The sequence below is a fragment of the Sphingomonas sp. CROZ-RG-20F-R02-07 genome (genome assembly GCF_022662335.1).
GTDB lineage: Bacteria > Pseudomonadota > Alphaproteobacteria > Sphingomonadales > Sphingomonadaceae > Sphingomonas.
Genome location: NZ_JAKNQJ010000003.1, coordinates 57,672 through 279,808, shown reverse-complemented (window position 1 = coordinate 279,808; position 222,137 = coordinate 57,672). Strand labels below are relative to the sequence as shown.

The window sequence follows — 222,137 nt, the reverse complement described above, 5'->3', positions numbered from 1 at the left end:
GCGCTCTCGCCCGGCATGGACGCGGCCTGGCCATGGCTGCTCGACATCTTCGGCGGGCGCCAGTCCGCGCGTTCGATCCATTTCATCTGCGCCTGTGCGGTCGGCGGCTTCGCCGTGCTCCACCTCGTGCTCGTGATTCTGGCGGGGGCGGGCAACGAATTGCGCTCGATCCTCACCGGCTGGTGGCGCGTGCCCGACGAACCCCCGCACCGGGAGCATGGCGCATGATCGACCGTCGGACCGCGCTGGTCGGCGGCGCCGGGCTGCTGCTCGCGGGCTGCGACCAGGTGGCGCAGATCCCCGCCGCGCGCAAACTCCTGTTCACCGGCGAGACCGCGAACCGCGTGCTGCAACGCAGCCTCCAGACGCGCTTCGGCGGCCGCGGCGCGCTCGCCCCCGAATTCACCGCGGCGGACATGTCGCCGATCTTTCGCGGCAACGGCACGCAAAATCCCGGCACGCCGCAATATGACGCGCTGGTGGCGAACAATTTCGCCGACTACCGGCTCCGGATCGACGGGCTGGTGGATCGGCCGCTGTCGCTGTCGCTCGCGCAGATCCGCAGCCTGCCGGCGCGCACGCAGATCACCCGGCACGACTGCGTCGAGGGCTGGAGCGCGATCGGCAAATGGCACGGGCCGCTGCTCGGCACCTTGCTGAAGGCGGCGGCGGTGCGCGCCAGCGCGCGCTACATCGTGTGCATCTGCGCCGATTTCGGCGGCACCTATTATGATTCGATCGATCTGATCGACGCCTTCCATCCGCAGACGATCCTGGCCTGGGCGATGAACGACCAGCCTTTGTCGGTGGTGCACGGCGCCCCGCTGCGCCTGCGCGTCGAACGCCAGCTCGGTTACAAACAATCCAAATATATCATGGAGATCAAGGCGGTCGCCAGCCTTGACGGCATCGGTGGCGGCAAGGGCGGCTATTGGGAGGACAATGTCGATTACGATTGGTATGCTGGAATCTAGGCGCTAGTCGGGTCCGCAATGGCTTTGATCGATCGTTTCCTCGCCCGCCGCGTCAAGCGCGGGCAACTCACCGTCACGCATGCCGATGGCAAGACACTCCGCTTCGGCACGCCCGATCCCGCTTTTCCGGACGTGGCGATCCGCTTCACCGATCGCGGCGCGGCGAGCTTCATCGTCCGCCATCCGGCGCTGGGTGCGGCGGAGGCGTTCATGGACGGCCGCCTGGTGGTCGAGCGCGGCGACATCCGCGATCTCGTCAACCTGCTCACCGCGAACGATCCCTGGGAGGCCGGGGCGGACGCGCTCGCGGCCAATCCCTTGCGGCGCAGCGTGGCCGCGGTCACGCACCGCCTGAACCGGATCAACATGGCGCGCCGCTCGAAGCGTAACGTGGCGCATCATTACGATCTGTCCGACCGTCTGTACGATCTCTTCCTCGATGCCGACCGGCAATATAGCTGCGCCTATTTCACCGATCCGGCGAACACGCTGGAGCAGGCGCAGGACGACAAGAAGGCGCATATCGCCGCCAAGCTCGCGTTGCGGCCGGGCATGCGCGTGCTCGACGTCGGCTGCGGCTGGGGCGGGATGGCGCTGTATCTTCACGCCAAGACCGGCGCCGAGGTGCTGGGCGTGACGCTCAGCGAAGAACAGTTGAAGGTGGCGCGCGCCCGTGCCGAGGCGGCGGGCGTGGCCGACAAGGTGCGCTTCGAACTGATCGACTATCGCCACGTCACCGGCCGGTTCGATCGCATCGTCTCGGTCGGCATGTTCGAACATGTCGGCCCGGCGCACTACAAGGCGTTCTTCCGCCAGTGCCGCGACCTGCTGACCGACGACGGCGTGATGCTGATGCACACGATCGGGCGGATGAACGGCCCCGGCATCACCGACGACTTCACCACCAAATACATCTTTCCGGGCGGCTATAATCCGGCGCTGTCGGAGATCGTGCGCGGCTATGAAGGGCTGCGGATGTTCCCGACCGACATCGAGGTGCTCCGGCTCCATTATGCCTGGACGATCGACCATTGGTACGACCGGACGACGGCCGCCAGGGCCGACATCGTCGCGCTGTACGACGAGCGGTTCTTCCGGATGTGGCAATTCTATCTGGCGGGTGCGGGCGCGGCGTTCCGGCACGGGGGCCTCTGCAACTATCAGGTGCAGCTCTCGCGCAGCCGCACCGCGTTGCCCGTCACCCGCGATTACATGATCGCGGGAGAGGCCGCGCTGCGCCAAGCCTAGGATCACGAGATCCGTTCGTGCGGAGCGTGTCGAAGCACGCTCGCCGCAGGCGCAACGCCGCTTTCGGCACAGGCCCTTCGACGGGCTCAGGGCGAACGGACCAGGGTAACGGCATCGAATAGCCGGCGCCGCGCGGCCCCCCTCAGCGGGGCCCGCGCGCGAGATCGGCCTTGGCGGCGGCGCCTTCGTTCGCGCTGATCTGGCCGTTGCGGTTGCGGTCATATTTGTCCATCATCTTGGCGAAGAGTGCCTGCGCCTCGGCCAGCGTCACCTTGCCGTCCTTGTTGGCATCGGCATTGTCGAACCACAGATCGGCCAGCCGCTTGGCATGCGTGGGATCGACATTGGCCTGGCCCGTCTTCATCTGCGCAGTGCGCGCCTGCACCTCGGCGCGGCTGAGCGAACCGTCGTGGTTGGTGTCGGTCGCGGCGAACTCGGCCTTGAACTTGGCGGCGGCCGATGCGCGCGTTTCCACCGCGAGCGCAGGGGAGGCGAGCGCGGCGGCGGCGAGAAGGGCGGGGACGAGGCGCATGGGAAACTCCGTTGAAAGGACGGCATCGGCCCTGCGGCCCGACGCTTGTATGCGAGGTGAACGCGCGAGCGCGTCGGCGCAGGAGCGTTGCACGCACGCGCGACTGCGCATAGGGGCGCGGGCGACTCTTTCGCAGCCCGAGGACCGATTTCCATGAGCGACGACATCAAGCGGGTAGTGCTCGCCTATTCGGGCGGCCTCGACACCAGCGTCATCCTGAAATGGCTGCAGCAGAATTACGGCTGCGAGGTCGTCACCTTCACGGCCGATCTGGGCCAGGGCGAGGAACTCGAGCCCGCCCGTGCCAAGGCCGAGATGATGGGCGTGAAACCCGAGCACATCTTCATCGACGATCTGCGCGAGGAATTCGTGCGCGATTACGTGTTCCCGATGATGCGCTCGAACGCGCTCTACGAGGGGCTGTACCTGCTCGGCACCTCGATCGCGCGGCCGCTGATCGCCAAGCGCCAGATCGAGATCGCGCGGATGGTGAACGCCGATGCCGTCAGCCATGGCGCCACCGGCAAGGGCAACGACCAGGTCCGCTTCGAACTCGGCTATTACGCGCTCGCCCCCGACATCAAGGTGATCGCGCCGTGGCGCGAATGGGACCTGACGAGCCGCACGAAGCTGATCGAATTCGCCGAGGCGCACCAGATCCCGGTCAGCAAGGACAAGCGCGGCGAGGCGCCGTTCTCGACCGACGCCAATCTGCTCCACACCTCGTCCGAGGGGCTGGTGCTGGAAAATCCGTGGGACGAGGTGCCCGATTACGTCTATTCGCGCACCAGCAACCCCGAGGACGCGCCCGACGCGGCCGAATATATCACGATCGATTTCGAGCGCGGCGACGGCGTTGCGATCAACGGCGAGGGGCTGAGCCCCGCCGCGCTGCTGGCCAGGCTCAACGATTATGGACGCACCCACGGCATCGGCCGGCTCGATCTGGTCGAAAACCGGTTCGTCGGCATGAAGAGCCGCGGCATGTACGAGACGCCGGGCGGCACCATCTATCACCTGGCCCATCGCGGTATCGAACAGATCACGCTCGATCGCGGTGCCGCGCACCTGAAGGACGAACTCGCGCCGCGTTATGCCGAGCTGGTCTATAACGGCTTCTGGTTCAGCCCCGAACGCGAGATGCTGCAGGCCGCGATCGACCATAGCCAGGAAAAGGTCTCGGGCACGGTGCGCCTGAAGCTTTACAAGGGCGGCGTCTATGTGGTCGGCCGCAAATCGCCGCACACGCTCTATTCGGAAAAGGTCGTGACGTTCGAGGACGACCAGGGCGCCTATGACCAGCGCGACGCGGCGGGCTTCATCAAGCTGAACGCGCTGCGGCTGCGGCTGCTCGGGCGACGGGATCGGTGAGCGGGGCGTTAACCAGATATCATCGGATCGGCTGATATCGGTTTCCCGATCATAGGGAGACGCGAACGATGCTCGGCAAGGTGCATGATAAACTGGTCTTCGGGCGGCGCGTTCGCCGGCTGGCCGCTGCATTGGCGGACCGGCTGCCCCGTGACGCGCGGGTGCTCGACGTCGGATGCGGCAGCGGCGATCTGGCCGTCCGGATCATGCAGCTGCGCCCCGATCTCGCGATCGAGGGCATCGACGTGCTGGTCCGGCCCGAAACCGCGATCCCCGTCCATGGCTATGATGGGCGGCATATCCCGTTCGATGACGGTACGTTCGATGCCGCCATCGTGATCGACGTGCTCCATCACACCGACGATCCCGAGGCGGTGCTCGCCGAGATCGCGCGGGTGGCGCAGGTCGTGGTCGTGAAGGATCACCTGCGCGACGGGATCGCCGCCAACGCGACGCTGCGCTTCATGGATTGGGTCGGCAATGCGGCCCATGGCGTGCGGCTGCCCTATAATTATCTGTCGTCGCGCGAATGGGCGCGGATCTGGGATAGGCTGGGATTGGGCGCGTCGGCCTTCGGTACGCGGCTGGCGCTCTATCCACGGCCGTTTTCCTGGCTGTTCGATCGCAAGCTGCATTTCGTGACGATCCTGTCGCGATGATGCGACGACGCCGGCGGAACATCCGCCGGCGTCTTCCGGTCGATCGCCGATCAATCGTGCTGCGGATCGATCAGTCCAATTAGAAAACTCGTGAACACCGTCTGCACGCCGAGCACGGTGGCCAGCATCGCCGGGATCGCCATACGCATCAGATGAACCGGCTCCATCGGGCCGAATCCGTTGCGTCCCCATTGTCCGATCAGCCCCAGCGTGATCGCAAGGCCGAATGTGGTCAGCGCCGCACCCGCGATGCATCCGCGTTCGACGCTGAAGCGGGCGCGAAACCATTCGACGGTAGGGCTGGTCGGCCACAATCCGCTGGCCGTGCCGTACAGCCGCGCGAGGATGCCGAAACCGACGAGCTGGCTGCCCAGCAGGATCGACATCGCAGCGAACAGCATCGTGGTGGCGCCGAGTTCGACGCCGCGCAGGGCTATGCTGCCGGTGGCGAGCACGCCCACACCCAGCGCACCCGACCCTGCCGCGGCGATGCCCGGACAGACGAACAGGTATCGCGGCGCATAGGTGAGTAGAAAGCGCAAATGACGCCAGCCGTCGCGCCAGGTGCGAAGATGCGGCGCGCGGCTGCGCCCGTCGGGTGAAAGCGTCGTCGGCACTTCGCGCACGTCGAGCCGGTGCAGCACGGCCTTCACCACCATCTCGCTGGCGAATTCCATCCCGGTCGCCCGCAGGCCGAGTCCCATGATCGTTTCACGATCGAAGCCGCGCAGTCCGCAATGAAAATCGCCGATCGCGGAGCGGAAGAACCGGCGGCCGAGGAAGCTCAGCACCGGATTGCCGAGATAACGGTGGAGCGGCGGCATCGCGCCGGGGGCGATTCCGCCCCGGAAACGGTTACCCATCACCAGCTCGCCGCCGCTGCGAAGCGCGGTGACGAACGGGATGAGGGTTTCGAAATCATAGCTGTCGTCGGCATCGCCCATGATGACGAAGCGGCCGCGTGCCGCCGCGATGCCGCCCATCAGCGCCGCACCATAGCCGCGCGTCGATACGCCCACCATGCGCGCCCCCATCGCGTTGGCGATCTGCCGCGATCCGTCGATCGAGCCGTTGTCGGCAATCACGACCTCGCCGGCGATGCCGCTGGACGCCAGGAAGCTCTGCGCCTTGCGGATGCAGCGCGCGAGCGTCTCCGCCTCGTTGAGGCACGGCATGACGATCGACAGTTCCAACGCCTCCGTCGCGACGGTGCGTGCCCCCTCGTCGAGATCGTGTGGCAAGCGGTAGGCGGTGGCTATGGTCATGGTTGGCTCCCCCATGCTCGTGGTTAGAAAACAAACTTAAAAAGATGCTTAACGCTTGGCTGCTAGGGCGGCGGCGGACGATCAGGTCGGGGAGGCATAATGGAGCGATCAGTGGGCCGTACGACGCGAGGGTCGGCCCGCTGGGCCACTGCGTGGCTGGCGATCGGCCTGGCGGCACTGCTGTCGTTCGGCTGGGGCTATTTCGACTGGCCGCGCCTGCGTTGGCTCACCCTACCCGACGCGGACGACATGATGCGTCTGGCGCAAGTGCGCGACTGGCTCGACGGGCAGGGCATCAACGACTGGACGCAATATCGCATGGCGCCGCCGCTCGGTGCGCCGATGCACTGGTCTCGCGTCAACGATGTCGGAATCGCCGGCCTCATCTTGGGCCTGACGCCGCTCGTTGGGCGGCATGCGGCGGAACTGGGCGCTGTGCTGCTTTATCCGGCCATGCTGTTCGCGTGCGCGATCTTCCTGTCGGCGCGGATCACGCGGCGGCTCTGGGGATCCGCGGCGGCGCCCATCGGCGCCATTCTGATGGCATTGGCCTATCCCGGCACGACGGTGTTCATCCCCGGGCGGATCGATCATCACGCCTTGCAGGTCGTGCTCATCCAGATCGTCGTTCTGATGCTGATGCGCTCGCCTACCGTCCTGACCGGAGCGGCTGCGGGCTCCGCGACCGCGATCAGCATGGTCATCGGGCTCGAAACCGTCCCCCAACTGGCGGGGCTGGTCGGCGCGCTGGCCGTTCTGTGGATCGTGCGCGCGGATCGTGAGCGGATCCGGCTCGCGGGCTTTGCGGTCGGCCTGGCGGCCACCACCGCGCTGTTCCTCCTGTTCCTGCGACCCACTTATTGGGACCCGGCACTCTGCGATGCGTTCACACCCGCTTCGTCATCGGCGACCTTGGCCGGCGCGTTCGCGTTGGCTGCGCTGGCGGCGGCGACGCCTTGGTTGCGCGGGTGGCAGATGCGGGCGATCGCCGGCGCGATCCTGGGCGTGCTCGTGCTCGGTGCGACCCTGGCCGTCTATCCGGGCTGCCTGACCGGCCCCTATGGACGGATGGACCCGTTCCTTCGCGTGGCGTTCCTGCCGCATATCGACGAGGCCAACGGCATTGCTGCGCAGCACAGCGTGGCGCGCATCATCGCGCTGGCCGGAGTGCTCGTCGCCGCGACGCTCGCCAGCGGCTGGATGCTCGTCGCACGGCCGCGCCGATGGCCCGTCACGATCCCGATCGTCGCCGTGATATTCGTCTCGGCGTTCGTCATTCTCGCGCAGGTGCGGGGCGCCTATATCGGCGCTCCGCTCGGCGCACCGGTACTTGCCGGCGTCGTGCTGATCGCGCGCCGACGCGGCTCGACGCCGTTGCTGATCGTGAGCTGGCTCGCATCGGCAGGGCTCACCTATATGCAGGTGCCAGCCATGGTCGAACGGCTGATCGACCGGCAATCCCCCGAAGGCCGTGTCGAGGAGGATGGAACCACACCGCAGGTCGCATGCAGCGCCGGTGACGTCTGGACGCAACTCGATCGCTATCCGGCCGGGGTGGTGATGGCGCCGACGAACATGGCATCCTATCTCGTCGGATCGACGCATATGGCGACGGTGGGCGCGGGGTATCACCGCAACAACGCCGGCAACATGGCCATGTACCGTTTCTTCCTGCGTTCCCCCGATCGTTCCCGTTCGATCGCGCGTCAGTGGAACGTGCGCTATGTCGCTTTCTGTCCCGGCGACTTCGACGAGATCGACGTCGTCCACACCTTCCCGAACAGCCTGGCGAGCCGCTTGCGCGGCGGCCACGCGCCGGCCTGGCTGCAAACTCTGCCCTTGCACGGTGCACGCATGCGATTTTATCGCGTGCTTCGCTAAAAAGACGGAGGTAGGAGCGGAGGGTGCGCGATGGCAGTGCGGGTCCTTCTCATTGGTGGCAGACGCGACTGTTCGTCGCGTTGGCGGCGCTTGCCTCGATGGTGCCGCTGTTGCGGCCGGCGATCCCGCCGCTGGTCGATCTGCCGGGCCATATGGGGCGCTACCGGGTCCAGCTCGACGGGGCGACCTATCCGTGGCTGGCGAACTGGTATGATTTCCACTGGTCGCTGATCGGCAATCTGGGCATCGATCTGCTCGTCGTCCCGCTCGCGCCGGTGTTCGGGCTGGAGCTGGCGGTCAAGCTGATCGTGATGGCGATCCCGCCCCTGATCGTCGGAGGGCTGCTGTGGATCGCGCGCGAGGTGCATGGGCGGATCCCGCCGACCGCGTTGTTCGCGCTGCCGATCGCTTATTGCTATCCGGTGCAGTTCGGCTTCGTGAACTTCGCGCTGGCGATGGGCCTCGCGCTCAATCTGTTCGCGCTCTGGCTACGGCTGGGGCGGCTGGGGCGGCTGCGGTTCCGCGCGGCGCTGTTCGTGCCGCTGTCGTGCCTGCTCTGGCTGTGCCACACCTTCGGCTGGGGCGTGCTGGGCGTGCTCGCCTTTTCCGCGGAGATGATCCGCCAGCACGACAAGATGGCCGGCCGCGGCGTGCGCCATTGGGCCGATGCCTGGATCCGCGCGGGGCTCGGCTGCCTGCCGCTCGCGCTGCCCCTGGTGCTGATGGCGGTGTGGCGGTCGGGCGATCACGTCACCGGGCAGACGTTCGACTGGTTCGACTGGCGCAACAAGTTCGGCTGGATGGCGATGATCCTGCGCGACCGCTGGCTGGCGTTCGATATCGCCTCGGCGATGGTGATCTACCTGATCCTGGTGCGCGGGCTGCGCGATCGCAGCATCGAATATTCGCGCAACCTGGCGCTTTCCGCGCTGTTCCTGATGGCGGTGTTCCTGCTGCTGCCGCGCGTGGTGTTCGGCTCGGCCTATGCGGACATGCGGCTTGCGCCCTTCGCGCTCGGCATCGCGGTGATCGCGCTTCGCCCGCGCAACCGCGTGTCGATCCGCGGCGCCACCACGATCGCTGCGCTGGGGCTGGCCTTCTGTCTCGTCCGGCTGGGCGGCACGACGGTCAGCTACTGGATCTATGCGGACAGCTACGACCGCACGCTCGCTGCGCTCACGCGCGTGCCGCAGGGCGCGCGGCTGGTGTCGTTCGTCGGCCGGCGCTGCCGCGACGACTGGGCCTATACCCGGCTGGAGCACGTGCCCGCGCTCGCGCTGGAGCGGCGCCAGGCCTATACCAACGACCAATGGTCGATGGCGGGGGCGCAGTTGCTCACCACCCGCTATGCGGCGGCCGGCCGGTTCGCGCACGATCCGTCGCAGGTGGTGACCGATCGCCAGTGCCGTGGCGAATGGTGGCGCCCGGTGAACAAGGCGCTCGCGCTGTTTCCCCGAGGCGCCTTCGACTATGTCTGGATGATCCAGCCGCCCGCCTTCGATCCGCGGCTCGTCGCGGGGCTGACGCCGGTGTGGCATGATTCGGCCAGCACCGTCTTCCGGATCGACAGCCGGGTTCAGCCCGTCTTGCGGAAGGGCGTCATCTCGCCGAGATAATCGCGATCGGCGGCCACCGCCTCGCGCTCGCGCACCAGAAACTCGGCGACGGCGCGGCGAAAGCCCGCATCGGGGATATAATGCGCCGACCAGGTGGGCACCGGCGCATAGCCGCGGGCCAGCTTGTGCTCGCCCTGCGCACCCGCCTCCACCGTCTTCAACCCGCGCGCGATCGCGGCGTCGATCGCCTGATAATAGCAAAGCTCGAAATGAAGGAACGGCACCTCCTCGGTGCACCCCCAATAGCGCCCATAGAGCGTATCCTCGCCGATCAGGTTGAGCGCCCCGGCGATCGGCACGCCGTCGCGCTCGGCGAGGATCAGCAGCACGCGGTCCCCCAGTGCCGCGCCCAGCATCGGGAAAGTGGCGCGCTTCAGATAGGGCTGGCCCCATTTGCGACTGCCCGTATCCTGGTAGAACGCCCAGAACGCATCCCAGTGGCGCGGCTCGATCTCGGCGCCGGTCAGATGCCGGATGATCAGCCCCTCCACCGCGGCGGCGCGTTCCTTGCGGATCGCCTTGCGCTTGCGGCTGGCGAGCGCGGTCAGGAAGTCGTCGAAGGTCGCATAGCCGTCGTTCGTCCAGTGGAACTGCGTTCCCTGCCGGATCAGCCAGCCCGCCGCCTCGAACAGCGGCACTTCGTGCGGCGCGATGAAGGTGGCGTGCGCGGACGACAGGTCGCTGCGGTCGGTCACCGCCTCCAGCGCACCGATCAGTGCGGGTGCCAACGCCGGATCGCGGAGCAGCAGCCGCGGCCCCGGCACGGGCGAGAAGGGCGCCGCGATCTGGAGCTTTGGGTAATATTGGCCGCCGGCGCGCTCCCAGGCATCGGCCCAGGCATGGTCGAACACATATTCGCCCTGGCTGTGGCTCTTGGCATAAGCCGGCGCGATCGCGGCGGGGCGCCCGTCCGCGCCGTCGATCACGATCGGCAGCGGCTGCCAGCCCGACCGGCCGCCGACGCTGCCCGATTCCTCCAGCACGGAGAGAAAGCCGTGGCCGACGAACGGATTGCCGGTGCCGGCACAGGCATCCCAGTCGGCCGAGGCGATCGAGGATGCGCCATCGGCGATTCGGGCGGATACGGCTTTGCTCATGCCGGCCCTAGATGGGCGCGCGCGGGCCCCGGCTCAACCCAGCGAGAAGCCGGAAGCCGCGACGACCGCGTCGCGGCGTCCAGCTCAACCCAGCAAGGAGCCGGAAGCCGCGACGACCGCGTCGCGGCGTCCAGCTCAACCCAGCAAGGAGCCGGAAGCCGCGACGACCGCGTCGCGGCGTCCAGCTCAACCCAGCGAGAAGCCGGAAGCCGCGACGACCGCGTCGCGGGCCCCGGCTCAACCCAACGAGGAGCCGGAAACCGCGACCACCGCGTCCACCTCGACCGCGGCGCCGAGCGGCAGCACGGGCACGCCCACCGCCGAGCGCGCATGCTTGCCCGCCTCGCCGAACAGGGCGACCATCAGGTCCGACGCGCCATTGGCGACCTTGGGCTGATCGGTGAAGTCGGCCGCCGAATTGACGAACACGCCCAGCTTCACGATGCGGGCGACGCGCGCCAGATCACCGCCGAGCGCCTGCTTGATCTGCGCGACCAGCATCAGCCCGCAGGCGCGTGCGGCCTCCTGCCCCTCTTCGAGCGACACGCCGTCGCCCAGCCGCCCGGTGATGAGCGCGCCGTCGCGAAACGGGAGCTGGCCCGAGATGTGGAGCATCCCGTTCGCCTCGACCACGGGGACGTAGGAGGCGACGGGGGCGGCGGCCTGCGGCAGGGCCAGGCCGAGCTCTTCGAGCTTGCGGGCGATACGATCGGTCATGCCTTTGCTCAACACGCCGCAGCGTCGGCGGTCAAGCGGTCGGCGGGCAGGCCAGCGGCGAATCGTGCCGCGATCCAGCCCTGCGCGGTCGGCCAGTCGTCGATCCGCGCGTTCGCGGCCGGCGCCGCCTCGACATGGGGCGCGAGCAACGGCTCCGACACCATCTGCAGCCGGTGGACCCGCGGCGCGTGGCGCATCACCGAATCATGATGCACGCCCAGATCGTCGACGAACACGGTGACGGGATCGCCATGTTCCGCCATCAGCCGCGCGACCGGCTCGCCCTTGCCGCCGGTGTTGCACTCCACGCGGTGGTGGATGCCGAACCGCGCGAGCTGTTCGATCCGCGGTTCGCGGCATTGGTCCTGAAGGTTGGTCAGGATCACGATGTCCGCGGTTTCGGCGAGCGCGGCCAGCGCCTCGGCGGCGTGCGGCACCAGCGTCTGGCGGTGCATCTCGCCCGGAAAGAAGCCGCCGAGCAGATCCCACATCTCCTGCTGCGTGGGCACCATGCCGCCGTCGCGGCGCGTCATGCAATGCGCGAAATCGCCCTTGCCGATCGCGAAGTCGATCGCGTGCGCGTCGGCCAACCAGTCGCGGAAATGCGACACCATGTGGAGCAGCACTTCGTCGCAATCGCAGATCAGCAGGGGGCGGGTCATAGGGTCTCCAGCGTCGCGCGCGCATCGACGAGCGCGGCAGGGGGAACGCCCAGCGACTCGGCGCAGGCGATCAGGTCAGGTTCGTAGGATTCGAGGAACAGCAGCGCGGCGGCCAGCACCGACGGCTCGCCGATCCGGGTGCGCAGGTCGTGGGGCGCAAGGCCCGTGGTGTCGAGCAGCCGCATCGCGCGCTGCGGCTCGGCCAGCGTCCACACCAGCGCACGTAGCGCGAGCGCATCGGCCGCCTCTCCATTTGTGTCCTGCGCGCGCATTGCCTAACGTCGGCCTTCCTCAAGGATCGGACGGACGCGTGGCAAAAAGGGTGCTCGTTGTCGAGGACAACGAACTCAATCTGAAGCTCTTCTGCGATCTGCTGCGTGCGCATGAATATGCCGCGGAGCCGGTGCGCGACGGCCGCGAGGCGGTGGAGCGCGCGCGGGCGTTCCAGCCGGACCTGATCGTGATGGACATCCAGATGCCCCACGTCACCGGCTATGAGCTGATCCTGGAGCTGAAGGCCGACGAGGCGCTGCGCGCGATCCCGGTGATGGCGGTGACGGCCTATGCCGGCCGCGACGACGAGGAGCGGATCCGCGCGGCGGGGGCGGACGCCTATGTGTCCAAGCCGATCAGCCTGGCGCGCTTCATGGACGTGGTCGGCTCGCTCGTGTGACTTCGAAACGACGCGCACGCGAAAACGCCGCGGGCGTCGCCGCCCGCGGTTCGCGCTTCGCGTAGCGCCAGGCGGCCTAGGCCGCCCGCGGCTTACTTGATCTTGGCTTCCTTGAACTCGACATGCTTGCGCACGACCGGGTCGTACTTCTTAAACGACAGCTTTTCGGTCTTGGTGCGCGGGTTCTTCTTCGTCACGTAGAAGAAGCCGGTGTTCTCGGTGCTGACGAGCTTGATCTTGACGGTGGTCGGCTTGGCCATGAGCCCAATTCCTGGAAAACTGAATAGACAGGGGAGCGGCCGGCCTGCGCCCGTCGCTGGATCAGGGGCGGCGCATGGCGGATTAGCCGCACGAAGTCAACCGATCGCCCCTTTACGCGGCGTTCATCGCTCCTGCTGCAAGATGCCGACAGGACAGGGAGCGGGCACATGGACATCGAAGCGGTGAAGGCGGAACTGGCGGCACGGATCGCAGCGATCGACGTGCGCGCGCCCTATGCGCGGCCCTGCGAGCTGGCGCCCGACATCGACGCGATTCGCGTGATCGCGCACCGCAGCGGCATGGCGCCGGCCGTCACCGTCACGCATTTCCTCGATTCGGCGCTGTCGCGCGGCGAGCATGGCGCGCTGGTCCATGGCTGGCTGGCGATGCTGCGCGACGCGGTGACGAGCGAGCGGCAGGACGTGGCCGCGGCGAACACCTTCGCGGCCGCCTGCTCGGTTCGCCTCGCGGCCTGAGCGTATGGACGCGCTGATGGCGGCGATCGTCGCCGCGGCGCTGGCGCAGATCGGCGACCGGACGGCCTGGCTCGCCGCGATCCTGGCCGATCGCTACCGCCGGCCGCTGATCCTGATCGCGGCGGCGGCGATCGCCATCGCGTGCGCCAGCGCGCTGGCCGCGGCGGCGGGTGTCTATCTGGCGCCGAAACTCGCGCCCAATGCGAAGGCGGTGATGCTCGGCCTGGCGCTCGTGCTCCAGGGCGGCGGCGCGCTGTTTCCGGTCAAGCCGCCCGAGCGGCTCGCCGGCTGGCGGCTGGGCGCGGCGCTGACGGGCCTGACCGGGCTGTTCGTGCTGGCCTTCGGCGACGGCGTGCAGTTCATCGTGCTGGCGCTCGCCGCGCGCAGCCCGGTGCCCGCGCTCGCCGCGGTGGGGGCGACGCTCGGCTCGTTGGCGGTCGTCGTGCCCGCGGTGACGATGGGCGAAACGGCGTGGACCGCATTGCCGCTGAAGCCGATCCGCATCGCCATCGGCGCGGCCTTCGTGGTGGTCGGGATCGTGCTCGGGCTGTCGGGCCTCGCGCTGATCTGAGCGGAGCGATTCGGCGACGCGGCCGTTGTGGCGTGCGAACCGTCATATCCGGAGAGCCCGCCATGTCCGAACCCAATCCCGCGCTCGAAACGCCCACCGATCTCAATCGCAACGACACGCGCTCGGTGGCCGAGGCACTCAACGCCGCGCTGGCGGATTGCTTCGCGCTGTATTTCAAGACGAAGAATTTCCACTGGCACGTCTCGGGCCCGCATTTCCGCGACTATCACCTGCTGCTCGACGACCAGGCGGCGCAGATCCTGGGGGTGACCGACGCCATTGCCGAGCGGGTCCGCAAGACGGGCAACACGACGCTGCGCTCGATCGGCGACATCGCCCGGCGCCAGACGCTGGCCGACAACGACATGGAGTTCGTGGGCGCCGCCGACATGCTGGCCGAATTGCGCGAGGACAATCGGAAGCTCGTCGAAAGCTTCCGCACCGTAAAACAGGCCGCCGAGGATGCGCGCGACAACGCGACGAGCGGCATCGTCGACGAATGGACCGACCAGGCCGAGGAGCGCGCCTGGTTCCTGTTCGAGGCCAGCCGCAAGGGCTGATCGGGAACCGGCCGGGCGATCCGCCGGTTCATCCCGCAACAGGAGAATCGCAGTGTTGAAGGCCGCCTTCTTATTTCTCGTCATCGGCGTCGTGCTCGCGGTGCTGGGCTTCGGCGGCATCGGCGGCGCGTTCATCGGCATTGCCAAATTCCTGTTCTTCGTGGCGATCGCGCTGTTCGTGATCTTCCTTGCGCTGGGCATCATGGCGGGCAAGCGGATCGCCGGGCGCTAGATCCACCGCGCTCGGCCTTCCGACGATGCGCGCGTTCGCGGCTCTTCTCGATTCGCTGATCTACACGCGCTCGCGCAATGCCAAGCTGAAGCTGATCGGCGATTATCTGCGCGCCACGCCGGACCCGGATCGGGGTTGGGCGATCGCGGCGCTGACCGGCGATCTCGACTTGCCGGGCGTCAAGTCGGCGGTCATCCGTGCGCTGATCGAGACGCGCGTCGATCCCGTGCTGTTCCGCATGAGCCGCGATTTCGTCGGCGACACCGCCGAGACCGTGGCCTTGCTCTGGCCCGAACCACCGATGCCCGCCGATCCCCGGCCGCTGGGGCTCGCCGACGCGATCGACCGGCTGATGACCGTTCCCCGCGCCGAGGCGCCTGCGGCCCTCGCCGCGATGCTCGACCGGTGCGATGCCGAGGAGCGGTTCGCGCTGCTGAAGATGGCGACGGGCGCGTTGCGCGTCGGCGTGTCCGCGCGGCTCGCCAAGACGGCACTGGCCGAGGCGTTCGGCATCGACGTCGATGCGGTGGAGGAGGTGTGGCACGGTCTTGCGCCGCCCTATCCGACCCTGTTCGCCTGGGGCGAGGGGCGGGGCGAGCAGCCGACGCCCGCCGATGTGCCCGTCTTCCGCCCGTTCATGCTCGCGCATCCGCTGGAGGATCTGCGCGTCGATCTCGCCGATTATGCCGCCGAATGGAAATGGGACGGCATCCGCGTCCAGATCGTCCATGTCGCGGGCGAGACGCGGCTCTACAGCCGCACCGGCGACGACGTGACCGGCAGCTTCCCCGACGTGGCCGCCGCCTTCCGCACCCCCGGCACGGTCGATGGCGAATTGCTGGTGAAGGGCGCGCACCAGGGCGGCACGCTGGAGGAGGGCGGTGGCGCCGCGAGTTTCAACGCGCTCCAGCAGCGTCTGGGGCGCAAGACCGTCTCGGCGAAGATGCTGGCCGACTATCCCGCCTTCGTGCGGCTGTACGACATCCTGTTCGATGGCCCCGAGGATCTGCGCGCGCTGCCCTGGACCGATCGCCGCGGGCGGCTGGAGGCCTTTGCCGAGCGGCTCGATCCCGATCGCTTCGATCTCAGCCAAGTGATCGATGCGGCGGACTTCACCGCGCTGGAGGCGGTGCGCGCCACCGCGCGCGACGCGGCGATCGAGGGCGTGATGCTGAAACGCCGCGATTCGCCCTATGTCGCGGGGCGCCGCACCGGCCTGTGGTACAAATGGAAGCGCGATCCGCTCACCGCCGATTGCGTGATGATGTACGCGCAGCGGGGCAGCGGCCGGCGCTCCTCCTATTATAGCGACTATACCTTCGGCTGCTGGACCGAGGCGGGCGAGCTGCTGCCCGTGGGCAAGGCCTATTCGGGGATCACCGACGAGGAGTTGCGGATGCTCGACGCCTTCGTCCGGCGGAACACGCTCGCGCGCTTCGGCCCGGTGCGCGAGGTCGAGAAGACGATGGTCCTGGAGATCGCGTTCGACGCGCTCCAGGAATCCAAGCGCCACAAATCGGGCATCGCGATGCGTTTCCCGCGCATCGCCCGCATCCGCACCGACAAGCCCGCCGCCGAGGCGGACCGGGTGGAGACGCTGCGACGCATGATCGGCACCTGAGCCGGTGGGCTCAGGGCAGCCGGATCTCGAACAGCGTCGGCCAGTTCTTGCCCGTCACGTACAGATGGTCGCCGCGCGCATCATAGGCGATGCCGTTCAGCACCGCGTCGCGACCGCTCGCCTGCACCTGCGTGCGCAGCGCGCGCAGGTCGATCAATTGCTTCACGCGGCCGGTGGCGGGGTCGATCCGCGCGATCGTCGCGGTCTGCCAGATATTGGCGAGGATCTCGCCCTTCACATATTCCAGCTCGTTCAGGTTCGTCACCGGCGTGCCGTCGGCCAGCTTCACCGAGATCGCGCCGCGTTCGGCGAAGGTCTCGGGATCGCGGACGTGCAGCACGTCGGTGCCGTCGGACTGGACGAGCGCGTCGCCCATCGTCGTCATGCCCCAGCCTTCGCCCGAATAGCGGAACGTGGCGGTGCGCTTGAGCGTGGCGCGATCCCAGCGATAGCCGATCCCACTGCGCCACGTCATGCTGACGAGCGCGCCCTTCCACGCGCCGATCCCCTCGCCGAACAGCGTGGGATCGATCGTCGCGCGCGCCAGCACATGGCCGTCGGACAGCCGCACGCGGCGGATGTCCGACTGGCCCTCCATCCCGGTGCTCTCGTACAGCGTGCCGTCCGCCCAGAGCAGCCCCTCGGTGAAGGCGCCGCTGTCGTGCGGATAGCGTTTCACGACGGATGCGGTGCGAAGCGACGTGCCATGAACCTGCAGCGGCGCCGCGACCGGCGTGGCGGCGGCGGTGCCGAGCAGCAGAAGGGAAAGCGCGGACCGCGCAAGCAAAGGGCCCGGACCGCGCGAACGCGATCCGGGCCCCGTGATGCCGGTGGTCCGCGGCCGAGGCCGCGCCACGATCAGCCTGCGGCCGTCAGGTTCACCGCGGCGTATTTGCCGCGACGATCGACCTCGAGCTCGAACTCGAGCTTGTCGCCCTCGTTCAGCGTCGACATGCCGGCGCGCTCCACGGCCGAGATGTGAACGAACGCATCGGGCTGGCCGTCGTCGCGCTGGATGAAGCCGAAGCCCTTCATGGCGTTGAAGAACTTCACCGTGCCCGTGGCCTTCTCGCCGGTGAGCTGACGCTGCGGCGCACCGCCGCGGTCGCCACCACGATCGCCGCCGAAGCCGCCCGCACCGCCACGCGGCGCGGCGCGGTCGCCGCCGAAGCCGCCTTCGCGGGGCTCGCGGGCCGGACGCTCGGTCGCCGCCATCGGCTCGCCGTCGATCTTGAGATCGGTGGCCGAAATGCGGCCGCCGCGATCGACGAGCGTGAAGCCGAGCGGCTGACCCTCGGCGAGCGCCGACAGACCGGCCTGCTCGACGGCGCTGATGTGGACGAACACGTCCTCGGCGCCATCGTCACGCACGACGAAGCCGAAACCCTTCTGCGCGTTGAAGAACTTGACCACGCCGGTGCCCTCGCCGACGACCTGGGGAGGCATGCCGCGACCACCGCCGCCGCCGCCGCCACTGAAGCCGCCGCCACCGCCGCCGCCGCGGTAACCACCGCCGCCGCCACCGCCGCCACCGCCGAAGCGATCGCCGCCGCCGCCGAAGCTGCTGCCACCACCGCCGTAGCTGCTGCCACCGCCGCCGCCGTAGCTGCTACCGCCGCCGCCGAAGCCGCCGCGATCACCGCCGCCGAAGCTGCTGCCGCCGCCGAATTCGCTGTCTCCGCCGCCGAAGCCATCACGCTTGTCGCGGCCACGTCCGCCACGGTTCCCGCGGCCACCTTTGTCGAAACTCATAACCCTGTTCGTCTTCCCGGTTCGCCCAACCAATCCTCTCAAGAACCTTGGCGTCGGACGACGAACGCAGGCCTTCGCGGCGCGAAACCCTTTGCGCCACGGCCTTCTCCATAGCGCATTTGGCAAGGCCCCGCGAATGAAATCGCCGCCGAAGTCAATCGAACTGCATCGCTTTCGGGCAGGAGCGTTGCCCGAACGGCACACCGGAGCGAAGAATGGGACGCCCGGCGTCGCTTCAGGAGGGCGATCCCGCCGAAGCGGCGCCCCCGAGTCGGCTCGCCCATTGAGCGAAGCGGCGGTTGCGGCTAGGCGGGCGGCATGACCGTCCATTTCCACGAGGAAGACATCCCCGCGGGGCTCTTCGCGCCCGGCGCCGCCATCGCCGTCGACACCGAGACGATGGGGCTGCTGACCCCGCGCGACCGGCTCTGCGTCGTCCAGCTGTCGGACGGCGGGCCGGACGAGCATCTCGTCCGCTTCGCGCCCGACAGCGACTATGCCGCGCCCGAGCTGAAGGCGCTGCTGGAGGATCCCGACCGGCTGAAGCTCTACCATTTCGGCCGCTTCGACATCGCCGCGATCGACTTCTATCTGGGCGTCGTCGCCGCCCCCGTCTATTGCACCAAGATCGCCTCGCGGCTGGTGCGCACCTATACGGATCGGCACGGCCTGAAGGAACTGGTCCGCGAGCTGCTCGGGCAGGACATTTCCAAGCAGCAGCAATCGTCCGACTGGGGCGCGCCCGACCTGAGCGACGCGCAGAAGGATTATGCCGCCTCCGACGTGCGCTTCCTCCACCGGCTGAAGGCGGAACTCGACAAGCGGCTGCTTCGCGAGGGGCGGATGGAGCTGGCGCAGGCATGCTTCGATTTCCTGCCCGCGCGCGCGGCGCTGGATCTGGCAGGCTGGCCCGAGGTCGACATCTTCGCGCATGTCTGAGGCCGCGCGCGCCGAACGCACCGCGCGCGAGCGCTGGGCGGCGCCGGGCAGCGGGCACGACCGGATCGTCGCGCTCATGCGGGTCGGGCTGCCGGTGGGTATCGGCGTGCTCGCCGCGTTCCTGGTGATGGCGCCGCTGACCGCGGGTGGCGACGTGTCGTTCGTGCTCGACAAGAAGAAGGTGGCGGTCGCGCACGAGCGGCTGAAGATCCAGGCGGCGACCTATCGCGGCGAGGATCAGAAGGGCCAGCCCTTCACGCTCACCGCGCAATCCGCGATCCAGCGCAGCTCGGCCGAGCCGATCGTGCATCTCAAGACGCTCGACGCCGCGCTGCAGCTCACCGACGGCCCGGCGCACATCGCCGCGCAGACCGGCCGCTACGACATGGACAGCGAGCAGGTTCGGCTCGACGGTCCGCTCGATTTCACCGCCGCCAACGGCTATGACCTGAAGACGCACGACGCCACGATCGACATGAAGACGCGCCAGATGCAGAGCGGCGGCGCGGTGACGGGGTCGCTGCCGCAAGGCGTGTTCAGCGCCAACAGCCTCCATGCCGATCTGGAGAACCGCGTGGTCAAGCTCGACGGCAATGCGCGCTTGCGGATCGTGCCGAAGCGTACGAGATAGCGGGCATGCGCGCGCTCCCGATCCTCGCCATCCTCCTCGCCGCGCCGCTGATGGCGCAGGGGCGTCACGATTCGAACGCGCCGGTCAATTTCGGCGCCGACCATATCGAATTGCAGGACAAGGCGAATCGCGTCCTGCTGACCGGGAACGTGACGCTGAAACAGGCCGAGATGACGCTCAACGCGCAGCGCATGACGGTCGCCTATACCGGCCAGGTGGTGGACGGATCGCCGCAGGTCTCGCGGTTCGACGCGGCGGGCAACGTCGTCGTCACGCGGCCCGATCAGGTCGCGCGGGGCCAGTACGGCATCTACGATCTCAACCGCCGCGTCATCACGATGCTGGGCGGCGTCACGCTGACGCAGGGCACCAATACCGTGAACGGATCGCGGCTGACGATGAACCTCGACACCGGCCGCGCGGTGATCGACGGATCGTCGGTGCCGGGCGGCGCGGGCGCCGGCGGCGGCACCGTGACGCAGAGCGGCGGCCGGGTGACCGGCACCTTCTCGGTGCCCAAGCGCAACTGAGCCCGCGGGCGGGAGCGGGATCACCCCTGCCCGCATCATGCAGGTTTCCTGCCAAGCGGCCATCCGCTAAGGTGTGCGCAACCCATCACCGGCCAAGGCACCCCATCCATGGATGCAGTCACTCTCCAGTCCGGCGTGCACGAACCCGCCCCCGAACCGTTGGTGGCGACCGGGCTGCAGGTGGTCTCGATCGCCAAATCCTATGACAAGCGCACTGTGCTAACCGACGTGTCGGTGACGGTGGGGCAGGGCGAGGTGGTCGGGCTGCTCGGCCCCAATGGCGCGGGCAAGACGACCTGCTTCTATTCGGTGATGGGGCTGGTGAAGCCCGATTCGGGGCGCATCCTGCTCGACGGCGAGGATATCACCGGGCTGCCCATGTACCGCCGCGCGATCCTGGGCTTGGGGTATCTGCCGCAGGAGACCTCGATCTTCCGCGGCCTGTCGATCGAGCGCAACATCCTGACGGTGCTCGAACTGTCCGAGCCCGACAAGGCCGCGCGCCAGGCCAAGCTCGACCGGCTGCTCGACGAATTCGGCCTGACGCGGCTGCGCACCGCGCCTGCGATGGCACTATCGGGCGGCGAACGCCGCCGCGCCGAGATCGCGCGCGCGCTGGCGGCGGACCCGTCGATCATGCTGCTCGACGAGCCGTTCGCCGGCATCGATCCCATCTCGATCGCCGACATCCGCGATCTGGTAAAGGATCTGAAGCGGCGTTCGATCGGCGTGCTCATCACCGACCACAATGTGCGCGAGACGCTCGATATCGTCGATCGCGCCTATATCATCTATGACGGGCGCGTGCTGTTCTCGGGAAGTCCCGCCGAGCTGGTGGCGGATGCGAACGTCCGGCGGCTCTACCTCGGCGAGACCTTCTCGCTCTAGCACGATGAGCCTCGCCCCCCGCCTCGACCTGCGCCAGTCGCAATCGCTGGTGATGACGCCGCAATTGCAGCAGGCGATCAAGCTGCTGGCGCTGTCCAACCTCGAGATCGAGGGCTTTCTCGCCGAGGAGATCGAGCGCAACCCGCTGCTCGAGGCGGCGAACGAGGGCGAGGCGCCCGAACGCAAGCCCGAACGCGACGAGCCGCCGAGCGCCGACGAGCTGGTGGCGGGCACCGCCGCCGAGCCGCTCGACGTCGATTACGCCACCGAAAGCCATCATCAGGACAGCGTGGCGGATGGCGGCGCCGGGATCGACGGCGGCCTGTCGATGACCGGCAGCAGCGGCGGGACGGGCGGCGGCAGCGAGGACGGCCCCGATCTCGACGCCTTCGCCGCGGCGGCCGCCAATCTGGCCGATCATCTGATGGCGCAGGCGGGATCGGTGCTGGACGGCGCCGATCTGGCGATCGCCGCGCATCTGATCGACCAGATCGACGAGGCGGGCTATCTGGGCGTCCCGCTGCTGGAGGTCGCCGGCCGGCTGGGCGTGCCGCTCGCCCGCGCCGAGGCGGTGCTCGCCACGATCCAGACCTTCGATCCGACCGGCGTCGGCGCGCGCGATCTCGCCGAATGCCTGGCGCTGCAGGCGAAGGAGGCGGACCGCTACGATCCCTGCATGGCCAAGCTGATCGACCATCTGGAGCTGCTCGCGCGCGGCGAGCTCGGCCGGCTGAAGCGGATGTGCCAGGTGGATGACGAGGACATGGCCGACATGATCCGCGAGCTGCGCGGTTACGATCCCAAGCCCGGGCTGCGCTTCGGCGGCGAACCCGCGCAGGCGGTGGTGCCCGACCTGTTCGTCGCGCGTACCAAAGGCGGCTGGGCGATCGAGATCAACTCCGCCACGCTGCCGCGCGTGCTCGTCAACCGCAGCTATTATGCCGAGCTGAGCCACGGGCCGCAGGACAAGGCGTCCAAGGCGTGGCTGTCCGACGCGCTGGCCAGCGCGAACTGGCTGGTGAAGGCGCTCGACCAGCGCCAGCGCACGATCATCAAGGTCGCGACCGAGATCGTGAAGCAGCAACAGGCGTTCTTCGAACAGGGCGTCGCGCATCTCCGCCCGCTGACGCTCGCGCGCGTGGCCGAGGCGATCGGGATGCACGAATCGACCGTCAGCCGGGTGACGAGCAACAAATATCTGTCCTGCGCGCGCGGGCTCTACGAGCTGAAATATTTCTTCACCAGCGCGATCCAGGCGGCGGACGGCGGCGAGGCGGTGTCGGCGGAGGCGGTGAAGAACGCGATTCGCGGCCTGATCGCGAACGAGGGCGCGACGATCCTGTCGGACGACACGTTGGTCGAACTGCTGAACGCCAAGGGCTTCGACATCGCGCGGCGCACCGTCGCCAAATACCGCGAGGCGATCGGCATCGGCAGCTCGGTGCAGCGACGCCGGGCGCGGGCGCTGGAGGGGGCGTGAGGGGACAGGGGAGGCATTTTCGACGAACGTCGATCGGGCGGTGGCATCCATCTAGACCGGGATGACGTTGCCTTGATCCACTCTCTCAATCCGTTCGTGCTGAGCTTGTCGAAGCACCTGCCCCGCGCCCGAGCCTATGCATGCGGTACAGGCCCCCTTCGGCGGAGCTCAGGACAGGCTTCGACGAACTCAGGGCGAACGGATCGAAGTGACGTCATCGAACGCTGAGGGGTGCGGACAGGAGATGCCATGTTATACGCGTTGATGGCCATGGTTGCGCAACTGCCAGTGCCGACGGCCCCCGGCGCTCCGCCGCTGCCACCCCTTCACGGCGGTCGGGCGGAGATGACGTGTCCCGTCGGCGGCGCCAGATTCGAGGCCGTCACCACACCGGTCTATTCGACCATGGGGCGTCGGCCGGACGAGAAGCCCTATTCCGACGTACCATTTCCGCGCCCGATCGCCGAGTGTCCGGACAACGGGCTGGTCATTTTCGCCGATTATTCGCCGGATGAAATCCGCCAGCTCGCGACGTGGATCGCCACGCCGACGTACCAGACCATGCGCAGCACCGAGTCTCCCTTCTACCGGGCCTATTGGCTCGCGGTTAAAGTCGGCCGTCCCATGGCCGATGCGCTGGAGCTGCTGTTGCCCGCGATCTGGCAGGCCAAGCAGCTGGACGGGGATGATCGCCGCCGCCCCAAAACGACGCGGTACCAAAATGTCTTCATCGACGGCGTCGAGAAGATGCCGGCCGAGGTGCCTCCGGACGATCGGCTATGGCTGCAAGAGCAGGCGGCCAACGCCCTTCGGGAAATGGGCAAATGGGCGGCCGCCGATAAGATGCTTGCGCTGGCCGGAACGCTCGTTCCGCAGACCACGCGGCCCGCGCTCGCCATATATTTCAAGCGTCTCAATGTCGTGATCGCGCGCCACGATCCGAGTGACGAACCGCTCGACATGATACCGGACGTTCAAGCGGCATTGATCTGCAAGCGGAAGAAACCCGCCACTCCCTTCGAGGTGGCTTATTGTGCCAAGCCGGAGATCGCGAAGATCTACCAATAGGCGGCCGCTACCCCCGAAGGGAGACGCCCGCCCTCAGTTCGGCGTCTGCCCCGATGGCGGCGCGGCCGACAGGCTCGCGCCGTGCGGTGGCGTCGGGCTCTTCGCCTCGCCCACCGCCTGATCGTACCAGCGCGACAGATCCGCCTTCATCGCGCGCAGCGCCTCGGGGTTGAGATACGCCATATGGCCCGACGGATAATAGCGGAACTGGAGGTTCCGCTGCTGCGCCGGCTCCAGCATCATATGGCCGAGATCGTTCTCGGTACCGAAGAACGGCGTCGCCATGTCGAACCAGCCGTTCAGCGACAGGACGTTGAGATAGGGGTTCTCGCGCATCGCCGCCGCCAGATCGACCGCGGTGTTCGGGTTGTTCTGCTGGCCGCCGCGGCCCGGCGCCTCGTGCTTCCAGTTCCACGTCCAGCCCGGCGCATCGCGCGCGCTGAGGCGATAGGGCATCTCGGTCTTGTAGCCGAGCGTATGGGTCACATAATCGTTGAACGTGGCGATGAACGCGCCCGAGATCGCGGTGTCGGACGCGTCCGTCTCGGGCCGCTCGCCCGCGGCATCGACGTCGACGCCGGTGTAGCGCGAATCGAACCGGCCGATCGTCAGCCGCCGGTCGCGCAGCAGCTCCTTCTGGAAGCGCGCGAGATCGATGCGCAGGTTGGATCGCTTGATGAAGTCGGGCGAGATGCCGATCAGCTGGCTCATCTGCTGCGCCACCGTATCGCGTTCGGCGTCCGGGATGGTCTGCCCCTTGGCGAGCGCGGCGGCATAGGGGCCGGTGGCAAACGCGCGCGCCTGCGCCACGATCGTCGCCACGTCGGCCGGCCGGTTGGGTATGCGGTTGTGATACCAGGCGGTCGCCGCATAGCTCGGCAGATAGTTCAGATACACCTCGTCGAGGCCGGGCTGGCGATAGCCATAGTTCATGATCGACGAGAGCAGCACGACGCCGTTCAGCGCCATACCGCGATCCTGCAGCTGATAGGCGAGCGCGCCCGATCGCGTGGTGCCATAGCTTTCGCCGAACAGGAATTTGGGGCTGTTCCACCGGCCATAGCGCGTGGCGTAGCGCAGGATTCCGCGCGCGAAGGCATCGGCATCCTCGTCGGTGCCGTAGAAGGCCGACGGCTTGGTATCGCCGAGCGGCCGCGAATAGCCGGTGCCGATCGCGTCGAGGAACACCATGTCGGTCTTGTCGAGCAGCGTGTCGGGATTGGGCCCGAAGTCATAGGGCGCGGGCTTGATATATTCGGGGTTGGCGGTGCGCAGCCGGACGGGCGCGAACGATCCCATGTGCAGCCAGAAGCTGGGGCTGCCGGGGCCGCCATTGTAGAAGAAGGTGATCGGCCGCTTCGTGCCGGGCTTGGTGCCGTCGAGCGTATAGGCGGTGTAGAACATGCTCGCATTGGGCTTGCCCTCCGCATCGCGCAGCGTGAGCGTGCCGGCGGTCGCGGTGTAGGGCAGGGTCCGCCCGCCCACGGTCACGCTGTCGCGGTGGGTGAAGGCCTGTTCGGCGACGGGCGGGTTCGCGGTGCCCGCCTCGGCCTCGGCCTTCATCCGCTCGGCGTTGCTCTCGGCCGGCTTCTCGCGCTTGGGCGCATCCTGCGCGGGTGACGTGGAGGAAAGGGCAAGGAGCAGCAGCGCGGCGAGCTTGGGCATGGAGGGCACGGAAATTCCTCGGGAATTGGCGATGCCCGCATCATTGCGACAAGCCGGCGGCCACGCAAGGCCTGTCCTACAGCCGGGGTTCGTGAAAGGGTCGCGACGCTCTTTGACCCGTCAATCGTCTCGATCCGTTCGCGCCGCGCAAGCGGCCGTCCGTCGGAGACGTGCACGCGAAGTGGAAACACGCCACACGCCTCCACTTCCTCCACTTCGCAACAAAATGTCGTCAGTCGTCTTCGTCCTCGAATCCCACCAGCGCGAGCGCGCGCGCCTTGATCTGGCGAGTCATGCACCAGTGGATCAGCGCATCCTCGCGGCCATGCGTCACCCAGACTTCCCGGGGCGCGATCTCGGTGAGCGTCGTGGTCAGTTCGTCCCAGTCGGCATGGTCGGACAGGATCAGCGGCAGCTCGACCAGCTTCTGCCGGGCGCGCTGGCGCACCCGCATCCAGCCGCTGGCCATCGCGGTGATCGGATCGGGCAGCCGCCGCGACCAGCGATCGTTGAGCGCGCCGGGCGGGCACATCACGACATGCCCCGCCATCTCCGCCTTGGCGGCGTCCGCCACGGGGCGCAGCGCGCCCAGCCGCACGCCGTGATCGGCATAGAGATCGCAAAGCCGTTGCAGTGCGCCGTGGAGGAAGATCGGCGCTTCGTGGCCCCGTTCGCGCAGTTCGGCGATCACCCGCTGCGCCTTGCCCAGCGCATAGGCGCCGACCAGCACGCAGCGATCGGGATTGGCGTGGAGCGCGGCGATCAGCTTGTCGATCTCGTCGCCCGTGTCGGGATGGCGGAACACCGGCAGCCCGAACGTCGCCTCGGTGACGAACACGTCGCAGGCGACCGGCTGGAACGGCGTGCAGGTCGGGTCCGCCCGGCGCTTGTAATCGCCCGACACCACGACGCGTTCGCCGCGGTGGTCGAGCACGATCTGCGCGGAGCCCAGCACATGGCCGGCGGGCACGAAGCCCACCTCGACGTCCCCCATCCGCATCGTCTCGCCATAGGCGACCGGGTGCCCCGCCTGCGGCCCGTAGCGCGCCTCCATGATCGCGAGCGTCTCGGGCGTCGCCCAGACCGCCTCGTGCCCGCCGCGCGCGTGATCCGCATGGCCGTGCGTGACCAGCGCGCGTGCCGAGGGGATGGAGGGATCGATCCACGCATCGGCCGGCTTCACATAGATGCCGTGCGGATGGGGTTCGAGCCAGTCGCCGAGTTTCGCCATGAGGGGATTACGCACGAGGACGCGAAAGGCTACCGCCCGACCCGGATGCTGGCGAGGATCGCATCCATCCGCGCCGCCGTGGCGGCCTGGCCGGGCGCGCTCCGCGGCAGCGGCTCCGCGGCGGTGACGGCATAGGTCACGCGGTCGATCGCGTAGCAGGCGCCGTCCACCACCGTGCGCATATCGGTGGCGGTGATCTGCTGGCTCATCCCCGCATCGCCGTTGCGGTACGCGGTCCAGCGATGGCCGCCGAGCATCCGGTTGGGCAGCCGCTTGCCGCTGGGGCCGAGCGCGCCTGTGGTGCCGCAGTGTGCGACGACGCCGGGATGGCGGCTCATGCCCAGCTGCACCAGCTCGGTGACCATGCCTTCTCCGCGCGCGGGCCGCGCATCCTGGGCGAAGCGGACGATCCCGGTGCCGGGCCCGACGGGGGCGCCGTCCCAGGACAGGCGCCAGCCCGCCGTCATCAGCGACTTGCCCGAAAAGTCGGTCGTCGGCCGCAACGTCGCGGGATAGGTCAGGTGGACGAGGCCGCCGGCGCCGACGAACGTGCGGGGTGCCGGCGCGGCGGCGATCGCGAGCAGGGGCAGCAACGGGGCAAAGCGGATCGGCATCACTCTCTCCTCGCTCCATGGCGGAGCGTGCGTATCCATCCCATATGCGATCCCGATGCGTGAACCCGTCATGACCGATCTGCCCCCGATCCTGGAGACGTGGTTCGCGGGCCGCGGCTGGCAGCCGCGCCGCCACCAGCGCGACATGCTGGTGGAAGGCCGCGCGGGCCACCACGCGCTGCTGGTCGCGACGACGGGCGCGGGCAAGACGCTCGCCGGCTTCCTGGCGACCCTGGTCGAATTGATCGAGGCACCCAGCCAGGGGCTCCACACGCTCTACGTCTCGCCGCTGAAGGCGCTGGCGGTGGATATCCAGCGCAACCTGCTGGGGCCGATCGAGGAGATGGGGCTCGACATCCGCGTCGAGACGCGCACCGGCGACACCCCGTCCGATCGCAAGGCGCGCCAGCGCGTCCGGCCGCCGCAGATCCTGCTGACCACGCCCGAATCGCTGTCGCTGCTGCTCAGCTATCCGGACAGCATGACGATGTTCGAGGGGCTGCGCACCATCGTCGTCGACGAGGTCCATGCCTTTGCCACCGGCAAGCGCGGCGACCTGCTCTCGCTGTGCATGGCGCGCCTGCAGCGGATCGCCCCCGCCATGCGGCGCGTGGCGCTGTCGGCCACGGTCGCGGATGCCGATGGCTATCGCGCCTGGCTGGCGCCCGACGGCGATATCGACGCCGTCGCGCTGGTGCGCGGCGAGCCGGGCGCGGATCCCGACATCGCGATCCTGCTGCCCGAAGGGCGCGTGCCCTGGTCGGGCCATTCGGGCCGCTATGCCGCCGAACAGGTGATGGCCGAGATCGAGACCCACCGCACCACGATCGTCTTCTGCAACACGCGTAGCTTGGCCGAGCTGATCTTCCAGGATCTGTGGAAGGTCAACGCGATGAACCTGCCGATCGGCGTCCACCATGGCAGCCTGGCGCTGGAGGCGCGGCGCAAGGTGGAGGGCGCGATGGCGGACGGGCGGCTGCGTGCGCTCGTCGCCACCGCCAGCCTGGATCTGGGCGTCGACTGGGGCGATGTCGATTGCGTGATCCAGATGGGCGCGCCCAAGGGTTCGTCGCGCCTGCTCCAGCGAATCGGCCGCGCCAACCACCGGCTCGACGAGGCGTCGGAGGCGATCCTCGTGCCCGGCAACCGCTTCGAATATCTGGAAGCGCGCGCCGCGCTGGATGCGGTGGAGGCGGGCGAGCTGGATCCCGACCTGTTCCGCCCCGGCGCGCTCGACGTGCTGGCGCAGCATGTGATGGCCTGCGCCTGTGCCGCGCCGTTCCGCGAGGCGGATCTGCTGGGCGAGGTGCGCTCGGCGCTGCCCTATTCGGCGCTGACCGCCGAAACCTTCGCCCGCGTGCTCGGCTTCATCGCGGATGGCGGCTATAGCCTGAAGGCCTATGACCGGTTCAAGCGGCTGACGCAGGAGGCGGACGGGACGTGGCGGATCAGCCATCCGCGCTTCACCACGCAGCACCGCCTCAACGCCGGGATCATCGTCGAGGCCACGATGCTGACGGTGCGCTTCCGCAACGGCCGCGCGCTCGGCAAGGTGGAGGAGGGCTTCGCCGCCACCCTGGCGCCGGGCGACACCTTCTTCTTCGCCGGCCTCAGCCTCGAGGTCGAGAAGATGGATACCGAGGATCTGGTGGTGCGCGCGACCGCGAAGCCCGCGCGCATCCCCACCTATGGCGGATCGCGCATGCCGCTTTCCACCAATCTGGCGGACCGCGTCCGTGGGTTCCTGGCGGATGGTTCGCAATGGGCGCGCTTTCCCGACGACGTTCGCGAATGGCTCGAATTCCAGCGCGCGCGGTCGGTGCTGCCGCAGCCGGGGCAGCTGCTGGTCGAGACCTTCCCGCGCGAGGGGCGCCATTACATGGTGGCGTACAGCTTCGAGGGGTGGAACGCGCACCAGTCGCTCGGCATGCTCGTCACCCGGCGGATGGAGACGCTGGGGCTGAAGCCTTTGGGGTTCGTCTCGAACGACTATGCCTTGGCCACCTATTCGATCGAGAAGGTCACCGATCCGGCGGCGCTCTTTTCCGCCGACATCCTCGAACATGAATTCGTCGACTGGGTGCAGCAATCCGCCCTGCTGAAGCGGGCCTTTCGCGAGGTGGCGGTGATCGGCGGCCTGGTCGAGCGCCAGCACCCCGGCAAGCGCAAGACCGGGCGGCAGGTGACCTTCTCGACCGACCTGATCTACGACGTGCTGCGCCGCTACGAACCGGGGCATCTGCTGCTGGAGGCCGCCTGGGCGGATGCGCGCGCGCGGATGACGGATGTGGGGCGGCTCGCCGGCCTGCTCGACCGCGCCGCCGAGACGATGCTGCATATCGACCTGCCGCGCGTGACCCCGCTCGCCGTCCCGGTGCTGACGCTGATCGGGCGCGAGAAGGTGGCGACGGGCACCGCCGACGACGCGCTGCTGATCGAGGCGGAAGCGCTGGCGGCCGAGGCGATGCGGCTCGATTGAGGCCGGTCCTTGCCAAGGTGCGTCGCCGGGCGCAGTCTTGCGGGCATGAAGGGGGCTCTCGCGTCGCTCGTCGCGCTGCTGGCCGCGCCGGCCGGCGCGCAGCTCAGGGTTGCCGATCCGAGCCCGGCGCCGCTGCCGCTCGCCGACGAATCGCTGCTCGCGTTCGGCACTGCGAAAACGCGGATGACGGTGCCGGTGACGATCGCCGGAAGCGGTCCATGGAATTTTGTCGTCGATACCGGCGCCGAACGCACCGTCATCGCGCGCGAGCTGGCGGGCGTGCTGGGGCTGCCGGCATCGTCCGACGTGCGGGTGACGGCGATGACGGGCACCGTCGCCGTGCCGACCGTGATCCTGCCGGCCCTGTCGACGGGCACGATCGCGCACGCCGCGATCCAGGCACCGACGCTGGCGATGCGCGATCTCGGCGCGCTGGGCCTGCTCGGGATCGACGCCTTGCAGGATCGCAGCGTTTCGATCGACTTCGACCATCAGCGCATGACGCTGCGTATGGCGCACCGGCGCGGCGGCCATGTGGCGGCGGCGGCGGACGAGATCGTCGTCGTCGCCCGGTCGCGCTTCGGCCAGCTGATCGTCACCGACGCCCGTTGCCGCGGCACGCGGATCGCCGTGGTGGTCGATACCGGTTCGCCCGTCACGATCGGCAACCCGGCCCTGCTGCGCGCGCTGGCGCATGGCGCCCGCCCCTTGGGGCCGCTTCAGCTCACCTCGGTGACGGGCGGCATGCTCGTCACGGACGCCTTCGCGCTCGACGCGCTGGAGATCGGCGGCGTGCCGCTTCGCGACGTGCGCGTGGCCGTTGCCGATGCACCGCCATTTCGCCGGTTCGGGATCGATGCGCGGCCCGCGCTGCTGCTGGGGATGGACGTGCTGCGCCTGTTCCGCACCGTGCAGATCGATTTCGCCAATCGCGAGATCCGTTTCCTGCTGCCGCGCGGGCGGATCGCGCCGCTGCCGCCGGGCCTGCGCTGAGCGGCGTTGCCAACCCACCGGTTTGGCGCTCTATTCCCCGAAACAAAGGGGAATCACGATGATCGGACGGATGTTGGCAGCGGTGGCGGCGATCGCGCTACCCGGGGTGGCGATGGCGCAGGCGCGGCCCGATCAGAAGGCGTTCTTCGGGCTCTACAAGGAGCTGGTCGAAACCAACACGACGCTGTCGTCGGGAAGCTGCACCCAGGCTGCGGCGCAGATCGCCGGGCGGCTGAAGGCAGCGGGCTTCAAGGATGGCGACATCACGCCCTTCTCGGTGCCCGATCATCCCAAGGAGGGCGGCCTGGTCGCAGTGCTGAAGGGCAGCGACGCCGGCGTGAAGCCGATGCTGCTGCTCGGCCATCTCGACGTGGTGGAGGCCAAGCGCGAGGATTGGGTGCGCGATCCGTTCAAGCTGGTCGAGGAAGGCGGCTATTATTACGGCCGCGGCACCGTGGACGACAAGGCGCAGGCCGCGATCTGGGCCGACATGCTGATCCGCTTCAAACAGGCGGGCTATGTGCCACGGCGCACGATCAAGCTGGCGCTCACCTGCGGCGAGGAGACCACCTATGCGTTCGACGGCGCGGAATGGCTGGCGAAGAACCGGCCCCAACTGATCGCCGCCGAATTCGCGTTGAACGAGGGCGGTGGCGGGCGCACCGACGACAGCGGCAAGCGCCAGTTGCTGGCGCTCCAGGTGGGCGAGAAGGCGGCGCAGAACTACACGTTCCTCGCCACCAACCCCGGCGGCCACAGCTCGGCGCCGACACCGGCCAATGCGATCTACGAACTGGCGGACGCGCTCGAGGCGGTGCGCGGCCACGAATTTCCGGTGAAGTTCACCGACACGACGCGCGCCTTCTTCACCGCCACCGCGGCGGGATCTCCCAAGCCGCTGGCCGACGCGATCCGCGCGCTGCTCGCCAATCCGAACGACAAGGCGGCCGACGCGATCGTCAGTCAGGACAAGGCGCTGCACTCGACGCTGCGGACCACCTGCGTCGCGACGCTGCTGAGCGCGGGCCATGCCGAAAACGCGTTGCCGCAGCGCGCGACCGCCAACATCAACTGCCGGATTTTCCCAGGCGAGACGGTGGAAGGCACGCTTAGCGAACTGAAGCGACTGGCGGGAACCAAGGTGACCGTCACCGCCAACCAGCCGATCCGTCCCACCGCGATCCCGCCGACGCTCGATCCCAAGATCGTGGAGCCTGCGCGGGCGGTGGCGGCGAAGCATTTCCCCGGCGTGCCGCTGCTGCCGCTGATGTCCACCGGCGCGACCGACGGCATCTTTCTCGAGACGATCGGCATCCCGGTCTATGGCGCGCCGGGCGTGTTCATCGACAAGGACATGGGCGGCATCCACGGCCTGAACGAGCGGATCCGCATCGCCTCGCTCTATGACGGACGCGACTATCTCTACGATTTGGTCAAGGCCTATGCGGGCTGACGCAGCGCGCTCCTCCCGATCGGGAGGAGCGTTTCCTAAACGGTGACCTGCTCGCCGAGTTCCAGCACCTTGCCGGGGGGGATGTGGAGGAATTCGGTCGGGTCGCTGGCGTTACGCTGGAGGAACATGAACAGCCGGTCCTGCCAGGGCGGCATGCCCTTTTCCGCATCGGGTTTGATCGTGCTGCGGCCGATGAAATAGGAGGTCTTCATCGGATCGAGCTCCTTGCGCACCGCTTTTGCGCCGAGGCCCAGGTCGCGCGGCACGTCGGGCGATTCCATGAAGCCGTAGGTGAGCACGATCACCGAGAAATTGTCGTCGATCCGCTCCGCCCGGCCGCGATCCTCGGGCGGCACGATCGGGCGATCGGTGGTGCGCACGCTGACGATCAGGTTGCGCGCGTGAAGCACCTTGTTGTGCTTCAGATTGTGGAGCAGCGCGCCCGGTGCCGCGGTGGGGTTGCCGGTCAGGAACACCGCGGTTCCCTCGACGCGCTCCGGCGGGCGCTTGGCGAGCGCGGCGGCAAGGTCGACGAGCGGGATGCTCTGCCCGCGTTCGAACGCGCCGACGATCCCGCGCCCGCGCACCCAGGTGTAGATCACCAGACCGATCGCGGCGGCCACCACCAGCGGCACCCAGCCGCCCTCCACCACGCGCAGGATGTTGGCGCCGAAGAAGACGAGGTCGAGCAGCAGGAACGGCAGGATCACCGCGATGGCGAGCGGTCGCGACCAGCTCCAGCGATGCCGCACGACGACATAGGCGAGGCAGGTGGTGATGACCATCGTGCCCGTCACCGCGATACCGTACGCCGCCGCCATCGCCGACGAGGTCCGGAACTGAACGACCAGCACCAGCACGCCGATCATCAGCAGCCAGTTGATCGCGGGCAGATAGATCTGCCCCGAGCTCGTCGCCGAGGTGTTGCGGATGCGCAGACGGGGCAGAAGGCCGAGCTGGATCGCCTGCTGCGTCAGCGAATAGGCACCGGTGATGACCGCCTGGCTGGCGATGATCGTGGCGAAGCCCGCCAAGACGATCAGCCCGGCGCGCACCGGCTCGGGCGCCATCAGGAAGAACCAGCTCTGGTTGACGAACGGCACATGCGCCGCATGGGCCTTTTCCAGCGCCGACAGAGCGAAGGCGCCCTGGCCGAGATAGTTGAGCACCAGCGCCGGCGCGACGAGGAAGAACCAGCCGATGCGGATCGGCTTGATCCCGAAATGCCCCATATCGGCGGTGAGCGCCTCGGCGCCCGTCACCGTGAGGAACACCGCGCCCAGCACGAACAGCCCGGTGACGCCGTGCGTCATCAGCAGGCTGATGCCATAGGTGGGGCTGAGCACGCGGAAGATCGAAAGCTCGTCGGCGATGTGCCACAGGCCGAGGCCGCCGATCGTGAGGAACCACAGGATGCAGATCGGGCCGAACAGCTTGGCGATGTCCGCGGTGCCGCGCGCCTGGATCATGAACAGCGCGACGAGGATGACGATCGTCACCGCAAGCACCGTATTCTGGTCGAAGAACGCCGCGGTGGACGGGATCGTCTGCATCCCCTCGACCGCCGATAGCACTGAGAGCGCGGGGGTGATGATCGCATCGCCGTAAAACAGCGCCGCGCCCGCGGCGCCCAGCAGCAGCGCCGTGCGCGACCGCCAGCCGAGCGCCCGCCTGGCCAGCGCGGTGAGCGCCAGCACGCCGCCCTCGCCCTGGTTGTCGGCGCGCATCAGGAACAGCACATATTTGACGGTGACGACGAGGAAGAGCGCCCAGAGCGCGAGGCTCAGCACGCCCAGGATCTCGGACGGATCGATGCCGTCGCCCGCCGCCGGCGTCAGCGCGTCGCGAAACGCATAGAGCGGGCTGGTGCCGATATCGCCGAACACCACGCCGATCGCCCCGATCGTGAGCGCGCGCATGCCCGGATGCCGGTCGTCCGACAGATCGCCGACATGTTCGGCGGGCGCTTGATCGATCGAGACGGCAGACATGGCGGGCAGGACCCCGAGAGCGGACGGCGCGCTGTACGCCGATTGTTACGGCATGCAACGGGAATCGCTGCTCGTCGGCGGGCTTGCCTCGGGCCGGTTACGGCGTCATGGCGGCGCAATGGTTCCCTTTTCGTTCGGCGGACATGATTTCCTCGCGCTGGGGCAGGGCGCGCTGTTCTGGCCCGCGCGTGCCGCGCTGCTGGTGGCGGACCTGCATTTCGAGAAGGCGAGCTGGTTCGCGCGCGGCGGGCAGATGCTGCCGCCCTATGATTCGATCGCCACGCTCGCGGATCTGTCGGCGCTGGCGGCGGCGAGCGGCGCGCGCGAGATCTGGTGCTTGGGCGACAGTTTCCACGACGTCGACGGTTGCACGCGCCTGCCCGAACGCGCGCGGGCGATGCTGCGCACGCTGACGCAGGCCATGCGCTGGACGTGGATCACCGGCAATCACGATCCGGCGATCGTCGATCGCTGCGGCGGAGCGGTGGTGGACGAAGCGGTCGTCGACGGGATCGTGCTGCGCCACGAGGCGGATCCCGCCGAGCCGCGGCCCGAGATGTCGGGGCATTTCCACCCCAAGCTGCGGCTGCGCGTGCGCGGCAAGCCGGTGGCGCGGCGCTGCTATGTGGCCACCGACACCAAGCTGATCCTACCGGCGTTCGGCGCGCTGACCGGCGGGCTCGACGCGGATCATCCCGCGATCGTGCGCGCGGTGGGGCCGAAGGCGCAGGCGCTGATACCGGTCGAGACGCGGATGCTGCGCTTTCCGCTCGCGGCCTGATCGCGGCCGGCGCGACGACCGCCTATTTGGCGAGTGCGGGGTAGGCGGCCTTGAACGCCGCGACCATCGGCTTGTCCCACATCACGATATAGGGATAGGTCGGGTTGCGGTCATAGAAATTCTGGTGATATGCCTCGGCGGGATAGAAGCCGCCGGTCTCGATCCGGGTGACGATCGGCTTGGGATAGGCATGCGCCGCGCCGATCTGCGCGATATAAGCACGGGCCACTCGCGCCTGATCGGGCGTCTGCGGAAAGATCGCCGAGCGATAGCTGGTGCCGCTGTCGGGGCCCTGCCGGTTCAGCTCGGTCGGATCGTGCGCGATCGAGAAATAGACGCGGAGCAGCGTGGCATAGCTCACCTGACGCGGATCATAGGTGATGCGGATCGCCTCGGCATGGCGCGTCGTTTCGCTGGAGACCATGTCGTAGGTCGCGGTGCCCGCGCTCCCACCGGCATAGCCCGCGGTGACCGCGTGCACGCCCTTCACCCGCTCGAACACCGCCTCCATGCCCCAGAAACAGCCGCCGGCCAGCACCGCGGTCTGCAGTCCCGCAGCGGCCGGCACGTCGGCTTTGGCGACTGGGATCGGCACCGCGCTTTCAGCGCGCGCCGCGCCGGTCTGAAGGGCGAGCGCGCCGAAGGCGACGGTGGCAAGGGCTGCGATGGCGATGCGGGTCATGTTCATGATATAATGCGCTTTTCCGCCGAACCAAGCGGTCAGCGCTGGCCGTGGAACGTGGGAATGAAGTGGCCCGCCAGCGCGTGGCGCGCATCGGTCGGCTCCAACGTGACGAGCCCCACCGCGCCGAGCGCGAAGCCGATGGCGAACTGCCACAGGAAACTGGATTTCACGATGCTGCGCATGCCGTGTCCTAACGAGGGTGGCGGACGCGGATGGTCCCGCGCACGCCGAAGCTACGGGCGAGCCATCGGATCGATGCACCGCGCCTGCAATCGCGTTTCTAGAAACGCTGGATTAACGCTCGGTGGACGGCAGCATGACGGATGCGTTCACCGCAGAGCGGCGCACGCATCCTGGATCCGGGTGCATGCCTCGGTCAGCAGCGCGTCCGACGTGGCATAGCTGATCCGCATCGCGGGGCTGAGCCCGAACGCCGTGCCCTGCACCGCCGCCACCTTCGCATCGTCGAGCAGATAGCCGACGAACGCCTCGTCGCTATCGATCGTGCGGCCGTTCGGCGTCGTCTTGCCGATCAGTTCGGGGAAGGAGGGATACACGTAGAACGCGCCTTCCGGCGTCGGGCAGTGCATGCCGGGGATCGCGTTGAGCATGCCGACGACCAGATCGCGCCGCACCTGGAACGCAGCGGCGCGCTCCTTCAGGAACGACTGGTCGCCGTTGAGCGCGGCGACGGCGGCGGCCTGCGCGATCGAGCAGGGGTTGGATGTGGATTGCGACTGGAGCTTGGCCATCGCCTGGATCAGCCAGGGCGCGCCCCCGGCAAAGCCGATCCGCCAGCCGGTCATCGCATAGGCCTTGGAACAACCGTTCACCGTCAGCGTGCGATCGTACAGATCCGGGCAGACATCAGCGATCGTCGCGAAGCGGAAGCCGTCATAGGTGATGTGCTCGTACATGTCGTCGGCGAACACCCAGACATGGGGGTGGCGCGCGAACACCTCGCCCAGTGCCTTCAGCTCGTCGACCGTGTACGCCGCCCCGGTCGGGTTGGAGGGCGAATTGAGGATCACCCATTTCGTCCTGGGGGTGATCGCCGCGTCGAGCGCCTCGGGCGTCAGCTTGTAGGCCGCCTCGGGGCCGCAGGGCACGATCACCGGCACGCCGCCGGCGAACTGCACCACGTCCGGATAGCTGACCCAATAGGGCGCGGGGATCACCACCTCGTCACCGGCATCGATCGTGGCAACCATCGCGTTGAACAGCGTGTGCTTGCCGCCGACGTTCACGCTGATCTGGTTCATGCCGTAGATCAGCTGGTTGTCGCGTGCGAACTTCTCGACGATCGCCGATTTCAGCTCGGGCGTGCCGTCGACATTGGTGTATTTCGTCTTGCCGTCGCGGATCGCCTTGATCGCTGCGTCCTTGATGAAATCGGGCGTATCGAAATCGGGCTCGCCCGCGCCCAGGCCGATCACGTCGACGCCCTTGCGCTTCAGCTCGAAGACGCGCGCGGTGATCGCGAGCGTGGGCGACGGGCTGATGCGATCGAGCGCGGCGGAAGCGTGCATGGGCAGGGCCTTTCCCTTGGAGGCGCGTCGCCTATGCCCGGCGTGGCCCTAGTGCGCAACCGCCAGCACGGCGGGGATCAGCCCGCGCACCGCATTGCCGACGAAGAAGCCGTCCGCCAGATCCGCCGCGCGCACCTGGCCCTCCACCGCGCGCCCGGCCGCGATCAGCTCGGCACGCAGCACGCCGGGCAACAGCCCGTGGGCGAGCGGGGGCGTGACGAGCCTGTCGCCGCGCGGCACGAAGAGCGACGTAAAGCTGCCTTCGCTCAACAAACCGTCCGTTTCGAACACCACCTCGAACGTGCCGGCGGCGATCCGCGCCGCGTCGTAGAAGCCGCGGTCGCTCGTCTTGTGCCGCAGGCGGATATCGGCGGCCGCGACGGGCAGCGGCACGACGGCCACCTCAACCGGCGCATCGGGAGGGACGGGAAGTGGCGCGATCTCCACGGCGATCGCGCCCGATGCGGCGAGCAGGAGGCGGACGCGGGCGGACCGGCGCAGGCGAAAGGTCGCCGCCTGAAGCTCGTTGCGCGCGGCGTGGCGATCGAAGACGAAGCCCAGCGCCTCGGCGCTGGCGCGCATCCGTGCGACATGGCGCTCGAGCAGGGCGATGCCCGCCAGCGGATCGAACGCCATCGTCTCGATCAAATCGAACCCGCGCCCGCCCGCGGTGACGAAGGCCGCCTTGGCCAGCGCCTCGTCCCATTCGGCCCCGGCGTTCGAATCGGCGACTATCCCCCCGCCGACGCCCAGCCGGACCGTGTCGCCGCGCCATTCCAGCGTGCGGATCGCCACGTTGAACCGCGCCGATCCGTCGGCATCGATCCGCCCGATCGATCCGCAATAGGCGCCGCGCGCGCGCTGCTCGACTGTGGCGATCACCTGCATCGCGCGGCGCTTGGGCGCGCCGGTGATCGATCCGCAGGGGAACAGCGCGGCGACCGCATCGCAGGCGTCGCGACCGGGCGCGAGCGTGGCGGTGACGGTCGAGGTCATCTGGTGGATGCTCGGATAGCTCTCGATGCGAAACAATTCGGGCACCGCGACGCTGCCCGGCACCGCGACGCGGGCCAGATCGTTGCGCATCAAATCGACGATCATCAGATTTTCGGCGCACTGCTTGGGATCGGCGGCGAGCGCGGCGGCGCCGTCGTCGCCGGCCACGCGGCGCAGCGTGCCCTTCATCGGGCGGCAGGTGAGCGCATCGCCCTCCAGCGCGAAGAACAGTTCGGGCGACAGCGACAACAGCCGCACCGCACCCGTGTCGACCAGCGCGGCATGCCCGGCCTTCGCCTGCCGCCGCAGCCGCGCATAGAGCGCGAGCGGATCGCCCGCATGCGGCACGGTGGCGGCAAAAGTGAGGTTCGCCTGGTAGATGTCGCCCGCCGCGATCAGCGCGAGTATCTCCACGATCCGCTCGTCATAGGCGGCGCGGTCGATGTCGGGCGCGGGCGCGCCGGCCCAGGCGCCGGCCGGATCGGGCAGCAGCGCGGCCACATCCGCCACCGGTTCGTACGTGTCGAACAGGCCGAACCACAGCAGCGGCCCGTCGCCCCGCGGCAGCGCTACGCCCTCCACGAACGCCGCGCCTGCCTCGTAGGTGAGATAGCCCGCCGCGTGCAGCCCGGCGCTTTGGCCCGTGCGCAGCGCGTCGAGCGCCGGCGCGACCGCCTCGGGTGTGTCCGCCGTGACGATTCGCACCGGCGACCGATAGAGCCGCGCCGGCGCGCCGCCATGCCAGGCATCGTCGAGGAGTACGAAAGGCGCTTCAAGCATTTGGCCGGCATGCCAGCCGCCACCGCCCCGCCGCAAGCGCCGATTGCGGCCACGTCGCCGGGTGCCTAGACGGTGGCGGCATGACCCAGCCCCCCCTTCGCGCGGCGATCGTGCCCGTCACCCCGCTCCAGCAGAATTGCAGCATCGTCTGGTGCACCGCCACGATGAAGGCGGCGGTGGTCGATCCCGGCGGGGATCTGCCCCGGATCCGCGCGGCGATCGCCAAGGCGGGCGTCACCGTCGAGAAGATCCTGCTGACCCATGGCCATATCGATCATGCGGGCGAGGCCAAGCCGCTCGCCGACGAACTGGGTGTGGGGATCGAGGGGCCGCACGAGGCGGATCGCTTCTGGCTCGCGCGGCTGGACGAGGACGGCCGCAATTACGGCATTCGCGGCGTGGTGTTCGAACCCGGTCGCTGGCTGGTGACGGGCGACACGGTGACGATCGGCAACCTGTCGCTCGACGTCCACGAAACCCCCGGCCACACCGCGGGCAGCGTGACGTTCCACCATCCGGCGTCGAAGCTGGCGCTGGTCGGCGACGTGCTGTTCGCGGGGTCGGTCGGCCGCACCGACATGGCGCAGGGCGACCACGCTACGCTGGTGCGCAGCATCGTCGAGACGCTCTGGCCGATGGGCGGGGATACCGCCTTCATCCCCGGCCACGGCCCGATGAGCAGCTTCGCGCAGGAGCGTGCCGGCAATCCCTTCGTCGGCGACGCGGTGCTTTCCGGCTGACGGTCAGCGGCGCGCACCCGCGCTCGCGTCGCGCACCGCCTTGAACTCCGATCCCGCATTCCAGGTCGGCCAGTCGCGCGAATCGGCGAGCGCACGTCCCACCGTGTAGAACAGCCCCACATCCTGCGCCGCGCCGCGCAGGTCCCAATCGGGGCTCCAGGCATCGCAGGTCTGGTGATAGCATTTCATATAGCCGTCGAGCCACGCCTGCCCCGCGGTGCGGCCGCCGGCCACCAGATCGGGCGCGCCGCTGATCGCCATCAGCAGCAGCGTCGGCACGCCCTTGCGCGCCAGCGAGAAATGGTCGGCGCGGTAGAACAGCCCGCGCTCGGGCAGCGCCTCGGGCGTGACGGTGCGGCCCTGCGCCCGCGCGGCCGCGGCCAGCATCGGTTCCAGGCTGTCCTGCCCTTGCCCCACCAGCAGCACGTCGTGCGAGGGGCCGGCGGTCTGGAGGATGTCGAGCGTCAGGTTCGCGACCGTCTTGGCGGCGGGATAGACGGGATGCTCGGCGTAGGTCTGCGATCCGAGCAGGCCGCGCTCCTCGCCGCTCCACAGCGCGAAGACCAGGCTGCGCGCGGGCGGCGGGCCCGCCTTGAACGCGCGCGCGAGTTCGAGCACGCCGGCGGCGCCCAGCGCGTCGTCGTTCGCGCCCGGGCGGATGGTGCGGCCCTGCGCATCGGGCTTGCCGATGCCGTAGGCATCCCAGTGCGCGCCGAACATCACCACCTCGTGGGGATGCTTCGTGCCGGGCAGCTTCGCCAGCACGTTGCGGCTGGCGACGCGGTCCTGCGTCACGGGCAGCGTGGCTGAAAAGCGCTGGCGAAGCGGGACGGGGCGGAAATCCTTGCGCCGCGCCGCCACCCGCAGCTTCGCGAGATCGAGCCCCGATGCGGCCAGCAGCCTGGTCGCCGCATCCTCCTGCAACCAGCCCTGCAGCAGCACGGGCACGTCGCCGGCCCCGCGCACGATATCGTAATTCTCGCCGCCCGGCGCGGTGACCGTGCTCCAGCCATAGCCCGCGCCCGCGGTGTCGTGGACGATCAGCGCCCCGATCGCGCCGCGCCGTGCGGCTTCCTCATATTTGTACGTCCAGCGGCCATAATAGGTCATCCGCCGGCCGCCGAACCGGCCGAACGAATCGTCACCCGTCACCGCGGCGAAATCGGGGTCGTTGACGAGGATCACCGCCACCTTGCCGTGCAGGTCGACGCCCTTGAAATCGTCCCACCCGCGCTCGGGCGCCGAGACGCCATAGCCGACGAATACCATCGGCGCGTCGGCGATGGCGACGCGGTCCACCGGCCGCACCGTGCTGAGATAGACGTCACGGCCCTGTTCCAGCGGCGCGTCGCCTGCGCGCACCTGGCCCATGCCCATCCGGGTGTGGACGAGCGGCACCGCCTGCGTCCAGGCGCCGTCCGGGCCGCCGGGTTCAAGTCCCATCGTCTTGAACTGCGTGACGAGCCAGTCGATCGTCTTCGTCTCGCCCGGCGTTCCCGGCGAGCGACCCTCGAACGGATCCGAAGCGAGCGTGTGCACGTCGGCGGACAGGCGCTCGGGCGCGATCGTCTGCGCGGTGACGGGAGCGGCGGCGACGAGCGCGGCGGCGGCGAGGAGCGCGTGGCGGATCATGCGTGCGCCACCGGTGTGACGACCAGCGTTCCCGGCAATCCGGCTTCGCGCGCGCCATAAGCCATCGCCAGCGCCCAGCCCGCCAGCACCGCGAGGATCACCCAGGTGGCGAGCGCGCCGCCCGCCCGCAGCGGATTGGATTGCAGCCGGTCCATGCCGAAGCCGTGCAGGATGCGGGCGATCACGAACGCCATCCCCAGGATCCACAGGCCCATCGGCGATCCTCCGCCCAGTTCGATCAGCGCCAGCAGGATCAGCACGAACGGCGCATATTCGACCAGATTGGCCTGCGCGCGCATCCGTGCGTGCAGCCGCACATCGCCATTGTCGCCCACCAGCACCTTGTCACGCAGCCGAGTCGGCACGATCCGGAACGCGAGCCACAGGTTGACGACCGCCAGGGCCGCCGCAATGGTCAGGGTGACGGGCAGGATCATGCGGCACGAACTCCTTCAACGGTACGAACGCCCTGCCACCGGTTCCGCGCGCTTGCAACGGCGGCGGGAATCGCTATAGCGCCACGCTTCGCGAAGCCTCCGGCCAACAGGCACTCACGCGGCCGGTGGTTGTCTCCACCGGTTGCCGAAAGCGTCGGGTCGGGGGCTTCCTGTATTCGAATCCCGAAGAACAAGGTGCCGAAATGGCCGTCCCCAAAAGAAAGACTTCGCCCTCCAAGCGCGGCATGCGCCGTGGGCATGATTCGCTGACCGTGGCTTCGTTCCAGGAATGCCCGAACTGCGGCGAGCTGAAGCGCCCACATCACCTGTGCAACTCCTGCGGCCATTATAATGGCCGCGAGATCGTCTCGGTCGAGGCCTGACGCCCTCCACTGAAAAAGGATCGCCGGCCGTGTCCGACAACGCCTGGATCGCCGTCGATGCGATGGGTGGAGACGATGGGCTGGCCGTGATGCTCGCCGGGGTCGCGCGTGCGCGGCGCCGGTTCGATGACATGCGCTTCCTGCTCGTCGGCGACGAGGAGCGGATCGCAGCCGGGCTCAAGGCGCATCCCAACCTCACGCGCAGCAGCGAGATCGTTCACGCGCCCGAAGTGGTCGGCCCGAGCGACAAGCCGAGCCAGGCGATCCGCCGCGCCAAGACGACCTCGATGGGGATCGCGATCGATCTGGTAAAGCAGGGGCGTGCCGCCGCGGCCGTTTCCAGCGGCAATACCGGCGCGCTGATGGCGATGGCCAAATTGTCGTTGCGGATGCTGCCGGGGATCGACCGGCCGGCGCTCGCCGCGCTGCTGCCGACGCTCGGCGCCAACGACGTGGTGATGCTCGATCTGGGCGCCAACACTGAGTGCGACGCCAACAATCTCGTCCAGTTTGCGGTGATGGGCGCGGCCTATGCGCGCGCTACGCTCGATCTCGCCTCGCCCCGCGTCGCGCTGCTCAACATCGGCAGCGAGGATCAGAAGGGCACCGGCGAGATCAAGGACGCCGCGGCGCGCCTGAAGGCGGCGACTCACATCCCGATGACGTTCGACGGCTTCATCGAGGGCGATCGGCTGTCGCGCGGCGAGGTCGACGTGATCGTGTGCGACGGTTTCTCGGGCAATATCGCGCTGAAGACCGCCGAAGGCACCGCACGATTCGTCGGCGACCTGCTCAAGCGTGCGTTCAGCAGCTCGGCGCGGTCCAAGATCGGCTTCCTGATCTCGCGCCCGGCGACCGAATTGCTGCGCGATCATCTCGATCCCAACAATCACAACGGCGCGGTGTTTCTTGGGCTGGGCGGCATCGTCGTGAAGAGCCATGGCGGCGCCAACGAGCGTGGCGTGGCGACTGCGATGGGTAATGCCGCCAAGATGGTGCGCAACGATCTGATTCGGCGTATCGCCGACGATCTGGGTAATTTCGAGGAAGCGGCATGAACCGGCCCGCCGTGCTGCGCAGCGTGATGGTCGGCACCGGATCGGCCTTGCCCGCCCGCCGCGTGTCGAACGCCGAACTGGCCGAGCAGGTCGACACGACCGACGAATGGATCGTCGAGCGTACCGGCATCCGCTTCCGCCATATCGCCGGGCCCGACGAGACCACGGCGACGCTTGCGGCCGACGCCAGCAAGGCCGCGCTCGCCGCCGCCGGGGTGCTGGCGCAGGATATCGACCTGATCGTGCTGGCCACCGCCACGCCCGACCAGACCTTTCCCGCCACCGCCACCAAGGTGCAGGCGATGCTGGGCATCGACGATTGCGTGGCGTTCGACGTGGCGGCGGTCTGTTCGGGCTTTCTCTATGCGGTGCAGGTCGCCGACAGCATGATTCGCGCGAGAACGGCGCGGCGCGCGCTGGTGATCGGCGCCGAGACGTTCAGCCGGATCCTCGATTGGGAGGACCGCACCACCTGCGTCCTATTCGGCGACGGCGCGGGCGCGATCGTGCTGGAGGCGCAGGAAACCGCCGAGGCGGACGGGCGCGGCGTGCTGGCGACCAAGCTCCATGCTGATGGGCGGCACAACGGGCTGCTCTATGTCGATGGCGGCCCCTCGACCACGGGCACGGTCGGCAAGCTCAGGATGAAGGGGCGCGAGGTGTTTCGCCACGCCGTCGTCAATCTGGCCGCGGTGATGGGCGAATCGCTCGCGCTGGCGGGTCTCGAAACCGCCGATGTCGACTGGGTGGTGCCGCATCAAGCCAATGCCCGCATCCTCGATGCCACCGCGAAGAAGCTGGGCCTGGCGCCCGAGCGTGTGGTCGTCACCGTGGACCGGCACGCGAACACTTCGGCCGCATCGGTGCCGCTCGCGCTCGACACCGCGGTACGCGACGGGCGTATCGAAACGGGACAGATCGTCGTGCTTGAGGCCATGGGCGGTGGTTTCACCTGGGGGGCCGCCGTCGTCCGCGTCTGACGCAAGAAAACATACATTACTTTGCGTCAATGTGCGGTTATGTATACGATATGCGTCACCGGGGGAGTGTGGAATGGACGTTGCGGGTACGTTGACCAGAGCGGATCTGGCCGAGTCGCTGTACCGCGAAGTGGGGCTTTCGCGGGCCGATTCGAGCAAGCTGGTCGAACAGATTCTGTACGAGATGTGCTCGGCGCTTTCGCGTGGCGAAAACGTCAAGATTTCGGGCTTCGGCACGTTCGTCCTGCGCGACAAGGGCGAGCGGGTCGGGCGCAATCCCAAGACGGGCGTCGAGGTTCCGATCGCACCTCGGCGCGTGCTCACCTTCCGCGCCAGCCAGATGATGCGTGAGCGCATCGCCGCCGCCGGATAACATGGCCGGAGACGGACCGGACGAGAGCGGGAAGGCCGCAGGCGCGTTCCGGACGATCGGCGAACTCTCCCGCGACATGGGCCTGCCCGCGCATGTGCTGCGCTATTGGGAAACGCGGTTTCCGCAGCTTCGTCCGGTGCAGCGTGCGGGCAACCGCCGCTATTACCGGCCGGCGGACGTGGCGCTGGTGCGCCGGATCGACACGCTGCTGAACGCGCGGGGTTATACGATCCGCGGCGTGCAGCGGCTGCTGGCCGACGAGGACGGGTTTTCGGCGCCGCCGATCGGCGAGGCGCTCGCCGCAATCCGCAACCTGCTCGCGCGGGCGCTCGCCGAGGATGGGGGCTAGGCGGGTCCGTCCTTCGGCGGCGTGCAAAGGCAGGGGGTGCACGCGGAGGCAGCGGAGGCAGCGGAGAATATGTGCTGGCCGCAATTGCGGCCTTCATCGTCGGATCTTGAAATAAGAGCGCGTCGCCGCGCGCGAGACATCTCCGCGCCTCCTCGTGAACCGCCTTGTTCAAGCGATCGGCCGCGGCTCCGCCGGTTCACCGCGCCCGGCAGGCGATCGCGGCGGCGTCGATCGCGGTCGCGGCGCCGCCCAGCGCATAGACGTCCGCAAACGGCCGGCCGCCGACGCCCACCGCCTCCACGCTCATGCTGCGGCCCGAGCGGATGGCGGCGACGAGCGCACGGTCGCTCGGCGCGTCTGTCGCCCAGGCATCGATCCGGTCGGCGGCGAGCACGAACCGCCGTTCGCCGACGCTCAGCGTTACCGCCGACGCCCGGTCCCGCTCGTGGCTGAGCCGCACATGAAGCGATTGGCCGAGTCGCCGACCGGGCCAGGTCGCGATGCTCGCGAACGGCCGCCAGCGCGCCTGGCCGCCGGCGCGGACCGGCGCCGCGATCGCATAGCAGCGCGCCGGCACGGCATCGCGAAACGCGGCCCAGCCCTTATACGCCCCGATCGTCTCGCGCGCCGCCACCGGCATCGCCAACCCCACCGCCGAGGCGAACAGGAGCCGCGCCAGCCAACGCTTCATGCCGGCGCATGCCCGGTGCCGCGATGCGCGATCGTCTCGGTCCCGGCCGCGATCAGCGCGATCGATCCCTGCGGCAGTCCGGGCGAGACGGGCACGCCTACCGCCGGATCGCTCGCTGCGCCCGTCATCACGCCGCGCAGCACGCGCGACGAGATGCCGTGCATGACGATCAGCCGGTCGCCCGGCGCATCGCTGTCGGCGAGCCACCCGCCCAGCCGCCGTGCGATCGCCGGATAATCCTCGCCATCGGGCGCGGGGCGCAGCAGCCCGGTCGCGGGATCGATCACCGGCCCCACCTCTGCCACCACGGCCTCGTAATAGCGGCCGCCCCACGAGCCCATGCCGATCTCCGCCAGCCGGACATCGGTCCGGGCGGCGTGCCAGTCGAGCTCGAGATGTTCGGCGATCACCGCCAGCGTCTGCAGCGCGCGGCCGGTGGGCGAGGCCCAGAGCGTGAGCGCGGGGCGAGCGCCCAGCATGGCACGCAACGCCTGCCCTATCGCATCCGCCTGCGCGAAGCCGGCGCGCGTCAGCGGTGTGTGCGGCGCGTCGCCCTGCAGCCGGCGCGCCGCGTTGAACACGGTTTCGCCGTGGCGGGCGATGAAGTCGCGTCCCTGTCGCATGAAGCGGTCTCCCTTGCGGTGCGCACGAAGGCAACCGATTTTCGGTCGCGCCGCGCGTCAGCGTTAACCGCGCGGTTACCGGACTCGCCCGAGGAGGGCCATCATGCTTGTGCCGCCCCCGCCTTGTTGGTTAGGGTCGGCGCGTGGATCGCCCCGCAAGGCCGGGGCCGGGGGAAGATCATGAAGGCGACGATCGAACGCGCGACGCTGCTCAAGGGGCTGAGCCACGTCCAGTCCGTGGTGGAACGGCGCAACACCATCCCCATCCTGTCCAACGTGCTGATCGAGGCGACGGCGGAGGGCCGGCTGCGGCTGATGGCGACCGATCTTGATCTGCAGATCAACGAATCGGTCGCCGCCGCGGTCGACCAGCCGGGCGCGACGACGGTGAGCGCACACACGCTGTTCGACATCGCGCGCAAGCTGCCCGAGGGCAGCCAGGTGCAGCTCGCCGCCGCGGACGGGCGGATGACGATCGTGGCGGGCCGCGCACGCTTCTCGCTCGGTACGCTGCCGCGCGACGATTTCCCGGTGATCGCCGAAGGCGAATTGCCGACGCAGTTCGAACTGCCGGCCGAGACGCTGAAGCAGATCATCGACAAGACGCGCTTCGCGATCTCGACCGAGGAAACGCGTTATTATCTGAACGGCATCTTCCTCCATGTCGCGGACGGCGAAAGCGCCAACCCGGTGCTGAAGGCGGCCGCAACCGACGGCCATCGCCTCGCCCGCGTGACGATGCCGCGCCCTTCGGGTGCCGAGACGATGCCCGACGTGATCGTGCCGCGCAAATGCGTCGGCGAACTGCGCAAGCTGCTCGACGAGGTGGACGGTTCGGTCGGCGTGTCGCTGTCGCCCACCAAGATCCGCTTCGATCTGGGGCAGGCGGTCCTGACGTCGAAGCTGATCGACGGCACCTTTCCCGATTATTCGCGCGTGATCCCGACCGGGAACGACAAGATCCTGAAGCTCGATCCGTCGAGCTTCATGGAAGGCGTCGACCGCGTCTCGACCATCGCCACCGAAAAGACGCGCGCGGTGAAGATGGCGCTCGATCGCGACAAGATCACGCTGTCGGTGACGAGCCCCGAAAACGGCACCGCCGCCGAAGAGGTGCCGGGCGAATATGTCTCCGCGCCGTTCGAAATCGGCTTTAACAGCCGCTATCTGATGGACATTCTCGGCCAGATCGAGGGCGATTCGGTCGAGGTGCATCTGGCGGACGCCGCCGCGCCCACGCTGATTCGCGAAAACGACAAGTCCTCTGCGCTTTATGTGCTGATGCCGATGCGGGTGTGACGCGCCCGCCGGCTTGACGAAATGCCGTGACTGGCTTATTGACAGTGATGTCAGTAAGGAGTCGACCCATGGCGAAGCTTCCTCCCTTTCCCGGCACCAGCGGCCGTCGCGACTGGCGGACCGCGATCGACGCGATCCGCAAGCTGCTCAACGACGGCGACGACACGACCCAGGTGTTCCGCATCATGCGGGCGCTGAACGTCGGCAACGCGCCCGATCTCTATGCGCGGCTGCTGGCGACCGCCGAGGGCGGCCGGATCGCCTATGACCAGGTCGAGCTGGCCGAGCGTTTCGCCGACCCCGCGATCCGCGCGAGCTTTGCGCCGGGCACCGTCGGCGCGGCCTATCGCGACTGGCTGGCCGAGACCGGCTATTCGGCGGACGGGCTGGTCGCGGTCAGCCGGCTCGATCCGGAGCCCGACATGCGCCACCCCTATGCCTGGGCGGGGCGCCGGGTGCGCGACTGCCACGACATCTGGCATGTGCTGACCGGCTACAAGGCGGACGAGAATATGGGCGAGGCCTGCCTCGTCGCGTTCAGCTTCGCGCAGGTGGGCGGCCTGGGTTGGGCGCTGATCGGCTCGGCCGCTGCGCTGAAGAGCATCGGCGTGACGGGCAACCGCCTGTTCGCGAAGGCGGTGTGGGAAGGCTATCGCCACGGGCGCAAGGCCAAGTGGATCTTCGGCGAGGATTATCTCACGCTGCTCCACGAGCCGCTCGAAGCGGCGCGCGCGCGGCTCGGGATCCTCACGCCGGTGGCCTATCAGACGGCGCAGCGCGAACTGGGGCCGGCGCTGGCATCCTATATGAGCCAGCAAAAGGCCAAGAAGGCCGCGCCGGCGCTTTCGCACGCGGCCTGACGCGGCGCGATAAGCGCGCTAGACGCAGGCGCGATGCTGTCGCGCCTCGTCCTCACCGATTTCCGCAACCATGCCGCGCTGACGCTGTCGCCGGGTGCTGGGTTCGTCGTGCTGACCGGCGCGAACGGCGCGGGCAAGACCAACGTGTTGGAGGCGGTGTCGCTGCTGGCGCCCGGCCGGGGCCTGCGGCGCGCCGGATTGGGCGAGATGGCGCGGCAGGGCGGCGGCGGCGGGTTCGGCGTCGCGGCGGTGCTCGACGCAGCGCAGGGCGCGGTCGATCTGGCGACGGGCGCGATCGCCACCGCGCCCGAGCGCCGCATCGTGCGCGTGCAGGGCGCGGCCAGCGCGGCGACGGCGCTTCCCGAATGGCTGAGCGTGTTGTGGCTCACGCCCGCGATGGACCGGCTGTTCGTCGAGCCCGCCAGCGGACGGCGGCGCTTTCTCGATCGGCTGGTGCTGGCCTTGCGCCCCGGCCATGCCGTGAATGCCGCGCGCTACGATGCCGCGTTGCGCGCGCGCAACCGGTTGCTGGCCGAAGACGTACCGGGCGATCCCGAATGGCTCACCGCGCTGGAAGCGCAAATGGCCGAGCATGGCGCGGCGCTGGCGCAGGGCCGGCGCGAAACGGTGGCGTTGCTCGGCGATCGGCTGGCCGCCGCCGCTGCCGTGGGTTTCCCGCGTGCCGCGATTGCGCTCGACAGCCCCGGCGGCGATGCCTCGCCCGCCGCGCTGCGCCAAGGCCGCGCGCGAGACGCGGCGGCGGGGCGGGCGCTGGCCGGCCCGCATCGCGACGACCTGATCGTCACGCATGCCGACAAGGGGCAGGCCGCGGCGCTCGCCTCCACCGGCGAGCAGAAGGCGCTGCTGCTCGGCATCGTGCTCGCCCATGCCGATCTGGTCGCCGAACGGACGGCGCGCGCGCCCCTGCTGCTGCTCGACGAGGTGGCCGCGCATCTCGATCCCGCCCGCCGCGCCGCGCTCTTTGCTGCGCTCGCGGGACGCGGGCAGGTGTGGATGACCGGCACCGAGGCGGCTCTGTTCGCCGATGTCGGCGCCGGCGCCACGCGGATCGTGCTCGGCGGCTGAACCCTGGCTGTCGGTCCGGCTCATGGCCGGTTCAAGCGGATGCGGGCATGACGGGCCGACACGATCGAGGAGCAACCGTCATGAAGACCATCCCCATCGCCCTGGCCGGGTTCGCACTGGTGGCCGGCGCCATGCCCGCCGCCGCGCAGGATCGCTGGGACTGGCGCCCCGGGGAGCGCGCCTATGACCTGCGTGGCCCGGGCGTGCCCATCCTGTTTCCCGAACTGCGCGACAATCCGCGCGGGCGCGCGTTCGTGATGCGCAATTTCGACTTTAACGGCGATGGCTTCATTGATCCGCGCGAGGCGCGCGCAGCCGACCGGGCCTTTGCCGAGGCGGCCGGCCCGCGGCGCGACCGATTCGACTGGCGCGCGCGCGATCGTGGCCCGGTGGTCGAGACCGACACGCGCTGGGATCGTGGCGCGATGCGCGACTATCATTTCCGCCAGACGCCACGCGGCGCGATGCTGACGCTGCAGGAGGACGTGCTGTTCCAGACCGACAGCGACGTGCTGCGCCCCGGCGCGGTGGAGAAGCTGCGCCCGCTCGCCGCCTATCTGCGCGGCAATCCGGGGGTGCGCGTCGCGATCGATGGCTTCACCGATTCGCGCGGCAGCGTGGCGCACAACCAGGATCTGTCCGAACGCCGCGCCGCAAGCGTGCGCAGCGCCTTCGACGCGATGGGCGTGACACGCGCGCGCTTCTCGGTCGCGGGGCATGGTGAGGCACAGCCGGTCGCCAGCAATGCGACGCCCGCGGGGATGCGCCTCAACCGCCGGGTCGAGGTGACTCTGCTCGGCCAGCGCGCGGACGGGTTCGCGCGCTGAACCGATCAGGCGAAGCGCTTGGCGAGCGCTTCGTTCCCCTGCGCCAGCGCGAGGGTGCGGACCGTGTTGCCGTCACCGTCGATCATCGCGGCGTCGGCGCCATTCTCCAGCAACAGGTCGATGATCGCGCTGCGGTCGAACAGGCCGGCCAGCATCAGCGCCGTCTGGCCGGCGGCGTTGCGCCGGTTCACGTCGGCACCGCGCGCGATCAATAGCGCGGCGATGGCGAGATGGCCCTTGAACGCCACCCCCATCAGCGCGGTGTTGCCGCGGTGATCGGCATCGCCGTCGACCGCGGCGCCACGATCGAGCAGCAGCGCGGTCGTGTCCGCATGGCCGTTATAGCTGGCGAGCACGAGCGGCGTGTGGCCGCGGCCGTCGCGGATCTCGATGGGCACGCCGGCGTGGAGCAGCGCCGGGATCACGTCGTCCCGCCCCATCCGCGCGGCATCGAACATCAGTTCGCGCAGGCGTTCGGGGGAGGGCAGGGGCGGGGGTGCGGGCGCGTCGGTCATCGCCGTGCGGTAGCGTGGCGCGCGCGCCGCCGCCAACGCCATTTCGCTTCCGTTTCGGCCCCTCGATGCCTATATGCTGGGCATGGCAACATCCCCCCAGAATGCGAACGAATACGGCGCCGAATCGATCAAGGTGCTGAAGGGGCTGGACGCGGTCCGCAAGCGCCCCGGCATGTATATCGGCGACACCGACGACGGCTCGGGCCTCCACCACATGGTATTCGAGGTGAGCGACAACGCGATTGACGAGGCGCTGGCGGGGCATTGCGACCGGATCGACATCCAGCTCAATCCCGATGGCTCGGTATCGGTCACCGACAATGGCCGCGGCATCCCGACGGGCATCCACCGCGAGGAGGGCGTCTCCGCGGCCGAGGTCATCATGACCCAGCTCCATGCGGGCGGAAAGTTCGAGAACACCAGCGACGACAACGCGTATAAGGTCTCGGGCGGGCTGCATGGCGTCGGCGTCTCGGTGGTGAACGCGCTGAGCGAGTTTCTCGATCTCACGATCTGGCGCGACGGCGAGGAGCATTACATGCGCTTCGCGTTCGGCGACGCGGTCGCGCCGCTGAAGGTGGTGGGTAAGGCGGCGCCCGGCCAGAAGGGCACGCGCGTCACCTTCCTGCCGAGCCCGGCCACCTTCAAGATTGTGGAGTTCGATTTTGAGAAGCTCGAGCATCGCTACCGCGAGCTGGCTTTCCTCAATTCAGGCGTGCGGCTTTTCCTCACTGATGCGCGGCACGAGGAACCGCGGACGATCGAGCTCTATTACGAGGGCGGGATCGCCGCGTTCGTCAAATATCTCGATCGCGCCAAGACGCCGCTGATGGCCGAGCCGATTGCGATCACCGGCACGCGCGACGACGTGACGATGGACGTCGCGCTGGAATGGAACGACAGCTATTACGAGAACGTCCTCGCCTTCACCAACAACATCCCGCAGCGCGACGGCGGCACGCATCTGGCGGCGTTTCGCGCCGCGCTGACGCGCACGCTCAACAACTATGCCGAGAAATCGGGGATGTTGAAGAAGGAGAAGGTGACGCTCACCGGCGAGGACATGCGCGAGGGGCTGACCGCGATCGTCTCGGTCAAGCTGCCCGACCCCAAGTTCAGCTCGCAGACCAAGGACAAACTGGTCAGCTCCGAGGTGCGCCAGCCGCTGGAATCGCTGATGGCGGACAAGCTCGCCGAATGGCTCGAGGAAAATCCCGCTTACGGCAAGGCGATCGTCGGCAAGATCATCGACGCCGCTGCGGCGCGCGAAGCCGCTAAGAAGGCTCGCGAGCTGACGCGGCGCAAGGGCGCGATGGATATCGCCAGCCTGCCCGGCAAGCTCGCCGACTGTCAGGAGCGCGATCCCGCCAAGTCCGAGCTGTTCCTCGTCGAGGGTGATTCGGCGGGCGGATCGGCGAAACAGGGGCGCAACCGCCATTTCCAGGCGATCCTTCCGCTGCGCGGCAAGATCCTAAATACCGAGCGCGCGCGGTTCGACCGGATGATCTCGTCCAAGGAGATCGGCACCCTCATCCAGGCCATGGGCACGGGGATCGGTCGCGACGATTTCAACGCGGACAAGCTTCGTTATCACAAGATCGTCATCATGACGGACGCCGATGTCGACGGCGCACATATCCGTACGCTGCTGCTGACGTTCTTCTATCGCCAAATGCCCGAGCTGATCGAGCGCGGCCATCTCTACATCGCGCAGCCGCCGCTCTACAAGGCGACGCGGGGGCGCTCCGAAGTGTATCTGAAGGACGATGCCGCGCTTGACGAGTATCTGGTCGATGCGGGCGTGGCGACGATGATGCTCGATTCGCCGACCGGCGCGCGCTCGGGCGCCGACCTGAAGCACTTGGTGGATCATGCCCGGCGGATGCGCACGCTGATGCGCTATGTGCCGCGCCGCTACGATGCCGGGATCATCGAGGTGCTGGCGCTGGCCGGCGCGCTCGATCCGCAGGCCACGCGCACAGCGCGGCAGGCCGCGGTGACCGAGGCGATCCGGCGGCTCGACGCGGGCGACGATGGCGATGGCGGCACAGCGCGCTGGTCCGCCCAGTTGACCGAGGACGGCTCGATCCACTTCCAGCGACTGTGGCGCGGCGTGACCGACCATCACATCATCGAGGCCAGCTTCATGGCCTCGGCCGAGGGGCGCAAGCTCCACGCGCTGGCGGCCGAACAGGCGGAGAGCTTTTCGCAGGCGGCCAAGCTGGTGCCCGCGCGCGGGGCGCCGGCGATCGTCGCGCCCGAGGACGAACCCGCGACCGACGAGAACGGCAACGTCACCACGCTGGCGCGAGGGCAGACGCTGGTCGCGCGACCGACGCAGCTGCTCGACGCGATTCTGGCGGCGGGGCGCAAGGGGCTGTCGATCCAACGCTACAAGGGGCTGGGCGAGATGAACGCCGAGCAACTGTGGGAAACCACGCTCGACCCCGCGGTGCGCACGATGCTCCGTGTGACGGCGCTGGAGACGCAGGCGGCCGACGAGGTGTTCTCGCGGCTGATGGGCGAAGTGGTCGAGCCGCGCCGCGAGTTCATCCAGGACAACGCGTTGAACGTCGCCAATCTGGACGTCTGAGGAGCCTGCCAATGAAGATCATCGCCGCACTCGCTGGCTTCGCGCTCGTCGCGACCGCCGCCCATGCCCAGGCGCCCAAGTCCGCCATCGCCGCCGCGCTCGCCGATCCCGCACGCGCGGATCAGCAGGGTGACGACGCACGCCGCGAGGCTGCCGCGGTGCTCGCCTTTTCGGGGGTGAAGCCGGGCGACGCGGTGATCGATTATCTGCCCGGCAAGGGCTATTGGACGCGGGTATTCGCCGGGATCGTCGGTCCCAAGGGCCATGTCTATGCCGATTGGCCCGCCGCGGCCGCCAAATATGCCGCCAAGCCGCTGCCGGCGATCCAGGCGCTGGGCCTCGCCAACGTCACCGCCGCGGTGCAGCCAACGAACCTGCCGACCGCAGCCAAGCCCGTCGACCTGTTCTGGACCGTGCAGAATTACCACGACATCCCCAATGGCGGTCCTTTCGGCGAGGGCGGCGAGCCCGCGATCCGCTCCTTCAACGCCGCGGTCTTCGCGCTGCTGAAGCATGGCGGCACCTATGTGGTGATCGATCATGCCGACGCGCCGGGCACGGGGCTGACGGGCACGAACACGCGCCACCGGATCGATCCCGCGGTGGTGAAGACGCAGATCGAGGCCGCGGGCTTCCGCTTTGTCGGCGAGTCGCCGGTGCTGCGCAACCCGGCCGACGATCACACCAAGCTCGTCTTCGACCCGGCGATCCGCGGCAAGACCGATCAGTTCGTCTTCAAGTTCCGCAAGCCCTGAACGGGCAGTTCCCAAGGGCGGGAGCGTCCGCTAGCGGATCGCGGCGCGGAGCATCGCGCGGCAGCCGCGATGCTCCGTGTCATAGGCCACGCTGGTGCCGAGGCTTTGCGCCATGGCGCGGATCAGCTTGGTGCCGAGGCCCGTGCCGCGCGGCGCGTCGCTTGGGGTGAGGCCGCAGCCATCGTCTTCCACGACGAGCAGGAACGCGGCGTCGCCCTCCTGCGCCAGCGTGATCCGCACTTCGCCCCGGCCTGCGGGATAGGCGTATTTGCAGGCATTGGTGATGAGTTCGGTGACGATCACGCCCAGCGACACCGCGCGGTCGGTCGGCAGGCGGATCGCTTGGGCGGTACAGGCGAGCGTGCAGCGGCCGGTGTCGCGCGCCAGCGTCTCGTCCAGATCGTGGACGAGCGCGACGAGATAATCGGCCATGTCGACGCTCTCCACGTCGTTGGCGCTGTAGAGCCGGCGGTGCACCTGCGCGATGGCGTCGATCCGGCGCTGGGTGTCGGCCAGCGCCTCGCGCGCGACCGGATCGGACAAGGCCGCCGACTGCAGGCTGACCATGGCCGTCACGAGCTGGAGCGAATTGGCGACGCGGTGGTTCACCTCGCCGAGCAGCGCCTCGAGCCGCGCATTGCTCGCGCGCAGATCCGCCTCGGCAGTGGCCTTGGCATGACGCAGCGCGGCCACGCCGCGCACCTGTGCGAAGGTGGCCGCGAGCAGGTCGAAGAAATCGTCGCCGACGGTCTTCACGACATAGTCGATCGCGCCGGCCTTCAGCGCGGCCACCGCGATCCGGCCCTCGTCCGAGCCGGTGACATAGACGACCGGCACGTCGCCGATCGCCTGCAACGCGGCGAGCGTCTCCAGCCCGTCCATTCCCGGCATGTAATGATCGACCGCGATCAGGTCGAACCGGTGCGCCTGCGCCAGCCGCACGCCCTCGGCGCCGTCCTCGGCCAGCGTCACGTCATAGCCGCGCCGCGTCAGCGCGCGCGACGCCAGCCGGCGCATCCCCGCATCGTCGTCGATATAGAGGACGCGCGGGGCGTCGCTCATCCCTCGACCTCGGGCACTTGGATGACCGACAGGAAGAGCCCGAGCTGGCGGATCGCCTGGGCGAAGCTCTCGTAATTGACCGGCTTGGTGATGTAGACGTTGCAACCCAGATCGTAGCAGCGCTGGATCTCCACCTTGTCGTCGGTGGTGGTGAGCACGACGACGGGGGTGCGGCGCAGCGGGCTGTCGTCGGCCTTGATCCGCGTCAGGATGTCCGTTCCGCTCATGTCGGGCAGGTTGAGATCGAGCAACACCAGCGCCGGGCCGTTCTTGGCCGGGCCCTCCTCGGCGTTGAACAGATAGTCGACCGCCGTGCCGCCATCGGTGAAGTGGCGGATCGGGTTGTTGATCCCGGCGCGGCGGATGTTCTTCTCGATCAGCCGGGCATGGCCTTCGTCGTCCTCCACCATGACGATGCCGACGGGGCGATGGTCGTTCATGCGCTGTCTCCTGAAGCGTGGGCGGGCGGCGTCTGCGGCAGCACCAGCCGGAAGGTGGAACCCTGGCCGAGCGTCGATTCGACCTGCACCGTGCCGCCCAGCCGATAGGCTGCGGCGCGGACATGCGCGAGCCCGATGCCCTCGCCCTGCTGGTCCTGCGGGCCGGAGCGGCGGAACAGGTCGAAGATGCGCTCGTGATCGCCGGCCGCGATGCCGCGACCGTTATCGGCGACGGCGATCGTCACCCGCCCGCCTTGCGCGTGCGCGGAGACGGTGATTCGCGCGGGCCGCCCGGCCGCCTGGTATTTCGAGGCGTTCTCGACGAGGTTGGAGACGATCTGCTCCACCGCAATGCGGTCGCTGGTCAGCGGCGGCATCGGGCGTTGGACGATGACTTCCACGCGGCGATCATCGAGCACGTGGCGGATCGCGCCGACCACATTGTCGGCCATCGCCTCGAGATCCAGCGGCTCGGGCGCGATCGTCCGCCGCCCCTCGCGCGACAATTTGAGGATGGCGTTGATGAGCCGGTCCATCTTCTGCGTCGAGGTGCGGATGAAGCGGATCGCCTCGGGCAGGTCTTCGCGCGCCGCCAGCCGCGCGTCTTCGGTGACGATCGCCGGCGCCTCGGCCTCGGCGCGATCGACCAAGGTCGCGAGTGGCGCGGTGGCGGCCTCCAGCTCGGCGGTGAAGCCCATCACGTTGACGAGCGGCGAGCGCAGATCATGGCTGACGATATAGGCGAAGCGCTGGATCTCGTCGTTCGCCCGGCTGAGATCGGCGGTGCGGGCGCTCACCTGATCCTCGAGCGTATCGTTCAGCGCGCGCAGGCTTTCGCGCGATTGCGCGAGATCGCGCGTGTAACGCACGATCGTCGCGACCGATACGAGGAGCAGCACGGCGATGACCAGCCCGACGATCGCGAGCGTCCAGTAGAAGACGAGCAATGCGGCGCGCTGGTCTGCGGTGCGCTGCGCGAGGATGCGCCGTTCCTCCTGCGCCATCGCGATGAAATAGCCGCGCAACGGACGGAACAGCCCCGGCGAATCCTGCCGCTTGAACAGCGCCGTCGCGCCTTCCAGATCGCCGCGTGCGGCCAGCGCGTTGGTGGCGCGGTGCTGTTCGCCCAGCCGGACGAGCGCGCCGTCGATCCGGCCGATCGCCTCGCGCTGCCCGCGATCGAGGACGAGCGCATTCAGCCGCCGCATCGCGATCGGCGTGCCGACCGTGGCTTCGCGCCAGCTCCGCCAGGCGAGCGGCGAACCCAGCAGGAAGATGCCGCGCCGGGCGTCCTCGCTCTGCTCGATCAACTGCCGCGCCTCGCCGATCGCGACCTCGACCTGATAGCTATGGACGACGCTGCGGTTGCGCGCCTGACTCCGGTCCAGCGCGTGCACCGCGACGGCCGCCGCGACGATCAGCGCGACGAACCCCAGGCCGACGCAGATCGCCAGCAGCCGCTCGACGCGTTGGCCGGTCGTCGGCAGCGGGAGAGCGGGCAGGTCCATCGAGGCGATGGCATAGCCGGGCCATCCGCAAACGCAAACCTCGTGCGATTACAGTAACAAATCCTGGGCGCTCGCCTTGCCCACGCTACCGCCGCCGCGCCGCCGGTCCATCTCGTGATTGGCGGTGAAACGGATGTCGGGATCGCGGTCGGTGAGGAAAGCCATCAGCGTCTCGTGATCGAGTTCGCGCCATTCCTTGCCGCGATCGGGGCCGTAGCGCACGCGCGGGATCAGGCCGGGGGTGCGCGACCATTCGATGAGCTGCGCAAGGCTCGCCTCGTTCAGCATGTCGCGCAGATGGAAGGCGGTGACATAGGCATCGGGAAAGGCGCGGTGCGCGGGCAGCCCGCGCTGCTGGTCCATGCCGTGCGGGCGGCGCCAATAGCGCAGCACTTGATTCGAGAAACTGGGCGAATCGGGCCAGAGCCGCAGCGCGCATTTCCAGGTGCAGATCCATTCGGCGCTGCGCGTCAGCGCGGGCGTGCAGAATTGCTGCTCGAAATCGGCGCGGTGCGCGGCGAGCGCCAGCCGGCGCGGCCAGGGATCGAGCACCTGGCGCGCGCAATCATGCCACCAGGGCGCATCCGCCACGTCCTCGTCGAGGATGTGGTGGATCGCCTGCGTAACCGGGGGGATGGCGCGGCCCGGATTGACGAGGATGCTGCCGCCCTCGCCGTAGATCTCCCAGCGGCCGTCGGCGCCTAGCGCCACGTCCTGCCAGCCGATCTCGCACACGCCGTGCGCGGGCGGCGCGGAGCCGGTGGTCTCGAGATCGATGACGCGGACGATCTGCGGCGGGGGAGGGGGAGCCATGGCCGCCATGTGGGGCGTGGCGCGCGCGAAAGCTACCGTTCGATGCCGTTCGCGCGCAAGTGCCCGTCGATCGCGGCGAGCAGGCGATCGAGCCCGGCTGCGGTCCGCGCCTCGGCGCGCAGCGTCAGCACGTCCTCGGTGTTCGACGCGCGGAGCAGCCACCAGCCGTCGGATGTCGTCACGCGGACGCCGTCGATCGTGACCATCTCGGCGCACTCGGCCTCGAGCGCGGCGCGGATGCTGTCGACCACGCCGCGCTTGCGGGCCGGATCGATCGGCAGGCGAAGTTCGGGCACGTCCACCATCTGTGGCATCGCGTCGTGCAGCGCGGTCAGCGTGGTGTCCTTCTGCTGCACCGCGCGCATCAGCTGGATTGCGGCATAATGCGCGTCGTCGAAGCCGTAGAAATCCTCGCCGAAAAAGATGTGGCCGCTCATCTCGCCGCCGATCGGCGCGCCCGTTTCGCGCATCATCGTCTTCATCAGGCTGTGGCCGGTCTGCGCCATGACCGGACGGCCGCCCAGCACGCGGATCCGGTCGAACAGCGGCTGCCCGGCCTTTACGTCGGCGACGATCGGCGCGCCCGGATGCGCGGCGAGAACGGGTTCGGCGAGGATCGCGAGCAGCTCGTCGCCCCACACCACCCGCCCCGCGCCGTCGACCACCCCGATCCGGTCGCCATCGCCATCGAAGGCCACGCCGAAATGGAGCGACTTTTCGACGACGACGCGTTTCAGATCGGCGAGGTTGGCCTCGATGGTGGGGTCGGGATGATGGTTGGGGAAATGGCCGTCCACATCGGCGAAGAGCAGATGATGCTCACCCGCCAGGCGATCGACCAGCTTCTGGACGACCGGGCCCGAGGCGCCGTTGCCGCAATCCCATGCCATTCGGAACGCGCCGCCCGCATGGCCGGCCAGCAACCGGTCGACATAGGCGTCCATGACGTCCGCCGACGCGACGCTGCCGGTGCCCGTTTCCCAATCGCCCGCCTCCGCCAGCCGCGCGAGACCGCGGATATCGTCGCCGAAAAACGGCGTATGGTTCAGCACCAGCTTGAAGCCGTTGTCGTCGCGGGGATTATGGCTGCCGGTTACCTGTATGCCGCCATCCACCTCTAGCGTCGCCTCGGCGTAATAGAGCATCGGCGTGGGGCCAAGGCCGATGCGCACCACGTCGATCCCGCCCGCCACCAGCCCCTCGACCAGCGCGGCCTCCAGCATCGCCGAGGTGAGCCGCCCGTCGCGGCCGACCGCCACGCGCCGTCCGCCCGCGCGGCGTACGCGGGTGGCGAAGCCGCGCCCCACCGCGAACGCGTCCGCCGGGCCGAGATCGACGCCGGCGCGCCCGCGAATGTCATATTCGCGCAGGATCCGGGGGGCGAAGCGGTGGCTCATCCCCGTGGCCCGCCGCGCAGCAGCAGGTCGCGGGCGGCATTGACGCGGCGGGTGAGATCGGCCGATCCGCCGCGATCGGGATGGACGCCCGCGATCAGCCGCCGGTGCGCCGCGCGGATCGCCTCATCGCCCGCGGCCGCATCCACCCCCAGCACGCCGCGCGCCTCCGCCTCGGCGGAGGGCTGCGGCTTCGCACGCCGGGGGCGCAGCCAGGTCCACGCCGCCCAGATGGCGAGCAGCGCGACGACCCACTTCACGCGGCGACCGGGGCGGGTTCCGGAAGCGCCAGCGCCGCCATCATCTCGCGCAGTTCCTGCCGCGCTGCGACATGCGCCAGCCCCATCGATCCGAACGCCTTGGAATCGATCATGGTCAGCCCGGCGGGGAACAGCTCGCGGTAGATCACGCGCTCGCCCAGCCCCGGGATGATCCGGAAGCCGACGCGCTTGGCGAGCTGGGTCAGCGCATCGGATACGCGGCGCATGTTGCGCGCCTCGACATATTGCAGACGATTGCGCAGCAACACCCAGTCGATCGTGGTGCCGTCGGCCTTGGCGCGCACCTTGCGCGCGTCCCAGATCATCTCCGAATAGAAGCTCGGCCGCGTCACCTTGTACGTCTCGGGATCCACCTGCCCGATCAGGTCGAAATCGACGAAGCTGTCGTTCATCGGCGTGACCAGCGTGTCCGCGAGCATCGCGGCGGTGCGCGCGAACGGATCGTCGCGGCCCGGCGTGTCGATCACCAGGTAATCGGCATTTTCCGAAAGCTGGTCGAACAGGCGCTCGAACCCCGCCTCGGTCTGGTCGGTGTGCGTCGCATGCTCGGGCATCGGCAGTTCGGTGCCGGTACGCTTTACGGTCGCGGCGCGGTTGTCGAGATAGCGGCCGACGGTGCGCTGGCGATGATCGAGATCGAGCACGCCGACGCGCGCGCCCTTCGCCGCGAGCGCGATCGCGACGTGCACCGCGGTGGTGGACTTGCCCGTTCCGCCCTTTTCATTGGCGAAGACGATGACGTGCGTGGCGTTGGGCCCGGTGGGCAATTCGTCGCATCCTGTGTTGATCGCGTGGTTCCCCCTCCATAGAAGCCATGGCCTTGCGTATTAAGGGGTAAAATCGCGTGCAGACCATCCGCGAGCGGGACGCGCTTCGCGCCGCCATCGCCACCTGGCGTTCCGAGGGCGCGCGCATCGCGCTGGTGCCCACGATGGGGGCGCTTCACGCCGGGCATCTGGCGCTCGTCGAGGCGGCCCGCCGGCCGGGAACGAAGGTGGTCGCCTCGATCTTCGTCAACCCCCGGCAGTTCGGCGCGGGCGAGGATCTCAGCCGCTATCCCCGCCGCGAACTGGCGGATATCCGCATGCTGACCGAGGCGGGCTGCGACCTGCTCTGGGCGCCGGGCGTCGATGCGATGTACCCGGCGGGCTTTGCCACCAACGTCGCGGTCACGGGGGTGAGCGAGGGGTTCGACGGCGCGGCGCGGCCGGGGCATTTCGACGGGGTCGCCACCGTGGTCGCCAAGCTGTTCAACCAGGTCGCCCCCGACGCCGCCTATTTCGGCGAGAAGGATTTCCAGCAGCTCGCCGTCATCCGCCGGATGGTGGTGGATCTGGATTTCGCGATCGAGATCGTCGGCGTGCCGATCCAGCGCGACGATGACGGCCTCGCGCTCTCGTCGCGCAACATCTATCTGGACGACGAGCAGCGCGCCAAGGCGGTGGCGCTGCCGCGCGCGCTCGGCGTGGCCGCCCGGGCCATCGGGCGGGGCGGCGATGCCGGCGAGGCGATCGCCGATGCGCACACCACCCTGATCGGCGCGGGCTTCACGGTCGATTATGTGGCGCTGGCCGATGCCGAGACGCTCGCGCCCGATCCGGCGCCCGATCGCCCCCGGCGGCTGCTCGCCGCCGCGCGGATGGGAACGACGCGGCTGATCGACAATATCGCGATCGAGATGATGGCTAGCGAAGAGGGTTAACCGCGTTAACCATTTGGTGATGCCTGTCCGCCATGTTCCGATTCGTGAACAAGGGGGCAAGACCATGGCGACCAGCCTGAAGAACGCGCAGTTTCTAATCGACAGCCGGCTGGCCGATGCGGCCAGGGGGGACCGCGCCGCGGCGTACGAACTCGGCATCGTCTATTCGACGGGCGCGAGCGGGATCGGGATCGATCTGATTGCGGCGCACAAATGGTTCAACCTCGCCGCGCTCGCCGGGCTGGAGGAGGCGCAGCATTGCCGCGCCGAAATCGCCGAGGACATGACCGCGCGCGAGATCGCCGAGGCGCAGCGCCAGGCGCGCACCGTGATGGGCGCGGGGATGCGCCGGGCGGCATAAAGCCTTCCCGGCGCTCGGATCCCTGCCCCCGGTCGCGCCGCGCGCGCCGCATGGGGGATGCGCTTCGACAGACTTAGGCCGAACGAACGGGTCGGCCGCATGAGGTTCAGCCCTCCGCTTTCGTCTTGGCCCCCGCCTTGGGCGCGGCCTTGGCCTTGGGCGCCGCCTTCTTCGCAGGCTCCTTCTTGGCGGCCGTCTTTTTGGGTGCGGCCTTCTTCTTGCCCTTCTTCGCCGGTGCCGCCGCGGCGCGCGCGTCGATCAGCGATGCGGCCTCCTCCAGCGTGAGCTGGTCGGCCTCGATCGACTTGGGCAAGGTCGCGTTCGTCTCGCCATCGGTGACATAGGGGCCATAGCGCCCCTCCATCAGCCTGATCGCCAGCTCGGTGCGGGGATGCGCGCCCAGCTCGCGAAGCGGCGCCTTGGCCGCGCCGCGCGCCGGTCGCCCGCCGCCCGCCGCCGCCTCGGCCAGCTTCACCACCGCGGCGTTCATTCCCGTCTCGAACACGTCCGCGGTCGAGGTAAGGCGCGCATATTTGCCGTCATGCACCAGATAGGGGCCATAGCGCCCGATCGAGGCGGTGATCGGCGCGCCCGTCTCCGGATGGTTGCCGATCGTCCGCGGCAGGCTGAGCAGCTTCAGCGCCATTTCCAGGTCGAGCGTCGGCACGTCCTTGGGGATGGAGGCGCGTTTGGCGTCCTTGCCCTCGCCGAGCTGGATATAGGGGCCGAACCGCCCCGACTTGCGCTCCACCGGCAGGCCGGTCTCGGGATCCTGGCCCAGCGTCTCGGGGCCGGTATCGCTTTCGCCCTCGCCGCCGGGTTGCGCGAAGCGGCGGGTGAACTTGCACGCCGGATAGTTGGAGCAGGCGACGAACGCGCCGAACTTGCCGCCGCGCAGCGCAAGGCGCCCCTCGCCGCAATTGGGGCATAGGCGCGGATCGCCACCATCGGCCTGGGGCGGGAAGAGATAGCTTTCGAGAAACACATCCAGTTCGGCGGTGATCGCCGAGGGCTGCTGCTCCATCACCTCGGACGTGCGCGGCTTGAAGTCGCGCCAGAACGCCTCCAGCACCGCCTGCCACTGCGCGCGGCCACCCGACACGTCGTCGAGCTCGTCCTCCAATCCCGCGGTGAAATCATAGCTGACATATTTCTCGAAGAATCGTTCGAGAAACGCGGTCAGCAGCCGCCCCGTCTCCTCGGCGAAGAAGCGGTTCTTCTCGAGACGGACATAGCCACGGTCCTTCAGCACGTCGATGATCGACGCGTAGGTGGAGGGGCGGCCGATGCCAAGCTCCTCGAGCCGCTTGATGAGGCTGGCATCGGAAAAGCGTGGCGGCGGCTGGGTGAAATGCTGTTCGGCCTCGACGCCCTTCCTGGCGGGCGCATCGCCCTCGCGCAGCCGGGGCAGGCGGTGCGAATCGTCGTCCGCGCCGTCTGCGGGCTGGCCGGCGGCGCCGTCCGCGGCCTTGTCGTCGCTGCCCTCTTCGTAAAGCGCGAGATAGCCGGGGAAGAGCACGACCTGGCCGGTCGCGCGCAGGATGTTGCGGCCGGTGCCGTCGGCGAGTTCGACCGTCGTGCGCTCCATGCGCGCCGACGCCATCTGGCTGGCGAGCGCGCGCTTGAAGATCAGGTCGTACAGCCGGGCATGATCGCCGCCGCCCAATTTGTCGCGGCCGAAATCGGTCGGCCGGATCGCCTCGTGCGCTTCCTGCGCGTTCTTCGCCTTGGTCTGATATTGGCGCGGCTTGTCGGGCACATAGCTCGCATCATAGCGGTTCGCGACGGCGAGGCGCGCGGCCGAGATCGCCGAGGAATCCATCTGCACGCCGTCGGTGCGCATATAGGTGATCGCGCCGTCCTCGTAGAGCCCTTGCGCGATCCGCATCGTGTGGCTGGCCGAGAAGCCGAGCTTGCGCGCCGCCTCCTGCTGCAGCGTGGAGGTGGTGAAGGGCGGCGGTGGGTTGCGCGTGGCGGGCTTGGTCTCGACCGACTGGACCGAGAAGCGGCCGTCCTCGACAGCCTTCTTCGCGGCCAGCGCATCGCCCTGGTTGCCGATCGACAGCCGGTCGAGCTTCGTGCCGTTCCACTGGACGAGCCGCGCCTGGAACGCGGTGCCGTCCTGTTCGAGGATGGCGATCACCGACCAATATTCCTGCGCGCGGAACTGCTCGATCTCGCGCTCGCGCTGGACGACGAGGCGCAGCGCGACCGACTGGACACGGCCCGCCGATTTGGCGCCCGGCAGCTTGCGCCACAGCACCGGCGACAGCGTGAAGCCGACCAGATAATCGAGCGCGCGGCGCGCGCGATACGCATCGATCAGATCGGTATCGAGTTCGCGCGGATGCTTCATCGCCTCCGTCACGGTCGCCTTGGTGATCGCGTTGAAGGTGACCCGCTCGACCTCCTTGGGCAGCGCCTTGCGGCCGCGCAGCACCTCGCGGACGTGCCAGCTGATCGCCTCGCCCTCGCGATCCGGATCGGTGGCGAGGATCAGGCGATCGGCGGTCTTCGCCAGATCGGTGATCGCCTTCAACTGCTTGGATTTGTCGGCATAATTCTCCCAGTCCATCGCGAAGCCCTCATCGGGGTTCACCGAACCGTCCTTCGCCGGCAGATCGCGGACATGGCCGTAGCTGGCCAGCACGCGGTAATCGCTGCCTAGGTATTTTTCGATGGTCTTCGCCTTGGCCGGCGATTCGACGATGACAAGCTGCATGGGTTCTCGGAGCGTCCTTACGTGTGCGTACGAGGGTGGGGCGGGGCCGGGGATGCGTCAAGCGGGGCAAAGTGGAGAGGCGAAGTGGAGGAAGTGGAGGCGTGCGAGCGGTTTTCCACTTCGCGTGAGCGGGCCGCCGGGCAAGCGTGGTTCGTGCGGGGTGGATCGATGGCGGGAGGGGGGCGGCGCAGCATGGCATGACCATCCGCCTGTAGGACAGCCCCGGCGGTGCGGCGATCGCATCCAAAGCGATCGCGATCGGGGCGTCGGGCCGTTATAGCGCCCGCCTTCGCGCCGCGTCGCCATAGCGAGTTTGCCATGTCCGTGTTCAAACCCCTGCTGCCGGGTGCCACCCTGTCCACCCGGCTGTTCGCCGCTCTGGGTGCAACCTTTGGCATCTTGGCGACGATCATGCTGTGCGGCGCATGGCCGTTCCCTGCGGCCGACCTGCCCGTTATCGTTGCGCCGCTCGGCGCCTCGGCGGTGCTGGTGTTCGCGGTGCCGTCCAGCCCGCTCGCTCAGCCCTGGCCGGTGGTGGGCGGTAACCTGCTGTCGACGCTCGTCGGCATCGCGGCCTTTCGTCTCGTTCCGGGCACGACGCTGGCCGCCGGCGTCGCGGTGGGCGGCGCGATCCTCGTCATGTCGCTTTGCCGCTGCCTGCACCCGCCGGGCGGCGCGGCGGCGCTCACCGCCGTGATCGGCGGGACGGCCATCCACGCCGCGGGCTGGCGCTTCGCTTTCGTGCCGGTGGGAATCAATTCGCTCGTGCTGGTCGCGGCCGGGGTGCTGTTCCACTGGCCGCGCACGCACCGCTATCCGCACCGGCCTGCGCTCCTGCCGCCAGCTTTCCCCCCTGTGCGGTTGCACGAAGCGGATATCGACGCGGCGCTGGTGCAGATGCGCGACAGCTTCGACATCGACCGCGACGATCTGAGTGCGTTGCTGGCGCATGCGGAGCGCCACGCCGCCGAACGGACAGGCCGCGCGCGTTAGCCGAGGCTCACCCGCCCGCCGGCATGCCGCTCCACCCGCCCCGCCAGCTCCAGTTCCAGCAGCACCGTCTGCACGATCGCAGGCACGCGGCCCGATTGACGGACGAGTTCGTCCACGCCCACCGGCACCGGCCCCAGCAGCGCGGCGATCGCCCTGCGGTCGGCGTCGCTCGCGTCGCCGGGCGGCGGGCCGGCATAGTCGCTCGCCGGCGACCGCACCGCGCGCGGGTCGATCGGGCGGATCTGTTCGAGCACATCGGCGGCGTTCTGCACCAGCGTGGCGCCGTCGCGGATCAGCAGGTTGCATCCCTGCGCCCGCGGATCGACCGGGCTGCCGGGCACCGCCATCACCTCGCGGCCCATCTCGCCCGCCAGCCGCGCGGTGATGAGCGAACCCGATTTCGGCACCGCCTCCACCACGACGGTGCCGATCGACAGGCCGGCGATGATCCGGTTGCGATAGGGGAAGTGGCGCGCGCGGGGTTCGGTGCCGGGCGGCTGTTCGGCGATCAGCAGGCCCTCGTTCGCGATCCGCGCCTGCAAGTCGGCATTTTCGGGTGGGAAGACCACGTCGATCCCGCTGGCGATCACGCCCACCGTCCCGCCGGTGATCGCGCCGACATGCGCCGCGGTGTCGATCCCGCGCGCCAGCCCCGAGACGACCGAAACCCCCGCACCGGCGAGTCCATGCGCCAGCTCGCGTGCGAAGCGGCAGGCGGCGGCGGACGCGTTGCGCGCGCCCACCACTGCGACGCAGGGGCGTAGCGCCAGCGCGACATCGCCGCGCACGATCGGCGCTGGCGGCGGGTTGTCGATCTGCGCCAGCAGCGGCGGATAATCGGGATCGCCGAGGAACAGATAGCGTGCGCCGAGCCGCTCGGTTTCGGCCATTTCCCGCGCGATCCGGTCGGCCGGTGCGACCGCGGGCGGGCGACCGCCGCCGCGCGCGGCGAGCCGCGGCAGCGCGTCAATCGCCGCCTCCGCGCTGCCGAAGCGCTGCATCAACTGGGCGTAGGTGACGGGTCCGATCCCCGTCGTGCGGATGAGGCGTAGCCGGGCGAGGCCGGCGTCAGCCAAGGCTGCGCTTGCCCCCGACGCGCGGCTCGGTGCCCTCCAGCAGCCGTTCGATATTGGCGCCGTGCTTCCACAGCACGATCAGCGCGCAGGCGAGCAGCAGCAGCACGATCTCGAACTGGCCGCAGAGCGCGGCCACCAGCGGCGTGCTCGCCGCCGCGGCGATGCCCGCCACCGAGGAAATGCGCAACGTGGCCAGCAGCCCGATCCAGATCGCCGCGAAGGCGAGCCCTACCGGCCAGTAGAGCGCCAGCGCGATGCCCATCAGCGTGGCAACGCCCTTGCCGCCGCGAAAGCGCAGCCACACCGGATAGCAATGGCCGATGAACGCGCCCGCCGCGGCCAGCGGGGCATTGCCGGGGAACAGCCAGTCGGCGATCAGCACCGCCGCCGCGCCCTTGGCGACGTCGAGCAGCAGCGTGGCGACCGCGAGCCCCTTGCGCCCGGTGCGCAGCACGTTGGTGGCGCCGATATTGCCCGAGCCGATGCTGCGCAGATCGCCCGCGCCGCCGAGTCGGGTCAAGATCACGCCGAAGGGGATCGAACCCAGCAGATAGCCGAGCGCGAGCGTCAATGTCGGTGCGATCCAGATGACCTGCGTCGGCATTCGTCCCCCTAAGGGGCCTATATAGCGTTCGATACCGCTGGGGTCCAACAACCTGCATCATTCTTGGCGCCGGAAGGGCGCGGAGATAGGACCAGAATATGAGTGATCCGCGCCCCATCCTGTTTTTCGATTCGGGGGTGGGCGGCCTTTCGGTCGTCCGCGCGGCGCGCGCGGCGTTGCCGGACGCGCCGTTCGTCTATGCCGCCGATTCGGCGGGTTTCCCTTACGGCACGCGAACCGAAGACGAGATCGCCGCCCGCGTGCCCGCGCTCCTCGGGCGGCTGGCGGAGCGCTATCGGCCGCGGCTGATCGTGATCGCGTGCAACACCGCTTCCACGATCGCGCTGCCCGCGGTGCGCGCCGCGCTCGATATCGGGGTGGTGGGCACGGTGCCCGCGATCAAGCCCGCCGCGGCGCTGTCGCGGACGCGGACGATCGGCGTTCTCGGCACGCAGGCGACGGTGCGCCAGGCCTATGTCGACGATCTGGCGGCGCGCTTCGCCGCCGATTGCACGGTGATCCGCCACGGCTCGGCCGCGCTGGTCGAGATGGCGGAGGGCGTGCTCCACGGACGGCCATCGCCCCGATCGGCCTATGCCGCGGTGCTCGCCGGGCTGTTCGACCAGCCGGGCGGCGGCGCGATCGACACGATCGTCAACGCCTGCACGCATTTCCCGTTGGTCGAGGCCGAGCTGGCGGCGGAAGCGCCCGAGGGGGTGCGCTTCGTCGACGGTTCGGCCGGGATCGCGCGGCGGATCGTCGCGCTCACCGTGGGGCAGGACTTCCCCGAATCGGCCGGCGCGGGGATCGCGGTCTTCAGCCGGCTGGGCGCGGCGGAACGCGCGCTGGCGCCGGCGCTCGCCGCGCGCGGCTTCGCGCGGCTGGAGGCGCTGTGAGCGGCGCGTCGCCCCTTGCGCCAAATCCGCTGGAAAACCGCCCGATCGCGTCCTAAGTGTCGCGCATGAACAGCGAGTCCATGGACGTGCGCGTGGACTATTCCCGCGTTTTCACGCAGGCGATCGACCGGCTCCACGCCGAGGGCCGCTACCGCGTCTTCATCGACATCCTGCGCAACAAGGGCTCCTTTCCCAACGCGCGCTGCTTTGCCGGGCATAACGGTCCCAAGCCGATCACCGTCTGGTGTTCGAACGACTATCTCGCAATGGGCCAGCATCCCAAGGTGATCGCGGCGATGGAGGAGGCGCTCCACGACGTGGGCGCGGGCTCGGGCGGCACGCGCAACATCGGCGGCAACACGCATTATCACGTCGATCTGGAAGGCGAGCTGGCCGACCTGCACGACAAGGAGGCGGCGCTGCTCTTCACCAGCGGCTATGTCTCCAACGAGGCGACGCTGGCGACGCTGGCGAAGATCCTGCCCGGCTGCGTGATCTTCTCGGACGAACTGAACCACGCCTCGATGATCGCGGGCATCCGCAATTCCGGATGCGAGAAACGCGTGTTTCGTCACAACGACCTCGCGCATCTGGAGGCATTGCTGGCGGCCGAGGATCCCTCGGTGCCCAAGCTGATCGCGTTCGAGAGCGTCTATTCGATGGAGGGCGACGTCGCGCCCATCGCCGCGATCTGCGACCTGGCCGACCGGTACAACGCGCTCACCTATCTCGACGAGGTCCATGCGGTCGGCATGTACGGCGCACGCGGCGGCGGGATCTCAGAGCGCGAGGGCGTGGCGGATCGGCTGACGATCATCGAGGGAACGCTCGGCAAGGCGTTCGGCGTGATGGGCGGCTATATCGCCGCCAGCCGGACGATCATCGACGTGATTCGCAGCTATGCGCCCGGCTTCATCTTCACGACCTCGCTGTCGCCCGTGCTCGTGGCGGGCGTGCTGGCGAGCGTGCGCCACCTGAAGGGCTCGAGCGCGGAGCGCGAAGGGCAGCAGGCGAGCGCGGCGCTGCTGAAGGGAATGTTCGCCGAGGCCGGGCTGCCGGTGATGATCGGCGATACGCACATCGTGCCGCTGATGGTCGGCGATCCGGTCAAGGCCAAGAAGATCAGCGACGTGCTGCTCGCCGAATATGGCGTGTACGTGCAGCCGATCAATTATCCGACCGTGCCGCGCGGCACCGAGCGGCTGCGCTTCACCCCTGGCCCCGCGCATACCCCGGCCATGATGCGCGAGCTGACCGACGCGCTGGTAGAGATCTGGGGCCGACTGGCGTTGCGCAAGGCGGCCTGATGCTAGGGCGGGACGACTCAGCTCGATCCGATTGCCTGATCCGTTCGTGCCGAGCTTGTCGAAGCACGCCGTCCGCAGGCGTGGCTTCGCAGTCGGTACAGGCCCCTTCGGTGGAGCTCAGGACAGGCTTCGACAAGCTCCGGGCGAACGGATCAAGGTAACGTCTCGAACCCCAGCCGGCCGGCGCCGGTCAGGCGATCCCGGCGACGATCGTCAGCACTCCGAGTCCCAGCGAGAGCGGCAACCGCAGCGCCATCCAGCCGGCGGGCGCCAGCCCCGCGCGGACCAGCGCCTGGTCCACCGCGAGCGCGGCGATCAGCGCCACGCCCAGCGCGACCAGCGACGGCCCCGGCCAGGCGAGCCCCACCGCCCAGGGCCAGGCGCTGGCCAGCGCGACCAGCGATGGCGCGACCGCGGCGAACCACAGCCAGCGCGGCGGCGCGTCGGCCTTCGCCGCCAGCCCCCACCACAGCCCGCCCAGAAAGCTGAGGATGAGCGCGGCATAGGCATAGCCGAGCGCCAGCGCGGTGTAGCGGCCGAACGGATCGCCGCTCGCGATCACGGCCACCACGGCGATCTGCGGCAGCAGACCGGCGAGCCCCAGGCCATAGGCGAGACGCGGCAGGCTCATACCGCGCCGAGCACGCCCTTCGCCACCACCGGCCCGGTCGGCAGACCGGTCGGCGATCCGCCCAGCGGTTCGATCGAGATCGCGAGCGTGGCGCCCGCCGCGATCCGCGCGCGGTCGGCGGCCGACAGGTTCACGACCTGCGCGCGCGCGCCGAGCAGCGCGAGCGCATGCGGCACCCCGTCGCGGCCGATCACCCAGAGCTGCGCGACGCGCGCGGGCGGCGTCTCGGGCGCGGACGCCACGCGCAGCGATCCGCCACGCGAATCGAACACCGCCGGCACGGGCGCCGCCTTGGCATCCATCGACGCCACCAGCAGCGGGCCCGGCCGCGCCGCCACCAGGACGGGCGCCGGCACCGGCGCCGGCGCCGGCGGGCGCACCGCGACGAACACCAGCAGCGCGGCGGCGACCGCGCTGCTGCCGATCGCCAGCGCCGGCCAGGGCATGCGCAGCCGCGAAATTGGCGCCGGGCCGCCGATGCCGGCATCGATCCGGTCGATCAGCCCCTCGGGCGCCTCCGCTTCGGGCCAGAGGTCGAACAGTTGCGCGAACCGCATCCGCCAGCCCTCCACCGCGCGCGCATAATCGGGGTCGGCGAGGACGCGGCGAAGTGCCGTGGCGCGTTCCTCGCCGTCGAGCAGGCCGAGCGCCAGTTCGGCCGCGCTGGTGTCGCCCGGGATATCGGCTTCGTCAGTCATCGCCCAGGCACTCCTTCAACTTTCCCAGCCCCCGTCTCACCCAGCTCTTCATCGTTCCCAGCGGCACCGCGCTGCGTTCCGCCAGCTCGACATAGGTGACGCCGTCGAAAAAGGCGGTGCGGATCGCGCTGCGCTGGCGTGGCTCCAGCGCTTCGAGACACGCCATCAGCCGCGTGGCGGCATCGCCCGACAGCATCGTCGCTTCCGCATCGGGGCGCTCGTCGGCGATCGGCGGGGCGTCGTCGATCGGGGTGGCGCGTCGCACGGCTTGCGCGCGGCGCCAGTCGATCGCGCGGTTGCGCGCGATCGTGGCGAGCCAGGTGATCGGGCTTGACCGGCCCGGCTCCCATGCGCCCGCGCGGCGCCAGATCAGGAGATATACGTCGTGCAACACATCCTCTGCCGCCTGCCGATCACCGCAGATACGCAGGCAGATGCCGAAAAGCTTCGCATGCGTCAGCGCATAGAGGTCGCGGAACGCCGAGCGATCCTCGCTGCCGGTGCGCACCAGCGCGTCGGACAGGCGCGCGCGGGCGGCATCCGCATCGGCGGACCGGCGTGGGGCGGGATCGGGGATCGTGCTCACGCCTGCGAGCCTAGCCGATGCGCGAAGGGTGGCCAAGCCGCGCGCCCGTCGGTAAAGACACCGGTCTTCGACCCCAGATCCAGGACCCGCCGATGCGCATCGCCCTCGCATCCGATCATGCCGCCGTGGCGCTGAAGGCGTCGCTTGCCGAATGGCTGCGCGCGGCGGGCCATGACGTGCTCGATCTCGGCACCGATGGCCCCCAGAGCGTCGATTATCCCGATTATGGTTTCGCGCTCGCCGCCGCGCTGGCCGATGGCCGGGCCGATCGCGGGGTGGCGCTGTGCGGTTCGGGCATCGGCATCGCGATCGCCGCCAACCGCAACCCCGCATGCCGCTGCGCGACGGTGAGCGAGCCCGTCTCGGCCCGGCTGGCGCGCTCGCACAACGACGCCAACGCCATCGCGATCGGCGCGCGGCTGGTGGGCGAGGACATGGCCAAGGCTTGCGTCGAGGCCTTTCTGACCAGTGACTTCTCCGGCGGCCGCCACCAGCCGCGCGTCGACAAGCTTTCCCCAAAGGATCCCGCATGAGCACCCAGCCCCGCGAACTCCACGACGCCCGGACTTATGTCCGCGACGCCGGCTTCTTCACCCGCGGCCTGGCCGATGCCGACTCCGCGATCTTCGCAGGGATCAGCCACGAGCTGGAGCGCGAGCAGACCCAGATCGAGCTGATCGCGTCGGAGAACATCGTCTCCAGGGCGGTGCTCGAGGCGCAAGGCTCGGTGTTCACCAACAAATATGCCGAGGGCTATCCGGGCAAGCGTTACTATCAGGGCTGCGCGCCGTCGGACGAGGTGGAGACGCTCGCGATCGAGCGCGCCAAGCAGATCTTCGGCTGCGGCTTCGTCAATGTGCAGCCGCATTCGGGCGCGCAGGCGAACGGCGCGGTGATGCTCGCTTTGGTGAAGCCGGGCGAGACGATCCTGGGCATGAGCCTCGATGCGGGCGGGCACCTGACTCACGGCGCCAAGGCCGCGATGTCGGGCAAATGGTTCAACGCGGTGCAATATGGTGTCGATGCCGAGACGCATCTGATCGATTACGATCAGGTCGAGGCGCTGGCGGTCGCGCATAGCCCCAAGCTCATCATCGCCGGTGGTTCGGCCTATCCGCGCACGATCGACTTCGCCCGCTTTCGCGCGATCGCGGACAAGGTCGGCGCCTATTTCATGGTCGACATGGCGCATTTCGCCGGGATCGTGGCTGCGGGGCTGCATCCGACGCCGTTCGGCCATGCGCATGTCGTCACCACCACGACGCACAAGACGCTGCGGGGTCCGCGCGGCGGCATGGTGATGACGAACGACGAGGCAATCGCCAAGAAGATTAATTCGGCGGTCTTTCCTGGGCTCCAGGGCGGCCCGTTGATGCATGTGATCGCGGCGAAGGCGGTGGCGTTCGGCGAGGCGCTCCAGCCCGATTTCCAGCGCTACATCGCCGCCGTCGTCGAGAATGCCCAAGTGCTCGCGGCCACGCTGAAGGAACGCGGATCGGACGTGGTGTCGGGCGGCACCGACACGCATCTGGCGCTGATCGACCTCACCCCGCTCGGCATCACCGGGCGCGATGCGGACGAGGCGCTGGAGCGTGCAGGGATCACCTGCAACAAGAACGGCATCCCCAACGATCCGCTGCCGCCGGTGAAGACGAGCGGCATCCGCGTCGGCAGCCCCGCCGGCACGACGCGCGGCTTCGGCCCCGTCGAGTTCCGCGAGATCGGCCATATGGTCGCCGACGTGCTCGACGGGCTCGCCAAAAAGGGCGAACATGGGGACCCGGAGGTCGAGGCGGACGTTAGGACCCGCGTGCGTGCGCTGTGTGCGCGCTTTCCCATCTACGAAGGATAAGACCATGGCGATCCAGGACGTGCCGAACGAGATCAAGAACGACCCCAAGCTCGGCCGCAGCATGGCCAAATGGGGCGCGATCGGCGCCGTGGTCGCGATCCCGCTGCCCTTCGTCGGCCCGATCATCGGTGCCGCAGCGGGCGCCGGTTACGCCTATTACAAGAACAAGAAGGGCTGAATGCGCTGCCCCTTTTGCGGCCATGACGACAGCCAGGTGAAGGACAGCCGCCCCACCGAAGACGGGGCGGCGATCCGGCGGCGGCGGCAGTGCGAGGGGTGCGCGGCGCGCTTCACCACGTTCGAGCGGATTCAGCTCCGCGATCTGGTGGTGCTGAAGAGCGAGGAGCGGCGCGAGCCGTTCGATCGCGACAAACTCCTCCGCTCGGTATCGATCGCGGCGCGCAAGCGCCCGATCGATGCGCTCCGCCTGGAAAAGCTGGTGAGCGGCATTCAACGCCAGCTCGAGACGCTCGGCGAAAGCGACGTGACGTCGAAGCGGATCGGCGAGATGGTGATGGACGGGCTGAAGAATCTCGATTCGGTCGCTTATATCCGCTTCGCCAGCGTCTATCGCGACTTCAGCGAAGCCCGCGATTTCGAGGCCTTTGCCGGCAGCGTCGAAGAGGTGGGACGCGGGTGATCGCGCCGGCTCCCGCCATCATACTCGTCCGCCCGCAGCTTGCCGAGAATATCGGCAAGGCGGCGCGTGCGATGCTCAATTTCGGCCTGACCGAGCTGCGCCTCGTCGCCCCGCGCGACGGCTGGCCCAATGCCGCCGCGCTGCCCGCCTCCAGCGGTGCGGACCGGGTGATCGAACAGGCGCGGCTGTTCGACAGCGTGGCGGACGCGGTGGCGGATTGCGCGCATGTCTATGCGACCACGGTGCGCAAGCGCGGCGTCACCAAGCCCGTCGTCACGCCCGAGGCGGCGGCCGCCGCCATCCATGCGGCGCCGGGGCGCGCCGCCATCCTGTTCGGCCCCGAGCGTTCGGGGCTGGAAACCGACGATGTGGCGCTGGCGCGCACGATCGTGACGGTGCCGATCAACCCCGAATTCGGCTCGCTCAATCTCGCCCAGGCGGTGATCCTGGTCGCCTATGAATGGTCGAAGCACGTCGCGCTGGCGAGCCCGCCCGAGACCGATCTGCCGCTGCCCGCGCCGCAGGGCGAGCTGGAAGGGATGATCGGGCAGCTCGATTCGATGCTGGCGGAGGCCGGCTTTTATTTCCCGCCGGACCGCAAGCCCGTCACGCAGCGGATGCTGCGCACGCTGCTGACGAAGCCGGGCTGGTCGTCGTCGGAAGTGCGGACGGTGCGCGGCGTGCTGTCGGCTCTCGCAAAGCCCCGCGCGCGCGATTAACGCGTCCGGTCGAAGGCGGCGAGCTCATAGGCGATCGACGCTTCGACCAGCGCGTCCCACAGATCGGCGATCGTGGCGTCGGGCACGCCCGCCTGCGCCGCGGCGGCGCGGGCATTGGCGATCACCTGCGCCTTGCGGCCCTCGTCGCGCACCGCCTCGCGGCCCGGCTTGATGCGCGCGGCGGCGTCCATATAGGCGAAGCGGCGGGCGAGCAGCGCCACCAGCTCGCGGTCGATCGCATCGACGCCGGCGCGCACCTCCGCCATCGTGGTGCAGCGGGCTCCGGGAAGGATATCGGTCATGCCGCCTGATAGCGGTGGCGTGCGGCCTGTCCAATGGCTTGACCTTTTGCGCGTCAGCGATCATAGGCCGCGCCTTCGCAATTGGCTCCGCACCCCGGTGAAGCGGCGGCCCTGCCGGCCTTCGGGCTCCAGCAGGCGATGACCGGGAATGGCCCGCGGCCGGAAACGGCGGCGGGCTCGTCGTTAGCATCTGCCAGGGAATATCACATGTCGAAGCGCCATAGCGCCAAGTACAAGCTCGATCGCCGCATGGGCGAGAACATCTGGGGCCGTCCCAAGTCGCCCGTCAACAAGCGCGAATACGGCCCCGGCCAGCATGGCCAGCGCCGCAAGGGCAAGGTCAGCGATTTCGGCATCCAGCTTCGCGCCAAGCAGAAGCTGAAGGGCTATTATGGCGACGTGACCGAGAAGCAGTTCAAGCAGTGCTACCAGGAGGCGGCGCGCATGAAGGGCGATACGTCGCAGAACCTGATCGGCCTGCTCGAGCAGCGCCTCGACATGATCGTCTATCGCGCCAAGTTCGCGCCGACGATCTTCGCCGCGCGCCAGCTCGTCAGCCACGGCCACATCCGCGTCAACGGCGTGAAGTGCAACATCGCTTCGCGCCGCGTCTTCGCCGGCCAGGAGATCTCGCTGGGGTCGAAGGCGCAGGAAATGGCGCTGGTGATGGAAGCACAGGGCCTCGCCGAGCGTGAGATTCCCGATTACGTCGCGCCCGACGGCACCGCCAAGGTGACGCTGACGCGCATCCCGACGCTGGACGAGGTGCCCTATCCGGTGAAGATGGAACCGAACCTGGTCGTCGAGTTCTACTCGCGCTGATCTCCGCCGGGCACCACCCCCCGGAATAGCCAAAGGGCGGTCCTCACGGGCCGCCCTTTTTGGCGTCGCCAAGCGCGGGCGGTCGGGCTGCTGACGATCTCCTCGCGACGTGCATTCTTGCGTGCCGCGCGTCAGACTGCCAGAGAAGCGGCGCTAGCGGGAGACCAGATCGTGCGCCGTTTCGAACCCAAAATCCTGTTTCCGTTGATGGCCATAGCCACGCCTGCGCTGGCCCAGACCGCGCCGGCGATCTCGGTCGACACGCTGCGCTCGGTGACCAAGGAGCTGTCGTCGGACGCGTATGAGGGGCGTGCGCCGACGACGCCCGCGGAGGAGAAGACCGTCGCCTATATCGTCGCGCGCATGAAGGCGGCCGGGTTGCAGCCCGGCAACCGCGGCGCATGGACGCAGGACGTGCCGATGGTGCAGATCACCGCGCACGACGTGGCGCCGTTCGTCTTCACCGGCGGCAAGACGCCGGTCAGCCTGGCCTATCGCACGCAGATGGTGGCCGGCACCTACCGCGTGGTGCCGCGGATCGCCGTGAAGGACAGCCCGGTCGTCTTCGTCGGCTATGGCATCACCGCGCCCGAAAAGGGGTGGGACGATTATGCCGGGGTGGACGTGCGCGGCAAGACCGTCGTCATCCTCATCAACGATCCCGACTGGCAGACGATGACGCGCGACGGGCCCTTCGAGGGCCGCGCGATGACCTGGTACGGTCGCTGGCCGTATAAATACGAGAACGCCGCCAAGCATGGCGCGGCAGCCGCCATCATCGTCCACGATACCGAGCCCGCCGCCTATCCCTTCGCGGTGGTGCAATCCTCCTGGACCGGGCCACAGCTCGAACTGGACGAGAAGGGCGACCATATGGACCAGTCGCAGGTGATCGGGTGGATCCAGAAGCCCGATGCCGAGGCGCTGTTCGCGAGCGCGGGCAAGGATTTCGCGGCGCTGAGCGAAGCGGCGAAGCGCAAGGGGTTCAAGGCGGTGCCGCTGGGCGTGAACTTCGCGACCAGCTTCACCAACAGCGTCCGCCGTCAGGCGTCCAAGAACGTGATCGGCGTGCTGCCGGGCACCACGAACCCGAACGATTACGTGATGTACAGCGCGCATTGGGACCATCTGGGCCATTGCACGCCGGTGAACGGCGACGGCATCTGCAACGGCGCGCTCGACAATGCGAGCGGCGTAGCGGGGCTGGTGGCGCTGGCCGAGGCGCAGGCCAAGGCGGGGCCGGCCAAGCGGTCGATCGCGTTCCTCGCGGTAACCGCGGAGGAATCGGGGCTGCTCGGCTCGCGCTATTATGCCGAGCATCCGGTCTATCCGCTGGCGCATACCGTCGGCGGGGTGAACATGGACGTGCTGAACGTGAACGGCCGCGCGCGCGATTTCGTCATCACCGGGGCGGGCAAGTCGGAGATCGAGGATCTGGTGAAGCCGATCGTCGCCGCCGAGGGCCGCACGATCAGCCCGGAGCCCGATCCCGAGCGTGGCGGCTATTACCGATCGGATCATTTCAGCTTCGCCAAGCTGGGCGTGCCGATGCTCGACGGCGGATCGGGCGAGGATCTGGTGGTCGGCGGCAAGGCCGCGGGCCATGCCGCGAACGAGGATTATGTCGCGCATCGCTATCACAAGCCGCAGGACGAATATGACGCGCGCTGGGATTGGTCGGGCGCGGTCGCCGATCTCGACATCTATTATACGCTCGGCCGCAAGCTCGCGGACGACACCGGTCTCTGGCCCAATTGGTATAAGAGCGCGGAATTCCGCGGCGTGCGCGATGCGTCGCGGGCGGGGGCGCGGTGATGGCCCCCGCGGCCGAATGGGCGCGCCACGAGGCGGTGTGGATCGGCTTTCCGAGCCATCCCGAATTGTGGGCGGAGGATCTGGAACCGGCGCGCGCGGAGGTGGTGGCGTTCGCGCGCGCGGTGCATGCCGAGGGGCGCGGCGAGACGGTGCTGCTCGTCGCCGCGGATGACGAGGCCGCGGCCGCGGCGCGCGCGATGGCGCCGTTCGCCGACGTGGTGACCGAGCGGTTCGGCGATATCTGGCTGCGCGACACCGGGCCGATCGTCGTGGCGGGCGGCGCACGCACGTTCCGCTTCAACGGCTGGGGCGGGAAATACGACCTGCCGGGCGACGACAGCATCGGCGGCCGCCTGGCCGAATGGCGCGGCCTGCCCGCGATCGCGTGCGACTGGGTGCTCGAGGGCGGCGCGATCGATGGCGACGGCACGGGGCTGCTCGTCACCACCGAACAATGCCTGCTCAACCCCAATCGCAATCCCAATCTGACGCGCGAGGGCGTCGAGGCGCGGCTGCGGGACGATCTGGGCTATGACCGCGTCGTGTGGCTGGGCGAGGGGCTCCACAACGACCATACCGACGGCCATGTCGACAATCTCGCCCGGTTCGTCGCGCCGGGCCGCGTGGCGATCCCGGTGGGCGCGGAGAATGATCCCAACTGGCAGGTGTATCAGCAGGCCGCCGATCGCGCCCATGCCGCCGGGCTGGAGGTGGTGCCCGTGCCATCGCCGGGCCGGGTGATGCGCGACGACGAATTGGTGCCGGCGAGCTATATGAACTTCTATATCGGCAACGCCGCCGTCGTGGTGCCACTGTACGGCGCGCCCGGCGATCAGGCCGCGGTCGCGGCGTTCCAGGCGATCTTTCCCGATCGCGACGTGGTGGGATTGCGGGCGGATCACATCCTGACCGGCGGGGGCAGCTTCCACTGCATCAGCCAGCAGATTCCCGGATGACGCCGGGCAGGCGCCGCCCTATTTGGCGCGCATGACCCAGATCACCGTCGCCGCGCTGCAACTCGGCTTCACGCCCGATATCGACACCAACATCGCCAATGTCTCGCGGCTCGTCCACGAGGCGGCGGCGCGCGGTGCGCAGGTGATCCTGCCGCCCGAATTGTTCGAGGGCGAATATTTCTGCCGAGTCGAGGACGAGGGGCTGTTCGCCAACGCCGCGCCCGTCGCCGAGCACAAGGCGGTGCTGGCGATGCAGGCGCTGGCCGAGGCGCTGAAGGTGACGATCCCGACGAGCTTCTTCGAGGCGGACGGCCCGCATCATTACAACAGCCTGGCGATGATCGGCCCCGATGGCGAGATCCAGGGCGTCTATCGCAAGAGCCACATTCCCGACGGGCCGGGCTATGAGGAGAAATTCTACTTCCGCCCCGGCAACACCGGCTTCAAGGTCTGGCCGCATCCCGCGGGCAAGCTGGGCGTCGGCGTCTGCTGGGACCAATGGTATCCCGAAACCGCGCGCGCGATGATGCTGATGGGCGCCGAGATGCTGTTCTACCCGACGGCGATCGGCAGCGAACCGCACGACACCAGCCTCGACACCGCGCGGCTGTGGCGCCGTGCGATGGTGGGCCATGCGGTCTCCAACGTCGTGCCGATCGTCGCGGCGAACCGGATCGGAACGGAGCATGGCCAGCATTTCTACGGCACCAGCTTCATCTGCGACGAGCGCGGCGACATCCTGGCCGAACTCGGCCGCGACGACGAGGGCGTCATCACCGCGACGATCGACCTGGATATCGTGAAGCGGCACCGGGCCGCGTTCGGCTTCTTTCGCGATCGCCGGCCCGATCTCTATGGGCGGCTCGTGCAGGACGTGTAGTTTCGGCAACATCGCTGCGCGAATCGTTCGCGTAACGAAATTGGCTGTTGTCGGTTGCCGGCCGCCGTGGCAGCGTTTTCTCCGCGAACGCAAAGTCCGGCCCGCAACGAGGCCAGACATCGTTCGGCGCAGGTGGGACCTCATAGCCAAGAGGAGGTTCCATGAAATCGTTCGTTATCGCAGCCCTGCTGCTCGGCGTCGCAGCGGCAAGCCCGGCGCTCGCACAGGATTCGTCCGTTCCCCCGGCCTCGCCGGAAACCGCCGCCCCGCCCGCGGCTCCCGCCTCGGATTTCGCCATCACCGGGGCGGTCGACGTGGCCACCCAATATCGCTTCCGCGGCATCTCGCAATCCGACAACCGGCCCGTGATCCAGGGCACCTTCACGATCACGCACAAATCCGGCTTCTACGTCTCCACCTGGGGGTCGAGCGCCAGCGGCAACGACGCGGTCAACATCGGCGGGACCGAGATCGACGTCTATGGCGGCTACAGCCATTCGCTCGGCAAGTCGGGCGTCGTGCTCGACGGCGGCGTCTATGGCTATCTCTATCCCGGCAGCAGGAAGGCCGTCGGGGTGAGCGAAAGCTATTTCGAAATCTATGGCGACGTGAGCAAGGCGTTCGGCCCGATCTCGACCAAGGCGGGGATCAACTGGGCGCCCAACCAGGCCTATTTCAAGGATTTCGCGACCCCCAGCCGCTATGACATCTATGTCTTCGGCGAACTCGGCTTTGCGATTCCGAAAACCCCGATCTCGCTGCACAGCCATCTGGGGCATACCGGGGGGGGGCTCGATTATGCCACGCAGGACTATCTCGATTTCGCCGCGGGCGTTTCGTACAAATGGCGCATGCTGACGTTCGACGTTTCGGCGGTGGGGACGAATCTCAGCCGGTCGGACACGCGGCCCTATGATCTCGCGCTCGGCACGGACGATTTCCACCGTGCGGCCAAGACGGTGGTGGTCGGCACCGTCACCGCGAGCTTCTGATCGCGTCGGCGGGGCGGCGATCCGCCCCGCTCAGTCCTGCTCGGCTGGGGCCTGCTCGGCTGGGGCCTGCTCGGCTGGGGCCTGCTCGGCTGGGGCCTGCTCCGCTCGGCCCTGATCGCGCAATTCGAGCGCGCGCGCGAAGACGGCTTCGAACATCGGCGCGGTCAGCCGCCCGGTGTTCGTGTTGTAGCGCGAGCAGTGATAGCTATCGATCAACACGCGCCCGTCGGGCATCCGGTGCTCCGCCAGATGGCCGAACTTGCATTTGGGCAATCGCCCGCCGAGCACCTTGACGGCGGATTGGTGGGCGATCTGCCCCAGCGCCACGAACACGCGCGCCTGCGGCAGCACCGCCGCCTGCCCCTCCAGGAAGGGGCGGCAGGTGCGGATCTCCTCGGGCGTCGGCTTGTTCTGCGGCGGCAGGCATTTCACCGCGTTGATGATGATCGCCCCGTCGAGTGCCAGATCGTCTTCGGGCGTGGCGGCATAGGTGCCGGTGGCCAGGCCGAACTTGCCGAGCGTGTCGAACAGCAGCTGGCCTGCATAATCGCCGGTGAACGGCCGGCCGGTGCGGTTCGCGCCATGTTTGCCCGGCGCCAGGCCGACGATGCCGAGCCATGCGCCGGGATCGCCGAATGCGTTGACCGGGGCGTTCCACCAATCGGGATATTCGACGCGCAGTTCGTCGCGGAACGCGACGAGGCGCGGGCAGCGCGGGCAATCGCGCGGCGGTTCGGTCTGCGGGATCGGGGAGGGTGCGAATTCCATCGCGGCGCGGTACGACGCCTGTGTGAGCACGACAACCTATGCGATCGGCCTCGGCGGCAATCGCCGGACGCGATATGGCGACCCCGCCGCGACGCTGGCGGCCGCGCTGGACGCGATCGGCGGCATCATGGCGGTGTCGCGGATCCGGAGCACCGCACCGCTCGGCCCCTCGATCCGCCGCTTCGCCAACGCCGCGGTGCTGATCGCAACGGACGAATCGCCCCCCGAACTGCTGGCGCGGCTGAAGCGGATCGAACGCCGGTTCGGGCGCCGTCCGGGGCGGCGCTGGGGGGCGCGGGCGCTCGATCTCGACATCCTGCTGTGGTCGGGCGGGATCTGGGCTGACCCGGGGCTGCGCGTACCGCATGCCGCGCTGCCGATGCGGGCGTTCGTGCTCGCCCCGCTCGCCGAAATCGCGCCGGAGTGGCGCGATCCGACGAGCGGTCTGACGATGCGCCATCTCTCTGCGCGGTTGACCGCCCGCCACCGCAGACCTAGGGCGCGGTGCATCGATGGCGGGGGTCCGTAGCTCAGTCGGTAGAGCAAGCGACTTTTAATCGAGAGGTCCCGGGTTCGAGCCCCGGCGGACCCACCATCGATGATCTGCAGGAGGACCTGCACGGCGTCATACTTGAGATCGAACCGATCCTCCTCGATGATCGGCGCATGGAAGTGGACGAGCTTGTTCCGGGTGCGCTGCAGGAAGTCGACATTAAGCCAGAATGCCTCGTCCCCAGGTATTTGGCGGCCTTGGGCTTCATCTGCTCGAAGTTGATGGTTCGGATCTTGGCCTCCTCCCCGAGCGCCTTCGCTTCGGCATCCGTCGTCGGCAGGTCCTTGGGCTTCGTCACGCCGACGAACCCCTCATGCTTGAGGACCAGGGCCGTCGCCGAAAGCTCGACGGCTATCTGCATGAGGACGGTGACGAGCGTCGTACGGTCGATACCGAAGGTCGCGTTAGAGCCGTCGCCATGAGCTGCGATCTCCTCCGCCGCCCTCTTGAGGAATAGTCCGACATTGTGAAGCATGGCCGCGCTGACCTGGTCGGTCAGAGGTGCGCTTGTGTTGCTTCTATCGATCATCTGCTCCCGTCCACGCCAACTCATGCACTTGCATGCCGCGTCCGGCACAAGTTGGCACCATCGATACTTTAAGCGACCCTGCCCGAGGGTCTTCTTCTTCACCATCGCGCTATCCGCCACCGTCATCTTCTGGCTATGATCAACGAGTCCTGGGCCAGGACACCGGGGTCGATTGGCACTACATCGCGCCGGGCAAGGCTCTCCTGAGCAAAGTCGAGAGGCCGCAACAGAATGGCTTTGTGGAATCGTTTAATGGTCGCTTGCGCGACGAGTGCCTGAACGAGCACCTGTTCCCATCGCTGGCTGTGGCGAGACGGATCATCGAGGCATGGCGGACGGACTACACACCGTGCGTCCGCACAGCAGCCTTGGCGGGTTGGCACCCGCTGAGTTTACGAGCCGCCCTCGCCACGGGCATAAAGACGACGAAGCTAAGTTATCAGCGGCCTGAAAGGGGAACAGGTCAGAGGAACTCCCACGCCGCCCGCCTGTCAGCCTTGTCGACCAACTGCGTCACCGCGAACTTGCTGGTGCGGTCAATGCCAACGAACAGGTATGGCTTGAGGGCGAATTCGCCTACGACAATGGCGACGACACCATCTTTATCGCTAAACCCTGGCCTTTTCAGCAGCCTGTTAAAAGCCATGCCAATGCCGGCAGACATGGAAAGCCTGGTACACGACCGACTTGCCAAACAGGCCCAATCGGTCAACTATAGCGGAGGTGACTATACTCCTACCATTGCGCCCATGCCAAACCAAGTGTCGTCGATGGCTAGCTTGATGAGCACGGTCATGGCCGCCGCTGCCGCGTCGGGATCGCCTCGGGCGATCGCCTCGTAGACCCGGCGGTGATCGGGCAGCGGGTCGCGCGGCAGAGCGCGATCGCGCTGTTTGAACCGGGTGGTCCATTCCACGCCCGCGGCGATGCTCGAGCTCAATGCGATCAGCGCGTCGTTCTGCGATGCGCACAGGATCGCCTCGTGAAATGCCCGGTCCGCTTCCAGGCCGCCATCGGTGGCGAGCGTCAGTCGATCCATCGCCTCGAGCGCATTGCGCATGATCGTCAGATCGTCCTCGCTCCGCCGCTCCGCCGCCAGCCGGGCCGCAAAGGGCTCCACCGCCGAACGTAATTCAAAGAGGCTGCGCAACAGCCGGATGTCCGGAACGCCGGCGAACGCCCAGGCGAGAACGTCGGGGTCGAGGATGTTCCAGCGCTGGCGGGGCAGCACGCGCGTTCCCGTTCGGGGTCGGCTTTCGACCAGTCCCTTGGCGATCAGCCCCTGGATCGCCTCGCGATAGGCGCCGCGCGACACGCCGAGCGCCTCGGCATAGGCCACTTCCCCCGCAAGAATGTCGCCGGGCTTATGTTCGCCCGTCAGGATCGCGCGGCCGAGCATATGGATCACCGCGCCGCGCAGTCGTCTGCCGGACCCGCGTTCTTTCCCTGCTTCCTCGGCTATCGTGCCATTCTTCATGCCGATTTTCTCTCCCGCGCTTGGGGTCCGACGCGCTCACGTTTCGCCTGCGACAACGGTAGTATCGGGATCACCGATCGATCGGACCATTGCGCAGGCGAGCAGCTTTGCCGCCCGTCGGCTCGGCCGCCAACATCTTTTCGTCCGACGTCCCGCCGGAATGCCGGGCCATGTCGCCTTTGGAACCTTTCAACCGTTTTACTCCGAGGATTATATTAATCGCAAGCCTAGGCAAAACTCCCAAATTTCAAGGATATATGGAGTGACTCCGTGAGCCGACCGAAGCCGGCAGCAAGAATGACATCGATAAATTCACCATTACCCCTACAAATGCTTGACATCGCCCGGCCGGTGCCGGAGATTGGGCTCATCGAAAGCGGGCAATGATCCGCACGATCAGGAGAGGGAAAAATGGTGAAAACGTCTCGGCTACTTCGTTCGTCCTCGGTTGCAGGTCTCGCGCTCGCGCTGGCCGGTCCCGCCTTCGCTCAGGACAAGACCGCGACCGGCAACGTGATCCCGTCGGGCGATACGTCGACGCTCCGGACCGATGCGGGCGACGGGTCGTCCCAGAAGACGCAGGCGAGCGACGCCGCCACGCCTTCTGCCGGCGACGCCACGACGGGCGGCGACATCGTGGTCACGGGCCTCCGCCAGAGCCTCGCCAGCGCGCAGAACCTGAAGCGCAACGCGGTGGCGATCGTCGATGCGCTGGTCGCCGAGGACATCGGCAAATTCCCCGACAACAACGCCGCAGAGGCGCTCGCCCGCGTCACCGGCGTTCAGGTCGAACGTTTCCGCGACGAAGCCAACAGCGTCGTCATCCGCGGCCTGCCCAACGTGCAGACCACGCTGCAGGGCCGCGAGATCTTCACCGCCGACGGACGCACCGTGTCGTTCCAGGATTTCCCCGCGCAGTCGCTCGCCAAGCTGGAGGTGTTCAAGAACACCACCGCCGAGAATCTGGAGGGCGGGATCGCCGGCCTCATCAACATCGGCCTGCGCCGCCCGTTCGATTTCAAGGGGTTCGAGCTCGCCGGCTCCGTGCGCGGCACCTACAATGACGAGTCGCACAAATATGATCCCAATGGCAGCCTTCTGATCTCCGATCGCTGGCAGACCGGCATCGGCGAGATCGGCGCGCTGTTGAACGTCTCCTATACCCGCGCGAACTATCTCAACGCGGTCCGCTATCAGGGCTTCCAGGATTATCTGCTGCCCACCCAGACGGTGACCCCGGCGTCGGTCGGACGCAATTTCACCTACCCGCAGGACATCGGCCTCTATTATGCGCGCGGCTATCGCCAGCGGCCGTCGGTCAACGGTTCGCTTCAGTGGCGCCCCACCGACAATCTTGAAATCTATGCCGACGGCCTGTGGCAGGCGTACCGCGGGCGCAGCGGCGACGATTTCTTCGGCATTGCCGTTCAGACGCGCGCGCCCTCGCTCAACAATGTGGTGCTCATTCCCAGCGGCCTGACGCCGGCGAGTTACCAGGCCAATGTCGGGCTGGCGAACGGCCCGTCCAAATGGGTGACGCAGGACCGGTCCGACACCACCCAGGGGGCGATCGGCGCCAAGTGGCACACCGGCATCGCCGAGATCACCACCGATCTGGCCTACACCAAATCGGTCGTGTCGAGCCAGTACAACATGTTCGACACGGTCGTCACGTCGCCGCTTTCGCTCGACGTGCACCTGAACGTGCAGGGCAGCGTCGATTTCACGCCGAGCGGCGTCGATTTCACCCAGCCCTCCGCCTATAATTTCCGCGGGCTCTACGATCAGCGCAGCCGCTCCGCGGGCTCGCAGTGGCAGTCGCTGACCACGTTGAAGCTGGACACGGGCATCACCTTCCTGCCCAAGCTCGATTTCGGTTTCCGCTACGCCAGCCGCGACGCCTCCTCGCAGTCGGGCGATCGCTACGCGTCCTTCCCACAGCTGAACATCCCGATCACCTCGGTGCCCGGGGCAAGTTCGGGCGGGATCATCGCGCCCGGATTCGAGGGTAACGACGTCCAGCAGTTCCACAGCTACTGGCAGTTCTCGACCGACGGGATCGTCAACAATCTGGCCGCGATCCGCCAGTTCGTCCGCCAGGGTCTGGTCGCGTCGGGCGCATCGGCCGCCGCGCAGGCGGTATGGGCGCCGGCGGTGCCCGACTATAATCCGGTCAACTCCTTCGCCGCCACCGAGCGTACGATCGCAAGCTATGCGCAAGGCCATCTGACGTTCGACATCGGCATCCCGATCGAAGGCGTGATCGGTGCGCGGCTGGTCGTCACCAACAACACGCTGCGCGGCACGACATCGTCGACGACGGTGGCGGGCGCGACCACCTTCTCGCCCATCAACACCAAGCAGAGCTATGTCGACATCCTGCCCAACGTCAATTTGCAGGCCAACCTGACCAGCAAGCTGCTCGTCCGTCTCGCCTTCACCAAATCGCTGACGCGCCCCGGCTTCAACCAGATCAATCCCGCGCTGGTGATCCAGCAGGGTACGATCGGCGGCGACATCTCCTATACCGGCAATGGCGGCAACCCGAACCTGCAGCCGATCCGATCGACCAACTACGACGCATCGGTGGAATATTATTTCGGCCGCAGCAGTTCGGTGTCGGTCGCCGGCTTCTACCGCAAGATCAACGGCTTCATCGACGTGTTCGGCACCCGCGAGACCGATCCGACGGTCGGTTCGATCCTCGTCTACCGCCCGCAGAACGCCGGCAGCGGCCAGATCAAGGGCATCGAGGCGGCGTTCTCGACCTTCTTCGACTTCCTGCCCGGCTTCCTCAGCGGCTTCGGCATTCAGGCGAACGGCACCTATATCGACGGCAAGGAAACGCTGCCGTCCGTACCGGGCCTCTCGACCACCGCGGGCGAGATCCCGAACGTGTCGAAGTTCAGCTACAACCTGATCGGCCTGTACGAAAAGGGGCCGGTGTCGGTTCGCCTCGCCTATAACGACCGCTCGCGCTACATCTCGTCCTACACCGCGCCGGGCGTATTCGCGACGGTGTACAACAAGGCGATCAGCCGGCTCGATCTGTCGGCCAGCTACGACATTCTGTCGAACATCACGCTGACGGCGGACGCGACCAATCTTCTGGGCAAGCCTTGGGGAAGCTATGTCGGCGCCCCCATCTATCCGCGGGACGTCCGGTACGAAGGGCGCATCTATTCGGTGGGCGCGCGCTTTCGCTTTTAATATAGAAGACAAAAAGCAGGAAAGGCAGAGGATGACGGATCGGATGACCATGGGGCGCCGCGACGTGCTGGCCGGGATGGGCGGACTGATCGGCGGCGCCGCGCTGGCCGGCCAGGCGGCGGCGGCGGTGACGGCGGCGCCGGCTGCGGGGCGCTCGCTGATGACCGAATGCGGTTATGGCGACGTGACGCTGCTCGACGGTCCGGTGCGCAAGCAGTTCGACCAGACGCTCGCCGCGCTGATCGCGATGGATGACGATGCGCTGTTGCGGCCGTTCCGGGTCGCGGCGGGGCTGCCGGTCGGGCCGAACAAGCTGGGCGGCTGGTATGACGCGGCGGAGGGTTTCGACCCTCCGCGCGACATGCACGGCTTCATCCCCGGCCACAGCTTCGGCCAATATATCTCCGCCCTGTCGCGTGGGTACGCCGTGTCGGGCGACGCGGCGGCCAAGGCCAAGGTCGACCGGCTGATCGCCGGCTTCGCGCCGACGATCACGCCCGATTTCTACAAGGACTATCCGCTTCCCGCCTACACCTACGACAAGACGCTGATGGGTCTGCTCGACGCCTATGCCTTCACCGGCAACCAGCAGGCGTTGAAGCTGATCGGTCCTGCGACCGACGCCGTCCTGCCCTATCTGCCGGGACGGGCGCAGGACCGGCAGCTCGTCAAGGTGCCGCCCGGGCGGAACGCCGCGTTCGGCTGGGACGAGACCTATACGCTGCCGGAGAATTTCTACATCGCGGCCGAGCGCGGCGCGGGCGACCGCTTCCACGGGCTGGCGCGCGCCTATCTGCTCGACGACACCTATTTCAACCCGCTCGCCGACGGGCGCAACGTGCTGCCGGGACGCCATGCCTACAGCCATGTCAACGCGCTCGCCTCGGCGATGCGCGCCTATATGGTCGACGGCGATCCGCGGCACCTCGCGGCGGCGCGCAACGGCCTGCAATTCGTGCTGAACCAGAGCTGGGCGACGGGCGGCTGGGGGCCGAACGAGAGCTTCGTCGAACCCGGCTCGGGCGGCCTTGGCAACAGCCTGACCACCACCCATAGCAGCTTCGAGGCGCCGTGCGGCACGTACGGCCATTTCAAGGTCGCACGCTATCTGATGCGGGCGACCGGCGACAGCCGCTACGGCGACGCCATGGAAAAGCTGATGTACAACGCCAGCCTCGGCGCGCTCCCGCTCCGCCCCGATGGCTCGGCCTATTATTATGCCGATTACAGCGAGATCGGGGCCAAATCCTATTTCGAATATAATTGCCCCTGCTGTTCGGGGTCGATCGGCCAGCTGGCGGCGGACTACGGCCCCAGCGCCTATCTGCGCGACGACAAGGGCGTGTTCGTCAACCTCTACATCCCGTCGCGCGTCGTCTGGCGCCGCGATGGCGCGCCCGCGCTGACGCTGACGCAGCAGGGCGGCTATCCGCTCGGTTCCGACATCGCGATGGCGGTCGAGGCGCCGCGCCCGGTGAAGATGGCGCTGCGGCTGCGCATTCCCGCCTGGGCGGGACCGCAGACGCGGCTGCTGGTCAACGGCCGTGCGGTGGGCGGCGTCGCGCCGGGCCGGTTCGCGGTGGTGGCACGCGAGTGGCGCAACGGCGACAAGGTCGCGTTGTCAATTGACCGCCCGCTGAGGCTGGAACCCGTCGACGCGCAGCATCCCGCCCGTGTTGCAGCCATGCAGGGCCCGCTGGCACTCTTCGCAATGGGTGATCGCTTCGTCCCCCTCACCTCCGCCCAGTTGCTATCGCTTAAACAGACCGCACCTGGAGCCGCAGAATGGACGCTGGCCGCGGATGTCGGCCGCCTGAGGTTCTATCCCTCGTCTGCGATCGGGACGGAGCCGACGCGGCTCTATCAGTTTTTGATCTGACATTGCTGATGCGAGGCTGACGAAACCGATGTAGGAATCGGCGGTTTTGTCATAGCGGGTGGCGACGCGCCGACACGTGCACGCTCTGCGAAGCGCCGCTGAAATGGATGTGGACATGGGGCGTCGACGTCTCCGAAACCTGCCAGCGCATCGTGCCGCCGTCAGAGGAGGCTGCGCTGGCGGCGGAGCTACGGGCGCCCTACCGCACGTTCGGCCGACTGGTCTCGCCGGTCGCCGGGATGCGCGCCGAAGCCCGGGCCGGGCTTCCGGAGCATCTCCGGGCGACTCCGTATGAGGTGCTGCTTCGTCTAAGCTCATTGAGATCGGCATGATCCCGGATCGCCCATGGTTGCCTTTCCAGCCGAAGTCGGCATCGAAACCCGCCCTTCCATCCGGAACGGAAACTCGAGCCTCTGCGTCTTGAAGGACCGCTAGCGACCGGGATCTACACCAAAACTCGCGCAAAACCGTAAGTTGCAATTCTATCTTGGGCCAGTGCGATCGTGCGTCACTTGCCCGTGCGGATGCGGTTCATCACCGCTTCGTGGAGCCAGGTGTTCATCTCGGCCGAACCGTCCTTTTCGCCCGTATAACCGAGTTCGGTGGCGAGCTGTTCGCGGTTGGCGAGGCTCGAATCGAGGCCGAGCAGCTTCATCAGATCGACGATCGACGTCTGCCAATTGAGGTCCGGATCGCCCTTGGCATGCGCGATCTTGGCGAGGGCGGCGTCAGCGTCCACCGTCTCGGGTGCGGCGGCCGGCGCCGGAGCTGGCGCAGCTTCCTGGGCGGGGGCGGCTTGGGCGGGGGCTGCCGGGGCGGGCTCGGGAGCGGCGACCGCGGGGTGACCGAAGATGGCGTCCTTGATCGAACCGAAGATGCTCATGCCATTGTCCTTGTTGTGGTGCGGCGCCAACGTACCGCGCGGCGTTTCGGGTTCGTGGCGTTGAAGGGAGATGCGATGACGCGAGGCGAGCGGGCGACAGGGGTGGACGGGCTGCGCGGCCGCGCTGTGTTGTCCATGGGCGGCGGCGTCGCCATCGGGGCGGCCGCGGTCGCGGCGCTGCTGATCGTCGGGCGCTGGCTCGTCACGGGTGTGGCGATGGGCGTCGATACCGCCATTCTGGCCGGCATTCGCCGCGCGGATGCGGGCGGCCGATGGCTGGGCGTGGTGACGGACGTTACCGCGCTTGGCAGCGGGCCGGTGCTGACGCTGCTCGTCGCGATCGTGGCGGGGTGGCTGCTCGCCCGGCGACACTGGCGCGATGCGATCCTGCTGGCGGGGGCGAGCGCCAGCGCAGGGCAGGCGGTGAACATCGTGAAGGCGATCGTCGCACGGGCGCGTCCCGAGGTCGTGCCGCACTGGATCCTCGTCGGCAATTACAGCTATCCCAGCGCGCATTCGGCCGACAGCGCGGCGGTGGCGTCGCTCGTCGCGCTGCTGGCGATGCGGGCGCAGCCGCCGGGGGCGGGGCGGACCTATGTCGCCGTGGCGGCGGTGCTGCTCGTCGGGCTGATCGGGTTCAGCCGCGTCTATCTCGCGGTCCACTGGCCGACCGACGTGCTCGCCGGCTGGAGCTTCGGCACCGTCTGGGCGCTCGGCTGGTGGCGGGCGCTAGGCGCGCGCGAGTAACGTCTGCGCGGCCTTCAGGTGCGGCGCATCGACCATCCGCCCGTCGAGCTGAAGCGCGCCCGCGCCGGGGTTGGCGGCGAACAGGTCGACGATCCGCCGGGCCGCGGCGATGGCTGCCGCGTCGGGCGTGAAGGCGGCGTTGATGACCGGCAGTTGCGCCGGGTGGATCGCCATCATGCCGGTGAACCCGTCGCGCGCGCCGCGCGCGGCATAAGCGGCGAGCCCGTCGCGGTCGCGGAAATCGGGATAGACCGTCTCGATCGCCGGCACGCCGGCGGCATGCGCGCCGAACAGCGTGAGCGCGCGCGCAAGCCGGTAAGGTTCGGTATAGCTCCCGTCCGGCTCGCGCGACGTGGCCGCGCCGATCGCCGCGGGCAGGTCTTCGGCGCCCCAGGTCAGCCCGGCCAGCCGCGGCGTGACGCCGCCATAGCTGCCGAGCGCGAAGATCGCGGCCGGGGTTTCGGTCGCGATCGGCAGGATACGGATCGCGCCCTCCAGCTTCGCGTCGAGCGCGGCGAGGCTCGCTGCCCCCTCCGCCTTGGGCAGCACGATGCCGTCGGGGTGGCCGGGCAGCACCGCGGCGAGATCGTCGTCCGCCAGCCCCGAATCGAGCGGGTTGATGCGGACGAACAGCGGCACCGTCCGTGGCTGGGCGAGGAACGCGGCGACATGGCCCCGCGCCGCCACCTTGGCCGCGGGCGCGACCGCGTCCTCCAGATCGAGGATCAGCGCGCCCACATCGAACGCGGCGGCCTTCGCCATCCGTTCGGGCCGGTCGCCGGGGACGAAGAGCAGCGAGCGCAGCCTCATGGCTGCCGATCAGCGAGCGCGCGCTCCCAGGCGAGCGCATCGCGGACGATGCCGTCGAGATCGGCGCGCGCGGGCTGCCAGTCGAGCGTCGCCAGGATCGCGGCATTGTCCGCGATCAGCATCGGCGGATCGCCCGCGCGGCGCCCCTCGAAGCGGCGGTCGATCCGCATGTTCGTCACGCGGTCCACCGCGTCGAGCACCTCGAGCACCGAAAAGCCGCGGCCATAGCCGGCGTTGAGCACATGGCTGCGCGTCGGCTCCGCCGCCAACCGGTCTAGCGCGGCGACATGCGCCGCCGCCAGATCGCTCACATGAATGTAATCGCGCACCCCGGTGCCGTCGGGCGTGGCGAAATCGGTGCCGTAGACGCCGACATGGCCACGCTTGCCGGTGGCGGCCTCGACCGCGATCTTGATGAGGTGGGTCGCGCCGACGGTCGACTGGCCGCTGCGCCCCGCCGGATCGGCGCCCGCCACGTTGAAATAGCGCAGCGCCGCATAGTTGATCGGGTGTGCCGCCGCCACGTCGCGCAGCATCGCCTCGGTCATCAGCTTCGACATGCCATAGGGGTTGATCGGCACGGTCGGGTCGCCCTCAGCCACGGGCACGCGTTCGGGCGTGCCATAGGTCGCGGCGGTGGAGGAAAAGATGAAGTGCGGCACGCGCTCCACCACCGCGCTCTCGATCAGCGCGCGGCTGGCGGCGGTGTTGTTGCGATAATATTTGAGCGGATCGGCCACGCTTTCGGGCACCACCACGGAGCCGGCGAAATGCATGATCGCCTCGACGCCGTGGTCGCGGATCGCGGCGCGCACCCGGTCGTCATCGGCGACGTTCGCCTCCACCAACGCGGCGCGCGGATCGACCGCCCAGGCGAAGCCCGTCACGAGATTGTCGACCACCACCACCGCATGCCCGGCATCGAGCAGCGCCAGCACCGCATGGCTGCCGATATAGCCCGCACCGCCCGTTACCATCACCCGCATGCATCGCTCCTCTTTGTGCTCGGTTAGCGGCTTCCTATCTTGGGCGAAAGGAGACGGACATGACGGATGTTGTAATGCTGGCGGGCGGGTGTTTCTGGTGCACCGAGGCGGTGTTCAAGGATGTGATCGGCGTGGAGTCGGTCGAAAGCGGCTATATCGGGGGGCATGTCGCCGACCCGACCTATCGCGCGGTGTGCGGCGGCGATACCGGCCATGCCGAGGCGATCCGGATCGGCTTCGATCCCGAGCGGCTGGCGCTGGGCGACCTGCTCGACATCTTCTTTGCGACGCACGATCCGACGCAGCTCAACCGGCAGGGCAACGATGTCGGTACGCAATATCGTTCGGCGATGTTCCCCAAGGACGCGGAACAGGCCGCCAAGATGGAAGCCGCGAAGGCGCGCGCGCAGGTTGACTCGGCCAAGCCTATCGTCACCACGATCGAGACGCCCACGGATGCGATCGGCGCCACCTGGTATCCGGCCGAAGGCTATCACCAGGATTATTGGGAGACGTCGGGGCGCTCCAATCCCTATTGCATGGCGGTGATCCCGCCCAAGCTGCAGAAGCTGCGCAAGAGCTTTGCAGAACGCTCGCGGGCGGTGACCGCCTAACGGTGCGCGGCGCGGCGCAGGCGATCCGCGATCGCCGCGCCGATACCCTCGGGCGGGATCGGCGCCACCGCGATCCGCGTGCCCGGTGCGGCATCGGCGCGGTGGAGCGCGGCGAAGAGATTGGCCGCGGCGGTGACGGGGTCGTCGCCGAGGCTCTCGTCGCCGGGGAGCGGGCCATAGCCGATGAACCACTCGCCGGGTTGGGCGGTGGTGGCATCCAGACGGAGCGGCTTGCGCGGCGCATAATGGCTGTCGAGCTGGCCGGGCGCGTTGACGACCCTGTTCCCCGGCGAAGGTCGGGGCCCGGTTGGGGGGGCGCCCTGATATGCGCTGTGCGCGGTCGCGGGAGCCGTCCCCGCTGGGCCCCGGCCTTCGCCGGGGAACAGGATCTGGAGATCGGCCGCCGTCACTGGCCCCGGACGCAGGATTTCGCGCCCCGCCACGATCGTCGACTCCAGCCCCGCCGCACAGGCGCCGTCGTCGATCACAAGCGGCACCGCGTCGCCGAGGCTCGCGACGACATGTGCGGCGGTCGTCGGGCTGATGCCGCCGCTGGCGTTGGCCGATGGTGCGGCGAGCGGCCGACCGCTCGTGGCGATCAGGTCGCGCATCGCCCGTCCCGAGGGCACGCGCACCGCGATCGTGGCGAGCCCCGCCGTGACCAGCGCGGCGATCCCGGCATCGGCGCGCAGCGGCAGCACCAGCGTGAGCGGTCCCGGCCAGAAGGCGTCGGCGAGTGCGGCGGCATCGGCATCGAAGACCGCGATCCGATCGGCGGCGGCGCGGTCGAGCACATGGACGATTAGCGGGTTGAAGCGCGGCCGGCCTTTGGCCGCATAGATCCGCGCGACCGCCTTCGAATCGGTCGCGTCCGCGACCAGGCCATAGACGGTTTCGGTCGGCACCCCGACGATTCCCCCGGCGCGGATCGCGGCGGCGGCGGCCGCGATGGCGGCCGTGCCGTAAGGGAGAATTCGGGGGTTTGGAGGCGCCATGATGCGCCGCTATAGCCCCGCCATAAGCGAGAGATAAGAGGACGCGACGATGGCTTTCACCCCCCCGACGCAGGAACAGCGTTTCGTACTCGATCAGGTGGTGCGGATCGGCGAACTGGCCGAGACGCCGCGCTTTGCGGCGGCGAGCGACGACGTGGTCGATGCGGTGCTCGACGGCGTCGGCCAGTTCGCGGCGGGCGAATGGGCGCCGCTCAACCGGATCGGCGACACCGTGGGGGCGAAATGGACGCCGGACGGCGTGGTGATGCCCGACGGGTTCGGCGCGGCGTACCGCGATTATGTCGAGGGCGGCTGGGGCACGATCGGCGTGGCCGAAGAGTTCGGCGGGCAGGGGTTGCCGTTCGCGATCCAGACCGCGGTGCTCGACACGCTCGGCTCCGCGAACATGGGTTTCGCGCTCTGCCCCACGCTGACGGTGGGCGCGATCGAGGCGCTGGCGCATCACGGCAGCCCCGAGCAGCAGGCGCTCTATCTGCCGCATCTGGCCACCGGCGAATGGACCGGCACGATGAACCTAACCGAGCCGCAGGCGGGCAGCGATGTCGGCGCGCTCCGCGCCACGGCCAAGCCGCTCGGTGACGGCAAATGGGCGATCAAGGGCACCAAGATCTATATCTCGTTCGGCGATCACGACATGGCGGCGAACATCGTCCACCTCGTCCTCGCGCGCACCCCGGACGCGCCGCCGGGCACGCGCGGCATCTCGCTGTTCCTCGTGCCCAAATACCGGCTGGCCGAGGATGGTACGCCGGGCGACTTCAACGACGTGCGCGTCGTGTCGATCGAGCACAAGATGGGGCTGCACGCCTCGCCCACCTGCGTCTTGAGCTTCGGCGATCACGACGATTGCATCGGCGAGCTGATCGGGGCGGAACATGCCGGGATGCGCGCGATGTTCACGATGATGAACAACGCCCGGCTGAACGTCGGCCTGCAGGGCGTGCAGGTGGCCGAGGGCGCGACCCAGGCCGCGGTCGCCTATGCGCTGGATCGGGTGCAGTCGGCGCGCGCGGGATCGCCCGACAAGGCGTCGGTCGCGATCGTCCAGCATCCCGACGTACGGCGCATGCTGATGCGGATGAAGGCGCAGACCCAGGCCGCGCGCGCCTTGGTCTATTATGCCGCGGGCCAGGTGGATCGCGCGGGGCTGGGCGATGCCGAAGCACGCGGTCGGCTCGAGCTGGTGACGCCGCTCGCCAAGGCGCATGGCACCGATATCGGCAACGAAGTGGCCAGCATCGGCATCCAGGTCCATGGCGGCATGGGCTATGTCGAGGAGACGGGCGCGGCGCAGTATTTCCGCGATGCGCGGATCACCCCCATTTACGAGGGCACCAACGGCATCCAGGCGGCCGATCTGGTCGGGCGCAAGCTTGGGCTGGACAATGGCGGCGTGTTCGCGCGGCTGATCGCCGACATTCGCGCGGAGGCGCGCGACGCGCGGCTGCGCGCGCTGGTCGATGCGTGCGAGGATGTCGGCCGGCGGCTCGCGACGGCGGATGCGGACGACCGGCTGGCGGCGAGCTATCCCTTCCTCACGATGCTGTCGGTCGCGACCTGCGGCTGGCTGATGGAGCGACAGGGCCGCGCCGTCGTCGAGAATGGGGCAGGGGACGATGCGTTCGCGCGGATGAAGGCGGCGGCGGTGCGTTTCTATCTCGAACAGATCGTGCCCGAGGCGATGGGGTTGCTCGCCGCCGCCACTGCGAGCGCGGAGACGCTCTACGCCGTGGAGCCGGAGATGTTCGCGGCATGAGCTTCGACGTCGGCGCGTATTTCGCGCGGATCGGCATGCCGGCGCGGCCGACGCCCGATGCGGCCGGGCTCCAGCGGCTGCAGCAGGCGCACCGGCTGGCGATCCCGTTCGAAAATCTGGACGTGCGGCTCGGGCGGGTCATCGCGATCGACAGCGCGAGCGTGTTCGCCAAGCTGGTGACCGCGCGGCGCGGCGGTTACTGCTTCGAGCAGAACCGGCTGTTCCTCGATGCGCTCGACGCGCTGGGCTTCGTCGCGCGGCCGCTGCTCGCCCGCGTCTGGCTGGGGGCGACCGGCGTGCCGCCGCTGACGCACACGCTGGCGCTGGTCACGATCGACGGACAGAACTGGATTGCGGATGCGGGCTTCGGCGGCAGCTATGCACCGGTGATGCCGCTGGCGGACGGCGCCGAGACGTTGGCGCCCGATGGCGCGCGCTTCGTGCTCACCAGCAGCGAGGACGGCTGGATGCTCGCGCGCGAGGGCGATCCGCTCACCACCGACGGCCGCGACACGGGCGCGGGGCTGCGCGCGCAATATAGCTTCACGCTGGCGAACGTCGAACCGGCGGACCTGATGCTCAGCAACCACTGGACATCGACCGCGCCCGACAGCCGCTTTCGCAACCATGCGATCGTCAGCATCGTGCTGCCGCGCGGCTTCGCCACGCTGACCGACCGGCTGTATCGCCGCCGATCGGGCGAGGAGGCGACGAGCGGCGAGGTCGCCGATCCGCGCATCTATCGCATGCGGCTCAGCCTGATGTTCGGCATCGATCTGGACGTGGACGAAGTGGCCACGCTCGGGCTGTTCTAGGCGCGTTCGAGCAGATCGCCCGCGTCGAGGCCCAGTAGCGCGATATGGTCGCGGATGCGGGGCCAGTGGACGCCCACGAACGTCTCGCGTTCGGCGATGCGCAGCCGTTCGGCCGCCCCGGGCAGCACGAACATGCCGACACCGCGGCGCACCTCGACATAGCCGTCGTCCTGGAAGCTCTGATACGCCTTGGCGACGGTCAGCGGGTTGGCGCCATGTTCGGCGGCGAAGGCGCGGACCGAGGGAAGCTGGTCGCCCGCGCCGTAATCGCCGCGCAGGATGCCGGCGGCGATCGTGCCGCGCAGGCGGATATAGACGGGGCTGTCGTCGCTGTTGAGCGCTGTCATGCTGCGTTAATACAGCAAAGGGGCGGCGGCGTCGAGTCTCACGAGCCCCGGCCCTCCGCCCAGACGCTGGCGATCGCCGCCATGTCGGGCCGGGGGCGTTCGTCGAGCGGGCGCGAGGGGGTGCCGAGGAAGACGAAACCGGCGATCCGCTCGGGCGCCTGGCCAAACGCGTCGCGCACCGTCTCGCTGAACGCCGGCCAGCCGGTGAGCCAGCCGCCGGCGAAGCCCAGCGCATGCGCGGCGTGGAGCAGGTTCATGCAGGCCGCCCCGGCGGACAATTCCTGCTCCCAGACCGGGATCTTGCTGGGTTTGGGCGACGACAACACCACGACGAGCGCGGGCGCCTGGTGCGCGAACTGGGCGAGCCCCTCCAGCTCGGCGGCCTGCGCACCCGGCCGCTCGGCGCGAAAGGCCTCGGCCAGCACGCCCGCCAGCGCCGCGCGCGCTTCCAGTGGCACGACCACGAAGCGCCAGGGCGCGAGCTTGCCATGATCCGGGGTGCGCGCGGCGATCGTCAGGATCGTCGCGAGCTGATCGGGGACGGGCCCGGGGGCCACGAGGTCGCGCGGCTTGCCCGATCGGCGGGTGGCGAGCAGCGAAAGCGGGGTGGAGGCGTCGTTCAGCATCGTCGCGACAGATAGGCGTGGCCCCCGCATATTTACAGGGCGCGCTTTGCCGCTACGCTGGCGCCGATATCCGCGTATGCCGGCAGTCGGCGACGATATCTGGAGTGCAGAGCCGCCGATGGCCATCGCCGCCTACCCCACGCCGCCGCTTCCCGAGGGGCGCACCATTCTCGGCCACCCCGTCGGCCTGTTCGTGCTGTTCTTCGCCGAGATGTGGGAGCGGTTTTCCTATTACGGCATGCGCGGGCTGCTGATCTTCTATCTCACCAAGCATTGGCTGTTCGACAAGGAACATGCCTCGCTGATCTACGGTGCCTATACCGCGCTGGTGTACATCACGCCGGTGATCGGCGGTTACATGGCGGATCGCTATCTCGGGCAGCGCAAGGCGGTGCTGTACGGCGCGGTGCTGCTGGTGCTCGGCCACGGGCTGATGGCCGTGGAGGGCAGCGGCGGCCAAAGCGATCCGACCATCAACCTGTTCTGGCTCGCGCTCAGCTTCATCATCGTCGGCGCGGGCTTCCTGAAGGCCAATATCTCGGTGATCGTGGGGCAGCTCTATCCGCGCACCGATCCGCGCCGCGATCCGGCCTATACGATCTTCTATATCGGCATCAACACGGGCGCGTTCCTGGGCGCGATCGTCGCCGGCTGGCTGGGCGAACGCTATGGCTGGTCTTGGGGATTCGGCGCGGCGGGCGTCGGCATGCTGCTGGGCCTGGTGGTGTTCGTGCTCGGCCGGCCCGCGCTGCTCGGCCGGGGCGAGCCCACCGATCCAGCGCGGCTGCGCACGCGGACTGTGGGGCTGCCGTTCGAGGCGTGGCTCTATGCCAGCGGCCTGATCGCGGTGGTGGCGATCTGGTGGCTGATCCAGCATCAGGATCTGGTCGGCACGCTGCTGGGCATCGCGGGCGCGGCGCTGGTCGGTTATGTGATCTACACCGCCGTGCTGCGCCTGCCGCGCGAGGACCGCGACCGGATCTTCGCGCTGCTGTTCCTGATCTTCGCCTCGATCCTGTTCTGGGCGCTGTTCGAACAGGCGGGCAATTCGCTGAACCTCTATACCGACGAGCATGTCGATCGCCACATGGCGGGCTTCGACGTGCCGGCCTCGGTCTTCCAGTCGGTCAACTCGCTCTACATCATGATCTTCGGGCCGGTCATCGCATGGCTGTGGACGTTTCTCGCCAAACGCGGGCGCGAGCCGTCCGCGCCCGCCAAGTTCGGGATCGCCATGCTCCAGCTCGGCTTCAGCTTTCTGGTGCTGGTGTGGGGTGCGAAGGCGGCGGGGATCGGGCAGCTGACCCCGGTGCTCTTCATCTTCCTCATCTATCTGTTCCAGACGACGGGCGAATTGTGCCTGTCGCCCGTCGGCCTGTCGGCGATGAACCGGCTGAGCCCGGCCAACATGGCCAGCCTGGTAATGGGCACCTGGTATTTCGCCACCGCGGCGGGCAATTTCGCCGCCGGGCTGATCTCGCAGGCGACCGGCGGGGGTGAGGGCGTGGCGGGGGCAGGCCAGGAACGCGTGCTCGACGTCTACACGACGGTCGGCTGGTTCGGGATCGGTGCGGGCGTCGTGCTGATCGCGATCGCGCCGTGGTTCCGCCGGCTGATGCATCTCGACACGCTCGTCGACGATCCCGCGCATGCAATGGCGGGGCAGAACGAACTGGCCGAACCGTCCGCCGCCGGTTTCCGTACCGACGGCGAGACGGTCCCGCCCCGCAGGCGGTGATTCAGCGGCGGACCATCGCCATCATCGCCTCGCCATAGCGCGGCCCCGCCGTGCCGCCGCGCGGGGCGGCGGCGTCGAGCGCGGCGAGATCGTCGGCGGTGAGCGCGAGATCGGGCGCGGCCATGCTGTCCTCCAGCGTGGCGCGCCGCTTGGAGCCGGGGATCGGCACCACATCGGGCCCTTGCGCCAGCAGCCAGGCGAGCGCCACCTGCGCCGCGCTGACGCCGTGCGCGTCGGCGATCCGCTTCACCACGGCGACCATTTCCATGTTGCGGTCGAAATTCTCGGGCGCGTAGCGCGGATCGTTGCGGCGGAAATCGTCCGGGCCCAGGGTCTCCGGCCGCTGCGCCTGCCCGGTCAGGAAGCCGCGGCCGAGCGGGCTATAGGGCACGAGCCCGATGCCGAGCGCCCGGGCGAGCGGCAGGATCTCGGTCTCCAGATCGCGCTCCCACAGCGAATATTCGTTCTGGAGCGCGGCGATCGGGTGGACCGCGGCGGCGCGGCGCATCGATTCGATGCCGGGCTCCGACAGGCCCAGATGGCGCACCTTGCCCGCCTTCACCAGATCGGCCATCGCGCCCACCGTCTCCTCGATCGGCACGTCGGGATCGACGCGGTGCTGGTAGAACAGGTCGATCGTGTCGATGCCGAGCCGCTTCAGCGATCCCTCGCACGCTGCGCGCACGTTTTCGGGCGTGCTGTTCAGCCCCTGGCCGCGCTTGCCGTCTTCGATCCGGAAGCCGAATTTGGTGGCGATCACCAATCCGTCGCGCTTGCCCTTGATGGCGCGGCCGAGCAGCGCCTCGTTGGTGTGCGGGCCATAGATCTCGGCGGTGTCGAAAAGCGTGACGCCCAGGTCGATCGCGCGGTGGATGGTGGCGATGCTCTCGCCCTCGTCCGCCGCGCCGTACATGCCGTCGCCCACCATCGGCATGCAGCCAAGGCCGAGCGCGGAGACGACGAGGCCGTCGCCCAAGGTGCGCTGTTTCATCAGGAGGTCTCCGTGGTCAGCCCCGGTCGTCGGTCGGCCGGGCGCTAAGAGCGGAAACGGCCAAGGTGGCGGCAAGGTCCATCATCACGTTGCCGAGCGTGCGGACGATGTCGGGGATGGTCTCCACCGCGACGAGCAGGCCGAGCGGCGCAACCGGCGCGCCCAGCGCCGAGGCGATCGGTGCGATCGCGCTGACATAGCTGATCGTGCCGGGCAGGCTGACCGAGCCGAGCGAGGTAAGCGTCGCCACCACGATCCCGACCGCGAGCACGGCGGGCGTGAGTGTCACGCCGAACCAGGTGGCGACGTAGATCGCCACAGCCAGGTTCATCGCCGGCCCGGTCGCGCGGAAGATCGCCACCGCCAGCGGCAGCGTGACGCCCGAGGTGGCGACCGGCACGCCCAGCGCGCTCGCGCCCTCGATCATCGCCGGCAGCGTCGCGATCGAGGATTGCGTGCTGATCGCGACCGCCTGGCTTGGCAACACCGCGCGGGTATAGGCGCCAAGCCCGGTGCGGCCGCCGATCACCGCCAGCGGATAGGCGGCGAGCGACACCACCGCGCCGACGCCCGCGACGATCGCGATGTAATGGACGAGCGCACCGAACGCGCCGGTGCCCGCGCGCGCGCCGACGACGAGCGCCAGCGCGAACACGCCGACCGGCGCGATCCACAGGATCCATTCGATCACGACGAGCATCGCATCGCGCACCGCGGTGAAGAAGGCGGTGAGCAGCGCGCGGCCCTCGGGCGCGATCCGAGTCATCGCAAAGGCGAAGACGAGCGCGAAGATGATGAGCGACAGGAACGCGTTTTCCGCTGCTGCCTTCACGATGTTGGCGGGGATGATGCCGGCGAGGAACTGGCCGAGCGGCGGCGCCTTGGCGACGGTCTCGTGCCCCACCAGCGCGGCGCGCAGGCTGGCGGCGGAGGCGGCGGGGATCGGCACGATGCGCAGGAAGAGCGGCGTCAGCACCGCCGCCGCGGTGGCCGAGGCGACCAGCAGCGCGACGTAGAGCGCGATCGCGCGCGCGGCGAGCCGCCCCGCCTGCGCCGCCTCGGCGGTGGCCGCGACGCCGGTGATGAGCAGCGCCACCACCAGCGGCACGATCGTCATCTGCAGCGCGTTCAGCCATGCGGTGCCGATCGGCTGGGCGACGCTGGCGGCCGGATCGACCAGGGCGGGCGCGAAGGCGGCGAGCGCGATTCCGCCGATCAGGCCGGCGACGAGCGAGAGAAGGATCCGGGTCGCCTGCGACATGGGGACTTTCGAACGGGTTGGGCAGACATGCGGCGTGCGGCAGGGGGTGGCCCCGCCGCCCGCCGATGCATTAGAGCGGTTGGCGTACGGCTCTAGCGGAACGGACGGCGGCAGGCATGGCAAGAAAATATTTCGGCACCGATGGGATTCGCGGCCTCACCAATGCGGGTGCGATGACCGCGGCGATGGCGATGAAGGTGGGGATGGCGGCCGGCACCTATTTCCTGCGCGGCGATCACCGCCACCGCGTGCTGATCGGCAAGGACACGCGGCTGTCGGGCTATATGCTCGAATCGGCATTGGTGGCGGGCTTCACCAGCGTGGGCATGGACGTGGTGATGGTCGGGCCGATGCCGACGCCCGGCGTGGCCATGCTCACCCAGTCGATGCGCGCCGATATCGGCGTGATGATCTCGGCCAGCCACAATCCGTTCGCCGACAACGGCATCAAATTGTTCGGCCCCGACGGCTACAAGCTCAGCGACGATGCGGAGGCGGCGATCGAGGCGCTGATCGACGGCGACATTCCGCTCGCGGCCGCCGACCATATCGGCCGCGCGCGCCGGATCGACGATGCGCAGGGCCGCTACATCAACTCGGCCAAGGCCACCTTTCCCCGCGACCTGCGGCTCGACGGGATGCGCGTGGTGATCGATTGCGCGAACGGCGCGGCGTACAAGGTCGCGCCCTCCGCTCTGTGGGAGCTGGGCGCGGACGTGATCGCGATCGGGGTGACGCCCGACGGCACCAACATCAACGACGGCGTCGGCTCCACCGCGCCGCAGACGCTGTCGGAGACGGTGGTCGCGAGCGGCGCCGATATCGGCATCGCGCTCGACGGCGATGCCGACCGGCTGATCGTGGTCGACGAAAAGGGCAAGGTGGTCGACGGCGACCAGCTGATGGCGACGATCGCGGCCGGCTGGGCGCGGCAGGGCAAGCTGGCGGGCGGCGGCGTGGTGGCGACCGTGATGTCCAATCTGGGGCTCGAACGGCATCTGGCGGCGCAGGGCCTGGGGCTGATCCGCACCAGCGTGGGCGACCGGCACGTGCTGGAGGCGATGCGCGCGCGCGGGTACAATGTGGGCGGCGAACAGTCGGGCCATATCATCCTCGCCGATTACGCCACCACCGGCGACGGGCTGGTCGCCGCGCTTCAGGTGCTGGCCGAGGTGCGCCGCGCGGGCGCCCCGGCGAGCGCGGTGCTGCACCGGTTCGAGCCGCTGCCGCAATTGCTGAAGAACGTGCGCTTCGCCGGCGGCAAGCCGCTGGAGGCCGACAGCGTGAAGGCGGTGATCGCGGAGGCCGAGGCGGAGCTCGCGGGGCGTGGTCGGCTGGTGATCCGGCCTTCGGGCACCGAGCCGGTGATCCGGGTGATGGCGGAGGGCGACGATTCGCAGCAGGTCGAGCGCGTGGTCGACCGGATCTGCGACGCGGTGAAGGCGGCGGCGGCCTGATGCTCGCCATGCACCCCGATTGCGCGCGCTGCGGCGCGGATCTGCCGGCGGATGCGGGGGGTGCGTTCGTCTGTTCGCTCGAATGCACCTTCTGCGCGGAATGCGCCGATGCGCTGGACGAGCGTTGCCCCAATTGCGGCGGCGAGCTGCTCGACCGGCCGACGCGCACCGGCAAGGCGCTGAAGGACCATCCGGCCTCGACCCGGCGGCAATATCCGGGATGACGATCGCGCGCGTGCTGGCGATCGCCGGATCGGACAGCGGCGGCGGGGCGGGGATCCAGGCCGATATCAGGACGATCACGATGCTCGGCGGCCATGCGATGACCGCGGTGACGGCGATCACCGCGCAGAACACGCAGGGCGTGCAGGCGGCGATGCCGGTGCCGGCCAAGATGGTGATCGCGCAGATCCGCTCGGTGGCGGATGATATCGGCGTGGATGCGGTGAAGATCGGCATGATCGGCTCGGCGGCCACCGCGCATGCGGTGGCGGACTGGCTCGGCACCATGGCCGGGGTGCCGGTGGTCTTCGATCCGGTGATGATCGCGACGAGCGGCGCGACGCTGGCCGACGCCGCGACGATCGCCGCCTTCGGACGGCTGATGCGGCGGGCGACGGTGACGACGCCCAATCTGCCCGAACTGGCGGCGCTGGGCGGCGAGGATGCGGTCCGGGCGCAGGGCGGCGCGGTGCTCGTGAAGGGGGGGCATGGCGCGGGCGACCGGGTCGAGGACCGGCTGATCGCCGCCGACGGCACGCAAAGCCGCTGGACCCATGCGCGGATCGCGACGCGCCACACCCATGGCACCGGCTGCACGCTGGCGAGCGGGATCGCGACCGGGTTGGCGCAGGGCATGCCGCTGGCCGCCGCCGTGGAGCGCGCGATCGGTTTCGTCCGCGCCGCGCTGGCGCACGCGCCCGGCCTCGGCGCGGGGCACGGGCCGATGGGGCACGCGATGGGGCGGGTGCCGTATGATGACTGATCCGGCTCGACCGCTGCGGCGGCGTGCGAAACATGCCGAAAGAGGGTGGTTGACGCGAAGACGCGAAGGTGTCCTGCCCGGCCGCGCCTGCGGCGCTTTCTTCATCGATGGGTGATGGCGCGGGTGCGCTGCCGCGCACGATCCCTCTTGGCGTCTTCGCGTCTTTGCGCGAAACCTCCTCTTCCAGGCCAAGCCTCTCCCGATGACTCAAAAACCCACCCGCCCAAGCCTCAAACACGAAAAGCTCTGCCTCGCCCCCGTCGTGGGGGTGGACGAAGCGGGCCGCGGGCCGCTGGCGGGGCCGGTGGTGGCCGCCGCCGTGATCCTGCCGGCCAGGGGCGTGCCGCGCGGGATCGACGATTCCAAGACGCTCTCCGCCGCCACCCGCGCGCGGCTGCACGGGCGGCTGATGGCCTGTGCGGTGGTCGGCATCGGCATCGTCGAGGCGGACGAGATCGACACGCTCAACATCCACTGGGCGACGATGAAGGCGATGACGCTCGCGGTCGAGGCGCTGGCCCGCGAGGGCGGCCAGGCGCCGGGCCATGTGCTGGTCGACGGCAACCGGCTGCCGCGATGGGGCTATGCCGCAACGCCGATCGTGAAGGGCGATTCGCATTCGCTGTCGATCGCCGCGGCCTCGATCGTCGCCAAGCACACCCGCGACACGATCATGCTGGCGCATGCCGAGGCGCATCCGCATTATGGCTGGGCGTCGAACAAGGGCTATGGTTGTGCTGCGCATCTGCGCGCGCTGGCCGAACATGGGCCGACCCCGCTGCACCGCCGCAGCTTCGCGCCGGTCGCCGCGGCGTACCGGATGCGCGAATCCGGGCCCCCGAGTCTTTTCGGCCACACCACCAGCGCTTGAGTCCGCAGGGATCGCCAGACTCCATATCTGGCCGCGATCGGGTCATCGGCACGGTAGCGCGCCGCTCGCCGCCGGTGCCGCGCCGGCAATCAAGGCTTGACGGATTCCGCCCCGTCCGCAGGAATGGCCGGCGAATTAGGGGCAAGACATGGCAGTGACCGAAACCATCGCGCGACCGCGCACCGCGCGATCCGAGACCGCCGCGCCCGCCGCGCTGCCGCTCGACCAGATTTTGCGCGGCGACTGCATCGCGCAGATGAAAGCGCTGCCGGCGAAATCGGTCGACATGATCTTTGCCGATCCGCCCTATAATCTGCAGCTCGGCGGCGAGCTGTTCCGGCCCGATGGCAGCCATGTCGATGCCGTCACCGACGATTGGGACAAGTTCGACACGTTCGCGCTGTACGACCGCTTCACCCGCGCCTGGCTGAAGGAGGCGCGCCGCATCCTGAAGGACGACGGCGCGCTGTGGGTGATCGGCAGCTATCACAACATCTTCCGCGTCGGCGCCGCGGTGCAGGATCTGGGCTATTGGATCCTGAACGACATCGTGTGGCGCAAGGCCAATCCGATGCCCAATTTCCGCGGCACGCGCTTCACCAACGCGCACGAGACGCTGATCTGGGCGTCGAAGGGCGAGAAGGCGAAATACACCTTCAACTATCGCAGCATGAAGACGCTGAACGACGAATTGCAGATGCGCAGCGACTGGGAGTTCCCGATCTGCGGCGGCGGCGAGCGGCTGAAGAAGAACGGCACCAAGGTGCACCCGACGCAGAAGCCCGAGGCGTTGATCTACCGCGTGCTGCTCGCCTGCACCAAGCCCGGCGACGTGGTGCTCGATCCGTTCTTCGGCACCGGCACGACGGGCGCGGTGGCCAAGCGGCTGGGGCGGCGCTGGATCGGGATCGAGCGCGAGGCGGATTATATCGCCGCCGCCGAGGAGCGGATCGCGGCGGCGCTGCCGCTCGACGAATCCGCGCTCGCCACGATGATGAGCCCGCGCCAGGCGCCCAAGGTGGCGTTCGGCACCCTGGTCGAGAACGGGTATCTGGCGCCGGGCGCGGTGCTGGTCGACGTGAAGCGGCGCTGGCGCGTGACGGTGCGCGCGGACGGATCGCTGCTGAGCGATTGCGGCGCCAGCGGATCGATCCACAAGCTGGGCGCCACGCTCCAGAACGCTCCGGCCTGCAACGGTTGGAGCTTCTGGCATCACGAGGCGGACGGCGCGCTTCGCCCCATCGACACGCTGCGCCAGACCTATCTGCTCGCGACCCAGCCTTGAGCGGCGAGACGCCTCCGTTCCCCGGCGAAGGCCGGGGCCCAGTATTGGGGGGACGCAGGTGATCGGCGTTGCGCATAGTCACGAAGCCCTTTCCAACTGCACCCCGGCCTTTGCCGGGGAACGGCAGCCTTAGATGACCCCGTTCCACCTCCGCCCCGTCCAGTTCGTGGATTCGCCCATCGGTCGCGACGGCACGGTCGCGCGGCTGGCTGGCGGGATGAGCTGGTTCGCGGCCTATGACGTGCACGCCGACGGCGGGCGCACCACCGTTCCGATCGCCGAATTCGAACGCACGCTCGCGCTCGGCCATGAGCGGGCGGCGGCACTCCACGCCGCGATCACCGCGCCGCGTGCGCCGCTGACGCTCGGCGCGCGGACGCTGCGGCTCGATCAGCCGCTGGTGGCGGGCATCCTGAACGTCACGCCGGACAGTTTCTCGGACGGTGCGAAACATGGCGGCGATCCGGCCGCCGCTGCCGCGGCGGGAGTCGACATGGCGGTCGCGGGCGCGGCGCTGATCGACGTGGGCGGCGAATCGACCCGGCCTGGCGCGGCGATGGTGTGGGAGGGCGACGAGACCCAGCGTGTCGTGCCCGTGATCGAACGGCTGGCGGCGAGCGGCACGCCGGTTTCGATCGACACCCGCAAGGCGGGGGTGATGGAGGCGGCGCTGGCGGCGGGCGCGGCGATCGTCAACGACGTGTCGGCGCTGTTGTGGGACGATCGCGCGCTGGAGGTGGTGGCCAAGGCGGGCTGCCCGGTCGTGCTGATGCATTCGCCCGATCCCGAAAAGGGCGGCCATGGCCGGGTGGCCTATGGCGACGTGGTGGGCGCGGTGTTCGACTGGCTGGCGGCGCGGATCGCCGCGGTCGAGGCGGCGGGCATTCCCCGATCGCGCATCCTGGTCGATCCGGGCATCGGCTTCGGCAAGTCGCTCCAGGACAATCTCGCGCTGCTGAATGGCCTTGCGGTGTTCCACGGGCTCGGCTGCGCGCTGATGCTGGGGGCGAGCCGCAAGCGGCTGGTCGGCGCGCTCGACAACGAGGCGCCCGTCGAACGCCGGCTGGGCGGCAGCCTGGCGCTGGCGCTGAAGGGGGCGGAGGCGGGCGTCCAGTTGCTGCGCGTCCACGACGTCGCCGAGACGGTGCAGGCGCTGCGCGTCTGGCGCGGCCTGCGCGACCGTGCGCTGGTGGGGTGAGGGGCTGGAGCGGGCTGACGTTGGCTTGATGGGATCGCGAAAAAATCCGTTCGTGCTGAGCTTGTCGAAGCACGCTTTCCGCGCTCGCGCTTTCGCATTCTGGACAGGCCCTTCGACAAGCTCAGGGCGAACGGATTCAAGTCACGTCATCAAATTCTAGTTCGCGCTGCCCAGTGCCGTGCCGATCGCCGCCAGCGGCGCGGCCAGCACGGCGCGCACCTCGATCGCCGCGAAGATCGCGACAGCCACCCCGCCGAGCGAGATCGCGCCGAACTGCAACACCGTCGCGCGCTGGCGGTTGCGCTCCACCCGACGGCCAATGCGTCCTTGCGCGGACAGGCGGTCGTGCGCGCGCCGGTCGGGTGCGGGGGCGTTGCCGGCCGGCGCGGCCGGCGCGCCCGGTCGGCCCACGCGCGGCTCGTTCACCACGGCGGCCACGCTCACCTTGTCCTGCGTGCGGATGCCGATGAAGCCCTGCCTGCTCCAGACGACGCGGCCCACGATCACCAGCGTGCCGCGGCGGATATCGACATAGCTGCCGTTCTCCGGCGCATCGTCCAGCCCGATCAGCAGGCCGCGCGACGAGATATTGTGGATGCACGCATCGGACCAGCCGCGGCCGCTCTTCAGGCGGCACGGCACCAGCACCTTCGTCCTTGGCTCTCGCGGCTTCACGCCGATCGTCAACCCTGCCGGCACGTTCGTCCCCCTGGCATGAACGGAGAGGGTAAAGCCTCATCCTCAACATCCGGTTAGTGCGCCCGGGCGACGGCGATCGGGGCGATCGGCGCCGCCCATCGCCGCGATGCGCGTGCGTTCGGCCGCATCGGCCCTTGCCCGTCCATCCCGGCCATGCTTCGAGGCGGCATGATCGTCGAAGCCACCCCCCGTTTCCGCCAGATCGTCAGCGAGCTGTGGCGGCCCTTGTCGATCCTGTTCGTGTGGGACGTGATCGTCACCGTCACCTATTATGTGCTGCCGTTCCACGCGCCGTCGCTGCCGCTGCCGCTGTTCGGCACCGCGCTCGCGCTGTTCCTCGGCTTTCGCGACAATTCGGCCTATCAGCGCTGGTGGGAGGGGCGGGTGCTGTGGGGCGCGATGATCAACGCCTCGCGCAGCCTGGCGCGGATCACGCGCAACCAGTTGCCCGAGCCTGACGGGCACGACCTGAAACGCAGCCTCGTGCTCCGCCATATCGCCTATGTGAACGCGCTGCGCTGCCAGCTGCGCCGCCAGCCGGTCGAGCCCGAGGTGCTGCGGTTCCTCTCGCCCGACGAGGCGGCGCCCGCGCTCGCCCGCGCCAATATCGCCAACGGCATCCTCGACGGCACCGGACGGCGGATCGACGAGGCGCGCCGCCGGGGCTGGATCGACACCATCCAGCAGGAGGCGTTCGAGCGCATCCTGGTCGACATCGCCAATGCGCAGGGGGGGATGGAGCGGATCAAGAACACGCCGCTGCCCAACCAATACCGGTTCTTCCCCGATCTGTTCACCCGGCTGTTCTGCATGCTGCTGCCGATCGGGCTGGTCGAGACGCTGGGGTTCGCCACTCCGGTCGGGTCGACGGTCGCGGGGCTGATGTTCCTGGCGGTGCTGAAGATCGGCGACGATCTGGTCGATCCGTTCGCCGATACGGTGCACGACGTGCCGCTCGCCGCGATGTGCCGCACGATCGAGATCGATCTGCTCCAGGCGATCGGCGACACCGCGCCCGCGCCGCTGACGCCGGTGAAGGGCGTGTTGTGGTGAGCGGTTCGCCGGCCGCTCACGCCGCCGCGTTGTCGATCCCCAGCTCGCCGAGCTTGCGGTAGAGCGTCGAGCGGCCGATCCCCAGGCGCCGCGCCACTTCGGTCATGCGGCCGCGGTAATGGCCGATCGCGAGCCGGATCACGTCCGCCTCGATCTCCTCCAGCGCGCGCAGATTGCCGTCGGCGCGAAACAGCGTGACGCCGCCGCTGGCCGCGATCGGCAGCGGGCCGTCGCGGCGGTTGCCGAGTGCGGCGATCTGCGGGAAGTCGGCGCGGGTGAGCGCGGTCGCCTCGCACAGCACCGCGGCGCGGAACAGCGCGTTCTGCAACTGGCGGACATTCCCCGGCCAGTCGTAATCGCCGAGCAAGGCGAGCGCATCGTCGGTGATGCCGAGCGGCCGCAATCCCGGCTGCTGCGCGATCCGGGCGAGCAGATGCCGGGCCAGCGCCGGGATATCGGCGGTGCGTTCGCGCAACGGCGGGATCGTCACCTGCACGACGTTCAGCCGGTAATAGAGATCCTCGCGGAAACGGCCCGCCTCTACCTCGTCGACCAGCGTCTTGTTGGTGGCGGCGATGACTCGCACGTCGACGATCCGCGGATGGCGCGCGCCGATCGGCTGCGCCTCACCCGATTGCAGCACGCGCAGCAGCTTCACCTGCGCCTCGAGCGGCATCTCGCCCACTTCGTCGAGGAACAGCGTGCCGCCGTCCGCTTCCTGGAACCGGCCGATCTTGCGCTCGAACGCGCCGGTGAAGGCGCCCTTTTCGTGGCCGAACAATTCACTTTCGATCAGGTTCAGCGGGATGGCGCCGCAATTCACCGTCAGCATCGGGCGTTTGGATCGGGGCGAAGCGGCGTGGATCGCCTCGGCCACCACCTCCTTGCCGACGCCGCTTTCGCCCTCGACCAGCACCGCGATGCGCGCGCGCGCGGCCTTGGCGGCGATGGCGAGCGCGGCGCGGAAGTCGGGCGACGAGCCGACGATCTCGTCGAAGCCGAGCAGCGCCGGGATCTTCTCGGTCAATGGGCGCAATTCGCCCGCGGCGGTGCCGGCGACCGCAGCGTCGAGTGCTGCCAGCAGCCGTTCGGGGGCGAGCGGCTTTACCAGGAAATCGGTGGCGCCGGCGCGCATCGCGCCCACCGCGTGCATCACCGATCCGTTGGCGGTGAGCATCAGGATGGGCAGCGCAGGGCGGCGCTTGCGCAATTCGGCGATCAGCGCGGTCGCGTCCGCATCGGGGGCGCTGGTGTCGAGCAGGACGGCGTCGAGCTGCATCCCGTCCTGCGTGCCGAGCGTGGCGATCGCCATCTCGCCATCGCCCGCGAAGATCGACCGCCACCCGGCACGCGCCGCCAGCGCCGAGACGAGCCGGCGTTGCGCGGGCTCGTCGTCGATCAGCATCAGCAGCCGCTGCCCGTTTCGCGTCATCCATCCATCCCCGGCTTCGTCCGCCCGCCCTTAGCGCCATGCGGGTAAAGGCGGGCTTAAGCGTGCGCCGGCCGGCGCGGGGTTGGGGGCTTGAGGGGAAGAGCATGGGTGGCTAGGGTATGGCGGAGAGACACCGGATCGGGGACGACGCATGGCGAGTGACGGCGATCTGAAGGCGCACGAGGCCACCTATGTCAGCGTGACCGCGATGCTGAAATGGGGCACGGTCGCGGTGGCGGCGATCGCCATCGCCGTCATCCTCATCATCGCGCGCTGAGATGCGGATCGCCGTCCTCACCGAACGGGCGGACGGCGAGACGCGGGTGGCCGCCACGCCCGAAACGGTGAAGAAGTTCATCGCGCTGGGCGCGAGCGTGGCGGTGGAAGCGGGCGCCGGCACCCGCGCCGCGATCGCCGACGACGCCTATGCGCAGGCGGGTGCCGCGATCGGCGACCGTGCCGCGACGCTGGCGGGCGCGGATATCGTGCTGGGCGTGCAGGGGCCCGCGCCCGAGACGCTGGCGGGCGCGGGCCCCGGCGCGCTGATCGTGGCGGCGCTCGATCCCTTCGGCCAGCGGGCGCGGGTCGATGCCTATGCCGCGGCGGGATATGAGGCGCTGGCGATGGAGTTCATGCCGCGGATCACCCGCGCGCAGTCGATGGACATCCTTAGTTCGCAGTCGAACCTGGCGGGGTACAAGGCGGTGCTCGATGCCGCCGCCGAATATGGCCGCGCCTTTCCGATGATGATGACGGCGGCGGGCACGGTGTCCGCCGCGCGCGTGTTCGTGATGGGGGTGGGCGTCGCCGGGTTGCAGGCGATCGCCACCGCACGGCGGCTGGGCGCGCAGGTCTCGGCCACCGACGTGCGCTCGGCGACGCGCGAGCAGATCCAGAGCCTCGGCGCCAAGCCCGTCTTCGTCGAGGACGTGCGCGGGATCGAGGGCGAGGGATCGGGCGGCTATGCCGGCGAGATGAGCCCCGAATATCAGGCCGCGCAGGCCGCGCTCGTCTCCGGGCACATCGCCAAACAGGATATCGTCATCACCACCGCGCTGATCCCCGGCCGTGCAGCGCCGCGGCTGATCTCGGCGGCGCAGGTGGCGAGCATGCGCGCGGGCAGCGTGATCGTCGATCTCGCGGTCGAGCAGGGCGGCAATGTCGAAGGTTCGGTCGCGGGCGAGGTGGTGCGCGTGGGCGGCGTGACGATCGTCGGCCACCGCAACGTGGCGGGCCGCCTCGCTGCCGACGCGTCGGCCCTGTACGCGCGCAACCTGTTCAATTTCCTCGGCGCCTTCTGGGACAAGGATGCGGGGCGGCCGGTGCTGCTCGACGCGGACGAGATCGTGGCCGGCGTGCGCTTGACGAAGGACGGCCGGGTGGTGAACCCCCGGCTGACCGCGTGATCGCGGCTCCTTTGCGAGAGGATGGGGCGCGCGTGAGCGTGCACCGGCGTAGCGGTCCGTCATGGTGCTTCGCGGCGCTGGCCACGGCGCTGGTGGGAAAAGAGGAATAGCCATGGATTTCATCGCGATCCTGTCGATCTTCGTGCTCGCCTGCTTCGTCGGCTATTTCGTGGTGTGGGCGGTGACGCCCGCGCTGCACACGCCGCTGATGGCGGTGACGAACGCGATCTCCAGCGTCATCATCGTCGGCGCGCTGGTAGCGGCGGCGGCGGCGGGGATCGGCACCGGCGCGGGGGTGTCGAAATGGCTTGGGCTGTTCGCGGTGGTGCTGGCGAGCGTCAACATCTTCGGCGGCTTCGCGGTCACCGCGCGAATGCTGGCGATGTACAAGAAAAAGGTGCGCTGAGATGGAGGCCGTGGCCGTGAACCCCTGGGCCGCGCTCGCCTATCTGGTCGCGGGCGTGTGCTTCATCCTCGCGCTGCGCGGGCTGTCGAGCCCGGCGTCGAGCCAGCGCGGCAACCGCTTCGGCATCGCCGGCATGACGATCGCGGTGGTGACGACGCTGGTGACGCATGTGCCGCGCGTCGTCACGCTGCTAGTGCCCGATACGGGGCCGGCGGTGGGGATGGGCACCGTCGCGTGGCCGACGATGCTCGAAATCCTCGCCGCGATCGGCATCGGTGCGGCGATCGGCCTCGTCACCGCGCGGCGGATCGCCATGACCGCGATGCCGCAGCTCGTCGCCGCGTTCCACAGCCTCGTCGGGCTCGCCGCGGTGCTGGTCGCGGCGGCGGCGTTCCTCAACCCGCAGGCGTTCGGGATCGCCGATCTGGTGATCCCGCTGATCGGCCAGCCCTTCGCGGTGATCCACCCGGTCAGCCGGATCGAGATGGGGCTGGGCGTCGCGATCGGCGCGATCACCTTCTCCGGGAGCGTCATCGCGTTCCTGAAACTGAACGGCAATATGGGCGGCAAGCCGCTGATGCTGCCGGGGCGCCACGCCATCAACCTGGCGCTGATCGCCGCCATCCTCGGCCTGATCGCCTATTTCGTCACCGATCAGTCGGCCTGGATCTTCTGGACGATCACGCTGCTCAGCTTCGCGATCGGCTTCCTGCTGATCGTGCCGATCGGCGGCGCGGACATGCCTGTGGTGGTCAGCATGCTGAACAGCTATTCGGGCTGGGCGGCGGCGGCGATGGGCTTCACGCTCCATAACACGGCGATGATCGTCACCGGCGCGCTGGTCGGATCGTCGGGCGCGATCCTCAGCTACATCATGTGCCGCGCGATGAACCGCAGCTTCGTGAGCGTGATCGCGGGCGGCTTCGGCGCGGGTGCGGAGACGGGCGCTGCCGCCGCCGCGACCGACCGGCCGTGGAAGCGCGGATCGGCGGAGGATGCCGCGTTCCTGATGGCGCAGGCCGAACAGGTGGTGATCGTCCCCGGCTATGGCATGGCGGTGGCGCAGGCGCAGCACGCGCTGCGCGAGATGGGCGACCGGCTGAAGGCGCACGGCGTCCGCGTAAAATACGCCATCCACCCGGTCGCGGGGCGGATGCCCGGCCATATGAACGTGCTGCTTGCCGAGGCGAACGTGCCCTATGACGACGTGTTCGAGCTGGAGGACATCAACGGCGAATTCGCGCAGACCGACATCGCCTTCGTCATCGGCGCGAACGACGTGACCAACCCGGCCGCCAAGACCGACAAGAGCTCGCCGATCTACGGCATGCCCGTGCTCGACGTCGAGAAGGCCAAGACCGTGCTGTTCATCAAGCGCTCGATGGGCGGCGTCGGCTATGCCGGGGTGGATAACGAGCTGTTCTACCGCGACAACACGATGATGCTGCTGGCCGATGCCAAGAAGATGGTCGAGGAGATCGTGAAGGCGCTGGATTAAGCGGGATGACGTTCGGTTGATCCAGTCCCTCTACCGTTCGTGCTGAGCTTGTCGAAGCACGCTTTCCGCGCTCGCGCCTTCGCATCCTGAACAGGCCCTTCGACAAGATCAGGACGAACGGATCAAAGTAAACTCATCAGATCAAGGCGCGCCAACCGGCCCGTGGCTGTGGTTCCGGCGCGATAGATCCGAAACGATATGCGATACTTGCCCCCGATCGGACGCCATCGCCTATCCTCGTGTCGAACGGGCAAGCGGGGGCGCGGGTGCAGGACGACGAGGAGGCGCGCGGGGCGGCGTTCACCGCCTTCGTGATCGCGGATGATGGGCAGGCCGAGGCGGCCGTGCAGGCGCTGGACCTCGCCCGCGGGCGCGTGCTGCGGCGCATCGGCTGGCAGGCGGCCGCCAGCGAACTCTCCCAGATCGCGGTACGCCCGATCCTGATGGTCGAGGCCTCGGGCGTCGACGAGGCGACGCTGGCCGCCACGCTGCCGCGGATCGACGGCTATGCCAGCGCGCTGGAACTCGCGGTCATCGTGGCGCTCGATACCGCGCAGATCGATCTGGTCGCGGCGCATCTGCTTGGCCCCCATATCCACCTGCTGTGCGAGGCGACGCTCGCGGATCGGACGGGCGCGCTGGTGATCGCCGCCGCGCAGATGCGCGCGCCCGCCATGGCGGACCGTGTCGGCGAGGGCGAGGCGGCGCGGCTGAAGCGGCTCAACAGCGAAGTGGCGCGGATCGCCGAGGTGCTGGCCCGGCTCGCCAGCCCCGACGCTCCCGATCCGGGCGAGGGCGTCGCCGATCGGCGGCAGAGCTTCGGTCTGGAAGCCTATGCGGGCCCGCGCGAAACGAGCGGGCGCGACATCCGCCGGATGATCCGCCATCGCCGGCTGCGCGATCACGTGTTTCCCGGCGGCCTGTTCGAAGATCCCGCCTGGGACATGCTGCTGGACCTGTTCGCCGCCGAGCTGGAGCGCGCCAAGGTGTCGGTCTCCAGCCTGTGTATCGCCGCGGCGGTCGCGCCGACGACCGCGCTGCGCTGGATCGCGCGGCTGACCGAGGCGGGGCTGTTCGAGCGCCGACCCGATCCCGCCGATCGCCGCCGCGCCTTCATGGCGCTGACGCCGCGGGCGAGCGACGGCATGCGGCGCTATTTCGCCGGCGTGGTGCGGGCGGAGGCGGGCTGACCCGGGAGCGCCCGGCCGCCGATCATGGGGCTTGCCCCGAACGCCGGGCTTTGGCATCGCGGCGTTTCCCGAGAAGGGGGCGCTTAGCTCAGCTGGTAGAGCGGCTCGTTTACACCGAGTAGGTCGGCGGTTCGAACCCGTCAGCGCCCACCATCCTGATGTCCGGCCGCAAATGAGCTGCATCGATCGCCACTGGTCGAAGGCGCGAGCCGGCGACGGGCCCGATCAGGAGCAGCGCCGGATCGCGGTCGCCGATCGTGCGGACGAGGAACGCCAGCGCGTCCAGCCGCCCGCGGATCAAGCGTTCGGTGGGCAACGAAACGTTGACCGCGACGATCACCGGCGTTGCGGGCGACAGCCCGGCATGGATCAGGTTGCGCGCTACCTCGGCGGCGGCCGCCCGACCCATATAGACGGCAAGCGTCGCATCCGCGCGCGCCAGCATCGGCCAGTCGAGATCGAGCGGCTCTTCCCCGCGCGCATGGGCGGTGACGAGGGTCAAGGTCCGCGCCTGGCCGCGCAGGGTCAGCGACAGCGTGCCGGATGCGGCGGCGGCGCTGGCCGCGGTAATGCCGGGGCAAATCTGGATCGGCACGCCGTGCGCGGCAAGGGCATCGATCTCCTCGGTCGAACGACCGAACACCGATGGGTCGCCGCCTTTCAGCCGCACCACGCGCTTGCCCGCCAACGCCGCGGCGACGAGCAACGCGTCGATCGTCGCCTGATCCCTGGAATGGCGACCCGACCGCTTGCCCACGCCGATGCGCTCGGTGCCGGCGGGGATCAGGTCGAGCACGCCGGGGCCGACCAGCGCGTCGTAGAAGACGATGTCCGCGGCGGCGATCAGGCGTTCGGCCTTGCGAGTCAGCAGATCGGGGTCGCCGGGGCCCGCGCCGACGAGCCAGACCGAACCGGGGGCGATGAGGTCATGCGGCATGGGGCGTTCCTTGTGACAACAGCCTGGCGAGCGCGGGGCGGCACGATCCGCAATTGGTGCCGGCGCCAAGCGCCGCGCCGATGGCGGGCACGTCGGCGAGATGCTGTTCGGCGATCGCGGCGAGGATGGTGTTGAGGCCGACATCGAAGCACGCGCAGACGATGGCGCCGCGATCGGCCTGCGCGCCCGGTGCGCGCCCGGCCAGGATCGTGGGGGCGGCGCGGGCTTGCGCCAATTGCGCGGCCAGCCAGTCGCGCGGCGGCAGCGATCCGTCGCGCGTGACGAACAGCGCGGCGGACAGGCGGCCGTCGCTCAGGATTGCGATCCGGCGGGTGCCGCGCGCCGCGTCGATCGCCTCGATCCGCTCGCCCGCGGGCAGCAGCGCGTCGAGCCTTGCCGGGTCGCCATCGCCGGCCAGGTCCCAGGCGGCGCCCCCCGACACCGCGATGCGTGTCGCCCAGCGGCAAGCGGGGCGCTCGGACGCATCGCCCCGCACGATCAGGAAGCCGCGCCATGCGGTGACGACGGGCGCGATGTTCGCCGGCGTCGCCTTGAAGCCGGGCTGGCCCGACACGGGATCGGCCAGCGGCCGTGGCAGCAGGCCGGTCCGGCCGCCGCTGGCATTGGCATCGGTCCAGTGGATCGGCACGAACAATTCGCCCGCACGCTGCGTCGCGACGACGCTGGCGCGGTAGAGGCTTTCGCCCTGCGGCGTCGCGACCCGTGCCAGACCGCCATCGACGATCGCCAGCCGCGCGGCGTCGTCTGGATGGATCTCGACCAGCGGTTCCTCGCGGTGGCGCGCGAGCCGGGGCGACAGCCCGGTGCGCGTCATGCTGTGCCATTGATCGCGATAGCGCCCGGTGTTGAGCGTCATCGGCCAGGCGACGAGCGGCGCTGCGATCGCTTTCTGCACGACCGACACCAGGCGCGCACGACCGTCGGGCGTCGGGAAGCGCCCATCGGCGAAGGGCGTGCCGCCCCAGCGGAACGGCGTCATCGCATCATAGGCCGCGTTGCCGATCGCCGCCTGGCCCGGCAGCGCGAACAGCCGGCGGCCTTCGTTGCGATAGGTCGACAGGCGGCCATGCTCGCGCCAGATGTCGGCCGCGCGTTCATAGGAAAAGGCGGCCTTCCACCCCATGCGCCGCGCGACCTGCGCGACGATCCACCAATCGGGCTTAGCCTCCCCCGGCAAGGGCAGGAACGGCCGCTGGCGGCTGATCGTCCGATCGGAATTGGTGACGGTGCCGTCCTTCTCGCCCCAGGCGGCCGCGGGCAGGCGGACATGCGCAAAGGCCGACGTGTCGGTGTCGGCGATGACGTCCGACACGACCACGAACGGGCAGCCGGCCAGCGCGTCCCGCACGCGCCCGGCATCGGGCATCGATACCGCCGGGTTCGTCGCCATCACCCAGATCGCCTTGATCCGACCGGTGCCGAGTTCGCGGAACAGATCGACCGCCTTCAGCCCGGGCCGTGTCGCCATGGCGGGTGCGGACCAGAAGGCGCGGACGCGTTCGACATTGTCGGGCGCGAAATCCATGTGCGCGGCGAGCGTCGAGGCGAGGCCGCCGACCTCGCGGCCGCCCATCGCGTTGGGCTGGCCGGTGATCGAGAAGGGGGCCGCCCCCGGCTTGCCGATCCGGCCGGTCGCCAGATGCAGGTTGGTGATCGCGTTGACCTGGTCGGTGCCGGACAGGGACTGGTTCACGCCTTGGCTGAACAGCGTGACGGTGCGCGGGGTGGCGGCGAAAAGCTCGAAGAAGCGCTTCAGATCGGTGGCCGGCACGTCGCAGGTCTGCGCGACCGACCAGAGGTCGTGCCCATGCGCCAGCCCGGCCCAGAAATCCTCCGGCACGCCGACATGGCGGGCGAGATACGCGTCGTCGATCGCGCCATGGTCGCGGCACCAGGCCAGCAGGCCGTTCATCAGCGCGATATCGGTGCCGGCGCGGATCGGCAGGTGGATGTCGGCCTCCTCGGCGGTTTCGGTGCGCCGCGGGTCGATCACCACCAGCCTGGTGCCCCGCGCGGCGCGCGCGGCGACGATCCGTTGATAGACGACCGGGTGGCACCAGGCGGTGTTCGATCCCACCAGGACGATCAGGTCAGCCGCGTCGAGATCGTCATAGGATGCCGGCACGACATCCTCGCCGAACGCGCGGGTATGCCCGGCGACCGCGCTCGCCATGCAGAGCCGCGAGTTCGTGTCGATGTTGCCGGACCCGATAAACCCCTTCATCAGCTTGTTGGCGACGTAATAATCCTCGGTCAGCATCTGGCCGGAAACATAGAAGGCCACGCTGTTCGGCCCGTGCTGCGCGATCGTCTCGCGAAAGCGGCGGGCGACGAGATCGAGCGCCTTGTCCCATGATGCGCGCCGCTTGCCGATCATCGGCGCGAGCAGCCGGCCCTCGAGGCCGATCGTCTCGCCGAGATGCGTGCCCTTCGAACAGAGCCGCCCCGCATTGGCGGGGTGATCGGGATCGCCCTGGATGTCGACCGAGCGCTCGCCGGTCGTGGTCGCGACGATACCGCAGCCGACGCCGCAATAGGCGCAGGTGGTGCGGACCGGCGCCATGCTACGCCGCCGCCATCGTGGCAGCGCGGCAGAGCAGCACGCGCCCGCCGCTTACTTTCACCGGGATGACCGGCGTGCAGCCGCTATCGTCGCCGAGTGCTTCGCCGGTCGCCAGCGCGATGCGCCAATTGTGCAGCGGGCAGGCGACCGCGCCGCCATGGACGATGCCCTGGCTGAGCCGCCCGCCCTTGTGCGGGCAGCGATCGGCGAGCGCGAAGACCGTTCCGTCGCCGGTGCGAAAGACCGCGATGTCGTCGCCCCCCATCACCTGGACGGTGCGGCTGCCGCGAACCGGGATCTCGTCGACCCAGCCGATATCGAGCCATTCGCCGATCATGCCATTTCTCGCGCATCGACGGGGGTGAAGCGCGCCATGGGGGCATGCTGCTGGCGATCAGCGCCCGCCGCGCGCGCCGCCCAGGGATCGTCCTGCATGAAGGTCTGGGAATACCGGAACCGTGCGGCGAGCGCATCGCGCCCGGCGGGATCGTCGGCGATGCGTTCGCGGATATAGGCGATGCCGATCCGCTCGATCCACGGCGCGGTCCGCTCGAGATAACGCGCTTCCTCGCGGTAGAGCTGGATGAAGGCGGCGCAGTGATGCATCGCCTCCGCCTCGGTCGCGACCTTGCACAGGAAGTCGGTGGCGCGCACCTTGATCCCGCCATTGCCGCCCACCGACAGTTCGTATCCGCTGTCGACGCAGACGATGCCGAAATCCTTGATCGTCGCCTCCGCGCAATTGCGCGGGCATCCCGACACCGCGATCTTGAACTTGTGCGGCATCCACGACCCCCAGGTCATCTGCTCGACCTTGACGCCGAGCCCGGTCGAATCCTGCGTCCCGAAGCGGCACCAGTCGCTGCCGACGCAGGTCTTCACGGTCCGCAGCGACTTGCCATACGCATGGCCACTGACCATCCCGGCGGCGTTCAGATCGGCCCACACCGCGGGCAGATCCTCCTTCTTGATCCCGAAGATGTCGAGCCGCTGGCCGCCCGTCACCTTGACCATCGGCGCGTCGTATTTCTCGACGACATCGGCGATCGCGCGCAGCTCGCGCGGGTTGGTCAGGCCGCCCCACATCCGTGGAACCACCGAATAGGTGCCGTCCTTCTGGATGTTGGCGTGCATGCGTTCGTTGACGAAACGGCTCTGCTGATCGTCCTTGTAGGCGCCGGGCAGCGCGCAGAGCAGGTAATAGTTCAGCGCAGGGCGACAGCCCGAGCAACCATCGGGCGTCGACCAGTGCAGCCTCTGCATCACCTCGGGGATCGATCGCATATCCTGCGCGACGATTGCGCGGCGGACGTCGTCGTGGCCGAAGCTGGTGCATTTGCACAGCGTCTTGACGGTGCGCTCGCCTCCGTAATCCGCCCCGAGCGTGATCGACAGCAATTGCTCGACCACAGGGGTGCACGATCCGCAACTGGCCGAGGCCTTGCAGTTCGAGCGGACCGCATCGAGGCTGGTGGCACCGTCGACGATCGCCTGGTAGACCCGGGCCTTGCTGACGCCGTTGCAGCCGCACACTTCCGCATCCTCGGAAAGCGCCGCAACGGCCGCCTTAGGGTCCGCCTGCCCCCCTCCCGAGGCGAAGGCCTGGCCGAAGATCAGCATGTCGCGCATGGCCGCGATATCCTCGCCGCGTTTCAGCAGATCGAAATACCAGCCGCCATCGGCGGTGTCGCCGTACAGCACCGCGCCCACGACGCGGTTGTCCTTGACCACCACGCGCTTGTAGATGCCGCGCGTCGCGTCGCGCAGCACGATGTCCTCGGCATCGGGCCCGCCGGAAAAGTCGCCGGCGGAAAACACGTCCAGCCCGGCCACCTTCAGCTTGGTCGACGTCACCGAACCGCGATAGCCGCTAGGCCTGCCGACCAGCCCGTCGGCGAGCGCACGGCACATGTCCCAGAGCGGCGCGACCAGGCCATAGACGTTGCCGTCATGCTCGACGCATTCGCCGACCGCAAGGATCGACGGATCGCTGGTGACCATATGATCGTCGACCTTGATCCCGCGGCCGATGTCGAGCCCCGCCGCCTGCGCGAGCGCGACCGACGGGCGGATGCCGACCGCCATCACCACCAGGCTGGCCGGGATGATCGTGCCGTCCTTCAGTGCGACGCCCTCGACGCGGGTGTCGCCGACGATCGCGGCGGTGTGCGCCTCGGTCAGGATCGTCTGCCCGCGCGCTTCGAGGGCCTGTTTGAGCAGCCAGCCGGCCGCTTCGTCGAGCTGACGCTCCATCAGCGTCGGCATCAGGTGGATCACCGTCACCTTCATGCCGCGCAGCGTCAGCCCGTGCGCCGCCTCCAGCCCCAGCAGGCCGCCGCCGATCACCACCGCCGCGCCGCCGCCGCCGGATTTGCCGGCCTCGGCCGCGGCGAGCATGTGATCGACATCGGCCATGTCGCGAAAGCTGATGACGCCGGGCAGATCCCGGCCGGGCACGGGAATGATGAACGGATCGGAGCCGGTGGCGATCAGCAGCCGGTCGTAAGCCACCGTCAGGCCCGATCGCGCGGTCACCGTCTTCGCGGCACGGTCGATCGACCGCACGGGGTCGCTCGTCACCAACTGGATGGCGTTGTCCAGATACCAGGCGTGATCGTTGATGACGATGTCGGCAAAGCTCTTTTCCCCGGCCAGCACGGGCGAGAGCATGATCCGGTTATAGTTCACATGCGGCTCGGCCCCGAAGATCGTGACGCGGTAGCGCGCGGGATCGCGGGCGATCAGTTCCTCGACCGCGCGGCAGCCGGCCATGCCGTTGCCGATGACGACCAGATGCTCGCGGGGATCGCCGCCTTGGGTGTTGACGTGATGTTCCATCGGATCGTCCAGTCCAGTCGAGATCAGAGGTTTCGGGTGTCGGTCGCGAACCGGTCGGCCCGGCGATCGGCGGCGCGGACCCGGGTCAGATCCGCACGCCGGCGGCCGCCGCACCCCAGGTCGCGCGCCATGTGGCCTTCACCAGCGTCAGCCCCGCCAGCGCGATCACGGCCAGCGCCGCGAAGATCAGGAAGCCGGGCGCGAAGCTGCCCGTCGCCTGCTTGGCGATTCCCAGCGACGAGGCGAGATAGAAGCCGCCGATTCCGCCGGCGAATCCGACCAGCCCGGTCATCACGCCGATCTCCGCCGCAAAGCGTTGCGGCAGGAGCTGGAACACCGATCCGTTGCCCGCACCCAGCGCCAGCATCGCCAGGATGAAGAAGCCCAGCGCGGTCGATACCGTGGCGGCGACGCTCACCGCCGCCAGGGCGAGGGCGGCGACGATGAACACGCCGGTCAGCGTCTTCACGCCACCGATCGCATCCGCCACGGCGCCGCCCATCGGTCGCACCAGCGATCCGGCGAAGACACAGGCCGCGGTGCAATAGCCGGCCTGGATTGCCGTCAGCCCGAACCGGTCGGTGAAATAGATCGGCAGCGATGCGGCCAGCCCGACGAACCCGCCGAACGTCACCGCGTAAAAGCCCATCAGCCACCAGGCGTCGGCGCTTTTCAGCGGCGCCAGATAGTGCGCGAAGCTCTTGGGCGCCGGTGCGTTCGGCGCGTCCTTCGCCATCAGCATATATGCGGCAAAGACGATCGACAGCGGGAGGCAGGCGAGCCCCAGCACCGCGTTCCATCCGAGCAGCTTGGCGAGCGCGGGCGCGAACAGGGCGGCCAGCACGGTGCCCGAATTGCCCATCCCGGCAAGCCCCATCGCCTTGCCCTGATGCTCGGGCGGATACCAGCGGCTGGCCAGCGGCAGCGCGATCGCGAAGCTGGCGCCCGCAAAGCCAAGGATCACGCCCAGCACCAGCGTGCCGGCAAAGCTGTTCACACCCAGCAGATAGGTCGACATCAGCCCGGCCATGACGATGATCTGACTGATCGCGCCCGCACGCTTCGGCCCGATCCGATCGACCAGCAGGCCGTTGACGACCCGCAGGATCGCACCGGCCAGCGTCGGCACCGCGACCATCAGGCCTTTTTCGGCCGGGGTCAGCGCGAGCGTCCTGGCGATCTCCGGCGCCAGTGGGCCGAGCAGCACCCACACCATGAAGGCGAGGTCGAAATAGAGAAACGCCGCGATCAGCGTCGGGCTGTGACCGCTCGCCCAGAATCCCCCGGGGGCCTTGCGCGGTATATCGTTGGTCCAGACCGTCGTCGCCATGCTCGTGCCCCCATCTGCGATGGACAAAGAAAAAGCCGCCTCGACGACGATCTTTCAGGATCGCATCGGGCGGCTTCGTTGCCTTGGACGGCCACCGGGCCGTTCCACGCTCATGGCCCCTTCGTTGGAGCCGAATCGCGTCTATGTCGTGTCAGGCATCCTTGCCCGACCGTGTAAGAATGAGCGGATCGCCAAGATCTGGCAAGCATCTTTTCGCGCTCGCAGCACGAAGATGCTCGTAGTGTCATGCGGTCAGGGCAATTGCGCCAGATATCCGGCGATGTCGTTGGGATCGAAGGCGCGGTGATCGAAGAACTGGTCGCGCCCCAGGATCAGCCGGCCCTGAGTCGATCCGGCGCCGAGCGCGCCGCTTCCGATCGCGCCCTCGATCTTTGAACTCGCACCGGGCAACGGCGCACCCGATCCGGCGAGCGCCGCGCGGTAGATGTCGGGGCGGAACACGCCTTGCGCGATCACCGCCTCGTCGGCCGAGAAGGACGCGCCATCCCAGCGGATCATCTGCGAATACAGCCAGGCCGCCTGGCTGCGCCACGGGAAGTTCGCGGCCTCGCGGTACTGGAACATGAAATCGGGAACGTGCAAGGGCGCGCCATTCGGGACCAGCCGAACGCGGTCGGTGATCGCGCGTTCGATCGGATCGACCGGCGCATCGAGATATTCCGGGCGGGCCAGGATCGCCGCGCTCGCCCGCGTGGTCGCGGGATCGACGAAATGCGCCGCGGCGGCATGGAGCGCGCGGACGAGACGATGCGCGGTGTCGGGCGAGGCCGCCAGCGTCTCGCTGCGCATCGCCAGCACCTTCTCGACGCCGCGGCGCCAGATCTGCGCGGTCACCAGAGCGATACGACCGACGCCGCGATCCACCGCGATGCTGTTCCATGGTTCGCCGACGCAGATCCCGTCCACCTCGCCCGCCGCCAGCGCGTCGGCCGCAAAGGTGGGGCTGGTCGTCAGGATCTCGACATCGGTGTCCGGCCGGATGCCGACGGCCGCGAGCCAGTAGCGCAGCATCAGATTGTGGCTCGAATGGCGGTGCACCACGCCGAAGCGAAGCCGTCGCCCGGCCGCGGCGCGCGCCAGGGCGACGACGCGCAGCCGAGCCCCCAGCGCGTGCGGATCGCCTAGCGCATCGTCGGCGAGCACCTGGGCGGCCAGCGGCAGCGACAGCGTGATGGCGTTGCCGTTCAGCCCCAGCACGAACGGCACCGCCATCGGCACCGCGGGCCGCCCATGGCCGAGCGCGGCCGCGATCGCCAGTGGTGCTACCAGATGCGCCGCATCGGTATGACCATAGAGCAGACGGTCGCGGACCGTGGCCCATGTCACGTCGCGCACCAGCGCGATCTCCAGCCCCTCCGCTTCGGCGAAGCCCTGTTCGCGCGCCAGGATCGGCAGGGCGGCATCGACGAGGGGCAGAAATCCGATGCGGATCGTGTCCAGCGCCATCACATCTCTCCCATCAGCGCGTCGCTGGTCACGATCGCATCGGCGATCTCCGCGATCCGGCGATTGCTCCGCATCGCCTGCGCACGCAGCAGGCCGTAGGCCGCGGGTTCGTCGATCGCGCGGCGCTTCATCAGGATGGCCTTGGCCCGATCGATCGTCGCGCGGTCGGCCAGCGCGCTGCGCGCTTCGTTCAGCTCCGCCTGAAGCCGCGCAAAGGCCTGGAACCGGCGGATGGCGAGTTCGAGGACCGGCTTGATCCGGGGCCGCGACAGGCCATCGACGATATAGGCCGATACACCGGCATCCACGGCGGCGGCCGTGGCCTCGGAATCGCTCTGGTCGACGAACATCGCGATCGGCCGCGCCAGCGCGCGCGATACCGCGAAGAATTCCTCCAGCACGTCGCGGCTGGGATTTTCGAGGTTGATGAGCACCACCTCGGGTGCCGCGGCTTCGAGTTGCGCCACGAGCCGCCCCGCGCTGTCGATGACGATGATATCGTCCAGCCCGGCGTCGCGCAGGCCTTCGGATATGATCGCCGCACGCGTCGTGCTGGTATCGATGATCGCGATTCGCATGTCCGTCGCATAGCCCGACTGCGCATGCAGCGCCTACGGACGAACGACACCCTCGCTACGCCCAAGCCGCATTGGCGGTCGCACGACATGCCGCTATCGCCGGTCCTGTTTTCCTCCTGCTTGGATTTGCCATGAGCACAGTCGTTGTCCAGGCGCTGACGAAGCGCTTCGGCACCATGGCGGCCCTCGAGCCGACCGATCTTTCGATCGAAAGCGGCGAGTTCGTCGTCATCGTCGGGCCGTCCGGATGCGGCAAATCGACGCTGCTGCGGGCGATCGCGGGGCTGGACGCGCCGTCGGACGGCCGCGTGCTCATCGGCGGCCGTGACGTGACCGCGCTGGCACCGGCGGAACGCGACGTCGCCATGGTGTTCCAATCCTATGCGCTGTACCCGCATCTGACGGTCGCCGAGAACATCGCCTTCCCCTTGCGTATGGCCAAGCGCGACCGGCGCGACATCGCCGCCAAGGTGGCGGAGATCGCCGCGCTGCTGGAGCTGGACACGGTGCTGGATCGGCGTCCGCGGGCGCTGTCGGGCGGGCAGCGCCAGCGCGTGTCGATCGGCCGTGCGATGGCGCGCGATCCCGCGGTTCTGCTGCTCGACGAGCCGCTGTCGAACCTCGACACGAGCCTCCGCGTCCGGATGCGGCATGAACTCGCGCGGCTGCACCAGCGGCTCGGAACGACGATGATCTATGTGACGCACGACCAGATCGAGGCGATGACGCTCGCCAACCGCATCGTCGTGATGGCGCAGGGCCGCGTCGAACAGGTCGGCGCGCCACTCGACCTCTACCGCGCGCCGGCCACGGTCCGCGTGGCGGAGACGATCGGATCGCCCGCGATGAACCTCCTGCCCGTCCGCATCGCGCGGGCCGGGGCCGCTGGTGCGGCCGTGATGCTCCCGGACGGCGCGACGTGCGGCGTGGCCGCCCACGTGCCGGCCGAGGCCGTCGGAGGCGCCGCGACGCTCGGGCTGCGGCCCGAACATCTGCGTCCCGATCCGCAAGGGCCGTTCGGCGGCGAGGTCGAGCTGTTCGAGCGGCTCGGGCCGCTGTCGTTCGTCCATCTCGGCGCGGGCGGCGGCCGGATCGTGGCGCAACTGCCCGCCGACTGGCACGTCGCGCTCGGCGAGACGATCCGCTTTGCGATCGACGCCACGAAGGCCCAGCTCTTCGCGGCTGACGGCGCGGCCTATCCGCGCATTACCCCTTGATCCCGCCGCCCAGCACGCCGGTGAAATAATAGCGTTGCAGCGCGCCGGAGAGGAGGAGGACGGGCGCGGTGGTCAGCACGGCACCCGCCATCATCAGTTCGGTATCGCGCGCATGTTCGCGGCTGATGGCGGCCAGCGCCACCGGCAGCGTGTAGCGATTCTGATCGGTGATGACGATCAGGGGCCAGAGGAAATCGCTCCAGCTCGTGAGGAAGGTGAACAGCGCGAGCGTCACGATCGTCGGCCGCAGCAGCGGCAGCACGATGCCGGTGAAGATGCGCCATTCGCCCGCGCCGTCCATCCGCGCCGCATCCAGCATCTCGTCGGGGATCGCCACGGTGGCCTGCCGCACGAACAGCACGCCGTACACCCCGGCGAGACCCGGCGCGAGCACTCCGGCATAGCTGTTCACCAGCCCCACCCATTTCAGCATCAGGAACAGCGGCAGCATCGCCACCTGTGCCGGCACGACGACCAGGGCGAGCAGCCCCTGGAGGAGCTGCGCCTGCCCCGCGAAGCGGAGCTTGGCGAAGGCATAGCCCGCCGGCAGGGTGAGGCCGAGACCGAGCAAGGTCGCCAGCGTCGCCAGCGCGGCGCTGTTCACGATCGCAGGCACGATCTTGTAGCTGGTCGATCCGCCGCTGGCGTCGGGGTGCGGAAACAGCAGCTCGCGGTAGTTGGCGAGCGTCGGATGCGCGGGCCAGAAGGGCGGGGGGAAGCTGGCCGACGCGCCCTTGGGCATCAGCGAGACGTTGACCATCCAGCACAGCGGCGCGGCCACCACGAGCGCGAACGCGGCCACGATCAGCGTCCGCACGGCGCCCTTTGCGTTCATAGCCATTCGCGCCGTCTTCCCAAAGCCGTCTGCACCGCGGTGAGCGCCAGCGTGACGACGAACAATAGCACGGCGACCGCGGAGGCCATGCCGAGATTCCACCAGGTGAAGCCCTGGTCGAACATGAAGAACAGGATGGTTTCGGTGCTCTGCGCGGGGCCGCCCTGCGTCATCACATAAGGCTCGGCGAAGATCTGGAGGAAATTGGCGATGCTCAGCACCGACGCCAGCAGCAGCGCCGGGCCGATCGCGGGCAGCGTGACATGACGGAACCGCGCCAGCGCGCCCGCGCCGTCGAGCGAAGCGGCCTCGTGCAGATCCTGCGGAACCACCGCGAGCGCGGCGGCGAAGACGAGCATGTTATAGCCGAACACCTTCCACACGACGAAGATCAGCGTCGCCGGGATGCTGGTGCGCGGATCGCCGAGCCAGTCGACGGGCGCGATCCCGACGAGCGACAGCGCATAGTTCAGCAGCCCCGCCTGCGTGTCGAGCACGTAACGCCACACGAGCGCGGTCGCGACGAGCGTCGTGACATAGGGCGCGAACAGCAGCAGTCGCCAGAGCGGTTTCCACCGCAGCGTCGCCGAACCGAGCAGGAGTGCCGCGACGAGCGACGTGCCGATCGAGGCGGGAACGCCGATCGCGGCGAACAGCGCGGTGTTGCCCACCGCGCGCCAGAACAGCGGCGTGCGCAGCAGTTCGGCGTAATTGCCCATGCCCACGAAGCGCAGGTCGTGAAGATCGGCGAGCGCATAGATGTCGAAATCGGTGACGCTGAGCAGGAGCGCGCCGAGCGTCGGCACGACCAGGAAGAGCAAGGTCGCGACCAGGACCGGAAGCGCAAAGGCCAGCCCGGCGCGCGCCTGGCCGGTCACGCGACCCTCCCACGCTCGAGCAGCCAGCGCCGTTTCTGCAGGATCCGGTCGACCCGCCGGTCCATCTCGACCGTCGCGGCGTCTACGCCATATTCGCCGCGGACCATATGTTCGGCCACGCGCTGCACCTCGGTGACGATCCGCTGCCATTCGGGGATGGCCGGCGGGGCGACGCCGAGCGCGATCTGCCGGGCGAAGCTTTTCGCGACCGGGTCGCGCGCGAGCGCGGGTGCATCCCAGGCGGTCGGCCGCGTCGGCAGGTCGCCGGTGATGCCGTAAAGCCGCTCCTGCAACGCCGTGCCGCACAGATAATCGACCAGATGCCAGGCGCGCACCGGATCGCGCGCGTCGCGGTTGACCGCCAGGCAGGCGCCCCGCGCCATGGTTTCGCCCGCGCCGGTCCGTCCCGGCGTCGCCGCCACGCCCCAGAGTTCGGGCGGCAGCATCGCCGCGCGGCGGCGCAAGTCGCCGATCGTCACCGCATCGGAGGGCAGGATCGCGAACCGCCCACGGCGAAAGGCGATATAGGTGTCGCCGGCCTCCGCCCCGGCGATGGCCGGCGACAGTCGCTCGTCATAGATGGATTTGTAGAAGCCCAGCGCGGCGCGAAACCCCGCCGACGCGAAATTGCCGCGCGTATTATGGTCGCGCAGCAGCGGTTCGGGCTGCTGCACGGCGAAGGCGAACAGCGGCTCGGGCCAGTCGAGCAGATGCAGCGTCGCGTAGCGATCCGGGTGACGGCGGCGGATCGCAAGCGCCATCCGGCGCCAATCCTCCCACGTGAGCGGCGGACTGGCATAGCCGACCTGGGCGAGCAGATCGCGACGATAGAATTGCACCCAGCTATCCGCCGTCCACGGCACCGCCATGGCCCGTCCGGCGACGCGCACGGAGGCGAGCGCACCCGGATGCTGGTCCGCGAGCATCGGCGATGCGGGCGACGGCGGTGCCAGCGCGCCGAGCAAGGCCATTTCGGGCAGCCATGTGCTGTCCAGCATCATCACGTCGGGCAGCGACCGCCCCGCGAAACCGGTGAGGAGTTTCTCGTGTGCGCCCGTCCAGGGCAGGGCCTGAACGTCGACGCGGATGCCGGTCGCGCGTTCGAACGGTGGCAGCAGGAGCGGGGCGTTCTCGCCCGTCGTGCCCATCGCCCACCATGCGAGCGGCTCCTCGCCCCGCGCCCGACCGCAGGCGGCGAGTGCCGTGGCCGCGCCGAGGCCCAGCACGCGTCGCCGCGATACCATCGTCATGCCGTTCGTCGCCGCGATGGCGTCACCCCAATCCAAGACGAAACCTTACGGGCCACGCGGATCGGCCCCAAGCGCGATCGGGAACCGCCCGGCAATGCAGGTTACCAACACCTTGATAATCTGTGGCTTGTTCGCATCATGCGGGTGGCAAACACGCCGGATCCCTGACCGGTCGATTGACGAAGCGGCCCCATTCATTGCCGAGCGCAATAAAGTTTCAGGGGGGAAATCACATGCCATCGTCCATCCATCGCGTCCGCCTCCTGGCCGGCGCCGCGCTCCTGCTCGTGCCGGCCTGGTCGCAGGCGCAGACGGTGCCCGCCGCGACGCCCGCCGCATCGGCAGCGGAGCCGGCGGCATCGGACATCGTCGTCACCGGCTCGCGGATCAGCCGGCCCGATTTCGCCCAGCCCAATCCCATCATCTCGTTCAACGCCGCCGCGATCGAGCAATCGGGCAACACGAACGTCACCAACTTTCTGGAACGCGTCCCCGCGCTGTCCGGATCGCGCGATTTCACGCAGACCTCGGGGGGCAACGCGGTCTATGCCAACCCGTTCGGCGCGGCGGGCCTCAACGAGCTGAACCTGCGCAATCTCGGCACCAACCGGACGCTGGTGCTGGTGAACGGACGGCGCCACGTCGCGGGCGAACCCAACAGCGCCGCCGTCGACATCAACTCCATCCCCACCGATCTGATCGAGCGGGTCGACGTGCTGACCGGTGGCGCCTCGGCGGTCTATGGCGCCGACGGCGTTTCGGGGGTGGTGAACTTCATCCTCAAACGCGATTTCGACGGCGTGTCGGCGCGCAGCCAGATGGGCATCTCGGAGCGCGGCGATGCGGGCAATCGGTTCGCGGCGATCACGCTCGGCAAGAATTTCGCGGACGGTCGCGGCAATCTGACCTTGGCGTACGAATTCAACGCCGACGACCGGCTTGAAAACGACGACCGCGCCTATCTCCGAAGCGACCGGCGCCAGTATCTCATCCCCAACGATGCCGCCGCGGCCAATCCCGCGCTGCCGCACAACGTGCTGGTCGGCAATCTGCGCTATCCCAACGAGTCGCCGATCGGCGCGGTCGACGTGAACGGCGACGGCTATCCCGATTTCAACGGGCTCGGCCAACCCTATCGCCACGGAACCCCGGCCGCGTATTATTCGACCGGCGGCGACGACACGCCGGTGGCGGGCTTCTATTCGGGCGATCTGGCCCCGCGGATCATCCGCAACGACGCCAATCTGCTCGGCCATTTCGACGTATCGGACGCGCTGAAGCTGTCGGTCGAGGGCAAATACGCGCAGACTCGGGCGACCACCTTCGATTATTATATCGGCACCTACGGCACCGCGATCTCGCTCGACAATCCGTTCGTGCCCGCCGCGATCCGCTCGGCGGCGCTCGCGGCCGGGCAGAGTTCCGTCTCGGTCACGCGCGACAATATCGATTACGGCCGCCACGGCGAGAGCGATCTGCGGCAGACCTATCGCGGCGTGATCGACGCATCGGGCCGGATCAGCCCGCATGCGACCTACGACGTCTATTATGAATATGGCCGCACCGACGTGGCGATCACCAAGCTGAACGACCAGCTTGCCGACCGCTACGCCGCCGCGCTCGACGTCGTGACCAACCCCGCGACCGGCCAGCCGGTGTGCCGCTCCAACCTCGCCGGCGCGAACCCGGCCTGCGTGCCCGTCAGCCTGTTCGGCCCCGGCCCGATCAGCCAGGCCGCGCTCGGCTATTTCCAGGTGAACGACACCAGCTTCGCGCGCATCACCCAATCGGTCGCCAACGCGTCGATCAGCGGCGATTTCGGCGCGTTCTTCCGGTTACCCGGCGGACCGGTGCAATTCTCGTTCGGTGGCGAGTATCGGCGCGAGACGAGCGCGTTCGATCCGAGCGACAACCTCGTCAACAACCGCTTCGTGGCCTATACCGAACCGACGCTGGTCACGGCGTCGGGTGGCCGCTTCGACGTGAAGGAGGCGTTCGGCGAGCTGAACGCCCCCATTCTGCAAGGCCAGCGTTTCGCCGAGACCCTGGCGGTGGGCGCCGCATACCGGTTTTCGCATTATTCGACGATCGGCGACACGCAGACCTGGCAGTTCAACGGCGTCTATGCGCCGGTGCGCGACGTCAGCTTCCGCGGTTCGTACGGCAAGGCCGTGCGCGCGCCGAACATCAGTGAACTCTTCCAACCGATCAGCGGGGACTCCAATTTCTTCATCGATCCGTGCTCGTCGCAGGAAATCGGCAACGGCACGTCCTACCGCGCCGCCAATTGCCGCACCGTGCTCGCGGCGGTCGGCGCGACGGTGTCGTCGGCGCTCCAAACCCCCAGCAACATCGCCGGCATCCGCTCGGGCAATGCCGGCCTGCGTGCGGAAGAAGCGACGACCTGGACCGCGGGCGTCGTGCTGCGGCCCCGCTTTCTGCGCGGGTTCACGGCTTCGTTCGACTGGTACGACATCGACCTGAAGGACGCGATCAACACGCCGTCGCCGTCGCAGCTCGCGACGCTGTGCGTCGATCAGCCGACCACGGACACGGCGTTCTGCCGCGCCATTTCGCGTGCGCAGGGAAGCGGGATCATCAACGGCTATACGGTCACGCCGGAGAATGTCGCGCAGTTCCGCACCGCCGGGCTGGACGTCAACATCGACTATCTCCTCCACACCGCGCGCGCCGGTACGTTCGATCTGCGGCTGGTGGGCGGCTATCTCCATCGGCTCGAATTCGTCGGCACGCCGGGCGCGGCGGCCACCGACAATGTCGACCAACCGGGCGCCCCGAAGTTCAATTTCAACCTGTCGCCGAGCTGGACGCTGGGCGGGTTGACGCTCACCTACAATCTGCGCTGGGCGGATGGCACGCGCACCGTCGACAAGCTGACGACCGACAATGATCCCGATTACGCACCGGCCGCCCAGCTCCGCTACAGCGAGCTGTGGCAGCACGACGTCCAGCTCGGCTATCAGGTGCGCAGCGGCGTCTCCTTCTATCTGGGCATCCTCAACCTGACCGATCAGCAGCCCGATCCCGGCAATGCCATCAATCAGCCCATCTCCGCGATCGGCCGTTATCTGTACGCGGGGGTCAAGCTTCGAACCTGAGCGCGTGATGCGGATAGGCGGCCGCGCCGGTCAGCGGATCGTCCATTCCCAGAGGGCAGGGTCGCTCCGATCGAACACGAGGCGCAGATAGCGCGTGGTGACGGCGTGAGGCAGTTCGATGGGCGAGCCCTGATGATCCGCCATCGGCACCGCCCGGCGCCATGTTCGGCCATCGTCCGAGACGTCGATGGCGAGGCGGTAGGTTCGGGTCGGATATTCGGGGCGCAGCGCGCTCATGGTGGTGGGGCGGCGTCGGCCCAGATCGGCGATCAGTTCGGATCGCGCCACCGGGGCCGGGCGCCAGAGCGTCGCGTAATTGTCGTCGGCGGCGCGTTCGGGGCCGTGCAGCGGATCGACCCCCGGCGATCCGGTCGCGCGCCACGGCAGCCCCGGCTCGCGGCGAGCGGCGAACCCCTCCACCGGGGTGCCCTGCGTCGGCGTGACAATGCCCAGCGTGCCGTCGGGGCGGATCGGCAGCCGATCGACCGCCACCTGCCGCAGCACGAGTTCGCCGCCGGGCACGAACGGCAATGCCTGCCGATGATAGAGGATGTGGCTCGCACCGCCGGAGCGGAAGACCGCGTGATGCCCGGGGCTGATGACGTCGGCAGCGACGTCGGTCTGGAGGATCGGGCTGTCCGCCGCCTCGTGAAAGGGCCCGAGCGGCGTATCGCCGATGGCGTAGCGGACCTTGTAGGTGTCCTTCGTGGTATTGCCGTCGCTATAGGACAGGAGATAATGCGCGCCGCTGCGCATCATGAAGGGTGCTTCGAAATAATGTTCGGGCGTCACGTCGCGGGGTGTGCCATCGAACGTCACCATGTCCGGCTTCAGCTTGACCGCGAAACAATGGCCATTCACCCAGTTCAGGCCCGAACCCCAATAGAGATAGGCGCTGCCATCGCCGTCCACGAACGCCTCGGCGTCGATCATGTGGTAGCGCGGCGCGAAGGATTTGGCGATCAGCGGCGTGCCGCCATGCGCATCGCGCCACGGGCCGGCGGGCGATGGCGCCGTGCCGACCCATACTTCGCTGCCGACCGAGACATACATATACCATGCGCCGTTCGCCGCCTTGACGACCGATGGCGCCCAGACTTTGGAATCGCCCGAGGTCGGGCTGGTCGCCGCCTGTTTGGTGGGCCATGCCGGCACCGAGAAGCGCCAGTCGCGGCCATCGGCCGACGTCCATAGCCCCAGGCGATCGTCGCCCCAGGGATCGATGGTGGCGAAGATGTACCAGCGACCGCCATCCCGCACGATGGTGGGATCGGCGAAATAGCCCGGCAGCAAGGGGTTCGCATCATGCGGGGTGGTCCAGTCGACCCCGTCGGCCGCGGGTGCGGCCGCCGGCGCGACCAGCTCGGTGACGGCCGAGAACAGGGCGCATGCGATGGCGACGATCGTCCGGGAGCGGGCCTTGCCGGGGATGGGCTGGATCACGGTAAACATCCTTCATCTCGTTCGGCCCCAGGCGCGGGTAGCGCCTTGGGGCCGGGCCGCCATGCGTGAACAGGGCGGATCGTTTCACATGACGCGGTTGAAGTAGAACACGAACGCGGTGCCGCCGCCCGGCGCCGGCGATTCCTCGTCCGGGCCGGTGGAGTAGCCGAGCCCCGCCATGGCGCTCAGCAGCGGCGGGGCCCGCAATGCGGTTCGCGTCGCGGCGGGATCCATTCCTATGGCGACCCCCGATATCTCGCACAGCGTGATCGTGCACGTCACCCCCGTGCCCGATGCCGCCATGCCGGGCGCATGGCTGCGCAACGTCGCCAGCACGGTCTGCTCGATTCCCGAGCCCCGGGGATCGGCCGCCTGGTCGACGGTGAGGCGCCCCATCAATTGCCCGTCGTCATCGGCATGGGCCAGCGCGGCGACCGCAACCGGCCGCGGCGCCCGGCGGGGCGGCAACGTGGCGCGCGGAGCCGAGCGTCTGGTCACGACCACCGGGGCGGAGGACGGCGGCGCCAGCGCGGCGACCCCGCCGTCGATCACCCGGATCCCCTCTGCCGACGGCGCGGCGCGATGGGCGCCGCTCGCCAGCCAGAGCGAGGCGGCGCCCATGGTCGCGGCGGCCGCCACGATCATCGGCATCCTTCGATAGGGCTGCGCGGCGGTCACGACACGAACGACCATTGTTCGTTGGCATCGCTGCTGCAGGCATAGGTGATGAGGTTGCCGCCGGGATCGCGCGAATCGCCCGAGACGTTGAGGCAGCGGCCGCTGTTCCGGTTGATGATCTGCTTGCCCGAGATGGTCCATTGCGAACGGTTGCCGATCCCGCACGTGGTCTGGACGACGTTGCTGTTGCCATCCCCTTCGGCGATGCACAGCCCGCTCTGCTGGAGGACGAACTGAGTGTAGCCGCCGATGCTGCGCCGCTCCACCTGCTCGTTGGGATCGGTGGTGCAGCCCCACTGGATGAGCCCCGATTCATAGTTGCGCGACTGATTGGCGACGTTGGCGCACAGCCCGCTGGATGCGACCTTCATCGTGACGAGCGTCGTGCCGGAATAGCCGTTCGCGATCGTGCCGGCGGCGGTGTCGATGGTGATCTGCGAGGAGGTGGGCATCGCGATCGACGTGTTGCTGGGGAAGGTGATCGGCAGCCAGACATAGGTGGAATCGTTCGGATTCTGGTTCGTTGCCGGCCCCCAGCGATCGCCGAGATACAGATAGCCCGTGCCGCTCGTTCCCACGATCGGCTGAACATAGGTGGATTGCGAATTATAGGTGGTGGGGTCCCCGAAAGTGGTCGGAGACGTCCATGGTCCGGCCATGCTCGTGGCCGTCTGATAGGCGGCTTGATTGGGGTTCCACCCCGTCGCCGCGGAAGTCAGCAGGAAATAGACGCCGTTGCGCTTGAACACCGCGGGCGCCTCGCGGTGATTGCCGCCCAAGGTGGTGACGAGCGAATCGATGCCGGTGTAGGACGCGTTGAGCTTGTAGATGTTGAGATCGTAATTGTTGTTGGCCGCCGAGATCAGATAGGCATTCCCGTCCGTATCGGCGAACAGCGTCATGTCGCGCGATTCATAGTTCAGCGGACGAAACTCGCTTTGATAGACATAGTTTCCGTCGACCGTGTCGGATGTGGCGACGACCACCTCGGCATCGTTGTAGTTCTGACCGTTTTCCTTATGCGCCCATAGCACGTATTTCCGCGTACCGGCGTTGTAGATCACCTTCGGGCGTTCTAAATTGGAGGTGTTCAGGCTGGGTGCCGAATTGGCGGTGAGAATGTCGTTGTCGTACGTCCATGTCTTCAGATCGGTCGATTTGTACATCGAGACGGCCTTGAACAGATATCCGTTCCGGTTCTCTCCCAGCATATAGTAATAGCTGCCGACCTTGATGATCCCCGCGCCGTGGGCCTGAAGCGGCTGCCCGTTATTGTCGACGAATTGCGATCCGTTGTTGACCGCCGCAGGCGGCGACGCGGCCGGTAGCGCGCCGATGGGCAGCAACGCGGCGGTCGTGCATGCGACGACGTTCTTCCAGGAAACCATGATTCCATCCTCTCCTGTCCGGTCCGCTAGTGGGCCGATACAAGAGTTAGATTACGCCAATTCTAAAGTCCGACAATATATTTTTTGACAAACGCCGGGGAGCGAAGCCCGCCGGCCCGGACGACCCGGACCGGCTTTGTTCGTCAAGGAGGTTGCGATCGCACCGTTGGGAGAGCCAGGATAGGTTCCGGCGCGAAACGGCAGCCCGCACGTTCGAAGAGGCGATGATGATCGAAAAGAACCGTCGGCAACCCGCCCATCTCAAGATCGCCAAGAATCTGGGCATCGCGATCGTCACCGGCGCGCATCCGCCCTACACGACCTTGCCGGGCGAACTCGATTACGCGCACCAGCTCGGCGTATCGCGCAACGTCGTGCGCGAGGCGTTGCGGACGCTGTCGGCCAAGGGATTGCTCGAAAGCCGTCCCAAGGCCGGCACCAAGATCCGCGGCCGGCACGACTGGAACCTGCTCGATCCCGAACTGCTCGGCTGGATGTTCGAGGGCGAACCGCCACTCGAATTCGTCCAGGGGCTGTTCGAACTGCGGATGATCATCGAGCCCGCCGCCGCCGAACTCGCCGCGGTGCGGCGCACCGCCCGGCAATTGTCGGGCATGGGCCATGAGCTGGAAAAAATGGGCGAGGTGGGGCTCGGCAACGACATCGGGCGCGCCGCCGACCAGCGTTTCCACGCGATCATCCTCGAGGCGACGTGCAACGAGCTGCTCGTCAGCCTGTCCGCCAGCATCTCGGCCGCGGTCCGCTGGACGACCTTCTTCAAATATCGCGTGTCCAAGAGCCCGCGCGATCCCATGCCGCAGCATCGCGCGCTGTTCGAGGCGATCGCGGATGCCGACCCGTCCGCCGCTCACAGCGCCACCGCGACCTTGGTCCGCGAGGCGCAGGTGGATACCGAGGCGGCGCTGGGTTCGCTGGCGGCGATGCCCCGCCGCTGAGCCGAGTCAGCGCCTGGGGACGGCGGCCCGACAGTGGCGGGCGATGAACTCCTCGTGGCGCGGCATATGCCCCAGCGCGCTCCGGGTGACGGTGGCGATCCGCGCCAGCCGCGCCGCGGCCATGTCGCGCGGCATCGCATCGGCGAGCGGATCATGGCCCTCGGCTTGCAACCCCTGACCGTGCATCACCGCCAGCCAGCTCGTCTTGCTGAACAGATCGTCCGCCTCGCGGAACACCCGGCCCGTCGCACGATAGATGGCCATCCGTTCCGCCAGCGTCTCCGGCACCGCCATCGTGCGCAGATGATCCCAATAGGGCGTGTCGTCGCGTTCGGTCAGGTGGAAATGGAGGATGATGAAATCGCGAATGCTTTCATATTCCGCGATCATCAGCCGGTTGTAGCGCCGGATATCCGCCGCCGCGAAACGTCGCGTCGGCATCATTTCCAGAAGCCGTGCGATCCCCGCCTGCACCAGATGGATGCTGGTGGATTCGAGCGGCTCCATGAAGCCGCTCGCCAGCCCCAGCGCCACGCAGTTCCTGGACCAGAAGGCGCTGCGCCGCCCCGTCCTGAAGCGCAGGAAGCGCGGCTCGGCGAGCGCCTCGCCGTCCAGCCCGGCCAGCAGCGTCGCGGCGGCTTCGTCGTCGGAAAGATGCGCGCTGGCGTACACATGGCCGTTGCCGGTGCGATGCTGGAGCGGGATGCGCCATTGCCAGCCGGCGGGCTTCGCGGTCGATCGTGTATAGGGCGTCGGCGGCCCCTGATTGGCCGACGGCACGGCGACGGCCCGGTCGTTCGGCAGCCAATGGCCCCAATCCTCGAACCCTTCGCCCAGCGCCTCGGCGATCAGCAGACCGCGGAATCCCGAGCAGTCGACGAAGAGATCGGCCTCGATCCGTGATCCGTCCGCCAGCGCTACCGCCGCGATGAACCCGTCCTCGGGCCGCAGCACGACATCGGTGACCCGGCCCTCGCGGCGGACCACGCCCATGGCTTCGGCATGGCCACGCAGGAAGCGCGCATAGAGGCCCGCGTCGAAATGATAGGCGTAGCCGATATGCGACAGCGGCGTGTTGCCGCCCGGCACGGGCCGCGTGAAGCGGTCGGCATGGGCGGCCGCCGCACAGATCGAATAGGCCTCCAGCGGCTCGCCCCCGCCATCCTGGCGAAGCCGGTGCCACAGCCCCTCGAACGGGACCGCGCCGAAATCCATGCCATAGGTGCCGAAGGGATGGAAATACCGTGTCCCCGGCCGCCGCCAGTCGACGAATTCGATGCCGAGCTTGAAGGTTCCCTGCGTCGCCCGGACGAAGTCGTTCTCGTCGATGCCGAGCAGCGCGTTGAAGCCGAGGATCGGGGGGATCGTCGCCTCGCCCACGCCGATGGTGCCGATCTCCTCGGATTCCACCAGCGTGATCGTGATCGCATCCTTGCCCAGCACGCGGGCGAGCGCGGCGGCGGTCATCCACCCCGCCGTTCCCCCGCCGATGATGGCAATGCTGCGAAGCGCCTGCGGATCGGTCATCGGCGGCGGACCTGAAGAAACAGATTGCCCGTCAGCCGCCCGCGGCGCGGATCGGCAGGGAAGGCGGGCAGCGTGTCGATCATGCCCGAATGCAGCAGCGCGGCGCGGTAGAGGATGAAGCGATCGAATGCGGCATCGATCCGCCCGATCGGATCGAACAGCGCATTGTCGGCCGTGACGTAGCCGTGGCCCGCCGCGCTTTGCACGTCCGCCTCATAGGCGCTGCGATAGGCGGGAAGCCGATCTTGGTCGATGGTTTCGAAACCGGTGTCGCGGTGGCGGAAAAAGCCGGTGCCCGCGGTCACGTGCGGGCTGAGATAATGAACCGCGGCAAACAGCCAGCGATCCGCCGCATCGACATGCGGCCAGCGCTGATCCGGCGACAGTCGTTCGGGCGGCGTCGTCACCAGCGAGAAATTGCCGCGTGCGCGTACCGGTGCCACGGGACCGGTATCGAAATGGCGGGCGATGAGCGGGAGCGCGAACGCCACCATGGCGTTGACATAGGCGATCGGTGCCGTGCCGAGCAGGCCGGGATAGCCGCCGCCCGTGGTTTCGGCGGCGCTGAAGGCCGAACGCGTGGCGGCGAAATCCACCAGCCCCGCCGCATGGCCGGACGCTTGGTCGGCCATGACGACGGGTTCGCGCTCACGGCCCAGATGATGAACCGCGATCCGCGCGTCCGGCGAAAACGCGAATGCCGTTTTCGGCGATGCGTCGATGGTCATGCTCCGCCTCGCCCGCCCGCCTGCCTGATCGCCGGCGTGGCGGGGGGCCACGCCGGCAGGTTGGGGATCAATAGGTCGCGCGGATCGAGAAGCCAAACCGCCGATCGTTGAGCTGATATTGGAGCGGCGCGAGCGGCGTTCCGATATAGGTTTCGTTCATGCGGTTGTTGAGGTTCACCGCATCGACCGACACCGCGATATGCTTGTTCAGGTTCGCGCTGATCGAGGCGTCCAGCGAGGCATAGGGGTTGGCGAACTGCAACTGCCCCGGCGCACCGCTGCCCGACGTCGCGTCGAGATAACGGCCACGCCAGCTCCAGGCGAGACGCGCGGTGAGCGGCCCGCGCTCGTACAGACCGACGAGATTGTAGCTGTTCTTCGACAGCTTCTCGAGCGGGCTCTGCTGCGGCGCAGCCGACCCCGGCGTGAAGAAGGGATTGGCGACGCTGCTGTCGACGAGCGTGTAGTTCGCCTGAACGCCGAAGCCCTTCAGGAAGCCCGGCAGGAAATCGAAGAATTGCTGATAGGCGACCTCCAGCCCCTTGATCGTGCCATTGCCCGAATTGACGTTGGTGCTGACGTCGTAGACCGTGCCGTTATAGGTCTGGTTGATGATGCCGCTGGCCAGGAAGCCATTGACCTTCTTGTAGAACAGGCCGCCCGTCAGCGATCCGGCGGGCGCGAAATACCATTCGAGCGTCAGATCGAGATTGTCCGATTTGATTGGCCGCAGGAACGGGTTGCCCGAACTGGCGCTCGGATGGCCGGTGATCGGATTGATCTGGTTGGCGGCGCTGAGCGTCAGGTTGGTCGAGAGCTGATCGAAATTGGGGCGTGCCACGCCCTTCGAATAGGCGAAGCGTGCCTGCAGCTTGGATGTGAGGTGCGCGCGAAGATCAAAGCTCGGCAACGCGTTGAAATAGGTCTGCTGCAGGTCGATCGCGGCGGTCGTGCCGTTGTTCTGGAACACCGTTCCCATCGAGGTGGTGCGCGTCTGTACCAGCCGGACGCCGGCCGTGCCGTCGATCTCCAGCCCGAAGACCGATCCCTTGTAGTCGGCGATCGCGTAGCCCGTGATCGTACGCTCGGTCTGATGGTTCAGATCGCCCGGCTTGAACTGCGTCTGCGGGGTCGCGCCGAACAGCGCCTCGGTCTTGGTGAGCGAATCGAACAGTCCGTTGCCGGCGACGAAATTGGGATAGACGATCCCGCCCGTCGCGGTCTGGCCGTCGAAGAAGTGCGGGCTCGGGCCGTTCAGCGCGAGCTGCGGATATTGGCTCAACCGCGTGAAGGGCGTTCCGGCGGGCGCACCGCACGTCGCGTCGGGGCCGGTCGCATACAGGCAGAAGGCGTTCCACGATCCGCGCAGATCGATCGTGCTGTGGGCGAAACGCGCACCCAGGCGGAATTTGTCGAGGAAGCTGCCCTCATTGTCATATTCGATGTCGGACGCGAGCGCGAGCTGGTCCGCATCGTTGCGCTGGAGCGAATCGGCCATGTAGGTGAAGCCGTAACTCGCCGGATTGTTGAGTATCGCGGGGTTGCGGACGTCCCAGCGCGGGCGGCTGCCGGTCAGATCGAAATCGACGATCGTCTGGTTGGGCGCGGTCCGGCCGGTTTCGCCGGCCTTGTCATAGAGCGAGATCACGAACCCGTTGCGATCCGCATCGTAGCTCGATTTGAGATACTGGCCGTCGAGGTTGACCTTGATGTGGTCGGTCGCCTGCCATTTGGCATTGAGCGTGTAATTGCCCGACGTGTTCGTCAGATCCTGATCGAAGCGCGCCGATTCGAAGATCTGGCTCTGCAGCGACCCCTTGGTGGCATAGTGCATCACCTGCCCGGTGGCCGGATCGGTGTAGCTGCCCGGGGCGAAGGTGAAGCTTCCCCCGGCCAGCGGCGTGGCGAGATTGACGCTCGAATCGGTGGGGCTGGGGTTGTTGCCGTTGTTCGCGTAGAAATATTTGCCGCTGCGGAAGAAGGTGTAGCGCGTGTAGAGCGCCTGCGCCGTCAGCAGCAGCCGATCGGTTGCCTGCCACTGCAGCGCACCGGCCACGCCCAGACGGCGGCGATCGCCCTCGTCGTTGTAAAGCTGCACGCCATAGGGAATCTGCGGGTTGCTCGGCGCGCCGGCGATCGAGCCGGGGGCGACGGGACCGAACGGGCCGATCAGGATCGCGTCCTGGCGGTAATCGCTCTTGGCGTAGCTGACGTTCAGCAAGACGCCGATCTCGCCCATCCCGGTCTCGAAACGGTTGCTGTAGAGCGCGGAGCCCGAGCCGCCGAACTTGTCGGCCCGATCGTAATAATTGCCCTTGGCGGTCACGCTGACGACCTGCCCGGGCGCATCGAAGGGCAGCCGCGTGCGCAGGTTGATCGCGCCGCCGATGCCGCCTTCGATGATGTTGGCCGGGGGATTTTTGTAGACGTCGATGCCGGCGAGCAGCTCGGGCGGCATGCCCTCCAGATCGAAGGCGCGACCGCCCGATGCCGAATAGACCGCACGGCCGTCGAGGAAATTCTGCGTCTGGGTCAGGCCGCGCACGGTGACGGCGGGCGAGGTTCGGTGATCGAAATCGGTCGCCCCTTCGCCGTAGCGGCGCTGGATCTGGACGCCGGTGATCCGCTGAAGCGCCTCGATCGTATTCGCGTCGGGCAGCTTGCCGATGTCCTGCGCATTCACCGAATCGACGATCTGGTCCGAATTGCGCTTGATCGCCTGCGCCGAGCGAAGGCTCTCGCGAACGCCGGTCACCACGATGTCGTCCGATTGCGGCGCGGTCGCGGCCTGGTCGGCGTTGAGCGATCCGGTGCCGTTACCGCTGCCCTGTTGCACGTTCAGCGAGCCGGTGGTGGCGCCGTTGCCCTGCTGGACGGGAATGGACCCGGTGACCCCGCCATTGGCCTGCTGCGCATAAGCCGCAGAACCGGCCGACGCGGCGATCGCGGTGAGCGACGCTCCAAGAGCCAAACGAAAACGCTTCATGCTGGAAACCTCCCCTGTTCCAAATCGACCAGTGAGGTTGAATCCTCATCTGTGATTTCAGTTGTCGGACTTTATCAGCGGTGTATTTGTCGCGCAAGCGCTCTTTCGTCGGATCGGGCGAAATGGTGAAAGATCGGGTCGACGATGCCGTCGTATACCGCCCCGTTTCCGGGCAAGCCTCTGTAGAGGCCCGCAAAACCGGGTGTGTCGCCGGGCAGGGCGATTGTTGTGCCCGTGGCGAATCTGCTTGCTGTCGCTGGATAGGCTCGGCCGCGATTGCAAACGCGTCCGTCGTCGAGCTGGCGGCCTTGAGGTGCGCCGACGCATTGCTGGCGCTCTATCGGTGCGATCGGCCAATCCCTTGGAAACCGTGAGGAATCGGCACCGCTCTCGCAATCGGCGCAGACGTGTTGACGCTCGGAGCCCAATGTTTATTGTCCTACATCATAAAAGGGGGAAGCTGACGATGGCGGCTCGTGACGCTGAGGGAATCATGGCGCTGGACGTGAGGCATCATGCTGGCAAGGCTGGGCGCAGCCCGGTCGGGCGCGTGGTGGGCCGGTCGCTCGTCGCCCTGCTGCTGGCCGGGGCCGGCGTGCCCGTCATGGCGCAGGATAGCGGTTTCGTTGCGACGGGTTCGGGGAAGCCGGCGCTCCGCGTGGATGGCGCGCCGTTTCTCGTGCTCGGCATCCAGCTCAACAATTCCAGCGGTTTCGCCGGCGAATTCCACAAGCTGGCGCCCGCGATCGCGCGGTCGCACGCCAATGTGGTCATGGCGCCAGTCGGGTGGGAATCGGTCGAGCCCGAGGAGGGCCGGTTCGACTGGTCGGTCGTCGACGGTCTCGTCGCCGAGGCCCGGGCGCAGAAGGTCCGGCTGGCGCTGCTCTGGTTCGGGACGTGGAAGAACGCCAATATGAGCTACACGCCCGCATGGGTGAAGCGCGACACCACGCGCTTTCCGCGGGTGATCGGCGCGGACGGCGCGCCGATCGAGGTGTTGAGCCCTATCGCCGGCGCCAGCCGCGACGCCAATGCGCGCGCGTTCGGGGCCTTGATGGCGCACCTCAAGACGATCGATGGACGGCAGCGCACCGTCATCATGGTGCAGGTCGAAAACGAGGCGGGGACGCTCGGTGCGGATCGCGATCACTCGCCGGCCGCCAACGCGCTGTTCGCCGCACCGGTGCCCGCCGACATGGCTGGCGCGAAGCCCGGGGATTGGGCCGCGAACTATGGCGAACGCGCGCCCGAGGCGTTCATGGCCTATCACACCGCGCGCTACATCGGCGCGGTCGCGGCGGCGGGAAAGCGCGCCTATGATCTGCCGCTCTACGCCAATGTCTGGCCGCGCCAGCAGCCGGGATTGCTGCGGCCGGGAGACAGCTCGCCCTCGGGGGGCGCCGTGTCCTGGCTGCTGCCGCAATGGCGCGCGCTTGCGCCTGCGATCGATGTGGTGGGGGTGGACAATTACGACACCAATGTCGCGCCCTATACCGAGATCGCCGAAGCCTATGACGTGCCGGGCAACCCGCTTTTCGTTCCCGAAACCGGCGGCAGCATGGCGCACGCCCGCCACGCCTTCTGGACGCTGGCCCGGCCGTACGGCGTCGGCATCTCCAAATTCGGGATCGGCGAGGAATTCGGCCGCCGCGACGGCAAGGATGCCGAGGAGCCGATCGCGGTCGACTATCGGCTGTTGCGCGAGGCCGGGCCGTTCCTGATCCCGCTGCGCGATGCGGGGCAGGTGCGCAGCGCGATCGAGGAGGACGGCATGGCCAATGTACCGATGGCGTTTGCCGATCTCGATCTCGTCGCCCGGTTTGGTGAGGTGCGCGACGGCTATGGCGGCCCGCGCGGGCAGGGCAATGCCGATCTGTCGGGCCGGGTGATCGCGGCGCAGGTCGCGCCGGACCGTTTTCTCCTGGTGGGCGCCGCCGCCAACCTGAAGTTCGCGACCAAGCTCGGCCATCCGGGAACGGTGCAGCTCGTCGGCGTGGAACAGGGCCGTTTCGAAAGCGGGCGCTGGGTGCGCGAGCGGCTGCTCAACGGCGACGAAACCGCGTTCGGGCTGATCCTGCCTGCTTCCGGAGCATCGCTGATGGTGACGGTGCAGGCGCCGCGATGACCCCGAACCGGCGTTCGTTCCTCGCGGGCTCCGTCGCGGCGGCGGCAGCGCCGGCGATCGCGCGACCGGCGGCGCCGCCCCCGCTCGCGCCCACGCCGCCAATGGGATGGAACAGCTGGAACAGCTTCGCGGTGACGATCACCGAGGATCAAGCGCGCGAAACGGCGCGGATCATGGCGCGCGAGCTGCTTCCCGCAGGGTACGACATCTTCACGGTCGACCATCAATGGTATGATCCGCGGGCCAAGGGCTATACGTACAACGCCGATATCGTGCCGGTGATGGACGGCTTTGGCCGCTTTCAGCCCGATCCGGTGCGTTTCCCCAGCAGCGAAAACGGCACGGGATTCGCGGCGCTCGCCGGCCATGTCCATGCGCTCGGGCTGCGCTTCGGCATCCACCGCATGCGCGGGATCCCGCGCGCGGCGGTGGCCGCCAACCTGCCGGTGGCCGGCACGCGCTATCGGGCGCGCGACATTGCGGACACCGGCAGCACCTGTTCGTGGAACGTCGACATGTTCGGCGTGGACATGCGCCGGCCGGGTGCACAGGCCTATTATGACGGGGTGTTCGCCGAATATGCGCGCTGGGGCGTCGATTTCGTCAAGGTCGACGATCTCAGCCGGCCCTATGACTCGCATGCGGCGGAGATCGAGGCGATCGCGCTGGCGATCCGGCGATCGGGCCGGCCGATGTTGCTCAGCATGTCGCCGGGCGAGACGCCGGTCGATCGCGCCGTCCACGCACGCGCCCATGCGCAGATGTGGCGTATTTCCGACGATTTCTGGGATGATTGGGCGTTGCTGGAGGCGCAGTTCACCCGGCTGGAAAACTGGAACCCCTATATGGGCGATGGCGGCTGGCCGGATGCGGACATGCTGCCGCTCGGAAGGCTGGCGCTGGGCGAGCGCGACACGCGCTTCACGCCGGACGAGCAGCGCACCGTGATGACGCTGTGGTCGATCGCGCGGTCGCCGCTCATCATGGGCGGCGATCTGCGGCGGCTGGATGCGTCGACCAAGGCGCTCCTGACCAACCCGGAGGTGATCGCGGTCAATCAGGCGTCCGCTGCCAACCGCCCGCTTTTCGTCGAAGACGGCACGCGGATCTGGTCGGCGCGCGCGCCGGGCGGTGACACGTATCTGGCTTTGTTCAACACTGGCAAGGCGGCGCGCACGGTCGGGATCGAGCTCGCGATGCTCGGGATCGATCGGCCGGTGGCGGTGCGCGATCTGTGGCAGCGTCGGCCGGACGGCGGCGCGACCCGCCGCATCGAGCGGCGCATCGAACCGCACGGTGCCGGGCTCTTCCGGCTGAAGGCGGCCTGATGCGGATCGCGGTGGCCGCCCTCGCGCTCATCGCCATGCCGGCCATGCCGGCCATGTCCGCGATAGCCGCGCCCGCGGTGGCGCAGGCGCCGGCGACGGAGGTGGCGCTTCGTCCCGCGATAGACCGGCCGTCCACGACGTTCGAAGGCTGGGGCACCGCGCTCGCCTGGTTCGCGAACGTCACCGGCGGATGGCCCGATGCCGATCGCGAGCGGCTGGCCGACCGGCTCTACGGGCGGGACGGACTCGGCTGGACGATCGCGCGCTACAATATCGGCGGCGGCAATGCCGAGGGGACCCCGCCTTATCTGCGCCCCGGCGCTGCGGTCGCCGGTTTCTGGCGCCAGCCCGTCGGCATCACGGGCCGCGATTGGTGGCGTGCCGATGACGAACGCCTGTGGGACTGGTCGCGCGATGCCGGCCAGCGTTGGTGGCTGGACGCGATCAAGGCCCGCGTCGATCACCCGATTTTCGAGGCATTCTCGAATTCGCCGCCCTGGTTCATGACGGTGTCGGGCCGCGTCTCGGGCGCGACCAAGGCTACGGACGAGAATCTGCGGGCCGGGTTCGAACGCCCGTTCGCCGCCTATCTGGCGCGCGTGGTGGAAGAATTGCAGCGGCGCCATGGCATCGTGTTCCGGACGCTGTCTCCCGTCAACGAGCCCGACACCGATTATTGGTACGCCGCGAACCGGCAGGAGGGCGCGCATTGGGGGCCGGCCCGCCAGGCCGCGATGATCGATGCCGCCGACGCCGCGCTGCGGGCCCGCAAACTGGCGACCGTGGTGGCAGCGCCGGACGAGACCAGCTCGAGCCGGTTCCTCACCGATTGGGCGGCCTATTCTCCCGCCATACGGGCGCGGATCGGCCAGCTCAACGTGCACAGCTATGGCACGGTGAACCAGACGGGCGTGCGCGATGCGGCGCGGGCGGCGGGCATCCGGCTGTGGATGAGCGAGAACGACACGCCGCTCGGCAACGATCCGGAGGATTTCGCCGGCATGGCATCGGCGCTGGCCTTTGCCGAGCATGTCGTGCTCGATCTCAAGCGACTGGAGCCGGCGGCCTGGGTGTTCTGGCAAGCGGTGGAGGATCTCAGCGCGCGGGGTGGCAGCGCGGGATCGAACTGGGGGCTCATCAAGGCGGATCTGCGCGCCGATGCCGGCGCAGCCCACCCCTTCCATCTCACGCGCAAATATTGGGCGATGGCGCAGTTCAGCCGCTATATCCGCCCTGGCTATCGCCTGATCGCGGTGGACGATCTCGATACGGCCGGGGCGCTGTCGCCTGATGGCCGGACGCTTGCGCTGGTCCATGTGAACGGCGGCGATCGCCCGCGGCGCCTGAGCGTGCCGGCGGGCTGGCGCAGCCGGATGATCGTCACCGACGCGCGCCGCACGGCGGCCTGCACCGCCGGCACGATCGCACCGGCACGATCGATCGTGACGCTGCTGCTGACGCGCGACGGGGCGGGGGAGGGCGCATGCACCGCCTCCTGATCGCGCTCGCGCTGATGGCGGGCGCGCGTGATCCCGCGCTGGCCGAGACGCGCCCAGCGCCGCCGGTCGCGCCGATATTGCGCTGGCCCGATATGCCGCTGCACGATCCCTGGATCGTCGCCGATCGAGCGGGGCGAACCTATCATCTCTTCACCCGGAACGAACCGGCGATGACGGGCGACGCCCGGCTGGGGATCATGGCCTATACCAGCCGCGATCTGAAGCGCTGGACGCGGCCGCGCGTTGTGTTCGCGCTGCCGCCGGGCACCTGGGCGAACGACGGAGCCTGGGCGCCGGAGGTCCATCGCTGGCGGGGGCGCTGGTATCTGTTCGCGACCTTCCACAACGACGCGGCGCCGCTTCCCGCCACCGGCCCGCGGCATCCCGTTCGGCGCAGCACGATCCTGGCAGTCGCCGATACGCTGGACGGCCCGTTTCGGCTCGCTCATGGCGGCGAACCGATCGTTTCGGCGGCACGGATGACGCTCGACGGCACGCTCTATGTCGATCCCGTGGGCAAGCTGTGGCTCGTCTATGCGCATGAATGGGTGCAGACGGGCGATGGCGCGATCGAGGCGATGCCGCTGACCGATGCGCTGACCGCGGCCGGCACGCCGCACACGCTGTTCCACGCCTCCGATGCGCCTTGGGCCGATGGCAAGCCGCAGCCCGAAGGCGACACGATCTACGTCACCGACGGGCCGGAACTCTACCGCACGCGCACCGGCACGTTGCTGATGCTGTGGTCGAGCTACGACAAGGCCGGCTATGTTCAGGGGCTCGCGCGGTCGCGGAGCGGGACGATCGACGGACCCTGGGAGCAACTGCCCCCGCTCGTGCGCGCCGATAGCGGGCATGGCATGCTGTTCCGCTGCTTCGACGGTCGCCTGATGATGGTGCTGCACCGCCCGTTTCGCAACGCGCGCGGCCGGATCTATGCGATGCGCGACCTGGGAGATCGGATCGCGATCGTGCGCGACCTGACCGGCTCCCCACCCGCACCGGCAGCGCGCTGATCGCGTTAGCCTCCGTCGCTATGGATTTCGACATTCTCTCGCCGCGACGCGTGCGGGTTTGTCGCGTTCGCAACGTCTTTCATCAGGAGCCTGCGGCGATGGGCCCGAGGGAGGGGCATGCAATGGTGGAATTCTATGCATCGGCGATGATGGTGGGCGGCACCGTGGGAACTGGGTTGCTGGCGGGTTGGGTATGCCGGCCGATCCGGCGTGGTGCCGAGGCGCGGTTGACGGCCGCCGCGCTCGAATAACGGCCGGCGGAGGACATCGCGGTGCGGGTTTGCCGCATCGGCGACGTCCTATCCACGAGACTTGCAAGGATGGCTGGGGAACCATGATGAACGCGCTATATCCGCTGAGCGTGTTGGGCTGGGCTTTCGAAGGCGCGATGTTGCTTGCGCTCGCGGCCTCGCGCTTCGCGCCGCGGGGGCGGGCATGAAGTATCTGGTCAGCGCGGCGGCTTCGATGCTGTTGACCACCGTGGCGCTCAGCTCGGCGCACGGGCGTCACCGGCCCCCCTTCGATGCCGCGCATCATGGCCACCCCATGGGCACATGGCGCGGCCATCACCACGCGCGGTAACGCGCCGCTTTCCATCCCGAACGGGTTCGAACGTCAGGTAAGCGAGGATTTTCGCTCCGGTCCTTCGTCGCTCCGGTCGGGCTGATCCTTGTCGAGCGTGTCGCTCGGCCGCCGTGCGTCGCCCTCGTTCTGATGCTCGGTCGAAAGATTGGGCTGCTTCGTCTCGGTCGTGGGTTTGATGGGGTCGCTCATCATCGGCTCCTCGTGGACATTTCAACCTTGCGTGGAAAGCGGTGGCGGTGAGGGCCGCTGCCCGGCCGCGGGCTTGGCCACCTTGCCGGTGAACAGCACGACGAGCGCGATCGCGAGCATGACCCCGATCGCCATCGCGATCAGCAGATTGCGTCGGGCGGTGGCTCCGGGTTCGTCCTTCATCGGCATCGCGCTCCTTCCGGATCATAACTCGCGACCGCACGGAACGGCTCATGCCGCCGATGTTCGCCGGTCGATTGCAGCCCTAGCGTGTCGGAGAAGTCCGAGCGCGGCTGATTCGAAGCCCGATAAAGAGGATAGTCGGCCAGAACATCGTGTTGGCGACATCGCCCAGCGTGTCCGCCCAGCGCCAGGATCCGTAATGCAGCCGGTCCATGATCTCGTTGGCGGCTTCGAACGCCGCCACGACGGCGAGCGGCAACGGCGTGGCCAGCGAGCGGCGGGTAACCACGCGCGTGACGATCAGAATGGCCATGCCGGCATGCACATGGAGCAGCGAATCCGCCATTCCCGTGCCGTCACCGATGGCGACAATCAGGCGGGCATAGAAGCTGGGCAGATCCATGCGCGGCTAGTCGCGCGTGTCGGCCCGGTCTGCAACCCCAAGGCAAGGCGAGACGCCGTCATTCCTCCGCGGGCGCGACCGGGGGATGCAGGCGAAGCCGGTTTACGCGGCGTTCGTCGGCATCGGTCACCTCGAGCTTCCAGCCGCTGGGATGATCGATGCAGTCGCCCACCGCGGGCACGCGGCCGGCGAGGATCGCGGCCATCCCGCCCAGCGTGTCAATGTCGCCATCCGCCTCGCCCAGCCGCGCGTCGATCGTGTCGGCCACATCCTCCAGCTCGGCGCGGGCATCGGCATCCCAGGCGCCGCCGTCGATCGGCACGAGCAGCGCCTCGGGCGCATCGTCATGCTCGTCCTCGATATCGCCGACGATCTCCTCGATCAGATCCTCGATCGTCACGAGCCCTTCGGTGCCGAAATATTCGTCGAGCACGATGGCCAGATGGACACGCTTTTGGCGCATATCGGCCAGCAGATCGAGCGCGCCGCGGCTCATCGGCACATAGAGCGGCTCGCGGATCAAATCGGCGATCCGCGCCGGGTGTTCGGCGCCGGTCGCCAGGATCGCGAACACGTCCTTGATATGGACCATGCCGACGATCGTATCGAGCTTCTCGCGATAGACCGGCAGGCGGCTGTGGCCGGCCTCGGCGAACACCGACACCAGATCGGAAAACGCGATGCCTTCCTCGACCGCCACGATATCGGCGCGCGGCACGCCCACGTCTCCCGCGTCGCGCTCGCCGAAATGGAGCAGGTTGCGCACCATCTGGCGCTCGAGCGGGGTGAGATCGCCCTTCGCGTCGGGCGCCGGATCGTCCTCGTGGCGGTCGATCGCCTCCTCGAGCTGGTCGCGCAGCGTCTCGTCGTCGCCGCCGCCGAAGATCAACGTCTTCAGCCCGCGCCAGATGCCTTCGCCGCTACTGTCGCCGTTCCCGGCTTGGGGGCCATCGGCCATGTCGCTTCGTCAATCCTCGCGCACCAGATAGGGATCGGCGATGCCGAGCGATGCGAGCGCGTCCCGTTCGATCGCCTCCATCGCGTCCGCCTCGTCGTCCGCCAGATGGTCATAGCCTAGCAGATGGAGGACGCCGTGCACCACCAAATGCGTGGCATGCGTCTCGACCGACACGCCCTTGTCCGCCGCTTCGGCCGTGCAGACGCCGTGCGCCAGGACGATGTCGCCCAGCAGCACCTCGCCGTCGTCCGACCCTTGCGTGACAGTCTCGAGCAGATCGGACTGCACCATCGGAAAGGACAGGACGTTGGTCGGCTTGTCCTTGTGGCGATAGCGGGCGTTCAGCGTGCGCACTTCGTCGTCGGACGTCAGCCGGATCGAGATCTCGATCGTCGCGGGATCGGTGAGCAGGCCGCCATGCGGCGTCCGTTCGATCGCGGCCCGCGCGGCGCGGGTGGCGAGCGCCTCCCATTCCCCCTCGGGCCAGGGTTCGTCGGCGCTGAGTTCGATCTGGATCACGCCGGCCCGTCCGTTCCTTCATAGGCCTCGACCACGCGGCCCACGATCGGGTGGCGCACCACGTCCTGCGTGCCGAAGCGGCAGATCGAGATGCTCTCGATCCCTTCCAATCGCCGCACCGCGTCGCCCAGCCCCGATGCGCCGACGCCGCCGGGGATGTCGACCTGCTTGGGATCGCCGCAGATCACCATCCGGCTGTTCTGGCCGAAGCGCGTCAGGAACATCTTCATTTGCGCCTGCGTGGTGTTCTGCGCCTCGTCGAGGATCACGAACGCATCCGCGAGCGTCCGCCCGCGCATGAAGGCGATCGGCGCCACCTCGATCTCGCCGCTGGCGATCCGCCGCTCCACCTGTTCGGCGGGCAGGCAGTCGTAGAGCGCGTCGTAGAGCGGGCGGAGATAGGGATCGACCTTCTCCTTCATGTCGCCCGGCAGGAAGCCCAGCCGCTCGCCGGCCTCGACGGCGGGGCGCGACAGGATCAGCCGCTGGACGCTGCCGTTGATGAGCTGCGCCACCGCCTGCGCCACCGCGACATAGGTCTTGCCCGTGCCCGCCGGCCCGAGCGCGAAGATCATGTCGTTGGTGGTCAACTCGCGCATGTAATGCGCCTGTGCCGGCGTGCGGGGGACGATCGTCTTCTTGCGCGTCCGGATCATGATCGGTGGCGCGCCGGCGCCGCCCGGATCGGCCTTGATGATGCCCGCCAGCGTCGGCTCGGCGGCCATCGCGATCGCGGCGTCGACCAGGCCGGTATCCACCTCCTCGCCGCGGGTGATGCGATTGTAGAGATCCTGCAGCACTGCGCGCGCGGTGGCGACGTGATCGGCCGATCCTTCCAGCCCCACCCGGTTGCCGCGGGCGGTGATGTACACACCCAGGCGATTTTCCAGCGCCACCAGATTCTGGTCATATTGCCCGAAGAGGCGCGGCAGGAGCTGGGGCTTGTCGAACAGGATTTCCACGCGGCTGCGATCGCCGGACTGGGCGGGGACAGGCTTGCGGCTCATGCAGATCCTTGAGGCAGGAGGGCGAAGTGGAGGAAGTGGAGGAAGTGGAGGCGTGAAACGACAAGATGAGCCGCCGCACGACGGGGTTCAAGGGCAGCGGGCGGGCCGGGCGAGTCGGATGGCATCGCCCGTGAGTGTGGCAGGTGGACCGCCTGTAGGACAGTGCGATTTCTCAGGCGGCGACCGCGATGTTCGCGGCGCCGGTGAGCGAATTGGGCCCGGCCGCGGCGAGCGTCACCGAAACCAGATCGCCGATCGCATGATCGCCGATCAGATGCACCGATTGCAGCCAGGGCGATTTGCCGAGCATCTGCCCGGGCAGCTTGCCGCGGCGTTCGATCAGCAAGGAGCAGGTGCGGCCGACGCTGGCCAGGTTGAACGCGTGCTGGTCGCGGTTGAGCGCCGCCTGGAGGCGCTGGAGCCGGTCGTCCATCACCTCGGGCGGCACCGCGCCGGCCATCGCGGCGGCGGGCGTGCCGGGCCGCGCGCTATATTTGAAGCTGAACGCCTGCGCATAGCCGACCGCGTCCACCAGGCTGAGCGTCTCGGCGAAATCCGCCTCGGTCTCGCCCGGAAAGCCGACGATGAAATCGCCCGACAGCGCGATATCGGGCCGCACCGCGCGGACCCGGTCGAGCAGGCGCAGATAATCGTCGCGGCCATGGCTGCGGTTCATCGCCTTCAGGATCCGCGTGCTGCCCGACTGCACGGGAAGGTGGAGGAACGGCATCAGCGATTCCACATCGCCATGCGCGTCGATCAGGCCCTGCGTCATGTCGTTGGGGTGGCTGGTCGTATAGCGGATGCGCGCGAGGCCAGGGATGCGGTCGAGCGTGCGGATCAGGTCGTGCAGGCCGCGGCTCCCGGCCGGGCCGCCGTCGTCGCTCCAGGCGTTGACGTTCTGCCCCAGCAGCGTGATCTCGCGCGCGCCGGCATCCACCAGCGCCTTCGCCTCGTCGACGATCGCGGCGAACGGCCGGCTGATCTCGGCGCCGCGGGTATAGGGCACCACGCAATAGGTGCAGAATTTGTCGCAGCCTTCCTGCACCGTCAGGAACGCCGACGGCCCCACCCGCCGCCGCGCCGGCAGCGCGCCGAATTTGGACAGCAGCGGCATCTCGGTATCGAGCGCCGCCAGGCCCGCCGCGGCATCGGCCACCAGCGCCGGCAGGTTGTGATAGGATTGCGGCCCCACGACCACGTCCACCTTGGCGCGGCGGACGATCTCCTCGCCCTCGGCCTGCGCGACGCAGCCGGCCACCGCGATCATCGGCGCGCGGCCCGCCTTGCCGGCATCCTTGCGAATCCGGCCGATGTCCGAATAGACCTTCTCGGTCGCGCGCTCGCGGATGTGGCAGGTGTTAAGCACGACGAGATCGGCCGACGCCGCATCGTCGGTCGCGCGCAGGCCCTGCGCCGCCATGAGCTCGGCCATGCGCTCGCCGTCATAGACGTTCATCTGGCAGCCGAACGACTTGACGTGGAAGGTCTGGGGGGCGGGTTTCATCGCGCGCGCCTTAGCAACATCGGGCGCGCGAGGGGAGGGGCCTCAATCCGCGATCGCCGCGCGCTGCCGATCCGCCCAGGCCTCGCCCTCGTCCCCACCCCAGAGCAGCCAGGCGATGTAGCCGGCGGACGGATCCTCGTCATTGCCCCATTGATGCGCGTGCGTGTCCTTGTCGACCGCGTGGCGCGCGAAATAGGCGTGCATTGCTTTCACGTCCGCGTCGGACATCGCATGCCCGTCGACGATCTGCTGCGCGCGCTTCACGCCCACATCAGTGCCGCCGCGGTGGAACCGTTCGCGCAGGGCGAGGCCCTTCTTGGCGTTGGCGGCCATTGTCTGGGTGGGCTTGTGTTCGCTGGCCATGCGGTCGCTCCTGTCCGTTCGGGGTGTACGAACCGGCGGGGGGCGGGGGTGTTCCGGGGGTGGGGGGGCGAGGCCGATGGCCATCGGACCGCGGATGCCGCGCCCGATGGTCACACGCGACCGAACTCCGTTTATCGGCGGTTAACCAAAAGCGGCGATGATCCCCTCACACGGGGCTTGGAGATTTCATGTGAGCGCTATTGGGTCGATCCAGCGGGCGAGTGCCCAGGAGGATGCGTTCGCGGGACCGCTGGACGTCCTCGACGCGCTTTTCCGGTCGTCCGACGCGATGATCGGTCGCGAGCCGCTGGATGCGGCGCTACTGGATCTGGCGTGCACGGCCATCGAGACGTTCGAGATCGACGGTTCATCCTCGTCGACATATCGCGCGCTCGCGCGCTTGACTCCGGAATTTGCGCAGCAGACGTGCGACCTGCTTGTCATGGCATTTTGCCAGAGCGGCAAGGAGGACGTCGCTGCGCTGGACGACGCTGCGTTGCTATGCCTCGTTGCGCTGCTCGCCATCGCAGGCCGGTCGGCGGATGCGTTCGCCGTTTTGGCGGGCGCGGAGGCGGCGCGCCCTGCGGCATCGTTCCGCAAAAGTGCCTTCGTCGCGCGGTGCCGCCTTCTCGGCCATTCCAACGGGATCGCCGGGTTGTGGCTTACTGGCGACGTCAAGGACGTGGGCATCGATGCCGCACGCGCTCTGGTGTCGGATCGGCCGCTCGATATCGCCGCCCATCGCGCGCTTGTCCGGCAATCGGTCGCGACCGATGCTCTCGGCGCAGCGCTGGATGCCATGGCGGTGGCATTGGCGCTTCCACTGGGCGACGACGACAAGGCGGCATTGGCCCCGGACTTGGCGGTGCTCGTGGCGATCATCTTCGCGCATGCCGGGCATGGTGCCTTTGCGGCACGCCATATCAGGATGGCGCTGGCGGCGAACGCCGCAACCGCCGCGCGTGCTCTGGCATGGCTCGGCAAGACGGACGCGCCCTTTGCGCGGGCCACCGGCGATCGGGCGATGACCGAAGCCGCAGCGCTGCTGCAACGCTACGCCAATCCCCGCGATGCCGGGTCCCGCTCGCCCTACCCCATGGTGAACGGTAAGCCCCATGCCGATACCATCTGGCTGGAAATCACCAACTTCTGCAATCAGAAGTGCACCTTCTGCCCGGATATGCATCGGGAGGACGCGCGAAGCTGGCTGCCGCTCGATCGGATCAAGGCGCTGCTCGACGAGATCGCGGCGACGATCAGCGTCGGTTCGATGCAGCTCAATGCCTATGGCGAACCGTTGCTACATCCCAACATCGCCGAAATCCTGGCCTATATTCGCGAAAAGCGATTGGCGTTTCCGACCTTCTTCACGACCCACGGCATGACGCTGGTGCCAAAAAAGCTGGCGCAGCTCTCCAACAATTATCCCAGTGGCATCGCCGTCTCGCTCCATAACGACAGCCAGGAAAGCTATGCGATGACGCGCAGCGCAAAGATCGGCGACTACGACACGCTCGTAGAACGGCTGACGGCGCTCGCGACGCAGATGGTCACCGAACGCGCGCCCGCTCACCTCAGGCTCTATCAGATGGTCTCGAACGGCACCGAGGACATGCGGGTCGATCCGCATGTCCGTTCCGCCTTCGCGCCGAACGTCGCACGATTCACCGAACATCTCCGCAAATGGGAAGCCATCGGTGCCGGGATCGCCGCCGCGGCGCCCGCTTCCGCGCAGGCCGAAGCGATCGTCAACGATGACATGCGGATCGCGCGCAGTTTTCTCGAGGCGAACCATGACGACGGCATTCATTTGCCGATTCTCGAATGGACCGATGTTCATGGCGGGCGCCAGCAAGCATTCTTCTCGCCGCGCCCGCTCGGCACCTACGCAAATCTCCTGCTGGAATATCACCCGGACTGGTCGGTGGGGCGGACCGTGTTGAACACGGAGAAATGCGGTTTCGTCGCCGCGCCGGCGCTCGCGATCTTCGCCACGGGCCGTTTGGGCATCTGCTGCCTCGATCTCAACAGCACGGCCACTTTCACGTCGCTCGACGATCACGCCAGTCTGGCGGATGCCATGACCAGCCCGGCCGCGGCCCACATGTTCGCTCAGGTCTCCAATGGCGTCGCCACGTCGCGCGGGTGCCAGATCTGCCTGTCGTCCGATACGCGACTGTGCAGCAGGTAGATGGTTAGTATCGCGTAAATGGGATATTTCTGGGCAAGCATGATGGTTTAACCTCCCGAAGCTGCGGCCGAATTTCTGTCGCGGCAAGGGCGAATCGCCTGCACGTCCGGCCAGGCGTCACCCCTCACCCAGCCACCGCCTCGATCCGCGCCCGCGCTTCCGCCGCCACCGCCTTGCGGCCGCCTTCGGGCACGAAGGGCTCCGCGAACGTCAGCGTCGCGGTGAAGCGGCCCGGGCGGCGCAGGACGCGCAGCGCGTGGGCCAGGCCGGGTTCGTCGCCCACCCAGGCCAGGTCGCGCGTGGCGTCGCCGTAATCGATGCGGATCGGCTGGACGCGCACGCCCGGCGGCGGCGGATCGACCACGCCGAGCAGCGCCGCCTTGAACGGCAGCAGCGTGACGCCGTCGCCGGTGGTGCCCTCGGGAAAGATCGTCACCGGGCGGCCCTGCGCGATCGCCGTGCGCAACCGTGCGATCTGCGCCGCCACGCCCAGCCGGTCGCCGCGTTCGACGAACAGCGTGGCGTTCAGGCGGCACAACCAGCCGATCAAGGGTACGCGCGCCAGCTCGGCCTTGGCGACGAAGGCGCTGCCCGTCGCGCCCGCCACGAGCAGGATGTCGATCCAGCTCAGATGGTTGGCGAGGAACAGCACGTCGCGGCGCAGCGGCGTGCCGACGATTCGGCTGCGGGCACCGACGATCCGGCCGACGGTGCCGAGAAAGCGCCGCGGCCAGGGCGAGGGCCGGCCGAACAGCCGCCACGCGCCGTGGAGCGCGAGTCCCGCCAACAGGGCGAGCAGCAGCGCCGCGATCCGCAGGCCGAGCCGGGCGTTGGCGCGCACCTCAATCCTTGCGGGCGAGACTCACGCCGTAAAGCTCCATCCGGTGATCGACGAGGCGGAAGCCCAGCTTTTCGGCGATCGCCTTTTGCAATTGTTCGAGTTCGGGATCGACGAACTCTATCACCTTGCCCGATTCCACGTCGATCAGATGATCGTGATGCGCCTCGGGCGCGGGTTCGTAGCGGGCGCGGCCGTCGCCGAAATCATGGCGGTCGAGGATGCCGGCCTCCTCGAACAGGCGGACGGTGCGATAGACCGTCGCGATCGAGATGCCGGGATCGATCGCCGAGGCGCGCTCATACACCTTTTCCACGTCGGGATGGTCCTCGGCCTCCGACAGCACGCGCGCGATCACGCGGCGCTGCTCGGTGATGCGCAGCCCCTTCGCGTTGCAAAGGGCTTCGAGGTCGATCTTGCGCGCCATGTCCGTTCCCGCTGTTGTACCCCCCATGTAGCGACGCCACGCTGTTGCGAAAAGGGCGACCGACTCGCAATAACGATAGTGGGCGGCGCCCGGTGGTATCAGGGCAGCGCGCGGCGATAGGTGTGCGCGTCATAGGCCTTGCCCTCGGGCCCGCGATAATAGGCGCGGCGCTCGCCCACCTTGACGAAGCCGTGCGCGAGATAGAGCTTCAGCGCGTCGTTGCCCGCGCGAACCTCGAGGTGGAGGTCGGTCACGCCGGTCGCCGCGCAATCCGCTTCGATCGCGCGCAGGAGCGCGGTGGCGATGCCGCGGCGGCGCTGCGCGGGATCGACCGCGATCAGCAGCAGCTCGGCCTCGTCCAGCACGCCGCGGACCATCGCGAAGCCCGCGGGCACGTCGTCCACCAGCGCGATGGTCAGGCGGATGCCGGGCAGCGCCAGCACGCCCAACGCCTGGCCGCGCGTCCACGCCTCGCCGAAGCGCGGGTCGAACGCCGCCTTCATCAGCGCGTCGACCATGGCGATATCGCGCGCGTCGCCGCCGCGAAGCTGGATCGTGCGCGTCGCCATCAGCGCGGCGGCTGAGGCTTCGCGTCGGGCGCGCGGCCATAGACCGGGCGCGGGGGCAGGGCGGCAAAGGCGGGGGGCAGATACACCGCATCGCCCGCATCGGGCAGCGCGTCGGTGCCGGCGAAGCGCGGGTCGATCGCGGCGAGCCGGTGCACCCCGCTGCCGATCGCGGGCAGGCCGCCGAGCGCGCGGAGCGCCGCTTCGGGGCGGAGCGACACCGCCGGGGCAAGGGCTTCCAACGGGGCGGAAAAACGCTGCATGAAGACCTCACCATGGCCGCCCTCGATCACGACCGCAAGCGCCTCGGGCTCGCGCGCCTGCGCGCCCGCCGCGATCAGCGCGAGCGACGAGAAGCCGTGCACCGTCGATCCCCAGCCGAGCGCCAGCCCGCGGGCGGCGGCGATGCCGACGCGGATGCCGGTGAAGCTGCCGGGCCCGCAATCGACCAGGATGCGCGGCGCCCGCCCGCCGTCCGGCAGCGCCGCGATCATCGGCACCAGCCGCTCCGCATGGCCGCGGCCCACCGCATCATGATCGCGCGCCACCACGCGGCCGTCCGCGATCAGCGCGACCGAACAGGCCGCGGTCGCGGTCTCGATGACGAGGGTGAGCACCGGCCGCGCGTCAGGCGATGCGATTGAACTTTTCAAACGCCGGTCTCGGCGAGCGCGCATGGACGGTCGCGGGATCGCCGTGGCCGAGCGTCATGATGAAGTTGGTCTTCACCGCCGGCGTGTCGTGGAAAAACGCCGCGTCGACCTTGCCCGCATCGAAGCCCGACATCGGCCCGGTGCCCAGACCCAGCGCGCGCGCCGCCATGATGAGATAGGCGCCCTGCAGCGTGCTGTTGCGAAACGCCGATACCGCGCGCAGCTCGGCATTGCCGTCGAACCAGGCCTTGGCATCCACATGCGGGAAGAGTTCGGGCAGATGCTCGTGAAAGTCGTTGTCCATGCCCACGATCACGGTGACGGGCGCGGCGCGGACCTTGTCCGGGTTGGTGCCGGTGCAGCATTCGGCGAGCTTGGCCTTCGCCGCTTCGCTGGTGCACCAGACGAGGCGGGCGGGAAGCTGGTTGGCCGAGGTCGGCCCCATCTTCATCAGATCCCAGATCGCATGGAGATCGCTCTCCGCCACGGGCTCGTCGGTATAGCCGTTGAAGCTGCGGGCTTCGCGGAACAGCGCATCGAGCGCTTCGTCGGCGATCTTCGGCATCAGACGGCTCGCACTTCGGTGACTTCGGGGACGTAGTAGCGGAGCAGTTGCTCGATGCCGTTCTTCAGCGTCGCGCTCGACGACGGGCAGCCGGCGCAGGCGCCCTGGAGCTGGAGGAACACCTTGCCCTTGTCGAAGCCGCGATAGACGATGTCGCCGCCGTCGTTCGCGACAGCAGGGCGTACGCGCGTCTCGATCAGGTCGCGGATCTGGCCGATGATGTCGGCGTCCGCGGGATCGTCGGTGGCGATCATGGCGTCGTCCGACGGCACCGCGAACCCCGCCTTGGCAGGCTTGAAGAGCGGCATCGCGGCCGAGAAATGATCGAGCAGCAGCCCGAGCACGTCGGGTTTCAGGCTGCTCCACGCCACGCCCGGCGCCGCGGTGACCGAGACGAAGTCGCGGCCGAAGAACACCCCGGTCACATCGCCCAGACCGAAGATCGCCTCGGCGAGCGGGCTCGCCTCCGCCTCTTCGGGGTCGGCGAAGTCGCGCGTGCCGGCTTCCATGACGGTGCGTCCCGGCAGGAACTTCAGCGTCGCCGGGTTCGGGGTGGTTTCGGTCTCGATCAGCATGGGGAGCATGTGGCGCGTGGGGGGCGTGGGCGCAAGCCATTCCCCTCCTGCCTGTGGAGGGGGCGGGGAGGGCTGCCAGGAATTTACCGCGCCGCGGCAGAGCCGCGCCGTCAGCCGATGCCCTCGGCATCGCTGGCCGGGCTTGGCGATTTTTACGCGATTAGCTTTCGCTGATCGCGCACGCCGAGCTCAGACATCGAGCTGCTTCACTGCGGCGTTCCAATGGTCGATATTGTCGCGCGCCTCCTGCACGAAGGCCGAGCGCTTGACGAAACCCATGAAGAAATCCGCGAACCACTTGCCGGGCTGGCGCAAGGGGCGTTCGAACTGGATCAGCAGCACGACGCGGGTGTTCTGCGTGTCGTTCCACACCTCGTGCTGGTAGGTGTCGTCGAACACCAGCGTCTCGCCTTCCGCCCAGCGCACGATTCGGTCGTGCACGCGCATCCGCACGTCGCCGTCGCGCGGCACGATCAGGCCGAGATGGCAGGTGATGAGCCCCTTGGTGACGCCGCGATGTTCGGGAATGTGCGTGCCGGGCGCGAGGATCGAGAAGAACGCGCTGTTGAGGCCGGGGATGCGCTCGACCACGTCGCGCGTCTGCGGGCAACGCGCGAGATTCTCGGGGATCGGATAACCATAGCCCCACAGGAAGAACGACCGCCATTTGTTCACCTCGGCGATCGCGCGATGGTCGGGCGAGATGGTGGCGAGGCTGGGGGCGGCATCGCCGCGCAGCGCGACCGCGACCGCCTCGTCGCGGATCGTCTGCCAGTTGTCGCGCAGGATCGCGGTCCAGGCGAAATCGCGCACGTCGAGCACGGGATCGTTGGGAACGAGGCTGGACGAGGCGATCAGCCGATCGAAGATGCCGCGCAGATGTTTGCCGAACCGGATGATGAGCGGCCGGCCGCGTTCGGCCTCCATCGCGGCGCCCGGCGCGGGCGCGCCCGAGATGACGTTGAGATCGGGCACGCGGGGCCCGCGCGATGCGGTTGCGGCCTCGGCCTCCGCATTGTCGTTGCCCGGATTCCGCCACATTGCGGGGTTCGTCTTGGTTTCGGCCTGCACCGTCATCTCCGTGCCATCTCGGCGGTCCATCGCGCGCCATCACATCGCGGATGCAACACCCGGGCACGCCTGTCGTGACCGGTATGTCGCTGCGCCTAATTGGAATGTGGGTCCAAATCATGGCCGATCCAGCCCCGATGATGGCAGGATGCGCGCGCTGGCGCCGCGGGCGGCGGGGGGCTAGATAGCGCGGATGGCGTACCCCTTGCGCGCGTTTCGCGTCCCCGTCTTCGTCGGCCTCGCAATCGGCCTGGCGATTCCCGTCCTCGGTGCTCCCGCCCCGGATACGGGTGCGTCACCCGCGTTCCAGACGCCGGTCGACCCGAATGCGCCCACGCTGCCGTCGCTCACCGGCGTGGATACCACCGCCTGGCTGTACAAGGGCAGCGACATCACGCCCGATCCGGCGTGGAAATTCGCCACGCTCGCCAACGGCCTGCACGTCGCGGCGCGGCGCAACGCGGTGCCGCCGGGCCAGGTGTCGATCCGGGTGCGGATCGATGCCGGATCGCTGATGGAGACGGATGCGGAGCGCGGCTTCGCGCATTTCATCGAGCATCTGTCGTTCCGCGGATCGCGCTACGTGCCCGACGGCGAGGCCAAGCGTGTGTGGCAGCGGTTCGGCGCCACCTTCGGCTCCGATTCGAACGCGCAGACCACGCCCACCCAGACGACTTACAAGCTCGATTTGCCGTCGGCGACGCCCGCTGCGGTGGACGAGAGCCTGAAGATCCTGTCGGGGATGATGGCCGATCCGACGATCACCGATACCACGCTCAACGCCGAACGGCCCGTCGTGCTGGCCGAACAGCGCGAGCAGCCGGGGCCGCAGGTGCGCTTCGGCGAGGCGGTGCAGCGGGTGTTCTACGCGGGCCAGCCGCTCGCCGATCGCTCGCCGATCGGCCATGTGAAGACGCTGGAGGCGGCCACCGGCGCCACCGTCAAGGCGTTCCACGATCGCTGGTATCGGCCGACGCGCGCCACCGTGATCGTGTCGGGCGACATCGATCCCGCGGCGGTCGCGGCGCTGGTCGTCAAGAATTTCTCCGGCTGGCAGGGTGTGGGCCCGGCCCCCGCCGATCCCGATTTCGGCAAGCCCGATCCGACGAAGCCGACGACCGGCGCGATCGCGGAGGCCGGCCTGCCCCCCGTCGTCGCGATGGCAGTGGTGCGGCCATGGCATTTCAACGCGGACACCGTGATCTTCAACCAGAAGCGGCTGGTGGATACGCTCGCCGCGCGGCTCATCAGCCGCCGGCTGGAGCAGCGCGCGCGCACCGGCGGCAGCTTCCTCCAGGCGGGCGTCTCGATCGACGACGTCTCGCGTTCGGCCAACGTCACCTCGGTCAGCATCGTGCCCGTCGGCAATGATTGGGAACAGGCGCTGAAAGCGGTTCGCGGCGTGATCGCCGATGCCGAGACGACGCCCGCGACCCCCGCCGAGGTGGAGCGCGAATATGCCGATTTCGACACCATCATGCGCACCGCGGTCGAGACGGCGAAGGTGGAGGCGAGCGCCAAACAGGCCGACGACATGGGCGAGGCGCTCGATATCCGCGAGACGACCACCAGCCCCGAAACCAGCTACGCGATCCTGAAGGATGCGAAGGCGAAGGGGATGTTCACCCCCGCCACCTTGCTCGCCTCGACCAAGGCGATCTTCGCGGGCACCGCGACCCGTGCCGTGGTCAACACGCGCACGCCCGACGCCACCGCGGCGGCCCGGCTCGCCACCGCGCTGAAAGAGGACGTGAAGGCCGCGGTCGTGAAGCGCCGGACGCAGGGCGCGGTCGATTTCTCGATGCTGCCCGCGCTCGGCACCCCGGGAACGGTGGTGTCGCGCGAGCCGCTGGGCGGGCTCGAGATGGAGAAGATCGTCTTCTCGAACGGCGTGCGCATGCTGCTCTCCGCCAATGCGGGCGAGACCGGGCGCGTCTATGTCCGCGTGCGTTTCGGCGGCGGCTATAATGCGCTGCCCGCCGATCGGCCGAGCCCGGCGTGGGCGGGCGATCTCGCGCTGGTGCAGGGCGGGATCGGCAAGCTCGACCAGGGCGATCTGGAACAGCTGACGTCGGGACGGCGGATCGGGCTCGATTTCGACGTGAACGACGATGCCTTTTCGCTCAACGCGCTCACCTCGCCCGCCGATCTGGCGGACGAGTTGCGGCTGATGGCGGCCAAGCTCGCGCATCCCGGCTGGGATCCGGCGCCGGTGCAGCGGGCCAAGGCGGTCGCACTGGCGGGCTATGACGGTTACGATTCGTCGCCCGACGGCGTCTTGTCGCGCGATCTCGATCGGCTGCTGCACGACGGCGATCCGCGCTGGGGCGTGCCGCCGCGCGCGCAGATCGCCGCGCTCGATCCGAAGGATTTCCGCAGGCTGTGGGAGCCGTTGCTCGCGACCGGGCCGATCGAGGTGTCGGTGTTCGGCGACGTGAAGGCGGACGATGCGGTGGCGGCGGTGGCCAGGACGTTCGGCGCGCTCAAGCCGCGCGCGGCGAGCACCGCGGTGCCGCCGCCCGTGCGCTTCCCCGCGCACGATATCGCGCCGGTGATACGCACGCATACCGGCGCGGAAAACCAGGCGGTGGCGGTGATCGCCTGGCCGACGGGCGGCGGGATCGACGGCATCAAGGACAGCCGCCGGCTCGACGTGCTGGCGCAGGTGTTCAGCGACCGATTGTTCGAGAAGCTGCGCCAGGCAGATGGCGCGAGCTACAGCCCCAACGTGCAGAGCCAATGGCCGGTGGGGCTGGCGAGCGGTGGCCGGATGATCGCGATCGGCCAGGTGGCGCCCGCCAACGTCGACCTGTTCTTCCGCACCGCGCGCGGCATCGCCGCCGATCTGGCCGCGCACCCGCTCCAGCCCGACGAGCTGAAGCGGATCATGCTGCCGATGAGCCAGTTCCTGCTGCGCGCCTCCACCGGCAACCAGTTCTGGATGCAGCTTATGGCCGGCGCTGCCTATGATCCCCGCCGGATCGACGCGACGCGGTCGCTCGCCAGCGACTTCATCTCGATCACGCCCGCCGAACTGCAGGCGACCGCGGCCAAATATCTGCGGCCCGACAAGGATTGGACGATGGCGGTGGTGCCCAAGGGGAAGTGACGGGGGCCTTCCCCACTTCGTTCCCCGGCCTTCGCCGGGAAGCGGGAGAGGGATCTACGCCCGATACAACGCGTCCATCCGCTCGCCATAAACCTGCCGCAGCACGTGGCGGCGGATCTTCAGCGAGGGCGTCATCTGTTCGTTCTCGATGGTGAAGGCGCCGTCCGCCAGCACGAAGCGGCGGATGCGTTCGGTCACCGAGAGATCCTTGTTGGTGCGCTCGACCGCGGCGGAGAGCGCGGCGCGATAGTCGCTGTTCTCGCTCAGCCGCGCGAAATCGCACGTATCGCCATTCGCCGCGCACCAGCCTTGCGTCCATTCGGGATCGGGCACGATCAGCGCCACCATATAGGGGCGCCGGTCGCCCGCGATCATCGCCTGCCCGATCTCGGGCTGGAGCGTCAGCATCCCCTCCACCTTCTGCGGCGCGACATTGTCGCCCTTGTCGTTGATGATGAGATCCTTCTTGCGATCGGTGATGGCGATCCGGCCCGCCGCATCGATCTCGCCGATATCGCCGGTGTGGAGCCAGCCGTCCTTCAGCACGCGGGCGGTCGCCGCTTCGTCGCGCCAATAGCCGTGCATGACGAGTTCGCCGCGCACCAGGATCTCGCCGTCTTCGGCGATCCGCACCTCGGTATCGGCAAGCGGCGGTCCGACCGAATCCATCCGGATGCCGGCGCGGGGGCGGTTGCACGAGATGACCGGGCCCGCCTCGGTCTGGCCATAGCCCTGGAGGAAGGTGACGCCGATCGCATGGAAGAACAGCCCGACCTCGGGCGTGAGCGGCGCGCCGCCCGACACCATCGCCTTCATCCGGCCGCCGAACTTTTTGGCGATCTTGGGCTTGAACAGCGTGCCGACGATCGCCTGCATCGGCCGGTCGACGAGGCGCAGGCGGCCGTCATAGTCGCGCGTGCCGATCTCGATCGCCCGCTCCAGCAGATAGGCGGACGCGCCGCCCTGTTTGGCGATCGCCTTCGCGATCCGCGTGCGCAGCACCTCGAACAGGCGCGGCACCACGAACATGATGGTCGGGCGCACCTCCTCGATATTGGCGGCCAGCCGGTCGAGGCTTTCGGCGTAATAGATCTGCCCGCCGAGCGAGATCGGCATGTGCTGCCCGCCGGTATGTTCATAGGCGTGCGAGAGGGGGAGGAACGAGAGGAACACCTCCTCGTCGGTCGCGGGAAAATCCTCCGCGATGATCGCCGCGCACCCCGCCGCATTGTGGAGGATCGCGCCGTGATGCTGCATCACGCCGCGCGGCGCGCCGCCGGTGCCGCTGGTGTAGATGATGCAGGCGGTGTCCTCGCGGGTGAAATCGGCCTCGGCGGCGATCCGAGCGGGATCGGCGGGGTGGGCGGCGATCAGCGCGTGCCAGTCGTGCACGCCGATCCCGGTCTGGCCCAGCCGCATCTCCTCCATCCCGATCACCGCCTGCACGGTGCTCGATCGCAGCACGGCGGGCATCAGCGTGCGCGCGAGCTTCTGCGTCGAGACGATCACCGCGCGGGCGCCCGAATTCTCGATGATGTGCGCGTGGTCGCGTTCGGTGTTGGTGGTGTAGGCGGGCACGGTGATCGCACCCGATGCCATGATCGCCAGATCGGACAGGCACCATTCGGGCCGGTTCTCGGCCACCAGCATCACCCGGTCGCCGCGTTCGATCCCAATGGCGCGGAGCGCGGTGGCGAGCGATGCCACCTGCCGTGCGGCCTCGGCCCAGCTCGTCGCGATCCAGGCGCCCTCCCGCTTCGCCCAGAGAAACGGCGCGTCGCCCTTTTCTCGCGCGCGGGTGAAGAACATCGTGACGAGATTGGGGAAGCGCTCCATGCGCGTCTCTCCTGCTTTTTTCGTTATGGTTCTACGGCGTCATTCGGCGGGGCGGTTGGTCGGCGCGCCGACCCGGAGGATCGGGGCGACGCTGCCGTCCTCGGCCATCGCCACGCCTTCGCTGCGCGGATCGGCGGCGCCCACCCAGCGCCCGCCCACGCGTTCGATCGCATTGGCCTTGAGCCCGAGCGGTGCGCTCTGCACGTTTTCGCCCAGTCCGCGCAGCGCGGGCAGCATCGCGTCGAGCTGCGTGCCCTGTTCGGCGACCGCGACCGCGCCAGGTGCATAGAGCAGCCCCAGGCCGATCGCGTCCTGCGCCGACAGATGCCAGTCGAGCACGCCCACCAGCGCCTTGGCCACCTGCGCGATGATCGTGGAGCCACCCGCCGCGCCGATCGCGATCCGCACGCTGCCGTCGGGATTGTAGACGATCGTCGGCGACATCGAGCTGCGCGGCCGCTTGCCGCCCTCCACCCGGTTGGCGACGAGCGCACCGTCCTTTTCGGGAACGATGTCGAAATCGGTGAGCTGGTTGTTGAGGAAATTGCCCGAGACGGTGAGCCCCGATCCGAAATAGCCCTCGATCGTGGTCGTCACCTCGACGACATTGCCCTGCGCGTCGGTGGCGGCGAGATCGCTCGTGCCCGGCACTTCGCTGACGGTCGCCTTGATCCGCGGCGGCGCGCCGGCGGGAACGCCCGCCGAGACGCCGGCCATCGTCGTGTCCGGCGCGATCAGCGCGGAACGCTTTGCCAGATAACCCGGCGCGATCAGCCCCGCCACGGGCACGCGGACATGATCGGGATCGCCGAGATACAGATCGCGATCGGCATAGGCGAGCCGCTCGGATTCGGCGAACAGATGCCAGGCGACGGGTGAATCCTTGCCGAGCGCGGTCATGTCGAAGCGTTCGAGCTGCTTCAGGATCTGCAGCACCGCGACGCCCCCGGACGAGGGCGGCCCCATCCCGCAGATCCGGTAGGTCCGGTAGGTGCCGCACACCGGTGCGCGCGCCTTGGCGTCGTAGCTCGCCAGATCGCCGGCGGTCATCTTCGACGGATTGCGCGCCGCCCCGTCGACGGTGGCGACGATCGCCTGCGCGGTCGGCCCGACATAGAAGCTGCCGGCGCCGCGCGCGGCGATCTGCGTGAAGAGCGCGGCCTGTTCGGGGTTGCGCACCACCGTCCCGACCGGGAGCGGCCGTCCGTCCGCGCCGAACAGATGCGCGCGCGCCCAGGCATCGACATGGCCGCCGAACCGCGCCAGCCCGTTGTTGAGGCGCGGCGTGACCGCGAAGCCATCGGTGGCGAGCCGGATCGCCGGCGCGAACAGCCGCGCCCAGGGAAGCCTGCCGCCCTGTTCGTGCGCCTTCGCCATCAGCCGCAGGATGCCGGGCACGCCGACGCTGCGCCCGCCCGGCACCGCATCGGCGTGGCTGAGTGGCTGGCCGTCGGGGCCGTAGAACCAGTGCGCGTCCGCCGCCATCGGCGCGGCCTCGCGGCCGTCGATCGTGGTGGTGCGGCCGTGCGCCTGCGCCACCCAGAAGCCGCCGCCGCCGATCCCCGAATTCTGCGGCTCGACGACGTTCAGCGCGAGCATCGCCGCGATCGCCGCATCGGTGGCGCTGCCGCCCGCGCGCAGCATCTCCACCCCCGCCGCCGCGGCACGCGGATCGGCGGCGCTCACCATCCCCGCCGCGGGGATGTTCGTGCGCGCGGCGAGGCCGACGGGAAGCGTGGCGAGCAGGGCGGCGAGGAGCAGGCGTTTCATTGCGCCCGATCGTAACGGCCTTTGCCCTAGGGGCAAGCCGCTATGCCGTGCCCACCGCCTCCGCGACGCTGGCGAAACCGTCGCGTTCGAGCAGCTTGTCCAGATCGCGCAGGATCCGGAGCGCCAGCCCCGGCCCTTCATAGACGAGCGCGGTGTAGAGCTGGACCAGCGCCGCGCCGCTGCGGATCCGCGCATAGGCCTCCGCCCCGCTGCCGATGCCGCCTACCGCGACGAGCGGGATCGCCGCGCCCGTGGCCGCCCGGAAATCGCGCAGCCGCTGGTGCGCGAGCGCGGCGAGCGGCGCGCCCGACAGGCCGCCGATCTCCGCCCGGCCCGGCGACACCAGGTCCGGCCGCGTGACCGTGGTGTTGCCGACGATCAACGCGTCGACCCGCGCGTCGATCGCGGTGCGCGCGATATGGTCGATCGCGTCCGGCTCCAGATCGGGCGCGACCTTGAGGAAGAGCGGGGTGGTGCCCCGCGCCGCGCCGCAGGCGGCGAGCAGTTCGGCGAGCGCCGCGCCCTGCAGGTCGCGCAGGCCTGGCGTGTTGGGCGAGCTGATGTTGATCGTGACGTAATCGGCGTGCGGCGCGGCGGCGGCGACGCCGTGGACGTAATCGGCGATCCGGTCCGCGGCATCCTTGTTCGCGCCGACATTGATGCCGAGCACGCCCGCGCGCTTTGCCGGCAGCCGGGCGAGCGCCGCCGCCAGCCCGCCATTGTTGAAGCCGAAGCGGTTCACCACCGCGCGATCCTCGGGCAGGCGGAACAGGCGCGGGCGGGGATTGCCGGGCTGGGGCAGGGGGGTGAGCGTTCCCACCTCGACGCTGCCGAAGCCGAGCCCGAAGAACCCGCCCACCGCATGCGCGTCCTTGTCGACGCCGGCCGCGAGCCCCAGCGGATTGGAAAAGGCGATCCCCGCCACGGTCGTCGCCAGCCGGGTGGACGCGAAGGCCGGCGCGAGCGGCGCCCCGGCGCGGCCCCAGGCGGCAAGCGCCGCGATCGTCAGCCCGTGGGCGCGCTCGGCATCGATCCGGAACAGGAGCGGGTGGTAGAAGGCCATCGGAATTCCCTCTCCCCCTGGGAGAGGGAGGGAGCCGCGGTAGCGGCGGAAGGGCGAGGGTGACAAGCGCAATGCCGATCATCCGTCTCACCCTCACTCTTCCGCGACCGTGTCGCTCCCTCCCTTTCCCAAGGGGAGAGGGAAAACCCTGCGAGTCGTTCGCAGCCAAACCGGGTTGACGCGTGTGCGGCACCGCACCATCTGCAATCCGAGCGATCCGTTCCGATTGGAAACCATGCGCCTGTCCAGTCTTGCCGACTATGCCGTCGTGATGATGTCGGCCGCCGCGCGCCATTGTGGCGGCGTGGCGCGGCTGAACGCGACGCTGCTGGCCGAGGAGACCGGCGTGCCGCTGCCGACCGCGCAGAAGCTCGTCAGCCGCCTGTCTTCGGCCGGGCTACTGGAAAGCGCGCGCGGCACCGGCGGCGGGTTTCGCCTGGCGCGGCCGCCGGCGTCGATCAGCCTGGCCGATATCGTCGAGGCGGTGGAGGGGCCGATCGCGCTTACCGCCTGTGTCGAGGATGGCCGGCAGGATTGCGGGCTGGATCACCATTGTTCGGTCAAGCCGCACTGGAACGCGGTCAACGATGCCGTGCGCGGCGCGCTCGCGGGCGTATCGCTGGCGTCGCTGGCGTCGTCCTTCCCCGGCGACGGCCGGAGTCCGGCCGCGACCTCACTGCAACCTTCCCAACTGGACCCCGGCCTTCGCCGGGGAACGAGAGTGACCGTATAATGGCTACCCGCAACGCCGAGGCTTATGCCGCCGCGAACAAGACCTACGAATGGGGTTTCTCCTCTGACATCGAGCAGGAATTCGCGCCCAAGGGGCTGAGCGAGGACACCGTTCGCTACATCTCCGCCAAGAAGGGCGAGCCGGCCTGGATGCTCGACTGGCGGCTGAAGGCGTTTGCCTTGTGGCAGACGATGGAGGCGCCCGACTGGTCGAAGCTGAAAATGCCGCCGATCGACTATCAGGACGCCTATTATTACGCCGAGCCCAAGGCGAAGCCGAAACTGGGCTCGCTGGACGAGGTCGATCCCGAGATCCTGCGCGTCTATGAAAAGCTCGGCATCCCGATCGCCGAGCAGAAGATGCTCGCGGGCGTCGAGGAGACGAACGAGGACGGCACGCCGAAGCGCCGCGTCGCCGTGGACGCGGTGTTCGACAGCGTGTCGGTCGCCACCACCTTCCGCAAGGAGCTGGAGGCGGCGGGGGTGATCTTCCGCTCCATCTCGGAGGCGATCAAGGAATATCCCGATCTGATCCGCAAGTGGCTCGGCAAGGTGGTGCCGCAGCGCGACAATTATTTCGCGACGCTCAACAGCGCGGTCTTCTCGGACGGCACCTTCGTCTACATTCCCGAAGGCGTGCGCTGCCCGATGGAGCTCAGCACCTATTTCCGCATCAATGCCGAGAATACCGGCCAGTTCGAACGCACGCTGATCGTCGCGGACAAGGGCAGCTACGTCTCCTATCTGGAGGGCTGCACCGCGCCGATGCGCGACGAGAACCAGTTGCACGCCGCCGTCGTCGAACTGGTGGCGCTGGACGATGCCGAGATCAAATATTCGACCGTGCAGAACTGGTATCCTGGCGACGAGAACGGCGTCGGCGGGATCTACAATTTCGTCACCAAGCGTGCGCTGTGCCAGGGCAAGAACAGCAAGGTGAGCTGGACGCAGGTCGAGACGGGCTCCGCGATCACCTGGAAATACCCGTCCTGCGTGCTGGCGGGCGACGGGTCGGTCGGCGAATTCTATTCGGTCGCGGTGACCAACAACCGCCAGCAGGCGGACACCGGCACCAAGATGATCCATCTGGGCAAGAACACCCGTTCGACCATCGTGTCGAAGGGCATTTCGGCGGGGCGCAGCGACAACACGTATCGCGGGCTGGTGCGCGTCGCGCCGACCGCGGAGGGCGTGCGCAACTTCACCCAGTGCGACAGTCTGTTGCTGGGCGACCAGTGCGGCGCGCATACCGTGCCCTATATCGAGGTGCGCAACCCCTCGGCGCAGATCGAGCATGAGGCGACGACGTCGAAGATCAGCGAGGACCAGCTGTTCTATGCCATGTCGCGCGGGCTTGATGCGGAGGCCGCGGTGGCGCTGATCGTCAACGGCTTCGCGCGCGAGGTGCTCCAGCAACTGCCCATGGAATTCGCGGTCGAGGCGCAGAAGCTGCTGGGGATCTCGCTCGAAGGCTCGGTCGGATGATGCCGCAGAACGCCGATCGCTGCCTCACACTTTTTGCCAAGAGTTCATCATGCTGAAAATCGAAAACCTTCACGCCGAGATCGACGGCAAGGAAATCCTCAAGGGTCTCACCCTCACCGTGAACGCGGGCGAGGTCCATGCGATCATGGGGCCGAACGGCGCGGGCAAGTCGACGCTCGGCTACGTGCTCGGCGGGCGGCCCGGCTACGAAGTGACCGCGGGATCGGTGACGTTCGACGGGCAGGATCTGCTCGCAATCGACGCGCATGAGCGCGCGGCGGCGGGCGTCTTCCTCGGTTTCCAATATCCGGTCGAGATCCCCGGCGTGTCGAACGTCCAGTTCCTGCGCGAGGCGTTGAATGCCCAGCGCGCGAGCCGCGACGAGAAGCCGCTGTCGGGCGGCGAATTCCTCAAGCTCGCGCGCGGGCAGGCCGATCTGCTCGGCATGGATCACGACATGCTCAAGCGGCCGGTGAACGTCGGCTTTTCGGGCGGCGAGAAGAAGCGCAACGAGATGGTGCAGATGGGCATCGTCGACCCGAAGTTCGCGATCCTGGACGAGACCGACAGCGGCCTCGACATCGACGCGCTGCGCATCGTCGGCGACGGGATCAACCGGATCATGCGCAAGCCCGACAAGGCGGTGCTGCTCATCACCCATTATCAGCGGCTGCTGGATTATGTCGCGCCCGATTTCGTCCACGTGCTCGAAGCCGGGCGCATCACGCGTACCGGCGGTGCCGAACTCGCGCACCAGCTCGAGCGCGAGGGCTATGCGGCGGTGAACGCGTGAGCCTGCTCGAACTCCCCTCCACCCGCGCCGAGGCGTGGCGCTGGGCCGATCTCGGCGCGCTGTCCGCCGCGGCGGCGCTCGCGCCCGTGGCTTATGGCCAGGCGGACCATTTCCTCGATCTGCCCGGCGCGCGGCTGCTGTTCGTCGACGGCGTGCTGGATGCCGGGCGGAGCGAACTCGGGCCGGTGGTGCTCGCCGATCTGTCCGGCCACGATCATCCGCTCGGCCGGCATGCGCAGGGCCGTGGCTGGTCGCTGCGGCTGGCCAAGGACGCCGCCGCCGATCCGGTGCAGATCGTCCATGTCGCGACGGGCGCGGAGAACCATCTTCCCGCCGAGATCGTGCTGGGCGGCGACGCCACCGCGCAGGTGATCGAGACGTTCGTCGGCGCCGGCTGGTCCAACCGTGCCACCATGATCCGGATCGGCGCCGCGGCCCGGCTCCAGCGCTCGGTGCGGCTGCTTCAGGGCGCGGGCTTCGTCAGCCTGCGCGAGGATGTCGAGCTGGGCGCGGGCGCGAGCCTCGTCGCGGTGTTCCTGGGCGCTGGCGCCGCGGGATCGCGGATCGACGGCGGCGTGCGCGTGGGGCAGGGCGGCTATGCCGAACTGGGCGGCGCGCTGCTGACCAGCGGCACGCAGCGCCAGGAATGCGCGGCGCGCGTCCACCATGCCGAGCCGGACGGCCAGTCGCACCAGCTCTGGCGCGCGGTCGCGGCGGACCGTTCGGTCGCGAGCCTCGCCGCCGCGGTCGAAGTGGCGCGCCACGCGCAGAAGACGGATGGCGAGCAGTCGCTGCGCGGCCTGCTGCTCCAGCGCACCGCGACGGTGAACCTGAAGCCCGAGCTGGAGATCTTCGCCGACGACGTGAAATGCGCGCATGGCGCCACGGTCGGCGAGCTCGACCGGCGCGCGCTGTTCTACATGGAAAGCCGCGGCATTCCGCGTCCGCGCGCGCAGGCGCTGCTGACGCGCGCGTTCGTTGGCGATGCGCTCGACCGGATCGCCGACGAGACGGTGCGCGACGCCTTTGCCGCGGACGCCGATGCGTGGCTGGCGGCGTTGTTGTGATGACGCAGGCCGACCGGCCGCTCGACGCGCTCGCCGATTTTCCGGCGATCCCGGCGGGCTGGGCGTATCTCGACACCGCCGCCACCGCGCAGAAGCCGAAGGCGGTGGTCGACGCGGTCGCGCGCGCCTATGGCGAGACCTATGCCACGGTGCATCGCGGCGTGTACCAGCGTTCCGCCGACATGACGCTGGCCTATGAAGCGGCGCGGGCCAAGGTCGCGCGCTTCATCGGCGCGGGCAGCGCGGACGAGATCGTCTTCGTCCGCGGCGCGACGGAGGCGATCAACCTCGTCGCCCAATCCCATGCCGCGACGCATCTGAAGGCCGGCGACCGCATCCTGCTCTCGATGCTCGAACATCATTCGAACATCGTGCCGTGGCAGATGGTGGCGGAGGCCAAGGGACTCGCGATCGACGTGCTGCCGCTCACCGCCGATCACCGTATCGATCTGGATGCGATGGCGCGGATGCTGACGCCCGCGCACAAGCTGGTGGCGCTGGCGCATGTGTCGAATGTGCTGGGATCGGTGCTGGACGCCCGCCGCGCGGCGGATCTGGCACACGGTGTCGGCGCGAAGCTGCTACTCGACGGGTGCCAGGCGGTGCCGCGGATCGCGGTGGACATGGCCGCGCTCGATTGCGACTTCTACGCCTTTTCGGGGCACAAGCTGTACGGCCCGACCGGGATCGGCGTGTTGTGGGCGCGAGCCGACCTGCTGGAGGCGATGCCGCCGTGGCAGGGGGGCGGTTCGATGATCGACCGGGTAAGTTTCGCGCGCACCACCTATGCGCCGCCGCCGGGCCGGTTCGAGGCGGGGACACCGCACATCGTCGGCGCGCTGGGGCTGGCGGCGGCGATCGACTATGTCGCGGCGCTGGGGCTGGACGCGATCCACGCGCACGAAACCGCGCTGGTGACGCGCACGCGCGCGGCGCTGGCGGGGATCAACTCGGTGCGCGTCTACGGGCCGGCGGATTCCGCCGGAATCGTGAGCTTCACGGTGGAGGGGGTGCATCCGCACGACGTCGCCACCATCTTGGACGAGGGTCGGGTGGCGATCCGGGCCGGGCACCACTGCGCGCAGCCGCTGATGGAGGCGCTGGGCGTCGGCGCCACGGCCCGCGCCAGCTTCGGCGTCTATAACGGCCCCGCCGATGTCGACGCGCTGGTCAAGGGTATCGAGAGAGTGACGAGGATCTTCGGATGAGCGACCGGATCGAGATCGAGGAAGTGGACGCCGTGGCGCCGCCGCCCAGGGCACGCGTCGAGGATGCCCCGCGCGAGCGCGATTATCTCCAGGGCTTTCTCGCGCAGAAGCCGCAGGCCGATCCCGCGGGCGAGCCTGGCGGCGCGCTGTACGAGGCGGTCGTCGAGGCGTTGAAGGAGATCTACGATCCCGAGATCCCGGTGAACATCTACGAGCTGGGCCTGATCTACGGCGTCGACGTCACGCAGGACGGCCATGCCGCGGTGACGATGACGCTGACGACGCCGCATTGCCCGGTCGCCGAGTCGATGCCCGCCGAGGTCGAGCTGCGCGTGAGCGCGGTGCCCGGCATCGCCACCGCCGAGGTGGCGCTGGTGTGGGATCCGCCCTGGGATCCGCAGAAGATGTCGGACGAGGCGAAGCTCGAACTGGGGATGCTGTGATGGCCACCGCCGTGCGCCAGCGCCCCGCCGCGCTGATCCTGACGCCCACCGCGCACGCGCGGATCGCCGCGCTGATGGCGCGGGCGCCCGAAGGGGCGATCGGCGTAAAGCTCTCCACCCCCAAGCGCGGCTGTTCGGGCCTCGCCTATTCGGTCGATTACGTCACCGAGGCCAAGCCGTTCGACGAGCGCATCGACACGCCCGGCGGCACGCTGTTCGTCGACGGCGGTTCGATCCTCTATCTCATCGGATCGACGATGGACTGGGTGGAGGATGATTTCACCGCCGGCTTCGTGTTCCAGAACCCGAACGCCAAGGGCGCGTGCGGCTGCGGCGAGAGCTTCACCGTCTAGGCGGGATGGTGTTCGTTCAATCCCGTCTCTCAGTCCGTTCGTGCTGAGCTTGTCGAAGCACGCGCTCCGCAGGCGTGTCGTCGCCGTCGGTAGAGGCCCTTCGACACGCTCAGGGCGAACGGTTCGAAGTAACGCCATCAGGTTCTAGGGCTGGATCCCGTCCCATTCGGCGCGGTGGTCGGCGGCGTGGTTCTCCATGCCGGGCCGCGTCAGATAGCCGCGGGCGTCTGGGATATGCGCGTAGATCATCCGTTGCGGCTTTTCGTGCCAGGACAGGTTGAACGCCCAGCGCACGGGAAAGAACTCCATCGCCGAATAGGGGAGATGGTCGTGCACCCACCAGGCCAGCCGCTTCCAGTCGCCCGGCTGGTCGAAGCGGTTTGCGAAGCCCGGCACGACGATGCAGGCGGTCGCGCCCATATGGCCGGCGAAATCGCGCAGATCCCAGATGTGATGCGCCGCGTTGCGGGCGTTGGACGCGCAATTATAGCTCTTGGCGGCGCCCAGCGCGTTCACCTCGGCCGAGCGATAGGCGGAGCGGATCGCGATCCGCCCGAACGCGTCCTGCAACGGTTCGAGCAGATCCTCGCACAGCCGCGTTCCTGCCGCGATCGCCAGGTCGGGATCGTCGGGGATGTTCGACAGCCCATGGATCGCGGCGATGTCCGAATAGAGGAAATCGCGCAGGAAAAAGCTCTTGGAGAGGGGAACGCGGCCAAGCTCGTCCAGCTTGGCCACGCTCTGCGGCTTCCTCAAGCCGCCAGCTTCCTCAGCACGTACTGGAGGATGCCGCCGTTGAGGAAATAATCCAGCTCGTTGACCGTATCGATCCGGCAGCGCGTCGCGATCGTCTCGGTGGTGCCGTCGGCGCGGGTCATCTCCACCTCGACCTGCTGGCGGGGGCGAAGGGCGGCCACGTCGCGGATCGTGAACGTCTCCGTTCCGTCGAGCTTCAGCGACTTGCGGTCCACGCCGTCGGCGAACTGGAGCGGGATCACGCCCATGCCGACGAGGTTCGAACGGTGGATTCGCTCGAAGCTTTCGGCGATCACCGCGCGCACGCCCAGCAGGTTGGTGCCCTTGGCCGCCCAGTCGCGCGACGAGCCGGTGCCATATTCCTTGCCCGCGATCACGACGAGCGGCACGCCGTCCGCCTTGTAGCGCATCGCGGCGTCGTAGATCGGCATCGTCTCGCCCTGATAGGACGTCATGCCGCCCTCGACGCCCGGCACCATCTCGTTGCGGATGCGGATGTTGGCGAAGGTGCCGCGCATCATCACTTCATGATTGCCGCGGCGCGCGCCGTAGCCGTTGAAGTCGGCCTTGGTAACCTGATGATCCAGCAGGTAGATGCCGGCCGGCGAGTCGGCGCGGATGCTGCCGGCCGGGCTGATGTGATCGGTGGTGATCGAATCGCCCAGGATCGCCAGCGGCTTGGCGTCGATCACGTCCGTCACCGGCTCCGGGGTCATCGACATGCCCTCGAAATAGGGCGGGTTCGCGACATAGGTGGAGCCGGCGCGCCACTGATAGGTGTCCGAGCCGGTCACGTCGATCTCGCGCCATTTGGCACCGCCGGCATAGACGTCGCCATAGCGGCTGGCGAACATGCCGGCATCGATATTGGCGTTCATCATCGTGGTCACTTCGGCGTTGGTCGGCCAGATGTCGCGCAGATACACGTCGTTGCCGTCGGTGCCCTGGCCGAGTGGCGTCTCGATCATGTCGCTCGTGACGCTGCCCTTGATCGCATAGGCGACGACGAGCGGGGGCGAGGCGAGGAAGTTGGCGCGCACATCGGGGCTGACGCGTCCCTCGAAATTGCGGTTGCCCGACAGCACCGAGGCGGCGACGAGATCGTTCTCGTTGATCGCGGCCGAAATCTCGGTCGCGAGCGGCCCCGAATTGCCGATGCAGGTCGTGCAGCCATAGCCGACCAGGTTGAAGCCGAGCGCGTTCAGGTCGTCGGACAGCCCCGCCTTGTCGAGATAGTCGGTGACGACCTGGCTACCGGGCGCCAGGCTGGTCTTCACCCAGGGTTTGGCGGTGAGGCCGAGCGCGCGGGCCTTGCGCGCGACGAGACCGGCGGCGACCAGCACCGACGGGTTCGACGTGTTGGTGCAGCTCGTGATCGCGGCGATCACGACGTCGCCGTCGCCGATGTCATGGTCGCGGTTGGCGACGGCGGCGCGCTGCGGGCGCTCCTTGTGGTAGATCTTGAACAGATCGCCGTTGAACACCTCGTCCACCTTGCCGAGGCTCACCCGGTCCTGCGGGCGCTTGGGGCCGGCGAGGCTGGCGGTCACCGAACCCATGTCGAGTTCGAGCGTATCGGTGAACAGCGGATCCTCGGCATCGTCGTGGCGCCAGAAGCCGTTCGCCTTGGCATAGGCCTCGGTGAGCGCGATCGTCTCCTCCGAGCGCGCGGTGAGGCGCATGTAATCCATCGTGCGCTCGTCGATCGGGAAGAAGCCGCAGGTCGCGCCATATTCGGGCGCCATGTTGGCGATCGTCGCGCGGTCGGCGAGCGTCATCGAGGCGAGGCCGGGGCCGAAGAACTCGACGAAACGGCCGACCACGCCCTTGGCGCGCAGCATCTGCGTGACCGTCAGCACGAGGTCGGTCGCGGTGATGCCCTCGCCGAGCGCGCCGGTCAGCTTGAAGCCGACGACTTCGGGGATCAGCATCGACACCGGCTGGCCGAGCATCGCGGCTTCCGCCTCGATCCCGCCGACGCCCCAGCCGAGGACGCCGAGGCCGTTGACCATCGTGGTGTGGCTGTCGGTGCCGACGAGCGTGTCGGGATAGGCGATCGTCGCACCGCCCTTCGCATGATCGCCGGTCTCGGTGGAGGACCAGATCGCCTGGCTGACATATTCCAGGTTCACCTGGTGGCAGATGCCGGTGCCGGGCGGCACGACCTGGAAATTGTCGAGCGCCTTCGATCCCCATTTCAGGAACTCGTAGCGTTCGATGTTGCGCTGATATTCGAGATCGACGTTATCTTCGAACGCCTTGGGGCTGCCGAATTCGTCGACCATCACCGAATGGTCGATCACCAGATGCACGGGCACCTGCGGATTGATCTTCTCGGGATTGCCGCCGAGCTTGGTCATGGCATCGCGCATCGCCGCCAGATCGACCACGCAGGGCACGCCGGTGAAATCCTGCATCAGCACGCGCGCGGGGCGATACTGGATCTCGCGATCGGAGCGCTGCTCCTTCTGCCAGTCGACGATTGCCTGGATATCGGCCTCGGTGACGGTCACGCCATCCTCGAAGCGCAGCATGTTCTCCAGCAGCACCTTCATCGAGAAGGGCAGCCGATCGATGTTGCCGTATTTTGCCGCCGCCTTGGCGAGGCTGAAATAATCATAGAATTTTCCGCCCGCTTCGAGCGTGGCGCGGGTGCCGAGCGTGTCCTGGCCGATGGCAGTCATGGGGGTCCTTCCCTTGGAGCCGGGCGCGGCGGGGAGGCGGACGGGGGTCCGCGCGGGCGCGCGAGGCGGATGCGAATGCGTTGCGCGGGGCCTTAGCAAGCGGGGACGCAAGGGGAAAGGGTGCGTGGGGAATGCGGGGCAGTTGCGTGGCGGTGGGGGCGGGGTGGGCGCGCGCGCAGGCGCCGGGTCCGCCCCGGCGGCGCGCCCTACCGCCCGACGGCGCTATAGGCGAAGCCGGCGGCCTCGACCGCTTCGCGGCGATAGACGTTGCGCAGGTCGACGAGCACCCGGGCGGTCATCACCTCGCCGAGGCGGCGAAAGTCGAGCGCGCGGAACGCGTCCCATTCGGTCACGATCACCACCGCGTCGGCACCGGTCGCCGCGTCATAGGCGTCGCGCGCGAAGACGAGATCGGGCATCATGCCCCTGGCCGCCTCCATCCCCTCGGGATCATAGGCGCGCACGGTGACGCCGGCATCGGCCAGCGCGGTCGCGATGGCGAGCGCGGGCGCGTCGCGCATGTCGTCGGTGTTGGGCTTGAAGGTGAGGCCGAGCAGCGCGACCGTCTTGCCGCGCGGGGTCTCGCCCAGCGCCTTCAGCACCTTGCGGCCCATCGCGCGCTTGCGGCTGTCGTTCACCTTCACCACCGCCTCGACGATGTGGACGGGGGTGGCGTAATCCTCGGCGGTCTTCAGCAGCGCGAGCGTGTCCTTGGGGAAGCAGGATCCGCCATAGCCGGGCCCGGCATGGAGGAACTTGCGGCCGATCCGGTTGTCGAGCCCGATGCCGCGGCTGACGTCCTGCACGTCGGCGCCCACCGCCTCGCACAGGTCGGCGATCTCGTTGATGAAGGTGATCTTGGTCGCGAGGAACGCGTTGGCGGCGTATTTGATGAGTTCGGACGTGCGCCGGCCGGTGAAGAGGATGGGCGATTCGTTGATGAAGAGCGGGCGGTACACCGCACGCATCACCTCCATGGCGCGCGCGTCCTCGGTGCCGATCACGATCCGGTCGGGGCGCTTGAAGTCGCCGATCGCGGCGCCCTCGCGCAGGAATTCGGGATTGGAGACGACGGCCACGTCGATCTCGGGGCGGCGCTCCTTCAGGATCGCCTCGACGCGGTCGCCGGTGCCCACGGGCACGGTGGATTTGGTGACGACGACGGTGGGGCCGGTCACCGCGTCGGCGATCTCCTGCGTGGCGGCGAAGACATAGCTCAGATCCGCATGGCCGTCGCCGCGCCGGGACGGCGTGCCGACCGCGATGAACACCGCATCGGCGCCCGCGACCGCCTCCGCCAGATCGGTGGTGAAGGTGAGGCGCCCGGCCGCGACATTCTTGGCGACGAGCTGGTCGAGCCCGGGTTCGTAGATCGGCATGCGCCCGGCGTGGAGCGCGTCGATCTTGCCCTGGTCCTTGTCGACGCAGCACACGTCATGCCCGAAATCCGAAAAGCATGCGCCCGACACGAGGCCCACATAGCCGGCACCGATCATCGTTATCCGCATCGAAAAACCCATCGCCCTGAACAAAGGTGGGCCTGCATAGCCGATGCGCCGCGGGATGCCAGTGGCATCGGATTGAACCCGATGCGGGTGCCGCCGGTTGGATACACAAATGATCCATGGCGAGACGATGATGACCGATACGCGCACCGAAACCGACTCGCTGGGGCCGATCCAGGTGCCCGCCAGCGCCTATTGGGGCGCGCAGACCGAGCGCAGCCTCGAGAATTTCCCGTTCGGCGCGCGCGAGCGGATGCCGATCGAGATCGTCCACGCGCTCGCCCTGGTGAAGCAGGCGGCGGCGCGGGTGAACCGCCGCCACGGTCTGGCCGCCGAGAAAGCGGATGCGATCGAGGCGGCGGCGCGCGCGATCGTCGCGGGTACGCTCGACGACCAGTTCCCGCTGGTGATCTGGCAGACGGGCAGCGGCACGCAATCGAACATGAACGTGAACGAGGTGATCGCCGGCCATGCGAACGAGGCGCTGGCCGGGACGCGCGGCGGCAAGGCGCCGGTGCACCCGAACGACGACGTGAACCGCGGCCAATCCTCGAACGACAGCTTCCCCACCGCGCTGCACATCGCCTGTTCGCTGGCGGTGACACGGCGGCTGCTCCCCGCGCTCGACCGGTTGCACGGGAGCATCGATGCCAAGGCGCAGGCGTGGGACGGGATCGTCAAGATCGGGCGCACGCATCTGCAGGACGCGACGCCGCTGACGTTGGGGCAGGAGTTTTCGGGCTATGCGCACCAGCTCGCGCGCTGCCGCCGCCGGATCGAACCCGCGATCACGCACGGCACCGACCGGCTGGCGCAGGGGGGCACCGCGGTCGGCACCGGGCTCAACGCGCCCGCGGGCTTCGCGGCGGATTTCTGCGCGGCGCTCGGCGAAATCACCGGCCATCCCTTCGCGCCCGCCGAGAATATGTTCGAAGCGCTCGCCTCCAACGATCCCCTGGTGCATCTGGCCGGCACGCTGGAGACGCTAGCGGTGGCGCTGATGAAGATCGCCAATGACATCCGCCTGCTCGCCAGCGGGCCACGCTGTGGGCTGGGCGAGATCGAGCTGCCGGCCAACGAGCCCGGCAGCTCGATCATGCCCGGCAAGGTGAACCCGACGCAGTGCGAGATGATGACGATGGTGGCCGCGCAGGTGATCGGCAACGCGCAGGCGGTGACGATCGGCGGGATGCAGGGCCATCTGGAGCTGAACGTCTTCAAGCCGCTGATCGGCGCGAACGTGCTGCGCGCGATCGACCTGCTGGCGACCGCGATGGAGAGCTTCGCCGAGCGCTGCGTCGACGGGATCGAACCCGCGCGTGCCCGGATCGCCGAACTGCTCGACCGGTCGCTGATGCTGGTGACCGCGCTCGCGCCCGAGATCGGCTATGATGCCGCGGCGAGGATCGCCAAGCACGCGCATGCCGAGGGGCTGACGCTGAAGGAGGCCGGGCTGGCGCTGGGGCTGATCGATGCCGCGACGTTCGACCGGGTGGTGGTGCCGGAAGCGATGCTCGGGCGTTGAGCGGCGCGGTATCGAACGAGGAGACTGGTATGAGTGCAACGACCATAGGCGCCCTGATCGGCGGCGCCATCGATTCGATGAGCGGCGACGACAGCGCGGCGGACGGCGCGATCAAGGGTGCGATCGTCGCCAACGTGCTGAAATTCGTGCTGCCGCTCGCCGTCACCTATGCGGTGGGCTGGGCGGTGCTGCGTGGCGCGACCGAACTGAAGGCGCGCGCGTTCGGGGATGGCGGCGCTGGCTGAGCGGACGGCGGGGGCGGCGTTCGGACAACAGGATTTCGCGCGAAGACGCTAAGAGGTGGTGCAACGCGCAGCGTCATGCTTTACGGGGAATGGCGGAAAACGGGTCTGCCCAACGCGACCTCTTCGCGTCTTCGCGCGAACCCCGTCGAAGCCCCATTTCGCCACCCCCGCCTTGACGCTCCCCGCCATGCGCAGGCAAAGGCGGCCATGCCCCATACTATTCCGCCCGACCACCACGGTTTCAAGCGCCGCGGCGTCCTGTTCGTGCTGTCGTCGCCGTCCGGCGCGGGCAAGTCGACGATTGCGCGCAAGCTGCTGGCCGACGAGCCCGAACTGGCCATGTCGGTCTCCGCCACCACGCGGCCGATGCGGCCGGGCGAGGTGGACGGGCGCGACTATCATTTCGTCGACCTCGAACGCTTCCGCCAGATGGTGGCCGATCACGAGTTCCTCGAATGGGCGCATGTCTTCGGCCAGCGTTACGGCACGCCGCACGCGCAGGTCGAGGCGATGCTCGCGGCGGGCAAGGACGTGCTGTTCGACATCGACTGGCAGGGCGCGCAGCAGCTCTTCCAGATCGCGGGCGGCGACGTGGTGCGCGTGTTCATCCTGCCGCCGTCGATGGAGGAGCTGCACGACCGGCTGCGCCGGCGCGCGACCGATGCCGAATCGGTGATCGACGCCCGCATGGCGCGCGCCGCGGCCGAGGTGAGCCACTGGGACGGCTATGATTATGTGCTCGTCAACGACGATGTCGAACGCTGCTTCCGCGACGTGAAGGCGATCCTGGCGGCGGAGCGCCTGAAGCGGTCGCGCCAGACCGGGCTGATCGGCTTCATCCGCCGGCTGACGCGCTGAGGCGTAACGACCCACGCGCGAAACCCTCTTTCAGCTGGGTCGCGCAGCGTGGACGGGAGCAGGTGCGCCCTAAGACGCTGAGACGCGAAGGAAGAGCGGGGTTCGCGCGGAGGCGCGGAGGCGCGGAGGCGCGGAGAGGGGGCCGGTGCGGCAGCGTTCTTCTCCGTCGCGTTGGTGATGAAGGCCGCATGCACGGCCGCGCCGGCTTTTGCTGTGCCTCCGCGTGAACCCCTTGCGGGATAAGCTGGCCCTAGCCCAGCAGCCCGAGGAACCGCACCGCCGCATCGAACTCGACCCGGCGCAGCGCGCGGGCGTGCGCCGCCTCGGCGTCCTCGCCCCAGAGTTCGGCCTGCCATGCCTCGTCCACACCGGCCGCGGCCCACACCGTGTCGGGCGTCGCCGCCCCCTCGACCAGCGCGAGCGCGGCGACGAGCGAGCCCATCAGCGTCACCACCGGCGACAGTCCGGCCAGCGTGAAGGGCGCGAGCGCCGCGACCGCCTCGTTCAGCCGCGCGACCGTCGCGGGCGGCTGCGCCACGGGCATGATCCCGGCCGCGATCGCGAAATGCACGTCGTAGCGCGTCCGCGCCCAGCCGAGCAGCGGATCCCACGCCGCCGCCTGCCGCGCCACCAGCGGTTCGGGGCCCTCGGCACGGTAACACAGAAGATCGCTCTCGCCGTAGCGCGCCAGCCCGGCGGCGAAGGCGGCGGGATCGGGCGCGATCCGGTCGATCGCCGCATTGGCGAGGCCGGTAAGCGTCATCGCGCGCGGATCGATCGTCTCGCCCACCGCGCGCCATTCCGCCGCCACGGCTTCCGCCAGCGCGGGCCTCGGCAGCACCAGCGCGGCGCGACCCGGCGTGCGCACCGGGCGGCCGTCGAGCGCGACGCCGCCATCGGCCTCGGTCGTGACCGTGTTCCAGAACCGCTTCACGATGTTGGCGGCGTCCGCCAGCGCGTGGCGAGCGCGCGCGGCACCGTTGCGATCATCAGCAGCGCCGACAGCACGATCGCGGTGCCGAGGATCTTGGGGCCGATCGCATGGGCGCGGCCGATCAGCACCAGCCCGAAGATCGCGCCCGCCGCGCCAGCGATGCGCACCCCCACCAGCGCCAGCCAGCGCCCGCGTGCCGGATCCGCGTTCATGCCGTCATCAGCCGCGGCAGCGCGGCGACCGTTTCCGCCACCACGTCCGCGCCCGCCGCGACCAGCTCGTGCGGGGCATGATAGCCCCACGCCACGCCCACGCTGCGGACGCCCGCCGCGCGGCCCATCGCCATGTCGAAGCTCGTATCGCCGATCATCACCGTCTCCCCGGGCGCCGCGCCCGCCTCCGCCATCGCCGCCATCAGCATCGCCGGATCGGGTTTGGAGGGATGGCGATCCGCGGTCTGGAGCGTGACGAACGCGTCGTCCAGCCCATGCGCGGCGAGGATGTGCGCCAGCCCCCGATCCGATTTTCCCGTCGCCACGCCCAGCACCCAGCCCTCTGCGCCAAGGCTGTCGATCACCGCGGCGATCCCCTCGAACAGCGGCTCCTCCGCCAGCGCGCCGTCGATGCGAAGCTGGTGGAACGCCGCCTTGTAACCCGCCGCGAGCCGGCGATGCGTGGCATCGTCGCCGGTGGGCTGCAACACCTGCATCGCCTCGACCAGGCTCAACCCCACGATCCGCCGCGTCGCCGCGCGCGCCGGCGGCACCAGCCCGGAGGCACGGAAAGCCAGCTCCATCGCGGTGACGATATTGGCCTGGCTGTCGACGAGCGTGCCGTCGCAATCGAACACCGCGAGGCGGGTCATGGAAAGGTATTTCGCATTGCGTGGCGATCCTAGGCCGAATGGCGGCCGTCTGGCGAGGCCGTTCCGCCGCCCGGCGCAAGAAACAGCCCCCTTCGTCACGGTGTCACGCAGGATCATTTATGCTTGCATAGCAAGGTGACATGTATAGCATTGGGTGATGAACGTGACCTCGTGGGAATCGCAGTTGAGGAAGGGTGCCGCCGAACTGGTGGTGCTGGCCCTGCTCGGTCGCGGGCGCGCTTATGGCCTCGAAATCCTGCACGCCGCGAATGCGCAGGGGGAGTTGATGACCGAGGGCGGCCTCTATCCCCTGCTCAACCGGCTCGAAAGGGCGGGACGGATTGCGGCCGAATGGGCGCTGCCCGAGGCGGGTGGCAATCCCCGCAAATATTACACGCTGACCACGGACGGGCATGCCACGCTGCATGCGATGACCGGCCGGTGGACCGCGTTCCGAACGACGATGACCCTCTTGGTGGAGCAGCACGATGAACGACACGCATGAACGGCGCATCAAGGATTATGTGCGGCGCCTGTCATGGTCGCTCCAGCGGCTCGAACCCGCGGACCGGCGTGCGATCGGCGCCGAGATCCGCAGTCATCTGCACGACTGCGCCGCCGACGGCGACGTGGCGCTCGACGCAGCTCTGGCGGGGCTGGGATCGCCCTATCATCTGGCGCGCCGCTATCTCGAGGAGAATGCGCTGGTCGGTGCCCTGGGACGCGTCGCGCCGGCGCGGCTGTTGCTGGCGATTGTCGATCGGGCGGGCCGCAGCGTGCTGGCGTTCGCCGCCGCTTCGGTGGGGCTGATCGCGTATCTGCTGGCCGCGGCGATCGGCATCGTCGTGTTCGCCAAGCCGATCGTGCCGGATCGGGTCGGCCTCTGGCACGGTGCCGACGGATGGCAGGCGGGGCTGATCGCCGCGCCACCCGGTGCCGGGTCCGACATGCTGGGCTTCTGGATCATGCCGACGGGCGTGGTGCTGGCGCTGGGCCTCTATCTCGTCGCCACGCGCGTGCTCAGGCTCGCCGGCCACCGGCTGCTGCGGCACGGCGGCGCCTGAGCATCAGCGCCGCGGCCCGCCGGGTCTGCTCCCGCCGGGTTTGCCGGCGCCGGGCTTCGCACCGCCGGATCGGGCGCCCCCGGGCTTCGCGCGCGCGCCTCCGGTTCCGGGGCCCGCCTTGCGCGGCGCGTCCTTCTTGAGCGCGCCCTTGGCGCCCGGGCGCGATCCGGCGCGGGGGGCGTCTTCGGCGCCGCGGCCCCGGCGTTCGCCGCGGCGTTCCTTGCGGACGCCCTTGGCATGCGCCTTGGCGCGCTGTTTCTCCTCCGCCTTGGTCGGCGGCGCCTTCTCCTCGATCGCCAGCGCGTCGCCCAGCTTCTCGTCGAAGCCGAGCTGCTTCAGGCTCTCGGCGAAATGCGTCGGCAGTTCGGCGGTGACGTCGATCTGGCCGCCATCGGGATGGTCGACGCGGATGCGGCGCGAATGGAGGTGCATCTTGCGGCTGATCCCGCCCGTCAGGAACGAGGCCGCGCCGCCATATTTGCCGTCGCCCACGATCGGATGGCCGATCGCCGCCATGTGCACGCGAAGCTGGTGGGTGCGCCCGGTAAAGGGTTGCAGCTCGACCCAGGCGGCGCGGTTGCCGGCGCGCTCGATCACGCGGTAGCGGGTGCGCGCGGTCGCGCCCTCCTTTTCGTCGACGTGCATCTTCTCGCCGCCGGTGCCGGGCTGCTTGGCGATCGGCAGCTCGATGATGCCGTCCTCGATCGAGGGCACGTCGACGATCAGCGCCCAATAGGTCTTGCGCGCGGTGCGCCCCGAAAACGCCTTGGCGAAGAACGCCGCGGACCGCGACGTGCGCGCGACGAGCAGCGCGCCGCTGGTGTCCTTGTCGAGCCGGTGGACGAGCTTGGGCCGGCCCTCGTTGTCGAACTGCAGGCCGTCGAGCAGACCGTCGACATGCTCGGTCGTCTTGGTGCCGCCCTGCGTGGCGAGGCCGGGCGGCTTGTTGAGCACGAAGGCCTGGAAATCCTGGTGGATCACCATTTCGCGCGCGCGCTCGTTCTCCTCGTCGGACAGGATCACGCGCTGGCGTTCGGGCTTGGGCCCTTCCTTCGCCGGCTCGTCGGGGGGGACGCGGATCGTCTGGCCAGTGGCGAGCCGGTCGCCCGGCGTGGCACGCGCGCCGTCGACGCGGAGCTGCCCGGTGCGCGCCCATTTGGCGACCGTGGTGAAGCTGGTGTCGGGCAGATGCCGCTTGAACCAGCGATCGAGCCGGATGCCGTCATCCTCCAGCCCGACGTTGAACTGCCGGACCTCGGTCGCGCGGTCGGCCGGGGCGCTCATGCGATCCCCCGCGCGAGCGACAGGCCGGCGAACAGCGCGACTAGCGCGCCGATCACCGACAGCAGCGCATAGCCGAGCGCCAGCGCCAGCGCGCCGCGCTCGATCATGGTGGCGAGATCGAGCGAAAAGGCGGAAAAGGTGGTGAAGCCGCCGAGCATCCCGACGCCGATCAGCAGCCGCCACGGCTCGCCCTGTTCGCCAAGCCTGGCGAGCGTGCCGGCGAGCAGCCCCATCAGCAGCCCGCCGATCAGGTTCACGGCGAGCGTGCCATAGGGGAGCGCGGGGCCCAGCGCGGCGAGCGCGGCCTTGCCCGTCAGATAGCGCGCGCCGGTGCCCACCGCGCCGCCGAGCATCACATAAAGCAGAGAAATCATGCGAGAGCCCTAGCGCGTGGGGGCTGCGAAGTCACCTTTGCGGTGAGGACGCGCCGATCCGCTTCAGCCGCACCACACGGCACTGTTCCCCGGCGAAGGCCGGAGCCCGGTTGGGAAGGCCGCGGTGACGAAGCGCAACGCGTATCACGTCGGTTCTCCCACCTGGACCCCGGCCTTCGCCGGGGAACCAAGAGGGGAGGAGCCGCGGCCGCGCCGCCTCACACGCCGCCGTTCGACACCAGATCGACGTCGCTGCCGCCGTCGCCGCGCGGGGTGACGTAGAGGATATAGGCGGCGTTGCCGTGCGTGCCGCCCAGCACCTGGCGCGTGCCGTCCGCCTTGTGTTCGGCGGCGTAGCCCGCCGCGGTGCTGCGCGTGTAGAACCAGTCGATGACGCGCGCCGGTGCCGCCCCGCTCGCGAAGCTGACGACGCGCAGCGCACAGCCGTCGCGATCCGCGCCCGCGGCTTCGCTGACGCGCGCATCGGGATAGAGCGGCAGGCCGGCGGGCAGGCGCGTGGCCCAGAGCGCGCTATAGCCGATGCCCGGCGCGCAATCCGCCACCGACCGGTTCGGCTGGCGCGCGGCGAGTGCGCCCAGCGTCAGCGCGCCCGCCTTCGCCTTGCATTCGGGGCAGGTGGCCGACGCGGCGGGCGCGGGCTTCAGCGTTGCGGGATCGGTCGTGTCCTTGCGCGCGACGGGCATCGCCACGGCGCCCGGATCGGGGCGGCTGGGCGGCCGGATCGCGTCCGCGTTGCTTTGCTGCGCGAGTGCCGGATCCACCATGATCTGGTCGTGCAGCGCCGCGGTCAGCGCGGGATCCTGCGCGTTGCCGCCCGCGTTCGTCGCGGCCAGCTCGCGATCGAGGCTTTCGAGGCTCTGCGCATCGTCCGCCTTCGGCCCGCAGGCCCCGAGCGCCAGCGCGAGGAACAGGGCGGCGAGCGCGGGCAGCGGGCGTGGGGGCACGAACATCGCCTTTTCCTGCCATGCCGCGCGTTAAGGAAGCGTGAGCCGGGGCTTGCCGCCCCGGCGGCGCGGGGCCATCTTCGCTGACATGCTCAACATCGTCTCGATCCTCGTCGGTCTCGTCACGCTCGCGTTCGGGCTCGTCGCGTTCACGCCGTTCCTGGGCGCGCTCAACTGGATCGTGATCCCGATCGGCATCGTCGGTGCGGCGATCGGCGCGCTGTCGTCGCGGAACGGCGGCCGCAACCTGAACCTGGTGCTGATCGCGATCTTCGCGTTGCGCCTGAGTATCGGCGGCGGCCTGCTCTGAAGGCCGCCGCCGATCATAGTCAGCCGAGCGTCTGCTCGAGCGTGATGTCGGCGTTCAGCACCTTGGAGACCGGGCAGTTCGCCTTGGCATCCTCGGCGATCCGGCGGAACTCGTCGGCGTCGATGCCGTCGATCCGGCCCTTCAGCGTCAGCGCGGAGCGCGTGATCGTGAAACCGTCGCCATCCTTGTCGAGCGTCACCTTGGCGGTGGTCTCGATCGTGCCCGCGTCATGGCCGGCCTTCGCCAGCGCGAAGCTCAGCGCCATGGTGAAGCAGCTCGCATGCGCGGCGGCGATCAGTTCTTCGGGATTGGTGCCGGGCGTCTCCTCGAAGCGCGTGGCGAAGCCGTAGGGGCTGTCCGACAGCACGCCCGACTGGGTCGAGACATGGCCGCGGCCATCCTTGCCGAAGCCGTCATAGCGCGCGGAACCATTGCGGGTGGGCATGGGAAAGAACCTTTCATGGGAGGGGTCGGAGGGTGAACCGCCGGGCGACGCAGGGGTTGCATGCGCATGCCGCCGGGCGTCCGCGGAGATGCATGCGATTTCGGATCGACCGGGTTGCGCTGGCGGGTGCCCCGGCTACACTCCTGCGACCAGGGTGGATCAGGGGACTATCGGCATGACGAAGACACGCGCGCTCGGCGGGGCGGCGCTGCTGGCGCTGGCAAGCGCCGGCCAGGCGCAGACGGCACCGGCGGCGAAGCCCGCCTCGGTCTCGAGCCTCGTGCAGGCGGTCACCATCCCGTATCAGCAGTTCGTGCTGAAGAACGGCCTGCGCGTGATCGTCAGCACCGATCGCAAGGCGCCCGTCGTCGCGGTCAGCGTGTGGTACAATGTCGGCTCCAAGTTCGAGCCCAAGGGCAAGACGGGCTTCGCGCATCTGTTCGAGCATCTGATGTTCAACGGCAGCGAGAACGCGCCGGGCGATTTCTTCGCGCCGCTGAAGACGGTGGGCGCCACCGATTTCAACGGCACCACCTATTACGACCGCACCAATTATTTCGAGACGGTGCCCACCGCGGCGCTGCCGCGCGCGCTGTTCCTCGAATCCGATCGCATGGGCTATCTGACGGGCGCGATCACGCAAGCGGTGCTCGACGAGCAGCGCGGCGTCGTCCAGAACGAGAAGCGCCAGGGCGACAACCAGCCTTATGGCCTGACCCAGTATAAGGTGACCGAGGGGCTGTTCCCCGCGACGCATCCCTACGGCCACACCACGATCGGCTCGATGGCGGATCTGGACGCGGCGAGCCTCCAGACCGTGAAGGACTGGTTCCACGATCATTACGGTCCGAACAATGCGGTGCTGGTGCTGGCGGGCGATATCGACGTCGCCACCGCACGGCCGCTGGTGGAAAAATATTTCGGCGGCATCGCGCGCGGGCCGCAAAGCGTGGTGCCGCCCGCGCCGATCCCGACGCTGCCCGCACCCGTCGCCGAGACGATCAAGGACCGCGTCGCCGCGGTGATGGTGTCGCGCAACTGGGTGGTGCCGGGCCTGAACGACAAGGACGGCGCCGCGCTCGACGTGGCGGCGGGCGTGCTCGGCGGCCTCGCCAGCAGCCGGCTCGACAATGCGCTGGTCAAGCAGGAGAAGCTCGCCGTCCGCGTTTCCGCCGACAATGAGAGCTTCAGCCAGCTCGGCCTGTTCCAGATCCGCGCGATCGTGCGGCCGGGCATCGACCCCGCGCTCGTCTCGCGGCGGGTGGACGAGATCGTCGCCGAGTTCCTGAAGAACGGGCCGAGCGCCGACGAGGTGAGCCGCTATGCGACCACCGCCGTGGCGGACAAGGTGCGTGGGCTGGAATCGGTCGGCGGGTTCGACGGCAAGGCGGTGACTCTGGCCGAGGGCGCGCTCTATTCGAACGATCCCGGCTTCTACAAGAAACAGCTCGAGGAACTCGCGCGGCAGACGCCTGCGAGCGTGAAGGCCGCTGCCGATCGCTGGCTCGGCCGCCCGACCTATGCGCTGACCGTGGTGCCCGGCCCGCGCGACGCCTATGCCGAAGCCAAGGTGCCGCCCAAGGTGGACGTGGTCGCCGCACCCGAGGCCGCGCCCAAGGGCACGCGCGGCGCGCTGCCCGCGGTGGGCGAGGTGGCCGGCCTGTCCTTCCCGACGGTGGAGCGGGCGCGGCTGTCGAACGGGATCGAGCTGGTCTATGCGAACCGCACCGCGGTGCCGATCACGCGGCTGGCGCTCGGCTTCGATGCAGGCGTCGCCGCCGATGTGGCCGACAAGCTCGGCACGCAGCAACTGACGCTCAACATGATGGACGAGGGCACCGCGACGCGCGACTCGATCGCGATCGCCGAGGCCAAGGAGCGGCTGGGCGCGCAGATCGGCGAGGCCCAGTCGTCGGATCGCACCACGCTGTCGCTCGACGTACCGAGCGCCAATCTGGGCGCGGGGCTCGATCTCTTCGCCGACATCGTCCAGCATCCCGCCTTCGCCGAAGCCGAGGTGGCGCGCGTGCGCAACCAGCAACTGGCGCAGATCGGGCAGGAGCTGACCAACCCGAACGGCCTCGTCCAGCGCGTGTTGCCGAAGCTCGTCAATCCCGGTTCGCCTTATGCCAAGGCGTCGGGCAGCGGCGATCCGGCGGCGGTGAAGGCGCTGACGCGCGCCGATCTGGTGGCGTTCCAGCAGGCATGGCTGCGGCCCGAAAAGGCGAAGATCTTCGTCGTCAGCGATCGGCCGCTCAGCGAGGTGAAGGCGGCGCTGGAGGCGCGCTTCGGCAGCTGGCGCGGCACGGGGCCGGCTGGCACCAAGGCGTTTCCGGCGAGCAGCCCCACCACGCGATCGCGCATCGTGCTGATCGACCGGCCCGACAGCCCGCAATCGGTGATCGCGGCGGGGCAGGCGACGGGGCTGAAGGGCACCGAGGACCTGCTGCCGCTCATCACCGCCAACGACGCGCTGGGCGGCAGCTTTCTCGGCCGGATCAACATGGACATCCGCGAGACCAAACATTGGTCCTACGGCGTGAACGGCCGGTTCCAGCAGCTGGAATATGCCGCACCCTATATCGTCAGCGCACCGGTGCAGGCGGACAAGACCGGCGCCTCGCTCGACGCGCTGCGCCAGGACGTGCGCGAGTTCGTGACGACCAAGCCGATGACGCAGGAGGAGTTCGACCGCGCGATCACCGGCGGCATCCGCGCGCTGCCGGGCAATTTCGAAACGTCGCCCGCGGTGCTGGGCGCGATGCAGGCCAACGACCTGTTCCGCCGGCCCGACGATTATTATGCCACGATCACGCAGCGTTACCGGGCGATGACGTTGCCCGCGCTGAATGCGGCGATCGATCGGGTGGTGGATCCGGCCAAATTCGTCTGGGTGGTGGTCGGCGATGCGAAGACGGTGAAGCCGCAGCTTGACACGCTGGGCCTGCCGGTCGAGGTCATGCCGGCAGCATCCGTCGCGGGTGCGACGGCGATGCCTGCGGCGAGCGCGAGGACCGCGCCCGGCGCGGGTGTGAAGTAACGGAGAAGACGACATGGCGGATATCGACGGCAGCTGGGATTGCGTGGTGAAATCCCCGCTGGGCGACCAGAAGCTGACCCTGACCGTGACCGGCGAGGGCTCGACCTTCAGCGGCACCGGATCGGGCGCGATGGGATCGAGCGACGTCTCCGGCGCGCTCGACGGCAACACGATGACGTGGAAGATGTCGGTCTCGGTGCCGATGCCGATGACGCTCGACTGCACCGCGACGGTCGACGGCGATACGCTGACGGGGTCGGTCGGCGCCGGCGCATTCGGCAGCTTTCCGCTGAGCGGCACGCGCACCGCTTGATCGGTTTCGCGCGCTGGTGAACGAAGGGCCCGTTCTCCCGCAGGGGAGGGCGGGCCTTTCGCGTTTTCGGGATGGGCCCGCCGGGGCGGGGCCAAGGGGATCATGGCCATGTTCGACAGATTGCTCGCCGCGACGGCGCCCGCCGCGCTGATGTTCGCCGCGCTCGCCGCGCCCGCCGTCGCGCAGAAGGATCCCGGCGCACCGGGCGACGAACATCCCGCCAAGCTGAAGCTGGCCGATGACGGCTATGGCTATACCCGCCGCGTCGTCGACATCCCGATGCGCGACGGCGTGAAGTTGCACACCGTGATCGCGCTGCCTGCGCACGCGCATGACGCGGGCATGCTGATGACGCGGACGCCTTATGATGCGGAGACGATCGCGACGCGCGATCCCGACGTCTATGCCAGCTGGAGCGGCAACCCCGACACGGCCGACGACCCGATCACCGCGGGCGGCTATATCCGCGTGTTCCAGGACGTGCGCGGCATGCACAAGAGCCAGGGCATCTACATGATGAACCCGGCGCCCGCGGGAACGCCGTTCAACCCGACCAAGACCGACGATTCCACCGACGCCTATGACACGATCGCATGGCTGGTGAAGAACGTGCCCGAATCCAACGGCCGGGTGGGCGTGATCGGGATCAGCTATGATGGGTTCCTGCCGCTGATGGCGCTGGTCAACCCGCATCCCGCGCTGAAGGTGGCGGTGCCGATGAACCCGATGGTCGATGGCTGGCGCGGCGACGACTGGTTCCACAACGGCGCGTTCCGCCAGCAGATGATGCCCTATATGCTGAGCCAGGACGGCACGCGCGACGCCGACACGCCCTGGATCGCGGGCCAGGCGGACGATTACGACTATTATCTGAAGGGCGGTTCGGCCGGCGCGATCGGCAAGGCGCAGGGGCTCGACCAACTGGGCTTCTGGAACAAGATCACGCAGCATCCTGCCTATGACCGGTTCTGGCAGGAGGCGGCGATGGACAAGGTGCTGGCGAAGCGCCCGCTGACCGTGCCGACGATGCTCGTCGCCGGGCTGTGGGATCAGGAGGACATGTACGGTGCGCCTGCGGTGTACAAGGCGCTGATCGCGCGCGGTACGCCGACGTCGATGCTCTATCTGTCGGTCGGCCCCTGGTGGCACGGCCAGCAGGCGCGCGCGGATGCGAGCCAGTTGGGCGCGGTGAAATGGGATCAGAACACCGCGAAATGGTGGCGCGCGCACGTCCTCGCGCCGTTCCTCGCGCATTATCTCAAGACCGACGCGCCGGCGATGGACGTGGCGCCCGTCACCGCCTTCCAGACGGGCACGAACCAGTGGCAGACGCTGCCGGCCTTCCCGGCGGCGGGGGCGGCGGGCGTGCCGCTGTATCTGAAGCCCGGCGGTGCGCTCGGCTTCGATGCCGCCGCCGGGCCGGCCGAGACGCGCGATTACATCTCCGATCCCGCCGCGCCCGTGGGCTATCGCGCACGACCGGTGAAGGCGCTTTATGCGACGGGTTCGACCTGGCACCAGTGGCTGACCGACGACCAGCGCAGCGTTTCGGGCCGCCCCGACATGGCCGCATTCGAGACGCCCGTGCTCACCGCGCCCGTCACCATCTCGGGCGCGCCGCAGGTGCACCTGACCGCCTCGACCAGCGGGACGGACAGCGACTGGGTGGTCAAGCTGATCGACGTCTATCCCGACGGCAAGACCGGCGGGCGCGAGATGGCGGGCTATCAGCTCGCCGTCGCGATGGACATATTCCGCGGGCGATACCGCGACGATCCGGCGGTGGCCAGGCCGCTGGCATCGGGCGTGCCGCTGAAATACGACTTCGCGCTTCCCAACACGAACCATGTGTTTCTGCCGGGCCATCGGATCATGGTGCAGGTGCAATCGAGCTGGTTCCCGCTCTACGATCGCAACCCGCAGACGTTCGTGCCCAATATCTTCTTCGCCAAGCCGTCGGATTACGTGGCGGCGACTCAGAAGATCACCGTCGGCGGACCCGACGAAAGCTATATCAGCCTGCCGGAGGTGAAGTGATGAATCGTCGTTCGTTCCTGATGGCGTCCACCGCGAGCGTCGCGGCATCGGCGCTCCCGTCCTTCGCGCGCGCCGCGGCGCCGGCCACGCCGCTGAACGCGCTGTTCGATTCGCTGGTGCAGGAGCAACTCCGCCGCAGCCCCGAATTTGCGACCAATCTGGGGCTCGACACCGGCGCCAACGCCGATCTGCGCGCGAAGCTGTCCGATCAGTCGCCCGCAGCACTCGCCGCGGACAAGGCGGCGACTCAGGCCGATCTGAAGCGGCTGGGCGCGGTCGACATGGCCGCGCTGACGCCTGCCGAGCGGATCGACCTCGAATGCGTGCTCTATGCCAAGCGTTCGGCCGCCGCGGTGCAGGCGTTCGATTTCGGCGGATCCTCCTATGGCCCCAGCCCCTATGTCGTCTCGCAACTGTCGGGCGCGTACCAGTCGGTGCCCGATTTCCTCGACACCAAGCACAAGGTGGAGACCAAGGGCGATGCGGACGCCTATCTCCAGCGCCTCACGGCCTTCGCGACGCAGATCGACCAGCAGACCGACCGGATGCGCCACGATGCGGGCCTGGGCGTGGTGCCGCCCGACTTCATCCTCGATCTCGCGCTGACTCAGCTCGAAAAGACCGCGGTGCCGGCCGACCAGGCGCTCGTCGTCACCAGCCTGGCGCGCCGCGCGGCGGCCAAGGGGCTGGGCGACGGCTATGCGCGCGACGCGTCGTCGATCTACACCGCGCGCGTGCTGCCCGCGCTCCAGCGCCAGATCGCCGTGGCGCGCGAGCAGCGCGCACACGCCACTCACGATGCCGGCGTGTGGAAGCTGCCCCAGGGTGCGGCCTTCTATCCGGTCGCGCTGCAGGCGACGACGACGACGCGCTTCTCGCCCGACGAGGTGCACAAGTTCGGGCTCGATCAGGCGGCGATGATCGGCGCGCGGCTCGATGCCGAGCTGAAGAAACAGGGGTTCAGCAAGGGCAGCGTCGGCGCGCGGATGGCCGCGCTCTACAAGGATCCGAGCCAGCTCTATCCCAACACCGATGCGGGCAAGATGCAGGCGATCGCCTATTGCAACGCGCGCCTCGACGCGATCCGCCAGCGCCTGCCGAGCGTCTTCACGCGCGTGCCCCCCTACAGCTTCGAGGTGCGCCGCGTGCCCGCCGCCACCGAAGCGGGCGCGGCGGCGGCGTTCAGCCAGAGCCCGGCGATCGACGGATCGCGCCCCGGCCTCGTCTATTTCAACCTGAAGGATTCCGGAGACTGGCCCAAATTCTGCCTGGCGACGACGGTCTATCACGAGGGGCTGCCGGGGCATCAGGAGGAGGGCGGCCTTGCGCTGTCCAACACGCGGCTGCCGCTGATCCGCAAGGTCTCGGGCTTTTCGGGCTATGCGGAGGGCTGGGCGCTTTATGCCGAGCAGCTCGCCGACGAGATCGGCATGTATGACGACGATCCGCTCGGGCGGCTCGGCTATCTCAAATTCATGCTGTTCCGCGCGAACCGCTGCGTCGTCGATACCGGCATCCACCATCTGCGCTGGAGCCGCGAACAGGGCATCCAGCGCTTCATCGAGCAGGAGGGCGAAACGCCGGGCTTCGCCGCGCGCGAGGTGGAGCGATATTGCGTGAACCCGGGCCAGGCGGCGAGCTACAAGCTCGGCCATTCGGTGTTCGTCGGCATCCGCGAAAAGGCGAAGGTGAAGATGGGCGCGCGTTTCGACCTCAAGGCCTATCACGACACCGTGCTGGGCAGCGGCCGCGTGCCGCTCGACGTGCTCCAGCGGATCGGCGACGACTGGGTGGCGCGCGCCTAGCGCGTCACCGTCGTCACATGGCCCATCTTGCGGCCGGGGCGGGTGGCGCCCTTGCCATAGAGGTGGAGGTGCGCGCCCGGCTCGGTCAGCGCGCCGTCCCAGGGATCGTCGCCGATCAGGTTGCGCATCGTCACCTGCCGCCCGGTCAGCGCGGTCGTACCGAGCGGCAGGCCGCAGATCGCGCGAATATGGTTTTCGAACTGCGAGGTCTCGGCGCCCTCGATCGTCCAATGGCCCGAATTGTGGACGCGCGGCGCCATCTCGTTGAACACGGGGCCGTCGGGCCCCACGAAGAATTCGCAGGCAAGGACGCCGACATAGCCGAGCTCGTCCGCGATCCGGCCGGCGAGCGCGGTGGCCTCGTCCACCTGCGCCAGCACGGCGGCGGCCGCGGGCAGCGTGGAGGTGCGCAGGATCGCATCGACATGGACATTGTCGGGCGCGTCGTAGCGGACCGTGCCGCCGTCCGATCCGCGGGCGATCAGGATCGAGAATTCATGGGCGAAGGCGATGAAACCTTCGAGGACCGACGGACCGCCGATCGCGTCCCATGCGGCATCGGCGTCGGCGGGTTCGCGGATCACCGTCTGCCCCTTGCCGTCATAGCCGAAGCGCACGGTCTTCAGGATCGCGGGCGTGCCGATCCGCTCCAGCGCGGCGGCGAGGTCCGCGCGCGAGGCGATCGCGGCCCAGGGCGCGGGGCGGCCGCCGAGCCCCTCGACGAAGCGCTTCTCCGCCACGCGCTCCTGTGCCACGCGCAGCGCCGCAGGCGCGGGGTGGACGGGGATGCGCTCCGCCAGCCACTCGACGGGGCCGAGCGCGACATTCTCGAATTCATACGTGACGACGTCGCAGGCCGCGGCGAAAGCGGCCAGCGCGTCGCGGTCGTCGTACTCCGCGCGGGTGAGGCTGGAGGCGGTCTGCGCGGCGACGCTCTCGCGGTCGGGCGCGAGGATGTGCGTGCGATAGCCGAGCTGCGCGGCGGCGACGGCGAGCATCCGTCCGAGCTGGCCGCCGCCCAGGATGCCGATCGTGGCACCGGGCGCGATCATAGCGGATCGGTCGCCACGCCGTCGGTCTGCGCCGCGCGCCAAGCCGCCAGCCGCTCGGCGAGCCCGGCGTCGGACAGCGCGAGGATCGCGGCGGCGAGCAGCCCGGCATTCTTGGCCCCCGCCTTGCCGATCGCCAGCGTGCCGACCGGAATGCCGCCGGGCATCTGGACGATCGAGAGCAGGCTATCCATGCCCTTCAGCGCCTTGGATTCCACCGGCACGCCGAGCACGGGCAGCGCGGTCATCGCCGCCGCCATGCCGGGCAAATGCGCCGCGCCGCCTGCGCCCGCGATCACCACCTTCAGCCCGCGCGCCGCCGCCGTGGTGGCATATTCGACCAGCCGCTGCGGCGTGCGGTGTGCGGAGACGACCTTGGTCTCGTGCGCGACGTCCAGCTCCTGCAGGATATGGGCGGCGTGGCGCATCGTCTCCCAATCGGAGGTGCTGCCCATGATGATGCCGACGTCCGCCATGCCTGTCCCCGCGCGAGAGCGCCGTGCCTAGCGAGCGGGCCCGGGCAGGGCAAGCGCATGGGGCGGTGGAACCGCGCCACGGGAGGATCGTTTCGCCCCTGTTATCAAACAGGTCATCAAACAGGGAGGATCAGCATGGCGGACGTGAACAAGGACGAGAAGATCGTAAAGAGCAACTTCAACGTGGGTGGCGTCATCGCCGCGATCGCGTTGCTGCTTCTCGTGCTCGGCCTGCTCAAATATCTGCACATCTCGCCGCTCTGAACGCCGAGGCAGCTCCCTTTCCGGGACGGTGATGTTGGCGATCCAGCCGAGGATCGCCAACGCCCCCGGGCCTAGCGCTCGCTCAGATAATAGCGGTCGGTGGCGTTGAGGGCGGCGTCCAGCTCGTAGACGATCGGCTGGCCGGTCGGGATCTCCAGCCCGGTGATCGCATCGTCGGGAATGTTCGACAGGTGCTTGACCAGCGCACGCAGCGAATTGCCGTGCGCGGAGATCAGCACACGCTGGCCGTCCTTCAGCGCGGGCGCGATCCGGGCATCCCAATAGGGTAGCACGCGCGCGATCGTGTCCTTCAGGCTTTCGGTGGCGGGGATCGCGATGCCGGCATAACGGCGGTCCTGCGACAGATCATAGGCGCTGCCCGGCTCGAGCGGCGGCGGCGGCACGTCGAAGCTGCGGCGCCAGACATGGACCTGCTCGTCGCCGTGGCGTGCCGCGGTCTCCGCCTTGTCGAGCCCGGTCAGCCCGCCATAATGGCGCTCGTTCAGCCGCCAGTCCTTTTCCACCGGAAGCCACAGCCGGCCCATCGCCTCGAGCGCGAGATCGAGCGTCTTGATCGCGCGCGTCTGGAGCGAGGTGAAGGTCTGGTCGAAATCCAGGCCCTTGGCGGCCATCATGGCGCCCGCCGCGCGCGCTTCGGCCGCGCCCTTTTCGGTCACGTCCACGTCCCACCAGCCGGTGAAGCGGTTTTCGAGGTTCCAGGCGGACTGGCCGTGGCGGATCAGGACGAGGGTGGGCATGGCGATCCTTCGAGCGAAATGGTCATGAAGCGGTTGTGCGGGCTTGGCGGATAGCCGCCGAACACGGGCCCGTCCACGAAGCCCGCGGCCTCGTAGAGCCGGCTGGCGGCGGCGAAGGCGGACGAGGTGCCCGTCTCCAGATACAATCGGCGATAGCCCCGCGCGCGTGCGGTTTCCATGACGTGCGCGAGCATCGCGCGGCCGACGCCGCGGCGCAGCTGCCCGGGCGCGGTGCGCATCGATTTCACTTCGCCGGCGCCCTCGCCCAGATCCTTCAGCGCACACAGGCCGGCGAGCGCGCCGTCGTGCCACGCGGTCCAGAAGGTGACGCAAGCCGCGCTGAGGCCGTCCGCATCGAGCGAATGGCGGAATTCGGGTGGCGAATCGGCCTGCGCATCCTTGCGGTGGAAGGCGAGCAGCGCGGCGACATGCGGTGCGCGCGGATCGTCTTCGCGAAGCTCGATCACCGCGCCGCCTTCAGAGTTCGTCGATCATCTGGGCGAGCGTTTCGAGCATCGATCGCCCGAGCCGCTGCGAGCGCTCGCCCGACCAGCCATAGGTCGCGTCGGGATTGGGATCGTGATCCTTGAACGGCATCTCGAGCGTCATGCTGACCGCGCCGAACCGCTCGGCGAGCTGGTTGGTCGACATCGTCAGGTTCGCCTGGCCGGGCGCGGATCGTGGATAGCCCTTTTCCGTCTGGAAATCGGGCGTGTGCGCGGCGAGGCGGCGGCCATATTCGTAGAATTTGGCGCCGTGCGCGTCGGTCCAGCGGGGAATGCCCTCGAACCCGGCGAGGAAATTGGCGGGGATCGCCTCGTCGCCATGCACGTCCATCGCGACGTCGACGCCGGTTTCGTCCATCGCCGCGAGCACGCAGAGCACTTCGGGGCTGCGCTCCGCGGAGGGCGCCGCCCATTCGCGGTTGAGGTTCACGCCCGCGGCGTTGGTGCGCAGATGGCCGCGGCGCGTGCCGTCGGGGTTCATGTTGGGGACGACATGGACGGTGGCCTTGGCCAGCAGCGGCGCGGCCTCCGGGCGGATCAGCCAGTCGAGCGCGCCCTCCATCCACCATTCGGTCATCGATTCGCCGGGGTGCTGGCGGCCATAGATCCACACCGGCCGCGGCCCCGTGCCGATCGTCAAGCAGTCGATCGCCTGCCCGTCGAGGCTCTGCCCGAGTTCGCGGTGGGTGACGCCGGGTGCCTGCGCGATCCGCGCGACGAGGGACGCGTGCCGCTCCATGGGATAGGGCTCGAAATAGGCGAACCAGGCCAGATCACCCGCAGCCGTCCAGTCGAAGCTCAGCACGCCGTCGTCATAGCGCGTCTCGATCATCGGCCAGTGGACCCGGTCGGCGCTCGCGCGCACCTTGTAGCCGGGCCAGCCGAACGGATAGGCGGACTGGCCTGCGTTCAGGATGCGGAAGCGGAGCGTCCGCCCACGAGCCCCCGCCACGCGGAAATAGAACCATTGGAAGAAGTCCGAATCGCGATCGGGCACGATCTCGAGATTGACCCGATCGCCGTCGATGGCGACGACCCGGATGTTCCCGCCGTCGAAGGCGGCATTGATGCGAAGGCTCATCGGACGGTGATAGTCCGCCCGGACTCACCGGGAAACCCCGTGAACAGCGCCGCGGCCAGTTTCGCCGCCTGCGCCGGGGTCGCCGATTGCGGCGAGCGCAGATCGGCGGCGGTGTGCGCATGGCCTTCCCACACCGGCGTCCGGTCGGCGCGCTGGATCGCGACCGACAATTGGGTCAGCAGCACCTCGCGCCCGCGGCCACCGCCGCCGACCGGGAAGGACACGCCGCCGCCCAGCCCGACGCCGCCACCGCGGTTGCCGCCGAAGCTCGCGCCGCCCAGCCCGACGCTGAACGGCGAACGGCGCGGCGGCCCCTCCTGCGTCTGCGTGTCGAACGTCACGATCGCGGTGAACTGCGCCGGCGTGCCGGGCGCGGGATCGGCATAGCCCGCCTGCAGCAATTGCGCGCGCACCGCATCGGCATAGGTCTGGAACTCGATCGTCGCGGGGCCCGCATCGGCGGGCGGGGCGACCGCGATCGTGCCGCGCGCGACATCGGCGCCCAGATGGTAGCGCAGCACCTCCGTCGGCGGCAGGTTGCCGGCGGTCGTGCACCCCGCCAGCAGGGTCGCGGTAAGGGCCAGGGCAGCGATCGGACCGTGCTTCATGGGATACGCCTTTTCGACTGGAACGGTGGCTTGGGAGCCGTGACGGGGAACGCGCGGACCCGGCATCCGGGTTCCCGCATCTTGACTTGGTGGGCACCCGCATCTAGGCGACGCGCTTTCCGTAGAACAACCCTATTCAAAGAAGCGAATCGATCATGAAGATCCGCAATTCCCTCAAGTCTCTCAAGGACCGGCATCGCGACAATCGCGTGATCCGCCGTCGCGGCCGCACCTATGTCATCAACAAGACGAACCGCCGCTTCAAGGCCCGCCAGGGCTGAGCATGCCGGCGCGTGCCGTCGTTTTCGACGTCGGCCACGTTCTCTACGACTGGAGCCCGCGGTTCCTGTACGAGCGTCTCATCCCCGGGGGTGAGACGCTCGACGCGTTCCTGCGCGACGTCGTCACGGTCGAATGGCATTTCCAGCATGATGCCGGACGTCCCTTCGCGGAGACGTCGGCCGAACTCACGGCGGCGCATCCGCAGCATGCCGCGCTGATCGCTGCCTGGGGCCCCCGCTTCCTGGAGAGCATCGGCCCGGCGCTTCCGGGCATGACCGCATTGGTCGAGGAACTCGACGCGCGCGGCGTGCCGCTGTTCGCGATCACCAATTTCTCGGGCGAATTCTTCCCGCCGTTCCGCGCGCAGGAAGCGCACCTGTTCGACCGGTTTCGCGACATCGTCGTCTCGGGCGACGAAAAGTGCGCCAAGCCCGATCCGGCGATCTTCCGCCTGGCGCTGGACCGGTTCGGCCTGGACGCCAACGGCACGGTGTTCATCGACGACCGGCGCGACAATGTCGACGCCGCCTGCGCGCTCGGCATGACCGGGCTGCATTTCGTGGATGCGCCCACCTTGCGCGGCCAGTTGCGCGATCTGGGGCTGGTTGGCGCCTGACGGCGTTTGGTGTACAACCGTGTACACCAAAGGAGCGCGACCCATGGAAATGTCCGTCCGCGAAGCCCGCGCGCACTTCGCCACCGCGCTGGCCGCCGCCGAGCGCGGCGAGCAGGTGACGATCACCAAGAACGGCAAGCCGATCGCCCAACTGGGGCCGCCGCCTGCGAAGAAGGGGGGACTGGACTGGGATCGGCTTGCGCGGGTCCGCGCCGAGATGGGGCTGGACAAGATCGTGTTGGAGCGGCCGCTCGACGACGAATGGCTGGCCGAGTTCAACGATCCGGCGTGGATGAAGGCGTTGCTTGGGCCGGATTATTATGACGACGAGCCCGCCGACGGCGCCCCATGATCCTGCTGCTCGATACGCACTTCCTGCTATGGCTGATGCTGTATCCCGACAAGATCTCGCGGGGCGAACAGGCGGCAATCGAGTCCGCCGAACGCCTGCACGTATCGGTGGTGTCGTTATGGGAGACCCGGATCAAGTGGAATGCGCGCGATCGTCACGGCCGTCGCAAGGGCGAGATCTCGCCCGAACAGACGCTGACGTTCGTGGTCAGAAGCGACATGCGCCTCGAGCCTCTGCACCCCGACGATTGCGTCGCACCGCTGGTGCCGCCGCTCGCGCACAAGGATCCGTTCGACGAGATGCTGCTCACCCATGCGCAGCAGCTGGGCGCCCGCCTGCTCACCCGCGATGCGCGGCTGGCGGACCACCCGGTCGCGTGGATCGCCTGAAGCGGGTTGAGGGTTCGATACCGTCTCCCGCTCCGTTCGTGCTGAGCGTGTCGAAGCCCGCTCTCCGCGGTCGAGCCTTCATGCGGGACAGGCTCGGGGCGAACGGCGTAAAGGGTAACGTTACCCCGCTCTAACGCCGTTCCAGCTCGTCGCCGATGATGCGGACGACGTGGAGCACGTTGGTCGAACCCGGCGTGCGGAAGGGCACGCCCGCCATCACGATCACCCGGTCGCCGGCCTTCGCCATGCCCTGGCGCAACGCCATGCGTTTCGATTTGGACACCATGTCCTCGAACGATTCAACGTCGCGCGTATGGACCGCGTGCGTGCCCCATAGCAGGCCCAGGCGCCGCGCCGTCTCCTGTTGCGGGGTGAGAACCAGGATCGGCACCGAGGGACGCTCGCGCGCCACGCGCCGCGCCGTCGAGCCGGAACTGGTGAAGCAGATGATCGCCGTCGCCCCCACCGTCGCCGCGATGTTCTTGGCGGCCTCCGCCAGCGCGTCCGCGGTCGTCGGATCGGGCTTGGTGACCGTGAAGTGCATGCGGTCGCCATGTTCGGGATCGCCCTCCACCGAGATGCCGATCGCATCCATCATCGCCACCGATTCGATCGGCCAGTCGCCGGCCGCGCTTTCGGCGGACAGCATGATCGCATCGGCGCCGTCATAGATCGCGGTCGCCACGTCGGACACTTCGGCGCGGGTGGGCGAGGGGCTCTTGATCATCGATTCGAGCATCTGCGTGGCGACCACCACGGGGCGGCCCATCCGACGCGACACCTCGACGATGCGCTTCTGCAGCGGCGGCACCGATTGCGGCGGCAGCTCGACGCCCAGATCGCCGCGCGCGACCATCACGCCGTCGCACGCCTCGACGATCTCCTCGAGCCGCTCGATCGCGGCGGGCTTCTCGATCTTGGCGAGCAGCGCGGCCTTGCCCCCGATCAGCTTCCGCGCCTCCCACAGATCCTCGGGCCGCTGCACGAACGACAGCGCGATCCAGTCGACGCCCTGATCGACCGCGAAGGCGAGGTCGCTGCGGTCCTTTTCGGTCAGCGCCGCCATCGGCACCACCACGTCGGGCACGTTCAGGCCCTTGTTGTTCGACAACGGGCCGCCGACCTCGACATGCGTGACGATCCGGTCGGCCGAATGCTCGGTCACGCGCAGCACCAGCTTGCCGTCGTCGAGCAGCAGCCTTGCGCCGGGCTCGATCGCAGCGAAGATCTCCTTGTGCGGCAACTCGACGCGGTTGGCGTCGCCGGGTTCGGGCGAGCGATCGAGCACGAAGATGCTGCCCGTCACCAGATCGATCCGGCCCTCGGCGAAGCGGCCGACGCGCAGCTTGGGGCCCTGAAGATCCGCGAGGATCGTGGAGGGCCGGCCGAACCGTTCCTCCAGCCCGCGGATCGCCTGGATCACCGCGATCTTCGACGCCTGGTCGCCATGGCTCATGTTGATGCGGAACGCATCCGCGCCCGCCTCGAACAGCCGGGCGATCATCTCGGGCGTGTTGCTGGCCGGGCCGAGCGTTGCGAGCACGCGAACCTTGCGGGAGCGGGGTCGAATGGCGGTCATGCCGTTTATCCTTCGGGCTTGTGCGCGCCTGCCTCTAACCCGTAACGCCGCGCGATCAACCACCGAGGCCCGAGATAATAACGATGCCCGACGAACTCGACACGCTGGACGACGCGACCGCGGCGGCCGCCTTTCGCCGGCTGGTGCGCCATCTGCGCCACCGCGACGACGCGCAGAACGTCGATCTGATGGGGCTGGCGGGCTTTTGCCGCAACTGCCTGTCGGACTGGGTGGGCGAGGCCGGCGGGCTCGACCGCGAAGCCGCGCGGCAGGTGGTCTACGGCATGCCCTATGCCCGCTGGAAGGCGGAGCATCAGGGCGAGGCCAGCGCCGAACAGCTCGAACGGATGGCGGCGAGCGTGGCCAGGAACGCCCGCTTGAGCGATCAGGGTTAACCGCCTACACGGCGGGCCGCATCCCGCACGCCCGATTCCGGACGCGGCCCCGGCGGCGCGCCGGTGGCGGGGATGCTCCATGGTTTCAATGAAGGCCGGTCGCGGACCGGCGGGTGGGGAAGACGAGTGATGGCGGACGAACGGCAACACGGCATGGGCGGCGGCCAGGTGGCGGCGGACGAACTGCGCCTCCTGATCGAGCGCGCCGAGCGGCTCGAGGAAGAGAAGAAGGGCATCGCCGACGATATCAAGGACGTGATGGCCGAAGCCAAGGGCCGCGGCTACGATCCCAAGGCGATCCGCAAGATCCTGTCGATCCGCAAGAAAAAGAAGGAAGAATATCAGGAGGAAGAGGCGATCCTGGAAGTGTATCTCCAGGCGCTGGGCATGATCTGAACGGACGGCCTCGGGCGGATCGTGCGGGCGTGGCGCCGGCATGATCCGCCAAGGGACGGCGCATTGGCAAACGACGGAGCCTTCGCCGATGGAGTTGAAGACCGGCACCGCGCTGCGGATCGGGAAGGGGGCGCTCGGATCCTATTTCCTGATCGTCGCGCATGAGCGGCCGGTGCGTGCGCGCCGCATCGGCTAGCGCGCGGCGGCGGTGACCAGCAGCATCAGCGCGATGCCGGCCAGACTGGCGGCCGTGACGCGCAGTCGGGGATCGCGGGCATGGCTGCGCGGCAGCAGCTCGCACGCGCCGATATAGAGGAACACGCCCGCGAACACCGCGAGCAGCGGTGCCAGCAGCACGCCGGGTACGCGGATCGTCAGCCCGGCGACGACGCCCAGCGTGGGCGCCGCGCCGTTGGCGATGAGCCATTTCCACGCCGTGCCGCGTGCCGACGACGCCAGCACCAGGCTCACCGTGTTGATCCCGTCCGCCACGTCGTGCGTCAGCACCGCCAGCGCCACGATCCAGCCGATCGCGGGCGAGATCTGGAAGGCCAGGCCGATCCCCATGCCGTCGAGGAGGCTGTGCAGCGTGAGGCTCGCCGGCCCCAGATGCGCGCGCCAGGGCCGGGCCGCATGGCCGATCCCGTCGAGCACGCGGTCGAGCAGCAGATAGGCGCCGAGCCCCAAGGCGACATAGGCCAGGATCGTACGCGGCGCATAGATGCCCTCGGCCAGCGCGATCGCCTCCGGGATCAGGTCGAACAGCGCGACGCCCAGCACGATTCCCGCCGCCAGCCCGAGCACGATGGTGATCCGCGCCTCCAGCCGAAGCGCGAGCAGGCCGCCGACGAGCGTCGCGGCGCTGGCGGCCACGCCGAAGGCGAGCGGCACCAGGATCATGCGTGCGGGGCCGGTGGCGCGGGGTGGGTCGTCGGCATGACGTACCCTAGACGCGATGATACATGATATCGCAATGGGAAAAGACCGGCGGGCCGTTGCGCCGGGCAACGGGCAGGAGCACGACCAATGCGGGCGGGACGGGTGATCGGAGCGGGCCTGCTGGCCGTTCTCGGCATCGCGGCGGGGCTGGGGGTGTCGGCAAAGGATGTGCATGCGGGGTATCTGGCGCCCGGCGCGTTCGACATCCTTGCGGTGCTGCCGCCCGCGCCGATGGACGGCGATGCGCGCGACATCGCCGACCGCGCCATCTTCCGCGCGACTCGCGCTTTGGAGCGCAGCCCGCGCTGGACGCTGGCGACCAGCGACGTCAAATCCGCGCCGGCGGACATGATGCGCGATTTCGGTTGCGCGCTGGGCGTCACGCTGGCGCCGGACGATGCGCCGCGGATGCTCGCGCTGCTGCGCATGGCGGCGGCGGATACGGGCGGCGCCACGGGGATCGCGAAGGACCATTATCGGCGGCCCCGGCCCTTCGCGGCCGATCCGGGCGCGACCTGCGAGCCGATCGCCGACACCGCGGGCAGCTATGATTACCCCTCGGGCCATACGACGCTCGGCTGGACGTGGGCGACCTTGCTTGCCGGCCTCGCGCCCGATCGCGCCACCGCGATCCTCGCGCGGGGCCGTGCTTATGGGGAGAGCCGGGTGGTGTGCGGCGTCCACAATGCCAGTGCGGTGGAGGCGGGCCGGGTATCCGCAGCCGCGACGCTGGCGGCGATCGCGGGCGATCCGCGCTTCCAGGCGGATCGCGCCGCGGCGGCGGCCGAACTCACCGCGTTGCGCGCGGATCCCAAGACGGCAAGGCCCGACGCCAAGACCTGTGCGGCGGAGGCGGCACTGGTCGCGCAGCGCGTTTACTGAGAGCCGCCGGAACGGAAGGCGAGGCCGTAGCCTCGCCCCTTCAAACCGCTTGTTAATAGTCGGCCTGTGTCAATCGCAACTGGCAGGCGGAACGACGATCACCATCAACGGATCTAGAGTCTGACGACGTTACTCTGGCCCGTTCGCCCTGAGCTTGTCTAGCACGAACGGATCCGGCGATCCGGTCGAGCCAATGTATCCCGGTCTTGCCGTTCATAAACCGCAGGCGCCGCGCCCTTCCAAAATGGCCGGCCCCGATCGCCCAACAGATCCGCTCAAAGCGCTGCGATATAGGCGGCGGCGTCGCGGGCCACGTCGGCGGCGGGCTTGCCGGGGCGGTAGAGATTGGAGCCGAGGCCGAAGCCGTCCGCGCCCGCCGCTCGCCACGCCGCCATCGTCTCGGGCGTGATGCCGCCCACCGCCAGCACGCGAAGCGCCTTGGGCAGCACCGCGCGCTGCGCCTTCAGCAGCGCCGGCGGGGTGGCGTCAGCGGGGAACAGCTTCAGCGCGGTAGCGCCGGCTCGCAGCGCGGCGAAGGCTTCGCTCGCGGTGTAATAGCCCGGCAGCGAGATCAGGCCGCCGGCCACCGAGGCGGCGATCACCGCCGGATCGGTATTGGGCGAGACGATGATCGTGCCCCCGGCGGCGGCCACCTGCGTCACCTGATCGGTGGTCAGCACGGTGCCTGCGCCCACCAGCGCCCGGTCGCCCAGCCGCTCGGCAAGCAAGGCGATGCTCGCGAACGGATCGGGCGAGTTCAGCGGCACCTCGATCAGCGTGATGCCCGCGGCGACCAGCGCATCGCCGATAGCGGGCGCTTCGGCCGGCGTGATGCCGCGCAGGATGGCCACGAGGGGACAGGCGGCGAACGCCAGGTCGAAACGTCGGTCGAGTGCGGTCACGGTAAGAGCTCCCGGATGGCATGGATGCCGGCGCGAAACGCGGCGTGGCTGTCGAGCGCGGCGACACGCCCGCCGGCGGCGACGATCGCGGCGGCGTAGAGATCGGCGAGCGCACCGCTCGCCAGCAGATGGACGTCGCGGCCCGACAGGTCGGCCTGTGCGCCGACATCCGCGCCGATCAGGATGCCGCTCGCCAGCGATGCGGCCTCCGCGGCCGGTCGCATGCCGAGCAGAACGGCGGCGCGCACCTCGAACAAGGCCACCGTCAGGTCGCGCGCGCGCATCCCGCGCGCCAGCCCGTCGTGGAAGGCGGGGCCGTCCGCCACCGGGCCGTCCAGCATGCCCGCCAGAATGCCGTGCGCCTTGACGAGCGCGAACAGCTCGCCCGTCATCGCGGTGGCGAAATCGGCCAGCGCGCCATCCGCCATCGCGATCCATTTGCAATGCGTGCCCGGCTGGCAGAACAGCGCGTCAGCGGGCGCAAGGCCGGCGGCGGTCGCGCCGAGCGCCTGCACCTCCTCGCCGCGCATCACATCGGCACGGCCGTTGGTGCGCAGCGCGACACCGGGCAGGATCGTGACGCCGGGCGCCACGTCCACCGAACCGCGGGCGAGCGCCGCGAGATCCGCGGGCGCATCGACATAGGGGATATCGCGCCAGCCGCGCGTCGATCCGATCATGCCGGCGGCGAGGATCGGGTGATCGCCGAGCCGCGACCGCAAGCCTGCGACTTCGGCATCATAGGCGGCGGGATCGATCGCCAGCACGCCGCGGCCATCGCTTTCGCTGGCCAGCACGGCACCATCGCCGGCCATCAGCCACGCGCGGCGGTTGGTCGTTCCCCAATCCACGGCGATATATGCGCCTTTGGCCGTCACCGAGCAGCTCTCCCCAATAAGTACGACAATAAAGCTTCACCTAAAGCGGTCAAGCGGTTCGCGCGCGACCCGTCGATCCTGACTAGCCTGGAAGCAATCTACCAATCGGCAGGTACTTCGAGAGGATATGGCGATGGCCGATCGGATGATAGCACGGCATCATGAAAGACCAGCGCGAACCCGGCCCCGATCCCGTCATCCGTTCCGGTCCATCGGAGCGGGATTATCTGCTCAAGCGGGCGGTGGACCACCAACGCTTGGCCGAAAAGGCCGACGAAGCCGGATCGCGGACCATCCATTTGCGGCTGCAGCAACTCTATGAAGAGCAGGCGGTTCTGCTGGCGATGGTATTTGCGGACTAGCGCGTCGGCGAAAAATACTAGGAACACCGGATCTCTCCGGCGGTTGATGCGCCCGAACCGGCCGCACCACCGCGGCCCTCCATCGGCACCGCGCACGGCGACGTGGGCGATCGTGCCGATGCCGAGCAAGGCGGAGACGATCATGAACAAGGACGAATTCCAGGGCGGCGCGCGCTATGTCGGCGGCAAGATCGAGAAGACCGTGGGCGATGCCGTGGACAGCCGCGACTGGCAGGTAGACGGCGTGATCGACCAGGTCGCGGGCGGTGCGCAGCATGGCTATGGCCGCGCCAAGGCGATCATCGGCGACGCGATCGACAGCGCCCCCGAACTCGCCGGCGAGGCGCGCGACCGGCTGAAGGCCGCGGGCGAACAGGCGGCCGACCGCGCGCAGCGCGGCGGCAAGGTAGCGGCCGAGGCGGTGCGCGAGACGCCGGTCGTCTGGGCGCTCGCCGCGGCGCTGGGCGGCTATGCGCTGGCCTGGTTCGTCCACGGCCGTCGCGACTGAACCGGCCCATGGCGACCGCATCGTTCAAGACCCTGCGCGAAACCGCCGATCTGCGCCATCTGCGCCAGATCATCGTCGGCCTCGACGAGGGCGTGATCCTGATCGATCCCGACCAGAGCCTGCTCTGGGCGAACGATGCGGCCTTGGCCATGCACGGCGTCGCGACGCTTCCCGAACTGGGCGCCACGGTCGATGAATATCGCGATCGTTTCCAGTTGCGCTATCGCAACAACCATCGGCTCGAAGGCGACGATTATCCCATCGAGCGCGTCGTGGCGGGCGACTCCTTTTCCGAGGTGGTGGTCGAGGTGACGGTCGCCGGGGAAACCGATCCGCGCTGGGTGCACCAGGTGCGCAGCCTCGTGCTGAACGACGCGGACGATGGCGATCCGGCGTGCCTGGTGCTCATCATCCAGGACGTCTCCGCGCGCTACGAGGCGGAGGACCGGTTCGAACAGTCGTTCAACGCGAACCCCGCGCCGGCCGTCATCTGCCGCCTGAGCGACCTGCGCTTCGTGAAGGTCAATCAGGGGTTCCTCGACCTGACCGGGCATCGCCGCGATCAGGTGCTGTGCCGCACGGTGTACGACATCGACGTGCTGCGCGCCGCCGAACGCCGCGATCTGGCGAAGGAGCGGCTGGGGGAGGGGCGCACGATCCCGCAGATGGAGGCCGAGCTGGAGCTGCCCGAGGGCGGCACCAAATTGGTGATCGTCGCCGGGCAGCCGATCGATCTGGATGATCAGCCCTGCATGTTGTTCACCTTCGCCGACCTGGAACCGCGGCGCAAGGCCGAGGGCGCGCTTCGCCACAGCGAGGAGCGGTTCAACCGCACCTTCCAGCTCGCGCCGGTGCCCATGGCGATCGGGGCGCGCGACGGGCACCTGCTCTGCGAGGTCAATGCCAGCTTCACCCAGATGACCGGCTATACCGGCACCGAGATCATCGGCCGTCCGCTGGGCGAAGTGGAGCTGTGGGACAGCGGCGCGGTGCGGCGCGAGATCGAGGCGGCGATCGACGGCGGCCACGACCTGCGCGGCCATGAAGCGCGGATCCACGCGAAGGATGGCGCGAGCATCGATTGCATCGTCTCGACCGGTGCGATCCGTTTCGGCGACGACGAATGCGTCTTGTGGGCGTTTCAGGACATCACCCGGCGCAAGGCGACCGAGCGCGAACTCGTCGAGGCGATCGAGGCGGTGATGAAGGACACGAGCTGGTTCAGCCGGTCGATCATGGACAAGCTCGCCCGGCTGCGCGCGCCGCAGGCCGATCCCGACGGGCCGGGGCTGGACGATCTGACGGCGCGCGAACGCGACGTGCTGGCGCTGATCTGCCGCGGCTATGACGACAAGCGGATCGCCCGCACGCTGGAGGTCGCCGGCAACACCGTGCGCAACCATGTGGCGCGGATCTACGCCAAGATCGGCGTCAATCGCCGGATCGCCGCGGTCGCCTGGGCGCGGGCGCGCGGTTTCGACGGCGAGGGCGTGACGCCGCACAGCACCGATCAGGAGACGGCCGCATGACCGCACGATCCAACGGCGACGCGACGCCCGCCCCCGAGATGCCCGCCCCCGAAGCCGAGGTCGCAGTCGTGCGCGCGGCCAAGGGTTCGGTGCACGAGGCGATCGGCAAGCTGATCGGCGACGATGCCGCGCGCGATCATGGCGAGGCGGAAAAGCGCGCCGGCGCCGCGGCGGGGGCTGCGGCGACCGATCCACGGCGGCGCTGATCGCCGCCGACATTCGATTTCAACAGGAGCGACTATGAATACCCATGTGAACAACGGCGTTTCGCCGATCGACGCGGCATATCCGGGCAAGACGGCCACCCGCCTGTCCTGGGCGGCGGTGCTGGGCGGCGTCGTCATCGCCATCGCCGTCCAACTCGTGCTCGGCATTCTCGGCGCGGGTATCGGCCTGACGATGGTCGATCCGGTCGCCGGCACGACGCCGGGAGCGACCGGGTTCGGCATCGGCGCGGGCGTCTACTGGCTCATCACGACGATCGTGGCGCTCGGCGCAGGCGGCTATGCCGCGGCGCGGGTGGCGGGCGTTCACGAGCGGTTCGACGCGCTCGTCCACGGCATGGTCGTCTGGGGCGTCACGCTGATCCTGACGCTTTATCTCCTCACCTCGGCGGTGGGCGGTATCATCGGCGGGGCGTTCCGCACCGTCGGCGCCGTGGCCGGTGCGGCGGGCACGGCGGTCGGCGCCGCGGCACCCAAGGCGGCATCGATCGCCGGCGTCGATGCCGGCGACGTGCGCAGCGAGGCCGCGGCCTATCTGTCGGACGTGCCGAGCGACCCTGCGCAGATGACGCCCGAACAGGCGCAGAAGGAAATCGCCAAGCAATTGCCGGCGCTCGCGCGCGGCGGCACCGACGGGCAGCAGGCCGAAAGCCGGATCGTCGACATCGTCGCCGCCCAGCGCAAGATCAGCCGCCCCGAGGCGCAGGCGCAAGTGAATCGCGCCAAGCAGCAGTTCGTGCAGACGAAGAACGAAACCATCGCCAAGGCCAAGTCGGCGACCGATGCCGCCGCAGGCGCCGCGGCCAGCACCTCGTTCGTGCTCGTGCTCGCGCTGCTCGTGGGCGCCGCCGCCGCCGGGGTTGGCGCCACCGCCGCCACGCGCCGCCGCCTGCGCTGAGGCCAGGCCGCGATCGAGGCGTGCCGCAAGGCGCCCTCGCGACGGAAAAAAGAGCGGCATGGTTTCGGCCATGCCGCTTTTTTCATGCCTGCCCGCCACCCGCCGCCCGCAACGTCGCGCTCGCGCGTTCGCGATCGGCTGCTATAGCGCGCGCATGGAGCGTCTGGACGGCGGCTCGGCGATTCCGGCCGAATGGCGGGGCGGGATCGTCGCGCTCGGCAATTTCGATGGATTTCACCGGGGCCATCAGGCGGTGGTCGGCCGTGCGGTGACGCGCGCGCGCGCCGCCGGGGCGCCGGCGATCGTGGCCACGTTCGATCCGCATCCGGTGCGCCATTTCCGGCCCGATACCCCGCCCTTCCGGCTGACCAGCCTCGACCAGCGCGCGCGGCTGTTCGCGGAGGCCGGGGTCGACGCCATGATCGTCTTCCATTTCGACGCCGCGCTCGCCGCCTTGTCGGCGGAGGACTTCGTGACCGATCGGCTGGCGGGTGCGATCGGCGCGAAGGGCATCGTGACCGGCGAGGATTACACGTTCGGCCATGCGAAGCGCGGCACGACCGCGATGCTCGCCGATATGGGCGCGGCGCACGGCTTTGCCGCCGAGGCGGTGGCGCCGGTGACGCTCGACGGCGCGCCGGTGTCGTCCACGCGGATCCGCGCGATGCTGCGCGGCGGCGACATGCGCGGCGCGGCGCGGTTGCTCACCCGGCCCTACCGGATCGAGGGCATGGTGCAGCATGGCGACAAGGTGGGCCGGACGATCGGCTATCCCACCGCCAATCTCGATCTCGGCCGCTATCTTCGCCCGGCCTACGGCATCTATGCGGTGCGCGGGCGGCTGGCCGATGGCCGCGTGCTGGCGGGTGCGGCGAACCTGGGAATCCGGCCGAGTTTCGATCCGCCGAAGGAGCTGCTCGAACCCTATTTCTTCGACTTTTCCGGCGATCTGTACGGGCAGATGCTTGAGGTCGAGCTGGTCGAATATCTACGGCCCGAGGCGAAGTTCGACGGGCTGGACGCGCTGACCGCGCAGATGGAGGCCGATTGCGCGCGGGCGCGGGCGATCCTGGCAGGGTGACGGCAGGGCAATCACACGCTAAGCCGCGCGACCGATGACCGATGCTTCCGAACCCCCGCGCGACGCCCAACGCGATTGGCGCGATACCGTCTTCCTGCCGAAGACCGATTTTCCGATGAAGGCGGGCCTCGCCGCCAAGGAGCCCGCGATCCTGGCGCGCTGGGATTCTATCGGCCTCTACGAGCGGCTGCGCGCCGAGCGGCAGGGGCGCGAACGGTTCATCCTCCACGACGGGCCGCCCTACGCCAATGGCGACATCCATATGGGCCACGCCATGAACAAGGTGCTAAAGGACATCATCGTCCGTTCGCAGACCTTGATGGGCAAGGACGCGCCCTATGTGCCCGGCTGGGATTGCCACGGCCTGCCGATCGAATGGAAGGTCGAGGAAGCGTATCGCGCAAAGAAGCTGAACAAGGACGACGTGCCCGTCGCGCAGTTCCGCGCCGAATGCCGCGCCTATGCCGAGAAATGGGTCGCGGTGCAGCGCGCCGAATTCGAGCGGCTGGGCGTGATGGGCGACTGGGCCGATCCCTATCTGACGATGAAGTACGAGGCGGAAGCCGCGATCGTCGGCGAATTGCTCAAGTTCGCCGAGAGCGGCCAATTGTATCGCGGCGCCAAGCCGGTGATGTGGTCGCCGGTGGAGAAGACGGCGCTCGCCGAGGCCGAGGTCGAATATGAGGATGTCGTCTCGACGCAGATCGACGTGGCGTTCGAGATCGTGGAGGCCCCGAACGCGCCTGAACTGGTCGGCGCGCACGCGGTGATCTGGACGACGACGCCGTGGACGATTCCGGTAAACCAGGCGCTGAGCTATGGGCCGGAGATTGAATACGCCGCTGTCCGGGTCTCGGACGGACGCGTGCTGTTGTTCGCAACGGAATTGTCGAATGCGAGCCTGGATCGCGCAGGGTTGCAGGGCGAGGGCAATGGCCCCGTCGTTTGGGCCGGCACGGGCAAGGACCTCGAAGGCGCCACCGCGCGCCATCCGATGCACGCGCGCGGCGGCTTCTTCGCCAAGCCACGCCCATTGCTTCCCGGTGATTTCGTCACCACCGACGCGGGCACCGGGCTCGTCCACATGGCACCCGATCATGGCGAGGACGATTTCGAGCTCTGCAAGCGATACGGCATCGATCCCGTTTTCGCGGTCGATGGCGCCGGCATGTACCGCCCGGACTGGGCATGGCTCGGCGGGCAGGGCTCAGTCATCAACAAGAAATTCGTCGGTGCTGACGGCCCGATCTGCGCGGACCTGCGCGGTGTCGGCGCGCTGCTCGCGGCGAGCGACGATTTCGCGCACAGCTATCCGCATAGCTGGCGCTCTAAGGCGAAGGTGATCTTCCGCGCCACGCCGCAATGGTTCATTCCGATGGACCGGAGCGCGATCAGCGAACAGCCGGGGGCTGTTCGCAGCGCGGAGGTCGGCGCGCGAAGCGCGGCGTCGGACACGGGCGACAACGGCGCCACGCTGCGCGAGACCGCGCTCGACGCGATCGCGCGCACCTGGTGGATCCCGGCGCGCGCGGAGAACCGGATCACGGCGATGGTCGCGGGGCGGCCCGACTGGGTCATCAGCCGCCAGCGCGCCTGGGGCGTGCCGATCGCGCTGTTCGTCGATCGCCGGACCGGCCAGTATCTGAACGACCCCGCGGTGAACGCGCGCATCGTCGCGGCGTTTCGCGAAGAGGGCGCGGACGCGTGGTATGCGGACGGCCATCAGGCGCTGCTCGGCTCCGATTACGACCTCGCCGATTACGAGGTGGTGGGCGACATTCTCGACGTGTGGTTCGATTCGGGCTGCACGCACGTCTTCACGGTCGAGGCGCGCTACGGCGAGGGCGCGCGCGCGAACCTGTATGTCGAAGGGTCGGACCAGCATCGCGGCTGGTTCCAGTCCTCGCTGCTGGAAAGCTGCGGCACGCGCGGCCGGGCGCCCTATGACGCCGTGCTGACGCACGGCTTCGCGCTCGACGGGCAAGGACGCAAGATGTCGAAAAGCCTCGGCAACGTCGTCGATCCGCTCAAGATCATCGGCGAGAGCGGCGCGGACATCCTGCGCATGTGGGTCGCCTCCACCGATTATTTCGACGATGTGAAGATCGGCAAGGAGGTGCTCGCCACCGCCAGCGACGCCTATCGCAAGCTGCGCAACAGCTTCCGCTACCTGCTCGGCGCGCTCGACGGCTTCATCGAGGCCGAGCGCGTGCCGGTGGCCGAGATGCCCGAGCTGGAGCGTTACGTGCTCCACCGCCTCGGCATGATCGACACCGAGCTGCGCGCCGCGGCGACGGGTTACGAGTTCAACCGTTATCTGCGCCTGCTGACCGATTTCGCGAACGAAGACCTGTCGGCCTTCTTCTTCGATATCCGCAAGGATTCGCTGTATTGCGACGCGCCCGGCGATGCCAAGCGGCGGGCGTATCGCACCGTGCTCGACACGCTGTTCCACGCGCTGGTGCGCTATGCCGCGCCGGTGCTGTGCTTCACGGCCGAAGAGGTATGGCAGGCGCGTTTCCCGAGCGAGGACGGGTCCGTGCATCTGCTCGAATGGCCGGTGCTGCCCGACCGGCACGCGGACGACGCGCTGGCGGCGAAATGGACCGGCGTCCGCGCGCTGCGCGTGCAGGTGACCGAGGCGATCGAGCCGCTGCGTCGCGAAAAGGCCGTGCGCTCCAGCCTGGAGGCGGACGTGACCGTTCCCGATCTGCCGCTGCCCGCCGATGCGCTGGCGGAGGCGTTCATCGTCGCCCGCGTGACGGCGGCCGATACCGTGGCGGTCACGCGCACCGATTATCACAAATGTGGGCGCTGCTGGCGGCATCTGCCCGAGGTGGGCGAGGACGGTACGCTTTGCGCGCGCTGTGCGGAGGTGGTCGATGCGTAGCATTCCCGCCGCGGGGCTCGCCGCCGCCGCCACGCTCTTCGTGCTCGATCAGCTGACGAAATGGGCGGTCACGGGGCCGCTGCACATCGCCGAGCTGGGCGACGTCCGCACCATCCTGCCGATCTTCGCCTTGCGCTTCGTGCCCAATTTCGGCGTGTCGCTGGGACTGCTGCCAGCCGACAGCCACATGACTCGCTGGGCGCTGGTTGCGCTGACCGGCGCGATCGCGATCGGCGTTGCGGTGTGGATGACGCGCGAACGCAAGCTCGGCGATCAGACCGCGCTGGGCCTCGTGCTCGGCGGCGCGCTCGGCAACATCCTCGATCGCGTGCGGCTCGGCCATGTGGTGGATTTCGCCGACCTGCACTTCGGCGAATGGCGGCCGTTTTTGGTCTTCAATCTCGCCGACGCCGCGATTACCATCGGCGTGCTCATCCTGCTTGTCCGCGCGTTCCTGGTGCGCGACAAGGCGCCTGCCAAGACCGGGCCTGTACCTGTGGAGAATCCGAATGCGTAAGACCGTGCCCCTCGCCGCAGGATTGGCTTGCGTCGCTCTCCTTTCGGGCTGCGCCCATCACAGCTATGATCGCGCGCGGCCGGACGAATTTGCCGTCGCGCGCGCCGCGCCCCTCGTGATCCCGCCCGATTTCGCGCTCACCCCGCCGACGCCGGGCGTCGCCCGCCCGCAGGACAACAGCGCGCAGGCGCAGACGCTCGACGCGCTGTTCGGCGGCGCCGCGCCGCGCAGTGCCTCCGAATCCGTCACGGTGGATGCGGCGGGCGGCGAGGAGGCCGATCCCGGCATCCGCTCCAGCGCCGGCGATCCCAAGACCAACGTGGTCGACAAGGGCGCGACCACGCGCGACATCGTGGCGGCGCCGCAGGGCGACGGCCAGGACGCCCGCGCCTCCACCTCGGGCAGCGCCGCCGCGCCGGCCCCTGCCGCGACGCCCGCACCGGCGAAGTCGCCCAAGTGACCGTACCGGGCGGCTCCTTCGGGGGCCGCCCTGGAGTTTGACGGCGTTACCTTGATCTGCTCGCTCTGAGCGTGCCGAAGGGCCCGTGCCGCAGGCGAACGGAGTGGGAGAGGGTCTAGGGCGAGCGTCCCGCTCTAGAAGCTCACCCCGACATAGCCGAACACGGTCGAGCCGCGGCCGAGCCGGCGGGCGAAGCGATTGGCTTCGGTGATATCGGTATCGACATAGGTGACGCCCACCTTGATCGGGCCGCCGACCGCCTCGGCATTGGCCGACCAGTCCCAGTAATTGTCGTCGGCGAGGCTCGGATTGTCGAGCCCGAGCGAGCCGGCGGTGTGGCCGACATGGCCCTTCAGCGTGACGGGCGTGCGCGGCACCGCGATCGATGCCTCGCCATAGACATAGATATCGTCGTCCTTGCCCGCGGTAAAATCGAGCCCCTTCTGCCCGCCCCAGGCGTAATTGGCGCCCACCTTCGCCGCGATCGGCCCGATCGTGTAGCCAAGCGAGGCATAGGGCTCGAAATAATCGGTGTTCTGGCCCTTCAGCCCGCCGGGATAATAATAATAGAGCAGCCCGCCGTCGAACGTCGCGCCGTGGAAGCTGTGCGTATAGCCGCCATAGAGATCGATCTCGGTCTGGCCATAGCCGGCGAGCGCGGGCGTGGTGCCGGTGCCGTCGATGTTGGACACGAAGGTGCCGACATAGAGGCCGGAGGAATGATTGAGGTTGAGCGTACCCTGGACGGCCGGGCCGCCATCGGTCTGCGTCAGGCCGCGAAACCGATAATCGGACACGAGCGTCACGCTGCCGGTGAGCTTCAGCGGCGGCGGCGGCGCGGTGTCCTGCGCGGACGCCTGCGCCGCCAGCGCGAAGCCGACGCAGCCGAGAAGGAGGGTGGAACGGCGCATCGTCTTCCTTTCGAATAGCGGGAAAGGCCGACGCCATGCCGGGCCGACGCCCCCGCGCCGGCCGGTCGTGCGATCATACCCCCCGGTGCGGCGAAGGCTGGCAGCATCGCGCGCGCGCGACAAGCGCCGTCTGGCCGCAAGCGGGTTTCACGGCGCGGGTGTTGCGCCCCCGCCACAAGCCCCGGCCGCCTCGCTCAGCCGCGCGCGGCGCGGAACCGGTGCAGCCCCGCATCGAGATCGGCGATCAGGTCGTCGGCATCCTCGAGCCCGATCTGCAGCCGGACAAGCGGCCCTTCATGGTCGCGCCGGGTGACGCTGCGGTGCCGCTGCGGGTCCACCGGGATCGCGAGGCTCTCGAAGCCGCCCCAACTGTAGCCGATCCCGAACAGCGCGAGCCCGTCGATCAGCGCGGCGCGTGCCGCCTCGTCGCCGCCGTCGAGCACGACCGCGAACAGCCCGGTCGAACCGCGAAAATCGCGCACGAACATCTCGTGGCCGGGGCAATCGGGCAGGGCGGGGTGGAGCACCCGCGCGACGCCCGGCTGCGCCTTCAGCCAATGCGCGATCGTCAGCGCGCTCGCCTGGTGCTGCGCCAGCCGTACCGCCATGGTGCGCAGGCCGCGGCTGCCGAGCCAGCAATCGTCGGGGCTCGCCACCTGGCCCAGTTGGAAGCTGGTGTCGCGCAGCCCGGCGAACCGGCCGGGGCCGGCGGTCACCGATCCCAGCATCACGTCGGAATGGCCGACGACATATTTGGTGCAGGCGAGCACCGCATAGTCGATCCCGCGCGCGATCGCGGGAAACATCAGCGGCGTCGCCCAGGTGTTGTCGAGGATGGTGACGACGCCGCGCGCCTGCGCCGCCGCAACGATCGCGGGAATGTCCTGTACCTCGAAGCTGAGCGATCCGGGGCTTTCCAGCAGGATGGCACGGGTATTTTCGCCGATCAGGTCAGTGATCCCCGCGCCCACCAACGGATCGTAGAAGCGCGTCGTGATGCCGAACCGCTTCAGCAGACCGGTCGCGAGCCCGCGCGTCGGATCATAGGCGCTGTCGACGCACAGCAGCTCGTCGCCGGGCGACAGCACCGCCATCAGCGCCGCCGCGATCGCCGCCACGCCCGAGGGATAGAGGAACGTACCCTCCGCGCCCGGCTCCAGCGATGTGAGCGCGTCGGCGAGCGTCCACTGCGTCGGCGTGCCCCGCCGCCCGTAGAACAGCCGGTGGTGCGTGTCGCGCGTGGCGCTGTCGCGCAGATGCGCCACCGAATCGTACAGGATGGTCGATGCGCGCCACAGCGGCGTGTTGACCACGCCTTGCGTCCATTCCTTGCGGCGGCCGCCGCCTACCACGCGCGTGCCGTCGCCCATCGCCCGATCGGTGTCGTCGTTCATGCTGCCCCCATGGCCTTGGATGTGGAAGGATCGGCCCCCCATTCGGACCAGCTGCCGTCATAGATCGGCATAGCACGGCCGAGCAGATGCGCGCCGAAGGCGAGCACCGCGGCGGTGATGCCGGAGCCGCAGGTGGCGACCATCGGCCGGTCGGGATCGACCCCGGCGGCGGTGAAGGTGCGGCGCAGCGCCTCGCCCCTTTTCCAGGTGCCGTCAGCGTCGAACAGCGCGCCCTGCGGCAGATTGCGCGAGCCGGGGATATGGCCGGCTTGCGTCGCGGGCCGCGGATCGGGCTCCTCGCCGGTGAAGCGCGCCGCCGATCGGGCATCGACGACCTGCTCCGCCTGGCTGGCGACGTTCGCCGCCATCTGGTCGAGCGTGCGGACGTTCGCGCGGTCGGCCCGGGCGGCGAAGTCCCCGGGGGGCAGGTTTTCCCGGCCGCTCGCCGTCGCGCGGCCCTCCGCCTGCCATTTGGCAAAGCCGCCGTCGAGGATCGCGACGTCGCGTGCGCCGAAGCTGCGCAGCATCCACCAGGCGCGCGCCGCCGTATGGTGCGGGGAATGGTCGTAGAGGACGATTCGGCTGTCGTCGCCGACGCCGAGGCGCCGCATCCTGTCGGCGAATTGCGCAGCGTCCGGCAGCATCATCGGCAGGTCGCTGTGGGTATCGCGCAGCGTGCCGAGATCCATGAACACCGCACCAGGGATGTGCGCCGCTTCGTATTCGGCGGCGGCGTCGCGCGGCGTCTCGCCGGGGAAGTTCGCGAAGTAGGTGGCATCGACGATCCTCAGATCGCGCGCACCGATATGTTCGGCCAGCCACTCCGTCGTCACCAGCGCGTCCATATGGATCTCCCTGTCATCGCCGACGCGCCGTAGAGCTTTCCGCCCGGCTTGCGAAGACGGGGCCGTGCTTCAATCGAGCGTGTCGAGGAACCCCGCCGCCTGCGCGCGTAGCGCCTGCTGGTTGGCCGGATCGGTGCGCCGCCAGTTGCGATAGGGCATGGCGAGCCGCATGTTGTCGCCCAGCGTGTCTTCGTGGCGCGCCAGGAAATCCCAGTAGAGCGCGTTGAACGGGCAGGCGTCGGGGCCGATGCGCTGCTTCACGTCGTAGCGGCAGCGCCCGCAATAATCGGACATCCGGTCGATATAGGCGCCAGACGCGATATAGGGCTTGGACGCGATCAGCCCGCCGTCGCCGAACTGGCTCATGCCGAGCGTGTTGGGCAGCTCGACCCATTCATAGGCGTCGAGATACACTTCCAGATACCAGGCGTGGACCTGCGCCGGGTCCGCGCCGATCAGCAGCGCGAAATTGCCCGTGACCATCAGCCGCTGGATATGGTGTGCGTGCGCGGTGGCGAGCGTCTGGCCCAGCGCCTCGGCCATGCAGTGCATGTCGGTCTCGCCCGTCCAGTAGAAGCCGGGCAGCGCGCGGTGGTGATCGAGGAAGTTGCGCGTGACGTAATCGGGCCCCTCGCGCCAATAGATGCCGCGCATATATTCGCGCCAGCCGATGATCTGGCGGATATAGCCCTCAACCGAATTGAGCGGTGCGCGCCCGGCGCGGTACGCCGCCTCCGCGCGGCGGCAGAGATCGAGCGGATCGAGCAGCCCGGAATTGATATAGGGGCTGAGGATCGAGTGCCACAGATAGCGCTCGCCGCTGAGCATCGCGTCCTCGTACGGCCCGAAATCGGCGAGCGCGTGCGCGAAGAACAGATCGGCCTGGCGCTCCGCATCGGCGGCGGTGACCGCAAAGGTGAAGCCGTCGAGCGAGCCCGGATGATCCGCGAACCGTGCCGCGACGAGCGCGATCACCGCGCGGGTGATCGCATCGGGCGCAAAGGCGTGCGGGCGCGGCATCAGCAGGTCGCCCTTGGCGGGCTTGCGGTTCTGCGTGTCGTAATTCCATTCGCCGCCCGCCGGCTTGTCGCCGTTCATCAGCAGCCCGGTCTTGCGCCGCATCTCGCGGTAGAAGAACTCCATCCGCAGCGCCTTGCGCCCCTCGGCCCAGGCCTCGAACTCGGCATGGGTGGCGAGGAAGCGGGTGTCCGGCAGAATCTTCACGGGGATGCCGAACAGCGTCTCCCAACTGTCGAGCATCGCGGTCACGCGCCATTCGCCCGCTTCGGTGACGGCGATCCGCGCCGGATCGTGCCGCTGGATCGCGCGCGCGATCTCGCCGGTGAAGCTGCCGCTGTTCTCGGGATCGTCGAGCGCGACGTAATCGACCCGCCAGCCCGCCTCGCGCAGCGCCTGCGCATGGTGGCGCATCGCCGACAGGATATAGACCAGCTTGGTCTTGTGATGGCGGACATAGGCCGTCTCGTCGGACACCTCCATCATCAGCACGACGGTGGTCGCCGGATCCGCCCCGGCAAGCGAGGACAGCCCGAGCGACAATTGGTCGCCGAGCACCGGTACGAGCGTCGTTCCCTCTGGCGTCATGTCATCCTATATGCGCGATCATGACACCCATGCACCTGGGCCAGACGAGCGCGCTTCCCGCGTCTCCCGAAGCCGCGACGCTCGATTACGTTCCCAATCCGCGGGCCGGCCGCACCTATCTGGTGCGTTTTGCCGTGCCGGAATTCACCTCGCTCTGCCCGGTGACGGGCCAGCCCGACTTCGCGCATCTGGTGATCGACTATGTGCCAGGCGCAACGATCGTCGAATCGAAGTCGCTGAAGCTCTTCCTCGGCGCATTCCGCAACCATGCCGCGTTTCACGAGGATTGCACCGTCGGCATCGGCGAGCGACTGGCGGCCGAGATGGCGCCGGTGTGGCTACGCATCGGCGGCTATTGGTATCCGCGCGGCGGCATCCCCATCGACGTGTTCTGGCAGACCGCCGCGCCGCCCGCCGATCTCTGGCTGCCCGATCAGGGGGTGGCTGCCTATCGCGGGCGCGGCTAGGCGTCCGCCGCGCTGCAACAATTTTGACGCAGTGCGGCAAACGTGCAACCTTCGTCTTCCTGTCGCGTTGATGAACGGACGGGATCGATGCGGCCAATGGCCATCGATGCCGGGCTGACGAGGGATATTCGATGACCGTACCGACCGATGGACCCAGCCCGATCAACCATATCGCGCTCATCGGGAATTTTTTGCCGCGCAAATGTGGTCTGGCGACCTTCACCACCGACGTGTTCACCGCGATGCGTGGCCGCTTTCCGGATCTGACCGTCGACGTCTATGCGATGGACGATTTCCCCGGTCGCTACGCCTATCCGCCCGAAGTGACGGGCACAATTCCACAGAACGACCTTTCCGCCTATGTCGCCACCGCCCGCGCCATCGAGGCGAGCGGCGCACAGGCAATCTGGGTGCAGCACGAATATGGCATCTATGGCGGCCCCGCCGGCGAATTCCTGCTCGGGCTGCTCGATCGCACCACGCTGCCGGTGATCGTCACGCTCCACACCATCCTCGAAAAGCCCAATGTCGACGAGCGTCGGGTGATGGAGGGGCTGCTGCGCCGCGCCGCCAAGATCGTCGTGATGGCCGATCGCGGCGCCGACATCCTGCAGCGCGTCTATGGCGCCAATCCGCGCCAGCTCGCAATGATCCCGCACGGCGTGCCCGATCGCGAGATGGTCGATCCCGACACGCTGAAGGGCGAGTTCGGCTGGGATGGGCGCAAGGTGGTGCTCACCTTCGGTCTGCTCGCGCCCAACAAGGGGATCGAGACGATCATCGAGGCGCTGCCCGCGGTGATCGCACATCATCCCGACCTACTCTATGTCGTGCTGGGCGCCACGCATCCCAATCTCGTCGCGCATGAGGGCGAAGCCTATCGCGACCGGCTGAAGGATCTCGCGGCCTCGCTCGGCGTCAGCGACAATGTTCGCTTCGTCAATTCCTTCGTCGAGCATGACGAGCTGCTGCGCTATCTCCAGGCGGCCGACATCTATGCGACGCCCTATACCAATCCGGCGCAGATCACCTCGGGTACGCTGTCCTATGCGGTGGGCGTCGGCAAGGCGGTGGTCTCCACCCCCTATGCGCATGCCACCGAGATCCTGGCGGACGGGCACGGCGTCCTCGTCGACTTCCGCGACGTTGCGGCGTTCGCGCGCGAGATCGACCGGCTGCTGACCAACGACCGCGACCTCAACCGCCTGTCGCAGCGCGCCTATGCGCGTGGCCGCACGATGATCTGGCCGCGCCTCGCCGAGGCCGCGATCGCGCAGAT

General features: G+C 68.7%; 224 protein-coding genes, 2 tRNA genes and 1 pseudogene (2 of these 227 cut by a window edge). 120 read left to right on the top strand and 107 right to left on the bottom strand.

Annotated features, from left to right (window positions below):
• The 3 genes in view from L8H00_RS07070 to L8H00_RS07060 are tightly spaced (at most 18 nt apart) and all read left to right on the top strand, a layout consistent with a single transcriptional unit that may run on beyond the window.
• On the top strand, positions 1 to 228 hold the 3' portion of the coding sequence (locus tag L8H00_RS07070; protein ID WP_242096544.1) for a cytochrome b/b6 domain-containing protein. 507 nt of this gene lie to the left of the window's left edge; only the last 228 of its 735 coding nucleotides appear in the window; the start codon falls outside the window, past its left edge; its stop codon occupies positions 226 to 228.
• Positions 225 to 974: a molybdopterin-dependent oxidoreductase gene (locus L8H00_RS07065; protein ID WP_242096543.1), complete on the top strand. Its 750-nt coding sequence runs from the start codon at positions 225 to 227 to the stop codon at positions 972 to 974. The genes L8H00_RS07070 and L8H00_RS07065 overlap by 4 nt, the downstream gene beginning before the upstream one ends.
• A gap of 18 nt (positions 975 to 992) precedes the next feature.
• Complete coding sequence (locus L8H00_RS07060) at positions 993 to 2,222, top strand: cyclopropane-fatty-acyl-phospholipid synthase family protein (protein WP_242096542.1); 1,230 nt, start codon at positions 993 to 995, stop codon at positions 2,220 to 2,222.
• 142 nt (positions 2,223 to 2,364) lie between these two features.
• On the opposite strand, the gene L8H00_RS07055 is transcribed toward L8H00_RS07060, so the two are convergent.
• Positions 2,365 to 2,754 (bottom strand): EF-hand domain-containing protein, encoded by a 390-nt coding sequence (locus L8H00_RS07055; RefSeq protein ID WP_242096539.1) that lies wholly within the window; start codon positions 2,752 to 2,754, stop codon positions 2,365 to 2,367.
• 153 nt (positions 2,755 to 2,907) lie between these two features.
• Here L8H00_RS07055 and L8H00_RS07050 point away from each other — a divergent pair, with 153 nt between their 5' ends.
• Together L8H00_RS07050 and L8H00_RS07045 are read left to right on the top strand one after the other, a co-directional pair.
• On the top strand, positions 2,908 to 4,125 hold the full coding sequence (locus L8H00_RS07050; RefSeq protein ID WP_242096538.1) for an argininosuccinate synthase: 1,218 nt from the start codon (positions 2,908 to 2,910) through the stop codon (positions 4,123 to 4,125).
• Positions 4,126 to 4,193: 68 nt separating this feature from the next.
• Positions 4,194 to 4,784 carry a class I SAM-dependent methyltransferase gene (locus tag L8H00_RS07045; RefSeq protein ID WP_242096536.1) on the top strand — a complete coding sequence of 197 codons (591 nt, stop codon included), beginning with the start codon at positions 4,194 to 4,196 and terminating at the stop codon, positions 4,782 to 4,784.
• Between the two features lie 50 nt (positions 4,785 to 4,834).
• Here the strand turns inward: L8H00_RS07045 and L8H00_RS07040 are convergent, their stop codons facing one another.
• On the bottom strand, positions 4,835 to 6,049 hold the full coding sequence (locus L8H00_RS07040; RefSeq protein WP_242096535.1) for a glycosyltransferase family 2 protein: 1,215 nt from the start codon (positions 6,047 to 6,049) through the stop codon (positions 4,835 to 4,837).
• 111 nt (positions 6,050 to 6,160) lie between these two features.
• On the opposite strand from L8H00_RS07040, the gene L8H00_RS07035 reads away from it, so the two are divergent.
• Both L8H00_RS07035 and L8H00_RS07030 read left to right on the top strand, forming a co-directional pair.
• Positions 6,161 to 7,930 (top strand): hypothetical protein, encoded by a 1,770-nt coding sequence (locus tag L8H00_RS07035; protein ID WP_242096533.1) that lies wholly within the window; start codon positions 6,161 to 6,163, stop codon positions 7,928 to 7,930.
• Between the two features lie 98 nt (positions 7,931 to 8,028).
• Positions 8,029 to 9,546, top strand: a complete 1,518-nt coding sequence (locus L8H00_RS07030; RefSeq protein ID WP_242096705.1) for a hypothetical protein — start codon at positions 8,029 to 8,031, stop codon at positions 9,544 to 9,546.
• Here the strand turns inward: L8H00_RS07030 and L8H00_RS07025 are convergent.
• From L8H00_RS07025 to L8H00_RS07010, 4 genes are all read right to left on the bottom strand, one after another.
• Positions 9,507 to 10,643 (bottom strand): GNAT family N-acetyltransferase, encoded by a 1,137-nt coding sequence (locus L8H00_RS07025; RefSeq protein ID WP_242096532.1) that lies wholly within the window; start codon positions 10,641 to 10,643, stop codon positions 9,507 to 9,509. The two genes, L8H00_RS07030 and L8H00_RS07025, sit on opposite strands and share 40 nt — an antisense overlap.
• A 237-nt stretch (positions 10,644 to 10,880) precedes the next feature.
• On the bottom strand, positions 10,881 to 11,360 hold the full coding sequence (locus tag L8H00_RS07020) for a RidA family protein (protein ID WP_242096530.1): 480 nt from the start codon (positions 11,358 to 11,360) through the stop codon (positions 10,881 to 10,883).
• Positions 11,361 to 11,368: 8 nt separating this feature from the next.
• Complete coding sequence (locus tag L8H00_RS07015) at positions 11,369 to 12,022, bottom strand: HAD family hydrolase (RefSeq protein ID WP_242096529.1); 654 nt, start codon at positions 12,020 to 12,022, stop codon at positions 11,369 to 11,371.
• Positions 12,019 to 12,294, bottom strand: a complete 276-nt coding sequence (locus L8H00_RS07010; RefSeq protein WP_242096527.1) for a DUF3572 family protein — start codon at positions 12,292 to 12,294, stop codon at positions 12,019 to 12,021. Before L8H00_RS07010 ends, L8H00_RS07015 begins: the two co-directional genes overlap by 4 nt.
• Positions 12,295 to 12,332: 38 nt before the next feature.
• Between L8H00_RS07010 and L8H00_RS07005 the strand changes: the two genes are divergently transcribed.
• Positions 12,333 to 12,695: a response regulator gene (locus tag L8H00_RS07005; protein ID WP_242096525.1), complete on the top strand. Its 363-nt coding sequence runs from the start codon at positions 12,333 to 12,335 to the stop codon at positions 12,693 to 12,695.
• A gap of 92 nt (positions 12,696 to 12,787) precedes the next feature.
• Here L8H00_RS07005 and rpmG read toward each other — a convergent pair whose 3' ends face one another.
• The gene (rpmG, locus tag L8H00_RS07000) at positions 12,788 to 12,955 is read right to left on the bottom strand and encodes a 50S ribosomal protein L33 (protein WP_242096523.1); all 168 of its coding nucleotides are present in this window, start codon (positions 12,953 to 12,955) and stop codon (positions 12,788 to 12,790) included.
• 168 nt (positions 12,956 to 13,123) lie between these two features.
• Between rpmG and L8H00_RS06995 the strand changes: the two genes are divergently transcribed.
• From L8H00_RS06995 to L8H00_RS06975, 5 genes are all read left to right on the top strand, one after another.
• Entirely contained in the window at positions 13,124 to 13,432 is a 309-nt protein-coding gene (locus L8H00_RS06995; protein WP_242096521.1) for a hypothetical protein, read from the top strand.
• A 16-nt stretch (positions 13,433 to 13,448) separates the two neighbouring features.
• Positions 13,449 to 14,003, top strand: coding sequence for a TMEM165/GDT1 family protein (locus tag L8H00_RS06990; protein ID WP_242096520.1), 555 nt, complete (start codon positions 13,449 to 13,451; stop codon positions 14,001 to 14,003).
• Positions 14,004 to 14,065: 62 nt separating this feature from the next.
• Complete coding sequence (locus tag L8H00_RS06985; protein WP_242096519.1) at positions 14,066 to 14,563, top strand: DNA starvation/stationary phase protection protein; 498 nt, start codon at positions 14,066 to 14,068, stop codon at positions 14,561 to 14,563.
• 52 nt (positions 14,564 to 14,615) lie between these two features.
• Entirely contained in the window at positions 14,616 to 14,795 is a 180-nt protein-coding gene (locus L8H00_RS06980) for a DUF1328 family protein (protein ID WP_242096518.1), read from the top strand.
• Positions 14,796 to 14,820: 25 nt separating this feature from the next.
• Complete coding sequence (locus L8H00_RS06975; protein WP_242096517.1) at positions 14,821 to 16,416, top strand: cisplatin damage response ATP-dependent DNA ligase; 1,596 nt, start codon at positions 14,821 to 14,823, stop codon at positions 16,414 to 16,416.
• Positions 16,417 to 16,426: 10 nt separating this feature from the next.
• Here L8H00_RS06975 and L8H00_RS06970 read toward each other — a convergent pair whose 3' ends face one another.
• Together L8H00_RS06970 and L8H00_RS18805 are read right to left on the bottom strand one after the other, a co-directional pair.
• Positions 16,427 to 17,203, bottom strand: a complete 777-nt coding sequence (locus L8H00_RS06970) for a glutaminyl-peptide cyclotransferase (RefSeq protein WP_242096516.1) — start codon at positions 17,201 to 17,203, stop codon at positions 16,427 to 16,429.
• Between the two features lie 71 nt (positions 17,204 to 17,274).
• Positions 17,275 to 18,168: a cold-shock protein gene (locus L8H00_RS18805; RefSeq protein ID WP_277924306.1), complete on the bottom strand. Its 894-nt coding sequence runs from the start codon at positions 18,166 to 18,168 to the stop codon at positions 17,275 to 17,277.
• A 318-nt stretch (positions 18,169 to 18,486) separates the two neighbouring features.
• Between L8H00_RS18805 and L8H00_RS06955 the strand changes: the two genes are divergently transcribed.
• From L8H00_RS06955 to L8H00_RS06930, 6 genes are all read left to right on the top strand, one after another.
• A complete protein-coding gene (locus L8H00_RS06955; RefSeq protein WP_242096515.1) occupies positions 18,487 to 19,107 on the top strand; it encodes a ribonuclease D in 621 nt (206 codons plus the stop codon).
• Entirely contained in the window at positions 19,100 to 19,738 is a 639-nt protein-coding gene (gene lptC, locus L8H00_RS06950; RefSeq protein ID WP_242096514.1) for an LPS export ABC transporter periplasmic protein LptC, read from the top strand. Before L8H00_RS06955 ends, lptC begins: the two co-directional genes overlap by 8 nt.
• 5 nt (positions 19,739 to 19,743) lie before the next feature.
• A complete protein-coding gene (locus L8H00_RS06945; RefSeq protein ID WP_242096512.1) occupies positions 19,744 to 20,268 on the top strand; it encodes an LptA/OstA family protein in 525 nt (174 codons plus the stop codon).
• A gap of 108 nt (positions 20,269 to 20,376) precedes the next feature.
• The gene (gene lptB, locus L8H00_RS06940; protein WP_242096511.1) at positions 20,377 to 21,156 is read left to right on the top strand and encodes an LPS export ABC transporter ATP-binding protein; all 780 of its coding nucleotides are present in this window, start codon (positions 20,377 to 20,379) and stop codon (positions 21,154 to 21,156) included.
• A gap of 4 nt (positions 21,157 to 21,160) precedes the next feature.
• Complete coding sequence (rpoN, locus tag L8H00_RS06935) at positions 21,161 to 22,636, top strand: RNA polymerase factor sigma-54 (protein ID WP_242096510.1); 1,476 nt, start codon at positions 21,161 to 21,163, stop codon at positions 22,634 to 22,636.
• 249 nt (positions 22,637 to 22,885) lie between these two features.
• Positions 22,886 to 23,704 (top strand): hypothetical protein, encoded by an 819-nt coding sequence (locus tag L8H00_RS06930; RefSeq protein ID WP_242096509.1) that lies wholly within the window; start codon positions 22,886 to 22,888, stop codon positions 23,702 to 23,704.
• A 33-nt stretch (positions 23,705 to 23,737) separates the two neighbouring features.
• On the opposite strand, the gene L8H00_RS06925 is transcribed toward L8H00_RS06930, so the two are convergent.
• The 3 genes from L8H00_RS06925 to L8H00_RS06915 all read right to left on the bottom strand — a co-directional run bounded on the left by L8H00_RS06925 (position 23,738) and on the right by L8H00_RS06915 (position 27,214).
• Positions 23,738 to 25,369 (bottom strand): peptidase S10, encoded by a 1,632-nt coding sequence (locus L8H00_RS06925; RefSeq protein ID WP_242096703.1) that lies wholly within the window; start codon positions 25,367 to 25,369, stop codon positions 23,738 to 23,740.
• A gap of 232 nt (positions 25,370 to 25,601) precedes the next feature.
• Entirely contained in the window at positions 25,602 to 26,600 is a 999-nt protein-coding gene (locus L8H00_RS06920; protein ID WP_242096702.1) for a ligase-associated DNA damage response exonuclease, read from the bottom strand.
• Between the two features lie 29 nt (positions 26,601 to 26,629).
• Positions 26,630 to 27,214, bottom strand: a complete 585-nt coding sequence (locus L8H00_RS06915; RefSeq protein ID WP_242096508.1) for a hypothetical protein — start codon at positions 27,212 to 27,214, stop codon at positions 26,630 to 26,632.
• Between the two features lie 55 nt (positions 27,215 to 27,269).
• Between L8H00_RS06915 and L8H00_RS06910 the strand changes: the two genes are divergently transcribed.
• Genes L8H00_RS06910 through L8H00_RS06900 form a run of 3 tightly spaced genes read left to right on the top strand, consistent with a single transcriptional unit; the run spans position 27,270 to position 32,139 of the window.
• Positions 27,270 to 29,693, top strand: a complete 2,424-nt coding sequence (locus L8H00_RS06910; protein WP_242096507.1) for a ligase-associated DNA damage response DEXH box helicase — start codon at positions 27,270 to 27,272, stop codon at positions 29,691 to 29,693.
• A gap of 45 nt (positions 29,694 to 29,738) precedes the next feature.
• A complete protein-coding gene (locus L8H00_RS06905) occupies positions 29,739 to 30,686 on the top strand; it encodes an aspartyl protease family protein (RefSeq protein WP_242096506.1) in 948 nt (315 codons plus the stop codon).
• 58 nt (positions 30,687 to 30,744) lie between these two features.
• On the top strand, positions 30,745 to 32,139 hold the full coding sequence (locus L8H00_RS06900; RefSeq protein WP_242096505.1) for a M20/M25/M40 family metallo-hydrolase: 1,395 nt from the start codon (positions 30,745 to 30,747) through the stop codon (positions 32,137 to 32,139).
• A 35-nt stretch (positions 32,140 to 32,174) separates the two neighbouring features.
• Here L8H00_RS06900 and L8H00_RS06895 read toward each other — a convergent pair whose 3' ends face one another.
• Positions 32,175 to 34,058, bottom strand: coding sequence for a potassium transporter Kup (locus tag L8H00_RS06895; RefSeq protein WP_242096701.1), 1,884 nt, complete (start codon positions 34,056 to 34,058; stop codon positions 32,175 to 32,177).
• Between the two features lie 190 nt (positions 34,059 to 34,248).
• Here L8H00_RS06895 and pdeM point away from each other — a divergent pair, with 190 nt between their 5' ends.
• Positions 34,249 to 34,911 carry a ligase-associated DNA damage response endonuclease PdeM gene (pdeM, locus tag L8H00_RS06890; RefSeq protein WP_242096700.1) on the top strand — a complete coding sequence of 221 codons (663 nt, stop codon included), beginning with the start codon at positions 34,249 to 34,251 and terminating at the stop codon, positions 34,909 to 34,911.
• A gap of 22 nt (positions 34,912 to 34,933) precedes the next feature.
• Here pdeM and msrA (L8H00_RS06885) read toward each other — a convergent pair whose 3' ends face one another.
• The 4 genes from msrA (L8H00_RS06885) to pabB all read right to left on the bottom strand — a co-directional run bounded on the left by msrA (L8H00_RS06885) (position 34,934) and on the right by pabB (position 38,901).
• On the bottom strand, positions 34,934 to 35,593 hold the full coding sequence (gene msrA / locus L8H00_RS06885; RefSeq protein WP_242096699.1) for a peptide-methionine (S)-S-oxide reductase MsrA: 660 nt from the start codon (positions 35,591 to 35,593) through the stop codon (positions 34,934 to 34,936).
• 38 nt (positions 35,594 to 35,631) lie between these two features.
• Positions 35,632 to 35,778: a hypothetical protein gene (locus tag L8H00_RS06880; protein ID WP_242096504.1), complete on the bottom strand. Its 147-nt coding sequence runs from the start codon at positions 35,776 to 35,778 to the stop codon at positions 35,632 to 35,634.
• A 147-nt stretch (positions 35,779 to 35,925) separates the two neighbouring features.
• Positions 35,926 to 37,125 (bottom strand): pyridoxal phosphate-dependent aminotransferase, encoded by a 1,200-nt coding sequence (locus L8H00_RS06875; RefSeq protein ID WP_242096503.1) that lies wholly within the window; start codon positions 37,123 to 37,125, stop codon positions 35,926 to 35,928.
• 48 nt (positions 37,126 to 37,173) lie between these two features.
• A complete protein-coding gene (gene pabB / locus L8H00_RS06870; protein ID WP_242096502.1) occupies positions 37,174 to 38,901 on the bottom strand; it encodes an aminodeoxychorismate synthase component I in 1,728 nt (575 codons plus the stop codon).
• Between the two features lie 80 nt (positions 38,902 to 38,981).
• On the opposite strand from pabB, the gene L8H00_RS06865 reads away from it, so the two are divergent.
• Complete coding sequence (locus tag L8H00_RS06865; protein ID WP_242096501.1) at positions 38,982 to 39,641, top strand: MBL fold metallo-hydrolase; 660 nt, start codon at positions 38,982 to 38,984, stop codon at positions 39,639 to 39,641.
• Positions 39,642 to 39,644: 3 nt separating this feature from the next.
• Here the strand turns inward: L8H00_RS06865 and L8H00_RS06860 are convergent, their stop codons facing one another.
• Complete coding sequence (locus L8H00_RS06860) at positions 39,645 to 41,273, bottom strand: M28 family metallopeptidase (RefSeq protein ID WP_242096500.1); 1,629 nt, start codon at positions 41,271 to 41,273, stop codon at positions 39,645 to 39,647.
• On the bottom strand, positions 41,270 to 41,710 hold the full coding sequence (locus L8H00_RS06855) for an MAPEG family protein (RefSeq protein WP_242096499.1): 441 nt from the start codon (positions 41,708 to 41,710) through the stop codon (positions 41,270 to 41,272). The genes L8H00_RS06860 and L8H00_RS06855 overlap by 4 nt, the downstream gene beginning before the upstream one ends.
• A 203-nt stretch (positions 41,711 to 41,913) precedes the next feature.
• On the opposite strand from L8H00_RS06855, the gene rpmF reads away from it, so the two are divergent.
• The 5 genes from rpmF (at position 41,914) to L8H00_RS06830 (ending at position 44,853) form a co-directional block, all read left to right on the top strand.
• Complete coding sequence (rpmF, locus tag L8H00_RS06850; protein WP_242096498.1) at positions 41,914 to 42,093, top strand: 50S ribosomal protein L32; 180 nt, start codon at positions 41,914 to 41,916, stop codon at positions 42,091 to 42,093.
• Positions 42,094 to 42,122: 29 nt separating this feature from the next.
• Positions 42,123 to 43,151, top strand: coding sequence for a phosphate acyltransferase PlsX (plsX, locus tag L8H00_RS06845; RefSeq protein ID WP_242096497.1), 1,029 nt, complete (start codon positions 42,123 to 42,125; stop codon positions 43,149 to 43,151).
• Positions 43,152 to 43,162: 11 nt separating this feature from the next.
• On the top strand, positions 43,163 to 44,131 hold the full coding sequence (locus tag L8H00_RS06840; RefSeq protein WP_346731936.1) for a beta-ketoacyl-ACP synthase III: 969 nt from the start codon (positions 43,163 to 43,165) through the stop codon (positions 44,129 to 44,131).
• 73 nt (positions 44,132 to 44,204) lie between these two features.
• A complete protein-coding gene (locus tag L8H00_RS06835; RefSeq protein ID WP_242096496.1) occupies positions 44,205 to 44,504 on the top strand; it encodes an integration host factor subunit alpha in 300 nt (99 codons plus the stop codon).
• 1 nt (position 44,505) lies between these two features.
• Positions 44,506 to 44,853 (top strand): MerR family transcriptional regulator, encoded by a 348-nt coding sequence (locus L8H00_RS06830; RefSeq protein ID WP_242096495.1) that lies wholly within the window; start codon positions 44,506 to 44,508, stop codon positions 44,851 to 44,853.
• Positions 44,854 to 45,049: 196 nt separating this feature from the next.
• Here the strand turns inward: L8H00_RS06830 and L8H00_RS06825 are convergent, their stop codons facing one another.
• Positions 45,050 to 45,544 (bottom strand): hypothetical protein, encoded by a 495-nt coding sequence (locus L8H00_RS06825; RefSeq protein WP_242096494.1) that lies wholly within the window; start codon positions 45,542 to 45,544, stop codon positions 45,050 to 45,052.
• Entirely contained in the window at positions 45,541 to 46,167 is a 627-nt protein-coding gene (locus L8H00_RS06820; protein WP_242096493.1) for a phosphoglycerate mutase family protein, read from the bottom strand. The genes L8H00_RS06825 and L8H00_RS06820 overlap by 4 nt, the downstream gene beginning before the upstream one ends.
• Before the next feature lie 180 nt (positions 46,168 to 46,347).
• Between L8H00_RS06820 and dnaN the strand changes: the two genes are divergently transcribed.
• From dnaN to L8H00_RS06800, 4 genes are all read left to right on the top strand, one after another.
• Positions 46,348 to 47,466: a DNA polymerase III subunit beta gene (gene dnaN, locus L8H00_RS06815; RefSeq protein ID WP_242096492.1), complete on the top strand. Its 1,119-nt coding sequence runs from the start codon at positions 46,348 to 46,350 to the stop codon at positions 47,464 to 47,466.
• A gap of 68 nt (positions 47,467 to 47,534) precedes the next feature.
• Complete coding sequence (locus tag L8H00_RS06810; protein WP_242096491.1) at positions 47,535 to 48,326, top strand: Coq4 family protein; 792 nt, start codon at positions 47,535 to 47,537, stop codon at positions 48,324 to 48,326.
• A gap of 33 nt (positions 48,327 to 48,359) precedes the next feature.
• Positions 48,360 to 49,412, top strand: coding sequence for a DNA replication/repair protein RecF (gene recF / locus L8H00_RS06805; RefSeq protein ID WP_242096490.1), 1,053 nt, complete (start codon positions 48,360 to 48,362; stop codon positions 49,410 to 49,412).
• A gap of 80 nt (positions 49,413 to 49,492) precedes the next feature.
• Entirely contained in the window at positions 49,493 to 50,239 is a 747-nt protein-coding gene (locus tag L8H00_RS06800) for an OmpA family protein (RefSeq protein WP_242096489.1), read from the top strand.
• A gap of 5 nt (positions 50,240 to 50,244) precedes the next feature.
• On the opposite strand, the gene L8H00_RS06795 is transcribed toward L8H00_RS06800, so the two are convergent.
• A complete protein-coding gene (locus L8H00_RS06795; protein ID WP_347340713.1) occupies positions 50,245 to 50,796 on the bottom strand; it encodes an ankyrin repeat domain-containing protein in 552 nt (183 codons plus the stop codon).
• 40 nt (positions 50,797 to 50,836) lie between these two features.
• On the opposite strand from L8H00_RS06795, the gene gyrB reads away from it, so the two are divergent.
• Both gyrB and L8H00_RS06785 read left to right on the top strand, forming a co-directional pair.
• Entirely contained in the window at positions 50,837 to 53,347 is a 2,511-nt protein-coding gene (gyrB, locus tag L8H00_RS06790; protein ID WP_242096488.1) for a DNA topoisomerase (ATP-hydrolyzing) subunit B, read from the top strand.
• An 11-nt stretch (positions 53,348 to 53,358) separates the two neighbouring features.
• Positions 53,359 to 54,102, top strand: coding sequence for a methyltransferase (locus L8H00_RS06785; protein ID WP_242096487.1), 744 nt, complete (start codon positions 53,359 to 53,361; stop codon positions 54,100 to 54,102).
• A 30-nt stretch (positions 54,103 to 54,132) separates the two neighbouring features.
• Here L8H00_RS06785 and L8H00_RS06780 read toward each other — a convergent pair whose 3' ends face one another.
• Genes L8H00_RS06780 through L8H00_RS06750 form a run of 7 tightly spaced genes read right to left on the bottom strand, consistent with a single transcriptional unit; the run spans position 54,133 to position 60,367 of the window.
• Positions 54,133 to 55,164 (bottom strand): response regulator, encoded by a 1,032-nt coding sequence (locus L8H00_RS06780; RefSeq protein ID WP_242096486.1) that lies wholly within the window; start codon positions 55,162 to 55,164, stop codon positions 54,133 to 54,135.
• Positions 55,161 to 55,604: a response regulator gene (locus L8H00_RS06775; RefSeq protein ID WP_242096485.1), complete on the bottom strand. Its 444-nt coding sequence runs from the start codon at positions 55,602 to 55,604 to the stop codon at positions 55,161 to 55,163. The genes L8H00_RS06780 and L8H00_RS06775 overlap by 4 nt, the downstream gene beginning before the upstream one ends.
• Positions 55,601 to 57,112 carry an ATP-binding protein gene (locus L8H00_RS06770; RefSeq protein WP_242096484.1) on the bottom strand — a complete coding sequence of 504 codons (1,512 nt, stop codon included), beginning with the start codon at positions 57,110 to 57,112 and terminating at the stop codon, positions 55,601 to 55,603. Before L8H00_RS06770 ends, L8H00_RS06775 begins: the two co-directional genes overlap by 4 nt.
• 48 nt (positions 57,113 to 57,160) lie before the next feature.
• Positions 57,161 to 57,925 (bottom strand): exonuclease domain-containing protein, encoded by a 765-nt coding sequence (locus tag L8H00_RS06765; RefSeq protein WP_242096483.1) that lies wholly within the window; start codon positions 57,923 to 57,925, stop codon positions 57,161 to 57,163.
• A 32-nt stretch (positions 57,926 to 57,957) separates the two neighbouring features.
• The gene (locus L8H00_RS06760) at positions 57,958 to 59,322 is read right to left on the bottom strand and encodes a phosphomannomutase/phosphoglucomutase (RefSeq protein WP_242096482.1); all 1,365 of its coding nucleotides are present in this window, start codon (positions 59,320 to 59,322) and stop codon (positions 57,958 to 57,960) included.
• Positions 59,319 to 59,579: a J domain-containing protein gene (locus L8H00_RS06755; protein WP_242096481.1), complete on the bottom strand. Its 261-nt coding sequence runs from the start codon at positions 59,577 to 59,579 to the stop codon at positions 59,319 to 59,321. The genes L8H00_RS06760 and L8H00_RS06755 overlap by 4 nt, the downstream gene beginning before the upstream one ends.
• A complete protein-coding gene (locus tag L8H00_RS06750) occupies positions 59,576 to 60,367 on the bottom strand; it encodes a division plane positioning ATPase MipZ (protein WP_242096480.1) in 792 nt (263 codons plus the stop codon). The genes L8H00_RS06755 and L8H00_RS06750 overlap by 4 nt, the downstream gene beginning before the upstream one ends.
• Before the next feature lie 77 nt (positions 60,368 to 60,444).
• Here L8H00_RS06750 and panC point away from each other — a divergent pair, with 77 nt between their 5' ends.
• Positions 60,445 to 61,302, top strand: coding sequence for a pantoate--beta-alanine ligase (gene panC, locus L8H00_RS06745; protein ID WP_242096479.1), 858 nt, complete (start codon positions 60,445 to 60,447; stop codon positions 61,300 to 61,302).
• Positions 61,303 to 61,366: 64 nt separating this feature from the next.
• Complete coding sequence (locus tag L8H00_RS06740) at positions 61,367 to 61,663, top strand: hypothetical protein (protein ID WP_242096478.1); 297 nt, start codon at positions 61,367 to 61,369, stop codon at positions 61,661 to 61,663.
• Positions 61,664 to 61,769: 106 nt separating this feature from the next.
• On the opposite strand, the gene topA is transcribed toward L8H00_RS06740, so the two are convergent.
• On the bottom strand, positions 61,770 to 64,385 hold the full coding sequence (gene topA / locus L8H00_RS06735; RefSeq protein WP_242096477.1) for a type I DNA topoisomerase: 2,616 nt from the start codon (positions 64,383 to 64,385) through the stop codon (positions 61,770 to 61,772).
• A 318-nt stretch (positions 64,386 to 64,703) separates the two neighbouring features.
• Between topA and L8H00_RS06730 the strand changes: the two genes are divergently transcribed.
• Entirely contained in the window at positions 64,704 to 65,378 is a 675-nt protein-coding gene (locus tag L8H00_RS06730) for an HPP family protein (RefSeq protein ID WP_242096476.1), read from the top strand.
• Here the strand turns inward: L8H00_RS06730 and dprA are convergent.
• Both dprA and plsY read right to left on the bottom strand, forming a co-directional pair.
• Positions 65,375 to 66,454: a DNA-processing protein DprA gene (gene dprA, locus L8H00_RS06725; RefSeq protein WP_242096475.1), complete on the bottom strand. Its 1,080-nt coding sequence runs from the start codon at positions 66,452 to 66,454 to the stop codon at positions 65,375 to 65,377. The two genes, L8H00_RS06730 and dprA, sit on opposite strands and share 4 nt — an antisense overlap.
• Complete coding sequence (gene plsY / locus L8H00_RS06720; RefSeq protein ID WP_242096474.1) at positions 66,447 to 67,058, bottom strand: glycerol-3-phosphate 1-O-acyltransferase PlsY; 612 nt, start codon at positions 67,056 to 67,058, stop codon at positions 66,447 to 66,449. Before plsY ends, dprA begins: the two co-directional genes overlap by 8 nt.
• 98 nt (positions 67,059 to 67,156) lie before the next feature.
• On the opposite strand from plsY, the gene murI reads away from it, so the two are divergent.
• Both murI and hemA read left to right on the top strand, forming a co-directional pair.
• Entirely contained in the window at positions 67,157 to 67,954 is a 798-nt protein-coding gene (gene murI, locus L8H00_RS06715; RefSeq protein ID WP_242096473.1) for a glutamate racemase, read from the top strand.
• A 65-nt stretch (positions 67,955 to 68,019) separates the two neighbouring features.
• On the top strand, positions 68,020 to 69,261 hold the full coding sequence (gene hemA, locus L8H00_RS06710) for a 5-aminolevulinate synthase (RefSeq protein WP_277924305.1): 1,242 nt from the start codon (positions 68,020 to 68,022) through the stop codon (positions 69,259 to 69,261).
• 190 nt (positions 69,262 to 69,451) lie between these two features.
• On the opposite strand, the gene L8H00_RS06705 is transcribed toward hemA, so the two are convergent.
• The 3 genes from L8H00_RS06705 to L8H00_RS06695 are packed head-to-tail and all read right to left on the bottom strand — an operon-like array spanning position 69,452 to position 71,176.
• The gene (locus tag L8H00_RS06705) at positions 69,452 to 69,892 is read right to left on the bottom strand and encodes a DUF3429 domain-containing protein (RefSeq protein ID WP_242096472.1); all 441 of its coding nucleotides are present in this window, start codon (positions 69,890 to 69,892) and stop codon (positions 69,452 to 69,454) included.
• The gene (locus tag L8H00_RS06700) at positions 69,889 to 70,590 is read right to left on the bottom strand and encodes an anti-sigma factor (protein ID WP_242096471.1); all 702 of its coding nucleotides are present in this window, start codon (positions 70,588 to 70,590) and stop codon (positions 69,889 to 69,891) included. Before L8H00_RS06700 ends, L8H00_RS06705 begins: the two co-directional genes overlap by 4 nt.
• On the bottom strand, positions 70,583 to 71,176 hold the full coding sequence (locus tag L8H00_RS06695; RefSeq protein WP_242096470.1) for a sigma-70 family RNA polymerase sigma factor: 594 nt from the start codon (positions 71,174 to 71,176) through the stop codon (positions 70,583 to 70,585). The genes L8H00_RS06700 and L8H00_RS06695 overlap by 8 nt, the downstream gene beginning before the upstream one ends.
• A gap of 92 nt (positions 71,177 to 71,268) precedes the next feature.
• On the opposite strand from L8H00_RS06695, the gene L8H00_RS06690 reads away from it, so the two are divergent.
• Genes L8H00_RS06690 through L8H00_RS06670 form a run of 5 tightly spaced genes read left to right on the top strand, consistent with a single transcriptional unit; the run spans position 71,269 to position 74,387 of the window.
• Positions 71,269 to 71,709, top strand: a complete 441-nt coding sequence (locus tag L8H00_RS06690; RefSeq protein ID WP_242096469.1) for an RpiB/LacA/LacB family sugar-phosphate isomerase — start codon at positions 71,269 to 71,271, stop codon at positions 71,707 to 71,709.
• A complete protein-coding gene (gene glyA, locus L8H00_RS06685; RefSeq protein ID WP_242096468.1) occupies positions 71,706 to 73,028 on the top strand; it encodes a serine hydroxymethyltransferase in 1,323 nt (440 codons plus the stop codon). Before L8H00_RS06690 ends, glyA begins: the two co-directional genes overlap by 4 nt.
• Positions 73,029 to 73,032: 4 nt before the next feature.
• Complete coding sequence (locus L8H00_RS06680) at positions 73,033 to 73,206, top strand: hypothetical protein (RefSeq protein WP_242096467.1); 174 nt, start codon at positions 73,033 to 73,035, stop codon at positions 73,204 to 73,206.
• Positions 73,207 to 73,668, top strand: coding sequence for a transcriptional regulator NrdR (gene nrdR, locus L8H00_RS06675; RefSeq protein ID WP_242096466.1), 462 nt, complete (start codon positions 73,207 to 73,209; stop codon positions 73,666 to 73,668).
• Positions 73,665 to 74,387 carry an RNA methyltransferase gene (locus L8H00_RS06670; RefSeq protein WP_242096465.1) on the top strand — a complete coding sequence of 241 codons (723 nt, stop codon included), beginning with the start codon at positions 73,665 to 73,667 and terminating at the stop codon, positions 74,385 to 74,387. The genes nrdR and L8H00_RS06670 overlap by 4 nt, the downstream gene beginning before the upstream one ends.
• On the opposite strand, the gene L8H00_RS06665 is transcribed toward L8H00_RS06670, so the two are convergent.
• Entirely contained in the window at positions 74,384 to 74,689 is a 306-nt protein-coding gene (locus L8H00_RS06665) for a chorismate mutase (protein ID WP_242096464.1), read from the bottom strand. The two genes, L8H00_RS06670 and L8H00_RS06665, sit on opposite strands and share 4 nt — an antisense overlap.
• A gap of 207 nt (positions 74,690 to 74,896) precedes the next feature.
• On the opposite strand from L8H00_RS06665, the gene rpsD reads away from it, so the two are divergent.
• From rpsD to L8H00_RS06640, 5 genes are all read left to right on the top strand, one after another.
• Entirely contained in the window at positions 74,897 to 75,511 is a 615-nt protein-coding gene (gene rpsD / locus L8H00_RS06660; protein ID WP_242096463.1) for a 30S ribosomal protein S4, read from the top strand.
• A 207-nt stretch (positions 75,512 to 75,718) separates the two neighbouring features.
• A complete protein-coding gene (locus L8H00_RS06655; RefSeq protein WP_242096695.1) occupies positions 75,719 to 77,326 on the top strand; it encodes a M28 family peptidase in 1,608 nt (535 codons plus the stop codon).
• Entirely contained in the window at positions 77,326 to 78,282 is a 957-nt protein-coding gene (locus L8H00_RS06650; protein WP_242096462.1) for an agmatine deiminase family protein, read from the top strand. Before L8H00_RS06655 ends, L8H00_RS06650 begins: the two co-directional genes overlap by 1 nt.
• Before the next feature lie 31 nt (positions 78,283 to 78,313).
• Positions 78,314 to 79,162 carry an N-carbamoylputrescine amidase gene (gene aguB / locus L8H00_RS06645; RefSeq protein ID WP_242096694.1) on the top strand — a complete coding sequence of 283 codons (849 nt, stop codon included), beginning with the start codon at positions 78,314 to 78,316 and terminating at the stop codon, positions 79,160 to 79,162.
• Positions 79,163 to 79,323: 161 nt separating this feature from the next.
• Entirely contained in the window at positions 79,324 to 80,154 is an 831-nt protein-coding gene (locus tag L8H00_RS06640) for a TorF family putative porin (protein ID WP_242096461.1), read from the top strand.
• Between the two features lie 30 nt (positions 80,155 to 80,184).
• Here the strand turns inward: L8H00_RS06640 and L8H00_RS06635 are convergent, their stop codons facing one another.
• Positions 80,185 to 80,922, bottom strand: a complete 738-nt coding sequence (locus tag L8H00_RS06635) for a uracil-DNA glycosylase (protein WP_242096460.1) — start codon at positions 80,920 to 80,922, stop codon at positions 80,185 to 80,187.
• A gap of 22 nt (positions 80,923 to 80,944) precedes the next feature.
• Between L8H00_RS06635 and folK the strand changes: the two genes are divergently transcribed.
• The 3 genes and pseudogenes from folK to L8H00_RS06620 all read left to right on the top strand — a co-directional run.
• Positions 80,945 to 81,451: a 2-amino-4-hydroxy-6-hydroxymethyldihydropteridine diphosphokinase gene (gene folK, locus L8H00_RS06630; RefSeq protein ID WP_242096459.1), complete on the top strand. Its 507-nt coding sequence runs from the start codon at positions 80,945 to 80,947 to the stop codon at positions 81,449 to 81,451.
• Positions 81,442 to 81,517 (top strand) — tRNA-Lys (locus L8H00_RS06625). The genes folK and L8H00_RS06625 overlap by 10 nt, the downstream gene beginning before the upstream one ends.
• A gap of 651 nt (positions 81,518 to 82,168) precedes the next feature.
• Positions 82,169 to 82,455: pseudogene (locus tag L8H00_RS06620) on the top strand (transposase); the annotation flags it as partial.
• Positions 82,456 to 82,467: 12 nt separating this feature from the next.
• Here L8H00_RS06620 and L8H00_RS06615 read toward each other — a convergent pair.
• Together L8H00_RS06615 and L8H00_RS06610 are read right to left on the bottom strand one after the other, a co-directional pair.
• A complete protein-coding gene (locus L8H00_RS06615) occupies positions 82,468 to 82,668 on the bottom strand; it encodes a hypothetical protein (protein WP_242096458.1) in 201 nt (66 codons plus the stop codon).
• A 63-nt stretch (positions 82,669 to 82,731) separates the two neighbouring features.
• Positions 82,732 to 83,481: a FadR/GntR family transcriptional regulator gene (locus L8H00_RS06610; RefSeq protein ID WP_242096457.1), complete on the bottom strand. Its 750-nt coding sequence runs from the start codon at positions 83,479 to 83,481 to the stop codon at positions 82,732 to 82,734.
• Between the two features lie 411 nt (positions 83,482 to 83,892).
• On the opposite strand from L8H00_RS06610, the gene L8H00_RS06605 reads away from it, so the two are divergent.
• Together L8H00_RS06605 and L8H00_RS06600 are read left to right on the top strand one after the other, a co-directional pair.
• Complete coding sequence (locus tag L8H00_RS06605) at positions 83,893 to 86,691, top strand: TonB-dependent receptor (protein ID WP_242096456.1); 2,799 nt, start codon at positions 83,893 to 83,895, stop codon at positions 86,689 to 86,691.
• A 31-nt stretch (positions 86,692 to 86,722) separates the two neighbouring features.
• Positions 86,723 to 88,570: a beta-L-arabinofuranosidase domain-containing protein gene (locus L8H00_RS06600; RefSeq protein WP_242096455.1), complete on the top strand. Its 1,848-nt coding sequence runs from the start codon at positions 86,723 to 86,725 to the stop codon at positions 88,568 to 88,570.
• 508 nt (positions 88,571 to 89,078) lie between these two features.
• Here the strand turns inward: L8H00_RS06600 and L8H00_RS06595 are convergent.
• Positions 89,079 to 89,453 carry a DUF3597 domain-containing protein gene (locus L8H00_RS06595; RefSeq protein WP_242096454.1) on the bottom strand — a complete coding sequence of 125 codons (375 nt, stop codon included), beginning with the start codon at positions 89,451 to 89,453 and terminating at the stop codon, positions 89,079 to 89,081.
• Positions 89,454 to 89,528: 75 nt separating this feature from the next.
• Between L8H00_RS06595 and L8H00_RS06590 the strand changes: the two genes are divergently transcribed.
• A complete protein-coding gene (locus L8H00_RS06590; protein WP_242096453.1) occupies positions 89,529 to 90,200 on the top strand; it encodes a phosphatase PAP2 family protein in 672 nt (223 codons plus the stop codon).
• Here L8H00_RS06590 and L8H00_RS06585 read toward each other — a convergent pair.
• Complete coding sequence (locus tag L8H00_RS06585) at positions 90,183 to 91,010, bottom strand: CoA ester lyase (protein ID WP_242096452.1); 828 nt, start codon at positions 91,008 to 91,010, stop codon at positions 90,183 to 90,185. The genes L8H00_RS06590 and L8H00_RS06585 overlap by 18 nt on opposite strands.
• On the bottom strand, positions 91,007 to 91,996 hold the full coding sequence (galE, locus tag L8H00_RS06580; protein WP_242096451.1) for a UDP-glucose 4-epimerase GalE: 990 nt from the start codon (positions 91,994 to 91,996) through the stop codon (positions 91,007 to 91,009). The genes L8H00_RS06585 and galE overlap by 4 nt, the downstream gene beginning before the upstream one ends.
• A gap of 59 nt (positions 91,997 to 92,055) precedes the next feature.
• On the opposite strand from galE, the gene msrA (L8H00_RS06575) reads away from it, so the two are divergent.
• Positions 92,056 to 92,610 carry a peptide-methionine (S)-S-oxide reductase MsrA gene (msrA, locus tag L8H00_RS06575; protein WP_242096450.1) on the top strand — a complete coding sequence of 185 codons (555 nt, stop codon included), beginning with the start codon at positions 92,056 to 92,058 and terminating at the stop codon, positions 92,608 to 92,610.
• Here the strand turns inward: msrA (L8H00_RS06575) and L8H00_RS06570 are convergent.
• Complete coding sequence (locus tag L8H00_RS06570; protein ID WP_242096449.1) at positions 92,607 to 93,605, bottom strand: L-threonylcarbamoyladenylate synthase; 999 nt, start codon at positions 93,603 to 93,605, stop codon at positions 92,607 to 92,609. The genes msrA (L8H00_RS06575) and L8H00_RS06570 overlap by 4 nt on opposite strands.
• Before the next feature lie 49 nt (positions 93,606 to 93,654).
• Between L8H00_RS06570 and L8H00_RS06565 the strand changes: the two genes are divergently transcribed.
• Together L8H00_RS06565 and L8H00_RS06560 are read left to right on the top strand one after the other, a co-directional pair.
• Positions 93,655 to 95,382 (top strand): acyl-CoA dehydrogenase, encoded by a 1,728-nt coding sequence (locus L8H00_RS06565; protein ID WP_242096448.1) that lies wholly within the window; start codon positions 93,655 to 93,657, stop codon positions 95,380 to 95,382.
• Positions 95,379 to 96,197 carry an arylamine N-acetyltransferase gene (locus tag L8H00_RS06560; RefSeq protein WP_242096447.1) on the top strand — a complete coding sequence of 273 codons (819 nt, stop codon included), beginning with the start codon at positions 95,379 to 95,381 and terminating at the stop codon, positions 96,195 to 96,197. The genes L8H00_RS06565 and L8H00_RS06560 overlap by 4 nt, the downstream gene beginning before the upstream one ends.
• On the opposite strand, the gene L8H00_RS06555 is transcribed toward L8H00_RS06560, so the two are convergent.
• On the bottom strand, positions 96,194 to 96,544 hold the full coding sequence (locus L8H00_RS06555; protein ID WP_242096446.1) for a GntR family transcriptional regulator: 351 nt from the start codon (positions 96,542 to 96,544) through the stop codon (positions 96,194 to 96,196). The two genes, L8H00_RS06560 and L8H00_RS06555, sit on opposite strands and share 4 nt — an antisense overlap.
• A 38-nt stretch (positions 96,545 to 96,582) precedes the next feature.
• Positions 96,583 to 97,170: a nitroreductase gene (locus tag L8H00_RS06550; RefSeq protein ID WP_242096445.1), complete on the bottom strand. Its 588-nt coding sequence runs from the start codon at positions 97,168 to 97,170 to the stop codon at positions 96,583 to 96,585.
• A gap of 118 nt (positions 97,171 to 97,288) precedes the next feature.
• Between L8H00_RS06550 and L8H00_RS06545 the strand changes: the two genes are divergently transcribed.
• A complete protein-coding gene (locus L8H00_RS06545) occupies positions 97,289 to 98,908 on the top strand; it encodes a peptide MFS transporter (protein WP_242096444.1) in 1,620 nt (539 codons plus the stop codon).
• A gap of 1 nt (position 98,909) precedes the next feature.
• Here L8H00_RS06545 and L8H00_RS06540 read toward each other — a convergent pair whose 3' ends face one another.
• Both L8H00_RS06540 and L8H00_RS06535 read right to left on the bottom strand, forming a co-directional pair.
• On the bottom strand, positions 98,910 to 99,899 hold the full coding sequence (locus tag L8H00_RS06540; protein ID WP_242096443.1) for an aldo/keto reductase: 990 nt from the start codon (positions 99,897 to 99,899) through the stop codon (positions 98,910 to 98,912).
• Between the two features lie 16 nt (positions 99,900 to 99,915).
• A complete protein-coding gene (locus tag L8H00_RS06535) occupies positions 99,916 to 101,160 on the bottom strand; it encodes a cation:dicarboxylase symporter family transporter (RefSeq protein WP_242096442.1) in 1,245 nt (414 codons plus the stop codon).
• Positions 101,161 to 101,276: 116 nt separating this feature from the next.
• On the opposite strand from L8H00_RS06535, the gene glmM reads away from it, so the two are divergent.
• The 6 genes from glmM to folP all read left to right on the top strand — a co-directional run bounded on the left by glmM (position 101,277) and on the right by folP (position 106,956).
• Positions 101,277 to 102,617, top strand: a complete 1,341-nt coding sequence (gene glmM, locus L8H00_RS06530) for a phosphoglucosamine mutase (protein ID WP_242096441.1) — start codon at positions 101,277 to 101,279, stop codon at positions 102,615 to 102,617.
• A complete protein-coding gene (locus L8H00_RS06525; RefSeq protein ID WP_242096440.1) occupies positions 102,617 to 102,841 on the top strand; it encodes a DUF1272 domain-containing protein in 225 nt (74 codons plus the stop codon). Before glmM ends, L8H00_RS06525 begins: the two co-directional genes overlap by 1 nt.
• A complete protein-coding gene (gene thiD, locus L8H00_RS06520; RefSeq protein ID WP_242096439.1) occupies positions 102,838 to 103,602 on the top strand; it encodes a bifunctional hydroxymethylpyrimidine kinase/phosphomethylpyrimidine kinase in 765 nt (254 codons plus the stop codon). Before L8H00_RS06525 ends, thiD begins: the two co-directional genes overlap by 4 nt.
• Positions 103,603 to 103,804: 202 nt before the next feature.
• Positions 103,805 to 104,473: a ribonuclease HII gene (locus L8H00_RS06515; protein ID WP_242096438.1), complete on the top strand. Its 669-nt coding sequence runs from the start codon at positions 103,805 to 103,807 to the stop codon at positions 104,471 to 104,473.
• A 148-nt stretch (positions 104,474 to 104,621) separates the two neighbouring features.
• Positions 104,622 to 105,758 (top strand): site-specific DNA-methyltransferase, encoded by a 1,137-nt coding sequence (locus tag L8H00_RS06510; protein WP_277924304.1) that lies wholly within the window; start codon positions 104,622 to 104,624, stop codon positions 105,756 to 105,758.
• A gap of 133 nt (positions 105,759 to 105,891) precedes the next feature.
• A complete protein-coding gene (gene folP, locus L8H00_RS06505; protein WP_242096437.1) occupies positions 105,892 to 106,956 on the top strand; it encodes a dihydropteroate synthase in 1,065 nt (354 codons plus the stop codon).
• A 156-nt stretch (positions 106,957 to 107,112) separates the two neighbouring features.
• Here folP and L8H00_RS06500 read toward each other — a convergent pair whose 3' ends face one another.
• The gene (locus tag L8H00_RS06500) at positions 107,113 to 107,655 is read right to left on the bottom strand and encodes a PilZ domain-containing protein (protein WP_242096436.1); all 543 of its coding nucleotides are present in this window, start codon (positions 107,653 to 107,655) and stop codon (positions 107,113 to 107,115) included.
• Between the two features lie 168 nt (positions 107,656 to 107,823).
• On the opposite strand from L8H00_RS06500, the gene L8H00_RS06495 reads away from it, so the two are divergent.
• A complete protein-coding gene (locus L8H00_RS06495) occupies positions 107,824 to 108,708 on the top strand; it encodes a bestrophin family ion channel (RefSeq protein ID WP_242096435.1) in 885 nt (294 codons plus the stop codon).
• A 16-nt stretch (positions 108,709 to 108,724) separates the two neighbouring features.
• Here the strand turns inward: L8H00_RS06495 and L8H00_RS06490 are convergent, their stop codons facing one another.
• Positions 108,725 to 110,140 carry a sigma-54 dependent transcriptional regulator gene (locus tag L8H00_RS06490; RefSeq protein ID WP_242096434.1) on the bottom strand — a complete coding sequence of 472 codons (1,416 nt, stop codon included), beginning with the start codon at positions 110,138 to 110,140 and terminating at the stop codon, positions 108,725 to 108,727.
• 151 nt (positions 110,141 to 110,291) lie between these two features.
• On the opposite strand from L8H00_RS06490, the gene L8H00_RS06485 reads away from it, so the two are divergent.
• The 6 genes from L8H00_RS06485 (at position 110,292) to L8H00_RS06460 (ending at position 114,793) form a co-directional block, all read left to right on the top strand.
• Entirely contained in the window at positions 110,292 to 110,417 is a 126-nt protein-coding gene (locus L8H00_RS06485) for an aa3-type cytochrome c oxidase subunit IV (protein WP_242096433.1), read from the top strand.
• A gap of 1 nt (position 110,418) precedes the next feature.
• Complete coding sequence (locus L8H00_RS06480; protein ID WP_242096432.1) at positions 110,419 to 111,546, top strand: NAD(P) transhydrogenase subunit alpha; 1,128 nt, start codon at positions 110,419 to 110,421, stop codon at positions 111,544 to 111,546.
• A gap of 112 nt (positions 111,547 to 111,658) precedes the next feature.
• On the top strand, positions 111,659 to 111,952 hold the full coding sequence (locus L8H00_RS06475; protein ID WP_242096431.1) for a proton-translocating transhydrogenase family protein: 294 nt from the start codon (positions 111,659 to 111,661) through the stop codon (positions 111,950 to 111,952).
• 1 nt (position 111,953) lies between these two features.
• On the top strand, positions 111,954 to 113,450 hold the full coding sequence (locus L8H00_RS06470) for an NAD(P)(+) transhydrogenase (Re/Si-specific) subunit beta (protein WP_242096430.1): 1,497 nt from the start codon (positions 111,954 to 111,956) through the stop codon (positions 113,448 to 113,450).
• A gap of 239 nt (positions 113,451 to 113,689) precedes the next feature.
• Entirely contained in the window at positions 113,690 to 114,640 is a 951-nt protein-coding gene (locus tag L8H00_RS18950; RefSeq protein ID WP_242096429.1) for a winged helix DNA-binding protein, read from the top strand.
• Between the two features lie 77 nt (positions 114,641 to 114,717).
• A tRNA-Val gene (locus L8H00_RS06460) sits at positions 114,718 to 114,793 on the top strand.
• On the opposite strand, the gene cobA is transcribed toward L8H00_RS06460, so the two are convergent.
• The 7 genes from cobA to L8H00_RS06425 all read right to left on the bottom strand — a co-directional run bounded on the left by cobA (position 114,750) and on the right by L8H00_RS06425 (position 124,374).
• The gene (cobA, locus tag L8H00_RS06455; protein ID WP_242096692.1) at positions 114,750 to 115,577 is read right to left on the bottom strand and encodes a uroporphyrinogen-III C-methyltransferase; all 828 of its coding nucleotides are present in this window, start codon (positions 115,575 to 115,577) and stop codon (positions 114,750 to 114,752) included. The genes L8H00_RS06460 and cobA overlap by 44 nt on opposite strands.
• A complete protein-coding gene (locus L8H00_RS06450) occupies positions 115,567 to 118,161 on the bottom strand; it encodes a nitrate reductase (RefSeq protein ID WP_242096428.1) in 2,595 nt (864 codons plus the stop codon). The genes cobA and L8H00_RS06450 overlap by 11 nt, the downstream gene beginning before the upstream one ends.
• A gap of 1 nt (position 118,162) precedes the next feature.
• A complete protein-coding gene (gene nirD / locus L8H00_RS06445; RefSeq protein ID WP_242096427.1) occupies positions 118,163 to 118,498 on the bottom strand; it encodes a nitrite reductase small subunit NirD in 336 nt (111 codons plus the stop codon).
• Entirely contained in the window at positions 118,495 to 120,999 is a 2,505-nt protein-coding gene (gene nirB, locus L8H00_RS06440) for a nitrite reductase large subunit NirB (RefSeq protein WP_242096426.1), read from the bottom strand. The genes nirD and nirB overlap by 4 nt, the downstream gene beginning before the upstream one ends.
• A gap of 85 nt (positions 121,000 to 121,084) precedes the next feature.
• Positions 121,085 to 122,329, bottom strand: coding sequence for an MFS transporter (locus L8H00_RS06435; RefSeq protein WP_242096425.1), 1,245 nt, complete (start codon positions 122,327 to 122,329; stop codon positions 121,085 to 121,087).
• Positions 122,330 to 122,581: 252 nt separating this feature from the next.
• Positions 122,582 to 123,796: a CmpA/NrtA family ABC transporter substrate-binding protein gene (locus tag L8H00_RS06430; RefSeq protein ID WP_242096424.1), complete on the bottom strand. Its 1,215-nt coding sequence runs from the start codon at positions 123,794 to 123,796 to the stop codon at positions 122,582 to 122,584.
• Positions 123,796 to 124,374 carry an ANTAR domain-containing protein gene (locus L8H00_RS06425; protein WP_242096423.1) on the bottom strand — a complete coding sequence of 193 codons (579 nt, stop codon included), beginning with the start codon at positions 124,372 to 124,374 and terminating at the stop codon, positions 123,796 to 123,798. The genes L8H00_RS06430 and L8H00_RS06425 overlap by 1 nt, the downstream gene beginning before the upstream one ends.
• 131 nt (positions 124,375 to 124,505) lie before the next feature.
• Between L8H00_RS06425 and L8H00_RS06420 the strand changes: the two genes are divergently transcribed.
• Positions 124,506 to 125,591 carry an ABC transporter ATP-binding protein gene (locus L8H00_RS06420; RefSeq protein ID WP_242096422.1) on the top strand — a complete coding sequence of 362 codons (1,086 nt, stop codon included), beginning with the start codon at positions 124,506 to 124,508 and terminating at the stop codon, positions 125,589 to 125,591.
• On the opposite strand, the gene L8H00_RS06415 is transcribed toward L8H00_RS06420, so the two are convergent.
• The 3 genes from L8H00_RS06415 to L8H00_RS06405 are packed head-to-tail and all read right to left on the bottom strand — an operon-like array spanning position 125,581 to position 128,590.
• Positions 125,581 to 126,432 (bottom strand): carbohydrate ABC transporter permease, encoded by an 852-nt coding sequence (locus L8H00_RS06415; RefSeq protein ID WP_242096421.1) that lies wholly within the window; start codon positions 126,430 to 126,432, stop codon positions 125,581 to 125,583. The two genes, L8H00_RS06420 and L8H00_RS06415, sit on opposite strands and share 11 nt — an antisense overlap.
• Positions 126,423 to 127,304, bottom strand: coding sequence for a sugar ABC transporter permease (locus tag L8H00_RS06410; RefSeq protein WP_242096420.1), 882 nt, complete (start codon positions 127,302 to 127,304; stop codon positions 126,423 to 126,425). Before L8H00_RS06410 ends, L8H00_RS06415 begins: the two co-directional genes overlap by 10 nt.
• Complete coding sequence (locus tag L8H00_RS06405) at positions 127,301 to 128,590, bottom strand: extracellular solute-binding protein (RefSeq protein WP_242096419.1); 1,290 nt, start codon at positions 128,588 to 128,590, stop codon at positions 127,301 to 127,303. Before L8H00_RS06405 ends, L8H00_RS06410 begins: the two co-directional genes overlap by 4 nt.
• Positions 128,591 to 128,787: 197 nt before the next feature.
• Here L8H00_RS06405 and L8H00_RS06400 point away from each other — a divergent pair, with 197 nt between their 5' ends.
• Positions 128,788 to 131,673, top strand: a complete 2,886-nt coding sequence (locus L8H00_RS06400) for a TonB-dependent receptor (RefSeq protein ID WP_242096418.1) — start codon at positions 128,788 to 128,790, stop codon at positions 131,671 to 131,673.
• A gap of 30 nt (positions 131,674 to 131,703) precedes the next feature.
• Here L8H00_RS06400 and L8H00_RS06395 read toward each other — a convergent pair whose 3' ends face one another.
• The 3 genes from L8H00_RS06395 to L8H00_RS06385 all read right to left on the bottom strand — a co-directional run bounded on the left by L8H00_RS06395 (position 131,704) and on the right by L8H00_RS06385 (position 135,182).
• On the bottom strand, positions 131,704 to 133,116 hold the full coding sequence (locus L8H00_RS06395; RefSeq protein WP_242096417.1) for a family 43 glycosylhydrolase: 1,413 nt from the start codon (positions 133,114 to 133,116) through the stop codon (positions 131,704 to 131,706).
• An 84-nt stretch (positions 133,117 to 133,200) separates the two neighbouring features.
• Positions 133,201 to 133,761 (bottom strand): hypothetical protein, encoded by a 561-nt coding sequence (locus tag L8H00_RS06390; protein WP_242096416.1) that lies wholly within the window; start codon positions 133,759 to 133,761, stop codon positions 133,201 to 133,203.
• A 29-nt stretch (positions 133,762 to 133,790) separates the two neighbouring features.
• On the bottom strand, positions 133,791 to 135,182 hold the full coding sequence (locus tag L8H00_RS06385; RefSeq protein WP_242096415.1) for a family 43 glycosylhydrolase: 1,392 nt from the start codon (positions 135,180 to 135,182) through the stop codon (positions 133,791 to 133,793).
• A gap of 227 nt (positions 135,183 to 135,409) precedes the next feature.
• Between L8H00_RS06385 and L8H00_RS06380 the strand changes: the two genes are divergently transcribed.
• The gene (locus L8H00_RS06380) at positions 135,410 to 136,138 is read left to right on the top strand and encodes a FadR/GntR family transcriptional regulator (protein WP_242096414.1); all 729 of its coding nucleotides are present in this window, start codon (positions 135,410 to 135,412) and stop codon (positions 136,136 to 136,138) included.
• Between the two features lie 6 nt (positions 136,139 to 136,144).
• Here the strand turns inward: L8H00_RS06380 and L8H00_RS06375 are convergent, their stop codons facing one another.
• From L8H00_RS06375 to L8H00_RS06365, 3 genes are all read right to left on the bottom strand, one after another.
• Complete coding sequence (locus tag L8H00_RS06375) at positions 136,145 to 137,665, bottom strand: tryptophan halogenase family protein (RefSeq protein WP_242096413.1); 1,521 nt, start codon at positions 137,663 to 137,665, stop codon at positions 136,145 to 136,147.
• Positions 137,662 to 138,393, bottom strand: a complete 732-nt coding sequence (locus L8H00_RS06370) for a DUF6445 family protein (RefSeq protein ID WP_242096412.1) — start codon at positions 138,391 to 138,393, stop codon at positions 137,662 to 137,664. The genes L8H00_RS06375 and L8H00_RS06370 overlap by 4 nt, the downstream gene beginning before the upstream one ends.
• A 67-nt stretch (positions 138,394 to 138,460) precedes the next feature.
• Positions 138,461 to 141,379, bottom strand: coding sequence for a TonB-dependent receptor (locus L8H00_RS06365; protein ID WP_242096411.1), 2,919 nt, complete (start codon positions 141,377 to 141,379; stop codon positions 138,461 to 138,463).
• Positions 141,380 to 141,845: 466 nt separating this feature from the next.
• Here L8H00_RS06365 and L8H00_RS06360 point away from each other — a divergent pair, with 466 nt between their 5' ends.
• The 6 genes from L8H00_RS06360 to L8H00_RS06340 all read left to right on the top strand — a co-directional run bounded on the left by L8H00_RS06360 (position 141,846) and on the right by L8H00_RS06340 (position 147,929).
• On the top strand, positions 141,846 to 143,504 hold the full coding sequence (locus L8H00_RS06360; RefSeq protein WP_242096410.1) for a DUF5597 domain-containing protein: 1,659 nt from the start codon (positions 141,846 to 141,848) through the stop codon (positions 143,502 to 143,504).
• Complete coding sequence (locus L8H00_RS06355; protein WP_242096409.1) at positions 143,501 to 144,832, top strand: glycoside hydrolase family 27 protein; 1,332 nt, start codon at positions 143,501 to 143,503, stop codon at positions 144,830 to 144,832. Before L8H00_RS06360 ends, L8H00_RS06355 begins: the two co-directional genes overlap by 4 nt.
• Complete coding sequence (locus L8H00_RS06350) at positions 144,832 to 146,331, top strand: glycoside hydrolase (protein WP_242096408.1); 1,500 nt, start codon at positions 144,832 to 144,834, stop codon at positions 146,329 to 146,331. Before L8H00_RS06355 ends, L8H00_RS06350 begins: the two co-directional genes overlap by 1 nt.
• Positions 146,316 to 147,347, top strand: a complete 1,032-nt coding sequence (locus L8H00_RS06345) for a glycoside hydrolase family 43 protein (protein ID WP_242096407.1) — start codon at positions 146,316 to 146,318, stop codon at positions 147,345 to 147,347. The genes L8H00_RS06350 and L8H00_RS06345 overlap by 16 nt, the downstream gene beginning before the upstream one ends.
• A gap of 122 nt (positions 147,348 to 147,469) precedes the next feature.
• Positions 147,470 to 147,598: a hypothetical protein gene (locus L8H00_RS18795; protein WP_267378820.1), complete on the top strand. Its 129-nt coding sequence runs from the start codon at positions 147,470 to 147,472 to the stop codon at positions 147,596 to 147,598.
• 184 nt (positions 147,599 to 147,782) lie between these two features.
• Positions 147,783 to 147,929, top strand: a complete 147-nt coding sequence (locus tag L8H00_RS06340) for a hypothetical protein (protein WP_242096406.1) — start codon at positions 147,783 to 147,785, stop codon at positions 147,927 to 147,929.
• A gap of 33 nt (positions 147,930 to 147,962) precedes the next feature.
• Here L8H00_RS06340 and L8H00_RS06335 read toward each other — a convergent pair whose 3' ends face one another.
• The 8 genes from L8H00_RS06335 to L8H00_RS06300 form a co-directional block, all read right to left on the bottom strand.
• Positions 147,963 to 148,121 carry a hypothetical protein gene (locus L8H00_RS06335; RefSeq protein ID WP_242096405.1) on the bottom strand — a complete coding sequence of 53 codons (159 nt, stop codon included), beginning with the start codon at positions 148,119 to 148,121 and terminating at the stop codon, positions 147,963 to 147,965.
• Between the two features lie 21 nt (positions 148,122 to 148,142).
• Positions 148,143 to 148,304, bottom strand: coding sequence for a hypothetical protein (locus tag L8H00_RS06330; protein WP_242096404.1), 162 nt, complete (start codon positions 148,302 to 148,304; stop codon positions 148,143 to 148,145).
• A gap of 82 nt (positions 148,305 to 148,386) precedes the next feature.
• On the bottom strand, positions 148,387 to 148,707 hold the full coding sequence (locus L8H00_RS06325) for a hypothetical protein (protein WP_242096403.1): 321 nt from the start codon (positions 148,705 to 148,707) through the stop codon (positions 148,387 to 148,389).
• A 58-nt stretch (positions 148,708 to 148,765) separates the two neighbouring features.
• Positions 148,766 to 149,665 carry a hemolysin family protein gene (locus L8H00_RS06320; protein WP_242096402.1) on the bottom strand — a complete coding sequence of 300 codons (900 nt, stop codon included), beginning with the start codon at positions 149,663 to 149,665 and terminating at the stop codon, positions 148,766 to 148,768.
• Between the two features lie 9 nt (positions 149,666 to 149,674).
• On the bottom strand, positions 149,675 to 150,184 hold the full coding sequence (ybeY, locus tag L8H00_RS06315; protein WP_242096401.1) for an rRNA maturation RNase YbeY: 510 nt from the start codon (positions 150,182 to 150,184) through the stop codon (positions 149,675 to 149,677).
• The gene (locus L8H00_RS06310; protein ID WP_242096400.1) at positions 150,181 to 151,191 is read right to left on the bottom strand and encodes a PhoH family protein; all 1,011 of its coding nucleotides are present in this window, start codon (positions 151,189 to 151,191) and stop codon (positions 150,181 to 150,183) included. Before L8H00_RS06310 ends, ybeY begins: the two co-directional genes overlap by 4 nt.
• Before the next feature lie 172 nt (positions 151,192 to 151,363).
• Positions 151,364 to 152,698, bottom strand: coding sequence for a tRNA (N6-isopentenyl adenosine(37)-C2)-methylthiotransferase MiaB (gene miaB, locus L8H00_RS06305; protein ID WP_242096399.1), 1,335 nt, complete (start codon positions 152,696 to 152,698; stop codon positions 151,364 to 151,366).
• A gap of 42 nt (positions 152,699 to 152,740) precedes the next feature.
• Complete coding sequence (locus L8H00_RS06300; protein ID WP_242096398.1) at positions 152,741 to 153,061, bottom strand: hypothetical protein; 321 nt, start codon at positions 153,059 to 153,061, stop codon at positions 152,741 to 152,743.
• A gap of 190 nt (positions 153,062 to 153,251) precedes the next feature.
• On the opposite strand from L8H00_RS06300, the gene L8H00_RS18945 reads away from it, so the two are divergent.
• Positions 153,252 to 155,252, top strand: coding sequence for a radical SAM protein (locus tag L8H00_RS18945; protein ID WP_242096397.1), 2,001 nt, complete (start codon positions 153,252 to 153,254; stop codon positions 155,250 to 155,252).
• A 124-nt stretch (positions 155,253 to 155,376) separates the two neighbouring features.
• Here L8H00_RS18945 and L8H00_RS06290 read toward each other — a convergent pair whose 3' ends face one another.
• The 7 genes from L8H00_RS06290 to L8H00_RS06260 form a co-directional block, all read right to left on the bottom strand.
• Complete coding sequence (locus L8H00_RS06290; RefSeq protein WP_242096396.1) at positions 155,377 to 156,093, bottom strand: lysophospholipid acyltransferase family protein; 717 nt, start codon at positions 156,091 to 156,093, stop codon at positions 155,377 to 155,379.
• A gap of 1 nt (position 156,094) precedes the next feature.
• Positions 156,095 to 156,517: a Fur family transcriptional regulator gene (locus tag L8H00_RS06285; protein ID WP_242096395.1), complete on the bottom strand. Its 423-nt coding sequence runs from the start codon at positions 156,515 to 156,517 to the stop codon at positions 156,095 to 156,097.
• 98 nt (positions 156,518 to 156,615) lie between these two features.
• Complete coding sequence (locus tag L8H00_RS06280) at positions 156,616 to 157,086, bottom strand: GNAT family N-acetyltransferase (protein WP_242096394.1); 471 nt, start codon at positions 157,084 to 157,086, stop codon at positions 156,616 to 156,618.
• Entirely contained in the window at positions 157,086 to 157,700 is a 615-nt protein-coding gene (gene tsaB / locus L8H00_RS06275; protein WP_242096393.1) for a tRNA (adenosine(37)-N6)-threonylcarbamoyltransferase complex dimerization subunit type 1 TsaB, read from the bottom strand. The genes L8H00_RS06280 and tsaB overlap by 1 nt, the downstream gene beginning before the upstream one ends.
• A gap of 10 nt (positions 157,701 to 157,710) precedes the next feature.
• Positions 157,711 to 158,301: a malonic semialdehyde reductase gene (locus L8H00_RS06270; RefSeq protein ID WP_242096392.1), complete on the bottom strand. Its 591-nt coding sequence runs from the start codon at positions 158,299 to 158,301 to the stop codon at positions 157,711 to 157,713.
• Complete coding sequence (locus L8H00_RS06265; protein ID WP_242096691.1) at positions 158,301 to 158,876, bottom strand: NifU family protein; 576 nt, start codon at positions 158,874 to 158,876, stop codon at positions 158,301 to 158,303. Before L8H00_RS06265 ends, L8H00_RS06270 begins: the two co-directional genes overlap by 1 nt.
• Before the next feature lie 189 nt (positions 158,877 to 159,065).
• On the bottom strand, positions 159,066 to 159,977 hold the full coding sequence (locus L8H00_RS06260) for an aspartyl/asparaginyl beta-hydroxylase domain-containing protein (RefSeq protein WP_242096391.1): 912 nt from the start codon (positions 159,975 to 159,977) through the stop codon (positions 159,066 to 159,068).
• Between the two features lie 163 nt (positions 159,978 to 160,140).
• On the opposite strand from L8H00_RS06260, the gene L8H00_RS06255 reads away from it, so the two are divergent.
• A complete protein-coding gene (locus L8H00_RS06255) occupies positions 160,141 to 163,056 on the top strand; it encodes a M16 family metallopeptidase (protein WP_242096390.1) in 2,916 nt (971 codons plus the stop codon).
• Positions 163,057 to 163,110: 54 nt separating this feature from the next.
• Here L8H00_RS06255 and L8H00_RS06250 read toward each other — a convergent pair whose 3' ends face one another.
• Genes L8H00_RS06250 through L8H00_RS06240 form a run of 3 tightly spaced genes read right to left on the bottom strand, consistent with a single transcriptional unit; the run spans position 163,111 to position 167,725 of the window.
• Positions 163,111 to 164,892: an AMP-dependent synthetase/ligase gene (locus L8H00_RS06250; protein WP_242096389.1), complete on the bottom strand. Its 1,782-nt coding sequence runs from the start codon at positions 164,890 to 164,892 to the stop codon at positions 163,111 to 163,113.
• Between the two features lie 39 nt (positions 164,893 to 164,931).
• Complete coding sequence (locus tag L8H00_RS06245) at positions 164,932 to 166,662, bottom strand: gamma-glutamyltransferase family protein (protein ID WP_242096388.1); 1,731 nt, start codon at positions 166,660 to 166,662, stop codon at positions 164,932 to 164,934.
• A 40-nt stretch (positions 166,663 to 166,702) separates the two neighbouring features.
• On the bottom strand, positions 166,703 to 167,725 hold the full coding sequence (locus tag L8H00_RS06240) for a quinone-dependent dihydroorotate dehydrogenase (RefSeq protein ID WP_242096387.1): 1,023 nt from the start codon (positions 167,723 to 167,725) through the stop codon (positions 166,703 to 166,705).
• A gap of 235 nt (positions 167,726 to 167,960) precedes the next feature.
• On the opposite strand from L8H00_RS06240, the gene L8H00_RS06235 reads away from it, so the two are divergent.
• From L8H00_RS06235 to L8H00_RS06205, 7 genes are read left to right on the top strand one after another with little or no spacing between them, the layout of a single operon-like run.
• A complete protein-coding gene (locus tag L8H00_RS06235; RefSeq protein WP_242096386.1) occupies positions 167,961 to 168,458 on the top strand; it encodes an SUF system Fe-S cluster assembly regulator in 498 nt (165 codons plus the stop codon).
• Positions 168,458 to 169,942, top strand: a complete 1,485-nt coding sequence (gene sufB / locus L8H00_RS06230; protein WP_242096385.1) for a Fe-S cluster assembly protein SufB — start codon at positions 168,458 to 168,460, stop codon at positions 169,940 to 169,942. The genes L8H00_RS06235 and sufB overlap by 1 nt, the downstream gene beginning before the upstream one ends.
• Before the next feature lie 49 nt (positions 169,943 to 169,991).
• A complete protein-coding gene (gene sufC / locus L8H00_RS06225) occupies positions 169,992 to 170,735 on the top strand; it encodes a Fe-S cluster assembly ATPase SufC (RefSeq protein WP_242096384.1) in 744 nt (247 codons plus the stop codon).
• Entirely contained in the window at positions 170,732 to 171,802 is a 1,071-nt protein-coding gene (locus L8H00_RS06220) for a SufD family Fe-S cluster assembly protein (RefSeq protein WP_242096383.1), read from the top strand. Before sufC ends, L8H00_RS06220 begins: the two co-directional genes overlap by 4 nt.
• Complete coding sequence (locus tag L8H00_RS06215) at positions 171,802 to 173,010, top strand: cysteine desulfurase (RefSeq protein ID WP_242096382.1); 1,209 nt, start codon at positions 171,802 to 171,804, stop codon at positions 173,008 to 173,010. Before L8H00_RS06220 ends, L8H00_RS06215 begins: the two co-directional genes overlap by 1 nt.
• Positions 173,007 to 173,453 carry an SUF system Fe-S cluster assembly protein gene (locus tag L8H00_RS06210; RefSeq protein WP_242096381.1) on the top strand — a complete coding sequence of 149 codons (447 nt, stop codon included), beginning with the start codon at positions 173,007 to 173,009 and terminating at the stop codon, positions 173,451 to 173,453. Before L8H00_RS06215 ends, L8H00_RS06210 begins: the two co-directional genes overlap by 4 nt.
• Positions 173,453 to 173,806, top strand: a complete 354-nt coding sequence (locus tag L8H00_RS06205) for an iron-sulfur cluster assembly accessory protein (RefSeq protein ID WP_242096380.1) — start codon at positions 173,453 to 173,455, stop codon at positions 173,804 to 173,806. Before L8H00_RS06210 ends, L8H00_RS06205 begins: the two co-directional genes overlap by 1 nt.
• Before the next feature lie 144 nt (positions 173,807 to 173,950).
• On the opposite strand, the gene L8H00_RS06200 is transcribed toward L8H00_RS06205, so the two are convergent.
• From L8H00_RS06200 to L8H00_RS06190, 3 genes are all read right to left on the bottom strand, one after another.
• A complete protein-coding gene (locus L8H00_RS06200) occupies positions 173,951 to 174,562 on the bottom strand; it encodes a hypothetical protein (RefSeq protein WP_242096379.1) in 612 nt (203 codons plus the stop codon).
• Complete coding sequence (gene acnA, locus L8H00_RS06195) at positions 174,559 to 177,246, bottom strand: aconitate hydratase AcnA (protein WP_242096378.1); 2,688 nt, start codon at positions 177,244 to 177,246, stop codon at positions 174,559 to 174,561. The genes L8H00_RS06200 and acnA overlap by 4 nt, the downstream gene beginning before the upstream one ends.
• A gap of 206 nt (positions 177,247 to 177,452) precedes the next feature.
• A complete protein-coding gene (locus tag L8H00_RS06190) occupies positions 177,453 to 178,754 on the bottom strand; it encodes a UDP-glucose/GDP-mannose dehydrogenase family protein (protein WP_242096377.1) in 1,302 nt (433 codons plus the stop codon).
• Between the two features lie 130 nt (positions 178,755 to 178,884).
• Between L8H00_RS06190 and fumC the strand changes: the two genes are divergently transcribed.
• The 3 genes from fumC to gmk all read left to right on the top strand — a co-directional run bounded on the left by fumC (position 178,885) and on the right by gmk (position 181,379).
• A complete protein-coding gene (gene fumC / locus L8H00_RS06185) occupies positions 178,885 to 180,276 on the top strand; it encodes a class II fumarate hydratase (RefSeq protein ID WP_242096690.1) in 1,392 nt (463 codons plus the stop codon).
• A gap of 29 nt (positions 180,277 to 180,305) precedes the next feature.
• A complete protein-coding gene (locus tag L8H00_RS06180) occupies positions 180,306 to 180,521 on the top strand; it encodes a hypothetical protein (RefSeq protein WP_242096376.1) in 216 nt (71 codons plus the stop codon).
• 207 nt (positions 180,522 to 180,728) lie between these two features.
• Positions 180,729 to 181,379 carry a guanylate kinase gene (gmk, locus tag L8H00_RS06175; protein ID WP_242096375.1) on the top strand — a complete coding sequence of 217 codons (651 nt, stop codon included), beginning with the start codon at positions 180,729 to 180,731 and terminating at the stop codon, positions 181,377 to 181,379.
• 250 nt (positions 181,380 to 181,629) lie between these two features.
• Here gmk and L8H00_RS06170 read toward each other — a convergent pair whose 3' ends face one another.
• From L8H00_RS06170 to L8H00_RS06160, 3 genes are read right to left on the bottom strand one after another with little or no spacing between them, the layout of a single operon-like run.
• The gene (locus L8H00_RS06170) at positions 181,630 to 182,313 is read right to left on the bottom strand and encodes an ATP12 family protein (protein ID WP_242096374.1); all 684 of its coding nucleotides are present in this window, start codon (positions 182,311 to 182,313) and stop codon (positions 181,630 to 181,632) included.
• Positions 182,310 to 182,525, bottom strand: coding sequence for a hypothetical protein (locus L8H00_RS06165; RefSeq protein WP_242096373.1), 216 nt, complete (start codon positions 182,523 to 182,525; stop codon positions 182,310 to 182,312). Before L8H00_RS06165 ends, L8H00_RS06170 begins: the two co-directional genes overlap by 4 nt.
• Positions 182,522 to 183,178 carry an HAD-IA family hydrolase gene (locus L8H00_RS06160; RefSeq protein WP_242096372.1) on the bottom strand — a complete coding sequence of 219 codons (657 nt, stop codon included), beginning with the start codon at positions 183,176 to 183,178 and terminating at the stop codon, positions 182,522 to 182,524. Before L8H00_RS06160 ends, L8H00_RS06165 begins: the two co-directional genes overlap by 4 nt.
• A 157-nt stretch (positions 183,179 to 183,335) precedes the next feature.
• On the opposite strand from L8H00_RS06160, the gene L8H00_RS06155 reads away from it, so the two are divergent.
• Complete coding sequence (locus L8H00_RS06155; protein ID WP_242096371.1) at positions 183,336 to 183,683, top strand: PadR family transcriptional regulator; 348 nt, start codon at positions 183,336 to 183,338, stop codon at positions 183,681 to 183,683.
• Positions 183,667 to 184,242: a DUF1700 domain-containing protein gene (locus L8H00_RS06150; RefSeq protein ID WP_242096370.1), complete on the top strand. Its 576-nt coding sequence runs from the start codon at positions 183,667 to 183,669 to the stop codon at positions 184,240 to 184,242. The genes L8H00_RS06155 and L8H00_RS06150 overlap by 17 nt, the downstream gene beginning before the upstream one ends.
• A 3-nt stretch (positions 184,243 to 184,245) precedes the next feature.
• On the opposite strand, the gene L8H00_RS06145 is transcribed toward L8H00_RS06150, so the two are convergent.
• The 3 genes from L8H00_RS06145 to L8H00_RS06135 all read right to left on the bottom strand — a co-directional run bounded on the left by L8H00_RS06145 (position 184,246) and on the right by L8H00_RS06135 (position 186,871).
• Entirely contained in the window at positions 184,246 to 185,526 is a 1,281-nt protein-coding gene (locus L8H00_RS06145) for an RluA family pseudouridine synthase (RefSeq protein ID WP_242096369.1), read from the bottom strand.
• Entirely contained in the window at positions 185,523 to 185,900 is a 378-nt protein-coding gene (gene crcB, locus L8H00_RS06140) for a fluoride efflux transporter CrcB (RefSeq protein ID WP_242096368.1), read from the bottom strand. Before crcB ends, L8H00_RS06145 begins: the two co-directional genes overlap by 4 nt.
• A gap of 218 nt (positions 185,901 to 186,118) precedes the next feature.
• Complete coding sequence (locus tag L8H00_RS06135; RefSeq protein ID WP_242096367.1) at positions 186,119 to 186,871, bottom strand: hypothetical protein; 753 nt, start codon at positions 186,869 to 186,871, stop codon at positions 186,119 to 186,121.
• Positions 186,872 to 186,953: 82 nt separating this feature from the next.
• On the opposite strand from L8H00_RS06135, the gene L8H00_RS06130 reads away from it, so the two are divergent.
• Positions 186,954 to 187,175, top strand: coding sequence for a hypothetical protein (locus L8H00_RS06130; protein ID WP_242096689.1), 222 nt, complete (start codon positions 186,954 to 186,956; stop codon positions 187,173 to 187,175).
• 19 nt (positions 187,176 to 187,194) lie between these two features.
• Here L8H00_RS06130 and L8H00_RS06125 read toward each other — a convergent pair whose 3' ends face one another.
• The gene (locus tag L8H00_RS06125; RefSeq protein WP_242096366.1) at positions 187,195 to 187,620 is read right to left on the bottom strand and encodes an OsmC family protein; all 426 of its coding nucleotides are present in this window, start codon (positions 187,618 to 187,620) and stop codon (positions 187,195 to 187,197) included.
• Between the two features lie 175 nt (positions 187,621 to 187,795).
• Between L8H00_RS06125 and L8H00_RS06120 the strand changes: the two genes are divergently transcribed.
• From L8H00_RS06120 to L8H00_RS06105, 4 genes are all read left to right on the top strand, one after another.
• Entirely contained in the window at positions 187,796 to 190,660 is a 2,865-nt protein-coding gene (locus tag L8H00_RS06120) for a pitrilysin family protein (RefSeq protein ID WP_242096365.1), read from the top strand.
• Between the two features lie 13 nt (positions 190,661 to 190,673).
• Positions 190,674 to 190,973, top strand: coding sequence for a hypothetical protein (locus L8H00_RS06115; protein WP_242096364.1), 300 nt, complete (start codon positions 190,674 to 190,676; stop codon positions 190,971 to 190,973).
• A gap of 108 nt (positions 190,974 to 191,081) precedes the next feature.
• Complete coding sequence (locus tag L8H00_RS06110; RefSeq protein WP_242096363.1) at positions 191,082 to 193,010, top strand: CocE/NonD family hydrolase; 1,929 nt, start codon at positions 191,082 to 191,084, stop codon at positions 193,008 to 193,010.
• Positions 193,010 to 194,815: a DUF885 family protein gene (locus tag L8H00_RS06105; protein WP_242096362.1), complete on the top strand. Its 1,806-nt coding sequence runs from the start codon at positions 193,010 to 193,012 to the stop codon at positions 194,813 to 194,815. The genes L8H00_RS06110 and L8H00_RS06105 overlap by 1 nt, the downstream gene beginning before the upstream one ends.
• Here the strand turns inward: L8H00_RS06105 and L8H00_RS06100 are convergent.
• Positions 194,812 to 195,867, bottom strand: coding sequence for a 5-(carboxyamino)imidazole ribonucleotide synthase (locus tag L8H00_RS06100; RefSeq protein WP_242096361.1), 1,056 nt, complete (start codon positions 195,865 to 195,867; stop codon positions 194,812 to 194,814). The genes L8H00_RS06105 and L8H00_RS06100 overlap by 4 nt on opposite strands.
• Positions 195,864 to 196,340, bottom strand: a complete 477-nt coding sequence (purE, locus tag L8H00_RS06095; protein ID WP_242096360.1) for a 5-(carboxyamino)imidazole ribonucleotide mutase — start codon at positions 196,338 to 196,340, stop codon at positions 195,864 to 195,866. The genes L8H00_RS06100 and purE overlap by 4 nt, the downstream gene beginning before the upstream one ends.
• A 135-nt stretch (positions 196,341 to 196,475) precedes the next feature.
• Between purE and L8H00_RS18785 the strand changes: the two genes are divergently transcribed.
• Positions 196,476 to 196,604: a hypothetical protein gene (locus L8H00_RS18785; RefSeq protein WP_267378922.1), complete on the top strand. Its 129-nt coding sequence runs from the start codon at positions 196,476 to 196,478 to the stop codon at positions 196,602 to 196,604.
• Between the two features lie 71 nt (positions 196,605 to 196,675).
• Here L8H00_RS18785 and gpmA read toward each other — a convergent pair whose 3' ends face one another.
• The 4 genes from gpmA to L8H00_RS06075 are packed head-to-tail and all read right to left on the bottom strand — an operon-like array spanning position 196,676 to position 199,557.
• A complete protein-coding gene (gpmA, locus tag L8H00_RS06090) occupies positions 196,676 to 197,362 on the bottom strand; it encodes a 2,3-diphosphoglycerate-dependent phosphoglycerate mutase (protein ID WP_242096359.1) in 687 nt (228 codons plus the stop codon).
• Entirely contained in the window at positions 197,344 to 197,829 is a 486-nt protein-coding gene (locus L8H00_RS06085) for a GNAT family N-acetyltransferase (RefSeq protein ID WP_347340712.1), read from the bottom strand. The genes gpmA and L8H00_RS06085 overlap by 19 nt, the downstream gene beginning before the upstream one ends.
• Before the next feature lie 10 nt (positions 197,830 to 197,839).
• Positions 197,840 to 198,949 carry a M14-type cytosolic carboxypeptidase gene (locus L8H00_RS06080; protein WP_242096358.1) on the bottom strand — a complete coding sequence of 370 codons (1,110 nt, stop codon included), beginning with the start codon at positions 198,947 to 198,949 and terminating at the stop codon, positions 197,840 to 197,842.
• Positions 198,946 to 199,557, bottom strand: coding sequence for a DUF4136 domain-containing protein (locus tag L8H00_RS06075; RefSeq protein ID WP_242096357.1), 612 nt, complete (start codon positions 199,555 to 199,557; stop codon positions 198,946 to 198,948). The genes L8H00_RS06080 and L8H00_RS06075 overlap by 4 nt, the downstream gene beginning before the upstream one ends.
• A gap of 155 nt (positions 199,558 to 199,712) precedes the next feature.
• Between L8H00_RS06075 and ykgO the strand changes: the two genes are divergently transcribed.
• From ykgO to L8H00_RS06055, 4 genes are read left to right on the top strand one after another with little or no spacing between them, the layout of a single operon-like run.
• Complete coding sequence (ykgO, locus tag L8H00_RS06070) at positions 199,713 to 199,838, top strand: type B 50S ribosomal protein L36 (RefSeq protein ID WP_003046794.1); 126 nt, start codon at positions 199,713 to 199,715, stop codon at positions 199,836 to 199,838.
• A 2-nt stretch (positions 199,839 to 199,840) separates the two neighbouring features.
• Entirely contained in the window at positions 199,841 to 200,455 is a 615-nt protein-coding gene (locus L8H00_RS06065; RefSeq protein ID WP_242096356.1) for an HAD family phosphatase, read from the top strand.
• A gap of 43 nt (positions 200,456 to 200,498) precedes the next feature.
• Positions 200,499 to 200,807: a type II toxin-antitoxin system prevent-host-death family antitoxin gene (locus L8H00_RS06060; RefSeq protein WP_242096355.1), complete on the top strand. Its 309-nt coding sequence runs from the start codon at positions 200,499 to 200,501 to the stop codon at positions 200,805 to 200,807.
• Positions 200,804 to 201,196, top strand: a complete 393-nt coding sequence (locus L8H00_RS06055) for a type II toxin-antitoxin system VapC family toxin (RefSeq protein WP_242096354.1) — start codon at positions 200,804 to 200,806, stop codon at positions 201,194 to 201,196. Before L8H00_RS06060 ends, L8H00_RS06055 begins: the two co-directional genes overlap by 4 nt.
• Positions 201,197 to 201,326: 130 nt before the next feature.
• Here the strand turns inward: L8H00_RS06055 and pyk are convergent, their stop codons facing one another.
• Positions 201,327 to 202,775, bottom strand: coding sequence for a pyruvate kinase (gene pyk, locus L8H00_RS06050; RefSeq protein WP_242096353.1), 1,449 nt, complete (start codon positions 202,773 to 202,775; stop codon positions 201,327 to 201,329).
• 83 nt (positions 202,776 to 202,858) lie between these two features.
• Between pyk and L8H00_RS06045 the strand changes: the two genes are divergently transcribed.
• Both L8H00_RS06045 and L8H00_RS06040 read left to right on the top strand, forming a co-directional pair.
• Positions 202,859 to 203,170, top strand: a complete 312-nt coding sequence (locus tag L8H00_RS06045; protein WP_242096352.1) for a DUF1244 domain-containing protein — start codon at positions 202,859 to 202,861, stop codon at positions 203,168 to 203,170.
• A 153-nt stretch (positions 203,171 to 203,323) separates the two neighbouring features.
• Positions 203,324 to 203,566: a DUF2312 domain-containing protein gene (locus L8H00_RS06040; RefSeq protein ID WP_267379283.1), complete on the top strand. Its 243-nt coding sequence runs from the start codon at positions 203,324 to 203,326 to the stop codon at positions 203,564 to 203,566.
• A 192-nt stretch (positions 203,567 to 203,758) separates the two neighbouring features.
• Here the strand turns inward: L8H00_RS06040 and L8H00_RS06035 are convergent, their stop codons facing one another.
• Complete coding sequence (locus L8H00_RS06035; protein ID WP_242096350.1) at positions 203,759 to 204,466, bottom strand: ZIP family metal transporter; 708 nt, start codon at positions 204,464 to 204,466, stop codon at positions 203,759 to 203,761.
• 126 nt (positions 204,467 to 204,592) lie between these two features.
• On the opposite strand from L8H00_RS06035, the gene L8H00_RS06030 reads away from it, so the two are divergent.
• Complete coding sequence (locus L8H00_RS06030) at positions 204,593 to 205,387, top strand: phosphatase PAP2 family protein (RefSeq protein ID WP_242096349.1); 795 nt, start codon at positions 204,593 to 204,595, stop codon at positions 205,385 to 205,387.
• A gap of 275 nt (positions 205,388 to 205,662) precedes the next feature.
• Here L8H00_RS06030 and L8H00_RS06025 read toward each other — a convergent pair whose 3' ends face one another.
• The gene (locus L8H00_RS06025) at positions 205,663 to 206,289 is read right to left on the bottom strand and encodes a 2-dehydro-3-deoxy-6-phosphogalactonate aldolase (protein ID WP_242096348.1); all 627 of its coding nucleotides are present in this window, start codon (positions 206,287 to 206,289) and stop codon (positions 205,663 to 205,665) included.
• Positions 206,286 to 207,167: a 2-dehydro-3-deoxygalactonokinase gene (locus L8H00_RS06020; RefSeq protein ID WP_242096347.1), complete on the bottom strand. Its 882-nt coding sequence runs from the start codon at positions 207,165 to 207,167 to the stop codon at positions 206,286 to 206,288. The genes L8H00_RS06025 and L8H00_RS06020 overlap by 4 nt, the downstream gene beginning before the upstream one ends.
• Positions 207,168 to 207,328: 161 nt before the next feature.
• Between L8H00_RS06020 and L8H00_RS06015 the strand changes: the two genes are divergently transcribed.
• The 9 genes from L8H00_RS06015 (at position 207,329) to L8H00_RS05975 (ending at position 215,636) form a co-directional block, all read left to right on the top strand.
• On the top strand, positions 207,329 to 207,529 hold the full coding sequence (locus tag L8H00_RS06015) for a hypothetical protein (protein WP_242096346.1): 201 nt from the start codon (positions 207,329 to 207,331) through the stop codon (positions 207,527 to 207,529).
• A gap of 118 nt (positions 207,530 to 207,647) precedes the next feature.
• Entirely contained in the window at positions 207,648 to 208,037 is a 390-nt protein-coding gene (locus L8H00_RS06010; protein ID WP_242096345.1) for a CsbD family protein, read from the top strand.
• A gap of 8 nt (positions 208,038 to 208,045) precedes the next feature.
• Positions 208,046 to 209,566: a PAS domain S-box protein gene (locus L8H00_RS06005; RefSeq protein ID WP_242096344.1), complete on the top strand. Its 1,521-nt coding sequence runs from the start codon at positions 208,046 to 208,048 to the stop codon at positions 209,564 to 209,566.
• Positions 209,563 to 209,772 carry a hypothetical protein gene (locus L8H00_RS06000; RefSeq protein ID WP_242096343.1) on the top strand — a complete coding sequence of 70 codons (210 nt, stop codon included), beginning with the start codon at positions 209,563 to 209,565 and terminating at the stop codon, positions 209,770 to 209,772. Before L8H00_RS06005 ends, L8H00_RS06000 begins: the two co-directional genes overlap by 4 nt.
• Positions 209,773 to 209,806: 34 nt before the next feature.
• Positions 209,807 to 210,688, top strand: coding sequence for a hypothetical protein (locus L8H00_RS05995; RefSeq protein ID WP_242096342.1), 882 nt, complete (start codon positions 209,807 to 209,809; stop codon positions 210,686 to 210,688).
• A gap of 154 nt (positions 210,689 to 210,842) precedes the next feature.
• A complete protein-coding gene (locus L8H00_RS05990) occupies positions 210,843 to 211,769 on the top strand; it encodes a bifunctional riboflavin kinase/FAD synthetase (RefSeq protein ID WP_242096687.1) in 927 nt (308 codons plus the stop codon).
• Between the two features lie 34 nt (positions 211,770 to 211,803).
• Positions 211,804 to 214,659, top strand: a complete 2,856-nt coding sequence (gene ileS / locus L8H00_RS05985) for an isoleucine--tRNA ligase (protein ID WP_242096341.1) — start codon at positions 211,804 to 211,806, stop codon at positions 214,657 to 214,659.
• Positions 214,652 to 215,176: a signal peptidase II gene (gene lspA / locus L8H00_RS05980; protein WP_242096340.1), complete on the top strand. Its 525-nt coding sequence runs from the start codon at positions 214,652 to 214,654 to the stop codon at positions 215,174 to 215,176. Before ileS ends, lspA begins: the two co-directional genes overlap by 8 nt.
• Positions 215,169 to 215,636, top strand: coding sequence for a DUF3035 domain-containing protein (locus L8H00_RS05975; RefSeq protein WP_242096339.1), 468 nt, complete (start codon positions 215,169 to 215,171; stop codon positions 215,634 to 215,636). Before lspA ends, L8H00_RS05975 begins: the two co-directional genes overlap by 8 nt.
• A 134-nt stretch (positions 215,637 to 215,770) precedes the next feature.
• On the opposite strand, the gene L8H00_RS05970 is transcribed toward L8H00_RS05975, so the two are convergent.
• From L8H00_RS05970 to L8H00_RS05955, 4 genes are all read right to left on the bottom strand, one after another.
• Positions 215,771 to 216,547, bottom strand: coding sequence for a TorF family putative porin (locus L8H00_RS05970; protein ID WP_242096338.1), 777 nt, complete (start codon positions 216,545 to 216,547; stop codon positions 215,771 to 215,773).
• A 194-nt stretch (positions 216,548 to 216,741) separates the two neighbouring features.
• Positions 216,742 to 217,941: a cystathionine beta-lyase gene (metC, locus tag L8H00_RS05965; protein WP_242096337.1), complete on the bottom strand. Its 1,200-nt coding sequence runs from the start codon at positions 217,939 to 217,941 to the stop codon at positions 216,742 to 216,744.
• Positions 217,938 to 218,786 (bottom strand): 3-mercaptopyruvate sulfurtransferase, encoded by an 849-nt coding sequence (gene sseA, locus L8H00_RS05960; RefSeq protein WP_242096336.1) that lies wholly within the window; start codon positions 218,784 to 218,786, stop codon positions 217,938 to 217,940. The genes metC and sseA overlap by 4 nt, the downstream gene beginning before the upstream one ends.
• 69 nt (positions 218,787 to 218,855) lie before the next feature.
• On the bottom strand, positions 218,856 to 220,391 hold the full coding sequence (locus tag L8H00_RS05955; protein WP_242096335.1) for a cryptochrome/photolyase family protein: 1,536 nt from the start codon (positions 220,389 to 220,391) through the stop codon (positions 218,856 to 218,858).
• A gap of 20 nt (positions 220,392 to 220,411) precedes the next feature.
• Between L8H00_RS05955 and queF the strand changes: the two genes are divergently transcribed.
• A complete protein-coding gene (gene queF / locus L8H00_RS05950) occupies positions 220,412 to 220,858 on the top strand; it encodes a preQ(1) synthase (protein ID WP_242096334.1) in 447 nt (148 codons plus the stop codon).
• A 131-nt stretch (positions 220,859 to 220,989) separates the two neighbouring features.
• A protein-coding gene (locus L8H00_RS05945; RefSeq protein WP_242096333.1) for a glycosyltransferase family 4 protein crosses the window boundary here: on the top strand, positions 220,990 to 222,137 show its 5' portion. It continues 1,126 nt past the right edge of the window; the window shows 1,148 of its 2,274 coding nt (coding positions 1-1,148); its start codon is at positions 220,990 to 220,992; its stop codon lies beyond the right edge, outside the window.

Coding starts and splice junctions, on each gene's coding strand:
- L8H00_RS06130 (WP_242096689.1), top strand. CDS start 186,954: ATGCTCAACATCGTCTCGATCCTCGTCGGTCTCGTCACGCTCGCGTTC.
- L8H00_RS06215 (WP_242096382.1), top strand. CDS start 171,802: ATGACGCAGGCCGACCGGCCGCTCGACGCGCTCGCCGATTTTCCGGCG.
- L8H00_RS06415 (WP_242096421.1), bottom strand. CDS start 126,432: ATGGCTATGAACGCAAAGGGCGCCGTGCGGACGCTGATCGTGGCCGCG.
- L8H00_RS06060 (WP_242096355.1), top strand. CDS start 200,499: ATGGAAATGTCCGTCCGCGAAGCCCGCGCGCACTTCGCCACCGCGCTG.
- L8H00_RS06795 (WP_347340713.1), bottom strand. CDS start 50,796: ATGGCGTTGGCGGCGGCGCGCGCGCCACGCTACCGCACGGCGATGACC.
- L8H00_RS06985 (WP_242096519.1), top strand. CDS start 14,066: ATGTCCGAACCCAATCCCGCGCTCGAAACGCCCACCGATCTCAATCGC.
- L8H00_RS06800 (WP_242096489.1), top strand. CDS start 49,493: ATGAAGACCATCCCCATCGCCCTGGCCGGGTTCGCACTGGTGGCCGGC.
- L8H00_RS06820 (WP_242096493.1), bottom strand. CDS start 46,167: ATGCGACAGGGACGCGACTTCATCGCCCGCCACGGCGAAACCGTGTTC.
- L8H00_RS06330 (WP_242096404.1), bottom strand. CDS start 148,304: ATGAAGGACGAACCCGGAGCCACCGCCCGACGCAATCTGCTGATCGCG.
- L8H00_RS06240 (WP_242096387.1), bottom strand. CDS start 167,725: ATGGCCTTCTACCACCCGCTCCTGTTCCGGATCGATGCCGAGCGCGCC.
- recF (WP_242096490.1), top strand. CDS start 48,360: ATGCTGTCGCGCCTCGTCCTCACCGATTTCCGCAACCATGCCGCGCTG.
- L8H00_RS06495 (WP_242096435.1), top strand. CDS start 107,824: ATGATCGTCGAAGCCACCCCCCGTTTCCGCCAGATCGTCAGCGAGCTG.
- L8H00_RS07015 (WP_242096529.1), bottom strand. CDS start 12,022: ATGACCCGCCCCCTGCTGATCTGCGATTGCGACGAAGTGCTGCTCCAC.
- L8H00_RS06635 (WP_242096460.1), bottom strand. CDS start 80,922: ATGGAATTCGCACCCTCCCCGATCCCGCAGACCGAACCGCCGCGCGAT.
- L8H00_RS06525 (WP_242096440.1), top strand. CDS start 102,617: ATGCTCGCCATGCACCCCGATTGCGCGCGCTGCGGCGCGGATCTGCCG.
- L8H00_RS06155 (WP_242096371.1), top strand. CDS start 183,336: ATGAACGTGACCTCGTGGGAATCGCAGTTGAGGAAGGGTGCCGCCGAA.
- gmk (WP_242096375.1), top strand. CDS start 180,729: ATGCCCCATACTATTCCGCCCGACCACCACGGTTTCAAGCGCCGCGGC.
- galE (WP_242096451.1), bottom strand. CDS start 91,996: ATGCGGGTGATGGTAACGGGCGGTGCGGGCTATATCGGCAGCCATGCG.
- L8H00_RS06005 (WP_242096344.1), top strand. CDS start 208,046: ATGGCGACCGCATCGTTCAAGACCCTGCGCGAAACCGCCGATCTGCGC.
- L8H00_RS06180 (WP_242096376.1), top strand. CDS start 180,306: ATGAGTGCAACGACCATAGGCGCCCTGATCGGCGGCGCCATCGATTCG.
- L8H00_RS06150 (WP_242096370.1), top strand. CDS start 183,667: ATGAACGACACGCATGAACGGCGCATCAAGGATTATGTGCGGCGCCTG.
- L8H00_RS06860 (WP_242096500.1), bottom strand. CDS start 41,273: ATGATCCGCCACGCGCTCCTCGCCGCCGCCGCGCTCGTCGCCGCCGCT.
- L8H00_RS06190 (WP_242096377.1), bottom strand. CDS start 178,754: ATGCGGATAACGATGATCGGTGCCGGCTATGTGGGCCTCGTGTCGGGC.
- L8H00_RS06030 (WP_242096349.1), top strand. CDS start 204,593: ATGCGGGCGGGACGGGTGATCGGAGCGGGCCTGCTGGCCGTTCTCGGC.
- nirB (WP_242096426.1), bottom strand. CDS start 120,999: ATGGAACATCACGTCAACACCCAAGGCGGCGATCCCCGCGAGCATCTG.
- L8H00_RS07055 (WP_242096539.1), bottom strand. CDS start 2,754: ATGCGCCTCGTCCCCGCCCTTCTCGCCGCCGCCGCGCTCGCCTCCCCT.
- nrdR (WP_242096466.1), top strand. CDS start 73,207: ATGCGCTGCCCCTTTTGCGGCCATGACGACAGCCAGGTGAAGGACAGC.
- ykgO (WP_003046794.1), top strand. CDS start 199,713: ATGAAGATCCGCAATTCCCTCAAGTCTCTCAAGGACCGGCATCGCGAC.
- L8H00_RS06375 (WP_242096413.1), bottom strand. CDS start 137,665: ATGACCGATCCGCAGGCGCTTCGCAGCATTGCCATCATCGGCGGGGGA.
- lspA (WP_242096340.1), top strand. CDS start 214,652: ATGCGTAGCATTCCCGCCGCGGGGCTCGCCGCCGCCGCCACGCTCTTC.
- L8H00_RS06120 (WP_242096365.1), top strand. CDS start 187,796: ATGACGAAGACACGCGCGCTCGGCGGGGCGGCGCTGCTGGCGCTGGCA.
- L8H00_RS06690 (WP_242096469.1), top strand. CDS start 71,269: ATGCGCATCGCCCTCGCATCCGATCATGCCGCCGTGGCGCTGAAGGCG.
- L8H00_RS06705 (WP_242096472.1), bottom strand. CDS start 69,892: ATGAGCCTGCCGCGTCTCGCCTATGGCCTGGGGCTCGCCGGTCTGCTG.
- L8H00_RS06830 (WP_242096495.1), top strand. CDS start 44,506: ATGGCCGGAGACGGACCGGACGAGAGCGGGAAGGCCGCAGGCGCGTTC.
- rpmF (WP_242096498.1), top strand. CDS start 41,914: ATGGCCGTCCCCAAAAGAAAGACTTCGCCCTCCAAGCGCGGCATGCGC.
- L8H00_RS06760 (WP_242096482.1), bottom strand. CDS start 59,322: ATGAGCCACCGCTTCGCCCCCCGGATCCTGCGCGAATATGACATTCGC.
- L8H00_RS06270 (WP_242096392.1), bottom strand. CDS start 158,301: ATGCCGAAGATCGCCGACGAAGCGCTCGATGCGCTGTTCCGCGAAGCC.
- L8H00_RS06475 (WP_242096431.1), top strand. CDS start 111,659: ATGGATTTCATCGCGATCCTGTCGATCTTCGTGCTCGCCTGCTTCGTC.
- glmM (WP_242096441.1), top strand. CDS start 101,277: ATGGCAAGAAAATATTTCGGCACCGATGGGATTCGCGGCCTCACCAAT.
- L8H00_RS06350 (WP_242096408.1), top strand. CDS start 144,832: ATGCGGATCGCGGTGGCCGCCCTCGCGCTCATCGCCATGCCGGCCATG.
- L8H00_RS06955 (WP_242096515.1), top strand. CDS start 18,487: ATGACCGTCCATTTCCACGAGGAAGACATCCCCGCGGGGCTCTTCGCG.
- L8H00_RS06655 (WP_242096695.1), top strand. CDS start 75,719: ATGGCCATAGCCACGCCTGCGCTGGCCCAGACCGCGCCGGCGATCTCG.
- L8H00_RS06160 (WP_242096372.1), bottom strand. CDS start 183,178: ATGACCCGCCTCGCGGTGTTCGATTGCGACGGCACGCTCGTCGACAGC.
- sseA (WP_242096336.1), bottom strand. CDS start 218,786: ATGGACGCGCTGGTGACGACGGAGTGGCTGGCCGAACATATCGGTGCG.
- L8H00_RS06510 (WP_277924304.1), top strand. CDS start 104,622: ATGGCAGTGACCGAAACCATCGCGCGACCGCGCACCGCGCGATCCGAG.
- nirD (WP_242096427.1), bottom strand. CDS start 118,498: ATGATCGGCGAATGGCTCGATATCGGCTGGGTCGACGAGATCCCGGTT.
- L8H00_RS06110 (WP_242096363.1), top strand. CDS start 191,082: ATGTTCGACAGATTGCTCGCCGCGACGGCGCCCGCCGCGCTGATGTTC.
- pyk (WP_242096353.1), bottom strand. CDS start 202,775: ATGACCGCCATTCGACCCCGCTCCCGCAAGGTTCGCGTGCTCGCAACG.
- L8H00_RS06335 (WP_242096405.1), bottom strand. CDS start 148,121: ATGAGCGACCCCATCAAACCCACGACCGAGACGAAGCAGCCCAATCTT.
- L8H00_RS06610 (WP_242096457.1), bottom strand. CDS start 83,481: ATGAAGAATGGCACGATAGCCGAGGAAGCAGGGAAAGAACGCGGGTCC.
- L8H00_RS06570 (WP_242096449.1), bottom strand. CDS start 93,605: ATGGCGCCTCCAAACCCCCGAATTCTCCCTTACGGCACGGCCGCCATC.
- L8H00_RS06975 (WP_242096517.1), top strand. CDS start 14,821: ATGCGCGCGTTCGCGGCTCTTCTCGATTCGCTGATCTACACGCGCTCG.
- L8H00_RS06600 (WP_242096455.1), top strand. CDS start 86,723: ATGACGGATCGGATGACCATGGGGCGCCGCGACGTGCTGGCCGGGATG.
- L8H00_RS06550 (WP_242096445.1), bottom strand. CDS start 97,170: ATGCTGAACGACGCCTCCACCCCGCTTTCGCTGCTCGCCACCCGCCGA.
- L8H00_RS06035 (WP_242096350.1), bottom strand. CDS start 204,466: ATGATCCTGGTGCCGCTCGCCTTCGGCGTGGCCGCCAGCGCCGCGACG.
- L8H00_RS07045 (WP_242096536.1), top strand. CDS start 4,194: ATGCTCGGCAAGGTGCATGATAAACTGGTCTTCGGGCGGCGCGTTCGC.
- acnA (WP_242096378.1), bottom strand. CDS start 177,246: ATGACTGCCATCGGCCAGGACACGCTCGGCACCCGCGCCACGCTCGAA.
- lptC (WP_242096514.1), top strand. CDS start 19,100: ATGTCTGAGGCCGCGCGCGCCGAACGCACCGCGCGCGAGCGCTGGGCG.
- L8H00_RS06355 (WP_242096409.1), top strand. CDS start 143,501: ATGACCCCGAACCGGCGTTCGTTCCTCGCGGGCTCCGTCGCGGCGGCG.
- L8H00_RS06165 (WP_242096373.1), bottom strand. CDS start 182,525: ATGAACGCGGATCCGGCACGCGGGCGCTGGCTGGCGCTGGTGGGGGTG.
- L8H00_RS06485 (WP_242096433.1), top strand. CDS start 110,292: ATGGCGAGTGACGGCGATCTGAAGGCGCACGAGGCCACCTATGTCAGC.
- crcB (WP_242096368.1), bottom strand. CDS start 185,900: ATGATTTCTCTGCTTTATGTGATGCTCGGCGGCGCGGTGGGCACCGGC.
- msrA (WP_242096699.1), bottom strand. CDS start 35,593: ATGACCCGCATCGCCATCGCAGCCCTTGCCACCGTCGCCTTCGGCGCG.
- L8H00_RS06640 (WP_242096461.1), top strand. CDS start 79,324: ATGAAATCGTTCGTTATCGCAGCCCTGCTGCTCGGCGTCGCAGCGGCA.
- L8H00_RS06400 (WP_242096418.1), top strand. CDS start 128,788: ATGCCATCGTCCATCCATCGCGTCCGCCTCCTGGCCGGCGCCGCGCTC.
- msrA (WP_242096450.1), top strand. CDS start 92,056: ATGACGGATGTTGTAATGCTGGCGGGCGGGTGTTTCTGGTGCACCGAG.
- L8H00_RS06250 (WP_242096389.1), bottom strand. CDS start 164,892: ATGGAGCGCTTCCCCAATCTCGTCACGATGTTCTTCACCCGCGCGCGA.
- topA (WP_242096477.1), bottom strand. CDS start 64,385: ATGCAGCTTGTCATCGTCGAATCGCCGGCCAAGGCGAAGACCATCGAA.
- L8H00_RS06700 (WP_242096471.1), bottom strand. CDS start 70,590: ATGACTGACGAAGCCGATATCCCGGGCGACACCAGCGCGGCCGAACTG.
- L8H00_RS06560 (WP_242096447.1), top strand. CDS start 95,379: ATGAGCTTCGACGTCGGCGCGTATTTCGCGCGGATCGGCATGCCGGCG.
- L8H00_RS06490 (WP_242096434.1), bottom strand. CDS start 110,140: ATGACGCGAAACGGGCAGCGGCTGCTGATGCTGATCGACGACGAGCCC.
- L8H00_RS06015 (WP_242096346.1), top strand. CDS start 207,329: ATGAAAGACCAGCGCGAACCCGGCCCCGATCCCGTCATCCGTTCCGGT.
- L8H00_RS06905 (WP_242096506.1), top strand. CDS start 29,739: ATGAAGGGGGCTCTCGCGTCGCTCGTCGCGCTGCTGGCCGCGCCGGCC.
- L8H00_RS06205 (WP_242096380.1), top strand. CDS start 173,453: ATGGCCACCGCCGTGCGCCAGCGCCCCGCCGCGCTGATCCTGACGCCC.
- L8H00_RS06785 (WP_242096487.1), top strand. CDS start 53,359: ATGAAGATCATCGCCGCACTCGCTGGCTTCGCGCTCGTCGCGACCGCC.
- L8H00_RS06780 (WP_242096486.1), bottom strand. CDS start 55,164: ATGAGCGACGCCCCGCGCGTCCTCTATATCGACGACGATGCGGGGATG.
- L8H00_RS06370 (WP_242096412.1), bottom strand. CDS start 138,393: ATGACCATCGACGCATCGCCGAAAACGGCATTCGCGTTTTCGCCGGAC.
- L8H00_RS05970 (WP_242096338.1), bottom strand. CDS start 216,547: ATGCGCCGTTCCACCCTCCTTCTCGGCTGCGTCGGCTTCGCGCTGGCG.
- L8H00_RS06930 (WP_242096509.1), top strand. CDS start 22,886: ATGTTATACGCGTTGATGGCCATGGTTGCGCAACTGCCAGTGCCGACG.
- lptB (WP_242096511.1), top strand. CDS start 20,377: ATGGATGCAGTCACTCTCCAGTCCGGCGTGCACGAACCCGCCCCCGAA.
- L8H00_RS06000 (WP_242096343.1), top strand. CDS start 209,563: ATGACCGCACGATCCAACGGCGACGCGACGCCCGCCCCCGAGATGCCC.
- L8H00_RS06265 (WP_242096691.1), bottom strand. CDS start 158,876: ATGCTGATCGAGACCGAAACCACCCCGAACCCGGCGACGCTGAAGTTC.
- L8H00_RS06540 (WP_242096443.1), bottom strand. CDS start 99,899: ATGAAACAGCGCACCTTGGGCGACGGCCTCGTCGTCTCCGCGCTCGGC.
- folP (WP_242096437.1), top strand. CDS start 105,892: ATGACCCCGTTCCACCTCCGCCCCGTCCAGTTCGTGGATTCGCCCATC.
- L8H00_RS06665 (WP_242096464.1), bottom strand. CDS start 74,689: ATGACCGATATCCTTCCCGGAGCCCGCTGCACCACGATGGCGGAGGTG.
- L8H00_RS06880 (WP_242096504.1), bottom strand. CDS start 35,778: ATGCGCAGCATCGTGAAATCCAGTTTCCTGTGGCAGTTCGCCATCGGC.
- L8H00_RS05995 (WP_242096342.1), top strand. CDS start 209,807: ATGAATACCCATGTGAACAACGGCGTTTCGCCGATCGACGCGGCATAT.
- L8H00_RS07020 (WP_242096530.1), bottom strand. CDS start 11,360: ATGACCGATCGTATCGCCCGCAAGCTCGAAGAGCTCGGCCTGGCCCTG.
- L8H00_RS06895 (WP_242096701.1), bottom strand. CDS start 34,058: ATGCGCGCGCTCACGATCGGGGCGATCGGCGTGGTGTTCGGCGATATC.
- plsY (WP_242096474.1), bottom strand. CDS start 67,058: ATGCCGACGCAGGTCATCTGGATCGCACCGACATTGACGCTCGCGCTC.
- L8H00_RS06825 (WP_242096494.1), bottom strand. CDS start 45,544: ATGAAGCGTTGGCTGGCGCGGCTCCTGTTCGCCTCGGCGGTGGGGTTG.
- aguB (WP_242096694.1), top strand. CDS start 78,314: ATGACCCAGATCACCGTCGCCGCGCTGCAACTCGGCTTCACGCCCGAT.
- L8H00_RS06615 (WP_242096458.1), bottom strand. CDS start 82,668: ATGTCTGCCGGCATTGGCATGGCTTTTAACAGGCTGCTGAAAAGGCCA.
- pabB (WP_242096502.1), bottom strand. CDS start 38,901: ATGCTTGAAGCGCCTTTCGTACTCCTCGACGATGCCTGGCATGGCGGC.
- L8H00_RS05975 (WP_242096339.1), top strand. CDS start 215,169: ATGCGTAAGACCGTGCCCCTCGCCGCAGGATTGGCTTGCGTCGCTCTC.
- L8H00_RS07050 (WP_242096538.1), top strand. CDS start 2,908: ATGAGCGACGACATCAAGCGGGTAGTGCTCGCCTATTCGGGCGGCCTC.
- L8H00_RS06345 (WP_242096407.1), top strand. CDS start 146,316: ATGCACCGCCTCCTGATCGCGCTCGCGCTGATGGCGGGCGCGCGTGAT.
- glyA (WP_242096468.1), top strand. CDS start 71,706: ATGAGCACCCAGCCCCGCGAACTCCACGACGCCCGGACTTATGTCCGC.
- L8H00_RS06865 (WP_242096501.1), top strand. CDS start 38,982: ATGACCCAGCCCCCCCTTCGCGCGGCGATCGTGCCCGTCACCCCGCTC.
- L8H00_RS06470 (WP_242096430.1), top strand. CDS start 111,954: ATGGAGGCCGTGGCCGTGAACCCCTGGGCCGCGCTCGCCTATCTGGTC.
- L8H00_RS06730 (WP_242096476.1), top strand. CDS start 64,704: ATGTCCGTGTTCAAACCCCTGCTGCCGGGTGCCACCCTGTCCACCCGG.
- cobA (WP_242096692.1), bottom strand. CDS start 115,577: ATGCCGCATGACCTCATCGCCCCCGGTTCGGTCTGGCTCGTCGGCGCG.
- L8H00_RS06875 (WP_242096503.1), bottom strand. CDS start 37,125: ATGCACGCTTCCGCCGCGCTCGATCGCATCAGCCCGTCGCCCACGCTC.
- gpmA (WP_242096359.1), bottom strand. CDS start 197,362: ATGCCCACCCTCGTCCTGATCCGCCACGGCCAGTCCGCCTGGAACCTC.
- L8H00_RS06590 (WP_242096453.1), top strand. CDS start 89,529: ATGACGCGAGGCGAGCGGGCGACAGGGGTGGACGGGCTGCGCGGCCGC.
- L8H00_RS06515 (WP_242096438.1), top strand. CDS start 103,805: ATGACTCAAAAACCCACCCGCCCAAGCCTCAAACACGAAAAGCTCTGC.
- L8H00_RS07040 (WP_242096535.1), bottom strand. CDS start 6,049: ATGACCATAGCCACCGCCTACCGCTTGCCACACGATCTCGACGAGGGG.
- purE (WP_242096360.1), bottom strand. CDS start 196,340: ATGGCGGACGTCGGCATCATCATGGGCAGCACCTCCGATTGGGAGACG.
- L8H00_RS05955 (WP_242096335.1), bottom strand. CDS start 220,391: ATGACGCCAGAGGGAACGACGCTCGTACCGGTGCTCGGCGACCAATTG.
- L8H00_RS06075 (WP_242096357.1), bottom strand. CDS start 199,557: ATGAAGCACGGTCCGATCGCTGCCCTGGCCCTTACCGCGACCCTGCTG.
- L8H00_RS06365 (WP_242096411.1), bottom strand. CDS start 141,379: ATGAAGCGTTTTCGTTTGGCTCTTGGAGCGTCGCTCACCGCGATCGCC.
- L8H00_RS06115 (WP_242096364.1), top strand. CDS start 190,674: ATGGCGGATATCGACGGCAGCTGGGATTGCGTGGTGAAATCCCCGCTG.
- L8H00_RS06925 (WP_242096703.1), bottom strand. CDS start 25,369: ATGCCCAAGCTCGCCGCGCTGCTGCTCCTTGCCCTTTCCTCCACGTCA.
- L8H00_RS06740 (WP_242096478.1), top strand. CDS start 61,367: ATGGCGACCAGCCTGAAGAACGCGCAGTTTCTAATCGACAGCCGGCTG.
- L8H00_RS06595 (WP_242096454.1), bottom strand. CDS start 89,453: ATGAGCATCTTCGGTTCGATCAAGGACGCCATCTTCGGTCACCCCGCG.
- L8H00_RS06605 (WP_242096456.1), top strand. CDS start 83,893: ATGGTGAAAACGTCTCGGCTACTTCGTTCGTCCTCGGTTGCAGGTCTC.
- L8H00_RS06245 (WP_242096388.1), bottom strand. CDS start 166,662: ATGAAACGCCTGCTCCTCGCCGCCCTGCTCGCCACGCTTCCCGTCGGC.
- L8H00_RS06425 (WP_242096423.1), bottom strand. CDS start 124,374: ATGCGAATCGCGATCATCGATACCAGCACGACGCGTGCGGCGATCATA.
- L8H00_RS18805 (WP_277924306.1), bottom strand. CDS start 18,168: ATGAGTTTCGACAAAGGTGGCCGCGGGAACCGTGGCGGACGTGGCCGC.
- L8H00_RS07010 (WP_242096527.1), bottom strand. CDS start 12,294: ATGCGCGCGCAGGACACAAATGGAGAGGCGGCCGATGCGCTCGCGCTA.
- L8H00_RS06100 (WP_242096361.1), bottom strand. CDS start 195,867: ATGATCGCGCCCGGTGCCACGATCGGCATCCTGGGCGGCGGCCAGCTC.
- L8H00_RS07065 (WP_242096543.1), top strand. CDS start 225: ATGATCGACCGTCGGACCGCGCTGGTCGGCGGCGCCGGGCTGCTGCTC.
- L8H00_RS18785 (WP_267378922.1), top strand. CDS start 196,476: ATGGCGGACGTGAACAAGGACGAGAAGATCGTAAAGAGCAACTTCAAC.
- L8H00_RS06125 (WP_242096366.1), bottom strand. CDS start 187,620: ATGCCCACCCGCAATGGTTCCGCGCGCTATGACGGCTTCGGCAAGGAT.
- L8H00_RS06585 (WP_242096452.1), bottom strand. CDS start 91,010: ATGAGGCTGCGCTCGCTGCTCTTCGTCCCCGGCGACCGGCCCGAACGG.
- L8H00_RS06945 (WP_242096512.1), top strand. CDS start 19,744: ATGCGCGCGCTCCCGATCCTCGCCATCCTCCTCGCCGCGCCGCTGATG.
- L8H00_RS06320 (WP_242096402.1), bottom strand. CDS start 149,665: ATGGCCGATGGCCCCCAAGCCGGGAACGGCGACAGTAGCGGCGAAGGC.
- fumC (WP_242096690.1), top strand. CDS start 178,885: ATGACCGATACGCGCACCGAAACCGACTCGCTGGGGCCGATCCAGGTG.
- L8H00_RS06545 (WP_242096444.1), top strand. CDS start 97,289: ATGGCCATCGCCGCCTACCCCACGCCGCCGCTTCCCGAGGGGCGCACC.
- sufC (WP_242096384.1), top strand. CDS start 169,992: ATGCTGAAAATCGAAAACCTTCACGCCGAGATCGACGGCAAGGAAATC.
- L8H00_RS06340 (WP_242096406.1), top strand. CDS start 147,783: ATGAAGTATCTGGTCAGCGCGGCGGCTTCGATGCTGTTGACCACCGTG.
- hemA (WP_277924305.1), top strand. CDS start 68,020: ATGAACAGCGAGTCCATGGACGTGCGCGTGGACTATTCCCGCGTTTTC.
- L8H00_RS06775 (WP_242096485.1), bottom strand. CDS start 55,604: ATGAACGACCATCGCCCCGTCGGCATCGTCATGGTGGAGGACGACGAA.
- L8H00_RS06325 (WP_242096403.1), bottom strand. CDS start 148,707: ATGGATCTGCCCAGCTTCTATGCCCGCCTGATTGTCGCCATCGGTGAC.
- L8H00_RS06380 (WP_242096414.1), top strand. CDS start 135,410: ATGATCGAAAAGAACCGTCGGCAACCCGCCCATCTCAAGATCGCCAAG.
- L8H00_RS06280 (WP_242096394.1), bottom strand. CDS start 157,086: ATGGCGACGCGCACGATCCAGCTTCGCGGCGGCGACGCGCGCGATATC.
- L8H00_RS06680 (WP_242096467.1), top strand. CDS start 73,033: ATGGCGATCCAGGACGTGCCGAACGAGATCAAGAACGACCCCAAGCTC.
- L8H00_RS06135 (WP_242096367.1), bottom strand. CDS start 186,871: ATGTTCGTGCCCCCACGCCCGCTGCCCGCGCTCGCCGCCCTGTTCCTC.
- murI (WP_242096473.1), top strand. CDS start 67,157: ATGAGTGATCCGCGCCCCATCCTGTTTTTCGATTCGGGGGTGGGCGGC.
- rpsD (WP_242096463.1), top strand. CDS start 74,897: ATGTCGAAGCGCCATAGCGCCAAGTACAAGCTCGATCGCCGCATGGGC.
- L8H00_RS06535 (WP_242096442.1), bottom strand. CDS start 101,160: ATGTCGCAGGCGACCCGGATCCTTCTCTCGCTCGTCGCCGGCCTGATC.
- L8H00_RS06650 (WP_242096462.1), top strand. CDS start 77,326: ATGGCCCCCGCGGCCGAATGGGCGCGCCACGAGGCGGTGTGGATCGGC.
- rpmG (WP_242096523.1), bottom strand. CDS start 12,955: ATGGCCAAGCCGACCACCGTCAAGATCAAGCTCGTCAGCACCGAGAAC.
- L8H00_RS06995 (WP_242096521.1), top strand. CDS start 13,124: ATGGACATCGAAGCGGTGAAGGCGGAACTGGCGGCACGGATCGCAGCG.
- L8H00_RS06915 (WP_242096508.1), bottom strand. CDS start 27,214: ATGCCGATCCGCTTTGCCCCGTTGCTGCCCCTGCTCGCGATCGCCGCC.
- L8H00_RS07025 (WP_242096532.1), bottom strand. CDS start 10,643: ATGAGCAAAGCCGTATCCGCCCGAATCGCCGATGGCGCATCCTCGATC.
- L8H00_RS06910 (WP_242096507.1), top strand. CDS start 27,270: ATGCGTGAACCCGTCATGACCGATCTGCCCCCGATCCTGGAGACGTGG.
- ileS (WP_242096341.1), top strand. CDS start 211,804: ATGACCGATGCTTCCGAACCCCCGCGCGACGCCCAACGCGATTGGCGC.
- L8H00_RS06385 (WP_242096415.1), bottom strand. CDS start 135,182: ATGGTTTCCTGGAAGAACGTCGTCGCATGCACGACCGCCGCGTTGCTG.
- sufB (WP_242096385.1), top strand. CDS start 168,458: ATGGCTACCCGCAACGCCGAGGCTTATGCCGCCGCGAACAAGACCTAC.
- thiD (WP_242096439.1), top strand. CDS start 102,838: ATGACGATCGCGCGCGTGCTGGCGATCGCCGGATCGGACAGCGGCGGC.
- L8H00_RS06450 (WP_242096428.1), bottom strand. CDS start 118,161: ATGGCGCCGGTCCGCACCACCTGCGCCTATTGCGGCGTCGGCTGCGGT.
- L8H00_RS06390 (WP_242096416.1), bottom strand. CDS start 133,761: ATGATCGTGGCGGCCGCCGCGACCATGGGCGCCGCCTCGCTCTGGCTG.
- L8H00_RS06055 (WP_242096354.1), top strand. CDS start 200,804: ATGATCCTGCTGCTCGATACGCACTTCCTGCTATGGCTGATGCTGTAT.
- L8H00_RS18795 (WP_267378820.1), top strand. CDS start 147,470: ATGGTGGAATTCTATGCATCGGCGATGATGGTGGGCGGCACCGTGGGA.
- L8H00_RS06555 (WP_242096446.1), bottom strand. CDS start 96,544: ATGACAGCGCTCAACAGCGACGACAGCCCCGTCTATATCCGCCTGCGC.
- L8H00_RS06285 (WP_242096395.1), bottom strand. CDS start 156,517: ATGGCGCGCAAGATCGACCTCGAAGCCCTTTGCAACGCGAAGGGGCTG.
- L8H00_RS06990 (WP_242096520.1), top strand. CDS start 13,449: ATGGCGGCGATCGTCGCCGCGGCGCTGGCGCAGATCGGCGACCGGACG.
- pdeM (WP_242096700.1), top strand. CDS start 34,249: ATGGTTCCCTTTTCGTTCGGCGGACATGATTTCCTCGCGCTGGGGCAG.
- L8H00_RS06835 (WP_242096496.1), top strand. CDS start 44,205: ATGGACGTTGCGGGTACGTTGACCAGAGCGGATCTGGCCGAGTCGCTG.
- L8H00_RS06855 (WP_242096499.1), bottom strand. CDS start 41,710: ATGATCCTGCCCGTCACCCTGACCATTGCGGCGGCCCTGGCGGTCGTC.
- L8H00_RS06260 (WP_242096391.1), bottom strand. CDS start 159,977: ATGGACCGCCGAGATGGCACGGAGATGACGGTGCAGGCCGAAACCAAG.
- L8H00_RS06765 (WP_242096483.1), bottom strand. CDS start 57,925: ATGGCTCCCCCTCCCCCGCCGCAGATCGTCCGCGTCATCGATCTCGAG.
- L8H00_RS06360 (WP_242096410.1), top strand. CDS start 141,846: ATGGCGGCTCGTGACGCTGAGGGAATCATGGCGCTGGACGTGAGGCAT.
- L8H00_RS06920 (WP_242096702.1), bottom strand. CDS start 26,600: ATGGCGAAACTCGGCGACTGGCTCGAACCCCATCCGCACGGCATCTAT.
- L8H00_RS06900 (WP_242096505.1), top strand. CDS start 30,745: ATGATCGGACGGATGTTGGCAGCGGTGGCGGCGATCGCGCTACCCGGG.
- dnaN (WP_242096492.1), top strand. CDS start 46,348: ATGAAGGCGACGATCGAACGCGCGACGCTGCTCAAGGGGCTGAGCCAC.
- L8H00_RS06065 (WP_242096356.1), top strand. CDS start 199,841: ATGCCGGCGCGTGCCGTCGTTTTCGACGTCGGCCACGTTCTCTACGAC.
- L8H00_RS06210 (WP_242096381.1), top strand. CDS start 173,007: ATGAGCGACCGGATCGAGATCGAGGAAGTGGACGCCGTGGCGCCGCCG.
- L8H00_RS06040 (WP_267379283.1), top strand. CDS start 203,324: ATGGGCGGCGGCCAGGTGGCGGCGGACGAACTGCGCCTCCTGATCGAG.
- L8H00_RS06105 (WP_242096362.1), top strand. CDS start 193,010: ATGAATCGTCGTTCGTTCCTGATGGCGTCCACCGCGAGCGTCGCGGCA.
- rpoN (WP_242096510.1), top strand. CDS start 21,161: ATGAGCCTCGCCCCCCGCCTCGACCTGCGCCAGTCGCAATCGCTGGTG.
- gyrB (WP_242096488.1), top strand. CDS start 50,837: ATGGCAACATCCCCCCAGAATGCGAACGAATACGGCGCCGAATCGATC.
- L8H00_RS06770 (WP_242096484.1), bottom strand. CDS start 57,112: ATGGACCTGCCCGCTCTCCCGCTGCCGACGACCGGCCAACGCGTCGAG.
- L8H00_RS06420 (WP_242096422.1), top strand. CDS start 124,506: ATGAGCACAGTCGTTGTCCAGGCGCTGACGAAGCGCTTCGGCACCATG.
- metC (WP_242096337.1), bottom strand. CDS start 217,941: ATGAACGACGACACCGATCGGGCGATGGGCGACGGCACGCGCGTGGTA.
- L8H00_RS05990 (WP_242096687.1), top strand. CDS start 210,843: ATGGAGCGTCTGGACGGCGGCTCGGCGATTCCGGCCGAATGGCGGGGC.
- L8H00_RS06430 (WP_242096424.1), bottom strand. CDS start 123,796: ATGGCGCTGGACACGATCCGCATCGGATTTCTGCCCCTCGTCGATGCC.
- L8H00_RS06300 (WP_242096398.1), bottom strand. CDS start 153,061: ATGGCCAGCGAACACAAGCCCACCCAGACAATGGCCGCCAACGCCAAG.
- L8H00_RS06480 (WP_242096432.1), top strand. CDS start 110,419: ATGCGGATCGCCGTCCTCACCGAACGGGCGGACGGCGAGACGCGGGTG.
- L8H00_RS06255 (WP_242096390.1), top strand. CDS start 160,141: ATGGCGTACCCCTTGCGCGCGTTTCGCGTCCCCGTCTTCGTCGGCCTC.
- L8H00_RS06235 (WP_242096386.1), top strand. CDS start 167,961: ATGCGCCTGTCCAGTCTTGCCGACTATGCCGTCGTGATGATGTCGGCC.
- L8H00_RS06145 (WP_242096369.1), bottom strand. CDS start 185,526: ATGAGCGCCCCGGCCGACCGCGCGACCGAGGTCCGGCAGTTCAACGTC.
- L8H00_RS06080 (WP_242096358.1), bottom strand. CDS start 198,949: ATGAGCCTTCGCATCAATGCCGCCTTCGACGGCGGGAACATCCGGGTC.
- L8H00_RS07030 (WP_242096705.1), top strand. CDS start 8,029: ATGGTGCCGCTGTTGCGGCCGGCGATCCCGCCGCTGGTCGATCTGCCG.
- L8H00_RS07060 (WP_242096542.1), top strand. CDS start 993: ATGGCTTTGATCGATCGTTTCCTCGCCCGCCGCGTCAAGCGCGGGCAA.
- queF (WP_242096334.1), top strand. CDS start 220,412: ATGACACCCATGCACCTGGGCCAGACGAGCGCGCTTCCCGCGTCTCCC.
- L8H00_RS06435 (WP_242096425.1), bottom strand. CDS start 122,329: ATGGCGACGACGGTCTGGACCAACGATATACCGCGCAAGGCCCCCGGG.
- L8H00_RS06310 (WP_242096400.1), bottom strand. CDS start 151,191: ATGAGCCGCAAGCCTGTCCCCGCCCAGTCCGGCGATCGCAGCCGCGTG.
- L8H00_RS06010 (WP_242096345.1), top strand. CDS start 207,648: ATGCCGAGCAAGGCGGAGACGATCATGAACAAGGACGAATTCCAGGGC.
- L8H00_RS06810 (WP_242096491.1), top strand. CDS start 47,535: ATGGCGAAGCTTCCTCCCTTTCCCGGCACCAGCGGCCGTCGCGACTGG.
- miaB (WP_242096399.1), bottom strand. CDS start 152,698: ATGAAACCCGCCCCCCAGACCTTCCACGTCAAGTCGTTCGGCTGCCAG.
- L8H00_RS06565 (WP_242096448.1), top strand. CDS start 93,655: ATGGCTTTCACCCCCCCGACGCAGGAACAGCGTTTCGTACTCGATCAG.
- L8H00_RS06045 (WP_242096352.1), top strand. CDS start 202,859: ATGCCCGACGAACTCGACACGCTGGACGACGCGACCGCGGCGGCCGCC.